Source organism: Streptomyces sp. NPDC101151 (genome assembly GCF_044768335.1).
Lineage (GTDB): Bacteria > Actinomycetota > Actinomycetes > Streptomycetales > Streptomycetaceae > Streptomyces.
Map to the genome: position 1 here is coordinate 1 of NZ_JBIWPP010000008.1, position 226,013 is coordinate 226,013.

201 protein-coding genes, 7 tRNA genes, 3 pseudogenes and 1 riboswitch (1 of these 212 running past the window's edge) are annotated in these 226,013 nt (G+C 71.5%); of the genes and pseudogenes, 64 read left to right on the forward strand and 147 right to left on the reverse strand.

Annotation, left to right across the window (positions count from 1 at the left end):
* The first annotated feature begins 409 nt into the window (after positions 1-409).
* Together ACIRU3_RS17065 and ptsP are read left to right on the forward strand one after the other, a co-directional pair.
* Complete coding sequence (locus ACIRU3_RS17065) at positions 410-859, forward strand: PTS glucose transporter subunit IIA (protein ID WP_404056946.1); 450 nt, start codon at positions 410-412, stop codon at positions 857-859.
* A gap of 79 nt (positions 860-938) precedes the next feature.
* On the forward strand, positions 939-2,609 hold the full coding sequence (gene ptsP, locus ACIRU3_RS17070; RefSeq protein ID WP_404056948.1) for a phosphoenolpyruvate--protein phosphotransferase: 1,671 nt from the start codon (positions 939-941) through the stop codon (positions 2,607-2,609).
* Between the two features lie 79 nt (positions 2,610-2,688).
* Here the strand turns inward: ptsP and ACIRU3_RS17075 are convergent, their stop codons facing one another.
* Entirely contained in the window at positions 2,689-3,582 is an 894-nt protein-coding gene (locus tag ACIRU3_RS17075; RefSeq protein ID WP_404056950.1) for a hypothetical protein, read from the reverse strand.
* 22 nt (positions 3,583-3,604) lie between these two features.
* A complete protein-coding gene (locus tag ACIRU3_RS17080) occupies positions 3,605-4,879 on the reverse strand; it encodes an MFS transporter (RefSeq protein WP_404056952.1) in 1,275 nt (424 codons plus the stop codon).
* 57 nt (positions 4,880-4,936) lie between these two features.
* On the opposite strand from ACIRU3_RS17080, the gene ACIRU3_RS17085 reads away from it, so the two are divergent.
* Positions 4,937-6,256, forward strand: coding sequence for an aminotransferase class I/II-fold pyridoxal phosphate-dependent enzyme (locus tag ACIRU3_RS17085; protein ID WP_404056954.1), 1,320 nt, complete (start codon positions 4,937-4,939; stop codon positions 6,254-6,256).
* A 12-nt stretch (positions 6,257-6,268) separates the two neighbouring features.
* Here the strand turns inward: ACIRU3_RS17085 and ACIRU3_RS17090 are convergent, their stop codons facing one another.
* Positions 6,269-8,236, reverse strand: a complete 1,968-nt coding sequence (locus tag ACIRU3_RS17090; protein WP_404056956.1) for an acetoacetate--CoA ligase — start codon at positions 8,234-8,236, stop codon at positions 6,269-6,271.
* Between the two features lie 214 nt (positions 8,237-8,450).
* Between ACIRU3_RS17090 and ACIRU3_RS17095 the strand changes: the two genes are divergently transcribed.
* A complete protein-coding gene (locus tag ACIRU3_RS17095; RefSeq protein ID WP_404056958.1) occupies positions 8,451-10,811 on the forward strand; it encodes a glycoside hydrolase family 31 protein in 2,361 nt (786 codons plus the stop codon).
* Between the two features lie 9 nt (positions 10,812-10,820).
* Here the strand turns inward: ACIRU3_RS17095 and ACIRU3_RS17100 are convergent, their stop codons facing one another.
* Positions 10,821-11,357, reverse strand: a complete 537-nt coding sequence (locus ACIRU3_RS17100) for an NUDIX domain-containing protein (protein ID WP_404056960.1) — start codon at positions 11,355-11,357, stop codon at positions 10,821-10,823.
* Positions 11,358-11,579: 222 nt separating this feature from the next.
* Here ACIRU3_RS17100 and ACIRU3_RS17105 point away from each other — a divergent pair, with 222 nt between their 5' ends.
* The 5 genes from ACIRU3_RS17105 (at position 11,580) to glpK (ending at position 17,667) form a co-directional block, all read left to right on the forward strand.
* Positions 11,580-12,029, forward strand: coding sequence for a Zn-ribbon domain-containing OB-fold protein (locus tag ACIRU3_RS17105; RefSeq protein WP_404056962.1), 450 nt, complete (start codon positions 11,580-11,582; stop codon positions 12,027-12,029).
* The gene (locus tag ACIRU3_RS17110; RefSeq protein ID WP_404057406.1) at positions 12,026-13,216 is read left to right on the forward strand and encodes a lipid-transfer protein; all 1,191 of its coding nucleotides are present in this window, start codon (positions 12,026-12,028) and stop codon (positions 13,214-13,216) included. The genes ACIRU3_RS17105 and ACIRU3_RS17110 overlap by 4 nt, the downstream gene beginning before the upstream one ends.
* A 134-nt stretch (positions 13,217-13,350) precedes the next feature.
* Positions 13,351-15,000 carry a GGDEF domain-containing protein gene (locus tag ACIRU3_RS17115; protein ID WP_404056964.1) on the forward strand — a complete coding sequence of 550 codons (1,650 nt, stop codon included), beginning with the start codon at positions 13,351-13,353 and terminating at the stop codon, positions 14,998-15,000.
* A 362-nt stretch (positions 15,001-15,362) separates the two neighbouring features.
* The gene (locus tag ACIRU3_RS17120) at positions 15,363-16,112 is read left to right on the forward strand and encodes an MIP/aquaporin family protein (RefSeq protein WP_404056966.1); all 750 of its coding nucleotides are present in this window, start codon (positions 15,363-15,365) and stop codon (positions 16,110-16,112) included.
* Positions 16,113-16,146: 34 nt separating this feature from the next.
* Complete coding sequence (gene glpK, locus ACIRU3_RS17125) at positions 16,147-17,667, forward strand: glycerol kinase GlpK (protein WP_404056968.1); 1,521 nt, start codon at positions 16,147-16,149, stop codon at positions 17,665-17,667.
* An 87-nt stretch (positions 17,668-17,754) separates the two neighbouring features.
* Here glpK and ACIRU3_RS17130 read toward each other — a convergent pair whose 3' ends face one another.
* Genes ACIRU3_RS17130 through ACIRU3_RS17150 form a run of 5 tightly spaced genes read right to left on the reverse strand, consistent with a single transcriptional unit; the run spans position 17,755 to position 25,674 of the window.
* On the reverse strand, positions 17,755-18,360 hold the full coding sequence (locus ACIRU3_RS17130) for a GTP-binding protein (RefSeq protein WP_404056970.1): 606 nt from the start codon (positions 18,358-18,360) through the stop codon (positions 17,755-17,757).
* Complete coding sequence (locus tag ACIRU3_RS17135) at positions 18,341-21,979, reverse strand: hydantoinase B/oxoprolinase family protein (RefSeq protein ID WP_404056972.1); 3,639 nt, start codon at positions 21,977-21,979, stop codon at positions 18,341-18,343. The genes ACIRU3_RS17130 and ACIRU3_RS17135 overlap by 20 nt, the downstream gene beginning before the upstream one ends.
* Positions 21,980-22,003: 24 nt before the next feature.
* Entirely contained in the window at positions 22,004-22,399 is a 396-nt protein-coding gene (locus ACIRU3_RS17140; protein ID WP_404056974.1) for a DUF742 domain-containing protein, read from the reverse strand.
* A 9-nt stretch (positions 22,400-22,408) separates the two neighbouring features.
* Complete coding sequence (locus ACIRU3_RS17145) at positions 22,409-22,843, reverse strand: roadblock/LC7 domain-containing protein (protein ID WP_404056976.1); 435 nt, start codon at positions 22,841-22,843, stop codon at positions 22,409-22,411.
* On the reverse strand, positions 22,840-25,674 hold the full coding sequence (locus ACIRU3_RS17150) for a nitrate- and nitrite sensing domain-containing protein (protein ID WP_404056978.1): 2,835 nt from the start codon (positions 25,672-25,674) through the stop codon (positions 22,840-22,842). Before ACIRU3_RS17150 ends, ACIRU3_RS17145 begins: the two co-directional genes overlap by 4 nt.
* Before the next feature lie 391 nt (positions 25,675-26,065).
* On the opposite strand from ACIRU3_RS17150, the gene ACIRU3_RS17155 reads away from it, so the two are divergent.
* A complete protein-coding gene (locus ACIRU3_RS17155) occupies positions 26,066-26,626 on the forward strand; it encodes a hypothetical protein (RefSeq protein ID WP_404056980.1) in 561 nt (186 codons plus the stop codon).
* A gap of 42 nt (positions 26,627-26,668) precedes the next feature.
* Here ACIRU3_RS17155 and ACIRU3_RS17160 read toward each other — a convergent pair whose 3' ends face one another.
* From ACIRU3_RS17160 to ACIRU3_RS17175, 4 genes are all read right to left on the reverse strand, one after another.
* The gene (locus tag ACIRU3_RS17160) at positions 26,669-31,333 is read right to left on the reverse strand and encodes a hypothetical protein (RefSeq protein ID WP_404056982.1); all 4,665 of its coding nucleotides are present in this window, start codon (positions 31,331-31,333) and stop codon (positions 26,669-26,671) included.
* Between the two features lie 41 nt (positions 31,334-31,374).
* Positions 31,375-32,265 (reverse strand): hypothetical protein, encoded by an 891-nt coding sequence (locus tag ACIRU3_RS17165; RefSeq protein ID WP_404056984.1) that lies wholly within the window; start codon positions 32,263-32,265, stop codon positions 31,375-31,377.
* A gap of 31 nt (positions 32,266-32,296) precedes the next feature.
* Positions 32,297-33,826, reverse strand: a complete 1,530-nt coding sequence (locus ACIRU3_RS17170; RefSeq protein ID WP_404056986.1) for a hypothetical protein — start codon at positions 33,824-33,826, stop codon at positions 32,297-32,299.
* A 69-nt stretch (positions 33,827-33,895) separates the two neighbouring features.
* The gene (locus ACIRU3_RS17175) at positions 33,896-34,603 is read right to left on the reverse strand and encodes a GntR family transcriptional regulator (RefSeq protein WP_404056988.1); all 708 of its coding nucleotides are present in this window, start codon (positions 34,601-34,603) and stop codon (positions 33,896-33,898) included.
* A gap of 150 nt (positions 34,604-34,753) precedes the next feature.
* Here ACIRU3_RS17175 and ACIRU3_RS17180 point away from each other — a divergent pair, with 150 nt between their 5' ends.
* From ACIRU3_RS17180 to ACIRU3_RS17200, 5 genes are all read left to right on the forward strand, one after another.
* Positions 34,754-36,073 (forward strand): MFS transporter, encoded by a 1,320-nt coding sequence (locus tag ACIRU3_RS17180; protein ID WP_404056990.1) that lies wholly within the window; start codon positions 34,754-34,756, stop codon positions 36,071-36,073.
* Positions 36,073-36,909 (forward strand): putative hydro-lyase, encoded by an 837-nt coding sequence (locus ACIRU3_RS17185; RefSeq protein WP_404056992.1) that lies wholly within the window; start codon positions 36,073-36,075, stop codon positions 36,907-36,909. The genes ACIRU3_RS17180 and ACIRU3_RS17185 overlap by 1 nt, the downstream gene beginning before the upstream one ends.
* A 79-nt stretch (positions 36,910-36,988) precedes the next feature.
* On the forward strand, positions 36,989-37,747 hold the full coding sequence (locus tag ACIRU3_RS17190) for a LamB/YcsF family protein (protein WP_404056994.1): 759 nt from the start codon (positions 36,989-36,991) through the stop codon (positions 37,745-37,747).
* A complete protein-coding gene (locus ACIRU3_RS17195; protein ID WP_404056996.1) occupies positions 37,744-38,361 on the forward strand; it encodes an allophanate hydrolase subunit 1 in 618 nt (205 codons plus the stop codon). Before ACIRU3_RS17190 ends, ACIRU3_RS17195 begins: the two co-directional genes overlap by 4 nt.
* Positions 38,362-38,445: 84 nt before the next feature.
* A complete protein-coding gene (locus ACIRU3_RS17200; protein ID WP_404056998.1) occupies positions 38,446-39,315 on the forward strand; it encodes a biotin-dependent carboxyltransferase family protein in 870 nt (289 codons plus the stop codon).
* Here ACIRU3_RS17200 and ACIRU3_RS17205 read toward each other — a convergent pair.
* The 5 genes from ACIRU3_RS17205 to ACIRU3_RS17225 all read right to left on the reverse strand — a co-directional run bounded on the left by ACIRU3_RS17205 (position 39,216) and on the right by ACIRU3_RS17225 (position 44,797).
* Positions 39,216-40,184: an SGNH/GDSL hydrolase family protein gene (locus ACIRU3_RS17205; protein ID WP_404057000.1), complete on the reverse strand. Its 969-nt coding sequence runs from the start codon at positions 40,182-40,184 to the stop codon at positions 39,216-39,218. The genes ACIRU3_RS17200 and ACIRU3_RS17205 overlap by 100 nt on opposite strands.
* Complete coding sequence (locus ACIRU3_RS17210) at positions 40,181-41,362, reverse strand: glycosyltransferase (RefSeq protein ID WP_404057002.1); 1,182 nt, start codon at positions 41,360-41,362, stop codon at positions 40,181-40,183. The genes ACIRU3_RS17205 and ACIRU3_RS17210 overlap by 4 nt, the downstream gene beginning before the upstream one ends.
* Positions 41,359-42,489, reverse strand: coding sequence for a glycosyltransferase family 4 protein (locus ACIRU3_RS17215; RefSeq protein ID WP_404057004.1), 1,131 nt, complete (start codon positions 42,487-42,489; stop codon positions 41,359-41,361). The genes ACIRU3_RS17210 and ACIRU3_RS17215 overlap by 4 nt, the downstream gene beginning before the upstream one ends.
* A 196-nt stretch (positions 42,490-42,685) precedes the next feature.
* Complete coding sequence (locus ACIRU3_RS17220) at positions 42,686-44,104, reverse strand: HEAT repeat domain-containing protein (protein ID WP_404057006.1); 1,419 nt, start codon at positions 44,102-44,104, stop codon at positions 42,686-42,688.
* A gap of 300 nt (positions 44,105-44,404) precedes the next feature.
* On the reverse strand, positions 44,405-44,797 hold the full coding sequence (locus ACIRU3_RS17225) for an ankyrin repeat domain-containing protein (protein WP_404057008.1): 393 nt from the start codon (positions 44,795-44,797) through the stop codon (positions 44,405-44,407).
* A gap of 265 nt (positions 44,798-45,062) precedes the next feature.
* On the opposite strand from ACIRU3_RS17225, the gene ACIRU3_RS17230 reads away from it, so the two are divergent.
* Both ACIRU3_RS17230 and ACIRU3_RS17235 read left to right on the forward strand, forming a co-directional pair.
* Positions 45,063-45,257: a hypothetical protein gene (locus ACIRU3_RS17230; RefSeq protein ID WP_020938770.1), complete on the forward strand. Its 195-nt coding sequence runs from the start codon at positions 45,063-45,065 to the stop codon at positions 45,255-45,257.
* Between the two features lie 43 nt (positions 45,258-45,300).
* A complete protein-coding gene (locus ACIRU3_RS17235) occupies positions 45,301-46,902 on the forward strand; it encodes a hypothetical protein (protein WP_404057010.1) in 1,602 nt (533 codons plus the stop codon).
* A gap of 216 nt (positions 46,903-47,118) precedes the next feature.
* Here ACIRU3_RS17235 and ACIRU3_RS17240 read toward each other — a convergent pair whose 3' ends face one another.
* Complete coding sequence (locus ACIRU3_RS17240; RefSeq protein WP_404057012.1) at positions 47,119-48,624, reverse strand: PLP-dependent aminotransferase family protein; 1,506 nt, start codon at positions 48,622-48,624, stop codon at positions 47,119-47,121.
* Between the two features lie 222 nt (positions 48,625-48,846).
* On the opposite strand from ACIRU3_RS17240, the gene ACIRU3_RS17245 reads away from it, so the two are divergent.
* The 4 genes from ACIRU3_RS17245 to ACIRU3_RS17260 all read left to right on the forward strand — a co-directional run bounded on the left by ACIRU3_RS17245 (position 48,847) and on the right by ACIRU3_RS17260 (position 52,284).
* Complete coding sequence (locus ACIRU3_RS17245; RefSeq protein ID WP_404057408.1) at positions 48,847-49,470, forward strand: YitT family protein; 624 nt, start codon at positions 48,847-48,849, stop codon at positions 49,468-49,470.
* Positions 49,467-50,234: a glycerophosphodiester phosphodiesterase gene (locus ACIRU3_RS17250; protein WP_404057014.1), complete on the forward strand. Its 768-nt coding sequence runs from the start codon at positions 49,467-49,469 to the stop codon at positions 50,232-50,234. Before ACIRU3_RS17245 ends, ACIRU3_RS17250 begins: the two co-directional genes overlap by 4 nt.
* Before the next feature lie 61 nt (positions 50,235-50,295).
* Positions 50,296-51,642 carry an MFS transporter gene (locus ACIRU3_RS17255; protein ID WP_404057015.1) on the forward strand — a complete coding sequence of 449 codons (1,347 nt, stop codon included), beginning with the start codon at positions 50,296-50,298 and terminating at the stop codon, positions 51,640-51,642.
* 267 nt (positions 51,643-51,909) lie between these two features.
* A complete protein-coding gene (locus ACIRU3_RS17260) occupies positions 51,910-52,284 on the forward strand; it encodes an RNA polymerase-binding protein RbpA (protein WP_003977404.1) in 375 nt (124 codons plus the stop codon).
* Positions 52,285-52,443: 159 nt separating this feature from the next.
* On the opposite strand, the gene fxsA is transcribed toward ACIRU3_RS17260, so the two are convergent.
* From fxsA to ACIRU3_RS17280, 4 genes are all read right to left on the reverse strand, one after another.
* Positions 52,444-52,998 carry an FxsA family membrane protein gene (fxsA, locus tag ACIRU3_RS17265; RefSeq protein ID WP_404057017.1) on the reverse strand — a complete coding sequence of 185 codons (555 nt, stop codon included), beginning with the start codon at positions 52,996-52,998 and terminating at the stop codon, positions 52,444-52,446.
* A 70-nt stretch (positions 52,999-53,068) separates the two neighbouring features.
* Positions 53,069-53,875: a polyprenol monophosphomannose synthase gene (locus tag ACIRU3_RS17270; protein ID WP_404057019.1), complete on the reverse strand. Its 807-nt coding sequence runs from the start codon at positions 53,873-53,875 to the stop codon at positions 53,069-53,071.
* A 535-nt stretch (positions 53,876-54,410) separates the two neighbouring features.
* Positions 54,411-56,024 (reverse strand): amidohydrolase, encoded by a 1,614-nt coding sequence (locus tag ACIRU3_RS17275; RefSeq protein ID WP_404057021.1) that lies wholly within the window; start codon positions 56,022-56,024, stop codon positions 54,411-54,413.
* Positions 56,025-56,075: 51 nt separating this feature from the next.
* Positions 56,076-56,516, reverse strand: coding sequence for an Lrp/AsnC family transcriptional regulator (locus ACIRU3_RS17280; protein ID WP_404057022.1), 441 nt, complete (start codon positions 56,514-56,516; stop codon positions 56,076-56,078).
* Positions 56,517-56,806: 290 nt separating this feature from the next.
* On the opposite strand from ACIRU3_RS17280, the gene ACIRU3_RS17285 reads away from it, so the two are divergent.
* Positions 56,807-57,244 carry a hypothetical protein gene (locus tag ACIRU3_RS17285; protein ID WP_404057024.1) on the forward strand — a complete coding sequence of 146 codons (438 nt, stop codon included), beginning with the start codon at positions 56,807-56,809 and terminating at the stop codon, positions 57,242-57,244.
* Between the two features lie 20 nt (positions 57,245-57,264).
* Here the strand turns inward: ACIRU3_RS17285 and ACIRU3_RS17290 are convergent, their stop codons facing one another.
* From ACIRU3_RS17290 to ACIRU3_RS17300, 3 genes are all read right to left on the reverse strand, one after another.
* Positions 57,265-58,353, reverse strand: a complete 1,089-nt coding sequence (locus ACIRU3_RS17290; protein WP_404057026.1) for a phosphotransferase family protein — start codon at positions 58,351-58,353, stop codon at positions 57,265-57,267.
* Positions 58,354-58,370: 17 nt separating this feature from the next.
* Positions 58,371-59,468, reverse strand: a complete 1,098-nt coding sequence (locus tag ACIRU3_RS17295; protein ID WP_404057028.1) for a hypothetical protein — start codon at positions 59,466-59,468, stop codon at positions 58,371-58,373.
* Positions 59,469-59,810: 342 nt separating this feature from the next.
* Complete coding sequence (locus ACIRU3_RS17300) at positions 59,811-60,983, reverse strand: acyl-CoA dehydrogenase family protein (RefSeq protein ID WP_404057030.1); 1,173 nt, start codon at positions 60,981-60,983, stop codon at positions 59,811-59,813.
* A 332-nt stretch (positions 60,984-61,315) separates the two neighbouring features.
* Here ACIRU3_RS17300 and ACIRU3_RS17305 point away from each other — a divergent pair, with 332 nt between their 5' ends.
* Positions 61,316-62,611: a glycoside hydrolase family 18 protein gene (locus ACIRU3_RS17305; protein WP_404057032.1), complete on the forward strand. Its 1,296-nt coding sequence runs from the start codon at positions 61,316-61,318 to the stop codon at positions 62,609-62,611.
* Positions 62,612-62,681: 70 nt separating this feature from the next.
* Here the strand turns inward: ACIRU3_RS17305 and ACIRU3_RS17310 are convergent, their stop codons facing one another.
* From ACIRU3_RS17310 to ACIRU3_RS17330, 5 genes are all read right to left on the reverse strand, one after another.
* A complete protein-coding gene (locus ACIRU3_RS17310) occupies positions 62,682-63,335 on the reverse strand; it encodes a TetR/AcrR family transcriptional regulator (protein ID WP_404057034.1) in 654 nt (217 codons plus the stop codon).
* Positions 63,336-63,443: 108 nt separating this feature from the next.
* Complete coding sequence (locus ACIRU3_RS17315; protein WP_404057036.1) at positions 63,444-63,584, reverse strand: SCO1431 family membrane protein; 141 nt, start codon at positions 63,582-63,584, stop codon at positions 63,444-63,446.
* A 107-nt stretch (positions 63,585-63,691) separates the two neighbouring features.
* Positions 63,692-65,065, reverse strand: coding sequence for a peptidase C39 family protein (locus ACIRU3_RS17320; RefSeq protein WP_404057038.1), 1,374 nt, complete (start codon positions 65,063-65,065; stop codon positions 63,692-63,694).
* Between the two features lie 205 nt (positions 65,066-65,270).
* A complete protein-coding gene (locus ACIRU3_RS17325; protein ID WP_404057040.1) occupies positions 65,271-66,812 on the reverse strand; it encodes an amino acid permease in 1,542 nt (513 codons plus the stop codon).
* Positions 66,813-66,854: 42 nt separating this feature from the next.
* Positions 66,855-67,811, reverse strand: coding sequence for a hypothetical protein (locus tag ACIRU3_RS17330; protein ID WP_404057042.1), 957 nt, complete (start codon positions 67,809-67,811; stop codon positions 66,855-66,857).
* 251 nt (positions 67,812-68,062) lie between these two features.
* Here ACIRU3_RS17330 and ACIRU3_RS17335 point away from each other — a divergent pair, with 251 nt between their 5' ends.
* Together ACIRU3_RS17335 and ACIRU3_RS17340 are read left to right on the forward strand one after the other, a co-directional pair.
* A complete protein-coding gene (locus ACIRU3_RS17335) occupies positions 68,063-68,683 on the forward strand; it encodes a uridine kinase (RefSeq protein WP_404057410.1) in 621 nt (206 codons plus the stop codon).
* Positions 68,684-69,114: 431 nt separating this feature from the next.
* Positions 69,115-70,977, forward strand: a complete 1,863-nt coding sequence (locus tag ACIRU3_RS17340; protein ID WP_404057044.1) for an AAA family ATPase — start codon at positions 69,115-69,117, stop codon at positions 70,975-70,977.
* A 110-nt stretch (positions 70,978-71,087) separates the two neighbouring features.
* On the opposite strand, the gene ACIRU3_RS17345 is transcribed toward ACIRU3_RS17340, so the two are convergent.
* The 9 genes from ACIRU3_RS17345 to ACIRU3_RS17385 all read right to left on the reverse strand — a co-directional run bounded on the left by ACIRU3_RS17345 (position 71,088) and on the right by ACIRU3_RS17385 (position 78,470).
* Positions 71,088-72,170: a hemolysin family protein gene (locus tag ACIRU3_RS17345; RefSeq protein ID WP_404057046.1), complete on the reverse strand. Its 1,083-nt coding sequence runs from the start codon at positions 72,168-72,170 to the stop codon at positions 71,088-71,090.
* On the reverse strand, positions 72,167-73,501 hold the full coding sequence (locus ACIRU3_RS17350) for a hemolysin family protein (RefSeq protein WP_404057048.1): 1,335 nt from the start codon (positions 73,499-73,501) through the stop codon (positions 72,167-72,169). Before ACIRU3_RS17350 ends, ACIRU3_RS17345 begins: the two co-directional genes overlap by 4 nt.
* Positions 73,502-73,727: 226 nt before the next feature.
* Positions 73,728-74,183 carry a PH domain-containing protein gene (locus ACIRU3_RS17355; protein ID WP_404057050.1) on the reverse strand — a complete coding sequence of 152 codons (456 nt, stop codon included), beginning with the start codon at positions 74,181-74,183 and terminating at the stop codon, positions 73,728-73,730.
* A gap of 13 nt (positions 74,184-74,196) precedes the next feature.
* Entirely contained in the window at positions 74,197-75,045 is an 849-nt protein-coding gene (hisG, locus tag ACIRU3_RS17360; protein WP_404057052.1) for an ATP phosphoribosyltransferase, read from the reverse strand.
* 57 nt (positions 75,046-75,102) lie between these two features.
* Complete coding sequence (locus tag ACIRU3_RS17365) at positions 75,103-75,375, reverse strand: phosphoribosyl-ATP diphosphatase (RefSeq protein WP_067283860.1); 273 nt, start codon at positions 75,373-75,375, stop codon at positions 75,103-75,105.
* A 34-nt stretch (positions 75,376-75,409) separates the two neighbouring features.
* The gene (gene ribH, locus ACIRU3_RS17370; protein WP_404057054.1) at positions 75,410-75,895 is read right to left on the reverse strand and encodes a 6,7-dimethyl-8-ribityllumazine synthase; all 486 of its coding nucleotides are present in this window, start codon (positions 75,893-75,895) and stop codon (positions 75,410-75,412) included.
* Positions 75,896-75,916: 21 nt separating this feature from the next.
* A complete protein-coding gene (locus ACIRU3_RS17375) occupies positions 75,917-77,230 on the reverse strand; it encodes a bifunctional 3,4-dihydroxy-2-butanone-4-phosphate synthase/GTP cyclohydrolase II (RefSeq protein ID WP_404057056.1) in 1,314 nt (437 codons plus the stop codon).
* A complete protein-coding gene (locus ACIRU3_RS17380; RefSeq protein ID WP_404057058.1) occupies positions 77,227-77,868 on the reverse strand; it encodes a nicotinamide riboside transporter PnuC in 642 nt (213 codons plus the stop codon). Before ACIRU3_RS17380 ends, ACIRU3_RS17375 begins: the two co-directional genes overlap by 4 nt.
* On the reverse strand, positions 77,865-78,470 hold the full coding sequence (locus ACIRU3_RS17385) for a riboflavin synthase (RefSeq protein WP_404057060.1): 606 nt from the start codon (positions 78,468-78,470) through the stop codon (positions 77,865-77,867). Before ACIRU3_RS17385 ends, ACIRU3_RS17380 begins: the two co-directional genes overlap by 4 nt.
* A 156-nt stretch (positions 78,471-78,626) precedes the next feature.
* Positions 78,627-78,757, reverse strand: a riboswitch (FMN riboswitch).
* A gap of 258 nt (positions 78,758-79,015) precedes the next feature.
* On the opposite strand from ACIRU3_RS17385, the gene ACIRU3_RS17390 reads away from it, so the two are divergent.
* Both ACIRU3_RS17390 and ACIRU3_RS17395 read left to right on the forward strand, forming a co-directional pair.
* Positions 79,016-79,906 (forward strand): RNA polymerase sigma-70 factor, encoded by an 891-nt coding sequence (locus ACIRU3_RS17390; protein ID WP_404057062.1) that lies wholly within the window; start codon positions 79,016-79,018, stop codon positions 79,904-79,906.
* A 95-nt stretch (positions 79,907-80,001) separates the two neighbouring features.
* Positions 80,002-80,745, forward strand: coding sequence for an SDR family oxidoreductase (locus ACIRU3_RS17395; RefSeq protein WP_404057064.1), 744 nt, complete (start codon positions 80,002-80,004; stop codon positions 80,743-80,745).
* Positions 80,746-80,765: 20 nt separating this feature from the next.
* Here the strand turns inward: ACIRU3_RS17395 and ACIRU3_RS17400 are convergent, their stop codons facing one another.
* Positions 80,766-81,980 carry an ROK family transcriptional regulator gene (locus ACIRU3_RS17400; RefSeq protein ID WP_404057065.1) on the reverse strand — a complete coding sequence of 405 codons (1,215 nt, stop codon included), beginning with the start codon at positions 81,978-81,980 and terminating at the stop codon, positions 80,766-80,768.
* A gap of 124 nt (positions 81,981-82,104) precedes the next feature.
* Here ACIRU3_RS17400 and ACIRU3_RS17405 point away from each other — a divergent pair, with 124 nt between their 5' ends.
* Positions 82,105-83,319 (forward strand): MFS transporter, encoded by a 1,215-nt coding sequence (locus ACIRU3_RS17405; protein ID WP_404057067.1) that lies wholly within the window; start codon positions 82,105-82,107, stop codon positions 83,317-83,319.
* Here the strand turns inward: ACIRU3_RS17405 and ACIRU3_RS17410 are convergent.
* On the reverse strand, positions 83,279-83,737 hold the full coding sequence (locus ACIRU3_RS17410) for an acyl-CoA thioesterase (protein ID WP_404057069.1): 459 nt from the start codon (positions 83,735-83,737) through the stop codon (positions 83,279-83,281). The two genes, ACIRU3_RS17405 and ACIRU3_RS17410, sit on opposite strands and share 41 nt — an antisense overlap.
* A gap of 101 nt (positions 83,738-83,838) precedes the next feature.
* A complete protein-coding gene (locus ACIRU3_RS17415) occupies positions 83,839-85,095 on the reverse strand; it encodes an alginate lyase family protein (RefSeq protein WP_404057071.1) in 1,257 nt (418 codons plus the stop codon).
* A gap of 131 nt (positions 85,096-85,226) precedes the next feature.
* Here ACIRU3_RS17415 and ACIRU3_RS17420 point away from each other — a divergent pair, with 131 nt between their 5' ends.
* Positions 85,227-86,621, forward strand: a complete 1,395-nt coding sequence (locus ACIRU3_RS17420; protein ID WP_404057073.1) for a uracil-xanthine permease family protein — start codon at positions 85,227-85,229, stop codon at positions 86,619-86,621.
* Here the strand turns inward: ACIRU3_RS17420 and ACIRU3_RS17425 are convergent.
* On the reverse strand, positions 86,585-87,712 hold the full coding sequence (locus tag ACIRU3_RS17425) for a glycoside hydrolase family 6 protein (protein ID WP_404057412.1): 1,128 nt from the start codon (positions 87,710-87,712) through the stop codon (positions 86,585-86,587). The genes ACIRU3_RS17420 and ACIRU3_RS17425 overlap by 37 nt on opposite strands.
* A 219-nt stretch (positions 87,713-87,931) precedes the next feature.
* Between ACIRU3_RS17425 and ACIRU3_RS17430 the strand changes: the two genes are divergently transcribed.
* Both ACIRU3_RS17430 and ACIRU3_RS17435 read left to right on the forward strand, forming a co-directional pair.
* Positions 87,932-88,618 (forward strand): DUF5995 family protein, encoded by a 687-nt coding sequence (locus ACIRU3_RS17430; protein ID WP_404057075.1) that lies wholly within the window; start codon positions 87,932-87,934, stop codon positions 88,616-88,618.
* Positions 88,619-88,716: 98 nt separating this feature from the next.
* Entirely contained in the window at positions 88,717-89,646 is a 930-nt protein-coding gene (locus ACIRU3_RS17435; protein ID WP_404057077.1) for an LLM class F420-dependent oxidoreductase, read from the forward strand.
* A 41-nt stretch (positions 89,647-89,687) separates the two neighbouring features.
* Here ACIRU3_RS17435 and ACIRU3_RS17440 read toward each other — a convergent pair whose 3' ends face one another.
* Together ACIRU3_RS17440 and ACIRU3_RS17445 are read right to left on the reverse strand one after the other, a co-directional pair.
* Positions 89,688-91,385, reverse strand: a complete 1,698-nt coding sequence (locus tag ACIRU3_RS17440; RefSeq protein WP_404057079.1) for a flavin monoamine oxidase family protein — start codon at positions 91,383-91,385, stop codon at positions 89,688-89,690.
* Positions 91,386-91,458: 73 nt separating this feature from the next.
* Entirely contained in the window at positions 91,459-92,247 is a 789-nt protein-coding gene (locus ACIRU3_RS17445; protein WP_404057081.1) for a carbon-nitrogen hydrolase family protein, read from the reverse strand.
* 306 nt (positions 92,248-92,553) lie between these two features.
* Between ACIRU3_RS17445 and ACIRU3_RS17450 the strand changes: the two genes are divergently transcribed.
* A complete protein-coding gene (locus tag ACIRU3_RS17450) occupies positions 92,554-93,102 on the forward strand; it encodes a Repetin (RefSeq protein WP_404057083.1) in 549 nt (182 codons plus the stop codon).
* Positions 93,103-93,183: 81 nt separating this feature from the next.
* On the opposite strand, the gene ACIRU3_RS17455 is transcribed toward ACIRU3_RS17450, so the two are convergent.
* From ACIRU3_RS17455 to ACIRU3_RS17490, 8 genes are all read right to left on the reverse strand, one after another.
* Entirely contained in the window at positions 93,184-93,567 is a 384-nt protein-coding gene (locus ACIRU3_RS17455; RefSeq protein WP_404057085.1) for a DUF742 domain-containing protein, read from the reverse strand.
* Positions 93,568-93,574: 7 nt separating this feature from the next.
* Positions 93,575-94,012 carry a roadblock/LC7 domain-containing protein gene (locus ACIRU3_RS17460; protein ID WP_404057087.1) on the reverse strand — a complete coding sequence of 146 codons (438 nt, stop codon included), beginning with the start codon at positions 94,010-94,012 and terminating at the stop codon, positions 93,575-93,577.
* Positions 94,002-96,446 (reverse strand): nitrate- and nitrite sensing domain-containing protein, encoded by a 2,445-nt coding sequence (locus ACIRU3_RS17465; RefSeq protein ID WP_404057089.1) that lies wholly within the window; start codon positions 96,444-96,446, stop codon positions 94,002-94,004. The genes ACIRU3_RS17460 and ACIRU3_RS17465 overlap by 11 nt, the downstream gene beginning before the upstream one ends.
* Positions 96,447-96,541: 95 nt before the next feature.
* A complete protein-coding gene (locus ACIRU3_RS17470) occupies positions 96,542-98,008 on the reverse strand; it encodes an HAD-IA family hydrolase (RefSeq protein ID WP_404057091.1) in 1,467 nt (488 codons plus the stop codon).
* 14 nt (positions 98,009-98,022) lie between these two features.
* Positions 98,023-99,099: an ABC transporter ATP-binding protein gene (locus tag ACIRU3_RS17475; protein WP_404057093.1), complete on the reverse strand. Its 1,077-nt coding sequence runs from the start codon at positions 99,097-99,099 to the stop codon at positions 98,023-98,025.
* A 3-nt stretch (positions 99,100-99,102) separates the two neighbouring features.
* Entirely contained in the window at positions 99,103-99,921 is an 819-nt protein-coding gene (locus ACIRU3_RS17480; RefSeq protein ID WP_404057095.1) for an ABC transporter permease, read from the reverse strand.
* Complete coding sequence (locus tag ACIRU3_RS17485; protein WP_404057097.1) at positions 99,906-100,805, reverse strand: ABC transporter permease; 900 nt, start codon at positions 100,803-100,805, stop codon at positions 99,906-99,908. The genes ACIRU3_RS17480 and ACIRU3_RS17485 overlap by 16 nt, the downstream gene beginning before the upstream one ends.
* A complete protein-coding gene (locus ACIRU3_RS17490) occupies positions 100,802-101,962 on the reverse strand; it encodes an ABC transporter substrate-binding protein (protein ID WP_404057099.1) in 1,161 nt (386 codons plus the stop codon). Before ACIRU3_RS17490 ends, ACIRU3_RS17485 begins: the two co-directional genes overlap by 4 nt.
* A 227-nt stretch (positions 101,963-102,189) precedes the next feature.
* Here ACIRU3_RS17490 and ACIRU3_RS17495 point away from each other — a divergent pair, with 227 nt between their 5' ends.
* Both ACIRU3_RS17495 and ACIRU3_RS17500 read left to right on the forward strand, forming a co-directional pair.
* On the forward strand, positions 102,190-102,930 hold the full coding sequence (locus ACIRU3_RS17495; RefSeq protein ID WP_404057101.1) for a GntR family transcriptional regulator: 741 nt from the start codon (positions 102,190-102,192) through the stop codon (positions 102,928-102,930).
* Between the two features lie 28 nt (positions 102,931-102,958).
* Positions 102,959-103,402 carry a hypothetical protein gene (locus ACIRU3_RS17500; RefSeq protein ID WP_404057103.1) on the forward strand — a complete coding sequence of 148 codons (444 nt, stop codon included), beginning with the start codon at positions 102,959-102,961 and terminating at the stop codon, positions 103,400-103,402.
* A gap of 43 nt (positions 103,403-103,445) precedes the next feature.
* Here ACIRU3_RS17500 and ACIRU3_RS17505 read toward each other — a convergent pair whose 3' ends face one another.
* The 10 genes from ACIRU3_RS17505 to fmt form a co-directional block, all read right to left on the reverse strand.
* Positions 103,446-103,898: an Lrp/AsnC family transcriptional regulator gene (locus tag ACIRU3_RS17505; protein WP_404057105.1), complete on the reverse strand. Its 453-nt coding sequence runs from the start codon at positions 103,896-103,898 to the stop codon at positions 103,446-103,448.
* A gap of 27 nt (positions 103,899-103,925) precedes the next feature.
* Positions 103,926-105,416, reverse strand: coding sequence for an amino acid permease (locus tag ACIRU3_RS17510; RefSeq protein WP_404057107.1), 1,491 nt, complete (start codon positions 105,414-105,416; stop codon positions 103,926-103,928).
* Positions 105,417-105,770: 354 nt separating this feature from the next.
* Positions 105,771-107,213: a GuaB1 family IMP dehydrogenase-related protein gene (locus ACIRU3_RS17515; protein WP_404057109.1), complete on the reverse strand. Its 1,443-nt coding sequence runs from the start codon at positions 107,211-107,213 to the stop codon at positions 105,771-105,773.
* 134 nt (positions 107,214-107,347) lie between these two features.
* A complete protein-coding gene (locus ACIRU3_RS17520) occupies positions 107,348-107,677 on the reverse strand; it encodes a barstar family protein (protein WP_404057111.1) in 330 nt (109 codons plus the stop codon).
* Positions 107,674-108,081 (reverse strand): ribonuclease domain-containing protein, encoded by a 408-nt coding sequence (locus ACIRU3_RS17525; protein ID WP_404057113.1) that lies wholly within the window; start codon positions 108,079-108,081, stop codon positions 107,674-107,676. The genes ACIRU3_RS17520 and ACIRU3_RS17525 overlap by 4 nt, the downstream gene beginning before the upstream one ends.
* A 51-nt stretch (positions 108,082-108,132) precedes the next feature.
* Complete coding sequence (locus ACIRU3_RS17530) at positions 108,133-109,176, reverse strand: sugar-binding transcriptional regulator (protein ID WP_404057115.1); 1,044 nt, start codon at positions 109,174-109,176, stop codon at positions 108,133-108,135.
* Between the two features lie 90 nt (positions 109,177-109,266).
* Positions 109,267-109,953: a ribulose-phosphate 3-epimerase gene (rpe, locus tag ACIRU3_RS17535; RefSeq protein WP_404057117.1), complete on the reverse strand. Its 687-nt coding sequence runs from the start codon at positions 109,951-109,953 to the stop codon at positions 109,267-109,269.
* 118 nt (positions 109,954-110,071) lie between these two features.
* Entirely contained in the window at positions 110,072-110,734 is a 663-nt protein-coding gene (locus ACIRU3_RS17540; RefSeq protein WP_404057414.1) for a GAP family protein, read from the reverse strand.
* A gap of 80 nt (positions 110,735-110,814) precedes the next feature.
* A complete protein-coding gene (locus tag ACIRU3_RS17545) occupies positions 110,815-112,233 on the reverse strand; it encodes an RsmB/NOP family class I SAM-dependent RNA methyltransferase (RefSeq protein ID WP_404057119.1) in 1,419 nt (472 codons plus the stop codon).
* Between the two features lie 153 nt (positions 112,234-112,386).
* Entirely contained in the window at positions 112,387-113,319 is a 933-nt protein-coding gene (gene fmt / locus ACIRU3_RS17550) for a methionyl-tRNA formyltransferase (RefSeq protein ID WP_404057121.1), read from the reverse strand.
* A 279-nt stretch (positions 113,320-113,598) separates the two neighbouring features.
* On the opposite strand from fmt, the gene ACIRU3_RS17555 reads away from it, so the two are divergent.
* The gene (locus tag ACIRU3_RS17555; protein ID WP_404057123.1) at positions 113,599-114,141 is read left to right on the forward strand and encodes a hypothetical protein; all 543 of its coding nucleotides are present in this window, start codon (positions 113,599-113,601) and stop codon (positions 114,139-114,141) included.
* Positions 114,142-114,262: 121 nt separating this feature from the next.
* On the opposite strand, the gene ACIRU3_RS17560 is transcribed toward ACIRU3_RS17555, so the two are convergent.
* Positions 114,263-116,413 carry a primosomal protein N' gene (locus tag ACIRU3_RS17560; RefSeq protein WP_404057125.1) on the reverse strand — a complete coding sequence of 717 codons (2,151 nt, stop codon included), beginning with the start codon at positions 116,411-116,413 and terminating at the stop codon, positions 114,263-114,265.
* A gap of 2 nt (positions 116,414-116,415) precedes the next feature.
* Between ACIRU3_RS17560 and ACIRU3_RS17565 the strand changes: the two genes are divergently transcribed.
* Positions 116,416-117,297, forward strand: a complete 882-nt coding sequence (locus tag ACIRU3_RS17565) for a S1 RNA-binding domain-containing protein (RefSeq protein ID WP_404057127.1) — start codon at positions 116,416-116,418, stop codon at positions 117,295-117,297.
* A 128-nt stretch (positions 117,298-117,425) separates the two neighbouring features.
* On the opposite strand, the gene metK is transcribed toward ACIRU3_RS17565, so the two are convergent.
* The 13 genes from metK to pyrR form a co-directional block, all read right to left on the reverse strand.
* Positions 117,426-118,634, reverse strand: a complete 1,209-nt coding sequence (gene metK / locus ACIRU3_RS17570) for a methionine adenosyltransferase (RefSeq protein WP_404057129.1) — start codon at positions 118,632-118,634, stop codon at positions 117,426-117,428.
* A gap of 262 nt (positions 118,635-118,896) precedes the next feature.
* On the reverse strand, positions 118,897-120,099 hold the full coding sequence (gene coaBC / locus ACIRU3_RS17575) for a bifunctional phosphopantothenoylcysteine decarboxylase/phosphopantothenate--cysteine ligase CoaBC (RefSeq protein ID WP_404057131.1): 1,203 nt from the start codon (positions 120,097-120,099) through the stop codon (positions 118,897-118,899).
* A gap of 99 nt (positions 120,100-120,198) precedes the next feature.
* Positions 120,199-120,471 (reverse strand): DNA-directed RNA polymerase subunit omega, encoded by a 273-nt coding sequence (rpoZ, locus tag ACIRU3_RS17580; protein ID WP_005319902.1) that lies wholly within the window; start codon positions 120,469-120,471, stop codon positions 120,199-120,201.
* 76 nt (positions 120,472-120,547) lie between these two features.
* Complete coding sequence (gene gmk, locus ACIRU3_RS17585) at positions 120,548-121,105, reverse strand: guanylate kinase (protein WP_404057132.1); 558 nt, start codon at positions 121,103-121,105, stop codon at positions 120,548-120,550.
* Positions 121,106-121,165: 60 nt separating this feature from the next.
* A complete protein-coding gene (locus tag ACIRU3_RS17590; protein WP_003977346.1) occupies positions 121,166-121,489 on the reverse strand; it encodes an integration host factor in 324 nt (107 codons plus the stop codon).
* A gap of 299 nt (positions 121,490-121,788) precedes the next feature.
* A complete protein-coding gene (gene pyrF, locus ACIRU3_RS17595) occupies positions 121,789-122,634 on the reverse strand; it encodes an orotidine-5'-phosphate decarboxylase (protein WP_404057133.1) in 846 nt (281 codons plus the stop codon).
* Positions 122,631-123,737 (reverse strand): quinone-dependent dihydroorotate dehydrogenase, encoded by a 1,107-nt coding sequence (locus ACIRU3_RS17600; RefSeq protein ID WP_404057134.1) that lies wholly within the window; start codon positions 123,735-123,737, stop codon positions 122,631-122,633. The genes pyrF and ACIRU3_RS17600 overlap by 4 nt, the downstream gene beginning before the upstream one ends.
* A 73-nt stretch (positions 123,738-123,810) precedes the next feature.
* Positions 123,811-127,119: a carbamoyl-phosphate synthase large subunit gene (gene carB, locus ACIRU3_RS17605; protein WP_404057135.1), complete on the reverse strand. Its 3,309-nt coding sequence runs from the start codon at positions 127,117-127,119 to the stop codon at positions 123,811-123,813.
* Positions 127,112-128,254 (reverse strand): glutamine-hydrolyzing carbamoyl-phosphate synthase small subunit, encoded by a 1,143-nt coding sequence (gene carA, locus ACIRU3_RS17610; RefSeq protein ID WP_404057136.1) that lies wholly within the window; start codon positions 128,252-128,254, stop codon positions 127,112-127,114. Before carA ends, carB begins: the two co-directional genes overlap by 8 nt.
* On the reverse strand, positions 128,251-128,811 hold the full coding sequence (locus ACIRU3_RS17615; RefSeq protein WP_404057137.1) for a hypothetical protein: 561 nt from the start codon (positions 128,809-128,811) through the stop codon (positions 128,251-128,253). Before ACIRU3_RS17615 ends, carA begins: the two co-directional genes overlap by 4 nt.
* Positions 128,808-130,094: a dihydroorotase gene (locus tag ACIRU3_RS17620; protein WP_404057138.1), complete on the reverse strand. Its 1,287-nt coding sequence runs from the start codon at positions 130,092-130,094 to the stop codon at positions 128,808-128,810. Before ACIRU3_RS17620 ends, ACIRU3_RS17615 begins: the two co-directional genes overlap by 4 nt.
* Before the next feature lie 5 nt (positions 130,095-130,099).
* Positions 130,100-131,131, reverse strand: coding sequence for an aspartate carbamoyltransferase catalytic subunit (locus ACIRU3_RS17625; RefSeq protein ID WP_404057139.1), 1,032 nt, complete (start codon positions 131,129-131,131; stop codon positions 130,100-130,102).
* 92 nt (positions 131,132-131,223) lie between these two features.
* Positions 131,224-131,796 carry a bifunctional pyr operon transcriptional regulator/uracil phosphoribosyltransferase PyrR gene (pyrR, locus tag ACIRU3_RS17630; RefSeq protein WP_404057140.1) on the reverse strand — a complete coding sequence of 191 codons (573 nt, stop codon included), beginning with the start codon at positions 131,794-131,796 and terminating at the stop codon, positions 131,224-131,226.
* Positions 131,797-132,048: 252 nt separating this feature from the next.
* On the opposite strand from pyrR, the gene bldD reads away from it, so the two are divergent.
* Positions 132,049-132,552 (forward strand): transcriptional regulator BldD, encoded by a 504-nt coding sequence (gene bldD / locus ACIRU3_RS17635; RefSeq protein WP_010046440.1) that lies wholly within the window; start codon positions 132,049-132,051, stop codon positions 132,550-132,552.
* A gap of 165 nt (positions 132,553-132,717) precedes the next feature.
* On the opposite strand, the gene nusB is transcribed toward bldD, so the two are convergent.
* From nusB to ACIRU3_RS17700, 13 genes are all read right to left on the reverse strand, one after another.
* Positions 132,718-133,152: a transcription antitermination factor NusB gene (gene nusB, locus ACIRU3_RS17640; RefSeq protein WP_404057141.1), complete on the reverse strand. Its 435-nt coding sequence runs from the start codon at positions 133,150-133,152 to the stop codon at positions 132,718-132,720.
* A gap of 2 nt (positions 133,153-133,154) precedes the next feature.
* Complete coding sequence (gene efp / locus ACIRU3_RS17645) at positions 133,155-133,721, reverse strand: elongation factor P (RefSeq protein ID WP_404057142.1); 567 nt, start codon at positions 133,719-133,721, stop codon at positions 133,155-133,157.
* 56 nt (positions 133,722-133,777) lie between these two features.
* The gene (locus ACIRU3_RS17650; protein WP_404057143.1) at positions 133,778-134,884 is read right to left on the reverse strand and encodes an aminopeptidase P family protein; all 1,107 of its coding nucleotides are present in this window, start codon (positions 134,882-134,884) and stop codon (positions 133,778-133,780) included.
* 107 nt (positions 134,885-134,991) lie between these two features.
* Positions 134,992-135,855 (reverse strand): Pro-rich N-terminal domain-containing protein, encoded by an 864-nt coding sequence (locus tag ACIRU3_RS17655; protein ID WP_404057144.1) that lies wholly within the window; start codon positions 135,853-135,855, stop codon positions 134,992-134,994.
* A 237-nt stretch (positions 135,856-136,092) separates the two neighbouring features.
* Complete coding sequence (gene aroB / locus ACIRU3_RS17660; protein ID WP_404057145.1) at positions 136,093-137,184, reverse strand: 3-dehydroquinate synthase; 1,092 nt, start codon at positions 137,182-137,184, stop codon at positions 136,093-136,095.
* Complete coding sequence (locus tag ACIRU3_RS17665) at positions 137,181-137,663, reverse strand: shikimate kinase (protein ID WP_404057416.1); 483 nt, start codon at positions 137,661-137,663, stop codon at positions 137,181-137,183. The genes aroB and ACIRU3_RS17665 overlap by 4 nt, the downstream gene beginning before the upstream one ends.
* Positions 137,664-137,695: 32 nt before the next feature.
* Positions 137,696-138,880 (reverse strand): chorismate synthase, encoded by a 1,185-nt coding sequence (gene aroC, locus ACIRU3_RS17670; protein WP_404057146.1) that lies wholly within the window; start codon positions 138,878-138,880, stop codon positions 137,696-137,698.
* 177 nt (positions 138,881-139,057) lie between these two features.
* Positions 139,058-139,897, reverse strand: a complete 840-nt coding sequence (locus tag ACIRU3_RS17675; protein WP_404057147.1) for a shikimate dehydrogenase — start codon at positions 139,895-139,897, stop codon at positions 139,058-139,060.
* On the reverse strand, positions 139,878-141,578 hold the full coding sequence (gene mltG / locus ACIRU3_RS17680; RefSeq protein WP_404057148.1) for an endolytic transglycosylase MltG: 1,701 nt from the start codon (positions 141,576-141,578) through the stop codon (positions 139,878-139,880). Before mltG ends, ACIRU3_RS17675 begins: the two co-directional genes overlap by 20 nt.
* A gap of 124 nt (positions 141,579-141,702) precedes the next feature.
* A complete protein-coding gene (gene ruvX / locus ACIRU3_RS17685; RefSeq protein WP_404057149.1) occupies positions 141,703-142,167 on the reverse strand; it encodes a Holliday junction resolvase RuvX in 465 nt (154 codons plus the stop codon).
* 16 nt (positions 142,168-142,183) lie between these two features.
* Complete coding sequence (gene alaS / locus ACIRU3_RS17690) at positions 142,184-144,856, reverse strand: alanine--tRNA ligase (protein WP_404057150.1); 2,673 nt, start codon at positions 144,854-144,856, stop codon at positions 142,184-142,186.
* A complete protein-coding gene (locus tag ACIRU3_RS17695) occupies positions 144,856-145,203 on the reverse strand; it encodes a hypothetical protein (RefSeq protein ID WP_404057151.1) in 348 nt (115 codons plus the stop codon). Before ACIRU3_RS17695 ends, alaS begins: the two co-directional genes overlap by 1 nt.
* Before the next feature lie 9 nt (positions 145,204-145,212).
* Positions 145,213-145,659: a DUF948 domain-containing protein gene (locus ACIRU3_RS17700; RefSeq protein WP_404057418.1), complete on the reverse strand. Its 447-nt coding sequence runs from the start codon at positions 145,657-145,659 to the stop codon at positions 145,213-145,215.
* A 162-nt stretch (positions 145,660-145,821) separates the two neighbouring features.
* Here ACIRU3_RS17700 and ACIRU3_RS17705 point away from each other — a divergent pair, with 162 nt between their 5' ends.
* Positions 145,822-147,987 carry an ATP-binding protein gene (locus ACIRU3_RS17705; protein ID WP_404057152.1) on the forward strand — a complete coding sequence of 722 codons (2,166 nt, stop codon included), beginning with the start codon at positions 145,822-145,824 and terminating at the stop codon, positions 147,985-147,987.
* Between the two features lie 21 nt (positions 147,988-148,008).
* Here the strand turns inward: ACIRU3_RS17705 and rpsD are convergent, their stop codons facing one another.
* The 5 genes from rpsD to ACIRU3_RS17730 form a co-directional block, all read right to left on the reverse strand.
* Complete coding sequence (gene rpsD / locus ACIRU3_RS17710; protein WP_108957064.1) at positions 148,009-148,623, reverse strand: 30S ribosomal protein S4; 615 nt, start codon at positions 148,621-148,623, stop codon at positions 148,009-148,011.
* Positions 148,624-148,964: 341 nt separating this feature from the next.
* Positions 148,965-150,320, reverse strand: a complete 1,356-nt coding sequence (locus ACIRU3_RS17715; RefSeq protein WP_404057153.1) for a replication-associated recombination protein A — start codon at positions 150,318-150,320, stop codon at positions 148,965-148,967.
* Positions 150,321-150,379: 59 nt separating this feature from the next.
* Positions 150,380-151,039, reverse strand: coding sequence for a vitamin K epoxide reductase family protein (locus tag ACIRU3_RS17720; RefSeq protein ID WP_404057154.1), 660 nt, complete (start codon positions 151,037-151,039; stop codon positions 150,380-150,382).
* Between the two features lie 206 nt (positions 151,040-151,245).
* Positions 151,246-152,508: a histidine--tRNA ligase gene (gene hisS / locus ACIRU3_RS17725; protein WP_404057155.1), complete on the reverse strand. Its 1,263-nt coding sequence runs from the start codon at positions 152,506-152,508 to the stop codon at positions 151,246-151,248.
* 13 nt (positions 152,509-152,521) lie between these two features.
* Positions 152,522-153,229, reverse strand: coding sequence for an MBL fold metallo-hydrolase (locus tag ACIRU3_RS17730; protein WP_404057156.1), 708 nt, complete (start codon positions 153,227-153,229; stop codon positions 152,522-152,524).
* A gap of 180 nt (positions 153,230-153,409) precedes the next feature.
* On the opposite strand from ACIRU3_RS17730, the gene ACIRU3_RS17735 reads away from it, so the two are divergent.
* On the forward strand, positions 153,410-154,234 hold the full coding sequence (locus ACIRU3_RS17735; RefSeq protein WP_404057157.1) for a peptidylprolyl isomerase: 825 nt from the start codon (positions 153,410-153,412) through the stop codon (positions 154,232-154,234).
* A 155-nt stretch (positions 154,235-154,389) separates the two neighbouring features.
* Positions 154,390-155,619 carry a DUF349 domain-containing protein gene (locus ACIRU3_RS17740; protein ID WP_404057158.1) on the forward strand — a complete coding sequence of 410 codons (1,230 nt, stop codon included), beginning with the start codon at positions 154,390-154,392 and terminating at the stop codon, positions 155,617-155,619.
* A gap of 65 nt (positions 155,620-155,684) precedes the next feature.
* Here ACIRU3_RS17740 and ACIRU3_RS17745 read toward each other — a convergent pair whose 3' ends face one another.
* The 15 genes from ACIRU3_RS17745 to pgsA all read right to left on the reverse strand — a co-directional run bounded on the left by ACIRU3_RS17745 (position 155,685) and on the right by pgsA (position 171,066).
* Positions 155,685-158,198: a RelA/SpoT family protein gene (locus ACIRU3_RS17745; RefSeq protein ID WP_404057159.1), complete on the reverse strand. Its 2,514-nt coding sequence runs from the start codon at positions 158,196-158,198 to the stop codon at positions 155,685-155,687.
* Between the two features lie 297 nt (positions 158,199-158,495).
* Positions 158,496-159,035 (reverse strand): adenine phosphoribosyltransferase, encoded by a 540-nt coding sequence (locus ACIRU3_RS17750; protein ID WP_404057160.1) that lies wholly within the window; start codon positions 159,033-159,035, stop codon positions 158,496-158,498.
* Positions 159,032-160,135 (reverse strand): protein translocase subunit SecF, encoded by a 1,104-nt coding sequence (secF, locus tag ACIRU3_RS17755; protein ID WP_404057161.1) that lies wholly within the window; start codon positions 160,133-160,135, stop codon positions 159,032-159,034. Before secF ends, ACIRU3_RS17750 begins: the two co-directional genes overlap by 4 nt.
* 3 nt (positions 160,136-160,138) lie before the next feature.
* Positions 160,139-161,920 (reverse strand): protein translocase subunit SecD, encoded by a 1,782-nt coding sequence (gene secD, locus ACIRU3_RS17760; protein WP_404057162.1) that lies wholly within the window; start codon positions 161,918-161,920, stop codon positions 160,139-160,141.
* Between the two features lie 141 nt (positions 161,921-162,061).
* Complete coding sequence (gene yajC / locus ACIRU3_RS17765) at positions 162,062-162,562, reverse strand: preprotein translocase subunit YajC (RefSeq protein ID WP_404057163.1); 501 nt, start codon at positions 162,560-162,562, stop codon at positions 162,062-162,064.
* Positions 162,563-162,738: 176 nt separating this feature from the next.
* Positions 162,739-163,809, reverse strand: a complete 1,071-nt coding sequence (gene ruvB / locus ACIRU3_RS17770) for a Holliday junction branch migration DNA helicase RuvB (protein WP_404057164.1) — start codon at positions 163,807-163,809, stop codon at positions 162,739-162,741.
* A gap of 34 nt (positions 163,810-163,843) precedes the next feature.
* Entirely contained in the window at positions 163,844-164,449 is a 606-nt protein-coding gene (gene ruvA / locus ACIRU3_RS17775) for a Holliday junction branch migration protein RuvA (RefSeq protein WP_404057165.1), read from the reverse strand.
* Positions 164,446-164,985, reverse strand: a complete 540-nt coding sequence (ruvC, locus tag ACIRU3_RS17780; protein WP_404057166.1) for a crossover junction endodeoxyribonuclease RuvC — start codon at positions 164,983-164,985, stop codon at positions 164,446-164,448. Before ruvC ends, ruvA begins: the two co-directional genes overlap by 4 nt.
* A gap of 163 nt (positions 164,986-165,148) precedes the next feature.
* Positions 165,149-165,901, reverse strand: coding sequence for a YebC/PmpR family DNA-binding transcriptional regulator (locus ACIRU3_RS17785; RefSeq protein WP_404057167.1), 753 nt, complete (start codon positions 165,899-165,901; stop codon positions 165,149-165,151).
* A gap of 49 nt (positions 165,902-165,950) precedes the next feature.
* Positions 165,951-166,556 carry a pyridoxal 5'-phosphate synthase glutaminase subunit PdxT gene (gene pdxT / locus ACIRU3_RS17790; RefSeq protein ID WP_404057168.1) on the reverse strand — a complete coding sequence of 202 codons (606 nt, stop codon included), beginning with the start codon at positions 166,554-166,556 and terminating at the stop codon, positions 165,951-165,953.
* A 13-nt stretch (positions 166,557-166,569) separates the two neighbouring features.
* Entirely contained in the window at positions 166,570-167,475 is a 906-nt protein-coding gene (gene pdxS / locus ACIRU3_RS17795; protein WP_404057169.1) for a pyridoxal 5'-phosphate synthase lyase subunit PdxS, read from the reverse strand.
* Positions 167,476-167,599: 124 nt separating this feature from the next.
* Positions 167,600-168,142 (reverse strand): hypothetical protein, encoded by a 543-nt coding sequence (locus ACIRU3_RS17800; RefSeq protein ID WP_404057170.1) that lies wholly within the window; start codon positions 168,140-168,142, stop codon positions 167,600-167,602.
* A gap of 190 nt (positions 168,143-168,332) precedes the next feature.
* The gene (locus tag ACIRU3_RS17805) at positions 168,333-169,493 is read right to left on the reverse strand and encodes a glycosyltransferase family 4 protein (RefSeq protein ID WP_404057171.1); all 1,161 of its coding nucleotides are present in this window, start codon (positions 169,491-169,493) and stop codon (positions 168,333-168,335) included.
* Positions 169,490-170,398, reverse strand: a complete 909-nt coding sequence (locus ACIRU3_RS17810; RefSeq protein ID WP_404057172.1) for a phosphatidylinositol mannoside acyltransferase — start codon at positions 170,396-170,398, stop codon at positions 169,490-169,492. The genes ACIRU3_RS17805 and ACIRU3_RS17810 overlap by 4 nt, the downstream gene beginning before the upstream one ends.
* Positions 170,395-171,066 carry a phosphatidylinositol phosphate synthase gene (gene pgsA / locus ACIRU3_RS17815; RefSeq protein ID WP_404057420.1) on the reverse strand — a complete coding sequence of 224 codons (672 nt, stop codon included), beginning with the start codon at positions 171,064-171,066 and terminating at the stop codon, positions 170,395-170,397. Before pgsA ends, ACIRU3_RS17810 begins: the two co-directional genes overlap by 4 nt.
* A 283-nt stretch (positions 171,067-171,349) precedes the next feature.
* On the opposite strand from pgsA, the gene ACIRU3_RS17820 reads away from it, so the two are divergent.
* Together ACIRU3_RS17820 and ACIRU3_RS17825 are read left to right on the forward strand one after the other, a co-directional pair.
* Positions 171,350-173,545, forward strand: coding sequence for an elongation factor G-like protein EF-G2 (locus ACIRU3_RS17820; protein ID WP_404057173.1), 2,196 nt, complete (start codon positions 171,350-171,352; stop codon positions 173,543-173,545).
* A 216-nt stretch (positions 173,546-173,761) separates the two neighbouring features.
* Positions 173,762-175,408, forward strand: coding sequence for a hypothetical protein (locus ACIRU3_RS17825; protein WP_404057174.1), 1,647 nt, complete (start codon positions 173,762-173,764; stop codon positions 175,406-175,408).
* A 28-nt stretch (positions 175,409-175,436) separates the two neighbouring features.
* Here ACIRU3_RS17825 and ACIRU3_RS17830 read toward each other — a convergent pair whose 3' ends face one another.
* A complete protein-coding gene (locus tag ACIRU3_RS17830) occupies positions 175,437-175,994 on the reverse strand; it encodes an HIT domain-containing protein (protein ID WP_094220700.1) in 558 nt (185 codons plus the stop codon).
* A 67-nt stretch (positions 175,995-176,061) separates the two neighbouring features.
* On the opposite strand from ACIRU3_RS17830, the gene ACIRU3_RS17835 reads away from it, so the two are divergent.
* Positions 176,062-176,721 carry a potassium channel family protein gene (locus ACIRU3_RS17835; RefSeq protein WP_404057175.1) on the forward strand — a complete coding sequence of 220 codons (660 nt, stop codon included), beginning with the start codon at positions 176,062-176,064 and terminating at the stop codon, positions 176,719-176,721.
* Between the two features lie 29 nt (positions 176,722-176,750).
* On the opposite strand, the gene thrS is transcribed toward ACIRU3_RS17835, so the two are convergent.
* The 3 genes from thrS to ACIRU3_RS17850 form a co-directional block, all read right to left on the reverse strand.
* A complete protein-coding gene (thrS, locus tag ACIRU3_RS17840; RefSeq protein WP_404057176.1) occupies positions 176,751-178,727 on the reverse strand; it encodes a threonine--tRNA ligase in 1,977 nt (658 codons plus the stop codon).
* Between the two features lie 98 nt (positions 178,728-178,825).
* Entirely contained in the window at positions 178,826-180,058 is a 1,233-nt protein-coding gene (locus ACIRU3_RS17845; protein ID WP_404057177.1) for a hypothetical protein, read from the reverse strand.
* A complete protein-coding gene (locus tag ACIRU3_RS17850) occupies positions 180,055-180,621 on the reverse strand; it encodes a DUF4365 domain-containing protein (protein WP_067312505.1) in 567 nt (188 codons plus the stop codon). Before ACIRU3_RS17850 ends, ACIRU3_RS17845 begins: the two co-directional genes overlap by 4 nt.
* Positions 180,622-180,788: 167 nt before the next feature.
* Between ACIRU3_RS17850 and ACIRU3_RS17855 the strand changes: the two genes are divergently transcribed.
* Positions 180,789-181,514, forward strand: coding sequence for a 3'-5' exonuclease (locus tag ACIRU3_RS17855; RefSeq protein ID WP_404057178.1), 726 nt, complete (start codon positions 180,789-180,791; stop codon positions 181,512-181,514).
* 104 nt (positions 181,515-181,618) lie between these two features.
* Here ACIRU3_RS17855 and ACIRU3_RS17860 read toward each other — a convergent pair.
* From ACIRU3_RS17860 to ACIRU3_RS17890, 7 genes and pseudogenes are all read right to left on the reverse strand, one after another.
* Positions 181,619-181,690 (reverse strand) — tRNA-Val (locus ACIRU3_RS17860).
* A gap of 39 nt (positions 181,691-181,729) precedes the next feature.
* Positions 181,730-182,176 (reverse strand): SRPBCC family protein, encoded by a 447-nt coding sequence (locus tag ACIRU3_RS17865; protein ID WP_404057179.1) that lies wholly within the window; start codon positions 182,174-182,176, stop codon positions 181,730-181,732.
* A gap of 114 nt (positions 182,177-182,290) precedes the next feature.
* Positions 182,291-182,560, reverse strand: a pseudogene (locus ACIRU3_RS17870) (Tat pathway signal sequence domain protein); the annotation flags it as partial.
* Positions 182,539-183,701 (reverse strand): annotated as a pseudogene (locus tag ACIRU3_RS17875) (ABC transporter substrate-binding protein); the annotation flags it as partial. The pseudogenes ACIRU3_RS17875 and ACIRU3_RS17870, both read right to left, overlap by 22 nt.
* A 203-nt stretch (positions 183,702-183,904) precedes the next feature.
* Positions 183,905-184,884: pseudogene (locus ACIRU3_RS17880) on the reverse strand (alpha/beta fold hydrolase).
* A gap of 453 nt (positions 184,885-185,337) precedes the next feature.
* Positions 185,338-185,409 (reverse strand) — tRNA-Val (locus tag ACIRU3_RS17885).
* A gap of 84 nt (positions 185,410-185,493) precedes the next feature.
* Entirely contained in the window at positions 185,494-185,955 is a 462-nt protein-coding gene (locus ACIRU3_RS17890; protein WP_404057180.1) for a TIGR02611 family protein, read from the reverse strand.
* 191 nt (positions 185,956-186,146) lie between these two features.
* On the opposite strand from ACIRU3_RS17890, the gene ACIRU3_RS17895 reads away from it, so the two are divergent.
* The gene (locus tag ACIRU3_RS17895) at positions 186,147-186,560 is read left to right on the forward strand and encodes an SsgA family sporulation/cell division regulator (protein ID WP_004002642.1); all 414 of its coding nucleotides are present in this window, start codon (positions 186,147-186,149) and stop codon (positions 186,558-186,560) included.
* Between the two features lie 302 nt (positions 186,561-186,862).
* Positions 186,863-187,423: a CGNR zinc finger domain-containing protein gene (locus ACIRU3_RS17900; protein ID WP_404057181.1), complete on the forward strand. Its 561-nt coding sequence runs from the start codon at positions 186,863-186,865 to the stop codon at positions 187,421-187,423.
* A 191-nt stretch (positions 187,424-187,614) separates the two neighbouring features.
* Here ACIRU3_RS17900 and ACIRU3_RS17905 read toward each other — a convergent pair whose 3' ends face one another.
* Together ACIRU3_RS17905 and ACIRU3_RS17910 are read right to left on the reverse strand one after the other, a co-directional pair.
* Positions 187,615-187,767 (reverse strand): hypothetical protein, encoded by a 153-nt coding sequence (locus tag ACIRU3_RS17905; protein ID WP_404057182.1) that lies wholly within the window; start codon positions 187,765-187,767, stop codon positions 187,615-187,617.
* 122 nt (positions 187,768-187,889) lie between these two features.
* Positions 187,890-188,321 carry a hypothetical protein gene (locus tag ACIRU3_RS17910; RefSeq protein WP_404057183.1) on the reverse strand — a complete coding sequence of 144 codons (432 nt, stop codon included), beginning with the start codon at positions 188,319-188,321 and terminating at the stop codon, positions 187,890-187,892.
* A gap of 201 nt (positions 188,322-188,522) precedes the next feature.
* Between ACIRU3_RS17910 and ACIRU3_RS17915 the strand changes: the two genes are divergently transcribed.
* Positions 188,523-189,044: a DsbA family protein gene (locus tag ACIRU3_RS17915; RefSeq protein ID WP_404057184.1), complete on the forward strand. Its 522-nt coding sequence runs from the start codon at positions 188,523-188,525 to the stop codon at positions 189,042-189,044.
* An 88-nt stretch (positions 189,045-189,132) separates the two neighbouring features.
* Here the strand turns inward: ACIRU3_RS17915 and ACIRU3_RS17920 are convergent, their stop codons facing one another.
* Genes ACIRU3_RS17920 through ACIRU3_RS17930 form a run of 3 tightly spaced genes read right to left on the reverse strand, consistent with a single transcriptional unit; the run spans position 189,133 to position 191,942 of the window.
* The gene (locus ACIRU3_RS17920) at positions 189,133-189,957 is read right to left on the reverse strand and encodes a GNAT family N-acetyltransferase (RefSeq protein ID WP_404057185.1); all 825 of its coding nucleotides are present in this window, start codon (positions 189,955-189,957) and stop codon (positions 189,133-189,135) included.
* A gap of 54 nt (positions 189,958-190,011) precedes the next feature.
* A complete protein-coding gene (locus ACIRU3_RS17925) occupies positions 190,012-190,833 on the reverse strand; it encodes an aminotransferase class IV (RefSeq protein WP_404057186.1) in 822 nt (273 codons plus the stop codon).
* Complete coding sequence (locus ACIRU3_RS17930) at positions 190,830-191,942, reverse strand: chorismate-binding protein (RefSeq protein WP_404057187.1); 1,113 nt, start codon at positions 191,940-191,942, stop codon at positions 190,830-190,832. Before ACIRU3_RS17930 ends, ACIRU3_RS17925 begins: the two co-directional genes overlap by 4 nt.
* Before the next feature lie 178 nt (positions 191,943-192,120).
* Here ACIRU3_RS17930 and ACIRU3_RS17935 point away from each other — a divergent pair.
* The 5 genes from ACIRU3_RS17935 (at position 192,121) to ACIRU3_RS17955 (ending at position 192,603) form a co-directional block, all read left to right on the forward strand.
* Positions 192,121-192,193, forward strand: a tRNA-Gly gene (locus ACIRU3_RS17935).
* A gap of 38 nt (positions 192,194-192,231) precedes the next feature.
* Positions 192,232-192,305 (forward strand) — tRNA-Cys (locus tag ACIRU3_RS17940).
* Position 192,306: 1 nt separating this feature from the next.
* A tRNA-Val gene (locus tag ACIRU3_RS17945) sits at positions 192,307-192,378 on the forward strand.
* Positions 192,379-192,404: 26 nt separating this feature from the next.
* A tRNA-Val gene (locus ACIRU3_RS17950) sits at positions 192,405-192,476 on the forward strand.
* Between the two features lie 55 nt (positions 192,477-192,531).
* Positions 192,532-192,603: transfer RNA gene (locus tag ACIRU3_RS17955), tRNA-Val, on the forward strand.
* A gap of 52 nt (positions 192,604-192,655) precedes the next feature.
* On the opposite strand, the gene ACIRU3_RS17960 is transcribed toward ACIRU3_RS17955, so the two are convergent.
* From ACIRU3_RS17960 to ACIRU3_RS17970, 3 genes are all read right to left on the reverse strand, one after another.
* The gene (locus ACIRU3_RS17960) at positions 192,656-192,955 is read right to left on the reverse strand and encodes a zf-TFIIB domain-containing protein (protein ID WP_404057188.1); all 300 of its coding nucleotides are present in this window, start codon (positions 192,953-192,955) and stop codon (positions 192,656-192,658) included.
* 80 nt (positions 192,956-193,035) lie between these two features.
* The gene (locus ACIRU3_RS17965; protein ID WP_404057189.1) at positions 193,036-193,992 is read right to left on the reverse strand and encodes a phosphotransferase family protein; all 957 of its coding nucleotides are present in this window, start codon (positions 193,990-193,992) and stop codon (positions 193,036-193,038) included.
* Between the two features lie 457 nt (positions 193,993-194,449).
* Entirely contained in the window at positions 194,450-194,626 is a 177-nt protein-coding gene (locus ACIRU3_RS17970) for a hypothetical protein (protein WP_404057190.1), read from the reverse strand.
* 603 nt (positions 194,627-195,229) lie between these two features.
* Between ACIRU3_RS17970 and ACIRU3_RS17975 the strand changes: the two genes are divergently transcribed.
* The gene (locus ACIRU3_RS17975; protein ID WP_404057191.1) at positions 195,230-196,636 is read left to right on the forward strand and encodes a protein kinase; all 1,407 of its coding nucleotides are present in this window, start codon (positions 195,230-195,232) and stop codon (positions 196,634-196,636) included.
* A gap of 15 nt (positions 196,637-196,651) precedes the next feature.
* Here the strand turns inward: ACIRU3_RS17975 and ACIRU3_RS17980 are convergent, their stop codons facing one another.
* From ACIRU3_RS17980 to ACIRU3_RS18020, 9 genes are all read right to left on the reverse strand, one after another.
* Positions 196,652-197,470, reverse strand: a complete 819-nt coding sequence (locus ACIRU3_RS17980) for a TrmH family RNA methyltransferase (protein ID WP_404057192.1) — start codon at positions 197,468-197,470, stop codon at positions 196,652-196,654.
* A gap of 98 nt (positions 197,471-197,568) precedes the next feature.
* Positions 197,569-198,801, reverse strand: coding sequence for a uroporphyrinogen-III C-methyltransferase (gene cobA / locus ACIRU3_RS17985; RefSeq protein WP_404057193.1), 1,233 nt, complete (start codon positions 198,799-198,801; stop codon positions 197,569-197,571).
* A 158-nt stretch (positions 198,802-198,959) separates the two neighbouring features.
* The gene (cobT, locus tag ACIRU3_RS17990; RefSeq protein WP_404057194.1) at positions 198,960-203,153 is read right to left on the reverse strand and encodes a nicotinate-nucleotide--dimethylbenzimidazole phosphoribosyltransferase; all 4,194 of its coding nucleotides are present in this window, start codon (positions 203,151-203,153) and stop codon (positions 198,960-198,962) included.
* A gap of 395 nt (positions 203,154-203,548) precedes the next feature.
* Positions 203,549-204,766 carry a precorrin-6y C5,15-methyltransferase (decarboxylating) subunit CbiE gene (gene cbiE / locus ACIRU3_RS17995; protein WP_404057195.1) on the reverse strand — a complete coding sequence of 406 codons (1,218 nt, stop codon included), beginning with the start codon at positions 204,764-204,766 and terminating at the stop codon, positions 203,549-203,551.
* A 136-nt stretch (positions 204,767-204,902) separates the two neighbouring features.
* Entirely contained in the window at positions 204,903-205,541 is a 639-nt protein-coding gene (locus ACIRU3_RS18000; protein ID WP_404057196.1) for a GNAT family N-acetyltransferase, read from the reverse strand.
* Positions 205,542-205,735: 194 nt separating this feature from the next.
* Positions 205,736-206,569, reverse strand: coding sequence for a MetQ/NlpA family ABC transporter substrate-binding protein (locus ACIRU3_RS18005; RefSeq protein WP_404057197.1), 834 nt, complete (start codon positions 206,567-206,569; stop codon positions 205,736-205,738).
* Between the two features lie 101 nt (positions 206,570-206,670).
* Positions 206,671-207,408: a methionine ABC transporter permease gene (locus tag ACIRU3_RS18010; RefSeq protein WP_404057198.1), complete on the reverse strand. Its 738-nt coding sequence runs from the start codon at positions 207,406-207,408 to the stop codon at positions 206,671-206,673.
* Positions 207,405-208,448: a methionine ABC transporter ATP-binding protein gene (locus ACIRU3_RS18015; RefSeq protein WP_404057199.1), complete on the reverse strand. Its 1,044-nt coding sequence runs from the start codon at positions 208,446-208,448 to the stop codon at positions 207,405-207,407. The genes ACIRU3_RS18010 and ACIRU3_RS18015 overlap by 4 nt, the downstream gene beginning before the upstream one ends.
* 417 nt (positions 208,449-208,865) lie before the next feature.
* Positions 208,866-209,516 carry an HAD family hydrolase gene (locus ACIRU3_RS18020; RefSeq protein ID WP_404057200.1) on the reverse strand — a complete coding sequence of 217 codons (651 nt, stop codon included), beginning with the start codon at positions 209,514-209,516 and terminating at the stop codon, positions 208,866-208,868.
* Between the two features lie 69 nt (positions 209,517-209,585).
* On the opposite strand from ACIRU3_RS18020, the gene ACIRU3_RS18025 reads away from it, so the two are divergent.
* Both ACIRU3_RS18025 and ACIRU3_RS18030 read left to right on the forward strand, forming a co-directional pair.
* Complete coding sequence (locus tag ACIRU3_RS18025) at positions 209,586-209,945, forward strand: hypothetical protein (RefSeq protein ID WP_404057201.1); 360 nt, start codon at positions 209,586-209,588, stop codon at positions 209,943-209,945.
* Between the two features lies 1 nt (position 209,946).
* Positions 209,947-210,366, forward strand: a complete 420-nt coding sequence (locus ACIRU3_RS18030) for a hypothetical protein (protein WP_404057202.1) — start codon at positions 209,947-209,949, stop codon at positions 210,364-210,366.
* Positions 210,367-210,432: 66 nt separating this feature from the next.
* On the opposite strand, the gene ACIRU3_RS18035 is transcribed toward ACIRU3_RS18030, so the two are convergent.
* The 3 genes from ACIRU3_RS18035 to ACIRU3_RS18045 all read right to left on the reverse strand — a co-directional run bounded on the left by ACIRU3_RS18035 (position 210,433) and on the right by ACIRU3_RS18045 (position 212,759).
* Entirely contained in the window at positions 210,433-210,930 is a 498-nt protein-coding gene (locus ACIRU3_RS18035; protein ID WP_404057203.1) for a GNAT family N-acetyltransferase, read from the reverse strand.
* Between the two features lie 45 nt (positions 210,931-210,975).
* Positions 210,976-211,482 carry an RNA polymerase sigma factor gene (locus ACIRU3_RS18040; RefSeq protein WP_404057204.1) on the reverse strand — a complete coding sequence of 169 codons (507 nt, stop codon included), beginning with the start codon at positions 211,480-211,482 and terminating at the stop codon, positions 210,976-210,978.
* 101 nt (positions 211,483-211,583) lie between these two features.
* On the reverse strand, positions 211,584-212,759 hold the full coding sequence (locus ACIRU3_RS18045) for a glycerophosphodiester phosphodiesterase (protein ID WP_404057205.1): 1,176 nt from the start codon (positions 212,757-212,759) through the stop codon (positions 211,584-211,586).
* Positions 212,760-213,127: 368 nt separating this feature from the next.
* Between ACIRU3_RS18045 and ACIRU3_RS18050 the strand changes: the two genes are divergently transcribed.
* Positions 213,128-213,799: a lysophospholipid acyltransferase family protein gene (locus tag ACIRU3_RS18050; protein ID WP_404057206.1), complete on the forward strand. Its 672-nt coding sequence runs from the start codon at positions 213,128-213,130 to the stop codon at positions 213,797-213,799.
* A 76-nt stretch (positions 213,800-213,875) separates the two neighbouring features.
* Here the strand turns inward: ACIRU3_RS18050 and ACIRU3_RS18055 are convergent, their stop codons facing one another.
* The 5 genes from ACIRU3_RS18055 to ACIRU3_RS18075 form a co-directional block, all read right to left on the reverse strand.
* Positions 213,876-215,399, reverse strand: coding sequence for an MFS transporter (locus tag ACIRU3_RS18055; protein WP_404057207.1), 1,524 nt, complete (start codon positions 215,397-215,399; stop codon positions 213,876-213,878).
* Complete coding sequence (locus ACIRU3_RS18060; protein WP_404057208.1) at positions 215,396-215,962, reverse strand: TetR/AcrR family transcriptional regulator; 567 nt, start codon at positions 215,960-215,962, stop codon at positions 215,396-215,398. Before ACIRU3_RS18060 ends, ACIRU3_RS18055 begins: the two co-directional genes overlap by 4 nt.
* A gap of 84 nt (positions 215,963-216,046) precedes the next feature.
* Positions 216,047-217,018 (reverse strand): aldo/keto reductase, encoded by a 972-nt coding sequence (locus tag ACIRU3_RS18065; RefSeq protein WP_404057209.1) that lies wholly within the window; start codon positions 217,016-217,018, stop codon positions 216,047-216,049.
* Between the two features lie 172 nt (positions 217,019-217,190).
* A complete protein-coding gene (argH, locus tag ACIRU3_RS18070) occupies positions 217,191-218,624 on the reverse strand; it encodes an argininosuccinate lyase (protein ID WP_404057210.1) in 1,434 nt (477 codons plus the stop codon).
* Between the two features lie 102 nt (positions 218,625-218,726).
* Complete coding sequence (locus ACIRU3_RS18075) at positions 218,727-219,920, reverse strand: argininosuccinate synthase (RefSeq protein WP_404057211.1); 1,194 nt, start codon at positions 219,918-219,920, stop codon at positions 218,727-218,729.
* Positions 219,921-220,009: 89 nt separating this feature from the next.
* Here ACIRU3_RS18075 and ACIRU3_RS18080 point away from each other — a divergent pair, with 89 nt between their 5' ends.
* The 8 genes from ACIRU3_RS18080 to ACIRU3_RS18115 form a co-directional block, all read left to right on the forward strand.
* Positions 220,010-220,312, forward strand: a complete 303-nt coding sequence (locus tag ACIRU3_RS18080; RefSeq protein ID WP_404057212.1) for a hypothetical protein — start codon at positions 220,010-220,012, stop codon at positions 220,310-220,312.
* Between the two features lie 122 nt (positions 220,313-220,434).
* Complete coding sequence (locus ACIRU3_RS18085; RefSeq protein WP_404057213.1) at positions 220,435-221,022, forward strand: pyridoxamine 5'-phosphate oxidase family protein; 588 nt, start codon at positions 220,435-220,437, stop codon at positions 221,020-221,022.
* Between the two features lie 3 nt (positions 221,023-221,025).
* Complete coding sequence (locus ACIRU3_RS18090; protein WP_404057214.1) at positions 221,026-221,733, forward strand: L,D-transpeptidase; 708 nt, start codon at positions 221,026-221,028, stop codon at positions 221,731-221,733.
* A 172-nt stretch (positions 221,734-221,905) separates the two neighbouring features.
* The gene (locus ACIRU3_RS18095) at positions 221,906-223,288 is read left to right on the forward strand and encodes a ferric reductase-like transmembrane domain-containing protein (protein WP_404057215.1); all 1,383 of its coding nucleotides are present in this window, start codon (positions 221,906-221,908) and stop codon (positions 223,286-223,288) included.
* Positions 223,289-223,305: 17 nt separating this feature from the next.
* A complete protein-coding gene (locus ACIRU3_RS18100; RefSeq protein ID WP_404057216.1) occupies positions 223,306-224,109 on the forward strand; it encodes an FMN-binding protein in 804 nt (267 codons plus the stop codon).
* Positions 224,102-224,905: an FAD:protein FMN transferase gene (locus tag ACIRU3_RS18105; protein WP_404057217.1), complete on the forward strand. Its 804-nt coding sequence runs from the start codon at positions 224,102-224,104 to the stop codon at positions 224,903-224,905. Before ACIRU3_RS18100 ends, ACIRU3_RS18105 begins: the two co-directional genes overlap by 8 nt.
* 143 nt (positions 224,906-225,048) lie before the next feature.
* A complete protein-coding gene (locus ACIRU3_RS18110; protein WP_404057218.1) occupies positions 225,049-225,243 on the forward strand; it encodes a hypothetical protein in 195 nt (64 codons plus the stop codon).
* A 78-nt stretch (positions 225,244-225,321) separates the two neighbouring features.
* On the forward strand, positions 225,322-226,013 hold the 5' end (the start) of the coding sequence (locus ACIRU3_RS18115) for an ABC transporter ATP-binding protein (protein ID WP_404057219.1). The gene runs 1,144 nt beyond the window's last position; only the first 692 of its 1,836 coding nucleotides appear in the window; the start codon lies at positions 225,322-225,324; its stop codon lies beyond the right edge, outside the window.

The window sequence follows — 226,013 nt, forward strand, 5'->3', positions numbered from 1 at the left end:
GTTGATTTTTGGCACGCTGTTGAGTTCTCAAGGAACGGTCGCTTCCTTTGTACTCACCCTCTCGGGCTTTCCTCCGGGCTTCCCTTCGGTGTTTCAAACTCTATCAGGGTTTTTCCGTCTCCCTGACCACCCTCCTGCAGGCATGCAGAAGATGATCCCAGGATAGGATCTGACAAGTTTGGGTTCTGCTTATTAGTGGGGCGCGCTTTCGCGTCGCTCCGTCTTGAGCAGGAGTACGACTGTACACGGGGCGCTGAAGCACGTGCAAATCGAGCGAGCTGGTGGTCTAGACCACTACCTGGTAGCTTCTATACGGAACCGCCACTTCACATGACATACGCTGCTGCTCAGTGCCGTCTGCGACTGGCAGTGACGGCCCGTATGCAGCTCCACTCCTGGGAGGCTTCCCATGACCACCGTGACGTCCCCTCTCGCTGGACGTGCCATCGGACTGGCCGCCGTACCGGATCCGGTCTTCTCCGGGGCCATGGTCGGCCCAGGCACTGCGATCGACCCCGTGCGTGAGCCCTCCGAGGCCGTATCGCCCGTGGACGGCGTCATCGTTTCCCTGCACCCGCACGCCTTCGTCGTGGTCGACGCGAGCGGGCACGGCGTGCTCACCCACCTCGGCATCGACACCGTTCAGCTCAATGGCGAGGGCTTCGAGCTGCTCGTCAACAAGGGTGACACCGTGACCCGGGGTCAGAGCATCGTGCGCTGGAACCCCGTGGCGGTCGAGGCCGCCGGCAAGTCACCGGTGTGCCCGGTCGTGGCGCTGGAGGCCACGGCCGAGTCCCTCTCCGACCTCTGTGACAGCGGTGACGTCAAGGCCGGCGACAGCCTCTTCTCCTGGAGCTGACGGCAGTGCCGTCGTTGGACGGCGTACGGGACAACCACCGCGGCGGCGGGACCCGCCGCACTAATCGGAGACGGGTGAGATGGAGACAACGCTGCGAGGCGTCGGCGTGAGCCACGGTGTGGCGATCGGCGAGGTCCGGCACATGGGGACAGCGGTGCTCGAGCCGCCGGCCAAGCAGATCCCGGCGGACGAGGCGGAGCGCGAACAGGGGCGGGCGCGCCAGGCCGTGGACGCTGTCGCGGCCGACCTGGTGGCGCGCGGCAATCTTGCGGGGGGCGAGGCCCAGGCCGTGCTCGAGGCGCAGGCCATGATGGCGCAGGACCCCGAGCTGATGGCGGACGTGGATCGCCGGATCGCCGTCGGCAGCACGGCGGAGCGTGCGGTGTACGACGCGTTCGCGGCGTACCGCGAGTTGCTGGCCGGGGCCGGGGAGTACCTGGCCGGGCGCGTGGCCGACCTCGACGACGTGCGGAATCGCATCGTCGCCCGGCTGCTGGGCGTCCCGATGCCGGGTGTCCCGGACAGTGACGAGCCCTATGTGCTGGTGGCGCGCGATCTGGCTCCGGCCGACACGGCGCTGCTGGACCCGACTCTGGTGCTCGGTTTCGTGACCGAGGAGGGCGGGCCGACCAGTCACAGCGCGATCCTGGCGCGCGCGCTCGGTGTTCCGGCCGTGGTGGCGCTACCGGGTGCCGGTGAGCTGGCCGAGGGCACGATGATCGCCGTCGACGGCAGCACCGGTGACATCTTCGTGAATCCGAGCGAGGAGAAGAAGGCGGAGCTGGAGGCCGCGGCCGCCGAGCGCCGGGCCGCGCTGGCCGCCTCGACCGGCCCGGGTGTGACGGCCGACGGGCACAAGATGCCGCTGCTGGCCAACGTCGGCGGGCCGGCTGATGTGCCGGCGGCCGTGGAGGCCGGCGCCGAGGGTGTCGGTCTGTTCCGTACCGAGTTCCTGTTCCTGGACGACAGCAAGAACGCGCCGTCCGAGCAGAAGCAGGTCGAGGCCTACCGGCAGGTGCTGGAGGCGTTCCCCGAGGGCCGTGTGGTCGTGCGGGTACTGGACGCGGGCGCCGACAAGCCGCTGGACTTCCTGACTCCGGCGGACGAGCCGAACCCGGCGCTGGGCGTGCGCGGTCTGCGGACCCTGCTGGACCACCCCGAGGTCCTGCGCACGCAGCTGACCGCGCTGGCGAAGGCCGCGGAGGGGCTGCCGGTCTATCTCGAGGTCATGGCTCCCATGGTGGCGGACCGTGCGGACGCCAAGGCGTTCGCGGACGCCTGCCGGGAGGCGGGTCTGCGGGCCAAGTTCGGTGCGATGGTCGAGATCCCGTCGGCCGCGCTGCGGGCGCGGTCGATCCTGCAGGAGGTCGAGTTCCTGTCATTGGGGACCAACGACCTCGCGCAGTACACGTTCGCGGCGGACCGGCAGGTGGGTGCGGTGTCGCGGCTGCAGGACCCGTGGCAGCCCGCACTGCTCGACCTGGTCGCGCTGTCCGCCGAGGCGGCCAAGGCCGAGGGCAAGAGCTGCGGTGTGTGCGGCGAGGCCGCGTCCGACCCGCTGCTTGCCTGTGTGCTGACGGGTCTGGGTGTCACCTCCCTGTCCATGGGTGCGGCGTCGATTCCTTATGTCCGGGCGACGCTGGCGAAGTACACGCTGGCGCAGTGTGAGCGGGCTGCCGCGGCCGCGCGTGCGGCGGACAGTGCCGAGGAGGCACGCGGCGCGGCTCAGGCTGTGTTGTCCGGCGAGTAGTCCTACCGGTAGTCGTTGTCCGTCGGCGTCTGCCGGGTTCAGGGGCGTCCCGCCTTCGGGTGGGGCGCCCCTGGCGCGTTCAGTGGCGGTGTCCCTGGTCCGTGCTCTCCTCTCCGAGGTCGGGGGGTGCGCAGTAGTCGACGCCCGACTCGGGCGAGATGAGGTCGCCGGATTCGACGTCGGTGCAGTAGGCGTCGAAGACCTCGGCGGCGGTGAGTGGTTCGAGGCCGCCGCCGCGCAGCCGCCACCCGTGGACGCGGTCGGCTGTGCCGGGGGCGCTGATGCGCATGACGAGTCCGCCGGGGCTGCGGGTGGCCAGGCCCAGGGCGAGGACTCCGGTGAATTCGAGGGCTTCGGCCTCGTCGAGTTCGGTGGCGCCTTCGGTGCCCTGGTCGGCGTACAGGACGGAGACGAGTGTTTCCGGCGGTCCGGAGACGCTGCAGACCAGGTGCCGGTCGCCGGGCGGGGCGGTGTCGAGGATGCGGACGACGAGGTCGGAGGCGCGGGTGAAGGCGGCGCGGCCGATGTCCTCGCCGCAGGTACGGCAGGGGCCGAGGCGGGTCAGGAGAGTGGTGGCGTACTCCCAGGTGGCCTGTCGTACGGCCTCGTCGACGAGGGCGGGCAGGAGTGTGCTGAGGGGGCTGCCGTCATAGGGGATCGTGGGGCCGGTGGCCGCGAGTTCTGCCGTGAACCGCGTGCGGCTGGCCGGGGCTTCCGGGTCGAGGCCGGTCTCCGCGCAGAAATCGGCGTACTCCTCGGGGTCGAAGAGAGCCAGTGTCGTGTGGCTGCCCTGTGCCGCCCGGGTCTTGAGGAGAGCCTCCACCTGCTGGAGGTAGGCGACGTGGTCGTCGAAGGCGAAGCTGCGGTAGCGCCGCATGGCGCGGAAATCGTGGTCGTCGGTGAGCAGGCCGATCGTGCCGGCGATTTCGCGGCGCAGGACGCGTCGCATGGTCCGGTGGTCGGTGTGCGCCATGTTTCCCCCAATGCACAGTCGATCAATGCTCACTCACAGTAACCGGCGGTACTGACAACGGGCTCAGCCGGAGGCGGTCGCGAACCAGGCGGTGCTGGATTGCGCAGGTCAGGGCGATGGCGGTGCCGAAGGCGGTCCAGCCGAGGGGGCCGGTGGCGATGGCCGCGGTGACGACGAGCGGGCCCATGCTGCGCTGGGCGGACTGGGCGAGTCCGTGGACGCCGAGGTAGGCGCCCAGCGCGGTGTCGGGGGCGAGGGCCACGGACAGTTCCCAGGAGACGGTGGCGTGGATCATCTCGGCGAGGGTGAAGGCGATGGCCGAGGTGGTGAGCAGGCATACGGCCTGGACGGTGCCGCCGGTGGCGGACAGGGCCATGGCGATGCCGCCGAGGGCGAAGGCTGCGGACAGCGGGGCGAGGAGCTTTCGGGCTGCCGCGGTGGTGGTGCCGTAGCGGGCGAGTGGCACTTGGTGGGCTACGACCATCACGCTGTTGAGGACGAGCAGCAGAGGTGCGAGACCGTGCGGCACGCCCTGGCTGTGGGCGATCCACAGGGGCAGGCCGATCTTGAAGACGGTGTCGTCGAGGAAGAGGACCATTTCGGTCGCGACGTAGGCGAGGTAGGTGCGATCGCGCCAGGGGCCGGTTTGCGGGCGGCTGTGGGGCGTGTCGCCGGCGGTGGCGGCGATGCGGGTGGTCGACGGGGGTTCCGCACAGGTCAGGGTGAGGAGCGCGACCGTGATGAAGGAGAGGCCGTCCCCGGCGAGGAGCCAGCGGTAGGCCGCGGTGGTGCCGAGGGTGAGGGCGGCCGCCGCGGCGAGGCCGCCCAGGGCCCAGCCGGCGTTGGAGGCGGTCCGGTTGACCGCCTGGTACCGGACACGGTCGGGTCCGGCGATGCGGGTGGCGTAGAGCTTGGTGAGGACGCTCGCGGCGCGGTCGCCGAGGCTGCCGACGGCCGAGAAGGCGAGCAGCAGCGGGTAGTGGTCGGTGGTGAGCAGGGCGAAGGAGGCGAGGGCGCGCAGGAGTTGGAGCGCGATCAGGACGCGGGTGAGGGGGAAGCGGTCGGCGATGCGGCCGCCCAGGGGCGCGCCCGCGATGCCGATGGCACCTGAGACCGCGGCGAGCGTGCCGACCTGGGCGATGGAAAGGCCCGAGACGTAGGTGAAGTAGAGGACGGAGACGGCTGCCCACAACCCGCTGCCGATGCGGTCGAGGAAGGTGACCAGGAGCATCCGGCGTCCGTCGTGGCCTCCTGGTATGCGCGGGGGCCGGTCGGCGGCGCGGGGCTTGGCTTCCACTGTTCCCCCTCGGGTGGAGCTTGCCTGGGAATTATGTATTGATACATAATGTCTAACGTGGCAACACAATATGGGATCAGTGGTACGACGGCCAAGGGAATTGCCGCATCCGTCGAATGTGGCGTGGCCGAAGGAGGCCTGGCGCCGGGAGCCGCGCTGCCTCCCGTACGACGGCTCGCGGACGAGCTGGGGGTGAGCCCGGGCACGGTCGCCACGGCCTACAAGGAGCTGCGCGGGCGGGGCATCGTGGTCACGCGCGGGCGGGGCGGCACGGTGGTCGCGCCGGCGCCGGCGATCGCGTCGCGGCGCCCGCCGAAGGTCCCTGAGGGGCTGCGGGACCTGGCCGGCGGGCATCCGGATCCTGCGCTGTTGCCCGCTCTGGTGCCGCCGTCACGGCTCTCACCGGGTGCCCGCTCCCATCGCTCCGCTCCCCGGCTGGCGCGGCTCGAGGGCGCCGTGCGCGACTGGTTCGGGGCGGACGGTGTGCCCGTGGAGCATGTGACGTTCGCGTACGGTGCGCTCGACCTGATCGGCCGGGTGCTGTCGGTCGAGCTGCGCCCCGGGGACGCGGTGGCCATGGAGGATCCGGGCTATCACCATCTACTGGATCTGGTCACGGCGTTGGGGCTGCGTCCGGTTCCGGTCGCCGTGGACGGCGAGGGGATGCGTCCGCAGGCTCTGGAGGTGGCGCTGCGGGCCGGTGCGCGGGCCGTGGTGTTCAGTCCGCGGGCGCAGAATCCGTACGGCGGCTGTTTCTCCGTGGCGCGCCGTGATGCGCTGGCCGAGATGCTGCGGGACGCGTCCGACGTGCTCGTGATCGAGAACGACCACGCCTCCGAAGTGGCCGGCGCCGTCCTGCACACCGTGACCGGCGCCGGGCTTGCCCGCTGGCTGCATGTACGGACCGTGAGCAAGTACCTGGGCACCGATCTGCGGTGGGCGGCCGCGGTCTGCGACCCGGTCACGCTCGCCCGGCACGACGGGCGGCAGCTGCTGACCTCCGGCTGGGTCAGTCACCTGCTTCAGGAGACCGTCCACGGGCTGATGACGGACGAGGCCACGCGGTCGTTGGTGGCACGCGCGCGTGAGGCGTACGCGCTGCGCCGCACGACTTTGGCCGCGGAGCTGGCCGAGCGGGGTGTCGCGTCGCACGGCGCGAGCGGGATGAACCTGTGGGTGCCGGTGCGGGACGAGTCGGCGGTGGTGAACGGGCTGCGGTCGTACGGCTGGTGGGTCGCGGCCGGGGCGAGGTTCCGGCTGGCGTCCGCACCGGGGGTCCGGATCACGGCCGCGGGTCTGGATCCGGCCGAGGCGGCACGGCTGGCCTCGGACTTCGCCACCGTGCTGGGCGAGTCCGAGGCCACCTATGGAGGGTGAGGCGCCGGCGGGTCAGCCGCGCTTGCGGGCCAGTTCCTCGTAGAAGCCCAGCAGGGCGAGGTTGTCGATGGACCCGGGGTTGACGGCCTTCTCCAGGGGCGTGCCCTGAAGGAGGCGCTTGACCGGGACCTCGATGCGCTTCCCGGTCAGGGTGTGCGGGACCCCCGGGACCTCGATGATCTCGTCGGGCACATGGCGGGGCGAGAGCTGTTCGCGGATGGCCTGCTTGATGCGGTTCACAAGTGCCTCGTCCAGGACCGCGCCGGGCGCCAGGTGCACGAACAGCGGCATCCAGTAGCCCCCGTCGGGCTGCTCGATGCCGATGACGAGGGACTCCTTGATATCGGGCAGGCGTTCGACCACCTCGTAGATGTCGGCCGAGCCCATGCGTACGCCCTGCCGGTTGAGGGTGGAGTCCGAGCGTCCGTGGATGATCACGGAGCCGCGCGAGGTGACGGTGATCCAGTCGCCGTGGCGCCAGACGCCCGGGTAGGTGTCGAAGTAGCTGTCGTGGTAGCGGCTGCCGTCGGGGTCGTTCCAGAAGTGGATCGGCATCGAGGGCATGGGGTTGGCGACGACCAGTTCGCCCACCTCGTCGACGAGGGGCTTGCCGCTCGGGTCCCAGGACTGCAGGTCGGTGCCGAGCCCGGGCGCCTGGAGTTCGCCCGTGTACACCGGCAGGGTCGGTACGGCTCCCGCGAAGCAGGAGCAGACGTCGGTGCCTCCGCTGACGGAGGCGATCCACAGGTCCTCGCGGACCTCGTCGCGCAGCCAGCGGAACCCGTCGGGCGGCAGGGGCGAGCCGGTGGTGGCGACGCACTGCACCCGGGAGAGGTCGAAGTCGCGGGAGGGGTGCACGCCGGCCTTGCGGCAGGCCATGACGTAGGCGGCGGAGGTGCCGTAGACGGTGGCTCCGGTGCGTTCGGCGATCCGCCACTGGGCGCCGGTGTCCGGGTAGCCGGGGCTGCCGTCGTACAGGACGATCGTCGTGCCCGTGAGCAGGCCGGAGACGAGGAAGTTCCACATCATCCAGCCGGTCGAGGTGTACCAGAAGAAACGGTCCCCGGGGCCGAGGTCGCAGTGCAGGCCGAGCTGCTTGAGGTGCTCGACGAGGATGCCGCCCTGGGACTGCACGATGGCCTTGGGCAGACCGGTCGTACCGGAGGAGTACAGCACCCACAGGGGGTGGTCGAACGGGACCTGCTCGAAGACGGGCTCGGTGTCGGCGGCCGTCAGCGCCGACCACTCCAGGGCGCCCTCCGGGGCCTCGGTGCCCAGGAGCGGGATGTGGACGACGGCGCGCAGGGTGGGCAGCTCCTGGCGCAGTTCGGCGACGATCTCGCGGCGGTCGTGCTGCTTGCCGCCGTAGCGGTAGCCGTCGACGGTGAACAGGACGACAGGTTCGACCTGCTGGAAGCGGTCGAGGACGCTGCGGGCGCCGAAGTCGGGGGCGCAGGAGGTCCATACGGCGCCGACGGCGGCCGTCGCGAGGAGCGCGACGACGGCCTCGGGGATGTTCGGGAGGTAGCCGCTGACGCGGTCGCCGGGGCGGACGCCGAGGGTACGGAGTTCGGCGGCGAGGGAGCCCACCTGGCGGCGCAGCTCGGACCAGGTCACCGGGCGCGGCTCCTGGGTCTCGTCGACGTACAGGAGCGCGGGCTCGTCCGCTCGGTCGGCGGCGGCGCGCAGGGCGTGCTCGGCGTAGTTGAGGGCGGCTCCGGGGAACCACTGGGCGCCCGGCATCGAGCGGTCGCCCAGCACGCGCGCGTAGGGGGTCGAGAACCGGACGTCGAACCACTCCGTGAGGGCTTTCCAGAAGGTGTCCAGCTGCTCGACGGACCACCGGTGGAGTGCCGGATAGCCTCCCTCGGCCGGGGCGCCGTGGTGCTCGGCGGCCCATGCCTGGAACGCGGTGATGCGCGCCCGGGCGATCCGCTCGGGATCGGGCTGCCAGAGCGGCTGGGGGTTCGCGGTCGACATGGGGCGGCTCCCGGGCTGTGCGCGTCGTGTGCGGCGGTCCGCGCACGGGCTGGGGTGTGCGCGTGACACGGCTGACAGGGACGATGCCATGTGATCGACTTCCACACCAGGGTGCGCCCCACATAGTCCGTGTCGTGAAGATGTGGTCCAAGCACGGGTGAACGGCAGTTGAACGACACGCGCGTGTGGGGCGGTGAGTGGCAGGGTGAGCAGCATGGACGGTCGTGACCTGGTGCGTTCGGTGAGTGTGGTCGGTTCGGGGAGGGCGGCTCAGGGGTTGCGTACCGTGCGGGCCGCATGGCGCAGGAGGCGTATCGACGCCGCCGGGCTGCCGCCACGTGGTGCCGAGCGCGCGCGGGTGCCGGGGCAGGTGCAGGGTGCGGAGCCGGGGCCGGGGGGCGGCCTGATCCGGTTCAGCCGGTCCGAGCTGCGGATCACGGTCGCGGTCAACGGGGCCGTCTTCTGGGGCTGGGACGGGGCGGGTCCGGAGCCGTCGTACGCACTGGCCGGGAACTGCCCCGAGCCGGATCCGCGGGCGGTGCTGGAGCCGGACAAGGACGGCGGCTGGCGGGTGGTGGCCGAGCGGGTGACTGTCGTGGTCTCCCGCCACGGCGCGCTGGAGGTGTGCACACCCGGCGGTGTGATGCTGCGACGTGAGTTGCCGCCGCGCTGGTGGGAGCCGGTCGGCGGGGGTACGGCGCGCTGGATGCAGCGGTCCGAGGTGGCGGCGGACGCCCGGTTCTTCGGACTGGGCGGGCGCGCGGCCGGCCCGCGGCTGCGGGACGGCACCTACCGGCTGTGGAACACCGACCCGGGCCAGGCGTTCGGCCCCGGGGACGATCCGCTGTACCTGACCATGCCGGTGCAGCTGGTGGTCGCCGACGCCGCGGCTCATCTGGTGTTCCACGACACCACGTGGGACGGCACGGTGACCCTGGGCGAGGGCGAGGAGGGCGCGGGGTCCGGACACGATCGCGCGGGGCGCTGCGAGGTGCGGATGGACGGAGGTCCGCTGCGCTGCTGGGTGATGGTGGGCACCCCCGCGCGCGTGCTGCACACCTGGGCGTCGCTGACCGGGGCACCCGCGCTGCCGCCGGCGTGGGCGCTCGGCCACCATCACGCGCGCTGGGGCTTCGGCAGCGAGCAGGAGGTGCGCCGGATCGTCGCGGGCTACCAGGAGCACGATCTGCCGCTGGACGCCGTCCACCTGGACATCGACCACTACGCGGACCACCAGGTGTTCACCGTCGACCAGGAGCGCTTCGCGAAGCTGCCCGGGCTCGCGGAGGAGCTGCGCCGGGACGGCATCCGGCTGGTGTCGATCGTCGATCCGGCGGTGAAGGCCGCGCCGGGCAACGCCGTGTACGACAGCGGGGCGGCCCTGGACGCGTTCGTGCGGGACGCCGCGGGGCGGACGGTGCGGGGCGAGATGTGGGCCGGCGAGTCGGTCTTCCCTGACTTCACGCACGCGCGCGTGCGCAAGTGGTGGGGCGGGCTGTACGAGGAGCGGCTGGGGCAGGGCTTCGCGGGGTTCTGGCACGACATGAACGAGCCGACGTCGTTCAGCGCCTTCGGCGAGTCGACGCTGCCGCGTTCGGCCCGGCACGCCCTGGAAGGGCGCGGCGGCGATCACCGCGAGGCCCACAACGTGTACGCGCTCTGCATGGCCAGAGCGGGTTACGAGGGGCTGCGCGAACTGTCGCCCCAGGAGCGGCCGTTCCTGTTCTCACGGTCCGGCTGGGCGGGCATGCACCGCTACGGGGGCACGTGGTCCGGAGACGTCGCGACGGGCTGGCCGGGGCTGCGCGTATCCCTGTCGCTGGTGCTGGGACTCGGCCTGTGCGGGGTGCCGTACTCGGGGCCGGACGTCGGCGGGTTCGACGGGTCTCCGTCGCCGGAGCTGTATCTGCGGTGGTTCCAGCTCGGCGCGTACCTGCCGCTGTTCCGTACGCACGCGAGTCTGCGGGCGGGGCGCAGGGAGCCCTGGGAGTTCGGTCCCGAGGTTCTGGAGCACGCACGCGAGGCGCTGCTCGAACGCCGGCGTCTGCTGCCGTACTTCGTGACGCTGGCCCACCTGGCCCGGCGCACCGGCGCTCCGTATGTGCGGCCGCTGTGGTGGGGGGCGCCGGAGGACCGCGCGCTGCGCGACTGCGAGGACGCGTTCCTGCTGGGCGACTCCCTCCTGGTGGCGCCCGTTGTGGACCCGGGTGCGGACCGGCGTGCGGTGCAGCTGCCACGGGGCCGTTGGTACGACACGGTGACGGAGGAGGCGTACGAGGGTCCGGCACAGATTCTCGTCGACGCGCCGCTGTCGCGGATTCCGGTGCTCGCGCGCGCGGGTGCGGTCGTTCCCGTGCGCGGCGAGGACGGCGGGCTCGAGCTGGAGGTGTGGGCACCCGCCGGGGGACGGACCGGGGGCGGGCTGATCGTGCCGGACGCGGGCGACGGGTGGGACGAGCCGGAGGTCCAGCGCTATGCCGTCCGCCGGCAGGGCCGGCAGGTGGTCGTCACCCGGGAGCGGGAGGACGGCGCGGTCGAGCCGCCCTACCCGGTGCGCATACGGGGGCTCGGCTGAGCGGCGGGCTCAGACGTAGCGGCCCTCGAACCACGCCCGCGCGGCCACGGTGTGCAGCGGGAAAGCGAGTTCCTCGGGCCTGCGCAGCAGATGCCAGCCCTCGGTCTCGTCCGTGGCGCCGGAGGGCGGCAGCCCTTCGGCCGGGCGTTCCGGAAGGAGTCCGAACAGCAGCAGATGCCCGTCGGGCGAGCTCATGGCGTCCACGAGGCGCACTTCGCGGGCAGCCGCGTCGATGCCCGTCTCCTCCTTGAGTTCGCGGACGACGGCGTGCCTCCAGTCCTCCCGGTCGTCGATGTAGCCGCCGGGCAGTGCGGTGCCTCCGCGCGCGGGGGCGATGGTTCGGGTGATGACGACCAGGGCCGTGCCCTTGGTGTCGTAGACGGGCTGGAGCGCGATCGCCACCGGCAGGGGGTTGCGGTAGACGACGGTCCCGCAGGACGGGCAGGTGCGCGGCCAGCCGGAGACGCCCTCTCCGTAGGGCACTCCGCAGCTCGAACAGTGCGAGCCCGGTACGGAGTTGACAGTAGGGTGCTGAATTTCGGACACGCGCGGACTGTATCCGATCAGAGGAAGCACGTCTTCCGCCAGCTGTGCCCAGGGATGCGACGAGGATCCGGAGGGGCGGCCGGGACCACCCCCGTCGGCTCCGCCCGCCCCTCCTGCTACCACGACGCAGGAGGGGGCCGTCCGGTTCGCCGGGACGCCTGCCCAATTCCGGTTGCCCGTGACACACTTCTGACGCATCGTCAGATCTGCTGGCCGGGAGGAATGTTGACGCGCACACGCACACCCGCGGTCTCCGACTGGTTCACCGGCGAAGAAGACCGCTTCCGGCTCCTGGGCACCCGCTGCGCATCCTGCGCCTCGGTCTTCTTCCCGCGGGAGGACGTCCACTGCCGCAATCCGCACTGCGCGGGCGGCACCCTGGAGGAAGTCCCGCTGTCACGAACGGGCCGGATCTGGTCGTACACCGACAGCCGGTACCGTCCTCCGTCACCCTATGTGAGCAATCCGGAACTTCCGTGGGAGCCGTACGCGTTGATCGCGGTGGAGCTGGAGTCCGAGCGGATCGTGCTGCTGGGACAGACGGTTCCCGGGGTCACCGCCGCCGATCTGGCGGTGGGCATGGAGGTGGAGGTCGTTCCCGGAGTGCTCCACGAGGACGCGGAGACGGTGTGGACGACCTGGCAGTGGCGGCCGACGGGGGTGGCGGGATGACGGCGGACGTGGCGGTGCTCGGTGTGGGCATGCACCCCTGGGGCAAGTGGGGGCGCAGCTTCGTCGAGTACGGGACGGCGGCGGCCCGCGCGGCCCTCGACGACGCCGGTCTCGACTGGCCGGACGTCGGCTCTGTCGTGGGCGCGGACACGGTGCGTGGCGGATATCCGGGGTACGTGGCGGGGGCGACGTTCGCCAGGGCCTTGGGCTGGCAGGGGGCCCGGGTCGCGAGCGTGTACGCGGCGTGCGCCTCCGGCGCGCAGGCGATCGCGACGGCGCGGGCACAGATCCTCGCCGGGCTCGCGGACGTGGTGCTCGTGGTGGGGGCGGATGCCGCGCCCAAGGGATTCTTCCGGCCCGCCGGCGGCGACCGCCCCGACGATCCGGACTGGCTGCGCTTCCGCCTGCTGGGGGCGACGAACCCGACGTACTTCGGGCTGTACGCGCGCCGGCGCATGGCGGTGCACGGTGACACGCCCGAGGACTTCGCCCTGGTCAAGGTGAAGAACGCGGCTCTGGGGGCGCTGAACCCGTACGCGCGCTACCGCAAGCGGGTCACCCCCGAGGAGGTCGCCGCGTCCGCCGTGGTGGCCGATCCGCTGCGGCTGCTCGACATCTGCGCGACCTCCGACGGCGGCGCCGCGCTGGTGTTGTGCAGCCTGGACTTCGCGCGCCGGCACGGTGCCGCGCGGCCGGTGCGGATCCGGGCGGTGTCGACGGTGACTCCGCGGTTCCCCAGCACCGTGCTGGATCTCCCCGACATCGCGACGGACTCCGCCGTCGCCGTGGCCCCTCCGGACGAGACCTTCCGCGCCTCCATCGCCCGGACCGCCTACGAAGAGGCGGGCATCGGCCCCGAGGACCTGTCCCTGGCGGAGGTGTACGACCTGTCCACCGCGCTGGAGCTGCAGTGGTACGAGGATCTCGGACTGTGCGGCGAAGGCGAGGGAGCCAAACTCCTGCGGGAGGGCGCGACGTCCCCGGGCGGGCGCATACCCGTCAACACCAGTGGCGGGCTCGCGTCCTTCGGTGAGGCTGTACCGGCCCAGGCCATCGCCCAGGTGTGCGAGGTGACCTGGCAGCTGCGGGAGGCCGCGGGCGACCGGCAGGTCGCCGGGGCGCGCGTGGGGATCACGGCGAACCAGGGGCTGTTCGGGCACGGATCCTCGGTGGTCGCCGTGCGCTGACAGTGCCCGGCAAGCGCGTCGTGTGACAGCCGGGACCCATGGGGTTGTCCACGCTCTGTGACCACCCCGGAATGCTGCGTGAACGTCTCATGAACCTGCGCCCGGGTGTACGCGGGCAGCGCCATCATGCTCCCGTGCACTCCTGGACGGATACTCTCCGCTTCGCCTTCCAGCCGGTGGTGAACCTGAGGACGGGTGCGGTCGCCGCACTGGAGATACTCGCACGCCCGGAGACCGGTGACATCCTGGCCGAGGCCCGCCGGGACCCCGAACTCGACGGCAGGCTGGCCGTGTCGGCGCTGCGGACGGCGACTCTCAAGGAGACGCTGCTGCCCCTGCATGTCAACGTGTTCGCGGCCACGCTCGCCGACCTGGGCGGCCTCACGCCGCTGCACGACGCCGTGCGCGCGGTGGGCCGGATGCCCTGGGAGGTGACCCTCGACATCGTGCCGCCCTACACCCACGTGCCCCAGCGGGCGCTGCTGGAGGCGGTGGCCTCGGTACGCGAGCAGGGGTTCCGGGTCAGCGCGGACGGCATCGGTGACGGGGACGTGCCCCTGAGGCTGCTCACCGACCTCTCCCCCGACCTGATCAAGCTCGACCCCTCTCTGCTGGCCCGTCCGGCCGCGGTGCGGGCCATGCGGACGCTGTCCGAGCAACTGGGCGCGCTGGTGGCGGTGGAGGGTGTGGAGACCGAACTGCAGTGTGCGGCGGCGCTGTCGGCCGGTGCGCAGCTGGCCCAGGGCGAGCTGTTCGCGCCACCGGCCCGGATCCCCGCGGCGGACGTATACGTTCCGGCCCGCTCCCCCGGCGCCGTGGCCGTGCCCCGGACCGGGCCGTCGGTACGGGAGTTCGTGCGGCCCGCCGCCCTCCTGCCGGTCACCGCTTCGGCAGGGCAGGTACGCGCGCTGCTGACCGGCAAGCCGGACGTCTCCGGGGTGCTGCTCGTGGACCAGGCCGGGGTGCCCGTCCGGTCGGTGCACCGGTCACGCTTCCTGCTGTCGATGTCCGGCCGGTACGGGCATGCCCTGTACGCGGACCGGCCCGCCTTCAAGCTGGGCGACGCGCCGCGCACGGTGGGTGTCGACGCGACCGCCTGGGAGGTGTTGGACGTGGTCGCGATCGGCGGCCGCGACCGCACCTCGGACGACGTGGCGGTGGTCGACCACCGCAGCCGGTGCGTGGGCGTCGTACGGCTCGCGGACCTCGTACGGGCGCTGGCCGAGACCCGGGTGGAGGAGGCGGCGGGACTCAATCCGCTGACCCGGCTGCCCGGTTCGGACATGATCACGAGTGAGGTGGACCGGCGGATCGTCGACGGGCGGACGTTCGCACTCAGCTGGCTGGACATCGACCACTTCAAACAGGTCAACGACGGTGCCGGGTTCGCCGCGGGCGACGAGCTGATCCGCTCGGTGGGCCGGGCGCTGCAGCAGGCGGCCGCACGGCACGCGCGCGTGGGTCATATCGGCGGGGACGACTTCCTGGTGCTGGCCGAGGAGGAGGCCCTGGACCCGCTGGCCGCCGCGGTGCTCGATGCGCGCTGGTCGGCGGGCGGGCGCCCCGTCACACTGTCCCTCGCGACCGTCGTGTGCCGGCCCGGCAGCGTGTCCGACCACCGGCAGGCGGCCGCCCATCTCGCTCCGCTGAAAAGGGCGGCGAAGGCACTGGGCGGGACGAGCTGGGTGCTCGCGCGCCCGGGTCTGCCCGGACACGAGATCCGGCGCGGTTCCGCGGCGGCCCCGGCCCAGGCGGGGTACGCGGCGGCCGAGCCCCTCGGATGAACGAACCTGCCCTGTCGGCCCGTTGAGCGCCCACCTGCGGGAAGAGAGGCGTAGACCGCCGGTCGCGGGAAACCGCTGTCACCGTTGCCGTCAGCAACCTTGACGGTCCCGTGGTGCCGGTGAACACTTCCGGGTGTCAGCCGACATCGCCGTACATTCTCGGCGTTATCAGGCACTGTGCCACGGGCCGTTCCTGCGCAATGGCCCGTCCCCCAAGGGCGATCCGGCTGCGACGGCACGCTCGTCACGGATGCCGGGCGGGGCGCGGGACCCTCCCTGCCTTCGGCTGAAGTCGCCAAGGGAACCGTTCCTGTACGGAGGGCCGGGGCTGCTAGCCCCGGGCCGGCGCCTAGGGAGCCGCCATGAGCAACGGAGACATTTTCGTCGGCGAAGTCATCGGCACCGCGATCCTGATCCTCTTCGGTGCCGGTGTCTGCGCCGCCGTCACCCTCAGACACTCCAAGGCACGCGCCTCCGGCTGGGTCGTCATCGCGTTCGGCTGGGGGTTCGGCGTGCTCGCGGGCGCGTACACCGCCGCTCCGCTCTCCGGCGGTCAGCTCAACCCCGCGGTCACCATCGGAATCGCCGTGGACACCGGCAAGTGGGACAAGGTCTGGGTCTATCTGCTGGGCCAGTTCGTCGGCGCGATGCTGGGCGCCGTCCTCGCCTACCTGGTGTATCTGGCGCAGTTCCAGGCCAACGTCCGCAAGGAGGGCACGGCAGAGGGCACCGCCGAAGAACCGGTGCCGACCCTCGGTATCTTCTCGACCATCCCGGAGATCAGGAACCCGGTCGCCAATCTCATCACCGAGATCATCGCGACGATGGCCCTCGTGCTGCCGATCCTGGCCTTCGGCCTGACGAAAGGGCTCGGTGAGTCCGGCATCACCGTGCTGATCGTCTCCTTGCTCGTCGTCGGCATCGGACTCTCCCTCGGCGGGCCCACCGGATACGCCATCAACCCGACGCGAGACCTCGGCCCGCGCATCGTGCACACCGTCCTGCCGATCCCGAACAAGGGCACGTCCGACTGGGGTTACGCGTGGATCCCGGTCGCCGGCCCGCTGATCGGCGGGGCGCTCGCCGGCCTCCTCTACAACGCGGCCTTCTGACCCAGCGACCCGACCCAGCGACCCAGGGACAGCCATGACGGACACCGCCGAGAAGTACGTCGCCGCCATCGACCAGGGCACCACGTCCAGCCGCTGCATCATCTTCGACCACGGTGGCGCGATCGTCGCCGTGGACCAGCGCGAGCACCGCCAGATCTTCCCCAAGCCGGGCTGGGTGGAACACGACGCCACCGAGATCTGGTCCAAGGTGCAGGCCGTGGTGGCGGGGGCGCTCGCCAAGGCCGGACTGCGCGCGGACCAGCTGAGCGCCCTCGGCATCACGAACCAGCGGGAGACCACGGTCCTGTGGGACCGCGCCACCGGCAAGCCCGTGCACAACGCGATCGTCTGGCAGGACACCCGCACCGCGGGCCTGTGTCACGAACTCGGCGGCACCGACGGCCAGGACCGCTTCCGCGACCAGACCGGACTGCCGCTGGCCAGCTACTTCTCCGGCCCCAAGGCGGCCTGGCTGCTGGACAACGTGCCGGGACTCAGGGACCGCGCCGAACGCGGCGAGATCGCCTTCGGCACCATCGACTCGTGGCTGATCTGGAACCTCACCGGCGGCACGGACGGCGGCCGGCATCTCACCGACGTCACGAACGCCGGCCGCACCATGCTGATGAACCTGGAGACTCTCCAGTGGGATCCCTCCATCCTCTCCGCGATGAACGTTCCCGAGGTGGTCCTGCCCGAGATCAGGTCGTCCGCCGAGGTGTACGGCACCGCCGTCGGCCAGCTCGCCGGTGTGCCCGTGGCCTCGGCTCTGGGCGACCAGCAGGCCGCCGTGTTCGGGCAGGCCTGTTACGACGTCGGCACCGCGAAGAACACCTACGGCACCGGCAGCTTCCTCCTGCTCAACACCGGTGACCGGCCCGTGCCGTCCAAGAGCGGGCTGCTGACGACGATGGGGTACAAGATCGGCGAGGAGGCGCCGGTGTACTGCCTGGAGGGGTCCATAGCGATAACGGGCGCGCTCGTCCAGTGGTTCCGCGACCAGCTCGGCATCATCCGCACCGCCGACGAGATCGAGACCCTTGCGGCGAGCGTCGACGACAACGGCGGCGCCTACATCGTGCCCGCCTTCTCGGGCCTGTTCGCTCCCTACTGGCGCTCCGACGCGCGCGGGGTCGTCACCGGGCTGACCCGGTACGTCACCAAGGCCCATCTCGCGCGCGCGGTGCTGGAGGCGACGAGCTGGCAGACGAGGGAGGTCGTGGACGCCATGTACCAGGACTCCGGGGTGCGGATCACGACCCTGAAGGTCGACGGCGGCATGACGAAGAACAACCTGCTGATGCAGCACCAGGCGGACGTCCTCGGGGTGCCGGTGATCCGGCCCCGGGTCTCCGAGACCACCTGTCTGGGCGCCGCCTACGCGGCCGGCCTGGCGACCGGCGTCTGGAACGACCTGGACGAGCTGAAGTCGCACTGGCAGAAGGACGCGGAGTGGACACCGGCGATGGAGACGTCGGTACGCGACCGCGAATACCGCAACTGGCGCAAGGCGGTGGAGAAGAGCTTCGGCTGGCTCGAGGACGACCGGGCCTAGGTGCCGCGCGCTCCACGCGCGCGTGCGGCTGCGCCCAGAGACCACGGCCCGTACCCCTGTCGGCGGGGGTACGGGCCGTGCCTCGGGTCAGCTGGTGAGGGCCCCACGGCGGTCGGCCCCGTAGTCCATCGCATGCTGGACGACTCCGATGAGCACCTCCTTGACCGACTCGCGGTCGCGGGCGTCACACAGCAGGACGGGCACGTCCTGGTCCAGGTCCAGGGCCTGACGCACGGCCTCATCGGGATAACGGGCGGCCCCTTCGAAGCAGTTGACGCCGACGAGGAAGGGTATGGAGCGCCTCTCGAAGTAGTCGACGGCCGCGAAGCAGTCCTCCAAACGGCGCGTGTCGGCGAGGACGACGGCTCCGAGCGCGCCCTCGGACAGCTCGTCCCACATGAACCAGAACCGTTCCTGCCCGGGGGTTCCGAACAGGTACAGCACAAGGTCCTCGCGCAGGGTGATACGGCCGAAGTCCATGGCCACGGTGGTCGTGTGCTTGCCCTCCACGCCGCTCGTGTCGTCGACCGGGCGCCCGGCCTCGCTCAGCGACTCCTCGGTGCGCAGCGGCCTGATCTCGCTGACGGCGCCGACGAGGGTCGTCTTGCCCACGCCGAAGCCGCCGGCCACGAGGATCTTGAGCGTGACGGGCTCGACCGGGGGCATGCCGCGTTCAGAACGCCCGAAGATCATCGATCTCTTCTCCTGCTTGATGGTGGTCGGGCGACGGTCGGCCGTAGCCGCCGCCACCAGGGGTTTCGATGACGAGTACGTCGCCGGGACCGACGTCCGCCGATCCGCTCCCGCCGAGTTCGGTGACCGTGCCGTCGGCCCGCTCCACCCGGTTGGTGCCGAGCGCGCCGGGCTCGCCGCCCGCCATGCCGTACGGCGGCACGCGGCGGTGCTGGGAGAGCGTGGAGACGGTCATGGGTTCGAGGAAACGGATGCGGCGCACGGCACCGTCCCCGCCGCGCCGGCGTCCTGCGCCGCCGCTCCCGCGCCGGACGGCGAACTGGTCGAGCCTGACGGGCAGCCGCCACTCCAGCACTTCGGGGTCGGTGAGCCGCGAGTTGGTCATGTGCGTCTGTACGACGTCTGCACCGGGGAAGTCGTCGCCGGCTCCGGATCCGGAGGCGACCGTCTCGTAATACTGGTGGCGTTCGTTGCCGAAGGTGACGTTGTTCATGGTCCCCGAGCCCTCGGCCTGGACGCCGAGCGCGGCGTACAGGGCGCCGGTGACGGCCTGGGAGGTCTCGACGTTGCCCGCGACCACGGCGGCGGGCGGTTCGGGGGAGAGCATCGAGCCCGGGGGTACGACGATGTCCAGAGGGCGCAGGCAGCCGTCGTTGAGCGGGATGTCGTCGGCGACCAGGGTGCGGAAGACATACAGGACCGCGGCGTTGACCACCGAGAAGGGGGCGTTGAAGTTGGTGGTGAGCTGTGCGGAGGTGCCCGTGAAGTCGATGATCGCGCGGCGTTCGGCACGATCGACGCGCACGCGGACGCGGATGACGGCGCCCGAGTCCGTCTCGTAGGCGTACTCTCCGTCGTCCAGTGCGTCGACGACCCGGCGGACCGCCTCCTCCGCGTTGTCCTGGACGTGCCGCATGTAGGCCTGTACGACGTCGAGGCCGAACTCCTCGATCATGCGGCGGACTTCGTCGACGCCCTTCCGGTTGGCTGCGATCTGGGCGCGCAGGTCGGCGAGGTTGGTGCGGACGTTGCGGGAGGGATGGGGCGCCTCGGTGAGCAGGCGGCGGGTCTCTTCCTCCCGGAAGCGACCGCTCTCGGCGAGCAGCCAGTTGTCGAAGAGGACGCCCTCCTCCTCGATGGTCCGGCTGTCGGCGGGCATGGAGCCCGGGGCGATGCCGCCGATCTCGGCGTGGTGACCGCGGGAGGCGACATAGAAGAGGATCTTCGACTCACTCTCCGTGTCCTTCGCGGAGTCGGTGTCGAAGACCGGGGTGATCACGGTGACGTCGGGCAGGTGGGTGCCGCCGTGGTACGGGTCGTTGACGGCGTAGGTGTCGCCGGACCGCATCGAGGTGCCGCGGCGGCGGATGACCTCTTTGACGCTGGTGCCCATGGAGCCCAGGTGGACGGGGATGTGGGGCGCGTTGGCCACCAGGTTTCCGTCCGGGTCGAAGAGCGCGCAGGAGAAGTCCAGGCGTTCCTTGATGTTGACGGACTGGGCCGTGGACTCCAGCCGGGCGCCCATCTGCTCGGCGATCGACATGAAGAGGTTGTTGAAGACCTCAAGCAGAACCGGGTCCGCTTTCGTGTCCAGATCGGAACTCTGCGTAATCGCCGCGCGTTCCATGAGCAGATGCCCGTCGTCGGTCGCAGCGGCCCGCCAGCCGTCGTCGACGACGGTCGTGGCGCCGGCCTCGGCGATGACCGCGGGGCCGGTGACGGTTTCGCCGGGCGGAAGGGCCTCCCGGCGATGGAGGGGTACGTCGCGCCAGGCGCCGTCGGTGTGGAGGCGGACGGTCTCGGGGGCGGCGCGGTGGCCCTCGTACGGGGTGAGGGCGGAGAGATCGGGGGGTGCGGTGATGCCGGTGGCTTCGACGGAGAGGGCCTCGACGACGATCGGGCGGTCGAGCGTGAAGGAGTACGTGGCGCGATGACGCTCTTCGAAGGTGTGACGCATGGAGTCGGGCTCGGTGAGCTCGACGGTGAGGGTGGTGTCGGTGCCGTCGTAGCGCAGTTGGGCGCGCCGGGTGATCTCGATGCGGTCCTCCGGGACGTCCTCGGCGAGGAGTTCGGCCCGGGTGGCGCTTTCCAGGTCGTCGGCGGTCTTGCGGACGCCGGGCATCGAGGCGGCCTCCAGGGGTGCCTCTACGGACTGTTCGCGCATGGCGGTGGTGTCGGCGAGGCCGATGCCGAGTGCGGAGAGGACACCGGCCATGGGGGGCACGAGGACGGTACGGATGCCGAGCGAGTCGGCGACCCTGCAGGCGTGCTGGCCGCCCGCCCCGCCGAAGGTGGTGAGGGCGTAGCGGGTGACGTCGTGGCCCTTCTGGACGGAGATCCGCTTCACGGCGTTGGCGATGTTGGCGACGGCGATCTGCAGGTACCCCTCGGCCACCTGCTCGGGGGTGCGGTCGTCGCCGGTCCGTTCACGGATCTCGTGCGCGAGGGCGGTGAAGCGGTCATGGACCACGGCGGCGTCGAGCGGCCGGTCGCCGTCGGGGCCGAAGACCGCGGGGAAGTGGGCGGGTTGGATGCGGCCGAGCATCACGTTGGCGTCGGTGACGGTGAGCGGGCCGCCGGCGCGGTAGCAGGCGGGTCCGGGGTCGGCGCCGGCCGAGTCGGGGCCGACGCGGTAGCGGGAGCCGTCGAAGTGGAGCACGGAGCCGCCGCCTGCGGCGACGGTGTGGATGTCGAGCATGGGAGCGCGCAGCCGGACGCCCGCGATCTGCGTGGTGAAGACACGCTCGTACTCGCCGGCGAAGTGCGAGACGTCGGTGGAGGTGCCGCCCATGTCGAAGCCGATGACGCGGTCGAAGCCGGCGCGCTGCGACATGCGGGCCATGCCGACGATGCCGCCGGCCGGCCCGGAGAGGATGGCGTCCTTGCCACGGAACTGCCCGGCCTCGGTGAGCCCGCCGTTGGACTGCATGAACATCAGTCGCACGCCCCGGAGTTCGTCGGCGACGTGTCGCACATAGCGGCGCAGCACGGGCGAGAGGTAGGCGTCGACCACGGCGGTGTCCCCGCGCGGCACGAGCTTCATCAGCGGGCTGGCCTCGCTGGACAGCGAGATCTGCGGGAAGCCGGTGCGTGCCGCGAGGTCGCCGATCGCGCGTTCGTGTGCGGGGTGGAGGTGGCTGTGCAGGCAGACGACGGCGACCGCGCGGATCCCGTCGTCGTACGCCTCCTGGAGCGGCCCCGCGAGGGCGTCCAGGTCGGGGGCCCGCAGGACGGTGCCGTCGGCGGCGATGCGTTCGTCGGCCTCGATCACCCGCTCGTAGAGCAGCTCGGGCAGTTCGATCCGGCGGGCGAAAATGCTGGGGCGGTTCTGGTAGGCGATGCGAAGGGCGTCGCGGAAACCGCGGGTGATCACCAGGAGGGTGCGTTCGCCCTTGCGTTCCAGCAGCGCGTTGGTGGCGACGGTGGTGCCCATGCGGACGGCGTCGACGGGTTCCCCGGAGCCGTCGAGCAGTTCGCGCACGCCGGCGACGGCCGCGTCGGCGTACCGGGCGGGGTTGTCGGACAGCAGTTTGTGCGTGAGCAGGCGGCCGTCCGGGCGACGCGCGACGATGTCGGTGAAGGTGCCGCCTCTGTCGACCCAGAACTGCCAGCCTGTCACGTCACTACTCCGCTTCCGCGCCGGTCACAGCGCCCGGAGGCCGTTGATCACGTCGCGCAGAATACTCTCGTCCGGCAGCTCTGCCGGGGGCACCGGACGCGTCACATGGACGAGTTCCGCGTGCACGAGGTCCCCGATGAGCACGCGGACCACACCGATCGGCAGGTCGAGTCCCGCGGCGAGCTCCGCGACCGACTGCGGTGCCGTGCGACAGAGTCCGACGATCTCCGTGTGTTCCGGGGCGAGTGTCGGGTCCGTCTCCGGATCTCCCGCCGCGGGTTCGGTGACGACCACCGCGATCAGATCGAGGCGGTGCTGGGCCGGACTGGTGGTGCGACCGCGTGTCATGGCGTACGGCCGGACGACCGGTCCGGCCTCGTCGTCGAACCAGTGGCTTCTTCCCTGACCGTCTCCGCTCATGTCATCCCACTACCCGCCTGCGGGCAGATCGGTGCGCGGAGCGGAGCGGAGATGTACGCCGACCCGCTTGACCAGCAACGTCATCTCGTAGGCGACCTGCCCGACGTCGGACTCGGCATCCGAGAGGACGGCGAGGCAGCTGCCGTCCCCGGCGGCCGTGACGAACAGGAAGGCGTCGTCGAGCTCGACCACGGTCTGCCGGACGCTGCCCGCCTCGAAGTGGCGGCCCACCCCCTTGGCGAGGCTGTGGAAGCCGGACGCGACCGCGGCCAGGTGCTCGCTGTCCTCCCTGGTCAGGTCCTTGGACACCCCCGTGGGCAGACCGTCGCCGGAGAGCACGACGGCCTTGCGGATGCTGGCGACCCGGTCGACGAGGTCGTCCAGGAGCCAGTTCAGCTCTCCCCTGTTCGTCTCCGTGTGGCCGGTGGCCTTCGGTGCGGTCATCGACCGTCCCCCTTTGTCGTTCCTTGTGCTGTGCCGTTCCGGGCCTGGTCGCCCGCGGCGTTTTCGTCACGGCCGCGCTGCCAGCCGCGCTGGAGCGAGGCCATCCGGCTGCGGACCTCATCGGCGTCCCGGTCGGCGGGCTGCGCCGTGTGGTCGGGGCGCCGTTCGGTTTCCTGCTTCAGCTGTGGGGCCAGGTTGGCCTGTCGTACCCGCCGGGGCAGTGGCCCGGTGCCGGTGCCGGACGCGGGGACCGCGCCGCCACTGGGCGGGGCGCCGTCGCCCGGGCCGGCGGCGGGAGCGGCCTGCGCGGGCTGGGTCCGTCGGGGCAGCGCCGGGGCCTGGGCGGTCTGGTCCGCGCCGCCGGCCGCAGGGGCCGTGCGCTCGCCGACGGGGTCGCCGATTCCGGTGGTGCGTCGAGCTGCCTCACCGCGGCGGCGGGCGGGCAAGGGGGCCAGTCCGCCGGTGTCGGGGCGGCGCGGGCCGGCCGCGGGCGGCTCGTCCGCTTCGCCGCGTCGGGAGGGCTGCTCGGTGACGGGCCTGCCGTGCGAGCTGACCAGCTTCGGCACGTGCCGGCGGGGCAGCGGTACGGGTCCGCCGGGGCGGTCGACTGCCTGGCTGTCGTCGGCACGGACGGAGGCCGGCTGATGGGGCTCTCCCGGCCGGGTGGCCGCCTGGTCGTCGGAGTGGCCGCGGCCGCGGCGGGGCCGGAACAGGCCGCCGCGCTCGCTCTCCTCGTCCGGGAGGGCGCCGGGGAAGTCGTCGATGGCGTCCAGGTCCACCGGTGCCTCCAGCTCAACCGGGCCGTCCAGCAGGGAGGTCGGCAGGCCGGGCAGCTGCACCGGGGCCTGCGACCGGGCAGGGGTGAGGCTCGCCGCCTGCTTGATTTCCTTCGAGGGGCGGTCACGGTCGAGGCGGAAGCCGATGCCGTTGGTGTCCGGGACGTCGTCGGACAGCAGCGCGTCGGGGATGAAGATGACGGCCGTGGTGCCCCCGTAGGGGGACGGCTGCAGGGAGACCCTGACGTTCTGGCGCTGGGCGAGGCGGCTGACCACGAAGAGGCCGAGCCTATCGGTGTCCGAGAGTTCGAACTCGGGGGTCTCGGCGAGCCGGAGGTTCGCGTCCAGCAGCGCTTCGGCCGTCATGCCGAGTCCGCGGTCGTGGATCTCCAGGGTGAAGCCGTTGGCGACGCGCTCGCCGAGTACCTGGACGGCGGTGTGCGGCGGCGAGAAGACCGTGGCGTTCTCCAGGAGCTCGGCCACGAGGTGCGTGACGTCCGCGACGGCCGGTCCGGTGACGGCGACCCGCGGCAGGCGCCGGACCTCGATGCGCTCGTAGTCCTCGACCTCGGCGACGGCGGCGCGGACGATGTCCATCAGCTGCACGGGGCGGCGCCACTGCCGCGAGGGTGCGGCGCCGGAGAGGATCACCAGGCCCTCGGCGTGCCGTCGCATCCGGGTGGTGAGGTGGTCCAGGCGGAACAGGTCGGCGAGTTCGTCGGTGTCCTCGGTCCTGCGCTCCATGGTGTCGAGCAGGGTGAGCTGCTTGTGCAGGAGGACCTGGCTGCGGCGGGCGAGGTTGACGAAGACCTCGGAGACTCCGGCCCGCAGTTCGGCCTGCTTGACGGCGGCCTCGACGGCCGCGCGCTGGAGCGTGTTGAGGGCCTGGCCGACCTCGCCGATCTCGTTCTTGTCGTACTCCAGCCGTGGCACCTCGGTCTCGACGTCGACCTGTTCACCGGTGGAGAGACGGCGCATCACGCTGGGCAGCCGGACGCCGGACGCCTCGTGTGCCTCCAGGCGCAGCTGCCGCAGGTCGCGGATGAGACTGCGGCCGACGCGCACGGACAGGACGATGGAGAGCAGAAGAGCGACGAGTCCGAGGATGCCCGCGACGGCCGCCTGCACGATCACGCCCATGGCCACGGGCTGCACACGGTCCTGGAAGCGGTCGCCGACCTGGTTGTCCAGGGTGCCGAGTTCGTCGAGGACGCTCGCCGCGGCGGAGTCCCAGCTCTGGGCGGTGACACCGCGCGGGGTTCCGGAATCGGTGCCGATGGCGGTCTGTTCGGCCACCCGCAGCGGGGCGGTGGTGGCGTTCTTCCAGAAGCGCTCGTACCGTTCGCGCTCCGAGGCGGGCAGCAGCGGCAGGCTGATGTCGTACAGGAGGGTGCGCTGGGCGACGAGGTCGGAGATGTCGCGGGTCTCGTCGTGAGAGAGCTTGCCGACCACCAGCGCGGAGCCGAGCAGGGCGTCCTCGCGGGAGAGCAGCTCGCGGGCTCGGGTGACGTTGACCAGGGCCCGGGCCTGCTTGTCCATGTCGACGTCGTCGATGCCGCCGAGGGCGTCGAAGAGGGTGTAGCAGGGGTCGATGAGCCGGTTGTACAGGTCGAGGGCCTGAGCGCGGCTGACCGTGCGTTCCTCGACGCTGCGGCGCAGGGAGTCGAGGCCGTCGAAGGCGTCCAGGACGGTGGTGAGTCGATCGCTGTCGTCCGCGTCCATGGCGCCACGGAGGTCGTGGTCCCTGGCGTTCTCGCGGATCTCGGCGACGGCCCGGTCGGTGGCCGTGCGGGTGCGGTGCAGCGCCGAGAGGGCGTCGGCCGCCCGTGGGTCTGCGAGGTAGACGAGGGTCTGCCGGCGTTCCTGCTGCAGAACGCGGACGGTGTCCTCGGTGGGGTAGGCGATGTTCTGGACGACATCGGTCACATGGAAGAGCCGGGTGACTTCACGCCCCGTGAGTACCGTGGCGAAGCCCCAGATGGCGACCAGGGACACCAGCGGCACGAGAAGCAGCGCCACGATCTTCCGGCGGATCGACTTCCCGCGAAAGCGCATGGCCTCCCCCAGCTCGACCCCCGCCGGTCGGGGGTACACATGTCAGTCAGCAAACGGCGCGAGCCTACTACCGCCCCACAGGTAACTCGAAGACATGTCCGGAGGATGAACTTCCGCACCGGCGGCAAGACATGGCGAGTTGTCCGGGCATTGCGGGAGATTGCGCCCGGGATGCGCATGCCCGTGGCGCGACCGGCCGAAGCAGTACGGACAGCCAGTTGGCCGAAATTTTTCGCAAGTGGGGAATCTTCGCGGGTCGTTGTTCGTCTTCTCTACGGGAAATGGGGGCGGAATCGGCCACAGGAGCCGCATCCCCCACCCTGGCGGCGTAAAACAGCGCAAGCCGGGCAGCCACTGGGGAGTCGGGTTCTTCGGGCACCGGGGCGAGGGGATGCTGGCGGTGGGGAGTGAGACGGTGACGGGCACGGCGGAGCGGCGCGAGGCGCCCGAGGAGAGCGCGGCGGAGCGCTCGGCGGCACGTCGGGGCCATGAGGCGCCGTATCGCGACATTCCGGCGCGTACGGGTGGCGATGGGTCCGTCGGCGGGCAACAGCTGCTGCACCAACGACCGCTGTGGGTCGAGGAGCCGGCGCTACGGCGCCGGATGCCCGACCCGGTGCGTTCGGCGGCGGTGCGGGCGGTGCTGGTCATCGCGGTGACGCTCATACAGGCCATGGTGGCGTTCCTGTGCACACTGGCCGGGTCCTGGCTGGCGTTCCCGATGGTCATCAGCAGCGTGACCAGCACGGTGGTGGCCACCTGGGCCGCGGTCGACGTATGGGTGACCCGCCAGGTGTGGAACCAGCGGCACGGTGTGGTCTCCGAGCCGAGCAGCACGGCCCGGTCGCTGCGCCGCGAGCGTCGCGCCCGCCGCCGCCAGGAGCGGGCCGCCCTGCGGGAGCAGGAGCGGATACGCCGGCGCGGCGGCTCCGGACGGCTGTCGCACTCCTGACCTTCGGGCGGCCGCCGACCCGATCAGGGAGCAGGCCGTCGGCTAGGCCGGGCGCTTGTACATCCGTGTCGCCGTGATCTCGCTGTGTACCGCCTCTCCGGCCTGGGGCTGCTGTGGCAGGCCGGGCCGGAGGTGTTCCTCCACGCTGATGTACTTCAGGCCCGCCCTGAGGTCGGCGTCGTTGCGCAGCCGGATGACCAGCGGGAACTCCGCCAGAGCGGTCGTGTCGAACAGACCGGTGGTGTACAGCAGCTGGACGCCCAGGGCGTCGGATACGGCACGCTGCAGCTCCAGCAGGTACGTCGCGTTGGCGCGGCCGATGGGGTTGTCCAGGAACAGCGTGCCCGCGTGCCGGTGCTTGTCGCGGCCCCGGTCGTTGGACCGGAGCGCGGCCATCGTGCAGTACAGGGCGATGGCCGCGGTGAGCAGCTGGCCGCCGGAGAACACGTCGCCCATCTGCCCGACGGCCACGCGTTCGGCACGCAGTACAGCGTCCGGTTTGAGGATCTCGACGGCCACGCCCTTCGGCTGCAGCGCGGCCGCGACTCCGCGCAGCAGCAGGGACATGCCGTCGCGGCGCAGGTCCGAGTTCTTCTTGACCGCCGCGCGCGTGGCCTCGTCGACGACCTCGCCGAGCCGCTCGGTGAGCGTGGCCTGGTCGGGCTCCTCGAAGCGGATGCGCAGGAACTCCTGCCCCGACCACTCACCGAGCCCTTCCGGGAGGCGGGAGAGGCGCTGGGCGGAGCGCAGGGTGGCGAGCGCCGACTCGACCAGTCCCCTGAGCCGGTCCACGATCGAGTCCCGGTTGCGCTCGAGCTGCGCCAGCTCGTCGGTGAGCACGCGCAGTCGAGGTGCGAACGCGTCCGCCCACTTCTGGGCGTGCTCGGGCAGCGCGGAGGCGGGCAGCTCACGGATCTGCTGCCGGGCGGGGGTGCGGACCTGTTCGTAGCGCGTGGAGTTGGCGTGCCGGACGAGCACGTCGCTCGCCTCGCGCACGGCCGCCTCGGCGGCCGACAGGTCGGCGGCACAGCCACGCAGCGAACGGCGGGCCTCGGCGGCCGAGTGGCGGGCCTCCTCCGGGCTGCCGGGGTACGGCTCCGGCTCCTCCCGCTCCTCGTCGGGGGTGTGCTCGCGCAGCAGGTCGCGGAGCATCGCGGCGATCTCGTCGAAGCCGCCGGCCGCGTCCTCGGCGGCCCGGTGGGCCTCCAGCAGCTCGGCGTGAGCCTCGCGGGCCTCGGCCAGCGCCTCGGTGCGGGTGGCGAGTTCGGCGGTGGCGGTGCGCAGGAGGGCCTGGGCATGCTCGGCGTCGCGCGGGACGAGTTCCTCGGGCAGCTCGGTGTGCGCCTCGCCGTCCTCGGGGGCGTGCCGCTCGGCCTCGCCGCGCAGCCGGCCGAGCTGCTCGCTCGCCGTCGACATCCGGGTCTCCAGGAGCTGCACCAGTTCCTCCGAGCGTGCGGCGGCGGCCTGCCGGGAGGGGCCGTCGGAGCCGTCGGGCGACTGGAGGAGCTGCTCGGCGCGCGTGCGGACCTTGTTGCTGAGCCGGTTCAGCTCGGCGAGGGCCGCGCTGTCGTCGCTCTCCGCGCGGGCCTGCTCGGCCCGCAGATCGGCACCGACGCCGACCTTCTCGTAGACCTGGGAGGCGGCCCGGTAGGCCTCGCGAAGGGCGGGCAGGGACGCCTTCGGCGCCTCCGCGTCCGCCGCCGGTACGTCGTCGGGCGCGCCCGCGATCTCGGAACGCTCGGCGCGCAGCGCACGCGCGGTGCGGCGGGCGTCGTCGGCGGCGCGCTGGGTGGCGCGGCGGTCCTCGTCGGCGGCGCGGGCCCGGTCCAGGCAGGTCTGGGCGCGGGCCTCGGACTCGGCGCCGTCGTCGGCGAGTTCACGGAGTTTGACCTGCCAGCCGGCGCGCTCGCGCAGCCGGTAGGCGAGTCCGGCGAGGGCGTCGGCGGCACGGCGGGCCTTCTGTGCCGCCTCCTGCCGCTCGTCGCGGACCTGTGCGGCCTCGGCGGCGGCCTCGTCGACCTCCGCGCGCGTGGTGCGCGCCTCGGCCAGCTCGGCCGCGGCCTCCTCCGCGAACCCGCGCGTCTCCCGGGCGGCCTCGGCCAGTTCGGTGAGCCGTCCGGCCGGGCAGCCGGTGCGCCAGGACGCGAGCCGGGCGGCCAGCTCGCGGTCCTTGCCGAGCCGGGCGGCCAGGGCCCGGATCTCCTCGTCGCGCGCGGTGGCCCGCGCGCGCAGCGCCTGACGCTCCTCGTCGGCCGCGTGCTCGTCGTGCATGGCGGGGTTCGGCGGCACCAGGAAGACGTCGCCAGGGGCGGCGTCGGGCGCCGGGGTGGGGGCGAGCAGGGCGGCGGCCGTGCCGACGGCCACGGCGGAGCGTGGCAGCAGGGCGGCGTCGCTGAGCGCCTCGCGGGCACGCGTGTGCGTGTCCGGGTCGGTGATGATCACGCCGTCGACCAGTTCGGGGCGCGCGGCGAGCACGCGCGCGTGGTCGGCGGGGTCGACGGCCTGCGCGAGGTAGCGCCAGCCGGGCAGGGCGGGGATGCCCTGCTCGCCGAGGAACTCCACGGTGGCCAGGACGTCGGGCCCGGGCGGCAGCAGCCCGCCGTCACCGAGGGCCCCGAGGATGCGGGCGTCGTCGGCGGCGGCGGTGCGCAGCTCGAAGAGATGACGCTCGGCGCTCGACACCGCGTCGTCGAGCAGTCCGCGCAGCTCGTCCGCGAAGCGGTCCAGTTCCTCAGGGCCGAGAGGGCCCTCGGCGACGGAACGGGAGCCGTCGTCCGGCTCGCCCGCGCGCGCGGGCGAGCCGATCGAGTCCGCCCCTCCCGTCCTGGGTGCGGGCACTCCGGCGCGGGCCGTCCCGGGTGCGCCCGGCAGGCTCAGCAGCTCCGCGAGGCGTTCCTCGGCTGCCAGCGCCTCGGCGAGACGCCGCTCGGCGTCGTGGCCGCGCTCGGCCGCCGTGGCCGCGTCGGCCGCGCGGGCCGCGGTCAGCTCCGCACGGGACTCGGCGGAGGCCGCCTCGCGCGCGTGCTCGGTCGCCTTGCGTGCGGCCTCACGGGCCGCGTCCCAGGCGCCCACGGCGGTCTTCTCGGCGTCGCTGGCGGCGAGCGCGGCACGGGCCGGGTCGGAGTCCGGGGCGCTGTCGTCGAGCCAGCCCGCGCGGACCGCCTCGGCCGTCTCCTGCTCGACCTCGGTGAGTCGCTGGCGCAGATGCCCGGCCTCACTGCGGGCGCGCTGTGCCTCGGTGGCGGCGGCCGTGGAGTCGCGGTAGGCGGAGTCGCTGACCTCCTGGAGCGCGGCGGAGCGCTCCTCCTCCTCGTTGGCGAGGACCTCGGCGCTCTCGGCGGCCGCGTGCAGGGCCCGTACCAGGTCAACGGCGGCCTTGGCGCGTGCGGCGAGCGCGGGCGCCGCGTCCCGCTCGGCCTCCTGGATCGCCGCGGACACGCGGGCGACGCGGTCGGCGGCGGCACGGTGGCGCAGTACGACTTCGGCGGCCTGCCAGGCGGAGTGCAGTGTGCGCGCGTCGGCCAGCTCGCGCTTCTGCGCGGCGGCGGACTTCTCGGTTGCGGCGAGCGCCAGGGAGGCGTGCCGGAAGGCGAGTTCTGCGGCGATCAGAGCGCTGCGCTCCCGCGCGCCCTCGGAGTGGGTGACGGCATAGGCGGCGGCCGTGACGCGCTGTGCGAGGTCGCCGGCCCGCACCCGCTCCTGCACGGCCCGTGCGGACAGCCGCCTCGCCAGTATGCCGGTACGCCGCTCGGCGGCGGCGTGGATGTCACGGGCACGCGCACGTGCCTCGGCAGCCTCCACGATCCGCCCGAGCAGGTCCACGGAACCGGCGGTGAAGTCCCTTTCGGCGATCAGCTCGGCGCGTCGGCCGAGCTTGTTGCCGAAGCCGCCGACCAGGTCGGCGAGGCCGTCGGTGTCGCGGGTGTCGGTGACCGCGCGCAGCAGCAGGTCGGTGAAGTCGGAGTCCTTCTTGACCGCGAAGAGACCGGCCGCCTCGCCCTCGTCGGCGTTCATCTCCCGCTGGTAGCGGAAGAGTTCGGGGTCGAGGCCGAGGTCGCCGAGGTGCTCGATCCAGCGGTCGTGGATCTCCTCCCAGTGCACCTCCAGGTGCGGGTAGGCCTTCCCGGCCTCCGTGAGGGCGTCACGGAAGCCCTTCATGGTGCGTCGGCGGCCCTGGGCGCCCGAGGTGCCCTCGACGGGCGGCCGCACGGCGGTGGACTCGGCGACCGGCAGGTTGTCCAGGCTCAGGCCGGGGCCGGGCCGGAAGGAGTACCAGGCCTCGGCGAACTTCCGTGGGTCGTTGGAGACCTGGCGTCCGCGCCACTCGCTGGCCTTGCCGACGACCACGCACTCGCCGGTCTGCACATGCTGCCACTCCAGCGCCACGTGCCCGCAGTCGTCGGCGAGCAGGAACTTGCGCAGGACGCCTGAGCTGGCGCCGCCGAGGGTGTTGCGGTGGCCCGGGAGCATCACCGAGAAGATCAGCTTGAGCAGGACGGACTTGCCGCCGCCGTTCTCCAGGAACAGCACGCCCGCGGGCGCGGGGCGGCGCGGCGGGCCGGCCGGCTCCTCCTCGAAGAACTCCGCCTGCGTGGGCGCGGGGTCGGGCACGGGCTCGCCCACGCCGCGCAGGTCAAGCACGGTGTCGGCGTAGCGCGCACCGGCGGGCCCGATGGAGTAGAGGCGGACCCGGGACAGCTCGTACATGGCGGACTCTCGTCAGTCTTCCGGCAGATCAGGGTGGTTTTTCAGGGGTGCGAGGGCGCGTGGAAGGGCAGCCCGGCGTCGGCCACCAGATCCAGGTCGTCGGTGTCCTCGGCGGGCAGCAGGCCTGCCGTGCCGTCGGTGACCGGGACGACGCCCAGCTCCAGCAGCTCGGCCATCGCGGCGCTGCCGGCCATGTCGCGCACCTGCAGCTGGTAACGGGCCGTGGTGCGGTAGGTGCCGCCGTGGTCGTCCCCGGTGCGCTGCAGGAACCCGGAGTCGGTGAGGAAGACGGCCGCCTTGCCGACGATGCCCGTGGTGGAACCGGCCAGCCGGCGCGCGTCCTTGGTGGCGCCGGCCGCGCTGCGTCTGGCCCAGATCCGCCAGGCGGCCTCCAGTCCGGGTGCGTCGGTCGCCGGGTCGGTGTTCTCGCCCTGCTCCTCGGCGCGTTCCTCCAGGCGGCGGCAGGCCTGTCGTACGAAGGCGTCGACGCCGTTGACGGTGACCCGGCCGATGTAGGAGTCGTCGGCCAGGTCCTCCGGGCGCGGGAACGCCAGTGCGGCGACTGCGAGATGGGCGAGCCCGTGCAGGAACCGGTCTGCGGAGTCGGCGGCGGTGCGACGCGCGTAGTCGCCCATGCGGACGGCGAACACCGAGTCCTCGGCGGCCGTCACGGCCATCCCCGCGCGCGGGGACACCTCCAGCACGACGAGTCCGAGACCGGCGGCGACGGCGTCCGCGAGCCGCGCGAACGCCGGGTCGTCACGGTAGCGGCGCAGCAGCTCCGTGTACTCCTGGTCGCGGGCCGGCTGCAGCTTGGGCTGCAGTCCGAAGGCGACGAGCCGCGCCGCGTCGGCGGCGTCGGCGGGGGTGACGGCGGGGGTCGCCGGCGTGGCGGGGGTCTCCGCCTCACTCCACTCGACGTGCTCGCTCACGGCTTGGGCTCCTTGTCGCGCTCTTGCTCACTCATGCTGCTTCCGTCCGGTCGGCCGCCATTCCCGCCGCGTCCAGCAGCGCGGTCCCCACGATGAAGTCGGCCCCGCCGAAGTCCGGGTCGTCCAGCTCCGTCCCGTCGTCCACGGCGAACAGCAGCTTCTGCTCGCCCTGGCGGTACGCGGTGCCCACGGCGGGACTGGCCGCGTGGATCGCCAACAGGGCGACCAGATAGGCGAGATCGAAGCCACCGGAGTCCCGGGCCTGCGCCAGCAGCCCCGACAGCCTGCGCGGCGCGTCGGCCGGCAGGTCGAGCAGCTCTCTGGCGGCGGCCAGCTGCTCCTCGCTGAACCGGCTGTCGTCCGGCGTCGCGATCAGGTCGGGCTCGGGCATCTCCGCGCCCAGGTGCTCCCGCTCCACCGGTGGTGTCAGCAGTATGTCGACGAGGTCGGCGAGCCGCACCGACACCGGTGTGCGCAGCCCCGTGCCGTTCGTGAAGAACGCGTCCGTGACCCGGATCGCCCGGTCGAGGGGCAGCGGCAGCACCGGTGCGACCAGGTGGCTGTACAGGTCGATCCCGGAGGTCGTGGTGGGCGTGGCGAAGGCCTGCCGGTCCTGTTCGGCGCGGAAGAGGGGGCCGGCCTCCAGCAGGCGCGACTGGAGCTGGGTGTGCCGCCGGATGCAGTCCTTGACGATGTCCACGAGCTCGGCGGCGCGCCGCTTGTGCTCGGGGTCCTCGGTCTCGTCGCGGGCCTTGCGGATGTTGGTGAGGATCGCGTTTTCGTGACGGTACCGGTCCGCCACGTGGTCCAGTGCCTCGACGATCATGTCGGGTACGGCGTTGAGCCAGTCGACCGCGCGCACGTTGCGCCGTGTGGCGTCCAGGGCGCGGCGCAGGGTCTCCGAGTACTGCACGGTGCGGTACCGGGCCTGCTCGGCGGCGAGCTGGGCGTCCGCGAGGCGGCCGCGGTTGATCAGCACCTCCAGCTTGACCTCGGCCGCGATCTGCGCGCTGGTGACGTCGGTGTCCAGGGCGCCGACCAGGACGTTGACCGCCTCGTCCGTCGTGCGGAGGTAGACCGTGCCGCCGGGGCCGGGGACCTCCTCGATCAGCTTGAAGTCGTAGTCACGGCGGACATAGGTGCCGTCCGGCGTGAACGTGCCGTACACCGCGCGGAAGCCGCGGTCCACGCTGCCGACGTTGATCAGGTTCTCCAGGACCCAGCGCGCCACGCGCTCGTGCTCGGCGACGGGCCGCTGCGGGGCCTGGGCGGCGATGCGCGGGATGAGCCGGGCCACTATCTGCTCGTGGTCGGCGCCCGTGTCGAAGTCCATGTTCAGCGTGACCAGGTCGATGCCGGCCAGGGCCACCTCGGCCATGCCGTACACCGAGTACTCGCCGGCCAGGTTGGCCTTGCGCGCGTCGAGGTCGTGCAGCGGCGCGGTGCAGGCGAGCGCGCGCAGCCGACGCGCCAGCCCCTCGTCGGCGGCCGGGCCCGGTGCCGGGCGCGGCCCCGCGCTGAGCTGGGGCGGAGCGCTGTCCGTCGATGCAGGCGAAGTCACGGTGCACAGAGTAGGTCCTCGGTGTGACAACGACCCAAACGACGCAGAAGCGACGGCCGTCATCAAGCATCAAGAGGCGCCGGTGCCGTCCTCGCCGACCCGTCGCCGGTAGACCTCGACGACCCGCTCCAGCGAGTCCGTGAGGTAGGTCTCCAGCAGTCGCTCCGCCCCGCGCCGGTCGCCGGCCTGCAGCGCCTGCAGGATCTGGCGGTTGCGAGCGAGGTACGGCTCGTGCAGCCGGCGCGGGTCGTCCACGACGTGGAAGGCGAGCCGCAGCTCGGCGAAGACGCTGCGCATCAGCTCGTCGGTGCGTTCGCTGCCGGCCAGCGCGACCAGCTCCCGGTGGAAGTGGATGTTGGCCGTGCCCAGCGCTTTCCAGTCATTCTCGTGCGCGGCCAGCTGTCCCCCGGTGACGGCGGCGGCCAGGCCGTCGAGCCCGTACGGCGGCTCGCCGAGTCCCCGTACGACGGCGCACTCGACGAGCGCCCGGGTGCGGTAGATGTCCTCGACGTCTTCCACGGTCAGGACCCGGACGAAGACGCCGCGGTTGAGTTCGTGGACGAGCAGGCGCTCATGGGTGAGCAGCCGGAACGCCTCGCGCAGGGTGTTGCGGGAGACCCCGAGCGCGCCGCCGATGGCGTCCTCGGACAAGCGGGTGCCCGGCGGGAAATAGCCCTCGGCGATACGGCTCCTGAGGATGTCGGAGACCCGTTCGGCGGTGCTGGTCCGCCCCAGGAGGGCACGGTCGCCGGCCAGTCCCGTCAGCTGCTCTGCCATGCCCGGAATTCAATCGCAGACCCAGGAACGAATCAACGCGGGTATTGAAGGATCGTTGAACGATCCCCTACGGTGCTCCGCACGGCACAGCTTCCGCACGGCGCACTGCTCAGTTGCCCGCACCCTCCGTCCCCTCTCTGCGAGGTGCCCATGAGCACGACCCCTCCGCCCCGGTCCGTGACCTCAGACCCACGACAGACGCAAGGCGAACGCGCCGCCGAGGACGGCACGTTCGGCTGGCTGCATGCCCTCGGCCCGCGCGGCCGGCGCGCGTTCGCCGGAGCTTTCGGCGGATATGCCCTGGATTCCTACGACTACTTCACACTGCCGCTGAGCATGGTGGCGCTCGCGGCGTACTTCGGTCTGGACAGCGGCCAGACCGGCCTGTTCACCACCGTCACTCTGGTGGTCTCCGCGATCGGCGGTGCCGTGGCGGGTGTGATCGCGGACCGCATAGGCCGGGTCCGGGCGCTGATGATCACCGTGATCACGTATGCCGTCTTCACCGTGGCCTGCGGATTCGCACCCGACTACGAGACCCTCCTGGTCTTCCGCGCCCTGCAGGGCCTCGGCTTCGGCGGCGAGTGGGCGGTCGGGGCGATCCTGGTCGCCGAGTACGCGAGTGCGAAGCACCGGGGCCGTACGCTCGGCGCGATCCAGAGTTCCTGGGCGGTCGGCTGGGCACTTGCCGCGATCGTCTACACGCTGGTCTTCTCCTTCGCCGGCGACGACATGGCCTGGCGCATCATGTTCTGGACCGGGGCACTGCCCGCGCTGCTCGTGGTGTGGCTGCGTCGCCGGGTGCACGACGCGCCGCAGTCGACGGCGGCCCGCGAACAGAGCCCGCGGCGGGGCTCGTTCACGGCGATCTTCCGTCCCGGCAGGGACGGCGAGCCGGGCCTGCTGCGCACGACGGTCTTCGCGGGCCTGTTGTCCACGGGCGTGCAGGGTGGCTACTACACGCTGGCGACCTGGGTGCCGACGTACCTGAAGACCGACCGCGGCCTGTCCGTCGTCGGCACCGGCGGCTACCTGACCTTCCTGATCTCCGGCGCCTTCCTCGGCTACCTGACCGGCGGCTACCTCACCGACCGGCTCGGACGGCGCCGCAACATCTGGCTGTTCGCCCTGCTCTCGGCCGTGTGCATCCTGGCGTACGCGAACATCCCGCAGGGCGCCGACACCCTGCTGCTGGTGCTCGGTTTCCCGCTCGGCTTCTGCATGTCGGCGATCTTCAGCGGCTTCGGCTCCTACCTGAGCGAGCTGTACCCGACGGCGGTGCGCGGCACCGGGCAGGGCTTCACGTACAACACGGGCCGCGCGGTGGGTGCGGTGTTCCCGACCCTCGTGGGCTTCCTGGCCGACAGCTGGGGCGTGGGCGGGGCGCTGGTCTTCGGCGCGATCGGTTACGGCCTCGCGGCTCTGGCGCTGCTCGGGCTGCCGGAGACGCGCGGGAAGGAGCTGGCGTGATGCGGGTGAACCGTACCGAGGACCGGCCCGTGACCCTCGTCGACGAGCACGCGCACGCGTGGAGCCCGAAAACCGCGCGGGCCCGCTTCCGGGAGGGCCTGGCGGGCCCCACGGCGGGCGTCGCGTCCGGCCACGCGCAGGCCAACCTGATCGCGGTGCCGGCCGACTGGGCGTACGACATGCTGCTGTTCTGCCAGCGCAACCCGAAGCCCTGCCCGGTGCTGGACGTCACGGACGCCGGCTCCGTCACCACCGTCCTCGCGGAGGGCGCCGACCTGCGCACCGACCTGCCGCGCTACCGCGTCTGGCAGGACGGCGAGCTGGTCGAGGAGCCGACCGACGTGCGCGCGCACTGGCGGGACGACCTGGTGTCGTTCCTGCTCGGGTGCAGCTTCACCTTCGAGTGGGCGCTGGCCGGGGCGGGCGTGCCGATCCGGCACGTCGAACAGGGCCGCAACGTGCCGATGTACGTGACCGGCAGGCAGTGCCGTCCGGCGGGCCGGCTGCGCGGTCCGATGGTGGTGTCGATGCGCCCGGTTCCGCCGGAGCACCTGCGTACCGCGATCCGGGAGAGCAGCCTGCTGCCGGCCGTGCACGGCGGCCCCGTGCACTGCGGCGATCCCACGGCACTCGGCATCGAGGGCCTCGGCCGGCCCGACTTCGGCGACGCGGTCGATGCCGCTCCGGACGACATCCCGGTGTTCTGGGCGTGCGGGGTGACCCCGCAGGCGGCGGTGATGGCCTCCCGGCCGCCGTTCGCCATCACCCACGCACCGGGCCAGATGTTCCTGACCGACGCCCGCGACGAGCAGTACCGCGTGGTCGGTGTCGACTGACACCGGCAGGCGGCACACACGTGACACCCGCACCCAGAACACAGAACACACCGCACGAGGACCGGAGACACCGGAGACCATGACCGCGATCGATCTGAACGCCGACCTCGGCGAGGGCTTCGGCCGCTGGCGGCTGACCGACGACGAACAGCTGCTGTCCGTCGTCACCAGCGCCAACGTGGCCTGCGGGTTCCACGCCGGGGATGCGGCCACCATGCGCCGGGTGTGCGAGCTGGCCGCCGAGCGCGGGGTGACGATCGGCGCGCAGGTCTCCTACCGGGACCTCGCCGGCTTCGGGCGGCGCGCGATGGACGTGCCGCCCGCCGAGCTGGCGGCCGAAGTGGCCTACCAGATCGGCGCCCTGGAGGTGTTCGCCCGGGCGGCGGGCGCGCGCGTGGCGTACGTCAAACCGCACGGCGCGCTCTACAACCGGGTCGTGCACGACGAGGAGCAGGCGGGGGCGGTGGTCGAGGGCGTGGTGCTGGCCGACGGCTCGCTGCCGGTGCTGGGCCTGCCGGGGTCGCGTCTGCTCGAGCTGGCCGCGAAGGCCGGCCTGCCGGCCGTCAGGGAGGCGTTCGCCGACCGCGCCTACACCGACGAGGGCACCCTGGTGCCGCGTGACCTGGACGGCGCCGTGGTGACCGATCCGGACACGGTCGTGGAGCGCTCGCTGAACCTCGCGCGCTCCGGCGCGGTCGTGGCGCATTCCGGCGCGCACATTCTGGTGCGCGCCCGCTCGTTGTGCCTGCACGGCGACACACCCGGCGCGGTGGAACTGGCCCGCCGAGTGCGCGAACGGCTGGTGGCGGCCGGTGTGCGGGTGAAGGCGTTCGCATGAGGGCACTCCCCGTCGGCGACGACGCCCTGCTGGTGGAGGTCGCCTCGGGTGCGGAGGCGCAGGCCCTGCACGCGGAGCTGCTGCGCCGCCGCACCGAGGGCTCGCTGACCGTCCGCGAGATTGTCCCGGCGGCCCGAACGGTCCTGCTCGACGGCCTGGCCGACCCGGTCCGTTGGGCATCCGAACTGACCTCCTCCGCGGCACCTCCCACTCTCCCGCGCGCGCGGGAGCTGATCGAACTGCCCGTGCGCTACGACGGCCCGGACCTCGCCGAGGTCGCGGCCCACTGGAAGGTGTCCGAGCGCGAGGTCGCCCGGATCCACGCGGGCACCGAATTCACCGTGGCCTTCTGCGGGTTCGCGCCCGGCTTCGGCTACCTCACCGGGCTGCCCGCCCGCTACGACGTCCCGCGCCGGGACACGCCGCGCACGTCGGTGCCGGCCGGCGCCGTGGCGCTGGCGGGACCGTACACGGGCGTGTACCCGCGCTCGTCACCCGGTGGCTGGCAGCTGATCGGCACCACCGAGGCGGTGCTGTGGGACCACGCGCGCATACCGGCCGCGTTGCTCGCACCGGGCGCGCGTGTGCGCTTCGTACCGGTGGGGGACGCATGACGGCCCCCGCCCGCCTGCACCTCGTACCGGTGGAGGACACATGACCGCCCACGCGCGCCTGCACCTCGTACCCAGGGTGAGCGCATGAGCGACCGCGCGCTCGTCGTCGTGCGGGCCGGGGCGCTGACGACCGTGCAGGACCGCGGGCGGCCCGGGTACGCGCACCTCGGCGTGCCCCGCTCCGGGGCGCTCGACCCGCGCACGGCGGCCCTCGTCAACCGGTTGGCCGGCAATGCGCCGGACGCCGCCGTCCTGGAGACCACCCTCAACGGCTGTGCATTGCGCCCCCGTTCGACGGTGACCGTGGCGGTCGGGGGCGCACCCTGCCCGGTCACCGTGGACGGCCGCCCGGTGGCCTGGGGCGCCCCGGTCCTGGTGCCCGCCGGCACGCTGCTGGAGGTGGGAGCGCCCGTGGCCGGCGTACGCGCCTATGTGGCGGTGTCCGGCGGCATCGCCGTGGAGCCGGTCCTCGGCAGCCGCGCCACGGACCTGCTGTCCGGCCTCGGACCCGCACCGCTCACGGGCGGCATGGTGCTGCCGCTCGGCACCCCGGCCGGCCCGCCCGCGCGCGTGGACGCCGTGCCGCAGCCGCGTCCACCGGCCGAACTCGTGCTCCGGGTGACCCTGGGGCCGCGCGACGACTGGTTCACGGCGCGCGCGGTCCGGGATCTCACCACGCGCGCGTACCGGGTGTCCTCGGCGAGCAACCGCATCGGCCTGCGCACCGACGGGCCCGCCCTGGAGCGGGCCCGGACCGGTGAACTCCCCAGCGAGGGCATGGTGCTCGGTGCGGTCCAGGTCCCGCCGGACGGCCGTCCGGTGGTCTTCCTGGCCGACCATCCGACCACCGGGGGCTACCCGGTGATCGCGGTGGTCCGCGCCGCCGACCTCCCGGCGGCGGCGCAGGCGGTGCCGGGCACCCCGGTCAGGTTCGTGGTCGTACGGCGCCGCTGAGCCTCGGCGTCGTCAGGGGTGTCCTGCGACCGCTCGGCCACCGGCAGGGCGGCCAGCGCCGCGGACACCGCGGCCGTGGCACGCAGGTCGAGGCGGCCGCTGGTGCCCCGCGCGCGATGCCGCAGCTCGTCGGCGGCCAGCTGGAGCAGCTGCGGCAGCAGGTCCTTGCACCGCCGGACCACCCAGGCGGTGCCCGCGGTGGCCAGCCACAGCAGGCTCGCCGACCGGGTCGGTGCGGCGCGCTCCGGTTCGGGGGACGGCGGTGTGCCCATGCCCAGGCCCGCCTGTGCGAGCAGGGCGTGGAAGCGGACGGCCAGCTGCCGGTGACCGCGCTCGCCCGGGTGCAGCCGGTCCGCGCTCCACAGAGCGCGGTCGGTGAGCCAGACGCCCTCCGAGGCGTGCAGGTGGACGGCCCCGTAGCGGTCGGACAGCGCGTGGACCACCGCGTTGACCGCCCGCTGCCGGCGCGCCAGCGGCCGGGCCAGCGCGGCCGGGAGCCCCAGCATCGCACCGGGATCGGGCAGGCAGGCGGTGAGCAGGGTCGCCCCCTGGCTCGTGAAGGCCGCGTAGACCTGGTCGAGCCGGGCGGCGACCGCATGGATGTCGAAGGTGGCGCGCAGGGTGTCGTTGACGCCGATGACCACGGCCACCAGGTCGGGGCGCAGCGCGAGACCGGCCGGAGTCTGCCGCTCCAGCACGTCCCGCGTCTGGGCCCCGCTGACCGCGAGGTTGGTGAACTCCACGCCCTCGGTGTCTCCGGCGAGGCCGCCGGCCAGCAGCGCCGCCCAGCCCCGCCAGCCGTCCCCGACGGGGTCGCCCACACCTTCGGTCAGCGAGTCCCCGAGCGCCACGAAGCGGACGGATCTCATGCCACGCCCTCCCGGGCGGCGGGCCGGGCCGAGGCGTCCGCGGGCCTCAGCACCTGTGCGTCGTGCGCCGCCAGGAACGCCTCCACGGCCGTTTCCCACCCGAAGCACTCGGCACGCGCGCGTGCCGCGTCCCTCCGCTCGGGCTCGGAGCGCGACAGGAGCAGCTCCAAGGCGTCCGCGAACGCCTCGGCCCGGTCGGCCGCCGCCACTCCCGCGGACCCGATCACCTCGGGCAACGCCGACGACGCGCTCGCCACCACGGGCGTCCCGCACGCCAGGGCCTCCAGTGCGGCCAGCCCGAAGGTCTCGGCGGGCCCGGGCGCCAGGCAGACGTCCGCGGACGCCTGGAGCGCGCCGAGCGTGGCCCGGTCGGAGACGTACCCCAGGAAGGTCACCGGCAGCCCGCGCTCCCGCGCACGCTGCTCAAGGCGCGCCCGCAGCGGGCCGTCCCCGGCCACCACGAGCACCGCCCGCCGCCCGCGCCGCAGCAGCGCGTCCAGGGCGTCCAGGGCGGTGCCGGGCCGCTTCTCCACGGACAGCCGGGAGCACATCACGAGCAGCGCCTCGTCCCCGCGCGCGTGCCGGGCACGCAGCCCCGGGTCGCGCAGCGCGGGGTGGCGCTCCATGAGGTCGACACCGAGCGGGGCGCGTACGACGTTGCGCGCGCCGATCCGTACGAACTCGCGCTCGGCGAACTCCGTGGTGCACACGATCCGCGAGTAGACGTGCGCGGTACGGGTGTTGAGGGAGTCGGCGGCCCGGCGGGCGAGGTGCTCGGACAGCCCCCAGGTGCGCAGCACGCCGTCGGCGGTCTCGTGGGAGACCATCACGGCGGGCACGCGCGCGCGGCGGGCCCAGCGGCCGGTCCACCGCAGGGTCGTGCGGTCGGAGACCTCCAGGCGGTCCGGGGCCAGGTCCTCCAGGAGGGAGGCGACGCGCCGCTTGTCGGTCAGGACGCGGTAGCCGCCGGTGCCGGGCAGCACCGGGCCGGGCAGGGTGATGACCCGGCCCTGCTCCGTGTCGCGGTCGGTGTACCGCTCGCCCGGCACGATCAGCACCGGGTCGTGGCCGGCGGCCCGGAAGCCCCTGCCGAGTTCGTGCAGGGCCGTGCGCAGTCCGCCGGAGGCCGGGGTGACGAAGTTGGCGAGCCGGACGATGCGCAGGGGTGCGCCGGTCATGCCGCCACCGCCGTCTTCCGCTTCGCGAGCACGTCCTCGTAGTGCGCGATCAGCTGGTCGCCGACCGCGGCCCAGGTGCGTCCCTCGACCATGGCCCGGCCGGCGGCGCCGTACGCGGCCAGCAGGTTCGGATCGGCGGTCAGGGTGCGTACGGCCTCCGTCACGGCGTCCGCGTCGCGCGGCGGGACGAGCAGTCCGGTGCGGCCGTGGGCGACCAGGTCGAGCGGGCCGCCGGCGGCGGGCGCGACCACCGGCACCCCGCTGGCCATGGCCTCCTGGACGGTCTGGCAGAAGGTCTCGAAGGGGCCTGTGTGCACGAACAGGTCGAGCGAGGCGAAGATCCGGGCGAGTTCGTCGCCGGTGCGGCGCCCCAGGAAGACGGCGCCGGGCAGGCTCTCGCTCAGGTGGGGCCGGCTGGGGCCGTCGCCGACCACCACGACCCGGACGCCCTCAAGGCCGCACACACCGGCCAGGAGTTCGACCTGCTTCTCGGGGGCGAGCCGGCCGACGTAGCCGACGATCAGCTCGCCGTTCGGGGCCAGTTCGCGGCGCAGTGCCTCGTCGCGATGGTCCGGCCGGAAACGGACGGTGTCCACGCCGCGCGGCCACAGTCGCAGCCGGGGCACGCCGTGCGCCTCAAGGTCCTGCATGGCGGCGCTGGACGGGGCCAGGGTGCGGTCGGCGGCGGAGTGCACGGAGCGGATCCGACGCCAGGCGGCGGCCTCGCCGGCGCCCACGTAGGTACGGGCGTAACCGGCCAGGTCGGTCTGGTAGACGGCGACGGCGGGGATGCCGAGCCGGGCGGCGGCGGCCATGCCGCGGACGCCGAGGATGAAGGGACTTGCCAGGTGGACGACGTCGGCGCGGTGCTCGGTGAGCGCCGCGGCGAGGCGCCGGCTGGGGAGCGCGACGCGGACCTGGGGGTAGCCGGGGAGCGGGAGGGAGGGGATACGGACGACGGGACACGGCGCCTCGAGGACGTCGGCCTTGGTGCCGGGCGCGGTGGCCGGCGCAACGACGAGCGGGAGGTGGCCGCGATCCACGAGGTGCTGGGCGGTCTGGAGCGCGCAGTGGGCGACGCCGTTCACATCGGGGGGAAAGGATTCGGTCACTATGACGACACGCATACGGGTGTTGTCGCCGCGCCGGACGTGGCGGCGTCAACGTCGATCTTTCCGAACGGGGAACGTCCCATGAGCGTTGGACTGCACACCCGAGCAGGTCAGACGGCCGTCATGCGCGACTGACCTCCGGGTCACCCGATGTTCACACGGCGGGCGGTCTCCCGCCCGTCCCGTGTGCGTACGACGACGCTCGGTGAGGTCACATGGCCTGTGCGTCCGGCCCGAAGCGGCTGCGGACCGCGGTCTGTACCTCGTCCTCCTCGGCCGGGTCGGCGGCGAGTCGGCGGAGTCGTTCGACGACCCGGGCGTCACCGGTCTCGGCGTGCCGGGCGGCGATCTCCCGGGTGGTCTCCTCGCAGTCCCACAGGCACTCGACGGCGAAGCCGGCGGCGAAGGAGGGATCGGTGGCGGCCAGGGCGCGGGCGGCGCGGCCACGGAGGTGGGAGGACGCCGTCTCCCGGTAGATGTGGCGCAGCACGGGGGCCGCGCAGACGATACCGAGGCGTCCGGTGCCGTCGACCAGGGACCACAGGGTGGGCGCGTCGGGGCCCTCACCGCGTACGGCCTCGCGCAGGGCGCCGAGGACGAGGTCGCTGTCCTGGGCTCCGCCGCGACAGGCGAGCATGCGTCCAGCGGCGGCACCGAGGACGTCGGGGCGCTGGGCCCAGCCGCGCGCCCGGCTGACGGCGGCGATACTGCGCATCCGCTCGAAGGCGTCGACGGCGGCCTCCACGACGAGTGCCGGTCCGTCGGCGACCGCGGCCTCGATCAGGTCGAGGGCGTCGGGGTCGTTGCTGTCGGCGAGGTAGCGCAATGCCGTGCAGCGGGCGCCCTCGAAGCCGTTCCTGGCGGCCTGGAGAATCTCCGGCCGGTCCTCCGGGCCGGCCACGGCGACCAGGCAGCGGGCGGCCGGCACATGGAGTGCGGCGCCACGTTCGATGCCCTGCTGGGCCCACTCGAAGACGGCTCGCACGCTCCACCCGGGGCGGGGCCCGGTGGGCTGCATCTGACGCTGCCAGCGGTCGAAACAGCCGGCTTCCTGAGCGGCACGCACGCGCGTGGCGATCGACGTGCGCGGATCCTCGGCCCACAGCCGCCAGGGCCGCGGCTCGAAGGCGTCGCGGACGGCGGCGGCCAGTTCGGCCTCGCCCTCGGGATCGGTGGGGAAGCGGGCCAGGACGGGAGCGGCGAGGGCACGCAGGCCCGCGTCGTCGTCCCGCAGGGCCAGCTCGTCCAGGGCCCAGGCCCAGCTGGAACCGTGGGCGGCGTACCTGCGCAGCAGTTCGAGCGCGTCCAGCCTGCCGTAGGAGGCGAGGTGCCCGAGGACGGCCAGGGCGAGGCCGGTGCGGGACTCGTCGGTGTCGAGGACGTCCTCGGGGTCGAAGAGGTGCGCCTCGATGGCGTCCAGCTCGCCGTTCAGGTCGAGGTAGAGCCGGGCGTAGTAGAGGGAGCGGTTCTCCACCTGCCAGTCGTGGCGGGGGTCGCGGAGCACGCAGTGGTTCAGGGCCGCGAGCGCTTCCGCGCGCGGGGCGGTGAGCGCGTGCAACGTGCCGTCGCCACGGCCGCGCTGGAGCAGGCCGAGCAGCGTACCGCTGGGCGCTATGACCGGATCGAACATGGGAAACAGCCTCACATCAAGCGTCGACGCAACCGGGAAACACGCACTACCTGGCCGCGTGACACAACGTCGGAGCGCCCGCCGTCTCTTGCTTGCTGTAGACCATCTCTCTCTGCCTCTCGTCGGTGGCCCATGCGGACCGCATCACGGTCCGCGCGGTGCGGCAACACCTGCCCGGCCATCGCGTCCGTGAATCACGTCGTCATGATGACCCGCGGTGTGTGCTGCCGCGACCGTATTTCCGGCGGCCCTTTACCGCCTCCCCCGTTTTCCGTGTCCTAACTGCTCAGGACGTTCGCATCAGTGTGCGCCGAACAATTCCAGTAGTTCCGTCTTACCGAACATGCGCGCCGTGTCGACGGCCGAGGGAGTGCCCGCGGCAGGATCGGCGCCGCCCTCCAGGAGAGCCTTGATCACTTCTGTCTCACCCTTGAAGACGGCCCCCGCGAGCGGGGTCTGGCCCCGGTCGTTGATCCGGTTCCCCTCGGCACCCCGGGCGAGCAGGGCGCGTACCGCGTCGGCGTGACCGTGGTAGGCGGCGAGCATCACGAGGGAGTCACCGCGGTCGTTCGTGAGGTTGGCCGGAACGCCCGCGTCGACGTACCCCACGAGCTCCTCCGTCCGGCCCTGGCGGGCCAGATCGAAGATCTTGGTCGCCAGCTCCACGACCTCGGGGTCGGGGGCTTCACTCATCGGCCGGACCGCCTCTCGTTACAACCGTTCAGGTGAATCGCAAGAGTACTGGCTCGCGCCTCACATGACCCGATGTGCCCGAGGTAAAGATCACTGCTGACGCCGCCGGACGCAAGCGCCCTGCTCAACCGGCCCAGGGACGACTCCACCACCTGGGGGAAATCGACCGAATTTCACCCAGTTGCACCTTTTATCGTATAGACACATCCTGTGATCCTGGAAGTACTCATGGTGACTGTCCCCTCTCGACACCAGGAGACCTCAAATGATCCTCTCCATCTCAGGCGTCATGCTGCTCGGCGTCGTCGTCTTCCTCTTCTTCCGCAAGGACGGCCTCAAGGGTTCGCACGCATGCACGTCGGCCCTGTTCGGCTTCTACCTGGCCAGCACGGGCATCGCCCCCAGCATCAAGGCGGGCGGCGAGAGCCTGGCGAGTCTCCTCGGCGGCATCAAGTTCTGACGCCGCCGCCCGTCCCGCCCGTACGCACCAACAGGAGACAGCAGTGGCCCGGCGCCCTCTCCCCCGCATTCTGAGCAAAGACAGCGCGCAGATCGCCCGGATGCAGATCGCCCGGAGCCGGGAGCTGGCCCGGACGGCGGCCGACAGCGCCACCGACGTCCTCCACCCACTGATCACCATCTCGCGCGGGCTGCGCCGGCTGGCCTCGGCCGGACGGCGCAAGTGGGCCGAGACACCCAAGGACAAACGCGGTCCGCTGCTGTTCCTGGCGGCCTCCGTCGTCCTGGTCGTGGCACTGGTGCCGTACGGGCCGCTGCTCGCCGCCATCACGCTGATGGCGGCAGCGGCCTGGCAGGGCCGCGACCGCACCCCGCCGGAGCCCGAAGGGCCGGACGAGTCGCAGACCGAGCGGCTCCAGTCCCTGTACGAGGCACTGGTGCCGTACTTCGCCACCGCCGAGGACCCGGCGCCGCTGTACACGCACGGCGGGGAGTGGGAGAAGGCCTTCGAGACACACGAGTTCGACGACGGCGGGCGCGTCGGCCACCTCGTGATCCGCTACCCCGCCTACTTCCCGGACGGCGAGCCCCGGGCCCGCGCGCGGATCGAGAAGCTGCTCACCGCGAAGGCCGGGCGGGGCCGCGAGTACCACTTCGGGTGGGACGAGGAGGGCAACCGGCTGACCGTGACCGTCCTCGCCCCGCTGCCCACCGACATCGCCGCCCAGCGCTTCGTCACCGCGCCGGGCGAGACCGTCCTCGGTTTCACCGATCCGAGCGAGGTCCAGCGCACGCTTCCCCTGTCCTACGGGGAGGAACAGCGCGACGTCCCGCCGGTCGTCTGGCGTACCGGCATCCGCTCGACCGAGCCGCACCTGCTGGCCATGGGCCACCCCGGCAGCGGCACATCGACCCTGCTGCGCTCGATCGCCCTGCAGGCGCTCCAGTACGGCGACGTACTGATCGTCGACGGCGGCGGCACCGGTGAGTACGCCTGCCTGATCGGCCGGGACGGCGTGCTGGCCGTGGAGTGCGCCCCGGCCGGGGCGCTGGCCAGTCTGGAGTGGGCCGCGCAGGAGACCGAGCGGCGGATCATCGCCATCAACCGGGCCCGGCAGGCGGGCGACCAGCCGCCCGAGGACACCCGGCGCCCGCTGTGGATCCTCCTGGACCGGCCGACCGTCTTCACCCACCTCAGCGCCGCGGACGGCCGCAAGGACCCGCAGACGCTGCTCCAGATGCCGCTGCGGCACGGCCGCGCGGCAAACGTGACGGTGGCGGTGGCCGAGCAGTTCGACAGCGCGGAGGCGCTGAGCGACGGGGTACGGCAGCACACGCGCGCGCGTGTCGTGCTCGGGCCCGCGGCGCCCGATCAGGTGGAGGCGGTGCTCGGGGTGCGGCCGCACACGACGCCGCTGGCGCAGGTGCCGCCGGGGCGGGGGTACGCACGGCTGGGGTCGGGGCCGGTGCATCGGCTTCAGGTGCCGTCGACTCCGGATCCCTACGACGATGCGACCAGTGAAGCCGACCGGCAGGCGGTGCTGGGGTTGCTGCCGCCGCGTACGACTCCCGGCGACGCCGCGCCGGCGGAGGCCGTCGAGGCGGCACCGCCGGCTGCGGAGGCCGTGGCCGCCGAGAGTTCGTAGCCGGCTCGGTGCCGCTTCGGGGCAGGGGGTCGCCTCACCGGCGCCGGCCGGGGCACGGGTGCCCGACGGCTGCCCACAGCCACGGCGCGCTACGGGGAGGACCGCCGCACCTCCCCAGGAGCGCGGGGAACTGCGCGACCAGCCCCCACCGGATCCTGGGCTGCCCCCGTCGGCCCACAGCTCCGTGGACCCACGCCGACCCGCCCCGCCCCGCAGCTACGCCACAAACGTGCGGAGAGCCTCCGCTCCCCCGGTCGCACCCGTCTCCACCAGGCGCGCCGCTGCGGCCAGTCGTGCGGCCGCCTCGTCCGCGACCGCTCCGCCGACCGTGAACGGGAGACGGACGTAGCCCTCGAAGGCGCCGTCGACGCCGAAGCGGGGGCCGGCAGGGACCCGGACGCCGACCCGCTCCCCCGCTTCGGCCAGCCGCGATCCCGAGAGGCCGCCGGCCCGGACCCACAGGGTCAGGCCGCCCTTGGGGATCTCGAACTCCCAGTCGGGCAGCTCGCGGCGGACCGCGGCCACCAGGGCCGCCCGGTTCTCGCGCGCCTGGATCCGCCGCAGTTCGACCGCCTGTTCCCAGCCGCCGGTGCTGAACAGCCAGTTCACGGCCAGCTGTTCCAGGACGGGGGTGCCGAGATCCGCGTACGCGCGGGCCGAGACCAGGCTGCGGATCACGTCCGGGGCGGCGCGTACCCACCCGATCCGCATGCCCGCCCAGAACGCCTTGCTGGCCGAGCCGACCGTGATGACGGTCGAGCCGGCCGGGTCGAAGCCGCAGACCGGGCGGGGCATCCGGCCGCCGGCCTCCTCGTCCAGCCACAGCTCGGTCATCGTCTCGTCGGCCACGAGGACGGTCCCGGCCGAGCGGGCCGCGTCCACCAGCCGGCGCCGCTGGTCCTCGTCGGCGAGCGCACCGGTCGGGTTGTGGAAGTCGGCGACGACATAGGCGAGCCGGGGCGCGGCCTCACGCAGAACCTGACGCCAGCGGTCCATGTCCCAGCCGCTCAGCCCCTCGGCAAGAGCGACGGGCACGAGTCGCGCGCCCGCCTCCCGCATCAGCTGAAGGATGTTGGCGTAGGACGGCGACTCAACGGCGATGCGTTCGCCGCGGCCGGCGAAGAGGTGGCAGATCGCGTCGATGGCGCCCATCGCGCCGGTCGTCACCATGATCTGCTCGGGCATGGTGGGGATCCCGCGCGCGGTGTAGCGCTCGGCGATCATCGCGCGCAGGGCGGGCAGTCCGGCGGGGTAGTCGCCGTGCGTCTGCGCGTACGGCGGCAGCTCCTCCAGCGCGCCCTGTACGGCACGGGTGAGCCAGGGCTCCGGGGCCGGGAGCGAGGCGCAGCCCAGGTCGATCAGCGAGCCGAGGGCCTCCGGGGGCAGGGGCTCCAGACCGCGCGCGGGAAGCGGGTTGCCCGCCGGTACGGCGGTCCAGCTGCCGGCGCCGCGCCGGGACTCCAGGAATCCCTCGCTGCGCAGGGCCTCGTAGGCGGCCGCGACGGTGGTGCGGCTGACGGAGAGGCCCAGGGCCAGTTCGCGCTCGGCAGGAAGCCGGGCGGCCACCGGGACGCGCCCTTCGAGCACCAGGAGCCGGACGCCGTCGGCAAGGGCGCGGTAGGCGGGCGGCCGGCGTGTGCCGGGGCCGGCCGGGCGGTCCTGCTGGGAGTTGAGCAGCCGGGCGAGCTGCGCCGCCCCCACCGCTGAGGTCCACTGCGCCATGACGATCAGTCCACCTTCCCCGAATTGGCCATGGATGGGATTTCATCCCAAGCCACAGAGTGTCATGCAGCAGGCCACCGCCACCACCCAGGGGGGAATATCGTGTCCACTCCCAGCAGTCCCGGTCCCGGCCGTCCCACAGCCGACCGGCAGACTCCCGACCGTCCGGCTCCCGACCGTCCGACTGCCGACCCTTCGGCTCCCGGCCGTCTCGGTCGACGCCTGTTCCAGCTGTACGCAGGACTCGCCCTGTACGGCGTGAGTTCCGCTCTCCTGGTGAAGGCAGGTCTCGGGCTCGAGCCCTGGAACGTCCTGCACCAGGGTCTCGCCGAACTCACCGGACTCTCCATGGGCCTGGTGCTGACGATCGTGGGGGCGGCCGTCCTGCTGCTGTGGATTCCGCTGCGGCAGCGCCCCGGGCTCGGCACCGTCTCCAACGTGCTGGTGATCGGTTTCGCGATGGACGCCACTCTGGCCGCGCTGCCGGACGCGCACTCCCTGGCGGTCCGGGTGCCCCTTCTCCTCGCGGGCGTGGTGCTCAACGGCATGGCGACCGGCCTCTACATCTCCGCCGCCTTCGGACCGGGTCCGCGCGACGGCCTGATGACCGGGCTGCACCGTCGCACGGGCCGCTCGATCCGGATCCTCCGCACCGCCGTGGAGATCACCGTCGTCGCGACCGGCTTCGCCCTCGGCGGCACCGTCGGCGTGGGCACGGTCCTGTACGCGCTGGCCATCGGCCCGCTCTCGCAGTTCTTCCTGCGTGTGTTCGCCGCCCCTTCGGCACCGGGTCGCAGCACGGTCTTTGCCGTCGGGCAACCGGAACGCGCGATACTGCGTCCGTGACCACCGCGATACGCCACCCCTACCTCGACCATCCCGGCCCCATCGCCTTCGCCCACCGCGGCGGGGCCGCCGACGGGCTGGAGAACACCGTGGCGCAGTTCCGGCGCGCGGTGGAGATGGGCTACCGGTACATCGAGACCGACGTGCACACGACGGCCGACGGCAAGCTCGTCGCCTTCCACGACTCGACCCTGGACCGTGTCTCCGACGGGGCGGGCCGCATCGCCGACCTGCCGTGGGCGGACGTACGCCAGGCACGCGTGGGAGGCCAGGAACCGGTACCGCTCTTCGAGGAGCTGCTGGAGACCTTCCCCGGGGTCCGCTGGAACGTGGATCTGAAGGCGGAGCCGGCCCTGCGGCCCTTCCTCGAGCTGATCGAGCGCACGGGCGCCTGGGACCGGGTCTGCGTGGGCTCCTTCTCCGAGGCGCGGGTACTGCGAGCGCAGCGGCTCGCCGGGCCGCGCCTGGCGACCTCGTTCGGCACGCGCGGGGTGCTCAGCCTGCGGCTGCGCTCCTGGGGGCTGCCGGCCTCCGTGCGCCGGTCCGCGGTCGCGGCGCAGGTGCCCGAGGCGCAGTCGGGCGTCCCGGTGGTCGACCACCGCTTCGTCCGCGCCGCCCACGCGCGCGGGCTGCAGGTGCACGTGTGGACGATCAACGAAGCGGAGCGGATGCACCGGCTCCTCGACCTGGGCGTCGATGGCATCATGACCGATCACATCGACACGTTGCGCAAGGTCATGGAGGACCGCGGCGTCTGGGTCTGAGCGCCCGGGGCGACCGGGCCGCGCCTTCGCACGGCACTTCGGCGGGGAAGCGAGGGCACGGGTGGGCACCGACACCGTGCGGGCAGGGACGGCCGACCAGGCCGCGGGACTGCGCCGCGAGCAGCGCGGCTGGTACTTCTACGACTGGGCGTGCTCGGTCTACTCGACGAGTGTTCTGACCGTCTTCCTGGGCCCGTACCTCACCTCGGTCGCCGAGAAGGCGGCCGATGCGGACGGCTATGTGCATCCGCTGGGCGTGCCGGTCCGGGCGGGCTCCTTCTTCGCCTACTCGGTGTCCCTGTCGGTGATCGTGGCCGTCGTGCTGATGCCCCTGGTGGGCGCGGCGGCGGACCGCACCGGCCGGAAGAAACCGCTGCTCGCGGCCGCGGCGTACACGGGGGCGGCCGCGACGACGGGCATGTTCTTCCTCGACGGCGACCGCTATCTGCTCGGCGGGCTGCTCCTCGTGGCGGCCAACGCGGCACAGTCCGTGGCGATGATGCTCTACAACTCCTACCTGCCGCAGATCGCGCCGCCCGAGGAGCGCGACGCGGTCTCCTCCCGGGGCTGGGCCTTCGGCTACGCGGCGGGCGCCCTGGTCCTGGTGGCCGACCTCGTCCTGTACTCGGCGCACGACTCCTTCGGCCTCTCCGAGACGGCCGCCGTACGCGTCTGCCTGGCCTCGGCCGGACTGTGGTGGGGCGCCTTCACGCTCGTACCGCTGCGGCGGCTGCGCGACCGGCAGGCGCGCGTGGCGGGTGCCACCGCCCCCGGGCTGCGGCAGCTCGCGGCGACCGTCCGGGACATGCGCAGGCACCCCCTGACGCTCGCCTTCCTGCTGGCGTACCTCATCTACAACGACGGCATCCAGACGGTGATCTCCCAGGCCTCGGTCTACGGCTCCGAGGAACTTGGGCTCGGGCAGTCGACCCTCATCGTGGCCGTGCTGCTGGTGCAGGTGCTGGCCGTGGCGGGCGCGCTGGCGATGGGGCGGCTGGCCCGGACCTACGGGGCCAAGCGCACGATCCTCGGTTCGCTGGTGGCCTGGACGGTGACGCTGGGCGCAGGTTACTTCCTGCCCGCCGGGGTTCCGGTGTGGTTCTTCGTGCTGGCCTCCGGGATCGGACTGGTCCTCGGCGGCAGCCAGGCGCTGTCCCGGTCGCTGTTCTCGCACCTGGTGCCGCCCGGCAAGGAGGCCGAGTACTTCTCCGCGTACGAGATGAGCGACCGGGGGATGAGCTGGCTCGGCCCACTGCTGTTCGGCCTGACCTACCAGCTGACCGGGAGCTACCGGTCCGCGATCATCTCGCTCGTGGCCTTCTTCGTGATCGGCTTCGCCCTGCTCGCCCGGGTCCCGGTGCGGCGGGCGATCGGCGAGGCGGGCAACCCGATTCCGGACAGGATTTAGCGCTCGACGCGAAAGGGCGGTAGTGTACGCGTTTGGCCTGCCAGGCGGACCGTTACTGCGCGTCAAAGATGCCGAAACGCTGGGTGACATCTGCTAGCAGATGTGACAAACCGGGCGCTGGTGGGTACAACAAGGGGCGGCTACGACGGCGACGCACGACCCGGAACGGGACCCGGAACGGGAATCTTTACCGCCGACCGGACGTTGACCGGATGACGACGACAGCGACACCTGTCCTGTGGGCGACAAGCCCGGGAGGCACGATTCATGAGTGAGCGAGCTCTTCGCGGAACGCGCCTCGTAGTGACCAGCTACGAGACGGACCGCGGTATCGACTTGGCTCCGCGCCAGGCCGTGGAGTACGCATGTGAGAAGGGGCACCGGTTCGAGATGCCCTTCTCGGTCGAGGCGGAGATTCCGCCGGAGTGGGAGTGCAAGGTCTGCGGGGCCCAGGCACTCCTGGTGGACGGCGACGGCCCTGAAGAGAAGAAGGCCAAGCCCGCGCGTACCCATTGGGACATGCTGATGGAGCGGCGCACCCGTGAGGAGCTCGAAGAGGTCCTCGAGGAGCGCCTGGCGGTTCTGCGCTCGGGGGCGATGAACATCGCTGTTCACCCCCGGGACAGCCGTAAGAGCGCATAACACAAGACACACGAGTAACCGCGGGCGCCGTACGTGAAGACGTACGGCGCCCGCGGTTTCGTGCTGTCAGGAATCAGCCTCGCCGGAATCAGCAGCCTCGGAATCAGCAGCCTCGCCGGAATCGGCCCCGCCTGCCGAAGGCAGCCTCGCGGGGCGGTCTCAGCGGGTCAGCGGTGGCCACGGTTCCCCCGGCTCGGGCCGGTCCTCCCTGATCACCTCGCCCTGCACCACCTTCCCGTCGGGGCGGTGGATACGGGCCTGCTGGAAGGCGTCGCCCAGGCTGCCCGGGGCGGCTCGGCGGAGGCTCTTGTCGAGGGCGCGCTCCGTGTAACGGCTCACCGCCTTCTGAACCGGCGGGAGCAGCAGGAGCAGGCCGGCCGCGTCCGAGATCAGGCCCGGGATCATCAGCAGCAGGCCGCCGAGCATCATCAGGCCGTTGCCACCGCCACGGGACGGCGAGCCGCCGCGCTGCAGCACCTCGTTCAGACTCTGGAAGGCGCGACGGCCGGCCCGCTTGATGACCACGGAGCCGGCGACGAAGCCCGCCACCAGGAGCAGGAACACGGTGAGACCGCCCGCCGCGCCCGCCACCTGGGTCAGCAGCCAGATCTCCAGCACCAGCCACACGGCGAGCCCCAGCGGCAGGTACCTGCGCAACCGGGAGCGCCGGGGCCGGGAGGTGGTGGGCGCAGAGGTGGGAGCACCAGTCGTCATGCCCCCAGTGTGCCTGGACGCGGCTCAATGCGGGATAAGGGGCGACGAGCCGCGGTTGTGGAACCAGGAGCTAGGCCTGCTTGCCCTGGCCCCTGCCCTTGCCCGTGACCTTGGCGACGCGGTCCCCGACGCCCCAGGCGGTGACCCGCCACAGCGCCTCGACGAGGATGTCGCGGCTCATCTTGGAGTCGCCGAGCTCGCGCTCCACGAAGGTGATGGGGACCTCGACCACGTGGTAGCCGGCCTTGACCGTGCGGCGGGCCAGGTCGACCTGGAAGCAGTAGCCCTGCGAGGCGACCTCCTCCAGGCCCAGGCCCTCCAGGGTCTCACTGCGGAAGGCACGGAAGCCGCCGGTGATGTCGCGCAGCGGCAGGTCGAGGGCCAGGCGGGAGTAGAGGCTGCCGCCACGCGAGATGAACTCGCGGGACTTGGGCCAGTTCACCACCCGGCCGCCGGGCACCCAGCGCGAGCCGAGCACCAGATCGGCGCCCTTGAGGGCGATCAGCAGCCGGGGGAGCTCCTCGGGCTGGTGGGAGCCGTCGGCGTCCATCTCGACCAGCACGCCGTAGCCGTGCTCCATGCCCCAGCGGAAGCCCGCGAGGTAGGCGGCGCCCAGGCCCTCCTTGCCCTTGCGGTGCAGCACCTGGACATGGTCGTCCTCGACGGCCAGCTCGTCGGCGAGCTTGCCCGTGCCGTCGGGGCTGTTGTCGTCCGCCACCAGGACGTGCGCCTCGGGGACGGCCCTGCGTACCCGGCCCACGATCGCCTTGATGTTCTCCGCCTCGTTGTAGGTCGGGATGATCACCAAGGTTGTGCCGAGCGGACCGAACTGCCTCCCCTGGGCCTTGGCCGCAAGGGTCCCGTCGCCGTCGTTCACTACTGCCCCTTCATGTCGTACGCAGGCGTCCACCATAGTGGCCGCGGCCTGGGATGACGTGACCGCTCGGTCGTACGGTGGTGTCGATTCCACAAGAGTGGGGTAAGAACGTGCTTTTGGGTACCTACGTTCCGCGACGGATGGGGGCCCGGCGCTCTTCGGGCCGACCTGGGACCCGCTGGCTGCGGGACGACCGAGAGCCGTTGTCTACTGAGCGCCCGGGCCCCACCCGGGTCACACCTTGCCGACCGGCCGGAACGTTCCCTCGTCGGCGCGGGCGCTGAGCCTGGCTCCCAGTGACGGTGCCCCGGTGCGGCACACCGTCCCTGACCCAGCGGCGCTGCGACGAGTGCGTGAACACTCCCCGGTCGGGCGTCCGGTGGTGGACTCGGCCGAACCTACCGGCCCGCGGCCATCGACTGTCAACAGGTTCCTGACCTGCGCGAACGCCTACCGGACCGCGGTGAGCACGGTGGATGCGCAGGTCGGGCGAGGCTGCGGCGGGAAACGATCACCGCCGCGCCACCCCGGGAGATCACTCGCCCGGCCGTACGAAAACCGTCCGTCCGCCCACGACGGTGCGCAGACAGAGCGGCAGGTCACGGCCCGGAGTCAGGTCGGGCAGACCGGGCGTGCCGGAGCGCGGGTCGGTCGACCAGCGGGCCACTCGGTCGTCGGGAGCCTGGACGATCAGTTCGTCGGTCCGCCAGACGGCGTAGTCGGCGGGCGCGCCGGGCACCAGGACGCCCGCGTCGTCGCGGCCGATGGCCCGCCAGCCGCCGCGCGTGTGCGCGGTGAACGCGGCCCGTACGGAGACCCGGTGCTCGGGGGTCCGGTGGAAGGCGGCGGCGCGGACCGTGCCCCAGGGGTCGAGCGGGGTGACCGGGCTGTCGGAGCCGAACGCCAGGGGGACCCCGGCCCGCAGCAGGGCGGCGAACGGGTTGAGGGTGCGGGCCCGTTCGGCACCCAGACGCTGGGCGTACATGCCGTCCTCGCCGCCCCAGAGCGCGTCGAAGGCGGGCTGGACGGAGGCGATCAGGCCCAGCTCGGCGAAGGCGGCGACGGTCTCGGGGGTGAGCATCTCGGCGTGCTCGACACGGTGCCGGGCGGCCCGGACTCGGTCGAGGCCGACCTTCTCGGCGGCGGCGCGCACCCCCTCCACGACCGCGTTCACGGCAGCGTCGCCGATGGCGTGGAAGCCCGCCTGGAGCCCCGCCTCGGTGCAGGCGACGACGTGGCCGGCGACCGCGTCGGCGTCCAGATAGGCGGTGCCGGTGTGCTCGGCGTCGGCGTAGGGCTGGTGCAGACAGGCGGTGTGCGAGCCGAGGGCGCCGTCCACGAAGAGGTCACCGGCGGCGCCCACCGCGCCCAGTTCCCGGGCCTTGGCCACGCCTTCGTCGGCCTGTTCCGCCCAGTAGCCGATCACCCGCGGCCCCGGCACCTCGGCGGCCAGCTTCAGCAGGTCCGTGAAGTCGTCCTCGGAGGAGATCTGCGGGCCGCCGCATTCGTGCACGGAGCCGACGCCGAGGGAGGCGGCGTGCGCGAGGGCGGTGCGCTGGGCCTCGTCGCGCTGGGCGGGGGTGATGGCGCCGAGCGCGGCTTCGCGTACGACGTGGTGGGCGTCGCGGGTGAGCGGCGCGTCCTCGCGGGTGATGTCGCTCGACACCAGGTCCAGGAGTGCGGTGCTGACGACCGCCGAGTGGACGTCGATGCGGGAGAGGTACAGGGGGCGGCCGCCGGTGGCCGCGTCGAGTTCCGCGCGAACCGGCGGACGGCCGCCGGGCCAGCGGGCGGCGTCCCAGCCGTGACCGAGCAGGACCCGGTCGTCCGGGCGGGCGGCGGCGAAGTCGCGGACGAGCGCGAGGGCCGCCTCCAGGGACGGGGCGCCGGACAGGTCCAGGCCGGTCAGGGCGAGGCCGGTGGCGGTGGTGTGCACATGCGCGTCGGTGAAGGCCGGGGTGACCAGGGCGCCCCCGAGGTCGATCACCTCGTCCACGCCGTCGGCGAAGGCGTCGGCGGCGCCCTCGGAGCCGACCCAGGCGACCTGGCCGCGCTCCACCACCATCGCGGTGGCGAAGGGGTCGGCGGGGCTGTGGACCTCTCCGCGGCGCAGGAGGACGGTCTGGGGGGCGGCGGACTGCTCACTCATGCCGACAGTCTCTCGCGTGCGCGAGAGAGGCCGGGCATCGGGGCGGGCGGTTCAGATCATCGGGGGGCGCGCCTCGTACGGCGTCGACAGCACGACGGTGGTGCGGGTGGAGACCCCGGCCAGGCTGCGCACCCGGGCGAGCAGTTCCTCCAGTTCGTGCGGGGTGGCCACCCGCACCTTGAGGATGTAGTTCTCGTCGCCGGCGACACTGTGGCAGGCCTCGATCTCGGGGACGCCGGCGAGGCGGTCCGCGATGTCGTCGGGGGCGCTGGGGTCGAAGGGTTTCACCGAGATGAACGCCGTCATGGGCAGCCCGACGGCCTCGGGGTCGACGACCGCGGCGTAACCGCGGATGACGCCACGCTGTTCGAGCCGGCGCACCCGCTGGTGCACGGCCGACGTGGACAGGCCCGTGGCCTTGCCCAGGTCTGTGTAGCTCATCCGCCCGTCTTTGACGAGCAGCTGCACGATCTGACGGTCCAGCTCCTCCATGGCGCCAAAACCTACAGTGCGCCTGATCTCCGCGGATACCTGAGCAACGCAGGTCACACCCGGTTTGTGATGTATCCGGGAACAGGCTGTGAGCCGTCCGGAGGGTTTCAGGGGCGGCTCCCGTGGGACAAACAGCACCGCACCGGGCACCTGCGCGCGGCATGTGACGAACGCCACAGCACTCGGGCGCGCTCCGTGATGTTCTCGTGATTACCGCCGAGAGCGGACGGGAAGTGCTTGCTGTGGTCGAGGCCGCAGTGCCTTCACGGCCCAGCCTTAGGGGGAGTCCCATGCAGAGTCTCAAGCGCCCTGGTCGTTCAGCGTCCAAGCGGCAGCAGCCCGTCGTCGAGCCCGAGCCGGAGGGCGTCGAACCCGACGCCTTCGAGGCCGAGGAGCTGGACGCCTACGACACCTTGGAGATGTACCGGGTGATCTGCCCGGACTGCGCGCAGCCCATCTCGCTGCTGGCGGACGAGGAGATCCTGCCGGAGCACGCGCTGTGCGCCTCGCCGTGGAACCCCTTCGGGCTCACGGTCTGCGCGGGCACGGGCCGTACGGCCGCCGAGGCCTGCCCCGCGGACGAGTCCGTCGTACCGCAGGAGCAGGACACGGCCCTGCTGCTCACGCTCCCCCAGGGTCTGAACTGGCGGACGCAGCCCTTCTCGCACGTCGGAGGCCCGGCCTCGCGCCCGATGCGCGTACCGTCGATGCGCCGCCAGGCCGCCTGAGCCCCGCCGCGGGGCCTGGATCAATCCCAGTAGCTGCCCTGCACCATGGCACGCAGACTGTCGTGGTGCAGGATCAGTGTGTCCGGGTCCGCCGGGACGGCGACCTCCCCGAAGTACGCCTGCCGGTAGGCGACGCGCAGCATGACGATCGCGTGCCGCAGGGCGGCGTAGAGGGTGTGGAACTCCATGTCCCGCGGGGTGTGGCCGGTGAGCCGGGCGTAACGGGCCTCGACGCGGTCGCGGCGCAGGAAGTCGGGCAGTCCGGACTGTCCGGAGGTGACCGTCAGATCGTGGAAGAAGCGGTGCAGGTAGATGGTCCAGCCGAGGTCCACCTCGCGCGGGGCCGGCGCCGCCATCTCCCAGTCGAGGACGGCGACGGGGTCGAATCCGTCGTAGACGACGTTCCCGATGCGCGCGTCGCCCCAGCTCAGGACGGGTTCGCCGGGCTCGCGCGGCCACAGCCGCTCCAATCGCTCGAACGCGGCCTCGATGAGGGGTGAGCGGGCGAGGCCGTCGATCACCCAGGCGTAGTAGGCCCGTTGGGCCGTCACATGCCGGCGCAGGGCGTCCCCTTCGCCGGCCGGCGCAAGGAATTCGGCTTCTTCGGACGGGACTTGGTCATGCAGCCGGGCGAGCAGACCGACCGTGGCGGCTTCCAGGTGCTCGCGCTCCGCGTCGCTCGCCGCGTGCAGCCAACTGCCCTCGTACGTATACGGCATGACGTCCGGGGGTACCCGCCCGGCGACCCGCTCCATGACGAAGAACGGCGCTCCGAGCGCGTCCGGGTCCTCCTCCAGCCACAGCACCCGGGGCACCGGAACGTCGGTGTGGTCGGCCACGAGCTTCAGGGTGCGGTACTGGCGGGCCATGTCGTACTCCGGGAAGACGGTGTACGCCGCCGGGTCCGCCGCGAGCCGCAGTGCGCAGGAGCGCAACGGTGGCCCGGGGTGCTCGATGTCGAACAGCAGGGTCTCGCTGGACATGCCGTTGGAGGCCGGGACCGTGACGCCGACCGCCTTGGCGCCGGGCAGCCGGGTGCCCAGCCAGGCCGTCAGGCGCCGGGCGAGATCCTCGGGATCGCGGGTGCTGGTGCGGGGACGCGGTGCCATGGCCGTCTCGTCCTCCCTCACGGCGCGACCGAGTCGAAGCCGGTGAAGCCGCTCGGATCGTGCCGGCCGAACGAACCGTGCTCGAAGACGCCGTAGCCCGTCCGCCCGTCCATCCGGAAGCGGGCGGAGTGGTCCGTGACCCCGTAGGCGGCCAGGGGGTGCGGCGACGTCATGTCGTACGTGCGGCGGTCGACCCACGCCCGGCCCTGCCACGTCCCGTGCTGCCAGTCGTCCGCCGGCGGATAGCCTGCGCCGACCGCGAGCGGCGAGGAGGTCAGGATCTCCGCCTCCACCTCCTGCGGTTTGCGGGGATCGCCCAGGTGGACGACCGCACGCTCGGGGTGGCGGGTGCCCGGGCGGTAGCTGATCTCGGCCTGGGGCCAGCCCAGTTGGCGATCGCGGTGACCGGGGCGGACCAGGGTGGCGTCGTTCAGGGAGCGGTGGCCGTCGGCGTCCTCCTGGGTGATGAGCATCAGGAAGCGGTCCTCGAAGCGGACCGGGCACCAGATCCAGTGGAAGCCCTCGGTCGGGTGCTCCGCGGCGAGCCGTCCGCCCTCCTCCCCCGGCATCGGCCGCACGCCCCAGCTGCGGTCCCGGGTGCCGGTCCAGTCCTGCGAGGAGACGTCGAACCGCGCACCGCCGGCCCGGATCACGCCCTGCACCGTGCCCGCCTGGACGAACCTGCGCCCCTCCAGGGTGAGCCGGTCGCCGCGGCGCTGGAGGTGGTGCGGCTCCCACAGGGCGGGGAAGGCCGCGGTCCAGGTGAGGTCGTACGACAGCTCGTCCTCGCAGACCAGGCGAAGCCGCCTCAGCGGCTCCTGGACCTCGATGCGCAGCGGGCCGACGGCGAGCCGCATCCGGTCCTCGCCGAGCGCGTCCGAGGCGCGCACGGCGTGCAGGGTGCCCCCGGCACGCAGGGTCGCGTAGGCGTCGATCACGCCCAGGTTGGGGTAGACCCCGAGACCGAGGATGAGCAGGGCGCGGCCCGCATGGTCGAACACGTGGAAGATGCAGCGGTCGTAGGCGTTCCGGTCCCCGGTCGCCACGTGCTTCATGGACAGCGGCACCTGGTGGACGGGGTACTCGTCGAGTGCGATGGGACGGTCGTCGGCCACGGACACCCCCTGGGAGACAGTCCGCTGACGGTACGTCAGACAATGTGAGGAAACCAGAGGCGGAACCCGACGTCCGTGAACTCACGCGCGATTCCGCGGGGCGGTGACCTGCCCGGCGCCCGCCGCGTTCCCCAGGTATGCCCCCCACGTACTCGGCGACCGGGCGTCAGCACCGCATCTTCGTGCCCCGCCCCGCAGAATCGGTTCCGCCGCCTCCGCCGCAGGACCCGCCCATCTACCGCGATCTGATGCGCGTCTGGGCCGACCGGGGCCGCACCCTGCCGGGCCGCCACGACCCGGAGTGGATCAGGCTGGCGGCCCCGACGGTCCGCAGGGGGCAGTTCAGCGACCCTCCGGCCCTGCCACGTGACGGGCGATGACCATCCGCTGGATCTGGTTGGTGCCCTCGACGATCTGCAGGACCTTGGCCTCGCGCATATAGCGCTCGGCCGGGAAGTCGGCGGTGTAGCCGTAGCCGCCCAGGATCTGCACGGCGTCCGTGGTGACCTGCATGGCAGTGTCGGTGCAGTGCAGCTTGGCCATGGCCGCCTGCTTCGCGAACGGCTTGCCGGCGTCGCGCAGCCGGGCGGCCGCGAGATAGAGGGCGCGGCCGGCCTCGATCCGGGTCGCCATGTCGGCGATCATGAAGCGCAGGCCCTGGAAGTCGGCGATGGGGTGGCCGAACTGCCGGCGCTGGGTGGCGTAGCCGACGGCCTCGTCCAGCGCCGCCTGGGCCAGGCCGATGGCACAGGCCGCGATGCCGAGCCGTCCGGAGTCGAGGGCGGCCAGCGCGATGGAGAAGCCCTGGCCCTCCTCGCCGATGCGCCGCTCGTCGGGGACCCGGACGCCGTCGAGGTGCACCTGGGCGGTGGGCGAGCCCTTCATGCCCATCTTCCGCTCGGGCACCGCGCCGCTCAGCCCCTCGGCGTCGCCCGGCACCAGGAAGGCGCTGATCCCGCGCGAGCCGTCCTCGCCGGTGCGGGCCATCACGGTGTAGAAGTCCGCGATCCCGCCGTGCGTGATCCAGGCCTTGGTGCCGGTGAGCACCCAGTGGTCTCCGTCCCGGACCGCTTTGGTGCGCAGGGAGGCCGCGTCGGAGCCGGAGGCCGGCTCGGAGAGGCAGTAGGCGCCGAGCAGGCCGCCGCCGAGCATCGCGGGCAGGTGCTCGACCTGCTGCTGCTTGGTGCCGTAGGCGGCGAGGGCGTAGGAGGCGAGCGTGTGCACGCTGACGCCGAGGCCGACGGTGAGGCGGGCCGCGGCCAGCTCCTCCAGAACCTGGAGGTAGACCTCGTAGGGCTGGTCGCCGCCGCCGTACTCGGAGTCGTAGGGCAGGCCCAGCAGCCCCGATGCGGACAGCAGGGTGAAGACCTCGCGCGGGAAGCGTCCGGCGTCCTCCTCCTCGGCCGCCTTCGGCGCGATCTCGCGCTGCGCGATCTCACGGACGAGCACGAGCAGATCCCTCGCCTCTTCCGTGGGCAGTTGACGCTCCACCGGCTGCGGGTCGCGGTCGGACATGGCGTCGGTCTCCTCCCTGTCGGGCACCGGCGGTCTGGCCCGTTGGGTGGGGGCGGCTCCGCCTGATCGTTCCAGTTCGGCCGAGGGCGCCCGCTCCCGGGTCTCGGAAGCTGCTGACCAGCGGCTCTGTGCCGTGAGTATGCCCGATCAGCGACCTCACGTCACCAGTTAACGACCGCTTACTTCAAGAATCCAGCCGGAACTCCCCACCCGCCCGGAATTGGTCCGAACCATTGACGTAGTGGTCTAGTCCTCCTACTGTGCATTGCCAACGCTTTACCGCGTTCATGCCAATCGGCGCGCCCTCCCTCTCCCCCACGAGGAGACACCCGATGCACGCTCCCCACCGCCCCCGTGCCCTCTCCCGGGCTCGCCACTTCGTCCGAGCAGGGGGTACCCCCGTCCGGGCGTTCGTCGCCGCCGTCTGTTCCGCCGTCCTCGGCGCCGGACTGCTGGCCGGCGCGGGCACCGCGACCGCGGCCGCCCCCGACGCTCCGGCCGCTCCGGCCGCTCCGCGGTTGGCGGCCGGCTCCAAGGTCGTCGGCTACTTCACCGAATGGGGCACCTACGACCGCAAGTACTACGTCAAGAACATCGAGACCTCGGGCTCCGCGGCCAAGCTGACCCATATCAACTACGCCTTCGGCAACGTCACCGGCGGCAAGTGCGCGCTGGGCGACTCCTACGCGGCCACCGACCGCGCCTACACCGCCGCCGAGTCGGTCGACGGCGTCGCCGACACCTGGGACCAGCCGCTGCGCGGCAACTTCAACCAACTGCTGAAGCTCAAGAAGAAGCACCCGGGCCTGAAGGTCCTGTGGTCCTTCGGCGGCTGGACCTGGTCGAGCGGCTTCGGCGAGGCCGCGAAGAACCCGGCCGCCTTCGCCCAGTCCTGCTACGACCTGGTGAAGAACTCCAAGTGGGCGGGCGTCTTCGACGGTATCGACATCGACTGGGAGTATCCGAACGCCTGCGGCAACACCTGTGACACCAGCGGCCGCGAGGCCTTCAAGAACGTGATGGCGGCGCTGCGTTCGAAGTTCGGCTCCGGCAGCCTCGTCACCGCCGCGATCACCGCCGACGCCACGAGCGGCGGCAAGATCGACGCGGCGAACTACGCGGGAGCCGCCCCGTACGTCGACTGGTACAACCCGATGACGTACGACTACTTCGGCGCCTGGGACTCGGCCGGCCCGACCGCCCCGCACTCCCCGCTCAACTCCTACTCGGGCATCCCGAAGGCGAATTTCCACACCTCGGCGACGATCGCCAAGCTCAAGGGCCTCGGCATCCCGGCCGGCAAGCTGCTGCTCGGTATCGGCTTCTACGGGCGCGGCTGGACCGGCGTCACCCAGGCGGCGCCGGGCGGCACGGCGACAGGCCCGGCGGCGGGAACGTACGAGCAGGGCATCGACGACTACAAGGTGCTCAAGACCAAGTGCCCGGCGACCGGCACGGTCGGCGGCACGGCCTACGCCAAGTGCGGGAACAACTGGTGGAGTTACGACACCCCCGCGACCATCGGCACGAAGATGACTTACAAGAACCAGCAGGGCCTCGGCGGCACCTTCTTCTGGGAGCTGAGCGGCGACACCTCGAACGGTGAGCTGATCAAGGCCATCAACTAGCCCCGGGAACCGACCGGCCCGGGAGAGGGGGACGGGGAGCGGAGGACCACGAGCCTCCGCTCCCCAGCCGTCATCCGTCGCGGCGGGCCGGGGGCGGGGCCGGGTAGGACGGGTCCAGTTCCTCGATGGCGCGCAGGGCTCCGCCGAGGGTCTTCACCAGCAGGTCGCGCATGGTGTCGCGGGAGAGTCCGGGGCGGTCGATCCAGTCGAGGGTCGCCCCCTCGACGCTGCACACCCAGGAGAGCAGGCCCATGCGGGCCAGCGGGGCGATGTCGATGCGGCCGTAGGCCCCTTCGGCGATGGTGGCGACGATCGCCTCGCGCACACCGTCCCGGACGGCGTGCACCTCCGTGTCGAAGCCGACCCCGCCGCTGACGATGGTGCGGTAGGCCGCCTGGTGGTGCTCGGCGAAGCGCAGATAGCTGTCGACCGTGCGGTGGACGCGGTCCACGGCGGGCAGTTCCAGGCCGCTCGCGGCGAAGGTGACCAGGCCGGCGACCGAGTCCCGGATGATCGCCAGGTAGTAGCCACGCTTGGACTGGAAGTAGTAGTAGATCAGCCCCTTGGCGACATGCGCCTGCCGGGCGATGTCGTCCATGGACAGCGCGTCGTAGGACGTGTCGGCGAACAACTTCCGCCCGATGGCGATGAGTTCGGCGCGACGCGCCACAGAGCGCTCGGTGCCGCGCGCCCGGGGACGGACGGCGGCACGCTGTTGACGCATATTCAATTTCGACCCTGGTCTAGGCGGTCGGCGGGACATCCGCAGTATGTCAGAACAAGTTGGGCCGTTTGAGTGATGCGTCGGCGCGCGGCCGCGCGAGCGATCGGGTCAGAGCAGACCGAGCTGGGTCACGAGCATCGCGATCACCGCGACGAGCACCCAGCCCATGACGTGCTCGAGGATCTTCGGGCCGTCATCCTTGGGGCCGCCGGTGCGGACGCGGGTGGCGGTGGCCGGGTGTGCGGTCATGTCTTCTCGCAGAGGTCGGACGTACGGAGTGGAATCCCCCCACCCATTTGTCCACCTTGCCACCCGCGACGGCGTTTGCGGCAGAGACCTTGCTCACACAGGCCGGGTCAGCGCACGCCCACCGCCTGGAGCGCCTTGCGCTGACGCGGGTTCGGGTGGGCCGGGAAGTAGAGGTAGCAGACCCCTCCGGTGCCGGAGGCGACGTTCCCGGAGGCGTTGTACCGCTTGGTCCGCAGCCAGATGTTCTCGAACTCCCGCCGCCGGTAGACCCGCCGTACCGCCTCGTCGCTGGGCGAGGCCGGGTCGTTGGCGATCACGTCGCCTTCGGGTGTGAAGCCGATCACCGTCATCAGATGACCCGAGGTGCCGTAGCCGGCGCCGGTCAGCTCGTCCTTCAGGAAGGACTGGGACGTTATGGCCGGGATGCCGGCCGCGACCAGCGTCTCCAGGTCGGTGAGCGAGGCGAGCCGGGTCACCACACCCTGGAGGTCCTTGAACGTGGCCGCGTAGGCGGCGTTGAACGGCCAGTTCCCGCAGCCCTGGTACTGGTGGTCGTAGGTGAACCGGGCCGCGTGGTCGACCTGCGGGTCGGCGTAGGACGGGTCGACCCAGGACAGCTGCCCGGGGGTGAGCCGGCCGCCCCAGTACTCGACGATCATCTGCGAGGAGGTCGGGCTGCACCAGGCCTCGCCGCCGTTGTCGTACTCCGGGTACTGGCCCTTGTGGATCTCCTGCGAGTAGCGCGGGACGGCCAGTTCGCGGTGGAGCCCCGGCGTGGAGGCCGGGACGGTGAAGCGGTCGGGGATGTCGGAGCCCATGGCGCCGAGCCGCCAGACGGTCGGGGTGAGCCGGGTGCCCGGCTTGCGGTAGAGGGTCAGCCGCAGCCGGTACGAGACCAGGCGCAGGCCGGTGCTCGCGTCGTCGATGGCGAAGGTGTCGGTCCAGATCGTGCTCCTGCCGTCGCTCTGGTCGTCCACCGAGGTCCGCTTGATGTCCTGGTCCCCGGCCGCCCAGCGGCCCATCACGTACCAGGGGGTGGCGGTGCCGTCGGAGTATGTGCCCTGCAGCTCGACCTGGAGCCAGGTGCCGTCGGGGGTGTGCGCGTTCCAGGAGGCGATGGCCTCGGTCGCGGGCACGGCGAGCCGGTGGACCGGAGCGGTCCAGGTCGCGTATTCCCAGGTGGCGGTGGTGCCGGTGTGCGGGTCGGTGTAGTCGGTGCGGCCGGCGGGTGCGGCGATCTCGACGCCGGGGCGGGGGCCGGGGACGGCCCGGACGCCCTGACCGGTGCCACGACGCCAGTCGCGGTACGTCGTCCAGGCGCTGTAGTCGACGGGGCGGGCCGGCGTCCGGGCGGGCTCGTCGGCGTCGGCGGCGGACTGCTGAGCGCCGGCGGCGGCCGCGGGTACGGCTCCTGAGGCGACCGCGGCGGCCACGGCGGCGGTGAGGACGGTTCGGCGGGACGGCTGCTGGGCTCTGCTCATGGGCGCGGTTACCCCCAGGTGTTCCGGGTCGGAGCTGATCCGGTGCGTGGTTGTGCGCCAACTATGGAGGAGACGGCATGCCCCTGCCAGCACTTCTGCGCATGGCGCGCCACCAATATTGGTCTGAGCCACTGGCGCCGTGTGCGGGGCTTGCGACGGCCCCGGCGCGGGCGGAGAGCCGCGCCGGGGCCGTGGCCGGTCGGGGTCAGACGAGGTCCATCGCGGCGACCTCGTCGGGGCGGCCGTAGCTGACCGGGCCCTGGAAGCGGCGGCGGGCGGTGGCGAACCACCACACGGTGGCGACGACCAGGACGACGGCCAGCGCGAGGGGCGCGTAGTTGAAGGAGTCGACGGTGATCGGCGAGGCCTGCGGCAGCATGAACAGGACGCTGCTGAGCACGATCCAGGTCACCGCGAGCCAGCCGATCGGCCTGCCCCAGCGGCCCAGGTGCCAGGGACCGGGCTGGAACTCGTCGCCGAGCCGCAGCCGCAGGAAGATCGGCACGGCGTAGGCGAGGAAGAGTCCGACCACGTTGACGCTGACGATGGCGGTGAACGCGGTGTGCGACCACCAGCCCGGCACGACCAGGGCGAGAGAGCAGGCCACCGCGAGCCACACCGCCTTGACGGGGGTGCGGGTGCGCAACGAGACCGAGTGCCACCAGCGGGAGCCGGGCATCGCGCCGTCCCTGGAGAAGGCGAAGATCTGCCGGGTGTTGCTGGTGAGATTGGCGAGACCGCAGAAGAGCATCGCGCCGATCACGATGAGCAGCATCACCTTGGCGACGCCGAGACCGAGGCCGTCGATGAGAATCTGGACGGGCGGGGCGTCGGAGCCTGCCACCTTGTTGTAGTCGCTAATGCTGTAGACCAGTGCAAGCATCAGGATCAGGCCGGTGATCGCCGAATAGCCGATGGCGCGAGTGATGCCCTTCGGCGCGTTGACCGTCGCCCGGACCGTTTCCTCGGACATGTGGAAGCTGCCGTCGAACCCGGTGAAGGTCCAGCTGGTGACCAGCAGACCGAGCATGCCGCCGTAAAGCCCGCTAGTGAAGCCGGTGTTGTTCTCGAAATGCGTCACGAAGGACGCCGACTGATGATGACCGGGCATCACGATGAGTGTGGTCACGATCACCACGAGTCCGATCAGCAGCCACCAGACGGAAATCCGGTTCAGCAGGGCGACGAGCTGGACGGTGTAGGTGTTGGCGAGGCCCTGCAGCACGATGATCACGCCCGTGATCAGCACCGTCTGGTGCGCGGTCGGCTGGTACGAGGACCATTGCAGATGGATGAAGGCCTGGATGAAGGTGGCCGCCGCGTAGCCGGTGGCGGCGGTGCCGCCGATCTGGCCCACGAAGTTCAGCCAGCCGGTGAACCAGGACCAGGCGCCCTTGTGCCGCTTGGCGAGTTTGCCCGCCGAGAAATACAGCGCACCGCTCGTCGGATAGGCGGAAGCGACCTCCGCCATCGCGGCGCCGATGAACAGCACCATGATGGAGACACCGATCCAGCCGAACACGAGAATGCGGGGACCGCCCGCGTTCATGCCGTATCCGAAGGACGAGAAAATGCCCGAAAGGATATTGATGATGGTGAAAGATATCGCGAAATTGTCGAATGCCTGGAAGCGCCGGGTGAGTTTCCGCGGATAACCCATCGCATGCAGGGTCGCGTCGTCGTCGAGCACGACGAGGTCTTCTTCCTCGCGAGCCTTCGCCCGTGCGCTCGATATCCGTTCCGTCACAGATCGGCCTTTCTCTCGGTGGGGGGCAGAGCACGTGCGGGATCAGGCGGGCCCCGGGACGGGCAGGCCGCAGGCGCGCCGCGCCCGGGAGAGCTGTTCGGCGGGGTCACCGAAGGCGCTCCAGGGCATGCGCGAGGCGTACGGGCCCATCGCCGCGAACACCGCCCGGGCCTCGAACTCGCGCTGGCCCATGACCAGCGCATGTGCGAGGTAGGCCAGGTCGAGCACCGGGGTGAAGCGATATCCGGCCACGGTGGGCAGCCAGTTCTGGTAGATCGCCAGGGCGGTGGAGCGCCACTGGGGCTGTTCCCAGACTCGGTCCGCGAGCAGCTGGGTAGGGTTGTAGCTCTCCACCAGGGCCACCAGCGGCAGCAGCCTGAGGGGTGAGTCGACGGGCGCCCGCTGGCTGAGGAAGGCGGCCACGTCCCACGCCGCATTGACCGAGCCGCCGTGGCGCGTGAAGAAGGACGACAGGAAGCGGTGGTGACCCTCCCGGTGCCACGGGTCCAGGGACAGGATGTGCGAGAACAGCCGCCAGGGTCCGGGCGGGGCGGTGAGCAGCCCCTGCGGGGCGGGGTCGCGCAGCCGGTGCAGCCGGGCCATGGCCAGCTTGGCGACCCACGGGGTGGGATCACCGGGCGCCAGGGCGGCCGCCCGGTCGCAGGCGGTCAGCGCGATCCGCTCCAGCGCCTCGGCGCGCTCGTCGCGCTCGTCGGCGGCCCGCATCGCGCGCTGCACCGCCACCCGGGCCCACAGCAGCGCCGCCTCGGGGGTCGGTTCCTCCGCCAGCCAGCGTTCCGCCAGGTCGGTGCCGGCGGCCTCGGAGGCCAGCACCAGCGAGCGGTGGGCGCGCAGGGCGAAGTCGGAACGCGTCTCGACGAGCGCTTCGGACGCGTATCGATAACGGCCGGCGCGCACATCGACGCAAACGCTCGCCAGGACGCGGTCGTCGGCCGCCGGATGCCATACATAGTGCCCTTCGAATAACTCCGCGGCCATGTACCCCTGTCCGTCCCCGTTCGACGCATCGCAGTTGCGCACCTGGCACCTTACTCAGCAGTCGGCGCACCGGGAACGCCGAGTTTCACATATCGGTCAGCGGATCGGGAATGTTAATCCTTTCGATTGACCGGAGGTCAGCCAGTGGTTCAAGGAGTGACTTTTCCCGGCCCCCTGGTTCCGTCGCTATGGGCTGCTACTAGACTGTTTCCGGAAAACACCCCACACCGCACCACACCTCAGGAATCGCCATTCACGACCTCGCCGCCCGGCTGCGCGGACTTCCCCCCTCGGCGGGACCGGTCCGGCTGATCGCCGTCGACGGGCACGCCGGCTCCGGAAAGTCCACCTTCGCCGGGCGGTTGGCCGCCGCGCTGGGCGGGGCACCGGTGCTGCATCTGGACGACATCGCCAGCCACGAGCAGCTCTTCGACTGGACCGACCGGCTGCTGACCCAGGTGATCGGCCCGCTCTCCCGTGGCGAGAGCGCGCACTACACCCCTTATGACTGGCACGCCCGCGCCTTCGGCCCGCCGCGTCCGCTGCCGCCCGAGCCCGTGGTCGTGATCGAGGGAGTCGGCGCCGGCCGCCGGGCACTGCGCCCGTATCTTGCGCGGCTGCTGTGGATGGAGTTGCCCCGTGAGGAGTCCTGGACGCGGGGCAGACTGCGGGACGGCGCGGAACAGCGGGAATTCTGGGCCGGGTGGGTCGACGCGGAGCACGCGCACTTCGCCGCGGACCCCTCGCGCCCCCACGCCGACCTCCTGGTGCGCCAGACGCCGGAGGGGTACGCGGTGTTGCCGGGGCCCGCGGGAATGCTTGGACCGGACCAGGAGGTCACCCACGGTGACGGACCGTCCGCAGTGTGCTGAACTTGTGAAGACCCTTGCGGGGGAACTTCTTTGACTGCTCCGACGGCGCTTGACCCGGGGACCGTACAGGTCTTACGTTCTCAATGTGCGGCCATTAGGAGCCGCCCACAGACGCGAAGCCCCCGGTTGTTCCCCCGTGATCGGGGGCTTCGTTCTGCCCTCAGCCCGTCTTCCGGGCGCCCCGCGCACCGATCCGCTCACCCTCGGTCACCGTTTTCCTGTGCGCCCCGTCTACTCCCACCTCGCCAAACGGCCCGTGCGGCACCCTTCGGCGCGCGGTGTTCCCACGGGTACGATGCCCTCGGTGCGACCTTCGAGTGGCTGCCTCGCGCACCTGCAACTCCGGTCCGCGGCACAGCGGTTCGACCGCGGCGGCCGTCGGGCGACTGCCCGGCGGTGAACCAACGGGGGCACGGTCTGTGGGGGACGTGATGGACTTCGGCACGCAGGGCCCCGATGCCCCGGCCGACCTCGCCTGGCTGCGAGGTGTGGACGCCTACACGATGGGTGCCTACCCGCAGGCGGAGGAGGAGTTCCGCGCCGCGGCGCGGATGGATCCGGGCATGGCGGACGCCTGGCTCGGGCTGCACGCACTGCGGGTCGACACGACGACCGCACTGCTGCGGATGTTCCGGCACCGGGACCGCTTCGGGGAGCAGCGCACCCGGCACCGCCGGACCATCAACTCCTGGTACTGGCTGGGCTGGTGGGTGCAGCCGGTGCTGGAGAGCCCCCGCGATCTGCTGCTGGCGCACGCCTCGCACTGGCTGGACGGCCGGCACGTCCCGGAGCTGGACCGGGCGCTCGCCGGACTGCCCCCGGTGGACACCGACCCGCAGGTCCGCTTCCTGCACGCCTGCCGGGCCTATCTCGTCAAGGACTGGGACCAGCTGGTCCGGCACACCGACCCACTGCTCGACGATCCCCTGCTCGGCATCGAGGCGGGACTGTTCGGTGGCATGGCACGGGTGCGGCTGGAGATGTACGGACAGGCCGAGCCGCTGCTGTCCGCGGCGCTGATGCGCTGCCGCAGTGAGCAGCCGCAGCGCAAGGAGCTGCGGTACTGGCTGGCGCGGGCGCACGAGGGAACCGGGCGCAGCGCCGCGGCGCTGCCGCTGTACCGCGCCGTGCACCGGGTCGACCCCGCGTTCATGGACACCTCGGCCCGGCTCGCCGCGATCGCCGAGGGGGACGGGTACGACGATCCGGCCGACCTCGCGGCGATCACCCTGACCGGTGCCGGTGCGGACGCCATGGACGGGCCGGACACGCTGGATCCGCTCTTCGGTACCGAAGGCCGCGATCTGCGGCTGCCGGACCCGGATCTGCCGACCGGGCCGCTGCCCTCGGTCTCCGATCCGGCGGTGCGGGTGAAGAGCGGGGTGCCGTCCTCGCCCCTGCCGGCCGGGCCGACCGACCCCGCACTCCTTGAGGAGGCGCTCGCCGAGCTGGAGCGCATGGTGGGGCTGGAGCCGGTCAAGCGGCAGGTCAAGGCGTTGTCCGCGCAGTTGAACATGGCACGGCTGCGGGCCGGGCAGGGGCTGCCGGTGCAGCCGCCGAAACGGCACTTCGTCTTCTCCGGGCCCTCCGGGACCGGCAAGACCACGGTCGCCCGGATCCTGGGCCGGGTCTTCTACGCTCTCGGCCTGCTCGGCGGCGACCATCTCGTGGAGGCTCAGCGGGCCGATCTCGTCGGCGAGTACCTGGGGCAGACGGCCGTGAAGGCCAACGAGCTGATCGACTCCGCGATCGGCGGGGTGCTGTTCGTGGACGAGGCGTACTCGCTGTCCAACACCGGGTACGGCAAGGGCGACGCCTACGGCGACGAGGCGTTGCAGGTGCTGTTGAAGCGGGCCGAGGACAACCGGGACCACCTGGTGGTGATCCTGGCCGGCTATCCGGAGGGCATGGACCGGCTGCTCGCCGCGAACCCCGGGCTCTCCTCCCGGTTCACCACCCGGGTGGACTTCCCCTCCTACCGGCCGCTGGAGCTCACCGAGATCGGCAAGGTGCTCGCGGCGGAGAACGGGGATCTGTGGGACGCGGAAGCGCTGGAGGAGCTGCGGTCCATCGCCGGGCACGTGGTCGATCAGGGGTGGATCGACGAGCTGGGGAACGGGCGTTTTCTGCGGACGCTGTACGAGAAGAGCTGTGCCTACCGGGATCTGCGGCTTACCACGTATCCCGGGAAACTGTCCCGCGACGACCTCGCGACCCTGCGGTTGCCGGATCTGATGCAGGCGTACGGAGAAGTGCTGTCGGGGCGGGGGCCGCACGATCCGTCGGCCATGTGAGTCGGGCCGTGCGAGTCGGGCCGGGCGACTGACGGGCGCTGCGGCTCCCCCGGAGCGCGGGGAACTGCGTGACCGGCACCCACCGGCCCGCAGCTCCCCGCATCCCGTGGCTAGGCCATCGCTTCTTCCGGCTCACCCGTCGTCCGGGGTTGCAGCACATGCGGCTCGGGGCTCTCCCGGTGCGCCGGATCCCGGACCTCGCCGACCAGGAGTTCGAGTACGTCCTCCAGGGCGACCAGCCCCAGTACCCGGCCGGAGGCGTCCGCCACCTGGGCCAGGTGGGTGGCCGCCCGGCGCATGACCGTCAGGGCGTCGTCCAGGGGGAGTTCCGCGCGCAGGGTGGTCATCGGGCGCCAGACGTGCTGGGGAACGGCGCGGTCGGAGTGCTCCAGGTCCAGGACGTCCTTGACGTGCACGTACCCCATGAAGGCGCCCGTCCCGGCCGCCACCGGGAAGCGGGAGTAGCCAGTGCGGGCGGTCAGGTCGACGATCTCCCCCGGTGTGACCGACGGAGTCACCGTCACCAGGGACTCGCGCTGCAGCAGGACATCCGTCACCGGGCGGGAGCCCAGTTCCAGGGCGTCCTCCAGGCGCTCCTGCTCCTCGGGGTCGAGGAGGCCCGCCTGGCCGGAGTCCTCCAGCAGACGGTTCAGCTGCTCGCTGGTGACGACCGCCTCGACCTCGTCCTTGGGCTCGACGCGGAAGATCCGCAGGATGCCCCGGGCACAGGCACCGAGGGCCACCGTGATCGGCCTGCACACGCGGGCGAAGGCGACCAGGCCGGGGCTCAGCCACAGCGCGGCCTTCTCCGGCGCGGCCATCGCGAGGTTCTTCGGCACCATCTCGCCGATCACCAGGTGGAAGAAGACCACGGCGGCGAGCGCGATCACATAGCCCAGCGGGTGGACCATGCCCTGGGGGAGGCGGACCGCCTCGAACAGCGGCTCCAGCAGATGCGCCACCGTCGGTTCGGCGACCGCGCCGAGCGTCAGGGAGCAGACGGTGATGCCGAACTGCGCGGCCGCCATCATCTGCGGCAACCGCTCCAGGCCGTACAGCACCTGCCGGGCCCGGGCCGTGCCGAGCGGTTCGATCTGGCTGCGGCGCACGGAGACGAGCGCGAACTCGGCGCCGACGAAGAAGCCGTTGGCGAGCACGAGCAGCGCGGCGAAGACCAGTTGGAGCGCGCTCATCGAACGGCCTCCATGACGTTCCCCGCCGGGACCGTCCTGACCAGGCGGACTCGTTCGGCGCGGTAGTGGCCGACCTGGCGGACGGACAGCCGCCAGCCGGGCAGTTCGGCCCGGTCGCCAGGGGCCGGGATACGGCCGAGCAGGTCGGCGACCAGGCCGGCGACGGTCTCGTACGGCCCCTCGGGCACGTCGAGGCCTATGCGCTGCAGGATGTCGACCCGGCAGCTGCCGTCTGCGTCCCAGGCGGGCCTGCCGTCCTCCGGCGGGGCGGGGGCCAGCTCGGGCATGTCCTTGGCGTCATGCTCGTCACGGACCTCGCCGACGAGTTCCTCGACGATGTCCTCCAGCGTGACCACGCCCGCCGTGCCGCCGTACTCGTCCACGACGACCGCGATGGGCTGCTCACTGCGCAGCCGGGCGAGAAGTGGCTGGACCGGCAGTGTCTCGGGGACGAGCAGCGCCTTGCGGGCGATATGGCCGACCGATGTGCGCAGCCGGTCGTGCACGGGGATCGCCAGCGCGTCCTTGAGGTGGGCCATGCCCACGATCTCGTCGATCTTCTCGCGGTAGACGGGGAAGCGGGACAGCCCCGTGGCGCGGGTGAGGTTCACGACGTCCTCGGCGGTGGCCGTGTCCTGGAGTGCGCTGACCTTCACACGCGGGGTCATGACGTGCTGCGCGGTCAGGTCGCCCAGCGACAGGGTGCGCACGAACAGGTCGGCCGTGTCCTGCTCCAGGGCGCCGGCCCGGGCCGAGTGCCGGGCCAGGGAGACGAGCTCACCCGGGGTGCGGGCGGAGGCCAGCTCCTCGGCGGGCTCGACGCCGAGCGCACGCACCAGCCGGTTGGCGACCGTGTTGAGCACGGCGATCACCGGCCGGAACAGGCGGGAGAAATGGTGCTGGGGACCCGCGACGAAGCGCGCGACCTGCAGCGGCCTGGACACCGCCCAGTTCTTGGGCACGAGTTCGCCGATCACCATCTGGATCGCGGAGGCCACCAGCATGCCGACGACCACGGCGACCCCGGAGACGGCGCCGTCGGGGATGCCGATCGCCGTGAACGGGCCGCTCAGCAGTTCGGCGAGGGCCGGTTCGGCGAGCATGCCGACGACGAGGGAGGTGATGGTGATGCCGAGCTGGGTGCCGGAGAGCTGGAAGGACAGCTCCTTCAGCGACTCCACCACCGTACCGGCGCGCTTGTCGCCCTCGGCGGCGGCCTTCTCGGCATCCGGGCGCTCGACCGTCACCAGGCCGAACTCGGCCGCCACGAAGAATCCGTTGGCGAGGATCAGCAGGAACGCGGCTCCGAGGAGCAGCAGGGGAATGCTCATGATGCCGCCGCCTCCGCAAGGACGCGGAGGGGGTCCGCGCTATGTCGGGAGGGGGCGGCGCAGGTACTACAGGACGATCCGTCCATCGCCGGAGAGGGTCACTCCTCGGGTAGCAGGAACCCCTGTGCACCGGGCGATGCGCAGGGGTGGAGGCGCGGTGGGACAGAGCCTCCGCCACCAGATTAATCAAGACAAGGGCGGCTGGGGCAGGGTGGACGCCCCCGAGTCAGCCCTGATCTTCAGCCTCGCGGGCCGCCGAGCGGGCCTCGGCGAGCGCCCGGAGGGTCTGCGCATCGGCTATGGCGTGCTGCTTGGCGATGCCCGGCTGGATGCCGAGCGCGGGCAGGCTGGTGCCGTCGCTGAGGTCGAGGAACACCCAGGGGTCGCCCGGCCGGAGGTTCACCTGGAGGATCTCCGCCCAGGCCAGGCGCCGTTTGCCGGCGATGTTGACGACGGTGACGCCGGACTCGTCGGCGACGACCTTCACCCGGGCGAGCTGGGCCAGCACCCAGAATATGAGCGCCCCGGTGATGACGAAGCTGAGCCGCTCCCCCGGGCCGAGGTGCTCCAGCAGCATCGCGATCCCGGAGATCACCAGGAAGATCACGACGCCGGCAGTGAGCAGAATCGCACGGGTGCGGCCCGGTCGGAAGGTGACAGGCAGGGTCGGCAGGTCGGACATGATCGTGCGGCCCTCAGAGACGGCAGGCGTGGATGGCCGTGGTCAGGATGGCCCGGGCGCCGATCTCGTAGAGGTCGTCCATGATCCGCTGCGCCTCCTTGGCGGGGACCATGGCGCGGACGGCGACCCAGCCCTCGTTGTGCAGCGGCGAGACGGTCGGCGACTCCAGGCCCGGAGTCAGGGCGACGGCCTTCTCGAGCTGCTCGACGCGGCAGTCGTAGTCCATCATCACGTAGGTCCGGGCGACCAGGACGCCCTGGAGGCGGCGCAGGAACTGCTGGACCTTGGGTTCGTCCTGGTCGGCGCCCACGCGCCGGATGACGACGGCCTCCGACTTCATGATCGGCTCGCCGAAGACCTCCAGGCCCGCGTTGCGCAGCGAGGTGCCGGTCTCGACCACGTCGGCGATGACCTCGGCGACGCCCAGCTCGATCGCGGTCTCGACGGCGCCGTCGAGGTGGACGACGGAGGCGTCGACGCCGCTGTCCGCGAGGTGCTTGGCGACGATCCCCTCGTAGGAGGTGGCGACCGTCTTGCCCTTCAGGTCCTCGATGCCGTTCGCGGTGCCCGGCTTGGAGGCGAAGCGGAACGTGGAGCGGGCAAAGCCGAGCGGCAGGATCTCCTCGGCGTCGGCGGCGGAGTCGACCAGCAGGTCGCGGCCGGTGATGCCGATGTCGAGACGGCCGGAGGAGACGTAGATCGCGATGTCGCGCGGGCGGAGGTAGAAGAACTCGACCTCGTTCTCCGGGTCCACGATCCGCAGCTCTTTGGACTCCCGGCGCTGCTGGTAGCCGGCCTCATGCAGCATCTCCGCCGCAGGGCCGGACAGTGAACCCTTGTTGGGGACGGCGATGCGCAGCATGAGGTCGGCTTCCTTTGCGTGAAGGGGAGTGTTCTTACGACTCTGGCGACGGGCGGCTTACAGGTGGGCGTAGACGTCGTCGAGGGAGATCCCGCGGGCGACCATCATCACCTGGACGTGGTAAAGCAGCTGCGAGATCTCCTCGGCGGCCGCTTCCTTGCCCTCGTACTCGGCGGCCATCCAGACCTCGGCGGCCTCCTCGACGACCTTCTTGCCGATGGCATGGACGCCCTTGCCGACCAGCTCGGCGGTGCGGGAGGTGGCGGGATCGCCGTTGGCGGCCTTGTGCTGGAGCTCGGCGAAGAGCTCCTCGAACGTCTTCTTGGACATGGTGAGCCCCACCCTACGCGGTTCGCGGGACTCCCTAGTGCCAGGGTTCAGATACTGAGCGCAGCGTGGCAGCGGTCGCCACCGCGGCCGTCACCGCCTCGTGTCCCTTGTCCTCGTTGGAGCCCTCGATACCGGCCCGGTCCAGGGCCTGTTCCTCGGTGTCGCAGGTGAGCACGCCGAAGCCGACGGGCACTCCGGTCTCGATGGAGACCTGGGTGAGGCCCTGGGTGACGCCCTGGCACACGTAGTCGAAGTGCGGGGTTCCGCCGCGGATGACGACACCGAGGGCGACCACCGCGTCGTAGCCGCGGCCCGCGAGGACCTTGGCTGCGACCGGCAGCTCGAAGCTGCCGGGGACCCGGAGCAGGGTCGGCTCGTCGATCCCCAGCTCGTGCAGGGCGCGCAGGGCGCCGTTCACCAGACCGTCCATCACCTTCTCGTGCCACTGCGCCGCGATGACGGCGACCCTGAGGTCGCTCACGTTGCGTACGGACAGCTCCGGTGCACCCTTGCCGCTCACGTCTCTCCTAAGTGCTTTCGCTCACTGGTTGGCACAGGTGGCCGCGGACGCGGCCACCGGGTCTGCCACGGCCGGCGTGTCCAGCCAGGGCAGGTCGTGCCCCATCCGGTCCCGCTTGGTGCGCAGGTACCGGAGGTTGTGCTCGCCCGCCTGGATCGGCATCGGCTCGCGGCCGGTGACCTTCAGGCCGTGGCGCAGCAGCGCTTCGGTCTTGTCGGGATTGTTGGTCATCAGGCGGACGCTGCGCACGCCGAGGTCGGCGAGGATCTGCGCACCGGCACCGTAGTCGCGGGCATCGGCGGGCAGGCCGAGTTCCAGGTTCGCGTCGAGCGTGTCGCGGCCCTGCTCCTGGAGTTGGTAGGCCCGCAGCTTGGACAGCAGGCCGATGCCGCGTCCCTCGTGTCCGCGCAGATAGACGACGACTCCGCGGCCCTCCTCCTGAATGCGGTCCAGGGCGGTGTCCAGCTGGGGGCCGCAGTCGCAGCGCAGGGAGCCGAAGACGTCGCCGGTGAGGCATTCGGAGTGGACGCGGACCAGGACGTCCTCGCCGTCGCCGATCTCACCGTGGACGAGGGCGACGTGCTCGACGCCGTCGAAGGTCGACCGGTAGCCGTAGGCGGTGAAGGTGCCGTGCGTGGTGGGCAGGCGGGTCTCGGCCTCACGGCGGACGGTGGGCTCGCTGTTGCGGCGGTAGGCGATCAGGTCCTCGATGGAGATGATCGTCAGGCCGTGCTTGCGGGCGAACGGGATCAGTTCGGGCAGTCGCAGCATGCGGCCGTCCTCGCCGGCGATCTCCACGATGGCACCGGCCGGGCGCAGTCCCGCGAGCCGGGCGAGGTCGACGGCCGCCTCCGTGTGGCCGTTGCGGACCAGGACGCCGCCGGGCCTGGCGCGCAGCGGGAAGATGTGGCCGGGCCGGACGAAGTCGGTGGGCTCGGCGGTGCCGCCGGCCAGCAGCTGGAGCGTGGTGGCACGGTCGGCGGCCGAGATGCCGGTGCTCACCCCGTGAGCGGCGGAGGCGTCCACGGAGACGGTGAACGCGGTCTTCATCGACTCGGTGTTGTCCTCGACCATCTGCGGCAGGTGCAGCCGGTCGAGTTCCTCGCCCTCCATGGGCGCGCAGATGAGCCCGCGGCACTCGCTCATCATGAAGGCGACGATCTCGGGGGTCGCCTTCTCGGCGGCGATGACGAGGTCGCCCTCGTTCTCCCGGTCCTCGTCGTCGACGACCACGACCGGGCGGCCGGCCGCGATGTCGGCGATGGCCTGCTCGACCGGGTCGAGCCCGAAGTCCTCGATGTGGTCCGTGTCGTACAGCAGCGGTGCCGAGGTCATGCCGGCGCTCCTTCCAGGACGGGCTGCGGGCTCCTGCGGGAGCGCAGCCACCAGTCGCGCATGCCCCACAGGACGAGTGCGCCGTAGATGACGTAGACGAAACCGGAGAACGCGTAGCCGTTGGCGAAGTTGAGGGGCACGCCGACGAGGTCGACGAGCAGCCAGGCGAACCAGAACTCGACCATGCCCTTGGCCTGGGCGTACATGGCGACGATGGTGCCGACGAAGATGTAGGCGTCCGGCCACGGGTCCCAGGAGAGGGTCGGGTAGGCCTTGAAGAGGAGGGCCACCGCGACCGTGCCGGCGGCGGCAGCGGCGATCATCGCCCCGCGCTCGGGCCAGGTGGCGAACCGGGGGGTGATGTGCCCGTCCTCGGACCGGCCCTTGGTGCGCTGCCACTGCCACCAGCCGTACAGCGCGACGGCCATCACGACGGCCTGCTTGCCGGCGCTGCCGGCCAGGTGGCCGTAGAAGGCCGCGAAGAGGACGAGGCCGGAGAGGAACTGGACCGGCCAGGTCCACAGGGAACGACGCCAGCCCAGGGCGAGCGTGATGAGCCCCAGGATGTTGCCGGCCATGTCGGACCAGATGATGTGCTGGCCGAACAGGGTGAAGGCCTGGGAGTTGAGCCAGTTCACCGACCGGCCCCCTGACCGGCCGTGAGCAGCCGCTCCACGTACTTGGCGATGACGTCGACCTCGAGGTTGACCGGGTCGCCGGGCTGCTTGTGGCCGAGCGTGGTGAGGTCGAGGGTGGTCGGGATGAGGCTGACGGTGAAGTGGTCCGCGCCCGCTTCGACGACGGTGAGGCTGATGCCGTCGACGGTGATGGAACCCTTCTCCACGACGTAGCGGGCCAGGTCGGCGGGCAGCGAGATCTTCACGATCTCCCAGTTCTCGGAGGGCGTGCGTGCCAGCACCTGTCCGGTGCCGTCGACGTGGCCCTGCACGATGTGCCCGCCGAGGCGCGCGCCGACGGCGGTGGGGCGTTCGAGGTTGACGCGGGAGCCTACGGTGAGCACGCCCAGGCTGGAGCGCTTGAGGGTCTCGGCCATGACGTCGGCGGTGAACTCGTCGCCCTCGTGTTCGACGACGGTGAGACAGACTCCGTTCACGGCGATGGAGTCGCCGTGCTGCGCGCCCTCGGTCACTACGGGGCCACGGAGCCGGAAGCGGGAGGCGTCGCCGAGGTTCTCGACGGCCGTGACTTCACCCAGCTCTTCGACGATTCCGGTGAACACTTCCCGGGTCCTCCTGCCTCATGGGGGCACGGACTCCGGGGCCTGTCGATGACGACAGAATGGACGAGTGAGCACGCCAGGGACGACGCCGAAAAGGACTCGTCCGAATACGGACAAGCCCAGATACGGCGGCGCGCACAGATACATGCCCGCCCGCCGCGCACTGCCTCCCATCCGGACTTTAACCGTCGGTCCAGGAATTTCACCTGGTCAACCGGCCGCTGGAAGCGACCGGGTCGCGGACTGTAACCGCCGGTTCGGACTTTCACCGACCCCGGAGTGCGCTGCTTCTGGTACACGGCCAGTGTGCCACGCCGGGTGGTCCTCCAGACAGGTGAAGGATGTGGGCTCCCTCACAGCGCGTGTCACTGGACTTGCGCGATGGAGTCGCCCTGGTCAACTGCCGCAACGAGAGCGGTGGTTGACCTTGGCCCGGACCCATTGACCGTACTGGTCTAGTCCTTTTAGGGTGCGGGCGGGCCCGGTGGCGGTGACGACGGCCCTTGCCCGCCGCCGGGTCGCCAGGCCTCTGGCAGGGTGATCCCATGACGCTGCCGACCCTCGCCGACGAGTTCGAGTCCCACCGTTCCCGGCTGTTCGGCCTGGCCTACCGCCTGCTCGGGTCCGCGCAGGAGGCGGAGGATGCGGTGCAGGACGCGTACCTGCGCTTCAGCGGCGCCGACCGCGCGGGGATCGAGCATCTCGGGGCATGGCTCGCCAAGGCGGTCACCAACCTCTGTCTGAACCGGCTGACCTCGGCCCGGGCACGCCGCGAGAAGTACGTCGGGCCCTGGCTGCCGGAGCCGGTGGTCACCTCCGACGGCACGCTCGGGCCGCTGGAGTCGGCGGAGCGGCGGGAGCAGGTCTCGCTGGCGGTGCTGGTGCTCCTGGAGCGCCTGACGCCGACCGAGCGTGCGGTGTACGTGCTGCGCGAGGCCTTCGGCTACTCCCATCGGGAGATCGCGGACGTCCTGGAGCTGAGCGAGGCCAACTGCCGTCAGCTGTACCGGCGGGCGGTGCAACGCGTGGCCGAGCCGGAAGGCCGCTTCGAGCCCGCTCCCGAGCGCCGGGAGGAACTGGTCGCGTCGTTCATCACGGCTGCCCGGGAGGGGGACCTCGCCGGCCTGGAGAAGCTGCTCGCGGCGGACGTGACCTGGTGGAGCGACGGCGGCGGCAAGGTCTCGGCGGCCCGCCGGCCGATCGAGGGCCGGGACAAGGTCGTGCGCTTCCTGGCGGGTGCCGCCCGGCGGTTCGCGGCGGGAATCGACCTCACGGTGGTGGAGCTCAACGGCGCGAGCGGGCTGGCCGCGTGGGCGGACGGCATGCTGCTCGGCGTCATCGAGCTCGAACCGCAAGACGGGCGGATCGCGCAGGTACGGGCCGTCATGAACCCGGACAAGCTGGCGTACGTGCGACGGCAGCTGACCCGCCCGTAGCGGGGGCCTGTCACATTTCACGGGTCTGCTCGGTCTCAGCCGGCAAAGGGTGCTCCGGCCTGGGGCGCCCCGGAGTCCGGAAGGACGGGAACAGCATGACCACGATCCTGGTGACCGGCGGAACCGGCACGCTCGGACGGCTCGTCACCGAGCGGCTGCGGGCGGACGGGCACGCGGTGCGGGTGCTCAGCCGGCACACCCGGCCGTACGCCGTCGACCTGCGCGAGGGCGGTGCCGGCCTGGACGAGGCCCTGGCGGGTGTGGAGAGCGTCGTGCACTGCGCGAGCAGTCCGCGGGGCGGGGACGAGCAGGCGGCGGACCGTCTGACCGCGGCGGCACGGCGGGCCGGGGTGGCCCATCTGGTGTACATCTCCATCGTCGGCGTCGACCGCGTGCCGTTCGGCTATTACAAGTCCAAGCTTGCGGTGGAGCGGCGGGTCGAGGAGTCGGGGCTCGGCTGGACCCTGCTGCGGGCGACCCAGTTCCACGATCTGCTCGCCACGCTGTTCCAGGGGTTGGCCAGGCCGCCCGTGATGCTGGTCCCCGGCGGGGTGTCGGACGAGCCGGTGGAGGTTTCCGAAGTGGCCGACCGCCTGGCCGGGTTGACGCTCGCGGCGCCGGCCGGGCGGGTGCCGGACATGGGCGGCCCCGAAGTCCGTACGCTCGACTCGCTGGCCCGCGCCTATCTGCGGGCGACCGGCAGGCGCAGGCCGGTGGCGAACCTGCCTCTGTTCGGCCGGACCTACGGCGCGTTCCGTGCCGGCGGGCATCTGGCGCCGGACCAGGCGGCGGGCAAGGTGACCTTCGAGGAGTACCTGGCGCGGCGGTTCGGCCGATGACGGCCGGCCGGCAGGGGCGGTCAACGCTCAGCCGGTGCGAACAGCTCGTCCTGCGCCCGGTCCCGGGCCGTCAGCAATGCCCCGCGCAGGACCGCGGCGCCGCCGAGGCTGCTGGCCCGTACCTCGGTGACCAGCGGTGACATACGGCGCAGCCGCTCCGCCACGCGCGCGGCGAGCACCGCTCCCCCGGCCTGCCCGACCTCCCCGCCGAGGACCACGCAGCCGGGGTCGAGGATGGAGACGACGGAGGCGGCCCCGATGGCGATCCGGTCGGCGAGGGCGTCGAGGAAGCGGTCGGCGGGGCCGGCGGGTGTGGCGGGTCCCGGGGCGCCCGTCACCGACGTCACCGCCTCGCCCACCACCGTCGCCACGCCCGGCCCGTCCATCGGCCCGGCCGCCGGCAGGCCGGACTCCCGGGCCAGCGCACCGATCGCGGCCGCCCCGGCCAGTGTGTGGAAGCCGCCGTCGCAGTCCGTCGCCGAGGGGAGGGAGGCCGTGCCCGGGACCGGCAGGAAGCCGATCTCGCCCGTGCCGCCGGAGGCGCCGCGGCGCAGCGTGCCGTCCAGGACGACCGCGGCGCCGACTCCGTGGCCCAGCCAGAGCAGGACGTAGGTGTCCCGGTCGCGGGCGGCGCCCTCGCGCTGCTCGGCCAGGGCGGCCAGGTTGGTCTCGTTCTCCACGGTGACCCGGGCCTCGGGCAGCCGCTCCTGCAGGGCGGCGGCCAGGCGCCGGTGCCAGGCGGGCAGGCCACCGGAGTCACGGAGGTCGCCGGTGGCGGGGTCGACGAGACCGGGCGCACCGATGCCGACGGTGTGCAGCCGGTCCGCGCCCGCTTCCTTGGCGGTCCGCTCCACCGCCGCCACCGCCTGCTCCACGGCGGGCCCGGTCCCGGTGTCCCCGCCGATCGGCACCGACGCCTCGGCCAGCACCCGCCCGAGGAGGTCGGACACCAGCACGAAGACACCCTCGGTACGTACGTCCAGCGCGGCCAGATGCGCACGGTCGGCGACGATGCCGTACAGACGGGCGTTCGGGCCCCGGCGCTGCTCGCCGGACTCCCCGACGACCGTGATCAGACCGGAGGCGGTGAGCCGTTCGACGAGGTCCGCGACCGTCGGCCGGGACAGTCCGGTCAGCTGCTTCAACTGCCCTGCCGTCAGCGGGCCTTCCTGCTGCAGGAGGCGCAGGGCGAGCCGGTCGTTGATGGCCCGGGCGGTGCTCGGTGATGCGGGCATGACGGGAATCCTCCCAGACTCGGGCGGCCGCAATACTCCCTATCTATCAGGCAGGGTCCCTGATAGTTTACGGCGGTCAGGCGAGGACGCGGCGACAGGGCACGCCCGGGGAGAGGTTGGAAACATGGGTGACGTGGGCTGCACGCGCGACGAGGTCAGGCGCGCCCGGTACGCCGTGGCGGCCGTGTTCGCCGTGCACGGCGCCGTGACCGGCTCCTTCGCGACCCGCGTGCCATGGATCCAGGAGCACTCCTCGCTGGGCGCGGGATGGCTCGGGTTCGCGCTGGCGTTCACGGCGTTCGGCGCCTCGTGCGCGATGCCGCTGGCGGGCCGGATCAGCCACCGCTTCGGCAGCCGTACGGCCCTGCGCGGGCTGATCGCACTGTGGACGCTGTCGCTGGTCCTGCCGTCGCTCGCGACGAATCTGTACACGCTGTGCCTGGCGATGTTCGTCTACGGCGCGAGCGCGGGCATGGCCGACGTGGCGATGAACGCGCTGGGTGTCGAGGTGGAGCGACTGCTCGGGAAGTCGATCATGTCCGGTCTGCACGGCATGTGGAGCGCGGGCGCCCTCATCGGCTCGGCCGCGGGCACCCTCGCCGCCCACCTGGGCTCGGACGCCCGCCTGCATTTCGCGCTCGCCGCCGCCGTTCTCACCCTGCTCGGCCTGCTGGCCTGCAACTGGGTGCTGGATGTGCAGCCCGCCGAGGGCGAGGAGCCGCCGCCGCGGTTCGCGCTGCCACCCCGTTCGGCGCTGCTCATCGGCGCGGTCGGCTTCTGCGCGGTGTTCGCGGAGGGGGCGAGCCTTGACTGGTCGGCGGTGTTCCTGCGGGACCGGCTGGACAGCTCGGCCGGTGTGGCCGCGGCTTCGACGACCGGGTTCATGCTCACGATGGCGGTGGCCCGGATCGCCGGGGACGCGGTGGTGAACCGCTTCGGCGCGGTCCGTACCGTACGGGCCGGCGGTGTCCTGGCCGGGCTGGGCGGCCTGCTGGTCGTCGTCGCGGGGCATCCGGCGGTGGCGATGGCCGGGTTCGCGCTGATGGGGCTGGGGATCGCCGTGGTCGTACCGCTGTGCTTCGCGGCGGCCGGGCACGCCGGCCCGAACCCCAGTCAGGCGATAGCGGGCGTGGCGACCATCACCTACACCTCGGGGCTGATCGCACCCAGCCTGATCGGCGGAGTGGCCCAGGTGACCAGCCTGGTGGTCTCGTTCTGCGTGGTGACCGTGCTGGCGTGCGGGCTCGCCGTGTTCGCCGGGGTTCTGCGCACCGCCGAGCGCGGCGGCCGGACCCAGGTCAGTCCGCGGGCCGCAGCAGTTCCCGACCCGCGGCCCTGAAGGCGTCGCTCCACGGCGCGGGGCGCATGGTCGTCGCGTCCAGCCGGACCAGCACCCGGCTGCCCTGTGCGTAGGTCTGCGTCCCGTCGGCCGAGCAGAACCGGAAGCCGTAGGTCAGGCCGGTGGTACCGAGCCGCTCCAGCCAGAGGTGAACGGCGTAGACGCCGGGGCGGGTCACCGGCGCCTCGTAGCCGATGCGCAGTTCGCGGACCGCGTTGCAGGCGTCGCCGGCGGCTTCCCAGTCGCCGTCGAAGCGGACACCGTGCTCGTTCCACAGCTCGGTCCAGGCGCGCTCCACCATCAGCGGATAGCGGGCGTTGTGCAGCAGCCCGAGCGCGTCCAGGTCGTCGAAGTGGACGGTGACGGGGATCAGCCGGCCGTGGGCGACGGCGGGGGCGATCGGGGCTTCGGCGGTCACGGGACGGGCTCCTGAACGGTGGGGTACGCGGCGGCGGGAACAACCACATACTAAGCGACCGCTCAGGAGCCTCGGCCGGGAAGGCCCCTGGCCGGGGCCGATCAGCCCGCTATCGAGTCCAGCTGCTCGGCGGCGGGCCGCAGCGCCCACAGGTCGCCGCCGGGGGGTGCCTGCAGCTCGGGCACGGCCGCCTTGGCCGCCGCGTCGCCGGCGTCCGCCGCGGCGTGCACGACGTCACTCGCCGCGTACCGGTAGAACTCCAGCTCGGGATGCGGCCAGGCGGCGGCACCGGTCGCGGCCGGCAGCAGATAGTCCACCGCCGTGAACAGGCTCTGCCCGTCCGGCCCCCGGTGGGCCCACAGATTCACGCCCACGTGCCTGCCGATGGCCGCGAGCCGGGTGTAGGCGACGAGGTCGAAGGTCGAGTAGTGCCAGCTGCGGGTACGGGCGAGTTCCTGCGGCTGGCTGCCGTCGGCGGCGATCTGCGGGTCGATCCGCCTGCCCCCGGCGTCGAGCACGGTCCGCCTGGCCAGGGCCGTGTCGCCGGTGGCGCAGGCGAGGGCGGCGAGCTGCATGTCGTAGAAGGTGCCGTGGTTGTTGGCGGCCGCGCCCTCCTGCTTGCCGAAGTCGCTGTTCTTGAGCCAGCCGAGGAAGTCGGTGTTCCACTTGCCCATCGCGGTGCGGTCCTCGGAACTCCAGCCCGGGGCCCCGCCGGCGAGGATCGCCTGGGCGTCGAGCACGCTCGTGTACGACTGCGAGAAGTCGATGATGCCGATGGCCCGGCCGTCGTACTTGCAGGGGATGAACTGGGCGTGGTCCAGGTCGGGGTTCATCCGGGTGGCCGGGTCGAGGAACCAGGCGCGCAGGATCTGCCCGGCCTTCTCGGCGTAACTCCGCCTGCCGGTGTAGTACCAGGCGAGCGAGAGGTCGTACGCGGAGTCGAAGACCTTCTCCACGTCCTGCCGGTCCGTGCCGCTGTCGACCTCCGGATTGCGCCGGCCGTCGCGCTGGACGTACGGGCAGCCCCAGGGGTTGTCGGCGGTGGGGGCCGTGGTGGGCCACCAGTAGGGGGCCTGGCTGAGGTAGTCGTGGATATCGCCGCCGGGAGCGGGCTTCGGCTTGTCGATCACCGTCCAGGGGCCCTGGTCCAGCCAGGCGTCCGCGCGTGCGGTCAAGTCTCCGAGGGCGCGCCGGAGTCGAGGATCACGGTCCAGACGGGCCCGGGCCTGCTGGAGGCGGGCGCCGTCGAGGACGACGGTCCGCGGGGTCCTTGGTGCCGCATGGGCGGAGGGGACGAGCACGGCCGAGAAGCTCACCACCGCGGCCAGCAGCACGGCCGCACGGGATCTTCCACTCATCAGGCGCTCCGATCATCATGAGTCAGGTATGTGAACGCAGTTCATGAGTAGGACCGTGCGAGCGTAGAGCGGGCAGGTAGCCGTGACAATGGTGCGGACCGTCTTCATGTACAGAGAAAGCGAATCCCACCATGGACCTCGGCGTGCGCTGGAAGCTGCACGGTGACGGGCGCACGCCCGCGCCCGGAGCGGTGGTACGCCCCGACGAACGACTGTCCTGGCCACGCACGGTGGGCCTCGGCGCCCAGCACGTCGTGGCGATGTTCGGGGCCTCCTTCGTGGCCCCCGTACTCATGGGCCTGGACCCCAACCTGGCGATCATGATGTCGGGCGTGGCGACCGTGATCTTCCTGCTCGCCACCCGCGGCCGGGTGCCGAGCTATCTGGGGTGTTCCCTGTCGTTCGTGGGAGTGGCCGCCGTCATCCGCGCGCAGGGCGGTACGAGTGCCACCGTGACCGGCGCGGTCCTCGTGGTCGGTGCCGTGCTGTTCCTGGTGGGTCTCGCGGTGCAGTACTTCGGGGCGCGGATCATCCATGCCGTCATGCCGCCGATCGTCACCGGCGCGGTGGTCATGCTGATCGGCTTCAACCTGGCCCCGGTGACCGCCTCGACGTACTGGCCGCAGGACCAGTGGACGGCCCTGCTGGTGATGCTCTTCACCGGTCTGGCCGTCGTCTGTCTGCGTGGTTTCTGGTCCCGTGTCGCGATCTTCCTGGGCCTCGTCTTCGGGTACGTCATCTCCTGGGTCCTCGACCGGATCTTCGGGAAGATCCACTCGGTGGACGCGAGCGGCAAACTCACCGACCACTGGCGCCTCGACCTCTCCGGCGTCTCCAAGGCGGACTGGATCGGGCTGCCCTCCTTCCACGGTCCGTCCTTCCAGTGGTCGGCGGTCCTCGTCGCGCTGCCCGTCGTCATCGCGCTGGTCGCGGAGAACGCCGGACACGTCAAGGCGGTCGGCGAGATGACCGGGACCCGTCTGGACAACCAGCTCGGTACGGCGATCTCGGCCGACGGCGTCGCCTCCGTGCTGTCCACCGCCGTCGGGGGTCCGCCCAACACGACCTACTCCGAGAACATCGGCGTGATGGCCGCGACCCGCGTCTACTCGACGGCCGCCTACTGGGCCGCCGCCGGCTTCGCGCTGCTCTTCGGCGTCTGCCCGAAGTTCGGGGCGGTCGTCGCCGCGATCCCGGGCGGTGTCCTGGGCGGCATCACCGTCATCCTGTACGGCATGATCGGCCTGCTCGGCGCGCAGATCTGGATCAACGCCAAGGTGGACCTGCGCAATCCGCTGAACCTGGTCCCGGCGGCCGCGGGCATCATCATCGGCGTGGGCAACGTCTCCATGACGTTCAGCAAGAACTTCACCCTGAGCGGCATCGCGCTCGGCACCCTGGTCGTCATCACCGGCTATCACGCCCTGGGCGCCTTCGCGCCCGCCCACCTCAAGCCCCAGGAGCCACTGCTGGACGAGGGCACGTCCACCTACGACGAGGAGGACGGTCCGCGCGCCAAGTCATAGGCGTACGACGGCGTGAACGTCCCGGCCGCCCCCTTGCAGCCGTCGGACTCCCCGGGCAGTTTCACCCACAGGTAGGCGTCGATCCGCGGTTCCCCGGTGGCCAGGGTCGGCGCCCGGCCGATCTTCCGGCCCGCCGGGTCGCACCACTGGCCGTCGGGCGGGGCGCCGTTGCCGTTGCGACTGGTGTCGATGACCGCGCCGAGGCTCGCCGGTCCGCCCAGAGCGTCCAGGACCTGCCGGTCGTAGGCGATCTCGTCGGCCGTGGTGCGGAAGTTGGAGACGTTGCTGAAGATGCCGTCGGAGGCGGCGGCTCCCGCCTGTTTCAGGAGGGCGGCCTGCTGGGCGGGCGGGTTCCAGCCGGAGTGGCCCGCGTCGTAGTAGACCCTCGCGCGCGGGTTCGCCGCCTTCAGAACCCGGCCCGCGCGGGCCAGCGAGGCGAAGCGGGCGGCGCGGTCGGCGCCCCGCAGACAGTCGGACTGGGCGATCGAGTCGGGCTCCAGGATCACGATCACCTCGCCGGAGCCCAGTCCCCGGGCGAAGGCGTCGATCCAGCCGTCGTAGGCCGGGAGGTCCGGCGCCCCGCCCTGGGAGGCGCCGCCGCAGTCGCGGTCGGGGACGGCGTAGGGCACGAGGACCGGGACCCTGGCCTGGGCCGCCGCGCCCGCGGTGACCGCGCGCACCCGGGCGGCGACGGTGTCCGGGCTGTAGTCGGCGAACCACACCGCGGCCGGCCGGTCGGCGATCCGGGACTCGATGAGGGCGGTGCGCGGGTCGCCGGGATTGGCCCGGACCCAGTCCAGCACCTGGGAGTCGGGGTGGCGGTAGAGGCGGGAGGACACGGTGGTGGTCCGCTGCTTCCTCTCGGTGCGGGTCGGGGAGACGGTGGGGATCCGCTTCGTCGGCACGGCCGTGGGAGTCCGTGCGGTCCTGGACGGCGAGGGTGCCGGCGAGGGGACGGCGGGCAGGGGCACTCGGCTCGGCACGTGGGTCACCTCGGGCCGGGCCTGGTCGGAGCCCCTGCCGTCGTCGAGCGCGGCGATCATCCCGGTCACGGTGCCGACCACGGTGACCACCGAGGCGGCCGCGACCATCGCCCCGCGCCGCAGGGCGCGCCTGCGCTCGGCACGGCGGGCGGCCAGGCGCCGGGCACGTAAGCCTGACACGGTGTCACTCCCCCCTCGATCCGCACAGTGCCGCTGCGGCCCTTCCCGCACGGTGCAGCCCCCGCCCCGCGTTTCCCGTTCCCCCGTTCCGGCGAAGCACCGGGCCGGTCGGCATGCGGGTCAGCCTAGGGCTGTCACCCTTCCCCCATGGCGCAGTTGGAACACTTCACCACGCCCGTCGACGCCGTGCTCTCCCGGATGCGCGCCCTCGACGCGGACCTGCCCGAGTGGGACGGGGTCGCCGTGTTCAACCGCGTCTACCTCACCGTCACCGAGGAGGTCGACCAGCGCCTGAACGCCGGGGAGTTCACGGATCCGCGGGCGGCGTCCGTGCTGGACACCCGGTTCGCCGAGCGATACCTGGCGGCGGTCGACGAGGTGGCCCGGGGCCGCCGTCCACCCGCCTGCTGGCGCCCTCTGTTCCAATTCCGCCGCCACCCCGGTGTACGGCCGCTGCAGTTCGCGCTGGCGGGCATCAACGCGCACATCGGGCACGATCTGGCGCTCGCCGTGGTGGACGCCTGTCGTACGCTCGGCTGCGAACCGGCCGACCTGGAGGACGAGTTCGACCGCGTGGGTGATCTCCTCGCCTCGCTGGAGGAGCGCATCCGCGAGGATCTGATGCCGGGCCCCGACGTGCTGCAGATCGCCGACCCGCTCACCCATCTGCTCGGGTCCTGGAGCCTGGAGCGAGCACGGGACGCGACCTGGGCCGCGGCGCGGGCTCTGTGGGCGCTGCGGCACTGCGAGGAGGTGGCCGATGAGTTCACCGAACGCCTCGACGCGGCTGTCGGCTTCGCGGGCCGCATGCTGCTCACGCCGCTGCCCGGCTGAGGCGCCTCGATCCGGCCAACCCCGCCTCGCCTCGCCGGAACTCGGCGGTGATCGCTGTAGGTTGAAGCGGCAACCGATCTCGAAGGAGTACTCGGCACATGGCGACCAGGCTCGGACTAGGCCTTCCGCAGAATCGGCAGTACGACCTCGGCAAGGACGTGCCCGACGTGGCACGCACCGCCGAGCAGATCGGATACGACAGCCTGTGGGTGTACGAGCGGGCGCTGTTCCCCGAGCCCGCGGCCCAGGGCCTGTACGGCATCGAGGGCCTGCCCTGGCCCGACTTCTACCGCAGTGTGGCCGAGCCGCTGGTCACGCTCGCCCTGGCCGCCGCGGTCACGGAGCGGGTCCAGCTGGGCTCCAGCGTGCTGGTCGCGCCCCTGCATCAGCCGTTCCAGCTGGCCAGGTCCCTCGCCACGCTGGACGCGGCGAGCGGCGGCCGGGTGATCGCCGGATTCGGCACCGGCTGGTCGCTGGACGAGTACGCGGCCTCGGGCATCCGGCCGATCGCGGAGCGCGGCAAGGTGCTCGACGAGATCATCCAGGTGTGCCGCGCGGTGTGGGGCCCCGACCCGGTGCACCACGACGGCCGTATCAGCAGGATCGACTCCGCCGTGGTGGGACCCAAGCCCGCCCGGCCCATCCCCATCATGCTGGCGGCGAGCAACAAGAAGGCGCTGACGCGGCTCGTCGACCACGCCGACGGCTGGCTGCCGGTGGGCATGGGCGTGGAGCAGATCGCCGCGCAGTGGCAGGAACTGCAGGACCTGGCCGCCGAGCGCGGTCGCAAGGAGCCGATCCGGACGGCCCTGCGGGTGAACGCGATGTACTCGGCGAAGGCGTTCGACGGGGAGGGCCGCCAGCCCTTCCAGGGTGATGCCGACCAGATCGTGGAGGACCTGGTCGCACATGCCGCGATCGGCCTGGACGAGATCCTGGTCGACCTGCAGATCACTCCGCGCGACGCCCAGGAACTCAAGGACGTCGCCGCGGAGGTCTACGAGAAGGCGCGGGCCGCAGGGGTATAGCGCCCGTCCGCCGGGTCCAGGTCCGGTCCGCCGGACCGGACCTAGTCCTCGGGCAGCTCCACCGGGGCGATCTCCTCGTACAGGTCACCCGGGCCCGGGTTGGTCGCGTCGGTCGCCCCGCCGAAGTGGTGCATGACGCCCCAGACGGCGTTCAGCGCGGTCTGGATCGCGCCCTCGGCCCAGCCGGCCGTCCAGGAGATGTCGTCGCCGGCGAGGAAGATGCCCCGCTTGTCCTCCGGCAGCCGGTCCTGCATGAAGTGCGTGAACAGGCGCCGCTGGTAGCGGTAGTGGCCGGGCAGGTTGGCCTTGAACGCGCCCATGAAGTAGGGCTCGTTCTCCCAGGAGACGGTCACCGGGTTGCCGATGATGTGCTTCCGGATGTCGACCTTCGGGTAGATCTCGCCGAGCGACTTCAGCATGACCTCCATCCGCTCGTTCGCGGACAGCGGCAGCCACTTCAGGCTGTCGTCGCACCAGGTGTAGGACAGGCAGATCACGGCGGGCTTGTCCGGGCCCTCGTCCAGCAGGTAGGTGCCGCGGGTCATGCGGTCGGTGAGCGTCATCGACATGACGTCACGGCCCGTCTCCTCGTCCTTGTCCAGCCAGAACGGCCGGTCCACGGGCACGAAGAGCTTGCTCGACTCCATGTAGTGCGTGCGCTCGATCGCCGTCCAGTGGTCGATCGGGAACAGCGCGTCGTCGCAGGCGATCTTGGACAGCAGCATCCAGGACTGAGCCGTGAAGACGGCCGCCTGGTAGGTACGGATGTCGCCGTTCGCGTCCGTCACGGTGATCTGGTTGCCCGCCGTGCGGTGCAGCCGGGTCACGGCCGGGCGGGGTTCGCCGTTCTCGTGCAGGCTCGCCAGCGAGGTGCCGTAGGACCAGTGCACGATCTTCTGCGGCTCGCGCTCCCACAGGCGCAGCGGCAGCTGCTGGGAGCCGCCGACGATGCCGCGGTGATGGTCGTCGGCCTCGGTGTAGACGACCCGCAGGATCTCCAGGATGGAGTTCGGGAAGTCGGTGTCCCAGCCGCCGGTGCCGAAGCCGACCTGGCCGAAGATCTCGCGGTGCCGGAAGGACTTGAAGGCGTCGGAGTCGCAGAGGAAGCCGTAGAAGGTCTGGTTGTCGAGCTTCTCGACGAGCTTCGCCCAGATCTCGCGGATGCGCGGTACGTCCCGCTCGCGCATGGCGTGGTTCATGTCGGAGAAGTCGGCACCCTCTTCGAGGCACTTGTTCCATGCCTCGGCGACGTCCCGGTACACCTGGGGCAGGTCGTCGACGGTCTCCGCGTAGTGCGACTCGCCCTTGAGGTCCACGACGGTGGACGGGGTGGTCTCGGCCAGCGGGTTCGGGAAGGGCCTGGTCTCCAGGCCGACCATGTCGATGTAGTGCTGCAGCGCCGTGGAGGACGGCGGGAAGCGCATCGCGCCCATCTCGGCGGTCAGCGACTCGTCGCAGCCCTCGAAGCCGACGGTGCGCAGCCGGCCGCCGATCTGGTCGGCCTCGTAGACGACGGGCTTGAGGCCCATCTTCATCAGCTCGTAGGCCGCCACGATGCCGGACAGACCGCCGCCGATGACGGCGACCTCGGTGCCGTGCTCGGTCGCGGGGATCTGGCCGAGGCCCGCCGGGTGGGCGAGGAAGTCGTCGTAGGCGTAGGGGAAGTCCGGGCCGAACATGGTGATCGGCGGCTGCTGCTCGTCGGCGTGCTCGACGGCGTTGGGCACCGTGGACGTCATGGGGTACGGACTCCTTGCGCGGGGGTGAAGACGGGGAGGGCTCGGGTGGCGGCGGCGGCGAGGGCTCCGGGGGTCAGACCAGGGACCCGTAGAGGCCGGGGCGGCGGTCCTTCAGGTACGGGTTCGCCTCGCGGGACGCGGCCAGGAAGGCGGGGTCGGCGTCGGCGAAGACCAGCTCCTCGGCGCGGCCGGCGCGGGTGCGGGCGATGCCGTCGGGGCCGGCCAGCACGGACAGTCCGACGAACTCGAAATCGCCCTCGGGCCCGACCCGGTTGACGTACGCGACGTACATCTGGTTCTCCCAGGCCCGCACCGGCACGAGGGACTCGGCGACGAACTGGAAGGGATGCATCTGCGCCGTCGGCACGATCAGCAGGTCGGTGCCGGCCAGCGCGTGGGCGCGGACGTTCTCCGGGAACTCGACGTCGTAGCAGATCATCAGGCCGACGGTGAGGCCGTTCAGCTCGGCCTGGACGACCGGCTGCTCGCCGGGCGTGAAGTGATCGCGCTCGAAGCAGCCGAAGAGGTGGGTCTTGCGGTAGTTCGCGAGCCGGATGCCCTCGGCGGAGATCAGCTGGGCGGAGTTGTGGACGGTCTCGCCGTCGCGCTCCGGGTAGCCGTAGGCGATCGCCAGGCCGTGCCGTGCGGCGATCTCGGCGATCGCGTCGGCGGAGTCGCCGGCGGCGGGCTCCGCGAGGCGGGCGATGCCGTCGCCGATCGCGTAGCCGGTGAGGAACATCTCCGGTGCGGCCAGCAGCGCGGCACCCGCGGCGGCGGCACGGCCCGCGGCCTCGTCGAGGACCTTGAGGTTCTCGACGATCGAGCCGGGGCGGCCGGAGCTCTGGAGCAGTGCGGTGCGCATGCGGGTTCCTCACCGGAAGAGGGGGTTCGGGGGCCAGATAGAAGGTACGGTCGGCGCGCTCGGCCGGACAAGAAGGAGCCGTTGCGCGCCGGTGCGCGGTTCGTTGCGTGGGTCGGGGGTCGGGCGGCGATTCGTTGCGCGCCCTCCGGAGGGGCTCTCGTCCCCCCTGAGACGCAGGTCACGGCGGGTCTTCCCCGCCGGACGGGGGAGGCGGGGTGCCGCCCGGGGAGCGATGTGCCGAAGGGCCGGCGCCGGGAGAGTGGTGAGCGTTCAGGTTCACACGCTTGACCTGCGGAAAGGACCGTCATGCAGCGTCGTACGAAGATCGCCGCCGTTACCGCCGCCCTGCTGATCACCGCCGGAGCGGCGGGGTCGGCGACGGCCTCGGGGAACGGCTCGCAGCGCCACCACGGGCGGGAGGCCGCCGCGCTCACCGGCACGGCCAAGCTGTACCGGTCGGCCGGGGACGACATCACCTTCTCCTTCGACGCGCATCTGGCCGCGAAGGACACCAAGGATCCGCGGAAGGCCACCGGAACCTTCGAGTTCAGCCACTACCTGGACGGCGACGGCGCCTGGGCCAAGGCGACGGTGGACTGCCTGGTCACCGGCGGGAAGGTGGCCGTCGTCTCCGGTGTGATCACGGCCTCGGACCTGCCGGGGGCCAAGGGCAGGCGGGTCGGCATCACGGTCCACGACCTCGGCCGGCACGACCGGCTGGGCTACAGCTGGGCCGGGGTCGGCAGCCCCACGGACACCAAGGACCTGCCGCCCTGCGTGTCGTCGGCTCCCTTCGAGAAGGTGAAGCAGGGCACGGGCGACTTCAAGGTCGTCCCCTGGAACCCCGCGCTCTGAGCGACCGGCGCCCGCCGGTCACCCGGCGAGACGGCCGTCGGTGGGCCGGCCGGCCTCGTCGAGGCCTGACCGGCGCCGCCCCTACAGCTCCTTCAGTCGCTCCATGATCTCCCGCAGCAGCCCAGGATCGGCGGCCGGGCCCGTGGCCTGGACGCGGCGGGGCCGGTCGATACGGACCAGCCGGGCCTCGGCCAGGTCGCCGAGCAGGACACGGACGACGGTCAGGGGCAGGTCGGCGTCCGCGGCCAGCTCGGCCACGGGGCGTGGGCCGCGGCGGATCAGGTCGAGCAGGGAGGCGCGCGCATGGTCGAGCTCCGGCTGTGCCGCGCCGTCCGGCTCCAGCGCGGTGACCTGGGACATCAGATCGATCGCGTGCTGTTCCGAGGGCCGGGTGCGGCCCCGGGTCACGGTGTAGGGGCGCACCATCGACCCGGTCTCGTCCTCGTACCAGTGCTCGTCGCTCACCGCGGGATCAGGGGGCCGAGCGGGTCGCGGCGTCCAGATGGCGCCCGAGGCGGCGGACGAGCAGGGCCATCTCGTGGGCGAGCTGTCCGACGTCGGTCCGCGCCTCACTGAGTACGGCGAGGCGGCTGCCGTGGCCGGCCGGGGTGATGAAGAGGTAGGCGTCCTCCAGCATGACCATGGTCTGCCGCACCCCTCCGGCCTCGAACCGCTCCCCCGCCGATCGGGCAAGACCGTGGAAGCCGGCGCAGACGGCGGCCAGGTGCTCGATGTCCCGTCGGCGCATGCCCTCCGAGCAGCTCAGCGCCATGCCGTCGGCGGTGAGCAGCACGGCCTGGCGGACGTGGTCGGTGCGGGCCACGAGGTCGTCGAGCAGCCAGCCGAGATCCGTGCCGGGCGCTCCGGCGGGCAGGGCCGGGGTCTCGGGGGTCTGGTCGTCACCGTGCATCGTCGGTGTCCGTCCCTTCGTCGGCGTGGGTGGTCACTGCGTCCGCGGCGCTGGCCGGGTCGCCCGGGCCGGTGGGCGCGCCGCCCGTGTCGCGGGGCGCGCCGCCCGTGTCGCGGGGCGCGCCGCCCGTGTCGGTGGCCGCCGGCAGGCCCTTGCGGCCGCGGTCCAGGCCCCGCTGGAAGGCGCCGAAGATCGCACGCATCTCCTCGGCGTCGGGCTCGCGCTCGGGTGCCGCGTCACGGGGTGGCGGATCGTCGCGCAGCTCCCGGACGAGGGAGGCCTGACGGGTGCGGGTGGGCAGGGCGGGGGTGGGGTCGTACGGCTCGGGAACGGGCTCGGGCGTGCTCCGCCTCCGCGAGGGCAGCTCCGGCACCGGTGCGGCGGACTCCGGGCGCTGCCGCAGGCGCACCACCTCGGCCCCGGCCCTTGCCCCCGCACCCGCCGGCTCCGCCTCGGCACTGCCCCCTGCCGCCGCACCCGCCGGCACCGGCTCGGCCCCGCCCCTTGCCCCCGCACCGGCCGGCTCCACCTCGGCCAGCACCTCCTGCGGCAGCAGCACCACCGCGGTCGTACCCCCGTAAGGGGAGTCCCGCAGGTTCACTTCGATGCCGTGCCGGGCTGCGAGGCGGCCGACGACGTACAGGCCGAGCCGGTCGTGCCGGGTGGGGTCGAAGGCGTCGGGATCGGTCAGGGTGCGCTGGGCCGCCGTGCGCTGCTCGGCGTCGAGGCCGAGCCCGCGGTCGTCGATCTCCAGGACGAATCCGCTGCCGACCCGTCCGGTGCGCAGGGTGACCTGGGTGTGCGGCGGCGAGAACACCGTGGCGTTCTCCAGGAGTTCGGCGACGAGGTGCACGACGTCGGCGACCGCGTCCGCCGCGACGCCGACCTCGGGCATCGGCGGCACCACGACGCGTGCGTAGTCCTCGATCTCGCTCACCGCAGAGGCGACGACGTCCGCGACCGGCACGGGCCTGCGCCAGCGGCGGCCGGGCGCCGCTCCGGAGAGGATGATCAGGCTTTCCGCGTGCCGGCGCATCCGGGTCGTCAGATGGTCGATGCGGAACAGCTGGCGCAGGATGTCCGGGTCGTCGGTGCGCCGCTCCAGCGTGTCGACGAGTTTCAGCTGCCGGTGCACCAGCGCCTGGTTGCGGCGCGCGATGGTGAGCAGCACCGCGAACAGCCCCCGGCGCAGGGTGGCCTGTCTGACGGCGGCCTCCACGGCGGCGAGCCGCGCGGTGTTGAAGGACCGGCCGACCTGGCCGATCTCGTCGTCCCTGACCTCGTCGGCGGCGAGCGGTGGCGCCTCGGCGAGCGCGTCCACCTCCGCACCGGCGCTCAGCCTGCGCATGACGTCCGGGAGTTGCCGTGCGGTGAGCACGTCGGCCGCGTCCCGCAGGGTCTCCAGGCGGCGCGAGATGCGCCGCGCGCCGCGCACCGCGAACCAGAGCGACAGCGCCACGGCGGCCAGCCCGACCGCGCCGACGACGGCGGCCTTGGTCAGCTCGCGGTAGGCGAAGGCCCGGCCGCGCGCGGCGGAGTTCTCGGCGGAGCGGGTGCACAGCTGCATGTAGCGCTTGACGGCCCGGTCGGTGGTCGACCGCCAGGTGTCCGCCGCCACGGCCTCCCCGGCCCGGTCCGCACCGGACCGCAGCAGCGCGTCCTCGCCCCGCACCAGCGACCGGTGCAGGTCCCCGCGCTGGAACTCCTCGAACAGGCCGCGCGAGTCGGCGGGCAGGTCCGGCACATACGTCCGCTCGAAGACGCGCCGGTCCTCGATGGTCGCGGTCAGGGCGTCGTACTGCCGGTCGGTCAGGGTCCCGGCCGCCCGCGCCCCGGCGACCAGGGCGTCCTCCCGGGACACGAACTCGCGCACCCGCACCAGCTCGACGACGACCTGCGCCTCCCGGGCGAGCTGCCCGGCCTGGAGCGCGGTCAGCGTGGACTGCACGTCGAAGCCGGGCTCGACGAGCGTGCTGTACTCGTCGACCGCCCGGTCCCAGGTGATGTCCCGGGACAGCACGCGCTCGCGCAGCCCCTCCAGCTTCCCGGTGGCGGCGACCACGGCGTCCAGGGCCTGCCGCTGCCGGCCCGTGAGCCGGCCGCGGTCCCCGTCCCGGACCGCCTGCCGCAGGGCGTCGACGGCCCGGTCGGTACGGCGCTGTTGCCCGAGCAGGTCGGCGGCGGCGGTCGTGTCGAGACGGGCGCCGAGGTAGGCGGCGGACAGCCGGCGCTCGATCTGGATCTGCCCGATCGCGGTGTCCACGGGGGTGCCGAAATCCTCGTACACCCCCTGGAGCCGGATCAGCGCGCGTGTCTCGGCCGTGACCGACACCATGGCGAAGCTCCACAGGGCCATCAGGGCGACGGCCGGGGCGAGAGCGAGCGCCACGATCCGCGCACGGACGGTGGTGGGACGGCCGACAGGCCAGCGCATGGGTACCTGCCCGGTGTTACCAGTCAGTAGAAAGAGCGGGCACAACTTACGGGATCATCACCTGGTCCGCAATGGTGACCTGCGGTAACCCAGGGTCAGTTCCTGGGCAGCGCGAAGGTGGTCACCACCGCCGCGTGGTCCGAGGGCCAGTCGTTGTCCGCCACGTCGGGCCAGGGACGCGGGATGCCGAGGACGAAGGTCCGCGCGTCCCGCACGGTCAGGCCCCGGTGCAGGACGTAGTCGATCCGGTCCTGCGGTTCGGGCCGTCCGCTGCCGTCCTCGTGGACCGGGTGGATCGGCGACCAGGTGTGCCCGGGCTCGGCCGCCGGGTCCGGGTGGGCCTCACGGTAGGAGTCGGCGAAACCCGCGTCCGCCGCCGCCCGCGTCACCGGCCAGGCCACGTCCGGCCGGTCCAGGTGGGAGGGGCAGTTGAAGTCGCCGACGAGGACGACCGGGACACCGTCGCGGGAGGATGCGCCGATCCGGCCCAGCGTGTCCCGCATCTGTCCGAGCCGTACGTCCTCGTGGGCGATCAGCTCGGGGGCGCCGAGCCCGTCGAAGGCGGCCTCGTAGGGGCCGTACGGCGTGTAGTGCAGGTGGGCCGTCCACACGTCGACCTCGCGGCCGGGCCCGACCTGGATCCGGACGCCTGCGGCGCCGTAGAAGCCGACGTCCGGGTCACCGAAGCGGGCGGTGACGGGGTGCCGGCTGATGACGCCGAGGTTCTCCCCTGCCCGGTGGTGGTACCAGCCGAGGGCCTCGGCCAGCTCCTGGGCGGCACTGCCGCCGGTCTCCTGCAGACCGACCACGTCCGCGCCGGACTCCAGGACGGCCTTGATCTGCTTGGCGCGGTGGTCGTCGACCTCGCTGCCGCCGAGCCACAGGTTCCAGCTCATGACCCGGAGTTCGGGTGCGACCATCTGGCGCAGCTCCTCCGGAGTGACGCCGACGAGGCTGTCGCGCACGGTCCGCCCGGGTGCCGCGCCGATCGGCGCGAGGGACGGCACGGCGAGTACGGCACACCCGGCGGCCTCGGCGGAGGCCACGCCGGTCTCGGTGTCCTCGACGGCGACGCAGGCGGCCGGTTCGACGCCGAGGGCCCGGCAGGCGGCGAGGTAGGGGTCGGGGTCCGGTTTGGTGCGGGGGGTGTCGTCGGCGGTGACCGAGACCGCGAACCGTCCGGCGCCGAGGGCGTCGAGCACGACGTCGGCGACCGCGCGCGGGGACGCGGTGACCAGGGCCGTGGGGACGCCGGCGCCGGCCAGCGCGTCCAGCAGGTCGAGCGCGCCGGGGCGGGGCACGATTCCGGTGCTGACGCGGGCGGCGAACTCCCGGTGCAGCTCGGCCGCGAGACCGGCGTCGGCCCGGCCGGTGGCGGTGGCGAGCCAGGCGGCGGTGTGCTCGACCGGACGGCCGAGCACCTCCGGCTGGTCGGCCTCGGTCAGCGGGCGTCCGGCGACCTGCTCGACGGCCTCCCACCACAGGCGCTCGGTGTCGACGAGCGTGCCGTCCATGTCGAACAGGACGGCCTGCAGCGGGAGTGCGGGGGTGTGGGGGGTCACGTTGTTGTCGTTCCTCACTTCTGGATACGTTCGGCCACCAGCACCGGCCGCTCGGGCAGCGACACGCCGACGGCGGATCCGGCACCGAGCCCGGCGGCCTCGTGCGCGGGCAGGTCGGCCTTGGCCTCGGTGCCGTCGGCGAGCCGCACGGTGACCCGGACGACGGCGCCCAGGAAGGCCGTGGCGACGACCCGGGCACTGCCCTGCTCGTCGGCGCGCACCTGGACGGACTCGGGCCGCACCAGGACGTCCACCTCGCCGTTCGGCGCCTCGCCGTCGGCGGGCAGCCGCTGCCCGAGCACCTCGACGGTGCCGTCCTTCAGCTCGCCCGGGAGCCGGCTCATCGTGCCGACGAACTCGGCGACGAAGGCGGTGGCGGGACGGCCGTACAGCTCGGCGGGCTCGGCGCACTGTTCGAGCCGGCCGGCGCGCATGACGGCGACCCGGTCGGCGACCGACAGGGCTTCCTCCTGGTCGTGCGTGACGAAGAGGGTGGTGATGCCGAGTTCCTGCTGGAGCCTGCGGATCTCCTCGCGCAGGGTCAGGCGCACCTTGGCGTCCAGCGCGGACAGCGGCTCGTCGAGCAGCAGGACACGCGGCCGCAGGGCGAGGGCGCGGGCGAGCGCGATGCGCTGCTGCTGGCCGCCGGAGAGCTGGTGCGGGTACCGCTCCCCCTTGTCGCCCAGGCCGACCAGCTCCAGCAACTCGGTGGCACGGGCGCGTCGTTCGGCCGCACGGACCTTGCGCATGCGCAGTCCGAAGGCGACGTTGTCGACGGCGTTCAGATGCGGGAAGAGGCTGTACGACTGGAAGACCATCCCGGCGTCCCGGCGGTGGGCCGGCACGTGGGTGACGTCCTCGCCGTCCACCAGCACGGCACCGGAGTCGGGGTGTTCGAACCCGGCGAGCATGCGCAGCGCGGTGGTCTTGCCGCAGCCGGACGGGCCGAGCAGGGCGAGGAACTCCCCCGGGCGCACGGTCAGGTCGAGTCCGTCGAGGGCGACTGTGGCCCCGAACTCCCTTCTGAGCCCCCGGAATTCGACGGTTGCCGCCTTTTCGGCGGCGGCCTTCTCAAGCGTGGTGACGGTCATGGTTCATCCCCGGGAGGAAGCGGTTCGGGTACGTCCGCCGGCGCCGGCGAGCGCAAGCAGCAGAGCCCAGGTGACGAGCAGGCTGAGCACGGACACGGCGACGGACATCTGGGCCTGCGAGCCGCCGACGTTGTAGATCCACACGGCGAAGGGCTCGAAGCCGAGCAGCCGGGCGACGGTGAACTCGCCGAGGACCAGCGCCAGCGTGAGGAAGGCCGCGTTCAGCAGCGCCCCGCGCAGGTTCGGCAGCACGGCCCGGACGAGGGCCTGCGGCCAGGAGGCCCCGCAGCTGCGGGCGGCCTCGACGAGGGTGCGCACATCGATGGCGCGCAGGCCCGCGTCCAGGGCGCGGTAGACGAACGGCAGCGCCATCACGACATACGCGAGGACCAGCACAACGGGGAAGTTCTCGTTCTGGATCGCCACGATGGTCTGGAAGAGCGGGGTCCTGGACAGATGCTCCGGGCCCCACTTCAGCACGGTCGCGATCCCCGCGACGAACGCGATCGGCGGCACCACCAGCGGCAGCGAGCACACCACCTCCACCACCGGCCGCAGCCGGGGTGCGCCGAGCCGCAGCGCGACCACGGCGGGCACCATCAGCAGCAGGACCACCGCGATGGTGGCCACGGCAAGCTCCAGCGAGAGCAGCAGGCTGGAGACGAAGCCGTCGGTGGAGAGGATCTGGGTGTAGGCGTCGAAGGAGATGCCGTGGCCGGGCACGTCGACCGTGAAGACCACGGACGCGCCGAGCGGCACCAGGAAGTACAGGGCGGCCAGGCCGAGGACGGCCCAGCGCCAGGGGGTCAGGCGTCGAGCCATCGGGCGCTCCGTCGTTGCAGGGGCAGGTACACGGCCATGACCAGGCCTGCCACCAGCACCATGTCGAGGCTGAGGGCGAGGGCGACGTTCTCCTGGCCGACGAGCACGTTGCCGGAGAGGGCGTCGGCGATCTGCAGTGTGACGAGCGGGACCGCGCTGCCCACCATCGCGGCGGCGGTGGCGTAGGCGGCGAAGGCGCTGCCGAACAGCAGCACCAGACCGCCGAGCAGGGAGGGCGCGAGGACGGGCAGGGCCACGTGCCGCCAGTACTGCACACCTGTTGCGCCGTTGTTCAGCGCGGCCTCGCGCCACTGGACCCGCAGGCCGTCCAGGGCCGGGGTGATGGTGAGGACCATCAGCGGGATCAGGAAGTACAGATAAACGAGGACCAGGCCCCAGAAGCTGTAGAGGTCCCAGCCCTTGTCCGTGAGGCCCAGGTGCATGGTCAGGACGCCGGCGTTGCCGAGGGTGGCGACGAACGCGAAGGCCAGCGGGACGCCGCCGAAGTTGGCGAGCACGCCGGAGGCGGTCAGTACGGCCTCGCGCAGCGCGCGCGAGCGGGAACTGACCACGGCCTGCGCGAGGGGCAGCCCGAGCAGGGCGCCGAGCCCGGCGGAGATCGCCGAGAGCTTGACGCTGCCGATCAGCGCGGTGAGGTACGGGCCCTGGAGTGAGGCCGAGAGGTTCTCGGCCGTGTAGGACGTGGCGCCGGTGGTCTGGTCCTTGACCGTGAAGGCGCCGTCCAGGATGGCGAGGGCGGGCAGCCCGAAGGCGATCGCCGTGAACGCCAGCAGCGGCACCACGGCGAGCCAGCCGGGGGCGCGGCGCCGTCGCTTCGCCGAAGCGACGGGCGCCACGTCCGCACGCGGGAGAGCGGTGGTCATCCGGAGACGGCCTTACCCCAGCCCTGCGCGATGACCGTCTTGGCCTTGCTCTGCTGGGCCTCGGTCGGGAAGGACGGCGTGCCGGTGACCTTGGGGAGCTTGGCGGCGGCCGTCTTGTCGAGGGTGCCGGCCTTGTCCATCGCGGTCATCAGGGCCGGGCGGGCGTAGCCCTTGAGCCACAGGTTCTGGCCCTCGGCGCTGTAGAGGTACTCCTGCCACAGGCGGGCGGCCGCCGGGTGCGGGGCGTCCTTGTTGATGGCCTGGGAGTAGTACTGGGCGTACTGGCCGTCGGCCGGGATGGCGACCTTCCAGTCCACACCCTTGGACTTGAACTCGTCGGCGTAGCCGGCGTTCAGGTAGTCCCAGTCGATGCTGATGGGCGTCTCGCCCTTCTCGACGGTGGCCGGGGTGGACTCGACGGGCGTGTAGTTGCCGTTCTTCTTGAGCTTGCCGAAGAAGTCGAGGCCGGGCTGGATGTCGTCGAAGGAGCCGCCGCTCGCGAGCGCGGCCGCGTAGACGCCGCCGAAGGCCGAGCCCGACTTGGTCGGGTTGCCGTTGAGCGCGACCTTGCCCTTGTACTCCGGCTTGAGGAGGTCCTTGAAGGTGGTCGGGCAGGCCTTCACTCGCTTGGCGTCGCAGCCGATGGAGATGTAGCCGCCGTAGTCGTTGAACCAGCGGGCCTGCGGGTCCTTCTGGCCCTCGGGGATGTCGTCGTAGGAGGCCACCTTGTAGGGCGCGAGCAGGCCCTGCTGGGCGGCGCTGAGGGCGAAGGAGCTGCCGAGGTCGAGGACGTCGGGGGTGCGGTCCTGGCCCTTGCGGGTGGTGACGGCATTGATCTCGTCCTGGCTGGAGCCGTCGGGGCTCTCCACCTCGATCTTGATGCCGTACTTCTTCTGGAAGCCGTCGATGAGGGCGCCGTAGTTGGCCCAGTCGCGGGGCAGCGCGATGGCATGCAGCGTGCCCTCCTTCTTGGCCGCCTTGACCAGGGCGTCGAGGCCGCCGAAGTCGGCCGCGGAGGTGGCGGTGGCGGCGTTCTTGCCGTCCTTGGTCTTGGTGGACGCGTTGTCGGGGGCGGCGCCGCAGGCGCTCAGGGCGAGCGCGGCGACGACGGCGAGGGAGCCGCCGAGGACGGCGTTTCTCGGCAGGGACACGGTCACGGTCTCTCCAGGGGTGCGCACGAGGGTTGGGGCGGTGCGAAGGGTGAAGTACGGAGAACTTGTCTGAACAAGTTGCGTCACAGTACGCCCGTTGCCGGTGTCCTGTCTGTAAACCTCAGCGAAACTTTGGCCCCCATCTGGCTGCACAATCCAGACCGTTACAGATCACGCCAGGGTCTCGATTAGGCTGGTCACGCTGTGCACAGCGACCTACGCAGAGGGGAAGCATGACGGCGCGACACGAGGAGATCGCCGACGAACTGCGGCGCGCGATCGACCGCGAGGAGTACACGGTCGGCAGCCGGCTGCCCTCGGAGTCGGAACTCGCGACGCACTACGGCGTCTCGCGCGGCACGGTCCGCCAGGCCGTCGCGACCCTCACCACCGAGGGCCTGATCGGCTCCCGTCAGGGCGCCCGGCGCGTGGTGCTCGCCAGCCGCCGCAGCCAGAGCTTCGAGGAACTGCGCAGCTTCGCCCAGTGGGCGCGGGCCATGGGCCGCGAGGCCACCGGACACGTGGTGGCGCAGGAGTACCGCCCCGCCACGCAGGAGGACGCCGTGCGACTCCAACTGTCCGCCGGCACACGGGTGTTGCATGTGCTGCGCGTGCGCGGTCTGGACGGCGAGCCGGTACTGCTGGAGCGGACGGTGTACGCGGACTGGATCGCGCCGGCGGTCGAGGCGATCGAGCCCGACTGCCCGTCGGTCACCCAGCGTCTGTACGACGAGACGGGGTTGGTCTTCGCCTATGGCGAGCACATCATCGACGCGGTGGCAGCGGGCGCCCAGGACGCCGAGCTGCTCGCCGTCCGCCGCACGAGCCCGCTGCTGCGGGTCCGCCGTGTGACGACGACCCGTGAAGGCCGTCCGGTGGAGTGGTCGGACGACCGCTACCGCTCGGACGCGGTGAGCTTCAGCGTGCACAATTCGATAGGGAACAACGCCCTGGCCCGCAAGACGGCGGACTGAGGGGGCCGGACAGCCCGAGGGGGCCCGGATGAAGCCGCACTCGCTGCCGTACGTCGACACGCACACGGCCGTCCTCATGGCAGGGCCGGACGCGGTCTGGCGGGCGATCGGCGAGGTCATGGACCGGTCCTCCGACGGAGCGGCCCGCTACGCCGAGCTGGTCGGCTGCGCCGACCGGAAGGCCTCCGGCCCGCGCCCGTTCGCCGAGGGCTCCACGATCCCCGGCTTCACGGTCACCACCGTGGTTCCGGGCCGGGAACTGGTCCTCACCGGCCGTCATCGCTTCGCGCGGTACGCGCTGGTCTTCCGCCTGGAACAGCACGGCCCGGGCCGCACGCGCGTGAGCGCGGAGACCCGGGCCGCCTTCCCCGGCTGGAGCGGAATGCTGTACCGGCTGCTGGTCGTCAGCAGCGGCGGGCACGCCGGTGGCATGCGCCGTCTGCTGCGGGCGATCGGCCGCCGGGCGAAGTGAACGCCCAGACCCCACGACCCCGGCAGGATCCGGAAGAGGGGCCCTAGCCGGGCGAGCCCGACGAGAACCTCCGCAGCAGCGGCGACAGGACCAGTACCGACTTGGTGCGCTCCACGAACGGCTCGCCCGCGATGCGCTCCAGCACCCGTTCGAAGTGGCGCATGTCGGAAGCGAAGACCTGGACGACCGCGTCCGCCTCGCCGGTGACGGTCGACGCGGCCACGACCTCCTGGTAGCGCTCCAGACCCCGCTGGATGGTCTCCGGCGAGGTGTTGCGCCGGCAGTAGATCTCGACGAACCCCTCGGTCTCCCAGCCGAGCGCCGCGGGATCGACCCGCACGGTGAATCCGGTGATGGCTCCGGTGGCCCGCAGCCGGTCCACGCGCCGCTTGACGGCGGGCGCGGACAGGCCGACCAGCTGCCCGATGTCCGCGTAGGAGCGGCGGGCGTCCTCGGCGAGGGCGTGCACGATGCGTTCGTCGAGATCGTTCAGCACAGGGGGTGGTTCACTTCTCCGGGTCGGTCACTTCTCTGCCGCCACCGCGGGGTCCGCACCGGTCGCGAGACGGGAACGGCGATAGCCGTATACGAAGTAGAACACGAGCCCGACCGCCATCCAGACACCGAAGACCACCCAGGTGACGGTGGACAGACTGCCCATCATCCAGACGCAGAAGGCGAAGCCCAGCGCGGGCAGCAGCGGCGACAGCGGGACACGGAAGGTGCGGTTCATGTCCGGGCGGGTCCGGCGCAGCACCACCACGGCGATGTTGACCAGCGCGAAGGCGAACAGCGTGCCGATGCTGGTGGCGTCGGCCAGCTGACCCAGCGGGATCGCGGCGGCGAGGACGCCGCAGAACAGCGACACGATGATCGTGTTGGCGCGCGGCGCGCCGGTCTTCGGGTGGACCTTGGCGAAGACCTTGGGCACCAGGCCGTCGCGGGACATCGCGAACAGGATGCGGGTCTGGCCGTAGAGCACGGTGAGGACGACGCTCGCGATGGCGATGACGGCGCAGAAGGCCAGCAGGGTGCCCCAGAAGCTCTGCCCGGTGACGTCCTTCATGATCTGGGCGAGCGCGGCCTCGGAGTCGTTGAACTTCCGCCACGGCTTGGCGCCGACGGCCACGGCCGCGACCAGCACGTACAGGGCCGTCACGATGACGAGCGACAGCATGATGGCGCGCGGCAGGTCCCGCTGGGCGTTCTTCGCCTCCTCACCGGCGGTGGAGGCGGCGTCGAAGCCGATGTAGGAGAAGAACAGGGTGGCGCCGGCCGCGCTGACGCCTGCCATGCCGAGCGGCATGAAGTGCGCGTAGTTGCCGGACTTGAAGCCCATGAAGCCGATGGCGCAGAACAGCACCAGCGCCGCGATCTTCACGCACACCATGATCGTGTTGGCCCGCGCGGACTCCTTGGCGCCGCCGAGCAGGAACACCATCGCAAGGATCACGACGATCAGGGCGGGCAGGTTGAAGACGCCGCCGTCGACGCCGGGCGGGTTGGCCAGGGCGTCCGGGATGGTGACGCCGATGGTGCCGTCCAGCAGCTCGTTGAGGTACTCGCCCCAGCCGACGGCCACGGCGGCGACCGAGACGCCGTACTCCAGGAGCAGACACCAGCCGCAGACCCAGGCGACCAGTTCGCCCATGGTTGCGTATGCGTACGAGTACGAGGAGCCGGAGACCGGGATGGTGCCCGCCAGCTCGGCGTAGGACAGGGCCGAGAACAGCGCGGTGAGACCGGCGATCACGAAGGACAGGGTGACGGCCGGGCCCGCCTTCGGGACAGCCTCGCCGAGGACGACGAAGATGCCGGTGCCGAGGGTGGCACCGATGCTGATCATGGTCAGCTGCCACAGCCCGAGGGAGCGCCTCAGCGACCCTCCCTCTCCCTGGCCGCCCTCCGCGACCAGGCGTTCCACGGGCTTGCGACGCATCAGGCGCGCGGCGACGCCCGGGGACGCGGGGGCGGCCGTTCTCTGGTCCTGCGGGGGTGCGCCTTGGTCGAGCACTCGTTGGCTCCTTATCGCTGCCGGTCAGAGCGGGCGGGTACCGACAGGCGCCTGCAAGGGCACGAACCCGTCGAGCGGAGTCCCCGCCACACTACGTACAGCGCAGCACCCTATGAGCAGCAGCTTCACGGGCGTAATGCAGCAGCCTTGCGCATGACTGCAAGATCATTGCGTTCCTGGGCGTGCTGTGTCCATTCGTTGCGCACGGGCTGTCGACCGTTGCACCGGAGCCTCACAGACCCCTGTTTCACCCTCTTCCCGCGGGCTCGGAACGTCTCTCCCGAGGCACGGAAACGCCGACGGCCCCCGTCCTCCCGTCACCGGGAAACAGGGGCCGTTCTCGATCGGCTCGGCTCAGCTCCAGCTGGCGTGCAGCGGCTTGCCCTCGGCGTAGCCGGCCGCGCTCTGGATACCGACGATGGCCTTCTCGGCGAACTCCTCGAGGGAGCCGGCGCCGGCGTAGGTGCAGGAGGAGCGGACGCCCGCGATGATCGAGTCGATCAGGTCCTCGACGCCCGGCCGGGCCGGGTCGAGGAACATGCGGGAGGTGGAGATGCCCTCCTCGAACAGCGCCTTACGGGCCCGGTCGTACGCCGACTCCTCCGACGTACGGTTGGCCACCGCACGCGCCGACGCCATGCCGAAGGACTCCTTGTAGGCGCGCCCGTTGGCGTCGTGCTGGAGGTCACCGGGCGACTCGTAGGTACCGGAGAACCACGAGCCGACCATCACGTTGGACGCACCGGCGGCGAGGGCCATCGCCACGTCACGCGGGTGCCGGACGCCGCCGTCGGCCCACACGTGCTTGCCGTACTTCTTCGCCTCGGCGGCGCACTCCAGGACGGCGGAGAACTGCGGCCGGCCCACGCCGGTCATCATGCGCGTGGTGCACATGGCGCCGGGGCCGACACCGACCTTGATGATGTCCGCACCGGCGTCGATGAGGTCCTTGACACCCTCGGCGGAGACGATGTTGCCGGCGGCGATCGGCACCTGCGGGTCGAGGGCGCGCACCAGCTTGATGGCGCTGATCATCGACTCCTGGTGGCCGTGCGCGGTGTCGATGACGAGCGTGTCCACGCCCGCGTCGAGCAGTTGCTTGGCCTTGCCCGCCACATCGCCGTTGATGCCGACGGCGGCGGCGATGCGCAGCTTGCCCTGCGCGTCGACGGCCGGGGTGTACAGCGTGGCGCGCAAGGCGCCCGTGCGGGTCAGGATGCCGGCGAGCTTGCCGTCCTTGTCGACGGCCGGGGCGTAGCGCCGGTTGGCCGCGTCCAGCCGGTTGAAGGCCTCGCGCGGCTCGATGTCGGCGTCGAGCAGCAGCAGGTCCCTGGACATGACCACTTCGAGCTGGGTGAAGCGGTCGACACCGGTCAGATCCTGGTCGGTGACGACACCGACGGGCCGCTGGCTCTCGTCGACGACCACACCGGCGTTGTGCGCACGCTTGGGCAGCAGGGCCAGGGCGTCGGCGACGGTCTGGTGCGGGGCCAGCACGATCGGGGTGTCCAGCACCAGGTGACGGCTCTTCACCCAGGAGACGACGTCGGTGATCACGTCGATCGGGATGTCCTGCGGGATGACCACCAGGCCGCCGCGCCGGGCCACCGTCTCGGCCATGCGGCGGCCGGCGATGGCGGTCATGTTGGCGACGACGAGCGGGATGGTGGTGCCCGTGCCGTCCGGCGAGCTGAGGTCCACGCCCTGACGCGAGCCCACCGCGGAGCGGCTCGGCACCATGAACACGTCGTCGTACGTCAGGTCGTACGCGGGCTGGAGGTCATTGAGGAAACGCACGTGCTGCACATCCCAGTCGATCAGAGGCGACCCCCCCGACGGGTGCGCCAGGGGGAAAAGAGCACGTACTTCATTGTCCCATGACGGGGCCCCCGCCATGCCCCCACAGAACATCCAGGCCGGCCGCGAGAGGCCTAGGAGGATCCTCCAAGGGCCAGCACGACGGCGAGCGCGGGGGTGCGGTCCACCGCCTCGCCGAACACGTCCTGCGCGGTCCGCCACTCCTCCGGGTGCGCCTCGGCATACCCCTGCCAGCCCCGGACGACGACCAGCAGTCCCTGCTCGACCGCGCCCTCGGGCCAGACGGTGTGGTCGGAGAGGGAGTCGGCCAGCGCGTCCCAGTTGCGGCCGAACCAGTCGGGCAGCGCCAGGGCCCGGGCCGTGCGGTCCATCAGGCCCGCCTTGTCCGTGACTCCCCCGAGGTCGAGGGTGACCGCGAGCCGGCCCGCCAGGTCCTCGCTCATCTCAGCACCGCCCGGAACGACTTGTAGTGATCATCGGTGTAGTAGATCTCCCCGCTCTGTCCGGTGACGATGCGCCGCGCCCCGCGGTCGCGTGAGCCGGGGGTCCGCACCGTGAACTCGTGGTAGTAGCCGCGCCCGTGCCGGGGCAGCAGTCCCTCGAAGTTCCCGAAGACCACCCCGTCCCTGGCGTACGGGAACGGTCCGCCCCTGTCGATGAGGGCGAGGGTCTGCCGGGCCTCGGCCGGGAGCCGGGAGGCCTGGACGGTGGGCGTGCCGTGGGCCCAGCCCGGGGTGGAGTGGCCCGGAGCCGTGGCGGTGCTCGTGCCCGACGAGCACCCCGTCAGCAGGACGGAGAGACAGACCAGCAGACCCGCGAACGCACGCGGGACGGACCGCAGCAGCATGGCGTCGATGCTGCCACGGCCGTCCCGTCACGGAGTCGGCGCGACCCGCCGTCAGACCCCGTCCGGGTCCGCCCGGCTGAGTGCCGGCTTCGGCGTCGGCCCCGCCGTCATCAGGTAGTCGGCGGCCGAGGTGTCGGTCACCAGGCTGGTGACCAGCCCGGAGCGCAGCACCGCGTCGATCGCGGACGCCTTGCGCTGCCCGCCGGCGATCGCCACGACCTCCGGGACCCGGCGCAGTTGGTCGGCCTTGACCGTGATGCACCGCTCCCCCAGGTCCCGCCCGATCCGGCGCCCATCGGCGTCGAACAGGTGCGCGGACATCTCGGCGGCGACGCCGAGCGAGGCGTAGTGCGCGCGCTCCTCGTCGCTGAGCATGTCGTGCACCGTGGAGATGCCCGGCTCCCAGGAGCCGATGGAGACGCAGGCGACCGTGACCTTGTCGAAGTACTCGAAGGCCCGGGCGATCCCGGTCTGGTTGCGCAGTGCCACCGCGGTGGCCGCGTCCGGCAGCAGCATCGGCGCGTAGATGGGGTGCGCGTCGCCGCCCGACACCTGGGCCGCACGGCGCACCGCCTCCACCGAGCCGCGCTCCGCCGTCCCGGCGTCGTACACGCCCGTCAGCTGCACCACCGTGCACGGCGGCAGCCGGTCGAGCGCCGCCGCCATGTGAATGGTGGACCGGCCCCAGGCCAGCCCGAGCACATCCCCCTCGTTGACGAGTTCGCCGAGCAGGTCGGCAGCGACCTCGCCCAGATTCTCGGGGTCGGGGGTCTCCTCGGCCTCGGCCGGGGACTCGACCACAACGGCGTGCCTCAGGCCGTACCGGGCGCGGAGCGCGTCGGAGCGCTCGGCGTCCAGTTCGGCCGGCACACGGATCTCGATGCGTACGAGATCCCGTTCGAGGGCGGTCTCCAGGACCCGGGCCACCTTGAAGCGGCTGACGCCGAACTCCTCGGCGATCTGGATCTTGGATTTGCCCTCGAGGTAGAAGCGGCGGGCCATGGCCGCCGCCTGCACCAGCTCAGCGGGTCCCATCCGCATGGCTGACCGGCCCGCCGACATACCCGACACGGCGATCTCCTCACTGCTGTTCACACTCTGGATTCGCCGTTCATCCTTGCAGATTCGGCGCAACTGATCCGCCCTGATGGGCGGCGTTCCCTCAAGCGTTCACGTAGCCGTGGCTCAGTGGTCGCATGCCCAGGAGGCCTTGGCGGTCGCGGTATCCGCCTGGGCGCGCAGCGCCCGCACCGCCTCAGCCGGGTCCTCGGCCCCGTACACCGCCGAACCGGCGACGAAGACATCCGCTCCCGCGTCCGCGCACCGCTCGATCGTGGATGCCGACACGCCGCCGTCGACCTGCAGCCACAGCTGGAGCCCGTGCTTGCCGATCAGCTCCCGGGTGCGGCGGATCTTCGGCAGCATGATGTCGAGGAAGGCCTGGCCGCCGAAGCCCGGCTCGACCGTCATGATCAGCAGCATGTCGAGTTCCGGGAGCAGGTCCTCGTACGGCTCGATCGGCGTCGCCGGCTTCAGCGCCATGGAGGCGCGGGCACCCTTGGCCCGGATCTCCCGGGCGAGCCGCACCGGAGCGGCGGCCGCCTCCACGTGGAAGGTGACCGACGAGGCACCCGCCTCGACGTACTGGGGCGCCCAGCGATCGGGGTTCTCGATCATCAGATGGCAGTCCAGCGGGGTGTCCGTCGCGCGGGCCAGCGACTCCACGACCGGCACGCCGAGCGTGAGGTTGGGGACGAAATGGTTGTCCATGACGTCGACGTGGAGCCAGTCGGCTCCCGCGACCGCCTTCGCCTCGTCCGCAAGGCGGGCGAAGTCGGCGGACAGAATGCTGGGGTTGATCTGCGCGGCCATGACCCAAGCCTGCCATGTCCCGCGCACGGATGTTCGCGCCGGTCCACAGGCGCAGCCGTTCATCACACTTATCGGACGGTATGTGGGCGCCTGCGGCCACCGGTCGGCGGAGACCGTCTCACGCAGTGAGCTGATAAATGCTCCGTCCGGTGAGCCAGAACCCGAGGCCGAGACAGATGATCACGATCGCCTGCTGCTGGTGGGCCTTCATCCAGGCACGCAGGCGCAGCAGGCGGGGCTTCGCCTGCTCCGGCGCGAACACCACATACAGCTCGATCGCCAGAAGACTCGCCGTGGCGAGCAGACAGAAGGCGAAGAGGGCGAGCCAGGTCACCGGGTGGGCCAGGTTCGCGGACACCACCGTCGTCGCTCCCGCGGCGACCATGCCCCAGGGCTGCAGCAGCACCGCCAGGCCCGCCGAGGTCCACACCGTGCTGCGGTCGAGTTCGGCCGTCAGGCTCGGCTGCTCCGGTGGGCGGCGGTGGGCGCGTTCGGCCACCATCCGTCGGCGTCGGTGCACGCCGTAGACGACGAGCCCCACCCCGATCGCCAGCTTCAGCGCGAGCACGGCCGTCGACGACGGCGCTTTCGGCGCCGGCGGCTGTCCCCCGGTCAGGGCCAGGACCGCGGCGATCACCGCGACCAGGCACGCCAGCCAGCTCAGGATGAAGACGAGTCCCTTCCCCACACCCCTCGCCGAAGCCACCACCAGGACGAATGCCGTGATCGGCAGCGGATCGAGCGTGATCGCAAGGGCGATCAACAGCAGATCGAGGACCATGGCGACCCCACCGTGTGCGGACACCCCGAGCGTAAGTGGAGGCGGCCGACCGCACCTCCCGGCGGCGGCCGCCCGTGCCGTCAGCCGGTCCGGCGGATGAGTGCCAGATACATCGCGTCGGTGCCGTGCACATGCGGCCACAGCTGCACGTCCGGCCCGTCGCCGAGGGCGGGGACGCCGGGAAGCAGGGGGCGGGCGTCGAGGAGTTCGGTGGCCGGGTGCTGCTTGAGCACGTCGGAGACGACCGCGCGGGTCTCGGCGAGGTGCGGCGAGCAGGTGGCGTAGCCGACGACCCCGCCGACGCGCACCGAGTCCAGCGCGGTGCGCAGCAGCGCGCGCTGCAGCGGCGCGAAGTCGTCCAGGTCCTCGGGACGCCGCCGCCAGCGTGCCTCGGGGCGCCGGCGCAGGGCGCCGAGCCCGGTGCACGGCACGTCCATCAGCACGCGGTCGAAGGAGCCGGGCAGCCACGGCGGCCGGGTCCCGTCGGCGGCGATGACCTGGTAGGGCCCCGGGTTGCCGGCCAGGGCCTTCGCCACCAGGCCCGCCCGGTGCGGCTGCTTCTCGGAGGCGAGCAGCGCGGCCCCGCGCTCGGCCGCGAGGGCGGCGAGCAGCGCGGCCTTGCCGCCGGGACCGGCGCACCCGTCGAGCCACTTCTCGTCGCGACCCTCGACCGGTGCGTTCGCCAGCGCGAGGGCGACCAGCTGGCTGCCCTCGTCCTGCACACCGGCCCGCCCCTCGCGCACGGCGTCGACTGCACCCGGCTCACCGCCCTCGGCGAGCCGCACGGCGTACGGCGACCAGCGCCCCGGCACGGCGGCGTCCAACTGGAGCAGCTCCTCGGTGGTGGCGCGCCCCGGCCGCGCCACGAGCGTCACCTCGGGGCGCTCGTTGTCGGCCTCCAGCAGGTCCTCGATACCGGCCCGCCCGCCGCCGAGGGAGTCCCACAGCGCGGAGACGACCCAGCGGGGATGCGAGTGCACCACGGCGAGATGGTCCTCGGGATCGTCCTCGTAGGGCGGCGCGACCTTCGCCAGCCATCCGTCCAGGTCCTCCTGCGCGACCTTGCGCAGCACCGCGTTGACGAACTTGGCCCGCCCGTCCCCGAGCACCACCCGCGCCAGCTCGACGGAGGCGGAGACGGCCGCGTGCGTGGGAATCCGCGTCCCGAGCAGCTGGTGCACGCCCATGCTCAGCACGTCCAGCACCGGCGGGTCGACCTCACGCAGCGGCCGGTCGACACAGGCGGAGATGACGGCGTCGTACGTGCCCTGCCGGCGCAGCGTCCCGTACACCAGCTCGGTGGCGAGGGCTGCGTCCCGTGCGTCGAAGTCGCCCTTGTCCCGCGCCTTGCGCAGCAGCGGCGGCAGCACAAGGTTGGCGTACGCGTCCCGCTCGTCCACCGCGCGCAGCGCCTCGAAGGCGAGGAAGCGGACGGGGTCCTTCTGGGGACGACGGTAGGGCTTGGCGGGCTTGCGCGGCCGCCGGGACTGCTCGCTCACGAAAAAGGTGCTCCGGATGTGAAGAAGGGGGTGCGGTTCCCAGCGTACGTCGGAACACCGTCACCCCCGCCTTCCGGGGCCCGGGGGCTCTTCCTCCGGGGCCCAGGAACCTCTGCCGCATCACTTCGGCGACGCGGGCGAGGCGGGCGCGTCCTAGCCGCCGAGCAACTCCCCCTCGGCGATGCGCACCCCGCGCGCCCAGTCGGCGGCCCGCATCGGCTTCTTGCCCTGGGCCTGCACCCACAGCAGCTCGACGGCGTACGAACCGGTGCCCACGTGCACACTGTTCTTGCCGACCGCCGGCCGGCCCGGGGCGAGGTCGGTGCGCTCGGGCACGGGCGTGACCTGGATGAGCTTGAGCCGCTCACCGCGGAAGGTGGTCCAGGCGCCGGGCGCCGGGGTGCAGCCGCGCACCATCCGGTCGACGCGCAGCGCGGGCGCCGCCCAGTCCACATGGGCGTTCTCGACGGTGATCTTCGGTGCGAGGGTGATGCCGTCCGCCGGCTGCGGTACGGCCTTCACGGTGCCGTCCTCGATGCCGTCCATGGTCGCGGCGAGCAGCCCGGCACCCGCGAAGGCGAGCCGGGTGAGCAGGTCCCCGCTGGTGTCGGAGGGCCGGACCTCCTCCGTGACGGTGCCGTACACCGGCCCCGAGTCGAGCCCCTCCTCGATGAGGAAGGTGGAGGCCCCGGTGATCTCGTCGCCCGCCATGACGGCGTGCTGCACGGGTGCGGCCCCGCGCCAGGCGGGCAGCAGCGAGAAGTGCAGGTTGACCCAGCCGTGCGCGGGGATGTCCAGGGCCACCCTGGGCAGCAGGGCGCCGTAGGCGACGACGGGGCAGCAGTCCGGGGCGATCTGCTTCAGCCGCTCCAGGAACTCCGGGTCGCGCGGCCGGACGGGCTTGAGCACCTCGATCCCGGCCTCCGCCGCCCGGTCGGCCACCGGCGACGCGACCAGCCTGCGCCCCCGTCCGGCCGGCGCGTCGGGTCGCGTGACGACGGCGGCCACCTCGTGCCGCCCGGAGGCGATGAGAGCGTCCAGAGCGGGAACAGCGACCTCGGGGGTACCGGCGAAGACAAGCTTCATGGGCGGGATCGGGCCTCTCGGGCAGGGTTTGACGGACCAGCACACCAGTCTATGACCACGCCCGGAATCGCGCCGACGGCGAGAGCCCCCACGGATGACCGGGCCTCGTCGCCGCCAGAGAACGAGTGGTGCACAGGCGGGAAAACGGCGTACGCATATGCCCGTACGCCCCCACCCCGTGACCAGCGGAGCGCAGACGCGTTGGTCAAGAAAGAGTTGACCACATCGGGCCGCTTTGGCGGCCCAATTCCTTTCAACGCCGGTTCGAGAGGCTTGTTCATGGCCGACCATGCAACCCACGACGCCCAGGCCCGGGCCAGCCTGCACTTGCTGGTGCGGGACATCGAGCGGGTCCGCCGGCAGGTGGACGCACTGCGCACGCTCACCGCCCAGTTGGGCAACGTCTACCGCCCGCGCCGCTCCGGCCCCTCCACGGGCTTCGTCGTCTACGGACGCGCCCCCGCCCCGACGGTGCGCCTCGCCCAGGAACTCCGGGACAGCGTCGAAACCCTGGTCACGGCCGCCGTGGACTTCGACCGCTCGCTCGGCTTCTCCTGGGACGCGGTGGGCTCGGCGCTCGGGGTCACCAAGCAGGCGGTGCACCGCCGTTACGGCGCCCGCCGCGCCGCGGCCCAGGCGGCCGCCGAGACCGAGCGGGCCACGGATCCGTCCGGCTCCCGCACGCTCAGCGTGAACACCGCCCTGCCCACGGTGCCGACGGTGCCCGCGGCCCGCTCCATGCCGACGCAGCCGACCGCGGGCAGCCCGACGCTCCGCGACGACGTCAGGCCGACGGCCTTCCCCGGCCCGCGCAACGGCTGACCGCGCCGGCCGACGACCTCACCCTGCCCTCCCGGGCGACCTCCGGGAGGGCAGCCGCATGCCGAGCCACAACCGAACCGCGCCCCCGCGAGCGCCGGCGACGGCACCGGCACTCTCACCCTCACCCGATGTCCGGCGGATCGACCCGCACCCGCACCGCTTCCTCGCTCCCCCGCGCCATCCGCGCGGCCTGAGCCGTCTTCAGCGCGGCGGCCAGCGCGGCCCCGCTCCCCGGTGGCACCCGCACCAGCGCCCGCTCCCAGTCCTCGCCGGGCGGCGGGGCACCGGGCCTGCGCGCTCGTCCGGGCAGTGTGGGCGGCACCGGCACCGGCCCCAACACCTCGGCGTCCGAGGGCAGTTCGACCGCCGCCAGGAACTCGGCGACGGCCTCGGCCGTCCCCGACACGGCCGCCATCCGGGACACCGGCGGGAATCCCAGTTCGGCCCGCTCGGCCAGCTCCCGTACCGCATGCCCCACGGGGTCCCACCGCACCAGCGCCTGCACGGGCCGCAGGGTCGGCTCGGCGACGACGACCACGGTCCCCCGTTCGCCCTGCGGCCGTACGAGCGCCCCGGCCGCGATCCACCGGCGCAGCGCGTCCTCACCGGCCCGCAGGTCGGGCCGTCCGAGCATGGCCCAGCCGTCCAGCAGCAGGGCCGCCGCATAACCGCCCTCGGCGACCGGCTCGGCTCCCGGTGTGCTCACGACCAGCGCGGGCGTGCCCGGGACCGTGTCCAGCACATGCTCACGCCCCGACGTCCGCACCGGTACGGCGGGAAAGGCCCGCCCCAGTTCCTCGGCGGTCCGTCGAGCCCCGACCACCTGGGCCCGCAACCGGAAGCCCCCGCACTCGGGGCAGTGCCAGGCGCCCTCGTCACGGCCGCACCAGCCGCACCGCAGTGCCTCCGCGTCCTGCGCCTCCAGCGGCCCGGAACAGTGCCGGCACCGGGCCGGCGCCCGGCACTGGGCGCACGCCATGCGCGGCACATATCCACGCCGGGGCACCTGGACCAGCACCGGGCCGTGCCGCAGCCCCTCGCGGACCACCTGCCAGGCGAGCGTGGGCAGCCGGGCGGCGCGGGCGGCCTCGTCACGCGCGAGGTCGCCGTCCCCCACGGTCCGCACCAGGGGCGCGGCCAGCCGCACCTGTTCCCGCCCGGCGACCAGGGGCCGCGCCCAGCCGCTCTCCACGAGCTGCGCGGCCTCGACCGTGCAACTCCAACCCCCCAGCAGAAAGGCGCACTTGTCCAGGGCGGCGCGCAACAGCAGCACATCGCGCGCATGCGGCTGCGGAGCGTGCTGCTCGCTGTGGCTGTCGTCCCCGTCGTCCCAGATGGCGACGAGCCCCAGGTCCTGCACGGGAGCGAACATGGCCGCCCGCGTCCCGACCACGGCCCGTACGGCCCCCCGCCGCACCGCGAGCCACTGCGCATACCGCTTCTCGGGCCCGGCGTCGGCGGTGAGCAGTGCGTGCCGGCCCGCGCCGAGGAGCGCGGTCAGCGCGGCGTCGACCCGCGCGGCGGCCCGCCCGTCCGGCACGACGACGAGCGCGCCGCGTCCCGAGGCGAGCGTCGCGGCGACGGCCCGGGCCAGCTCCTCGCTCCACAGCGGCCCCGGCAGCGCGTTCCACACCGCCCGGGGTGCTCCCCCGGAGGCCAGCGACTCCAGGAAGACACCCCCGTGCTCGTACCGCGCCCACGACCCGGTGTCGGGCGCGGCAGGCGGCGGCAGCGGCGGCGCGGGCGACGGACGCCGCTCGGCCCGTGCGCTGCGCGGCGGCACGGCCAGCTGCAGCACATCGGCGAGGCTGCCCGCATACCGGTCGGCGACGGCCCTGGCGAGCCCGAGCAGCTCTTCGCTCAGCACGGGCTCGGGCGAGACGACCTGGGCGAGGGCGGCCAGCGGCCCCGAGTAGTCGGGCTCGGCCCGCCGCTCGATGAGAAACCCGTCGATGAGGCCGCCGCCCTCGCGGCGCCCCTCCCGCACCCGATGCTTTCCGGCCCCGAACCGCACCCGCACCCTGACCCCGGGCTGCGCCTCGGCGTCCAGCTCCTCGGGCACCGCGTAGTCGAAGTACCGGTCGAGGTGCAGCACACCCTTGTCGACGAGCACGCGCGCGACGGGCAGTTCCTTGGCGAGCGCCGCCCCCCGCCAGGTCCGCGGCTTGGCCCGGGGCACCTTGGCGCCCCGCACACTCTCCCGGATGAGCGCAAGCTGTTCCGGCGGCGCCCCTTCGGCCCCGCCGTCCCCCGGCCCGTTCTCGCTGCTCACGCTTGCATTCTTACCAAACGGCACCGACAAACGGCCCGGCCGGCCGTGCCCGCCCGAGATCAGGGCGGCAGCGGGGCGCCCATCGGCGCTGCTGCCTCGGGCCGCTCGGCCGTACCGGTCCCTCGTGGGACCGGCAGCAGGATTCGAAACTGCGAGGGGATCACCCGGACGTACCCGCGTCCCTCGCACGGGGCTGGGCCGGCGGCCTCGGGCCAGGAACCGCTGAGCCTCGTCCGCGGCCAGTTCCCTTCGCGCGCCCGCGCGTTCACACCTGGGATCGCGGCCATGACCGAACCCGCTCCGTACCCGCTCGAAGCGCTGCGTACACGCCTGGCCGCCCGCCCCGAGGGGAGGTCAGGACCGGAACGGTCGCCGGCTTCGGCGAGCGGGGTGACGTTCTCGTACGGCTCGACGGGGACGACCCGCAGGCGCCCACGGGAAGCATCCCCGGGCATCTGCTGACGTGGGCCGCGTTCGAGGATCCCTCGGAGGTGGTGTCGGTCGGACAGCGGATCACCGCCGAAGTACTCGGCGTCGACGAGCGGACCGGCGAGGTCGCCCTCTCCGCCAGGGCGTGCGAGGACGAGGCCCTGTACCTCCACCTCCGCCGCACGCGGCGCGGGGATGTCGTCAGCGGGACGGTGGCCGCCGTGCACGACTTCGGGGTCTTCGTACGCCTCGACGGGGAGCCCCCGCACCCCTCCCATCCCGGTACCGGTTTCATCCGCGTCCCCGATCTGGCCCGGTCGCACGTCGATCGCCCGGAGGATGTGGTCCAGCCGGGTCAGCGGCTCACCGGCGAGGTGGCCACCATCGACACGCACCAGGGTGAGGTGGTCGTCTCGCTCAAGGCCCTCCAGGAGCACCCGAAGGGCAGGAGCTGACCGTCAGGGGCCGTGGAGATCGACCGCCAGTGGCGACGGATCCGGCCGGCGACCGCCCGGTGAGCGGAGACACCTGAGGCCCGGCTCCCCGAAAGGAGACCGGGCCTCAGCGGGCAGATGTGCCGGACCTACATCCCCGCGGCATTGCGCAGGGCGTCCACGCGGTCCGTGCGCTCCCACGTGAAGTCGGACAGCTCGCGGCCGAAGTGGCCGTACGCCGCCGTCTGGGCGTAGATCGGGCGCAGCAGGTCGAGGTCGCGGATGATGGCGGCCGGGCGGAGGTCGAAGACCTCGTCGATGGCCTTCTCGATCTTCTCGTTCTCGACCTTGTTGGTGCCGAACGTCTCCACGAACAGACCGACCGGCTCGGCCTTGCCGATGGCGTAGGCGACCTGGACCTCGCAGCGGGCGGCCAGGCCCGCCGCCACCACGTTCTTGGCGACCCAGCGCATGGCGTAGGCGGCGGAACGGTCGACCTTGGACGGGTCCTTGCCGGAGAAGGCGCCGCCGCCGTGGCGGGCGAAGCCGCCGTAGGTGTCGATGATGATCTTGCGGCCGGTGAGGCCGGCGTCACCCATCGGGCCGCCGATCTCGAAGCGGCCGGTCGGGTTGACGAGCAGGCGGTAGCCCTCGGTGTCCAGCTTGATGCCGTCGTCCAGGAGCGACTTCAGCTCGGGCTCGACGACGAACTCACGGATGTCGGGGGCCAGCAGGGACTCCAGGTCGATGTCCGAGGCGTGCTGGCTGGAGACCACGACCGTGTCGAGGCGGACGGCCTTGTCGCCGTCGTACTCGATGGTGACCTGCGTCTTGCCGTCCGGGCGCAGGTAGGGGATGGTGCCGTTCTTGCGGACCTCGGACAGTCGCTTGGACAGTCGGTGGGCCAGGAAGATCGGGAGCGGCATGAGGGTCGGCGTCTCGTCGGAGGCGTAGCCGAACATCAGGCCCTGGTCGCCCGCGCCCTGCCGGTCCAGCTCGTCCTCGTCGCCCTCGACCCGGGACTCGTAGGCCGTGTCGACGCCCTGCGCGATGTCGGGGGACTGCGCACCGATCGACACCGACACGCCGCAGGAGGCGCCGTCGAAGCCCTTCTTCGAGGAGTCGTAGCCGATCTCGAGGATCTTGCTGCGGACCAGGGTCGCGATGTCCGCGTAGGCCTTGGTCGTGACCTCGCCGGCCACATGCACCAGGCCGGTGGTGATCAGCGTCTCGACGGCGACCCGGGAGGTCGGGTCCTCGCGCAGAAGCGCGTCGAGAATGGTGTCGCTGATCTGGTCAGCGATCTTGTCGGGGTGACCCTCGGTCACGGACTCCGAGGTGAACAGGCGACGGGACACAACGCTCCCTGGGGTTGCAGCGGCTGCTGGCTGATCATTTGCGGACGGGCACAGGGCTGCGCCTGGCCTCGTCCGAGAAACAGTTTACGGGTCGCACCGTGCCACCGGCCCACCCGTCTCGCCTCTCGGGAGCGCTGTGACCTGCGGCACGGGCATTCTGCACAATGCCGAGCGGGCTTGGCCAGGGCCGCCACGCGACATTGTCGTAGGGAAACAGGACATCGAACGGCTGAAACAAATCGGCCCGGACGGCGGAACCCGATCAGCCCAGCCGAGCCGTCACGAGGTCCCAGACGATGTCAGCGAGGGCCTCCTTCGGACCGTGCGGCACAGGGGTCTCGCTGCCGTCGGCGCCCAGCACCAGGGCCTCGTTCTCCTCCGAGCCGAAGGTCTTGCGCTCCCCCACCTCGTTGACCACGAGCAGGTCGCAGCCCTTGCGGGCGAGCTTGGCGCGCCCATTGGCGAGGACGTCGTCGGTCTCGGCGGCGAAGCCGACGACGACCTGTCCGGGGTGGACGCGTTCGGCCGAGATCTCCGCAAGGATGTCCGGATTCCGCACCAGGACGATCGGGGCGGGATCCTGGCCGTCCTTCTTCTTGATCTTTCCGGCGGCGTAGTTAGCGGGGCGGAAGTCGGCGACGGCGGCGGCCATGACCACGGCGTCGGCGTCCGCGGCGGCCTTCAGGACCGCCTCGCGCAGCTGGACGGCAGTGCCCACCGGGACCACGTCGACACCGGCCGGATCGGGCAGACCGGTGTTGGCCGCGATCAGGGTCACCCGGGCGCCGCGGGCGGCGGCCGTACGGGCGAGGGCATAGCCCTGCTTGCCGGAGGACCGGTTGCCGAGGAAGCGGACGGGGTCGAGGGGCTCGCGCGTGCCGCCGGCCGAGACGACGACGTGGCGGCCCTCCAGGTCGGGCTCGGCGACGCCCCGGGCCAGCACCCGGCGGCAGACCTCGAAGATCTCCACCGGGTCGGGCAGCCGGCCCTTGCCGGTGTCGACGCCCGTCAGACGGCCGACCGCGGGCTCGATGACGACGGCGCCGCGGCGGCGCAGCGTGGCCACGTTCTCCTGGGTGGCGGGGTGCTCCCACATCTCGGTGTGCATGGCGGGCGCGAAGACGACCGGACAGCGGGCGGTGAGGAGCGTGTTGGTCAGCAGGTCGTCGGCGAGGCCGTGGGCGGCCCTGGCCAGCGTGTCGGCGGTCGCCGGGGCCACCACGACCAGGTCGGCCTGCTGGCCGATGCGGACGTGCGGGACCTCGTGGACGTCGTCCCAGACCTCGGTGGAGACCGGGTTTCCGGACAGGGCGGACCAGGTGGCGGCGCCGACGAAGTGCAGCGCGGAGGCGGTGGGCACCACACGCACGTCATGGCCCGACTCCGTGAACCGTCTGAGCAGCTCACACGCCTTGTACGCGGCGATCCCGCCACTGACCCCCAGAACGACCTTGGGCTTGTCCACCGTCTCTCCCCGGCTCGGCAACGTACGGGACCATCACACACCACAGGCCCGGCAGTGGTGCTGCCGGGCCTGTGGATAAAGCACTGCGATCTGCAGGTACTACTGCGCCGGGCCCTCGATGGCCTCGGAGGTCAGCAGGCCGGCGTTGATCTCCCGCAGGGCGATCGAGAGCGGCTTCTCGTGGACGTGGGTGTCGACGAGCGGACCGACGTACTCGAGGAGGCCCTCTCCGAGCTGCGAGTAGTACGCGTTGATCTGGCGGGCACGCTTGGCCGCGTAGATCACGAGGCTGTACTTCGAGTCGGTGGCCTCGAGAAGCTCGTCGATCGGCGGGTTGATGATGCCCTCGGGCGCGGTGATGGAAGAGGACACGCTCTACCTTCCGATGGATGGGAAAGAAATCAGTCGGTGTGACCGGTCCGCCTGCACCTGCGTGCAGCTGTCACGATCACACAACGTCCACCAAGGCTAGCAGCTCGCTCGCCACGTCCTTGACGGAGGTGTTGACCAAGGTCACGTCGAACTCCGGCTCGGCCGCCAGCTCGGTCCTCGCCGCCTCCAGGCGGCGCTCGATGACCTCGGGCGGCTCGGTCCCCCGGCCGGTGAGCCTGCGCACCAGCTCCTCCCAGGAGGGCGGAGCCAGGAACACCAGCTGCGCGTCGGACATCGACTCGCGGACCTGCCGGGCGCCCTGGAGGTCGATCTCCAGCAGGACGGGCTCGCCCTTCTCCAGCCGCTCCATCACGGCCGCACGGGGCGTGCCGTAGCGGTTGCCCGCGAACTCGGCCCATTCCAGCAGCTCGCCGTTGGCGATCAGCTTGTCCATCTCCTCGTCGGTGACGAAGAAGTAGTGGACTCCGTGCCGCTCACCGGGGCGCGGCTTGCGGGTGGTCGCCGATACCGAGAGCCAGACCTCGGGGTGTTCCTTGCGCATATGGGCGACGACCGTGCTCTTGCCGACCCCGGAGGGGCCGGAGAGCACGGTCAGTCGCGGACGTTCACTCATGCAGCGATTATTCCAGCAATCCCGGGGTGCCCGGGACTCCCGGTCCGGCTGCGGCCGGACTCAGGAGCCGGTGCTGCCGAACTCACGCTCCAGGGAGGCGATCTGGTTCGAACCGAGACCACGCACGCGGCGGCTCTCGGAAATGCCCAGACGCTCCATGATCTGCTTGGCGCGGACCTTGCCCACGCCCGGCAGGGACTCGAGCAGTGCGGAGACCTTCATCTTGCCGATGACGTCGTTCTCCTGGCCCTGCTTGATGACCTCGTGCAGGGAGGCGCCGGAGTGCTTGAGTCGATTCTTGACCTCGGCCCGCTCCCGGCGAGCCGCGGCGGCCTTTTCGAGCGCGGCTGCGCGCTGTTCAGGGGTAAGGGGCGGAAGAGCCACGCCTACGTCACCTCGGATGTCGAACTGTCGGATACGGACCGGTGAGGAACCTAGTCGCCCCACACCTGGGGAGCCACGAGCAACACGCTGCCCGTTCTCCCCCACTGCCTTGACGGCGTGGGAGGTGCCCCCACTGCTCGGAGACTAGCGGGCAAGTCCGCCAGAGTCAGCGAGAACAGCGGAAAAGTACTGGTCAGCCGCCGTCAGGACGGACATTTCAGACATATTGCCCTCGATTTGAGGATGTATTCACACTCAAGTCGCCCTGGTACCGTCCACGGGAGCCCCCGCCGGACACCTCAGCGACCGGAGACGACGGCCCTGGTCTCCTCCGCGAAGCGCTCCGTGGCCGAGCGCAGCGCCCCGACGTCGGGACCCTGCCGCAGCACACCCCGGCTGACGTTCGGGACGACGTTGCGCAGCGCCGACCCGAAGACCCTGGGAAGATCGGCGGGTGTCGCCCCCTGCGCGCCGACACCGGGCGCGAGGAGCGGGCCGTTGATGTCCAGGTCGTACGACGACAGGTCGCCCACCGTGGCGCCCACGACCGCGCCGAAGGAGCCCAGCGGCTCCTCGCCCGCGTTCTCGGCGGCCAGGTGGGCCAGCATGGTGGCGCCCACGCTGCGCCCGTCGGCGCGGACCGCGTGCTGGACCTCCGGGCCCTCCGGGTTCGAGGTCAGGGCCAGGACGAACAGTCCGGCACCGCTCTCCCGGGCCAGTGCCACGGCCGGGCTGAGCGAGCCGTAGCCGAGGTAGGGCGAGACGGTCAGGGCGTCGGAGAACAGCGGGGCGTCCTTGTGCAGGAAGGCCTCCGCGTACCCGGCCATGGTCGAGCCGATGTCGCCGCGCTTGGCGTCCATCACGACCAGGGTGCCGGCCGCGCGCGCCTCCTGGACCGACTTCTCCAGGACAGCGATGCCGCGCGAGCCGAACCGCTCGAAGAAGGCGCTCTGCGGCTTCATGACGGCGACGCGGTCGGCCACCGCCTCGACGACCGTGCGGCTGAACCGCTCAAGACCGGCCACGTCGTCGTTCAGGCCCCACTCGGCGAGCAGGGAGGCGTGCGGGTCGATGCCGACGCACAGCGGGCCGCGCTCGTCCATGGCACGGCGCAGACGGGCGCCGAAGGGTTCCAGAACGGTCATGCGGTCTTCCTCACGTCGGCGCCGACCGCGTCGGCGAGGGTCACGTACGGGCTGGTGCGCAGGCGCGCGGCCAGGCCCTTGTGGATGGCACGGGACCAGAAAGGGCCCTCGTAGATGAAAGCGCTGTACCCCTGGACCAGCGTCGCACCGGCCAGGATGCGCGTCCAGGCGTCCTCGGCGCTCTCGATGCCGCCGACGCCCACCAGGGTGATCCGGTCGCCCACGCGCGCGTACAGGCGGCGCAGGACCTCCAGGGAGCGTGTCTTGAGAGGCGCGCCGGAGAGTCCGCCGGTCTCCTTCACCAGCGCGGGGTCGGACGCCAGACCGAGGCCCTCGCGCGCGATGGTGGTGTTGGTGGCGATGATGCCGTCCAGGCCCAGCTCCACGGTCAGGTCGGCGACCGCGTCGATGTCCTCGTCGGCGAGGTCCGGGGCGATCTTCACCAGGAGCGGGACACGCCGGTTGGCCACCGTACGGTCGGCGGCCTCGCGCACGGCGCCGAGCAGCGGGCGCAGCACCTCGGTGGCCTGCAGATTGCGCAGGCCGGGCGTGTTCGGCGACGAGACGTTCACGACCAGGTAGTCGGCGTACGGCGCCAGGCGCTCGGCGGACTTCACATAGTCGCCGACGGCTTCCGTCTCCGGGACGACCTTGGTCTTGCCGATGTTGACGCCCACGACGGTCCTGAACACCGGCTCGCGTGTGGCCAGGCGGGCCGCGACGGCGAGCGAGCCGTCGTTGTTGAAGCCCATGCGGTTGATCAGCGCGCGGTCCGCGACGAGCCGGAACAGCCGCTTCTTGGGGTTGCCCGGCTGGGCCTCACCGGTGACCGTGCCGATCTCGACGTGGTCGAAGCCCAGCATCGACATCCCGTCGATGGCCACGGCGTTCTTGTCGAAGCCGGCCGCGAGCCCGAAGGGGCCGTGCATGCGCAGTCCGAAGGCCTCGGTGCGCAGCTCCTTGTGGCGGGGCGCGAGGGCGGCCGCGACGAAGGTGCGCAGCACGGGGATGCGGACCGCGAGGCGGATCCAGCGGAAGGCCAGGTAGTGGGCCTTCTCGGGGTCCATCCGCTGGAAAACCAGACGGAAGAAGAGCTTGTACATGTCTGTCCTCTTGAAGCTTCAGGGAGCCCTCATGAAGAGGGGGACACCGTTTCCGGTGTCCCCCTCGGGGCTGCTAGTCGCGGGCCGCGGTCAGGTGTTCCGCGTGTTCCTGGAGCGAGCGGACGCCCACGTCACCGTGGTTGAGGGCGTCGATGCCCTGGACGGCCGCCGCGAGTGCCTGGACCGTCGTCAGGCACGGTACGGAGCGGGCCACCGCCGCCGTACGGATGTCATAGCCGTCGAGGCGGCCGCCGGTGCCGTACGGGGTGTTGACGATGAGGTCGACCTCGCCGTCGTGGATGAGCTGGACGATGGTCTTCTCGCCGTTCGGACCGGTGCCCTCGGACTGCTTGCGCACGATGGTGGCGTTGATGCCGTTGCGCTTGAGGACCTCGGCCGTGCCGGAGGTGGCGAGCAGCTCGAAGCCGTGCGCGACCAGCTCACGGGCCGGGAAGATCATCGAGCGCTTGTCGCGGTTGGCGACCGAGATGAAGGCGCGGCCCTTGGTGGGCAGCGGGCCGTAGGCGCCGGCCTGCGACTTGGCGTACGCCGTGCCGAAGACGGAGTCGATGCCCATGACCTCGCCGGTGGAGCGCATCTCGGGGCCGAGGACGGTGTCGACGCCGCGGCCGTGGATGTCGCGGAACCGCGACCACGGCATGACGGCCTCCTTGACGGAGATCGGCGCGTCCAGCGGCAGCTCGCCGCCGTCGCCGGTCTGCGGCAGCAGGCCCTCGGCGCGCAGCTCGGCGATGGTCGCGCCCAGCGAGATCCGGGCGGCGGCCTTCGCGAGCGGCACCGCGGTGGCCTTCGAGGTGAAGGGGACCGTACGGGAGGCGCGCGGGTTGGCCTCCAGGACGTAGAGGATGTCGCCCGCCATCGCGAACTGGATGTTGATCAGACCGCGCACGCCGACGCCCTTGGCGATCGCCTCGGTGGAGGCGCGCAGCCGCTTGATGTCGAAGCCGCCCAGCGTGATGGGGGGCAGGGCGCACGCCGAGTCGCCGGAGTGGATGCCGGCCTCCTCGATGTGCTCCATGACGCCGCCGAGGTACAGCTCCTCGCCGTCGTAGAGGGCGTCGACGTCGATCTCGATGGCGTCGTCGAGGAAGCGGTCGACGAGGACCGGCCGCGACGGGCTGATCTCGGTCGACTCGGCGATGTAGGCCTCCAGCCGGGTCTCGTCGTAGACGATCTCCATGCCGCGTCCGCCGAGGACGTAGGAGGGCCGGACGAGGACCGGGTAGCCGATCTCGTCCGCGATGGCCTTGGCGCCGGCGAAGGTGGTGGCGGTGCCGTGCTTGGGGGCCGGAAGACCCGCCTCGGCGAGCACGCGGCCGAAGGCGCCGCGGTCCTCGGCGGCGTGGATCGCCTCGGGCGAGGTGCCCACGACCGGCACGCCGTTGTCCTTCAGGGCCTGCGCGAGGCCCAGCGGGGTCTGGCCGCCGAGCTGGACGACCACGCCCGCGATCGGGCCGGCCAGGGACTCCGCGTGGACGATCTCCAGCACGTCCTCCAGCGTCAGCGGCTCGAAGTACAGGCGGTCGGAGGTGTCGTAGTCCGTGGAGACGGTCTCCGGGTTGCAGTTGACCATCACGGTCTCGTACCCGGCGTCGGACAGCGCGAAGGAGGCGTGGACGCAGGAGTAGTCGAACTCGATGCCCTGGCCGATGCGGTTCGGGCCGGAGCCGAGGATGATCACCGCGGGCTTCTCGCGGGGCGCGACCTCGGTCTCCTCGTCGTAGGAGGAGTAGAAGTACGGCGTCTTCGCGGCGAACTCGGCGGCGCAGGTGTCGACCGTCTTGTAGACCGGACGGATGCCGAGGGCGTGCCGGACCTCGCGGACGACGTCCTCGCGCAGGCCGCGGATCTCAGCGATCTGCTGGTCGGAGAAGCCGTGCCGCTTGGCCTCGGCGAGCAGGTCCGCGGTCAGCTCGGGCGCCTCGGCCAGCTCGTCCGCGACCTCCTTGATCAGGAAGAGCTGATCCACGAACCACGGGTCGATCTTCGTGTACTCGAAGACCTCCTCCGGCGTGGCGCCGGCACGGATGGCCTGCATGACCGTGTTGATCCGGCCGTCGGTGGGACGTACGGCCTCGCTCAGCAGCGCGTCCTTGTCGCCGGGCTCGCCGACGAAGGTGAACTGGCTGCCCTTCTTCTCCAGCGAGCGCAGCGCCTTCTGGAAGGCCTCGGTGAAGTTGCGGCCGATGGCCATGGCCTCGCCGACCGACTTCATGGTGGTGGTGAGGGTGCTGTCGGCCTGCGGGAACTTCTCGAAGGCGAAGCGCGGGGCCTTGACGACCACGTAGTCGAGCGTGGGCTCGAAGGAGGCCGGGGTCTCCCGCGTGATGTCGTTCGGGATCTCGTCCAGGGTGTAGCCGACGGCGAGCTTGGCGGCGATCTTGGCGATCGGGAAGCCGGTCGCCTTGGAGGCGAGCGCCGAGGAGCGCGACACGCGCGGGTTCATCTCGATGACGATCACGCGGCCGTCCTCGGGGTTCACCGCGAACTGGATGTTGCAGCCGCCGGTGTCGACACCGACCTCGCGGATGACGGCGATGCCGATGTCCCGCAGGATCTGGTACTCGCGGTCGGTCAGCGTCATCGAGGGCGCGACCGTGATCGAGTCGCCGGTGTGCACGCCCATCGGGTCGAAGTTCTCGATGGAGCAGACGACCACGACGTTGTCGTGCTTGTCGCGCATCAGCTCCAGCTCGTACTCCTTCCAGCCGAGGATGGACTCCTCCAGGAGGACCTCGGTGGTCGGCGAGAGGGTGAGGCCCTGGCCGGCGATGCGGCGCAGTTCCTCCTCGTCGTGTGCGAAGCCGGAGCCGGCGCCGCCCATGGTGAAGGACGGGCGGACGACGACCGGGTAGCCGCCGAGCTGCTCGACGCCCTTGAGGACGTCGTCCATGGAGTGACAGATGACCGAACGGGCGGACTCGCCGTACCCGATCTTGGCGTTGACGGCCTCGACGACGCCCTTGAACAGGTCACGGTCCTCGCCCTTGTGGATCGCCTCGGGCTTGGCACCGATCAGCTCGACGCCGTACTTCTCCAGAACACCGTTCTCGTGCAGGGAGATGGCGGTGTTGAGGGCCGTCTGGCCGCCCAGGGTGGGCAGCAGGGCGTCGGGGCGCTCCTTGGCGATGATCTTCTCGACGAACTCGGGGGTGATCGGCTCGACGTAGGTGGCGTCGGCGATCTCCGGGTCGGTCATGATCGTCGCCGGGTTGGAGTTGACCAGGACGACGCGGAGTCCCTCGGCGCGCAGGATGCGGCACGCCTGGGTGCCGGAGTAGTCGAACTCGGCGGCCTGGCCGATGACGATCGGGCCGGAGCCGATGACCAGGACGGACTGGATATCGGTGCGCTTAGGCACGCTGGCCCTCCATCAGGGTTACGAAGCGGTCGAACAGGTAGGCGGCGTCGTGCGGGCCCGCTGCGGCTTCGGGGTGGTACTGGACGGAGAAGGCCGGCTGGTCGAGCAGCTGCAGCCCCTCCACGACATCGTCGTTCAGGCAGACGTGCGAGACCTCGGCACGACCGAACTTCGTCTCGCTGACCTTGTCGAGCGGCGCGTCCACGGCGAAGCCGTGGTTGTGCGCGGTGACCTCGACCTTGCCGGTGGTGCGGTCCTGCACCGGCTGGTTGATGCCCCGGTGGCCGTACTTCAGCTTGTAGGTGCCGAAGCCGAGGGCGCGGCCGAGGATCTGGTTGCCGAAGCAGATGCCGAACAGCGGCGTCCTGCGCTCCAGGACGGCGGTCATCAGCGCGACCGGGCCGTCGGCCGTGGCCGGGTCGCCGGGTCCGTTGGAGAAGAAGACGCCGTCCGGGCTGACGGCGTACACGTCGTCCGCCGTCGCCGTCGCGGGCAGCACGTGCACCTCGATGCCGCGCTCGGCCATGCGGTGCGGGGTCATGCCCTTGATGCCGAGGTCGATGGCGGCGACGGTGAACTTCTTCTCGCCGATCGCGGGGACGACGTACGCCTCCTGGGTGGCGACCTCCTCGTAGAGGCTCGCACCCTTCATGTGCGGCTGGGCCTGCACGCGCTCGACCAGCTCGGCCTCGGCGGCGATGGCCTCGCCGGAGAAGATGCCGGCGCGCATCGAGCCGCGCTCGCGCAGGTGGCGGGTGAGGGCGCGGGTGTCGATCCCGGAGATGCCGACCACACCCTGTGCGACCAGCTCGTCGTCCAGGGAGCGCTTGGCCCGCCAGTTGGACGGCACGCGCGCGGGGTCGCGCACGACGTAGCCGGAGACCCAGATGCGGCGGGACTCGTCGTCCTCGTCGTTCCAGCCGGTGTTGCCGATCTGCGGGGCGGTCGCGACGACGATCTGGCGGTCGTACGACGGGTCGGTCAGAGTCTCCTGGTAGCCGGTCATACCGGTGGAGAACACGGCCTCGCCGAAGGTCTCCCCCACGGCCCCGTAGGCGCGGCCGCGGAAGGTGCGGCCGTCCTCCAGGACGAGTACGGCGGGAACCTTGGCGGCTCCCCTGGTGGAGGTCGTCATCGTGCGCCTTCCGTGTCGTTGATCATGTGGTTCAGGGTGTCGACCCACTCGGTGTGCTCGGCCGCGTGGTCGGAGCGGAAGCCGGAGTCGATCAGCTTGTCCCCGTGCGCCCAGGTCACCACCAGCAGCCCGCCCTCGGTGAGGACCTTGCCGGCGATGCCCTTGTCCAGCCGGGCCTCGCGCAGTGCGGTGGCGGGGACGAAGAAGTCACTCGCCCCGGGACGTACGACCTCCAGTCCCGCGTCCGTGAGGGTGAGCTCGGCCCGGCTGCGGGTGCCGAGGCCACGGGCCACGATGCGATCCAGCCACTGTCCGGCGGTGGTCGAGCCGTGGTAGCGGCCGCTCATCGTCAGTCTGGCCTCGCCGGGCTCGTCCGGCACGGTGGGCAGCTCGGGCAGGTCCCCCTGGAGGGTGCCGCGCCACTTCCAGCCCTCGCGCATCAGCCAGTAGATGAGCGCGACGAACAGGGCGAGGCCGACGAGCCAGCCGATGCGGGCCCCCCAGTCGGTGACCTCGGCCGACCTCTTCGCCTCGGCCAGCAGGATTACAGGTGTCACGTGAGCTTCCCGTCGACGAGCGTGGCCTTGCCCCGCAGCCACGTGTGGGTGACACGGCCCGGCAGCTCGCGTCCCTCGTACGGGGTGTTGCGGCTGCGCGAGGCGAAGCCCGCGGGGTCCACCGAGCCACGGTATTCCGTGTCGACAAGGGTGAGGTTGGCGGGCTCACCAGCCGAGACGGGACGGCCGTGACCCGTGGCCCGTCCGATCTGCGCCGGCTTGACGGACATGCGGTCGGCGACGCCGGCCCAGTCCAGCAACCCGGTGCCGACCATGGTCTCCTGGACCACTGACAGCGCGGTCTCCAGGCCGACCATGCCCATGGCGGCCGCGGCCCACTCGCAGTCCTTGTCCTCGTGCGGGTGCGGGGCGTGATCGGTGGCGACGATGTCGATCGTGCCGTCGGCGAGCGCCTCGCGCAGGGCGTGCACGTCCCGCTCGGTGCGCAGCGGCGGGTTGACCTTGTAGACCGGGTTGTACGTGCGCACCATCTCGTCCGTCAGGAGCAGGTGGTGCGGGGTAACTTCGGCGGTGACGTCGATGCCGCGCGACTTGGCCCAGCGGACGATCTCCACCGAGCCCGCGGTCGACAGGTGACAGATGTGCACGCGGGAGCCGACGTGCTCGGCGAGCAGCACGTCACGGGCGATGACCGACTCCTCGGCGACGGCCGGCCAGCCGCCCAGGCCCAGCTCGGCCGAGACGATGCCCTCGTTCATCTGGGCACCCTCGGTCAGCCGCGGCTCCTGCGCGTGCTGGGCGACGACACCGCCGAAGGCCTTCACGTACTCCAGCGCGCGGCGCATGATCACGGCGTCGTCGACGCACTTGCCGTCGTCGGAGAAGACGGTGACCCCGGCGGCGGACTCGTGCATGGCGCCCAGCTCGGCGAGCTTGCGGCCCTCCAGGCCGACCGTGACGGCGCCGATGGGCTGCACGTCGCAGTAGCCGTGCTCCTGGCCGAGCCGCCAGACCTGCTCGACCACACCGGCGGTGTCGGCGACCGGGAAGGTGTTGGCCATGGCGAACACGGCCGTGTAGCCACCGCTCGCCGCGGCCCGGGTGCCGGTGAGCACGGTCTCCGAGTCCTCGCGGCCCGGCTCGCGCAGGTGGGTGTGCAGGTCGACCAGGCCCGGCAGCAGCACCTTGCCGCCGGCCTCGACCACCTCGGCGCCCTCGGCGCTGAGGTCCGCGCCCACCTCGGCGATGGTCTCGCCGTCGATCAGGACATCCTGGGGCTCGCCGCCGAGCACCTTCGCACCACGGATCAGGATCTTGCTCATGGGTCTTACTTCTCCTCGATGGTGCGGAATTCAGAGGCGGGCGCAAGGCGCCTCGACGCAGGGGTGGTGGTGGGCGACGGGTTGGCGACGGCGGGTTCGTTGCCGCCGAGCAGCAGGTACAGGACGGCCATCCGGATGGAGACCCCGTTGGCGACCTGTTCGACGACGGTGCAGCGCTCGGAGTCGGCGACCTCGGCGGTGATCTCCATGCCGCGGACCATCGGGCCCGGGTGCATCACGATGGCGTGCTCGGGCATCTTCGCCATACGCTCGCCGTCGAGTCCGTAGCGCCGCGAGTACTCGCGCTCGGTCGGGAAGAAGGCGGCGTTCATACGCTCCCGCTGGACGCGGAGCATCATCACCGCGTCGGACTTGGGCAGCGTGCTGTCGAGGTCGTACGACACCTCGCACGGCCAGGTCCCGACGCCGACCGGCACCAGGGTGGGCGGGGCGACCAGAGTGACCTCGGCGCCGAGCGTGTGCAGCAGGTCGACGTTGGAGCGGGCGACCCGGCTGTGCAGGACGTCACCGACGAGGGTGATCCGCTTGCCGGCCAGGTCCTGGCCCAGGCCGGCGTCCCGGCCGACGAGACGGCGGCGCATGGTGAAGGCGTCCAGCAGGGCCTGCGTGGGGTGCTGGTGGGTGCCGTCGCCTGCGTTGATGACGGCGGCGTCGATCCAGCCGGAGTTGGCCAGGCGGTACGGGGCTCCGGAGGCGCCGTGCCGGATGACGACGGCGTCGACACCCATGGCCTCCAGGGTCTGGGCGGTGTCCTTCAGGGACTCGCCCTTGGAGACGCTCGACCCCTTGGCGGTGAAGTTGATGACGTCCGCGGACAGGCGCTTCTCGGCGGCTTCGAAGGAGATGCGGGTGCGGGTGGAGTCCTCGAAGAAGAGGTTGACGATCGTGCGGCCGCGCAGGGTCGGCAGCTTCTTGATCGGCCGGTCGGCGACCCGGGCCATCTCCTCGGCGGTGTCGAGGATCAGGACGGCGTCGTCGCGGGTGAGGTCGGCGGCCGAGATGAGATGACGCTGCATCTGTCAGGCTCCGTAAGGCAGTTCATTCGGGAGGATTGAGGCAAACCGGGGCGCGTGTCGGCATGCCGAAGCGGCCGTGCGCGCCTGACTTGCTACTGGCCGCCAGGCTTCACACCGAGCAGCACGGTGTCGCGACCGTCCTCCTCGGCGAGCTGGACCTTGACCGTCTCCCGCAGCGACGTGGGGAGGTTCTTGCCGACATAGTCGGCACGGATGGGCAGTTCGCGGTGGCCGCGGTCGACGAGGACCGCGAGCTGGACCGCGCGCGGGCGCCCGATGTCGTTCAGGGCGTCGAGGGCGGCGCGGATGGTGCGCCCCGAGAAGAGCACGTCGTCGACGAGGACGACCAGACGGCCGTCGATGCCGTCACCGGGGATCTCGGTGCGGGCCAGCGCACGCGGCGGATGCATGCGCAGGTCGTCGCGGTACATGGTGATGTCGAGCGAGCCGACGGGGACCTTGCGGTCGGTGATCTCCTCCAGCTTGGCGGCGAGCCGCTGGGCGAGGAAGACCCCCCGGGTCGGAATACCGAGGAGCACCACGTCGTCGGCGCCCTTGGCGCGCTCGACGATCTCGTGGGCGATACGGGTCAGCACCCGAGCGATGTCGGGGCCCTCAAGAACGGGCCGCGCATCGGATGCGGGCGAGTTCGCGTGCGTGTCCATACGAAACGGACCCCCTTCTCCGCCTCACGGGACGGACCTTAAAGGACGTCGGATTTGCGCCATCCACCGTAGCAGGTCCCGGGCCGGCCACGATCACCCGGTTGGCCTAATCAGCCATGACTACCACGGAAGAGTCGGTGTGGACCATTCGGCTTGACGCACCAGAGTCACGCTGCGTAACCTCACAGTGAGTTACCAGCCGCGCGGCGGGAAACCCAGCCGACCGCGTCGACACAGTGTCCGGGGAGCTATATGTCCAGCGAATACGCCAAACAGCTCGGGGCCAAGCTCCGGGCCATCCGCACCCAGCAGGGCCTTTCCCTCCACGGTGTCGAGGAGAAGTCACAGGGTCGCTGGAAGGCCGTTGTGGTCGGTTCATATGAGCGCGGTGACCGAGCCGTGACCGTGCAGCGTCTTGCCGAGCTGGCCGATTTCTATGGCGTTCCCGTGCAAGAGCTGCTGCCGGGCACCACGCCGGGCGGTGCCGCCGAGCCGCCGCCGAAGCTGGTCCTCGACCTGGAGCGGCTGGCCACCGTGCCGGCCGAGAAGGCGGGCCCGCTGCAGCGCTACGCGGCGACGATCCAGTCCCAGCGCGGCGACTACAACGGCAAGGTGCTGTCGATCCGCCAGGACGACCTGCGCACACTCGCCGTCATCTACGACCAGTCCCCCTCGGTCCTCACCGAGCAGCTGATCAGCTGGGGTGTGCTGGACGCCGACGCGCGCCGCGCGGTGGCCACCCACGAAGAGGGCTGAGCACTCCGAGAACTCAGCAGAAACGTGCCGCCGGGGTGGCCGGAACCATACGGTTCCGGCCACCCCGGCGGCTTTCTGCGCCCCTGGCAGGCGGCGGAGGTACCGATACACCACAGGGCCCGCAGCAGTCGTGCTGCGGGCCCTGTGGTGTGTGCCGTTCCGCCTTTACGCCTCGTCCCGGCGCAGCGACGGCTTCAGCTCCTTGAGCCGGCCGAGCAGGCCGTTGACGAACGAGGGCGACTCGTCCGTGGAGAACTCCTTCGCGAGCTGCACCATCTCGTCCAGGACGACGGCGTCCGGGGTCTCGTCCACCCAGATCAGCTCGTAGGTGCCGAGGCGCAGGATGTTGCGGTCGACGACCGGCATCCGGTCGAGCGTCCAGCCCACCGCGTACTGGGCGATCAGCTCGTCGATGCGCCTCGCGTGCACCGCGTAGCCCTCGACCAGCTGCATCGTGTACTCGCTGACCGGCGGCTGCCGGGTGTCGGACCGGGAGAGCCGGATCCAGTCCGCGAGGACCGTCAGGACGTCGGCGCCGCGCTGGTCGCCCTCGAAGAGGATCTGGAAGGCGCGCTTGCGGGCCGTGTTGCGGGCAGCCACGGTTAGCTGTTCACCCGGCCGAGGTAGTCGCTGGTGCGGGTGTCGACCTTGATCTTCTCACCGGTGGTGATGAAGAGCGGGACCTGGATCTGGTGACCGGTCTCCAGGGTGGCGGGCTTGGTGCCACCGGTGGAGCGGTCGCCCTGGACGCCCGGCTCGGTCTCCGCGATGGTCAGTTCGACGGCGGCGGGCAGGTCCACGAACAGGACCTCGCCCTCGTGCTGCGCGACGGTGGCCGTGAAGCCCTCGATGAGGAAGTTGGCGGCGTCGCCGACGGCCTTGCGGTCGATGTGCAGCTGGTCGTAGGTCTCCATGTCCATGAAGACGAAGTAGTCGCCGTCCATGTACGAGAACTGCATGTCGCGCTTGTCGACAGTGGCCGTCTCGACCTTGACGCCGGCGTTGAAGGTCTTGTCGACGACCTTGCCGGAGAGCACGTTCTTGAGCTTGGTGCGCACGAAGGCCGGGCCCTTGCCGGGCTTGACGTGCTGGAACTCGACGACGGACCAGAGCTGGCCGCCTTCGAGCTTGAGCACCATGCCGTTCTTGAGGTCGTTCGTGGAAGCCACGGTTGCGGAATCTCCTGGACTGACGTACGACCCGGGGGCACGCGCACAGCGCGAGGCTAGAGCGCGAGCAGCTCCTTGGTCGTGATGGTGAGTAGCTCGGGTCCGCCGTCCGCCTCGGGGCGCACGACGAGCGTGTCATCGATCCGGACGCCGCCCCGGCCCGGGAGGTGGACCCCCGGTTCGACGGTGACCGGCACGCAAGCGTCCAGTTTACCCATTGCTGAGGGAGCCAACTGCGGGTCCTCGTCGATTTCGAGTCCGACACCGTGTCCCGTCAGCGGTGGCAGGGCTTCCGCATAGCCCGCGGAGTCCAGCACCTGGCGTGCCGCACGGTCGACCTCACGGTAGGCGGCGCCGGGCGCCAGGGACTCGCGTCCGGCGCGCTGGGCTGCGAAGACGAGGTCGTACAGCTCGATCTGCCAGTCGGCGGGCGAGGTGCCGATGACGAAGGTACGGCCGATCTCGCAGCGATAACCGCGGTAGGTGGCGCCCAGGCACACGGAGAGGAAGTCGCCCTCCTCGACCCGGCGGTCGGTGGGACGGTGGCCGCGGCGGCCGGAGTGCGGGCCGGTGGCCACGGAGGTCGGGAAGGCCGGCCCGTCGGCGCCATGGTCGACCAGACGTCGCTCCAGTTCCAGCGCCAGATGCCGCTCGGTGCGGCCGACCAGGATGGACTCCAGCAGCTCGCCGAGGGCCTGGTCGGCGATCTCGGCGCCGATACGCAGACAGGAGATCTCCTCCTCGTCCTTGACGACCCTGACCTGCTCGACGGCTCCCCCGAGGTCGGCAAGGCGCAACCCCGGGGCGACGGAGGAGACGGCTCTGTGGCGGGCGACGGTGAGGTGGTGTTCCTCCACCGCGAGGGATTCGGCACCCTGTGCCGTGGCAAGACCGGCTGCCGTGACCGCGGTGTCGCCGACCGGCGACGACGGGACATGCAGCGTCAGGGCCTCGTCGGGACGGCCCTCGGTCGGACGGTCCTCCAGCGGGCCGGCGCAGACCAGCAGGTCCTCGGTCCTGCCCAGCAGCAGGACAGCGCCCTGCGGGGCTGCGCCGGCGAGATAGCGGACGTTGGCAGGGCGAGAGATGAGCGCTGCCGCGGTGCCGGCCGCGTTGCAGCGTTCTCTGAGCTGGGCTCGGCGGGTCGCGTACACCTCTGACATGACACGAGCGTAGGAGTTTTGCCCGAGTTGTGCTGGTTGGTGGGGGCCGAGTGGGGTGGAAGCGGTGGTGGCTCGGGAGCGGGTGGTCGGGGGCCGGTCACCCCCGCTCACCAGCTCGGTGGGCTCGCTATGGCCCGTGCCAGGACGTCGTCCAGCACGTGAGCGGTCGCCGGGATGTCCAGCTGGGAATTGTCGATGATCGGCAGGCCCGAGCCGTACCAGCCGGCCATGCGGCCATGGATGCGGGCCACCTCCTCGTCGGTGAGGCGGCGATTGCCGGTGCGCTCGGCGTTGCGCTCCAGGACGATGTCGAGGCCCGGGAGGAGGACGACCGGGAGCAGGCCGGGCCCGACATGCCGTTTCCAGCCGCCGAGGCCCACGACGGGGCGGTCCGGGAAGACGGCGTCGTCCAGGATGCAGGAGATGCCGTTGGCCAGGAAGTTCCGGGCGGCGAAGCCGCAGGTGCGGCGGGCCAGGCGGTACTGGGCCTCGGAGTTGTCGTTCCACCCGGACTGCGGGTTCGCATAGCCCGAGCGGACCCATTCGCGTACGTCGTCCAGGCTGATGTGGGCGGTGGGCACCCGGCGGTGCTCCGCCCAGTACTTGGCCACGCTGGTCTTGCCCGCGCCCGCGGGGCCGATCAGCAGCACGGCGAGGGTGGTCGCCGTCGGATCGGGCACGGCTGCCGCGGCCGGCGGTGCCATGGGCACACCGACGGGGCCGCCCGGCGGCAGCGGCACATGACCTGTCGTGTCGGGCGGCGGCGGGGCGGGGACGTGCTGCGGGGGTGTGGGCGGCACCTGACCGGAGGGGGGTGCGGACCCCGCTCCGGGGAAACCGGGTGGCGGCGGGGGCGCGGGTGCGGGACCCTGCGGGGCGCCCGGGTGGTGCGCGGCCGGCGCCCAGCCGGCCTGCGGTCCCTGCCCCGACCGATGGGGCGGCGGCAGCGGAGACCCCACTGCGTGCTGCATCCGTTGCCACTCCGTCTCGTACACACATTTGGCGCTGGCAGGCGGGTGCGGAGCCCGCTTCCTACCGAACGGTACCGTCCCCGGCCGTCGTTTGGTGAAACGACCGGGGGCGGTCCGAAGTGCCCGAACCGGAAAGGGAATCGGACGGAAGGAACAGCGGGGCACGTACCGGCCCACTTCGCCGGAGGCGGCGCGGGGTACGGATCGGCCCACTTCGCCGTGGGCGGCGTGGGGTGTCTACTGGCCCACTTCGCCGTACGCGGCAAGGAGGACGGCCGGGTCAGGGCCCTCCAGGACGGTCGGTTTGGCCAGCCCGTCGAGCACGATGAAGCGCAGCAGGTCGCCGCGGGACTTCTTGTCGACCTTCATCGCCTCCAGCAGCTTGGGCCACTGGTCGTAGCGGTAGTGCAGGGGAAGGCCCACGGATTCGAGGACGGTGCGGTGGCGGTCCGCCGTCGCGTCGTCCAACCGCCCGGCCAGACGGCCGAGTTCGGCGGCGAAGTGCATACCGACCGCGACCGCCGCGCCGTGCCGCCACTTGTAGCGCTCGTTCTTCTCGATCGCGTGGCCGAGCGTGTGGCCGTAGTTCAGGATCTCCCGCAGACCGGATTCCTTCAGGTCGGAGGAGACCACCTCGGCCTTCACCCGGATCGACCGCTCGATCAGCTCGGCCGTGTGCGGACCCGCCGGAGTACGGGCGGCCTCCGGGTCGGCCTCGATCAGGTCCAGGATCGCCGGGTCGGCGATGAATCCGGCCTTGATGATCTCCGCGAGCCCGGAGACGTAGTCGTTGACCGGGAGCGAGTCCAGGGCGGCGAGGTCGCACAGGACACCCGCCGGCGGATGGAACGCGCCGACGAGGTTCTTGCCCTCGGCGGTGTTGATGCCGGTCTTGCCGCCGACCGCCGCGTCCACCATGGCCAGCACCGTGGTCGGGATCGCGATCCAGCGCACGCCGCGCAGCCAGGTCGCGGCCACGAAGCCGGCGAGGTCCGTGGTGGCACCGCCGCCGACGCCGACGATGACGTCGGTGCGGGTGAAGCCGGACTGGCCCAGCGCTTTCCAGCAGTAGGCTGCGACCTCGGCTGTCTTGGCCTCCTCGGCGTTGGGCACCTGGACGGCGACCGCCTCGTAGCCCTGCTCGGCGAGGTCCGCGCGCAGCGCGTCACCGGTCTCGGCCAGGGCCTCCGGGTGGATCACCGCGATCCGCTTGGCCTTCGGCCCGATCAACCCGGCCAGCTCGCCCAGGAGTTGCCGGCCGACCAGCACCTCGTACGGGTCCGTGCCCGCGGTGCCGGCGACCTGGATCCGGGTGACTGCCTCGCTCATGCTTCCTTCAACTCCAGTGCGTCCAGCGCTGCTTGGGTGACCTCATCGGGGGTGCGGCCGTCGGTCGGCACGACGGCGGTGGCGACCTCCTCGTACAGGTGACGGCGGGCCTCCATCAGTTCGCGCCACTGCTTGCGCGGATTGACGGCGAGCAGCGGGCGGGCCACGTTGAGGCCGGTGCGCCTGACCGCCTCCTCCACGTCCATGGAGAGGTAGACCACCCGCTGCCCGGCGAGCAGCGCGCGCGTGTCCGCGTCCAGGACCGCCCCGCCACCGAGCGCGAGAACGCCGTCGTGCTCGGCGAGCGCGGTGCGCACCGCGCGCTTCTCGATCACACGGAAGGCGGCCTCGCCGTCGTCCACGAAGATCTCGGCGATGGCGCGGTCCTCGGCGGCGACGATGTCGTCGTCGGTGTCCCGGTAGCCGACGCCGAGCCGCTCGGCCAGCAGCTGTCCGACGGTGGACTTGCCCACGCCCATCGGTCCGACCAGTACGACCGCAGGCACGGCGGTCACCGGATCTGGAGGTTGTCGAGGTAGGACTGCACGTTGCGGCGGGTCTCGGGGACGGAGTCGCCGCCGAACTTCTCCGCGACCGCGTCCGCGAGGACGAGCGCCACCATGGCCTCGGCGACGATGCCGGCGGCCGGCACCGCGCACACGTCCGAGCGCTGGTGGTGGGCCTGGGTCGCCTCGCCGGTGGCGACGTCGACGGTCTGCAGGGCCCGGGGCACGGTCGCGATCGGCTTCATCGCGGCGCGCACGCGCAGCAGCTCACCGGTGGTCAGGCCGCCTTCGGTGCCGCCGGAGCGGCCCGACGAACGCTTGATGCCCTCGGGGGTGGCCAGGATCTCGTCGTGCGCCTTCGAACCGGGCACCCGGGCCAGCTCGAAGCCGTCGCCGACCTCGACGCCCTTGATCGCCTGGATGCCCATGAGCGCGGCGGCCAGCCGGGCGTCCAGCCGGCGGTCCCAGTGCACGTGCGAGCCCAGGCCGACCGGCACACCGTAGGAGAGCACCTCGACCACACCGCCGAGCGTGTCGCCGTCCTTGTGGGCCTGGTCGATCTCCGCGACCATCGCCTTCGACGCGTCGGCGTCCAGGCAGCGCACCGGGTCGGCGTCCAGCTTCTCGACGTCGGCCGGGGTCGGGTAGACGCCGTAGGGCGCCTTGGCCGAGGCGAGCTCGACGACATGGGAGACGATCTCGATGCCGGCCGTCTCCTTGAGGTAGGAGCGGGCGACGGCGCCGAGCGCCACACGGGCGGCGGTCTCGCGGGCGGAGGCCCGCTCCAGGATCGGACGGGCCTCGTCGAAGCCGTACTTCTGCATGCCCGCCAGGTCGGCGTGACCGGGACGAGGACGGGTCAGCGGCGCACTACGGGCCAGGCCGGCGAGCACCTCCGGATCCACCGGATCGGCCGCCATGACCTGCTCCCACTTCGGCCACTCGGTGTTGCCCACCATGATCGCGACCGGGGAACCGAGCGTGAGGCCGTGCCGGACACCGCCCAGGAAGGTGACCTCGTCCCGCTCGAACTTCATCCGCGCACCGCGGCCATAGCCGAGCCGCCGCCGCGCAAGGTGGTCGGCCACCATCTCCGTGGTGATCGGCACGCCGGCGGGAAGCCCCTCCAGCGTCGCGACAAGTGCGGGACCGTGGGACTCCCCCGCGGTCAGCCAACGCAGCCTGCTCAACGGTGCTCCTCAGTGTTCGCGCCCGGTACTGCCCGGCGTACACGTGATCTCGTGTACGGCGACGGCGCTACCGGGTGCGCGACCCCGGTCCGCCACCTCCGATCCTCCCACGTCCGGGGCCGGTGTCCGGCCGCCGGTCCAGCAGACGGGACGGGGAGGCGGAACGGAAGGGGCCGTTCAGCGGGCCGCGAGCGCCTTCTCGCCGGCGTGCCGCATGGCCTCCAGAGGAGCCGGCGAGCGGCCGGTCATCTGCTCGACCTGGAGGACGGCCTGGTGGACCAGCAGGTCGAGGCCGCTGACTACGGCGCCGCCGAACATGGACCAGCGGGCCGCCAGACCGGTGGGCCAGGGGTCGTAGAGCACGTCGAAGAGGGTGGCGGGCCGCTCGGGGACGGCGGCGGCGAGCGCGTCCGTGGTGCCGGCGGGCGTGGTGGCGATCACCAGGGGCGCGCGCAGGGCCTGCGCCGCGTCGTCCCAGTGCGCCGTGCGGACCTCGACGTCCAGCCGCTCGCCCCACTGCCGCATCTCGGCGGCCCTGGCCTCGCTGCGCACATAGGCGACGACCTCGCCGGTGCAGATCCGGGCCAGCGCGGCCAGCGCCGAGGACGCGGTGGCGCCGGCGCCGAGGATGGCGGCGGAGCCGACCTGTTCGATGCCGTGCTCGCGCAGAGCGGCCACCATGCCCGGAATATCCGTGTTGTCGCCGATTCGATGTCCGTCTTCGGTGAAGACCACCGTGTTGACGGCGTCCACCGAGGCGGCCGTCTCACTGATCTCGTCCAGCAGCGGGATGACCGCCCGCTTCAGTGGCATGGTCAGCGACAGCCCCGCCCACTCCGGCCCGAGCTTCTCGACGAAGCCGGGCAACGCGGCCTCGTCGATCTGGAAGCGGTCGTACGACCAGCCGGTGAGCCCGAGCGCGTCGTAGGCCGCCCGGTGCAGCACCGGTGAGAGGGAGTGGGCGATGGGCGAACCGAGCACGGCGGCCCGGCGGGCGTCAGTTGCCCGAGGTGGCATTGAACTTGTCCTTGAGCTTCTCGAATTCGTCATTGGTCCTGGCGAATTCGGTGTTGTCCACGCCGTCGGTCGCCACGAAATACATCCACCCGTCGTGCGTCGGATTCAGCGCCGCCTTCAGCGCGTCCTCGCCCGGGTTGCCGATCGGACCGGGCGGAAGACCCTTGTGGGTGTAGGTGTTGTACGGGTTCGTGTTGCTGTTGATCTCCTTCTCGGAGATATGGATGTTGCTCGTGCCCTTGAGATAGTTGTACGTCGAGTCGAACTGCAGCAGCCGGTTCGTCTCGGAGTTGTTGGGCTTCAGACGGTTGTAGACCACTTCCGCCATCTTGCGGAAGTCGTCGTGCGTCTTGCCTTCGGCCTGGACCAGGCTCGCGACCGTGACGAGCTGGAAGGCATTGGTCAGACCCAGCGCCTTCGCCTTCGCCGGCAGGTCGTAGGCGGCGTATTTCTCCTTGGCCTGCGTGATCATCTGTTTCAGGACCGCATCGGGCTTCATGCCCTTCGCGGCGGGATAGGTACCCGGGAAGAGGAATCCTTCCAGCGGATCCTTGAGACCGCCGCCGTTCTGCGTCCAACTCGGCAGACCGAGGGACTTGTACTCCTGCTTGGCGATTTTCAGGGTGGTCCCGGAGGAAAGTTCGAGTTGCTTGTCGATGGCCTGATAGACCTCGCCATTGCGCTCGCCCGGCTTGACGAGGACATTGCTCTGGCTCTTCCGGTCGAGCATCAGCGTCACAGCGCTGGCGGCGGACATCTCCTTCTTCAGGAGATACGCGCCGGCCTGGATCTGGTCGCCCTTGGGGTTCACCCCCTGCGCGTGCACGAACGCATCTACGCTCTTGACGACCCCGGCCTCCTTCAGGCGGCGGCCGATCTCCCAGCCGCCCGCGCCCTTGGGGATCTCGACGGTCACCTTCTCGTCGGTGCCCTCGCCCGCGAAGTCCGGGGCCGCGCCGAAACGATTTTGGTAGTACTTGTAGCCGAAATAGCCGACCGTACCGAGGCCGCCGCCGAAGACCAGGACGACGACCATGCAGGCGCAGCCGGTGCGCCGTTTCTTCCCTTTGACGGGTTTCTTGCCTCGCCGTTCCCCTCGGCTGCTCCGGCTCGCGGCCTCGTCGTCCTCGTCATCGCCGCCACCTCCGGCGAAGAAGGCGTGTTCGCCCTGGTCCTCGCCCGGGTCCCAGCCGGTCTCCGGGTCCGGTCCCGGGCTGGGCTCGGGGCGCCTGCGGCCTGGCGGTTCCGGCGGCGGGTAGGCGTCCTCGGTGCCGTAGAAGTCGGGCTGTTCCCCGCCGTAGGCCACGGGCTGCTGGCCGTACGGGTCGCCGGGGTCGGCCGCGTACGGCACCTGGCCGTGGGTGCCGGTCGCGTCCCAGCCGCCCTGGTGGTACTGCTGCTGGCCGTGCGTCGCGTAGTGCTGTTCCTGGCCGGTGTACGGCTGGGCGTAGTGCGCCTGGCCGTGTTCGTCGTAGTACAGGTACTGCTGCTGGTCGTACCCGGGCTGCTGCCCCTGGGTCCAGTCGCCGTACTGCGGCTGCGGGTACTGCTGCTGTGGCTGGCCGCCGTAGGGGGACTGCTGACCCGCGTGGGCCTGCTGTCCTCCCCATCCGCCGTCCCCGTTCAACGGGTCCTCCGGATGCCACGGTTCGGGGCCAGGGCCCCGGCCATACTCAGTCATCGATCCCCTAGAGCCGCGAGGCCGACGGTCGCACGTCCGGTGGTCCAGCTTCCGTTCCGCCTCTTTTGCTGTACGGCGGCTGTTCGAACACCGCCGCATCGCGCGGAACGTTACCGTATCGCGATCAGATGACCACTTCGACGCCCTCGCCGGGTGCTTTACCTGACACCCGTTCGGATTCCAGGGCCTGCTGCAGGATGATGACGGCCGCGGCCTGGTCGATGACGGCGCGGCCCTTCTTGGATTTCACCCCCGAGGCGCGCAGTCCCTGACTGGCCGTCACGGTCGTCATCCGCTCGTCCACCAGGCGGACCGGAACCGGCTGGACGCCCTTGGCGAGTTCCTGGGCGAAGGAGCGGACCTTGAGTGCGGCCGGGCCCTCGCCCCCCTTGAGGGAGCGAGGGAGTCCGACGACGACCTCGATCGGTTCGTACTCCTCCACCAGCTGCCTGAGCCGGCGGTGGGCGGCCGGGAGGTCCCGGCCGGGGACGGTCTCCACCGGAGTGGCGAGGATCCCGTCGGGGTCGCACGAGGCAACCCCGATCCGGGCGTCCCCGACGTCGATCGCGAGTCGGCGTCCTCTGCGCATGTTTCCGACCGTTTCCTTACTTGGCCGTCTCGGCGACGAGTCGCTCGACGGCCTCGACGGCCTCGCCCACGGCCGCCGGGTTCTGGCCGCCGCCCTGGGCGACGTCCGGCTTGCCGCCACCGCCGCCGCCGAGGGTCTTGGCGGCGGTACGGACCAGGTCACCGGCCTTGAGTCCGCGCTCGCGGGCGGCCTCGTTGGTGGCGATGACCGTCAGCGGCTTGCCGTTGCTGACCGTGAACAGGGCGACCACGGCGGCCCGGCCGCCCTGGATGCGGCCACGCACGTCGAGGACCAGCTTGCGCAGGTCGTCGGCGGTCGTGCCGTCCGGGACCTGCCCGGTGACGACGGCGATCCCGCGGACGTCCTTGGCGGACTCCACCAGACCGGCGGCGGCCTGCAGGACCTTCTCGGCGCGGAACTTCTCGATCTCCTTCTCGGCGTCCTTCAGCTTGCCGAGCATGGTGGAGACCTTCTCCGGAAGCTCCTCGGGACGGCCCTTGATCAGCTCCTGGAGCTGGGCGACGACCGTGTGCTCACGGGCGAGGAAGTTGTAGGCGTCGACGCCGACGAGGGCCTCGATACGGCGCACACCGGAGCCGATCGACGACTCGCCGAGCAGCTTCACCAGGCCCAGCTGGGCGGTGTTGTGCACATGCGTACCGCCGCACAGCTCCTTGGAGAAGTCGCCGATGGTCACCACCCGGACCCGCTCGCCGTACTTCTCGCCGAACTCGGCGATGGCGCCCTGCTTCTTGGCCTCGTCGATGCCCATGACGTCGGCGCGTACGTCGAGGTCGCGGGCGAGCACCTCGTTGATCTTCTGCTCGACATCGGTCATCACGGCCGTCGGAACGGCGGCCGGGGAGCCGAAGTCGAAGCGGAAGCGGCCGGGCTGGTTCTCGGAACCGGCCTGGGCGGCCGTCGGGCCGAGCGCGTCACGCAGGGCCTGGTGGGTGAGGTGGGTGGCCGAGTGGGCGCGGGCGATGGCCTTGCGGCGCAGCCCGTCGATCGCGGCGTGGGCCTTGGCCCCGACGGTCACCTCGCCGACCTGGACGACGCCCTTGTGGACGTAGACGCCCGGCACCGGCTTCTGGGTGTCGCGGATCTCGATCACGGCACCGGAGTCGACCTTGATGCGGCCGGTGTCGCCGATCTGGCCGCCGCCCTCGGCGTAGAAGGGGGTGCGGTCCAGGACGATCTCGACCTCGTCGCCCTCGGTGGCGGCCGGGGAGGAGACACCGTCCACGAGGATGCCGACGATGGTGGTCTCGCCCTCGGTGTCCGCGTAGCCGATGAAGTCGGTCTCGCCGGCCTTGTCGGCGATCTCACGGTAGGCGCCGGCGCCGGCGTGGCCGGTCTTCTTGGCCTGGGCGTCGGCCTTCGCCTTGTCCCGCTGCTCCTTCATCAGGCGGCGGAAGCCGTCCTCGTCCACGGCGAGGCCCTGCTCGGCGGCCATCTCCAGGGTGAGGTCGATCGGGAAGCCCCAGGTGTCGTGGAGCAGGAAGGCCTTGTCGCCGGCGAGGACCGCGCCACCGGAGGCCTTGGTCTCGGTGATGGCGGTGTCGAGGATGTTGGTGCCGGCCTTCAGCGTCTTGAGGAAGGCGTTCTCCTCGGCGAGGGCGACGTTCTCGATGCGCTCGCGGTCGGTGACCAGTTCGGGGTACTGCTGACCCATCATCGCGATGACGGTGTCGACGAGGTCCTTGACGACCGGGCCGGTGGCACCGAGCAGCCGCATGTTGCGGATGGCGCGGCGCATGATGCGGCGCAGCACATAGCCGCGGCCCTCGTTGCCCGGGGTGACGCCGTCACCGATGAGCATCACCGAGGTGCGCATGTGGTCGGTGACCACGCGCAGGGAGACGTCCGAGCCGTGGGCGTCGCCGTAGGCCACGCCGGTCAGCTCGGTGGCCTTCTCGATGACGGCCATGGAGGTGTCGATCTCGTACATGTTCTGCACGCCCTGCAGAATCATGGCGAGGCGCTCCAGGCCGAGGCCCGTGTCGATGTTCTTGCTCGGCAGCTCGCCGAGGATCTCGAAGTTGTCCTTGCCGATGCCCTCGCCGCGCTCGTACTGCATGAAGACGAGGTTCCAGATCTCGACGTACCGCTCGTCGTTGACGGCGGGGCCGCCCTCGACGCCGAACTCGGGGCCGCGGTCGTAGTTGATCTCGGAGCAGGGGCCGCAGGGGCCGGGGACGCCCATGGACCAGTAGTTGTCCTTCATGCCGAGGCGCTGGATGCGCTCCTTCGGCACTCCGACGACCTCGTGCCAGATGCGCTCGGCCTCGTCGTCGTCCTTGTAGACGGTGATCCAGAGCTTCTCCGGCTCCAGGCCGTAACCACCCTTGTCCTGGGGGCTGGTGAGCAGCTCCCAGGCGTGCTTGATGGCGCCTTCCTTGAAGTAGTCGCCGAAGGAGAAGTTGCCGCACATCTGGAAGAAGGTGCCGTGGCGGGTGGTCTTGCCGACCTCTTCGATGTCGGGCGTGCGCACGCACTTCTGCACGCTGGTGGCACGCGCGAAGGGGGGCTTGACCTCACCCAGGAAGTAGGGCTTGAAGGGCACCATGCCGGCGGGGACGAGCAGCAGAGTCGGGTCGTCCGCGATGAGCGACGCCGAAGGGACGACGGTGTGCCCGCGCTCCTCGAAGAAGCTCAGCCAGCGGCGGCGAATCTCGGCCGACTCCATCAGTGGTCCTCATTCCGGTTGTACGAGTACGTCGTGTTCTCGATGTACTTCGGGTTGCTGCGGTTGTTCTCGATGGCGGTGTAGCCCCGGGACGCGGGAAGTTCGGGGCTGTCGTGGATGCCCAGCGCCTCCTCCAGCTCGGCCTCCCGCTGCGCCATGTTGTCGCGCACGTCGAGCGCGAAGCCGACCGCGCGGTCCTTCAGGCGCTGACCGGTCTCCAGGGCCTTGTTGGCCGCGGTCGCGGCGAGGCTCTCGGGGGTGAGCTGCTTCAGCTTGCGGTTGACCTTGGTGGTGGCCCATACACCGGCGGCGACACCCGTGGTGAACCAGAACGTACGGCGGAACATCGCTAGGTCTCAGTCCCTCTTTCCGCGGAGGTTTCGCTTTTCCCGCCGCGCGGCCGGGACCGGCCGGCCCACGATCACGGTACGCCTGGGCTCCTTGGCGGGCACGTCCGACTTGCGGCCGCCCAGGGCCCGGCGGACGCCGTAGCCGAAGGCCGCGACCTTGACCAGCGGGCCGCCGAACGTGGAGGCGACGGTGGTCGAGAGCGCGGAGGCGTTCGACGTGACCTCCTGGACGTCGGAGGCGATCGCGTCGACCCGCTCGATCTGGGTCTGCGCTGTGCGCACGGCCGCGGAGGCGTCGGCGAGCAACGGCACGGCCTGGTCGGTCACGTCCGCCACGAGCTTGGTGGTCGCCTTGAGCGTCTGGGCCAGCCTCGCCAGTGCGACGGCGAGGAAGGAGACCAGGATCGCCCAGAAGACGGCCACCAGGATCCCGGCCACCTCTCCACCGGACACTGTGCGCACCCGCTCCCTGAAACGTGCCTGAGCATCGAAAAAGTCGTGGACCGAGCCTATCGCGCCGGGGGTGGCGCTCCGTACCGGATTACGGTCGGCGGACGGCGGAGTCGCGGGAAGCGATTGTACGGAATGAACACGGTTCAGTACGCTCCGTGTCCCATGCGAGGTCCTCAGCGCCCCGGCCCCTCCACGGACGGCAATCTGCCCCTTGAACTCACCGCATTCGTCGGGCGCTCGGCAGAACTCGCCGCGCTGGCCCAGGCGATGGAGACGGCCCGGCTGGTCACCGTGACCGGAGTCGGCGGCGTCGGCAAGTCCCGCCTGGCGGCGCGGGCGGCGGCGCGGGCGGCGCCTCGCGACGGCGTGTGGCGGGTGGAGCTGGCGCCGGTCCGGGATCCGCAGTTCGTGGAGTACGCGGTCGTGGAGGCGCTGGGGCTGACCGACCACACCACCCGGCTGCCGGCCGAGACACTGCTCGGCCATCTCGCCGGCCGTCACCTCCTGCTGGTGCTGGACGGGTTCGAGCATCTGGTGGAGGCCTGTGCCGAGCTGGTGGCGGAGCTGCTGCGCAAGCTGCCGGGGCTGCGCGTGCTGGCCGTGGGCCGGCGTCCGCTGGGGCTGGCGGGCGAGCGGCTCCACCCGCTGGCCCCGCTGGGCGAGGACGAGGCGGTGGAGCTGTTCGCGGACCGGGCGCGGCAGCACGGGCTTGAGGTGGGCGACGGCTCGGTGGTGCGGGAGCTGTGCGGCCGGCTCGAGGGGATCCCGCTGGCTCTGGAGCTGGCCGCGGGGCGGCTGCGGGCCCTGTCACCGGGCCAGCTGCTGCAGCGCCTCGACGACCGGTTCCGGCTGCTGACCGGCGGCGGCCGGGACGCCCTGCCCCGCCATCAGACGCTGCGTACGGCGATCGGCTGGAGCCATGAGCTGTGCACGCCCGCCGAGCGGCTGCTGTGGGCACGACTCTCGGTGTTCGCGCAGACCTTCGACCTGGAGGCGGCCGAGTACGTGTGCAGTGGGGACGGGCTGCCTGCCGAGGACGTCCTGGAGGTGCTCGCGGAGCTGCTCGGCCAGTCGGTCCTCTCCCGCGAGGAGACCCCGTCCGGCCCCCGCTACCGGATGCTGGACACGGTCCGGGCCTACGGCGCCGACTGGCTTGAGGCCACCGGGGACGCACCACGGCTGCGCCGGCGGCACCGCGACTGGTACCTGGGCCTGGCGACCTGGTGCGAGCTGGACTGGTTCTCGCCCAGGCAGCGCGAGGTGGCCACACGGGTGGAGGCCGAGCTGCCGAACCTGCGGGCCGCGCTGGAGTTCTGTCTGACCGAGCCGGACGAGGCGCATCTCGGCCAGTACCTGGCGGGTTCGCTGTGGTTCTGCTGGGCGGGCTGCGGGCGGCTGTCGGAGGGGCGCCGCTGGCTGGAGCGCAGCGTCGAGCTGGACTCGGAGTACGAGCAGTCCCGGCTGAAGGCGCTGTGGGTGCTCGGCTATGTGGCGATCCTGCAGGGCGACACCGTGCCGGCGCTGGCCGCGCTGCGGGAGTGCCGGGAGCAGGCGGAGCGGGTCGCGGATCCCACGGCGGTGGCGTACGCGGAGCACCGCACCGGCTGTCTGGCCCTGGTCACGGATGACATGGCGCGCGCAGAAACGCTGCTGCGGTCGGCGCTGGACCGCTACCAGGAGATCGGCGAGCTGAACAGCAACGTCCTGATGGGCCAGGTGGAGCTGGCGATGACGCGGGCCTTCCAGGGGGACCTGGCGGAAGCGGTGCGGCTGTGCGAGGACGTGCGCCGGGTGTGCGAGGACCACGGCGAGCGGTGGGCCCGGTCGTACGCGCTGTACGTGCTGGCGTACGCGGCCTGGCGGGACGGCGATCCGGTCGGTGCGCGGGAGCTGCTCGCGGACTGTCTTGACAACGCGCACGCCTTCCACGATCTGCTCGGCTCGGTGCTGTCGCTGGAGCTGCTGGCCCTGGTGACGGCGGCCCAGGGCGACCCGGCCGAGGCGGCGGTGCTCCAGGGCGCCGCGAGCCGGCTGTGGCCGTCGGTGGGGCTGCCGCTGTTCGGCTCGGCCTACTTCAACGCCCCGCACGAGCTGTGCGAGGCGACGGCCAGGCAGGCCCTGGGCGACGAGCGGTACGCGGAGTGCGTGCGCGAGGGGGCGCGGCTGGACCGGGAGGCGGCCGTGGCCCGGGCACTCGGACACAGCGGGGTACGGCCGCTGCATGGGCTGCCGGCCCCGCGCGGGCCGGTGTCGCACACTCTTGGGGGCTCCGGGAAACGCGAACCCGCCGCCTCGCCCACCCGGAAGGGCGGGGAGACGGCGGGCTGAGGTGCTACGCCGGGGCTGGGGTCAGCGGGCGTAGTACTCGACGACGAGCTGCTCGTCGCAGATCACCGGGATCTCCTTGCGGTTCGGCTCGCGGTCCAGGCGGAACGCCAGGGCCTTGAGGTTCACCTGCAGGTAGCGCGGGGTCTCGCCGTCGGGGGCGAAGCCACCCTCACGGGCGACCTGGAAGAGCGTCTTGTCCTTGGAGCGGTCGCGGACCTGCACGACGTCGTCCGGACGGACACGGAAGGACGGCTTGTCGACCTTCTGGCCGTTGACCTGGATGTGGCCGTGGACGACCATCTGGCGGGCCTGGTAGATCGTGCGGGCGATGCCCGAACGCAGGACCAGCGCGTCGAGACGGCGCTCGAGCTCGATGATCAGGGCCTCACCGGTCTTGCCCTGGACCTTGGAGGCACGCTCGTAGGCGCGGACGAGCTGGCGCTCGGACACGTCGTACTGCGCGCGCAGACGCTGCTTCTCCAGCAGACGGACCTTGTAGTCCGAGTTCTGCTTGCGGCCGCGGCCGTGCTCACCCGGCGGGTAGGGGCGGGCCTCGAAGTACTTGACGGCCTTCGGGGTCAGCGCGATGCCGAGGGCACGCGACTTCTTGACCTTGGGGCGGGACTGGTTCGCCATGAACCAAACACCTCATATTTCTTATGCGAATACGGCTTCACCAGGGTTAGGGGAGGTCGCATCCGCAGCCGGGGAAACCCGCCTGTCCTTTCGGACGGGCCGGGCAGCCGCTCCCTGGTCTGGGCACATACGTGCAGCACGCGAGTGGCCCACCGGCCGGTCCCGGAACTCCGGGTGGTGGTGGGCTGCCCGCGACACCGTTCGACGGTGCGCGACGCTCCTGGATCCCCTGGGGCCTCGCGGCCCCGGGGTTCCGACTGGATGTCCCGCTCTGGTGCGCCGACACCTCTTCCAAGGGGCCGGACACGGGACTCAGCACTTCGGGGCAGTCTACAGGGTGCTCACGAGCGCTTGCGACCGAGGTGCTTGCGGGTCCATTCGGCGGCGTCCGCGTAGCGCGCCTCGGCGCCGTGCCGGGTCGGTGTGTAGTACTCGCGGTCCTTGAGGGCGTCCGGGGCGTACTGCTGCTGGGCGATGCCCTCGGGCAGGTCGTGCGGGTACACGTACCCCTGCGCGTGGCCGAGTTTGGCCGCGCCCTTGTAGTGCCCGTCCCGCAGATGCGGCGGGACGGACCCGGCCAGGCCCTTGCGTACGTCCTCCATCGCGGCGCCGATCGCGGTGGTCGCGGAGTTGGACTTGGGGGCGAGCGCGAGGGCGATGGTGGCGTGGCTGAGGGTGAGGGCGGCCTCGGGGAAGCCGATCATGGCGACGGCCTGAGCGGCGGCGACCGCGATGGGCAGCGCGTTCGGGTCGGCGAGGCCGATGTCCTCGCTGGCGGAGATCATCAGGCGGCGGGCGATGAAGCGGGGGTCCTCGCCGGCCTCGATCATGCGGGCCAGGTAGTGCAGGGCGGCGTCGACGTCGGAGCCGCGGATGGACTTGATCAGGGCGCTGGCGACGTCGTAGTGCTGGTCGCCGTCGCGGTCGTACGTCACCGCTGCCCGGTCGACGGTCTGCTCCAGGGTCTGGAGGCTGATCTCCGGCTCGCCCTGGTCGAGGGCGGCTCCGGCGGCCGCTTCCAGGGCGGTCAGGGCCCGTCGGGCGTCGCCGCCGGCGATGCGCAGGAGGTGGTCCTCGGTGTCCTCGGGGAGGGCGACGGCGCCCTTGAGGCCGCGCTCGTCGCCGAGCGCCCGCTTCAGGAGTCCCCGGATGTCGTCGTCGGTGAGAGGTTCGAGGGTGAGGAGGAGGGACCGGGACAGCAGCGGGGAGATGACCGAGAAGTAGGGGTTCTCCGTGGTCGCCGCGATCAGGGTCACCCAGCGGTTCTCGACCGCGGGGAGCAGCGAGTCCTGCTGGGCCTTGCTGAAGCGGTGGATCTCGTCCAGGAAGAGGACGGTCTCCTTGCCGAAGCCGCCGGTGGCGCGGCGGGCGCCGTCGATGACCGCGCGGACCTCCTTGACGCCCGCGGTGATCGCGGACAGTTCCACGAACCGCTTGTCGGTGGCCTTGGAGACGACGTAGGCGAGCGTCGTCTTGCCGGTGCCGGGCGGGCCCCAGAGGATCACCGAGGAGGGTCCGGCGGGGCCGCCGTTGCCCTCGCCGACCAGTCGGCGCAGCGGGGAGCCGGGCTTGAGCAGATGCTGCTGGCCCACGACCTCGTCGAGTGTGCGCGGACGCATCCGCACCGCCAGGGGGCTGCCTGCCGGGTCCTTCTCCTGGCGTTCTTCCGCTGCGGCGGTGAAGAGGTCGGGTTCCACGCTGAAACCCTAAATCACGGCACTGACAACCCGGTCCGGGCGGTCGGCGGCGCGGGCCGTCAGCCGGTCCAGAAGTCCCACCAGCGGGTCAGCACCAGCATGCCGATGATCCCGACGTGCAGGACCGGCACCACCCAGGTGAACTCGCCGAAGAAGGACTTCAGCCAGCGCGGGGAGGGCAGGAAGTCGTTGCGTACGTTGAACGAGGTGACGTACCAGAACATGATGATCGTGGCGACCCAGGCCAGCGAGCACCACAGGCACAGCGCGTTGATCCGGTACAGCGACTGGAACTGCAGCCAGGTGCAGAAGGCGACGCCGAAGAGGGTGCCGAAGTTGAAGGTCAGCCAGTACCAGCGCGGAAAGCGGGCACGGGCGAGCAGGCTCATGCCGACGCAGATGACGATGCCGTAGCAGACCAGGCCGAGCATCGGGTTGGGGAAGCCGAAGGCGGCCGCCTGCTTGCTCTCCATGACGCTGCCGCAGGAGACCACCGGGTTGAGGCTGCACCCGGGGGTGAAGGTCTTGCCCTCGACCTTGGCTTCCAGCAGTTTGAACTTGTCGATCGTGATGACCCAGGCGGCGAGCAGCCCGGCCGCGCCGGTGATCACCAGCAGCAGGGCGAAGGCCCGGCTGCCGCCCACCGCGCGAGGTGCGTCGGCGGCGGCACGCTCGGGCCCGGGCTCCGTGGAGACGTCCTTGACTGTCGTCTTGCTCATCACGCCGATTCCGTCACTTGAGAGTTGGACCATCTTCGGGTTGGGGTCATTGTGCCGCACGCGCACGGGTCTTCACCGTTCGCTCCGTATAAGGATGTACGTACGGCGGGTACCGCCTGTTCGGTTCCGGACAGCATCCGCCCCGGTCCATGACAAAGGCGCCGGACGCCCCCTGGGGGCATCCGGCGCCACGCGCGCGTGTGCGGCTAGCCGAGGCGCGACTCCAGCTCGGCCACGATCTCGTTCACGCCGACCGCCGTCTGCTCGCCGGACTCCATGTCCTTGAGCTGGACGACGCCCTCGGCGAGGTCGCGCTCGCCGGCGACGATCGCGTACCGGGCCCCGCTGCGGTTGGCGTTCTTCATGGCGCCCTTCAGGCCCTTGCCGCCGTACGAGAAGTCCGCCGCGATGCCGCCCCTGCGCAGCTCGGTGACCTTCGCGAAGAGGACCCTGCGGGCCTCCTCGCCGAGCGGGACCGCATAGACGCTGGTCGAGGACGGGATGTCCAGCTCCACGCCCTCGGCCTCCAGGGCGAGGACCGTGCGGTCGACACCGAGGGCCCAGCCCACCGAGGGAAGCGCGGGGCCGCCGATCATCTCGGACAGACCGTCGTAGCGGCCGCCGCCGCCGACGGCGGACTGGGAGCCCAGACCGTCGTGCACGAACTCGAAGGTGGTGCGGGTGTAGTAGTCCAGGCCGCGGACCAGCTTCGGGTCGTCCTCGAAGGCCACGCCCGCCGCGGTGATCAGCTCGCGGACCTCCTCGTGGTACGCCTTGCAGGCGTCGCACAGGTAGTCGCGCAGCAGCGGCGCCCCCGTCAGCTGCTTCTGGACCGACTCGCGCTTGTCGTCGAGGACGCGCAGCGGGTTGATCTCCGCCCGGCGGAGGGTGTCCTCGTCCAGGTCGAGGCCGCCCAGGAAGTCCTGCAGCGCGGCCCGGTAGACCGGACGGCACTCCCTGTCGCCCAGGCTGTTGAGCAGGACGCGGAAGTCGCTCAGGCCGAGGGAGCGGTACGCCTGGTCGGCGAGGATGATGAGTTCGGCGTCCAGTGCCGGGTCCTCGGCGCCGATCGCCTCGGCGCCGACCTGGGAGAAGTGGCGGTAGCGGCCCGCCTGCGGATTCTCGTAGCGGTAGTACGAGCCCGAGTACCAGAGCTTGACGGGCAGGTTGCCCTGGCGGTGCAGGTTGGCCTCCAGCGCGGCGCGCAGCACGGAGGCCGTGCCCTCGGGACGCAGGGCCAGCTTGTCGCCGCCCTTGGTCTCGAAGGCGTACATCTCCTTGGTGACGATGTCGGTGGACTCGCCGACGCCGCGCGCGAACAGCTCCACGTTCTCGAAGCCGGGCGTCTCGACATAGCCGTAGCCGGAGTTGCGCAGCGGGGTCGCGATCGCCTCGCGCACCGCGAGGAACTTCGCGGAACGGGGCGGAATCAGGTCGTAGGTGCCCTTGGGGGCCTGGAAGGTACTCACGGAAGCTCTCTCGTCACATTCCTCGTCGGGGAGCCCGGAAAGCTCCCTGGCCGGCCGCCACCTGCCGCAGATAGGGGTTGGTGGCGCGCTCCTGGCCGATGGTCGTCTGGGGGCCGTGGCCGGACAGCACCACGGTGGAATCCTCGAGCGGCAGGCACACGCGGCCCAGCGAGTCGAGCATGTCCTCCATGGAGCCACCGGGCAGATCGGTGCGTCCGACGGAGCCGGCGAACAGCAGATCCCCGGAGAAGAAGACCGAGGGAATGTCCGCGGTCTCGGGCATCTGGAAGGTCACCGACCCCCTGGTATGGCCCGGCGCGTGCGCGACGGAGAATTCCAGCCCGGCCAGCTCCAGCGCGGCGCCGTCGGTCAGCTCCTTGACGTCGTCCGGCTCCCCCACGGTCAGCTCGCCCATCAGCGGCATGCCGATGGAGCGGCCGAGCGCCTTCTCGGGGTCGCTCATCATGTACCGGTCCTCCGGGTGGATCCAGGCCGGTACGTCGTGCGCGCCGCACACGGGGACGACCGAGGCCACGTGGTCGATGTGGCCATGGGTCAGGACGACGGCGACGGGCTTGAGCCGATGCTTCTTCAGCGCTTCCTCGACTCCTTGGGCGGCCTGGTGGCCCGGGTCGATGATCACGCACTCCTCACCGGCGGCGGGGGCGACGAGATAACAGTTCGTCCCCCAGGCCCCGGCGGGGAACCCGGCAATGAGCACGATCGTCCTTCGTTGTGTCGATACGGGAGGGCTTACGGACGGGCAGCCCGTGGGTCCAGAGCCTACCGGCGCTGCCGTTTCCTCAGCGAACCCATATACGGTACGGGGCTACACGCAGCTGTCGGCTCACAGGACGCACGCGTACCGGTCGACACACGACACGCATGAGGAGAAAACCCGGTGGTCAGCCAGGAGCAGCGGCGGCGTCAGCTCGCCCGGGAGAAGTTCTTGCGGCAGCAGCAGCGGCGCACCAGCGCGCGGCGCAAGTCACGCATGCGCAACTCCGTGATCGCGTCGGTCCTCGGCGTGGTCGTGATCGGCAGCATCGCGCTGTACACGACCGGGGTGCTGAAGAACGACGACGGCAAGAAGACCAACGCGAGCGCCGACGTCACGCCGAGCGCCACGCCGCCCAGCAAGGCGCCGGACCCGTGCCAGAAGCCGGCCGCGGGCTCGATCAAGAAGCAGAGCTGGAAGAAGGAGCCGGCGATGACGATCGACACGTCGGCGAAGTACGCGATGAAGCTCGCGACGACCTGCGGTGACATCGACATCGCGCTGAAGACGTCGGCGGCCCCGCACACGGTGAACTCGTTCGACTTCCTTGCGGGCAAGGGCTTCTTCGACCACACCAAGTGCCACCGTCTGACCACGAACGGCATCTACGTGCTGCAGTGCGGCGACCCGACGGGCGCCGGCAGCGGCGGGCCGGGCTACACGATCCCGGACGAGAACCTGAAGGACACGAGCCTGAAGGGCAACAAGTACCCGGCGGGCACGGTGGCGATGGCCAACACCGGCCAGAAGCACACCGGCGGCAGCCAGTTCTTCCTCGTCTTCAAGGACAGCCCGTTGCCGCCCAGTTACACCCCGTTCGGCACGATCGACGCGGCCGGCCTGAAGGTGCTGAACAAGATCGCGGCCGCGGGCGAGAACACGGGTGCCGGCGACGGCGCCCCGAACGCGACGGTCGTGATCAACAAGGCGACGGTCGCGAAGTCCTGACGCCGTAGCGATGCTCAAGACCGTCAGCTGCGGAATTTCGGCCGCGCTGGATGCGGACAGGCAACCCGCTGGTCGCCTATGTTGGCGGTGACGAAACTGTGGACGATGCCCGGGGGTGCTGAGGCCCCCCGCAGGCATCATGTGGAGGAGGCGCTGTGAGCAGCGACCCGTGGGGCCGCGTCGACGAGACGGGGACCGTGTACGTGCGTACGGCCGACGGCGAGCAGGTCGTCGGTTCCTGGGCGGCCGGCTCCCCTGAGGAGGCGCTGGCCTACTTCGAGCGCAAGTACGAGGGCCTGGTTGTCGAGATCGGCCTCCTCGAGAAGCGAGTTCAGACCACCGACCTGTCGGCGAAGGACGCCCAGACCGCCATCGACCACCTGCGCGAGCAGGTGGACGCGCACCACGCGGTCGGCGACCTGGCCGTGCTGCGGACCCGCCTCGACAAGCTGGTGGAGACGGTCGCGGCCCGGCGGGAGGAGCGCAAGGCCCAGCGGGCCAAGCAGTCCGACGAGGCCCGCAAGGCCAAGGAGGACCTGGTCGCCGAGGCGGAGCAGCTGGCGCAGTCCGACCAGTGGCGGGCGGCCGGTGAGCGGCTGCGGGCGCTGGTGGACACCTGGAAGGGGCTGCCGCGTCTGGACCGCAAGTCCGACGACGAGCTGTGGCACCGCTTCTCGCACGCCCGGTCGGCGTTCTCCAAGCGCCGCAAGGCCCACTTCGCGCAGCTGGACGCGCAGCGCGAGGACGCCCGCAAGATCAAGGAGCGGCTGGTCGGCGAGGCCGAGGCACTGTCCGGCTCCACGGACTGGGGTCCGACGGCGGCGCGCTATCGCGAGCTGATGTCCGAGTGGAAGGCCGCGGGCCGCGCCCAGCGCGAGCACGAGGACGACCTGTGGAACCGCTTCCGCGGCGCGCAGGACGTGTTCTTCGCCGCCCGCAGCTCGGTCTTCGCCGAGCGGGACGCCGAGCAGTCGGAGAACCTCAAGCTCAAGGAGGAGCTGGCCGAGGAGGCCGAGAAGCTCCTTCCGATCGGGGAGCTGAAGGGCGCCCGGGCCGCGTTCCGCTCGATCAACGAGCGCTGGGAGGCCATCGGCCACGTCCCGCGGGACGCGCGGCCGAAGGTCGAGGGCCGGATGCACGCGGTCGAGCGGGCCATCCAGGAGGCCGAGGAGGCCGAGTGGCGCCGGACGAACCCGGAGGCACGCGCGCGTGCCGAGGGTCTGACCGGTCAGCTGCAGGCCGCCGTGGACAAGCTGCGGGCGCAGATCGAGCAGGCGCGCACCCAGGGCAACAACGCCAAGGCCGACAAGCTGGAGCGTGAGCTGGAGGGCCGCCAGGCGCTCCTGGACCAGGCTCTGAAGGGGCTGCAGGAGTTCGGCGGCTGATTTCCCTGTCTTGCACGCGTAAGGGCCCCGTACTGGCGTACGGGGCCCTTACGCGTAGGTGCGTCCTACGACCGGCTGCGCGCCGAGGTCACGCGGTAGACGTCGTACACGCCCTCCACGCCTCGCACGGCCTTCAGGACGTGGCCGAGATGCTTCGGGTCGCCCATCTCGAAGGTGAAGCGGGAGGTGGCCACCCGGTCGCGGGACGTCTGGACGGCCGCGGAGAGGATGTTGACGTGCTGGTCGGACAGGACGCGGGTGACGTCCGACAGCAGACGGGAGCGGTCCAGGGCCTCGACCTGGATGGCGACCAGGAAGACCGACGACTGGGTGGGCGCCCACTCGACGTCGAGGATGCGCTCCGGCTCGCGGGACAGTGACTCCACGTTGACGCAGTCGCTGCGGTGAACCGATACGCCGCTGCCCCGCGTGACGAAGCCGATGATCGGATCGCCGGGGACGGGCGTACAGCAGCGGGCCAGCTTGACCCACACGTCGTCGACGCCCTTGACGACGACTCCCGGGTCGGCACTGGAGCGGCGCTTGCGGCCGCGCGTACGGGTCGGCGGTACCGCCTCGTCGATCTCCTCGGTGGCCGCCTCCTCGCCGCCGAGCGCCTGGACCAGCTTCTGCACGATGTTCTGCGCGGAGACATGGCCCTCGCCGATCGCCGCGTAGAGCGCGGAGATGTCCGAGTAGCGCATCTCGTGCGCGAGCGTGACCAGGGAGTCGCCGGTGAGGATGCGCTGGATCGGCAGGTTCTGCTTGCGCATGGCGCGGACGATGGCGTCCTTGCCCTGCTCGATCGCCTCGTCGCGGCGCTCCTTGGAGAACCAGGCCCGGATCTTGTTCCGGGCGCGCGGCGACTTGACGAAGCCGAGCCAGTCGCGCGACGGACCCGCACCGGGCGCCTTGGAGGTGAAGACCTCCACCAGGTCCCCGTTGTCCAGAGTGGATTCGAGCGGTACGAGTCTGCCGTTGACCCGCGCTCCTATGGTGCGGTGGCCGACCTCGGTGTGGACGGCGTACGCGAAGTCGACGGGGGTGGCGCCGGCCGGGAGCGCGATGACATCGCCCTTGGGCGTGAAGACGAAGACCTCGTTGCGGGAGAGGTCGAAGCGCAGGGACTCCAGGAACTCGCTGGGGTCCTCGGTCTCCTTCTGCCAGTCCAGCAACTGCCGCAGCCACGCCATGTCGTTGATGGCGTCCTTGTCCTTGCCGGACGCCTTGGGCACGTCCGTGCGGACCTTGGAGGCGCCGGCGACGGCCTCCTGCTTGTACTTCCAGTGCGCCGCGATGCCGTACTCCGCGCGCCGGTGCATGTCGAAGGTGCGGATCTGCAGTTCGACGGGCTTGCCGTTGGGCCCGATGACCGTCGTGTGCAGCGACTGGTACATGTTGAACTTGGGCATCGCGATGTAGTCCTTGAACCGGCCGGGGACCGGGTTCCATCGCGCGTGAACGGTGCCGAGGGCGGCGTAGCAGTCGCGCACGGTGTCGACGAGGACGCGAATGCCCACCAGGTCGTAGATCTCCGCGAAGTCGCGACCGCGGACGATCATCTTCTGGTAGACGCTGTAGTAGTGCTTCGGGCGCCCGGTGACGGTCGCCTTGATCCGGGCGGCGCGGAGGTCGCTCTGGACCTCGTCGGTCACTATGGCGAGGTACTCGTCCCGCTTGGGTGCCCGCTCGGCGACGAGCCGCACGATCTCGTCGTACATCTTGGGGTAGAGGATCGCGAACGCGAGGTCCTCCAGCTCCCACTTGATGGTGTTCATGCCCAGGCGGTGGGCGAGCGGCGCGTAGATCTCCAGCGTCTCGCGCGCCTTCTTCTCCTGCTTCTCGCGCTTGAGATAGCGCATGGTGCGCATGTTGTGCAGGCGGTCGGCGAGCTTGATGACGAGGACGCGCGGGTCCTTCGCCATCGCGACGACCATCTTGCGCACGGTCTCGGCCTGCGCGGCCTCGCCGAACTTGACCTTGTCCAGCTTGGTGACGCCGTCCACGAGCAGGGCGACGACGTCGCCGAAGTCGCGGCGCAGGTCGTCCAGGCCGTACTCGGTGTCCTCGACGGTGTCGTGCAGCAGCCCCGCCATGAGGGTGGCCGGATCCATGCCCAGCTCGGCGAGGATGGTGGTGACGGCGAGCGGATGCGTGATGTACGGATCGCCGCTCTTGCGCTTCTGCCCCCGGTGCCAGCGCTCGGCCACCTGGTAGGCACGCTCGATCTGCCGGAGCGTCGCGTTCTCGATCTTCGGGTCGTTGCTGCGGACTATCCGCAGCAGCGGCTCCAGCACGGGGTTGTACGGGTTCGCGCGCTGGACGCCGAGACGGGCCAGGCGGGCGCGGACGCGGTTGGAGGAACCGGTGCGGGCGGGCTGTCCAGCGGCGGAGCGCACAGGCGGGGCCGGTTTGGGACGCGTGACCTCGGCAGCCTTCTCGACGGGCGCGGACTGGGCGTGCTCGACCTTCCCGCGGCTGTCGTTCTTCGCGGACGACACGCTCGGCGCGGGCTTGGCCGCGGGTGCCGAGGCGGGCTCGGGCTTGGCGGCGGTGAGTGGCTGGGCCTCGTCTGGCAAGAGGACTCCTCGTGCGCGATCCGGGTCCCCCGGTCAGGCTCCGGAAACCCCATGGTAGCGATCCTGCGCCTAGTCATCGCCTTCAGGCGGGATGTGAGGACCGTCTACCGGTGAAACACGAGTGACGGTCCGGGGATTCCGGGGGGCGTCACCCGGGTGTTCCGGGGGTGACCGACGGGTGTCGAACGGGGTGGGCCACAGAGGGGCACTCACGGACGTCGAACCGGCAGGGGTGGCGGATGGGAACGCGAAACGGCCGCCCCGGCAAACGCCGGGACGGCCGCCTCGGTGCCGTACTCAGATCTGGAGAAGTGCTTCCAGCGGCGCCCCGTCCAGGGCCGGCTCCAGACGGGCGCGGCCGTCCAGGAAGCCCAGCTCCATGAGGACGGCGAGGCCGGAGACCTCGGCGCCCGCCCGGTGGATCAGCTGGATCGCGGCCTCGGCGGTGCCACCCGTGGCGAGGACGTCGTCCACGATCAGCACACGGTCACCGGAGGACAGGTCCTCCGCGTGCACCTCGATCTCTGCCGAGCCGTACTCCAGGTCGTACGCCTGCCGCAGCGTCGCCCCCGGCAGCTTGCCCGCCTTGCGGACCGGGATGAACCCGAGGCCCGCGCGGACCGCGACCGGGGCGCCCAGGATGAAGCCCCGGGCCTCCAGTCCGACGACCTTGGTCGCACGGGTGTTCGCGGCGATCTCGGCCAGCGCGTCGGTCAGGGCCGTGAACGCCGCCGGGTCCGCGAGCAGCGGGGTGATGTCCTTGAACATCACGCCCGGCTCCGGGTAGTCGGCCACATCACGGATGCGGCTGAGCAGCAGCTCCTCGATGCCGGTCATCGGCGCTTCCCGGAGGGCCGGCCACGCCCGCGGCCGCGGGACGCGGTCTGGTTGCGCGGACCCACCACGGCGGGAGCGTCGTCCTCGGGCTCGTTGCCGGCGCGCGCGCCCGTGAGATCCTCCCCGGTGGCGGCCTGGGCCCGCTTGGCCAGGACCCGCTTCCTGAGCGCCTTCATGGCCGGCTCGCGCTCCTTGAGGTCGGCGACGAGCGGCGTGGCGATGAAGATCGAGGAGTACGCACCGGCCGCGAGGCCGACGAACAGCGACAGCGAGATGTCGTTCAGCGTGCCGGCCCCGAGGAAGCCGCCACCGATGAACAGCAGGCCCGCCACCGGCAGCAGGGCCACCACGGTGGTGTTGATGGAACGGACCAGCGTGCCGTTGATCGACCGGTTGGCGATGTCGCTGTACGTCCAGCGGGTCTGCTTGGTGATGTCCTTCGTCTGCTCCTTGAGGCTGTCGAAGACGACGACCGTGTCGTAGAGCGAGTAACCGAGGATGGTCAGCAGACCGATGACCGTACCGGGCGTGACCTCGAAGCCCACGAGGGCGTAGATACCGGTCGTGATGGTGATGTCGTGGATCAGCGCGACGAGTGCCGCTACGGCCATGCGCCACTCGAAGGCGATCGCCAGATAGATCACCACGAGCACCATGAAGATGGCCAGGCCCTCCCAGGCCTTGTTGGCGATCTGCTCGCCCCAGCTCGGGCCGACCAGGTCGGCGGCCAGCTTCTCCGGGTTGAGGTTCAGGTCCTTGGCCAGGGTCTGCTTGATCTGGTCGGACTTGTCGGTGTCGATGCCGGCGATCTGGATGCGCAGGCTGCCGTTGCCGAGCTTCTGGACGATCGCCTCGTGGCCGGAGGCCTCGTGCGCGTACTCCTCCGCCTTCGCCACCGACGTGCTCATGTGCGTCGGCGTGGTGAAGACCGCTCCGCCCTGGAACTCGATGCCCATGTTCAGGCCGCGCACCGCCAGGCCGAGGATCGCGGTGATGGTGATCAGGATCGAGATGCCGTACCAGACCTTGCGGTGCCCCACGAAGTCGTAGCTGATCTCACCGCGGTGCAGTCGGGCGCCGAGGCTGCCGAGTTTCGACATCGCTCACGCTTCCTTCGGGTCGGCAGGGCCGGCGGCAGGACCGGCGGGACGGCGGGTTCGGCGCAGCGGCGGCTTGGCACCCAGGCTCTTCGGGTCGAGACCGGACCACTTGTGGCCGTCCGCGAAGAACTTGCGGCGGGCGAGCAGCGTCATGAGCGGCTTGGTGAAGAAGAACACGACGACCACGTCGAGCACGGTGGTCAGACCGAGCGTGAACGCGAAGCCCTGCACCTTGCCGACGGTCACGATGAACAGCACGGCGGCGGCGAGGAACGACACGAAGTCGGAGACCAGGATGGTGCGCCGGGCGCGCGGCCAGGCCCGCTCGACGGCGGGACGCAGCGAGCGCCCCTCACGGATCTCGTCCCGGATGCGTTCGAAGTACACGATGAACGAGTCCGCGGTGATACCGATGGCGACGATGGCACCACAGACGGCCGGGAGGTTCAGCGCGAAGCCGATGGCCGGGCCGAGCAGCGACATGATCACGTAGGTGAGGATGCCGGAGATCAGCAGGGAGGCCATCGCGACGACCGACAGGCCCCGGTAGTAGAACACCAGGTAGAGCACGACGAGCGCGAGGCCGATCGCGCCGGCGAGCAGACCGGCGCGCAGCTGCTCACCGCCGAGCGCGGCGGTCACCGTGGTGACGGTGTCCTCCTTGAAGGACAGCGGCAGCGCACCGTACGACAGCATGTTGGCGAGGCTCTGCGCCTCCTGCTGGGTGAAGCTGCCGGAGATCTCCGCCTGGCCGCCGGTGATGGCCGTGTTCACGAACGGGCTGGAGACGACCTCGCCGTCGAGGACGATGCCGAACTGGTTCTGCGGGGACTGCTTCTTGGCCAGCTCGCCGGTGATGTCGCCGAACTTCTTCGACCCGCTGGAGTTGAACTTCATCTGGACCTGCCACCCGGAGGCACCCTGGGTGTCGAAGACCGCAGCGGCCTTCGTGACCTCGGTGCCGTCCACGGCGGCGGGGCCGAGCAGGTACTTGTACCAGACCTTGTTGATCTCACCGCAGGCCACGGTGATCTCGCCGGGCTTGGCGCTCTTGCCGGCGTTGGCCCGCTGGGCGGGCTTGGAGCAGTCCAGGGCGGCGTACTGGGCCTGGAGCTTGCCGGCGTCGGCACTGCCGCCGGAGGAGGCGGACGGGCTCGGGGAGGACTTGGAGCTCGCGGAGGCGGAGGACGACGGCGTGCTGTCGGCCTTCAGGGCGTCGGTGACCGCGCGGCCCTGCGAGGTGGCGGAGGCCGTCGGGGTCGGGGAGCCGGAGGAGGACGAGGACGAGGACGCCTTCTCGTCGGAGGAGGCGCTGCTCGACGGGCTCGGCGAGCCGCTGCCGGTGGAGGAAGCGCTCGGCGAGGGACTCTGCGGTGCGGCGCCGCTGGGCTCGCTGGCGAGGACCGGGCGGAAGTACAGCTTGGCGGTGGTGCCGACCTGCTGCTGGGCCTCCTTGGAGTTGGTGCCCTTGGGGATGTTCACGATGATGTGATCGGCCCCCTGGGTCTGCACCTCCGCCTCGGAGACGCCCAGGCCGTTGACGCGGCGGTTCATGATGTCGACCGCGGTGTCCATGTTCGCCTTGTTGATCGCGGACCCCTGGTCGGCCTTCGCCTTGAGCGTGATGCTCGTACCACCGGCGAGGTCGATGCCGAGACGCGGAGTGGTGTGCCCGGAGGCGAACATCCCTCCGGTGAGCGCCACGATGGCGATCAGGATGAAGGCCAGCGAGCGCCCTGGCTTGCTCTGGGCGCTCGCGCTCCGGCCCTTCTTAGGTGCTGCCACCTTCTCGTACTCCCTCTCGGGCCGCCCCGCGCCCGGTCGGCGCGGTCGGCCATGACATGGTGTCGGGCTCCCGTGCGGAAAACAGACGCGCCCGGAGGGCACGGGGCGCGATCAGGCCGCGCCGCGCACCCCGGGACGTGACTACTTCGCGTCGGTGTCGCCGTCGGTCTTCTTCGGCTCTTCGTCCGCCTTGGCCTCGGCGGCGTCGGCCGCGTCGTCCTTGTCCTCGGCGGCGTCCTTCTTACCAAGGTCGACGGCCTTGTCGTCGGAGGCGGCGGCAGCGGCGTCGGACTCGTCGGTCTCGGTGAGGGAGGAGGCGTCGTCCGGGACGATGCCGGCGTCGGACTTCAGGTCGTGCTCGACGCCGTGGACGATCCGGTTGTACTCGTCATCGGAGAGGACGGCGCCGATGGCGTTCTTGGCGAAGAGAAGGTCGATGCCCGGTCCGGCGTCGAGGAGGACGGTGTCCTCGTTGACCTCCTTGACCGTCGCATACATTCCCCCGATGGTGCGGACACCCGAGCCGGGCTGAACGTCGTTCCGCATGTTGGCGGCCTGCTGCTGCTTCTTCTTGGCCGAGCGCGTCATCAGGAACATGGCCGCGATGAGCACGATGAAGGGGAGAAGGGTAAAGGCATTCACGGGACGGAATTTCCTTCGCGCGACCGCGCGGTGAGCGGCCTGTTGGATGGGGGTTGGTCGGCGCCGCCCGCATGGGCGGCATCGGCGGAGTCTAAGCGAGTCCGCGTGCATGGAACAACGCTCAGCATGGCACCTGGGTTCCTGACCCGGCCAATGTCCTCGCCGTCACGAAGTCATCACGCCCCGAACAGGTCCTGTTGTCCGTTTCCCGCAGCCTGCGAGTGCGGCGGGGTCAGGCCGAGATGCGCCCATGCCGCCGGCGTCGCGACCCGGCCGCGCGGGGTGCGGGCGAGCAGGCCCTCCCGCACGAGGAACGGTTCGGCCACCTCCTCGACCGTTTCGCGCTCCTCCCCCACCGCGACCGCCAGGGTGGACAGGCCCACGGGGCCGCCGCCGAACAGCTTGAGCAGCGCCTGCAGGACGGCCCGGTCGAGGCGGTCGAGACCGCGCGCGTCGACTTCGTAGACGGCGAGGGCGGCCGCGGCGATCTCGCGGGTGATCAGGCCGTCGGCCTTGACCTGCGCATAGTCGCGCACACGGCGCAGCAGCCGGTTGGCGATGCGGGGCGTGCCGCGGGAGCGGCCTGCGATCTCGGTGGCGCCGTCGCGGTCGATCTCGACGTCGAGCAGGCTCGCCGAGCGGTGCACGACCCGCTCCAGCTCGGCGGGCTCGTAGAACTCCATGTGCCCGGTGAAGCCGAAACGGTCGCGCAGCGGGGGCGGCAGCAGGCCCGCGCGCGTGGTGGCGCCGACCAGGGTGAACGGGGGCAGCTCCAGCGGGATGGCGGTGGCGCCGGGGCCCTTGCCGACGATGACGTCGACGCGGAAGTCCTCCATGGCCATGTACAGCATCTCCTCGGCGGGCCGGGACATGCGGTGGATCTCGTCCAGGAAAAGGACCTCGCCCTCCTGGAGGGAGGAGAGGATCGCGGCGAGGTCGCCGGCGTGCTGGATGGCGGGGCCCGAGGTGATGCGGATGGGGGCGCCCATCTCGGCCGCGATGATCATCGACAAGGTCGTCTTGCCCAGGCCGGGCGCGCCCGAGAGCAGCACATGGTCGGCGGTGGCCCCACGCGCGCGTGCGGCGCGCAGGACGAGGTCGAGCTGCTCGCGGACCTTCTCCTGGCCGATGAACTCGCCGAGGTCCTTGGGGCGCAGGGCGGCCTCGACGGCCTGGTCCTCCCGGTCGGCGGACGCGCCGACGAGCCGCTCCTCGGCGGAGGTGTCGGTCGTGTCGTCCCAGTTCACGAAGTTCTCCTAGCTGGGGTGGCGCGGCGGCTGGTCAGCGGGCGCGGTTCAGGGTCTGCAGGGCGGCCTTCAGCAGCGGGCCCACCTGCGGTGTGCCGCCGGCGGCCTCGGCCTGGGGGGTCACGACGGCCACGGCCTCGTCGGCCTCGCGGGTGGCGTAGCCGAGGCCGATGAGGGCCGCGTGCAGCTGGTCGCGCCAGCCCTGGGAGACCGGGGCGCCCACCGTGGGGGCGCCGACGGGTGCGCCGAGCCGGTCCTTCAGATCCAGCAGCAGCTTCTGCGCACCCTTCTTGCCGATGCCGGGTACGGCCGTGAGGGCCTTCTCGTCACCCGTGGCGACGGCGCGGCGCAGCGCGTCCGGCGAGTGCACGGCGAGCATCGCCTGGGCCAGGCGCGGACCGACCCCGCTCGCGGTCTGCAGCAGCTCGAAGACCTGGCGCTCGTCGTCCTCGGCGAAGCCGTACAGGGTCAGCGAGTCCTCGCGCACCACCAGGGAGGTGGCGAGCTTCGTCTGGCGGCCCATGCGCAGGCCGGAGAGCGTGTTCGGGGTGCACTGGACGGCGATGCCGATGCCGCCCACCTCGACCACCGCGGAGTCGGGGGCGAGCGCGGCGACCGGGCCGCTGACGAACGCGATCATGCCGTACGGCCTTTCGTTGCGTGGACTGTGTGCCGGGCGACGGCCTGCTGGAGCCGGTTCTGGGCGGGGGCGCGCCAGATGTGGCAGATGGCGAGCGCGAGGGCGTCGGCGGCATCGGCGGGCCTGGGCGGTGCGCTGAGCCGCAGCAGGCGGGTGACCATGGCTCCGACCTGGGCCTTGTCGGCACGGCCGCTGCCGGTGACGGCTGCCTTGACCTCGCTGGGGGTGTGCAGGGCGACCGGGATGCCGCGCCGGGCGGCGCACAGCATGGCGACGGCGCTGGCCTGGGCGGTGCCCATGACGGTGCGCACGTTGTGCTGGCTGAAGACGCGCTCGACGGCGACGAACTCGGGCCGGTGCTCGTCCAGCCACTGCTCGATGCCCTCCTCGACGGCGAGCAGCCGGTGGCTGAGTTCGGCGTCCGCGGGCGTGCGTACGACACCGACGCCGAGCATGGTGAGCGGCCGGCCCGCGACGCCCTCGACCACGCCGACACCGCACCGCGTCAGCCCGGGGTCCACCCCCAGTACGCGCACGCGCGCCCCCTTCCTTCGACCTCCCCCAGCCAGGGCCGGGCGGAATCCCCAGTTCGTGCAGGCTATCGGGTGCCACCGACAACGCATCGCACCAACGCCCGGCAACGCGACGGGCCGACGGGACGTGTCCCGTCGGCCCGGTCAGCCGTGCAGAGCGGCGGCGTTACGCGTCGACCTTCTCCATGACCTCGTCGCTGACGTCGAAGTTGGCGAAGACGTTCTGCACGTCGTCGCTGTCCTCGAGCGCGTCGATCAGCTTGAAGATCTTCTTGGCGCCGTCCTCGTCCAGCTCGACCTGCATGGTCGGGACGAAGTTGGCCTCGGCGGAGTCGTAGTCGATCCCCGCGTCCTGGAGAGCGGTGCGGACGGCGACCATGTCGGTGGCCTCGCTGAGCACCTCGAAGGACTCACCGAGGTCGTTGACCTCCTCGGCACCCGCGTCCAGGACGGCACTCAGGACGTCGTCCTCGGTCAGCTCGCCCTTGGGGACGATGACGACGCCCTTGCGGTTGAAGAGGTACGACACCGAGCCGGGGTCGGCCATGTTGCCGCCGTTGCGGGTCATGGCGACGCGGACGTCGGAGGCGGCGCGGTTGCGGTTGTCGGTGAGGCACTCGATGAGCACCGCGACACCGTTCGGGCCGTAACCCTCGTACATGATCGTCTCGTAGTCGGCGCCGCCGGCCTCGAGACCGCCGCCGCGCTTGACCGCGGAGTCGATGTTCTTGTTGGGGACGGACTGCTTCTTGGCCTTCTGGATGGCGTCGTAGAGCGTCGGGTTCCCGTCGATGTCGACGCCGCCCATACGCGCCGCGACCTCGATGTTCTTGATCAACTTCGCGAAGAGTTTGCCGCGCTTGGCGTCGATCACGGCCTTCTTGTGCTTCGTCGTAGCCCATTTAGAGTGGCCGGACATCTGCCTGTCTCCTTCGCGTAACCCATCTCTGCAACGAACTCCAGAGATCCTACAAGGACTCCGGTGTCCGGTTGGCGCGCACGATGTCGACGAACAGAGCGTGCACGCGGTGGTCCCCGGTCAGTTCCGGGTGGAACGACGTGGCCAGCGCGTTGCCCTGGCGGACCGCGACGATGTGGCCGTCGTGCTCGGCGAGCACCTCGGCCTCGGCTCCGACGGACTCGACCCACGGGGCGCGGATGAAGACGCCCTCTACAGGATCGCCCTCGACTCCCTTGACGTCGACCGCTGCCTCGAACGACTCGTTCTGCCGTCCGAAGGCGTTGCGGCGCACGATCATGTCGATACCGCCGATGGTCTCCTGGCCCGAACGCGGGTCGAGGATCTTGTCGGCGAGCATGATCATGCCGGCGCAGGTGCCGTAGACGGGCATGCCGTCGTGCACGCGCGTGCGCAGCGGCTCCATCACTCCGAAGAGGACGGCCAGCTTGGAGATGGTGGTGGACTCGCCGCCGGGTATGACGAGGCCGTCGACCTCGGCGAGTTCCTCGGGGCGCCGCACCGGCCTGGCCACGGCGTCCGCCGCGGCCAGGGCGATGAGGTGCTCCCGTACGTCGCCCTGGAGGGCCAGGACGCCAATGACGGGGGTGCTCATGTGTACCGGTGCCTTACCAGCCGCGGTTGGCGTAGCGCTCGGTCTCGGGGAGGGTGTCGCAGTTGATGCCGACCATGGCCTCGCCCAGGTCGCGGGACGCGTCCGCGATGATCTTCGGGTCGTCGTAGAAGGTGGTGGCCTTCACGATGGCGGCGGCGCGCTTGGCCGGGTCACCGGACTTGAAGATGCCGGAGCCCACGAACACACCCTCGGCGCCGAGCTGACGCATCAGGGCGGCGTCGGCCGGGGTGGCGACGCCACCGGCGGAGAAGAGGACCACCGGGAGCTTGCCCAGCTCGGCGACCTCCTTGACCAGCTCGTACGGGGCACGCAGCTCCTTGGCGGCGGCGTACAGCTCGTTGTTGTCGTAGCCGCGCAGGCGGGCGATCTCGTTCTTGATCTGGCGCAGGTGGCGGACGGCCTCGACGACATTGCCGGTGCCGGCCTCGCCCTTGGAACGGATCATGGCCGCGCCCTCGGCGATGCGGCGCAGGGCCTCACCGAGGTTGGTGGCACCGCAGACGAAGGGCGTGGTGAAGGCCCACTTGTCGGAGTGGTTGACCTCGTCGGCCGGGGTGAGGACCTCGGACTCGTCGATGTAGTCCACGCCGAGGGACTGCAGGACCTGGGCCTCGACGAAGTGGCCGATGCGGGACTTGGCCATGACCGGGATGGAGACGGCACTGATGATGCCCTCGATCATGTCCGGGTCGGACATGCGGGCCACGCCGCCGTCCTTGCGGATGTCGGCCGGGACCCGCTCGAGGGCCATGACCGCGACGGCGCCCGCGTCCTCGGCGATCTTCGCCTGCTCCGGGGTGACGACGTCCATGATCACGCCGCCCTTGAGCTGCTCGGCCATGCCGCGCTTCACGCGGGCGGTGCCGGTCTCGGGAGCCTGGTTCTCGATGGTGGACACGGGTGACCTCACTGAAGTGAAAGAGGGTTTCTACTCCAGAGAGGAAACGCGAGTGGACCAGGCCACAGCAAGGGCCAATGGCAGGCCGGTGGATCCTTTTGGCCTGGCGGGGGCAGCGCCGGGCTCAGGCCATCCGGTCCACCAGGGCCGCGGGCGGCTCGTCGTCCATCTCGAAGGCCAGCGGGAAGGGGGCGTGGCCGGCCAGCCGGAACCAGCGCACCTTGCGGTGCTCCCGGAGCCTGCGGGCGGCGCCCACGGCGTCGTTGAGGAAGCGGCGGGCCATGGGGACCCGGCGCACGGCCTCGGCCAGCTCCAGGGCCGCCGCCTCGCCGCCCGGAGCCTCCCGTACGGCCTCGACCTGCTGCGGGTCCTCGAACACCGCCCGCAGGGCCTGGCTCAGCTCGCTCTCGGCCACCTCCCGCTGCTCCTCCTCGGCCTGCCGGGCGGCGTGCGCGGCCTCGTAGAGCACGATCGAGGCGGCGGGATCCAGCACGCCCGAGGTCGCCAGTTCCTGCGTCACGGAGGCCCGGCGCAGCAGTTGGGCGTCCAGCGCGGCCCGTGCGGCGTCCATCCGCACATGCAGCCGGTCCAGCCGCCCGGCCGTCCAGCTCAGGTACAGGCCGACGGCGACGAGCGCGACAAGGATCCAGATGAGGGTTGCGGTCACGGGCGAAGGCTATCGGGGTGCCGCAGCCGGCTCGGCAGCCGTCGGCGTCCCGCGCCGGCCGGCTCCACGGTGCTCGGACCGGCCGCACGCTCTTCGGGCCGGCCCCGAGCCGCCCGGGCCGACCTCGCGTTCCTGGGGTCGGCCAGGCACCGCCCGGGTCGGCCGCACCGCGAGGACAGGTCCCCCGGCCTCAGTCCCGTGCCAGTCCGAATCGGGCTCGTAGGCCCGTCCGCTCGTCCGTGGCCACCGCGTCCGTCCCGGCCGTGACCGTCTCGTACACCGACAGGATGTCCGCGCCGACCGTCGACCAGTCGAAGCGCCGCACATGGGCGCTGCCCCGCTGCCGCAGTTCGGCCCGCCGGGCCGGGTCGGCCAGCAGGCGTACGGCCGCGTCGGCCAGTGCGTCGGCGTTCTCGTTGGCGAAGACCTCGCCCGCCGCGCCCTGGTCGAGGACCTGGACGAAGGCGTCCAGGTCGGAGGCGAGGACGGGGGCGCCCGCCGACATGGCCTCGACGAGGATGATGCCGAAGCTCTCGCCGCCGGTGTTGGGCGCGATGTACAGGTCGACGCTGCGCAGGAAGCGCGCCTTGTCCTCGTCGCTGACCATGCCGAGGAACTCGACTCGGGAGCGCAGTTCCTTCGGCAGGTCCTCGACGGCGGCCTCCTCGTCGCCGCGTCCCGCGACCAGCAGCCGGGTCTGCGGGCGGGCGGCGAGGATCTTCGGCAGGGCCTGCATCAGGACCGGAAGGCCCTTGCGGGGCTCGTCGATACGGCCGATGAAGCCGAGCGTCTCGCCCTGCCACTCCGGCTTGGGGTCGGCCTTGGCGAAGAAGTCGACATCGACGCCGTTGGGGATGACCACCGCGTCGCCGCCCAGGTGCTCGACCAGGGTGCGCCGGGCGTACTCGCTGACCGCGATCCGTGCGCTGATCTTCTCCAGCGCGGCCTGCAGGATCGAGTACGCGGCGATCATCGCGCGCGAACGCGGATTGGAGGTGTGAAAGGTGGCCACGATGGGGCCCTGGGCCGCCCAGCAGGTCAGCAGGCCGAGCGACGGGGAGGTCGGCTCGTGGATGTGGACCACGTCGAAGGCGCCGTCGTGCAGCCAGCGCCGCACCCGCGCGGCGGACAGGAAACCGAAGTTCAGACGGGCCACCGAGCCGTTGTACGGCACCGGGACCGCGCGGCCTGCCGAGACGACGTACGGCGGCAGCGGGGTGTCGTCGTCGGCGGGAGCGAGGACGGAGACTTCGTGGCCGAGACGGATGAAGTACTCGGCGAGGTCGCGGATGTGGAACTGGACGCCCCCGGGCACGTCCCAGGAGTACGGGCAGACGATCCCGATTCTCACGCGGGTCCCTTCGCGGGGTCGAGGTCGGAGAGCCACAGACGCTGCAGCATGTGCCAGTCCTCCGGGTGGTCGGCGATCCCGGTGGCGAAGACGTCGGCCAGTGCCTGTGTCATGACGGACGTCTTCTCGGCCCGGGTGCCTGACTCCGGTACCTCGATCGGGGGATGCACCTGGCCCTTCATGACGGGCGAGTCGTCGTACCAGAGCGTGACGGGCATCAGCAGGGCGCCGGTCTGCTGGGCGAGCAGGGCCGGGCCCGCGGGCATCCGGGTCCGTGCGCCGAAGAACTCGACCTCGACGCCGGACGCGGACAGGTCGCGGTCGGCGACCAGGCAGACCAGGCCGCCGTCGCGCAGCCGCCGGGCCAGGGTGCCGAAGGCTGTGCCGCCGCTGTGCGGCAGGACTTCCATGCCGAGGCTCTCGCGGTAGGCGACGAAGCGGTCGTAGAGCGTCTCGGGCTTCAGACGCTCGGCGACCGTGGTGAACGGCGTCTCCAGCTCGGTGGTGACCCAAGCGCCGGCCAGGTCCCAGTTGGCCATGTGAGGCAGCGCGAGGATCAGGCCCCTCGGTGAGGCGATCCCGTCGGACAGGTAGTGCGCGTCCTTGCATTCAAAACCCGACTTCACGCGCTCGGCGCTCCAGGCGGGCAGCCGGAAGGACTCCATCCAGTAGCGCAGGTAGGAGCGCATACCGGCGCGGGAGAGCTCGGCGAGCCGCTCGGGGGTGGCGTCGGGCACCACGCGCGCGTAGTTCGACTCCAGCCTGAGGACTCCCTTGCCGCGCTGCTTCCAGGCGAGGTCGGCGACGCTCCGGCCGAGCCGGACCGCGGCGGGTTCGGGGAGCTTCTTGACGGTGCTCCAGCCGAGGCCGTACAGCGCGTCGGTGAGCCGGTCGGCGGTGCTCACTTCGCCGCCTCGCTCCCCTGCGACGCGTTCTGCTGCGCCGCCTCCGCCTCCGCCGACTCGCGGCGGACGGTGACGACCCGCTGGATCAGCGTGACGAGGCTGCCCACGGCGACGATCCACAGGGCGATCGGCAGCAGCCACTGGATGCCGGGCACGCCGAACTTGTGGAAGCCCGCGAGACCGGCCGCCACCAGCGAGATCACCAGCCGCTCGGCGCGTTCGACGAGCCCGTTGACGGCGACGGGAAGCCCGATCGACTCGCCGCGCGCCTTCGTGTACGACACCACCTGGCCACTGGCCAGGCAGAAGATCGAGACCGCGCACAGGACGTTGTCGTTGCCGTTGCCCGCGTACCACAGGGCGAAGCCGCCGAAGATCGCGCCGTCGGCGACCCGGTCCAGGGTCGAGTCGAGGAAGGCGCCCCAGCGGCTGGAGCGGCCCAGCTGACGGGCCATGTTGCCGTCGACCAGGTCGGAGAAGACGAACAGGGTGATCACGATCGTGCCCCAGAAGAACTCGCCCCGGGGGTAGAAGACCAGCGCGCCCGCGACCACGCCGGCCGTGCCGATGAGCGTGACCGTGTCGGGGCTCACCCCTCGCCGGATGAGAAACGCGGCGAACGGTGTGAGGACACGCGTGAAAAATGCACGCGCGTACTTGTTCAGCATGGCCTTCCCGACGGTCGGTGTCGCCGCGGCCCTGGTGGTCGCCGGCTGGCCCATCGTAGCCACGCGCGCGTGCACGTGACGGGCGGGCACCCGCAGCCGTGCCGCGATCCGGTGCACACCCGCTCGCGCGGGGCGCGCGTGGCGCGATCGGCGTCCGTCGTATGGACGCCGCATGACGGGAGTGGAAAGCTCGAAGGACCGCGGGCGTCGCAGGAGCCGCCAGTGCACGCGGTGCCGCGTGTCCGCGCCCACAGTGACCTCACCGTGCACGGGAGGCAGGATCATGGGCGACAAGGCACATACCCACCCCGGAGCCGCCGGCAGGGCAGTAGCGGCCGACCACCCCGCGTCCGTACGGAATGTGGTGCTGGTCGGCCACTCCGGTTCGGGCAAGACGACTTTGGTGGAGGCTCTCGCGCTGTCCGCGGGGGCGGTGAACCGGGCGGGCCGGGTGGAGGACGGCGGCACCGTCTCCGACTACGACGACATCGAGCACCGGCAGCAACGCTCGGTACAGCTCTCGCTGGTCCCGGTCGAATGGGACGGCATCAAGATCAATGTTCTCGACACCCCCGGGTACGCCGACTTCGTCGGGGAACTGAGGGCCGGTCTGCGAGCGGCGGACGCGGCCCTCTTCGTCGTCTCGGCCGCGGACGGGGTGGACGGCTCGACCCGCATGGTGTGGGAGGAGTGCCAGGCCGTCGGCATGCCACGGGCGATCGTGATCACGCACCTGGAGGCCGCCCGCGCGGACTTCGAGGAGATGACCCGGGTGTGCGCGGAGGCGTTCGGCGCCGACGACCCCGACGCCGTGCTGCCGCTGTACCTGCCGCTGCGCGGCCCCGAGGGACCCGACGGGCACGCGCCCGTGACCGGGCTGATCGGGCTGCTGTCGCAGAAGCTGTTCGACTACGCGTCCGGTGAGCGCAAGGAGTCGGAGCCCGGCGAGGACCAGCTGCCGGACATCGAGCGGGCCCGCAACCGGCTCATCGAGGGCATCATCGCCGAGAGCGAGGACGAGACCCTCATGGACCGCTACCTCGGCGGCGAGCAGGTCGATGTGAAGACACTGATCGAGGACCTGGAGCGGGCCGTCGCCCGCGGCACCTTCTTCCCCGTCCTGGCGGCCGCCCCCGCCGCCGACGGCGCGCGGCAGGGCCTCGGCACGGTCGAGCTGCTGGAACTGGTCACCGGCGGGTTCCCCACCCCGTTCGAACACCCCATGCCCGGGGTCACCACGATCGACGGCAAGCCGCGCGAGCTGAAGGCCTGCGACACGGACGGTCCGCTGGTCGCCGAGGTCGTCAAGACGGCCTCCGACCCCTACGTCGGCCGTATCTCGCTCGTCCGGGTCTTCTCCGGCACCCTGCGCCCCGACGAGACGGTGCACGTGTCCGGGCACGGCCTGGCCGACCGCGGGCACGAGGACCACGACGTCGACGAACGGATCGGCGCGCTGTCCATGGCGTTCGGCAAACAGCAGCGCCCGGTGACGCACGCCGTCGCGGGCGACCTGGTGTGCGTGGCCAAGCTGGGCCGCGCCGAGACCGGGGACACGCTGTCGGCCAAGGACGACCCGCTGCTGATGGAGCCCTGGCAGATGCCGGACCCGCTGCTGCCGCTCGCCATCCAGGCGCACAGCAAGGCCGACGAGGACAAGCTCTCCCAGGGCCTGTCCCGACTGGTCGCCGAGGACCCGACGATGCGTCTGGAGCAGAACCAGGACACGCACCAGGTGGTTCTGTGGTGCCTGGGCGAGGCCCACGCGGACGTCGCGCTGGAGCGGCTGCGCAACCGGTACGGCGTCCAGGTCGACGTCGTCCCGCACAAGGTCTCCCTCCGGGAGACGTTCGCGAGCAAGGCCGCCGGGCGCGGCCGGCACGTGAAGCAGTCCGGCGGGCACGGACAGTACGCGATCTGCGAGATCGAGGTGGAGCCGCTGCCGGGCGGCTCGGGCATCGAGTTCGTGGACAAGGTGGTGGGCGGTGCCGTACCGCGCCAGTTCATCCCGTCCGTGGAGAAGGGCGTGCGGGCGCAGGCCGCCAAGGGAGTGGCGGCCGGTTATCCGCTCGTGGACGTGCGGATCACGCTGCTGGACGGCAAGGCCCACTCGGTGGACTCGTCCGACGCCGCCTTCCAGACGGCGGGTGCGCTGGCCCTGCGCGAGGCCTCGGCCGATACGCGGATCCATCTGCTGGAGCCGGTGGCCGAGGTGACCGTGCTGGTGGCCGACGACTACGTGGGCGCGGTGATGAGCGACCTGTCGAGCCGGCGCGGCCGGGTGCTCGGCACCGAACAGGTGGGCGCCGGACGGACCCTGGTCCGGGCGGAGGTGCCGGAGTTCGAGATCGGCCGCTATGCGATCGACCTGCGCTCCCTGTCGCACGGCACGGCCCGCTTCAACCGTGCGTACGCGCGGCACGAGCCGATGCCGCCGCAGATCGCCGAGCGGATCCGCGAACAGGCGGGCGAATCCTAGTAGTTCACCACCGGTGGACTCCGTGCGCCGGCGGGCGGCTTCGGCCGTCCGCCGACGCGGTGTCAGTTGCTGCGGATACGCTGATCACCTGATCACGGCGTGCCGAACTCGTGCGGTCATGACTGCGGAGTCGGCACGGCGGCCTGTGCAACAGGTGTGCGGGGCAGGGAAGTCGGGAAGGCCGCAGAAGCGACACCGGCGGCGATGGGGGCGGGAATGTCGGTTGGAACGGAGTGGGACGGACCGCAGGTGCCCGTCTCCGGTGACGAGGGCCAGGCGGCGACCTTCGCGCTGGCCTCGGCCGCCTACCGGGACAACGGGGTCGAGGACGTCAAGAAGACCGACAACGAGTGGCATCAGTCCACCGTCAAGCCGGGCCGGATCGCCCTGCTCAAGCCGAATCTCGGCGAGGCGTTCTCCCGGGCGGTCGCCGACCGCATGCTCGCTCCGGGCCGCAGTCCCCTCATCCAGTCCTTCGGCGCCGAGCCCCAGGTCGTGGTGGAGCACTGCCTGGCGGCCAACCGCATCCGCCGGGAGCGCGACAACCGGCTGTCCACCGTCATGGTGCTGTGCGGCGTGATCTTCCTGCCGGGGCTCATCGGCTGGCTGCTGGTCTTCCAGCTCCGCACGTTCATCGCCAGGCGCGACGACAAGCGGGCCGGGGCGCTGGCCACCGCTCTGCTCACCGGGGTCGGGGTGCTCGCCGCGCTGTTCCTGCTGAAGATGCCGTTCACCGGCTTCTGGGCGTGGTACGCGCGTGCGGCTGTCGTGGCTCCGGTGCTGGGCTGGCTGTGGGCCAAGCAGATCTGCGAGCGCACCGCGAAGGATCTGCGGGCGCGCTGGAGCGGGCTGCTCTCGGGCAGCAGCATCGGAGCCAAGGTCCCGGAGGCCGTGCCGAGCAGCCCCGGCCAGACCCAGGCCGAGCAGCTGCGCCAGTCGCTGGCCCGGCTCAGCGCCGAGCAGCGGTCCAACTCGGTCTTCTACGCCGGCCCCAAGGGCATACTCGGCATGGGCACCCGCTGGGGTGCCTGGCAGCTCGCCGAGGACCTGGTGCCCGCCGACCCCACCCGGGAGATCCACCCCTTCCGCAGCTGGGACGTGATACGCGCGATCCACGACCAGTTGCGCATGCTGGAGCGCGGTCCGCTGAACACCGGCGGCTTCCCCCGGCCCTCGATACGGCACTGGATCGTCACTCCGATCGGGGAGAACGCGAAGGCGGTGTCCCGGCCGGAGGGCACGGATGTCGAGGCGTTCCAGGTCAAGCAGCACGCCATACAGGACATCTGCAACAAGCAGCAGTTCGGCAGCGGCGACCGGCACTACCTGGGCGTGCAGTGGACGTTGTGGGACGGCCAGCTGGTGATCACCATGCTGATCACGGTGACCGTGCTGCACGAGACGCTGCGCATCGAGGTCACCGGGCACGCCCTGGGCCCGGTGAACCCGCTGTTCACCGCGAAGCCGGAGGCCCCGACCAAGCAGGTCACCAAGTCCTTCAAGCCCTGGGAGACCCGGACGGTCAAGCTTCCGCTGGTCCCCACCGACGAGGTGGTACGGCTCGCCGCGCGCGCGCCGCTGACCTGGTATCCGCCGCTGCTCAACTGGCTCGGCGGCTCCCTCGTCCTGCCCGAGCCCTTCGGGCTGCGGCACGCCTGGGCGGACCAGCCGTGGCGGCACCGCTTCATGGCCGACGACGCGCTGCGCGCGGCCACGCCGGTCCTGCGCGTGGTGCACTCGGCCGCCATAAGGGTCCTGCGGGAGAACGGCGTGGACACCGAGAAGTTCGGCAACCGCTCGTCCATCCTCAGCGGACTGGTGCAGGACCCGACGCCCAGGAAGGCGGACTCGTACGACGCGTAGGGGTGCCCCCGGCCGAGGGCCCGGGCACCTACGCCGGCCAGGCTTCCGCGAGCATCTTGCGGGTGTCCGCCAGGAGCTGCGGGAGCACCTTCGTGTGGCCGACCACCGGCATGAAGTTCGTGTCGCCGCCCCAGCGCGGGACGATGTGCTGGTGCAGGTGGGCGGCGATGCCGGCGCCGGCCACCGTGCCCTGGTTCATGCCGATGTTGAAGCCGTGCGCGCCGGAGGCGGTGCGCAGGGCGGTCATCGCCTGCTTGGTCAGCTCGGCCAGCTCGGCGGTCTCCGGCCCGGTGAGGTCCGTGTAGTCGGCCACGTGCCGGTACGGCACGGTCATGAGGTGGCCGCCGTTGTACGGGTAGAGGTTGAGTACGGCGTAGACATGCTCACCGCGGCGGACGATCAGGCCGTCCTCGTCGGACTTGGCCGGGATGGAGCAGAAGGGGCAGCCGTCGCCGGCCCCCGGACCGGTCGGCTTGTTCTCGCCCTGGATGTAGGCCATCCGGTGGGGCGTCCACAGGCGCTGGAACGCGTCCTGCGTCCCCACTCCGATCTGCTGTTCCGGCTCACTCGTCATGCAAGGCAGCATATGGCTTCGCCCGTTCGCGGCGTGTCGCCGGGGCGATGGGAGGGCGGTCCCCGGCCAAGCTTGGCCGGTGGACGACGACAGCCCCCTGGCCCGCTGGGAGCAGCGCACCGAGATCCCCCTCTTCGCCGCGTCGCTGGTCTTCACGGCCGCGTACGCAACCCGCGTCCTGGCTGTCGGCCTGCCGCCCTTCGGGCGCGACCTGTGTGCATTCGTGCTGCTGGCCCTGTGGGCGCTGTTCGTCGTGGACTACCTGGTGCGCTGGCGGCTCAGCGGACAGCGGTGGTGGCACTTCGTCCTCAGCCATGCGCTGAACACGCTCGTGGTGGTCCTGCCCCTGTTCCGTCCACTGCGGATGGTGCCGTTGTACGAGGTGATCCAGCGCAAGCGCGGGGAGCCCCGGCTCGCGCTGCACGCACGCGTGATCTCCTACGCCGGACTGTCCACCGTGCTGCTCGGCTTCTCCGGTGCCCTCGCGGTCTACCAGCAGGAACGCGGGGCGCCCGGCGCGACCATGCAGACGTTCGGGGATGCCGTGTGGTGGGCATGCTCGACCCTCAGCACGGTCGGCTACGGCGACATCGTCCCGGTGACCACGCTCGGCCGGGTGATCGCGACCGGGATGATGGCAGCCGGGCTGGCCCTGCTCGGCGCGGTGACGGGTTCGTTCTCGTCCTGGCTGCTGCAGACCTTCACGCGCGAGGGCGACGAAAGGCCCCCGGGAAGCTGAACCTCCCGAGGGCCCTTCGGGCACGTGGATCAGACCTGGGCCCGGTCCTCCACGACCTGTGCGATCTTGGCGATGGCCGCGTCGAACGGGATGCCGTTCTCCTGCGAGCCGTCGCGGTAGCGGAAGGACACCGAACCGTTCGACATGTCCTCGTCGCCCGCGATGACCATGAACGGCACCTTCTGCTTCTGGGCGTTGCGGATCTTCTTCTGCATACGGTCCGAGGAGGAGTCGACCTCGACGCGCAGGCCCTTCTTCTTGGCCGCCGCGGCGAACTTCTCCAGGTACTCGACGTGTGCGTCACCGATCGGGATGCCGATCGCCTGGACGGGGGCGAGCCACGCCGGGAAGGCGCCCGCGTAGTGCTCCAGGAGCACAGCGAAGAAGCGCTCGATGGAGCCGAACAGCGCGCGGTGGATCATGACCGGACGCTGCTTGGCGCCGTCGGGGCCCGTGTACTCCAGGTCGAAGCGCTCCGGCAGGTTGAAGTCGAGCTGGATCGTCGACATCTGCCAGGTGCGGCCGATCGCGTCCTTGGTCTGGACGGAGATCTTCGGGCCGTAGAAGGCGGCGCCGCCCGGGTCGGGAACCAGGGGCAGACCCTGCTTCTCGGCGACCTGGCGGAGGGTCTCCGTGGCCTCCTCCCACACCTCGTCCGAGCCGACGGACTTCTCCGGGTCCTTGGTGGACAGCTCCAGATAGAAGTCGGTCAGACCGTAGTCGCGCAGCAGGCCGAGGACGAAGGTGAGCGTCTTGTCCAGTTCCTCGGACATCTGCTCACGGGTGCAGTAGATGTGCGCGTCGTCCTGGGTGAATCCGCGGGCGCGGGTCAGGCCGTGCACGACGCCCGACTTCTCGTACCGGTACACGGTGCCGAACTCGAAGAGGCGCAGTGGCAGTTCACGGTAGGAGCGGCCGCGCGCGTCGAAGATCAGGTTGTGCATCGGGCAGTTCATGGGCTTGAGGTAGTAGTCCACGCCCTCGTCGAGCTGCATGGGCGGGTACATGCCCTCGGCGTACCAGTCCAGGTGGCCCGAGGTCTCGAAGAGCTTCCCCTTGGTCGCGTGCGGGGTGTAGACGAACTCGTAGCCCTCTTCCTCGTGCCGGCGCCGCGAGTAGTCCTCCATCACGCGGCGGACGATGCCGCCCTTGGGGTGGAAGACGGCGAGGCCGGACCCGATCTGCTCCGGGATGGAGAACAGGTCCAGCTCGTTGCCCAGCTTGCGGTGGTCGCGCTTCTCTGCCTCGGCGAGGAAGTCGAGGTACGCCTTCAGCTCGTCCTTGGACGGCCAGGCGGTGCCGTAGATGCGCTGGAGCATGGGGTTCTTCTCGCTGCCGCGCCAGTAGGCGGCCGCGTTGCGCATCAGTTTGAACGCCGGGATGAGGCGGGTGGAGGGCAGGTGGGGACCGCGGCAGAGGTCCTTCCAGCACAGCTCCCCGGTCTTGCCGTCCAGGTTGTCGTAGATCGTCAGCTCGCCGGCGCCGACCTCGACGTCCGCGCCGTCGTCGTGCGACGCCGAGCCCTTGAGACCGATCAGCTCCAGCTTGTACGGCTCGTTCGCCAGCTCCTCGCGGGCGGCCTCGTCGGTGACGACGCGGCGGGAGAAGCGCTGGCCGCGCTTCTGGATCTCCTGCATCTTCTTCTCGACGGCCTTGAGATCCTCGGGCGTGAACGGCTTCTCGACGTCGAAGTCGTAGTAGAAGCCGTCCTTGACGGGCGGGCCGATGCCCAGCTTGGCCTCGGGGAACAGCTCCTGCACGGCCTGCGCCATGACGTGCGCCGTGGAGTGGCGCAGGATGTTCAAACCGTCCTCGGAGGAGATCTCGACGCCCTCGACCTCGTCCTCGTCGGACAGCTCGTACGCGAGGTCCTTCAGCTCGCCGGCCACACGCGCGGCGATGATCGAGCGCTCGCCCGCGAAGAGGTCGGCGGCCGTAGTGCCCGTCGTCACCACGCGTTCTTCCCGCTCGGAATCGCGTTGGATGATCACACGGACGTCTGACACCGGTCTCTCCTGACTGAAGGTGGGTGCGGCGCCATACCAGGAGCGCGCGCACAACGGATCGTACCGACCCGACACCACCGACCGCTAAACGGTCACCCTCAGTCCTCGCCCCCGTACGCCTCTCCGCAGGCCTCCTCGAAGAAGTCGAGATTCTCCTGCAGCGACTTCATCAGCCGGTCCCGCTCGGCGTCGTCCACCTGCACGGGTACGACCCCGGAGGCGCCGGTCAGCCTGCGGAAGCCGCCCCGGCGCTCCAGGCGGCCGTGCACCCGCACCGGGAGTCCGACGAGGTGGGCGTGGCCGGCGATGCGGTAGTCCTCCTCGTCCAGGGTGACGCGGACGTGCGGGATCTCGGCGCCCGCGAGGACCCGCAGCCGTACGGTGCCCTCACCGCGCGGCCCGGAGCGGCGCAGGCGGACCACCACGCCGGTGATCCGGACCGGCACGGAGGGTTCCTCCCGCAGGTAGCGGGCGCCGGCCTCGAGGAGCACGGGCAGGTCGCCGGGTGAGAACTCGACGGGTTCGGCGGAGGCGGCGCAGCCCTCGGGCACACCGGATCCGGGGGCCCAGGCGATACCGATGCGGGCGCCCTCGGTGCCGCGGACGAGCGTGGTCAGCGCCTCGGTCAGCTCGCGGCTGACACCGGCTTCGACGGCGCCGTCGAAGGCGTCCATGCCACCGGTGGCCCGCTGGTAGTCGATGGCCTCGCGGGCCGCGTACAGGGCCTGGTGGAGGCGGACGGCGAGCGAGCGGCCGGTGGGCACGGGCACGAACGCGGTCAGTCGGCGCCCTTCGGCGGCCGGACCCACCAGGACGTCCTCCAGCAGGGTGGCGGCGGGCCGGCGGTGCCGGGCACCGTAGTAGCCGGCCCGCGCGCGCGTGGCGAGCGCGGCCGCGAGGAGCATCTGCCGGGCGGCGGAGCGCAGACGCTCGTCGACCGTCCAGGCGGATGCGCCCACCGGCCCGGTCGGGGTGTCCCGCCACCAGCGGATCTCGTCGCTGGGCACGGCGAGGGAGATCAGCACCTCGCGCGCGGCGGGGGTGTCGCTGCGGGCCAGGGCGTCGAGGGCCTCGCCGAGCAGGTCGTCGCTGTCGGGAAAGGCCCGGCTCTCGGGCACCAGCAGACTGGTCCCGCCGCCGCCCGGTCCGGGCGGCGTCCAGCGGCCGTAGCGTCCGGCAGCTCCCCCGCGCCGCTGCCAGCCGTGCCGGTGCAGCAGGGCGCCGAGCACGGCGGGGTCGACCTCGGCGGGGTCCGGCGGCCGGTTCCAGGCGAGGTCGTCGGGGTGCGGCCGGACCTGCCGTACCGGCTCGTCGTACGGTCGGATCCTCATGGCCTGCCTCCCGTCCCGACCCGCGTCATGATCTCGCACAGCGCCCGGTCGTCGAAGATGCGCGAGGTCGGTATCCGCACGGTGGTCCGGTGCCGGCCGGTGACCGGGTGGCCGGCGAGGTTGACCCAGTAGCAGCAGTGCCTGAGGTCGAGCCGGTCGTGGCTGGCGCGCAGCCAGTCGTCCTGGGAGCGCGGTACGAGCATGACGACCAGGATCTTGTGCACCGAGACGGGTGTGCGGGCGAGTTTGCGCAGATGGTCGTTGTCGAGCGTGAAGGAGAAGAAGCGGCCCGGCGGGTTGGGCGGGACCTGGTAGGTGCACTTCAGCTGCACCTTGATGGTGACCTCGTCGTCGACGGTGTGTCCGGGTGCGCTGTGGCTGACGTGCCAGTCGATGCCGTTGTCCGGGAAGGGCTGGGACAGCGAGCAGCCCGCCGCGGCGGCGACCGCGTGCAGATAGCCGACCTGCAACGTCTCCATGCATGCGGTGGTCGCGAGCGTTCCGCGAAGGGGGCCCGTGCGTTCGGGCAGCAGCCCGCCCCGCTCGGGCTGCGCTATCGCCATGACCAACAGCCTTCCAAGCCAAGAGTTTCCCCGCGTGGGCCGCTGAACTGCAAAGACCCGTACTCCTGTTGTGTCCTTCCGGCGTACGGCGCAAACGGCCCGGGTATCACCAAACGGGCAGAAGACGGAACGTCACCTGCCCTGGGTGAACAAGGAGTTGGGTTGAGATGACGTGCTGGTACGAGGGGGCGCTGGCCGCCTTCGACACGGAGACGACGGGCGTCGACGTGGAGACCGACCGGATCGTGTCGGCCGCCGTCGTCGTCCAGGACGCGCCGGGCACCCGGCCGCGGATCACGCGGTGGTTGGTGAACCCGGGGGTTGCGGTGCCGGAGGCGGCGACGGCGGTGCACGGACTGACGGACGAACACCTGCAGCACAACGGCCGCTGGCCGGCGCCGGTGATGTACGAGATAGCCGATCAGCTGGCCGAGCACGCGGCGATGGGGCGCCCGCTGGTGGTGATGAACGCGCCGTTCGACCTCACACTGCTGGACCGGGAGTTGCGCCGGCACCGCGCCTCCTCGCTGGACCGCTGGTTCGAGACGACGCCGCTGCAGGTGCTCGATCCGCGGGTCCTGGACAAACACCTGGACCGCTACCGCAAGGGCCGGCGCACGCTGACCGATCTGTGCGCGCACTACGGCGTGGTGCTGGAGGGCGCGCACGACGCGGCGGCGGACGCGCTGGCGGCGCTGGACGTCGTACGCGCGGTGGGCCGCCGTTTCGCGGCCCGTCTCGAGCGTCTGACCCCTGGGGAGCTGCACACGCTCCAGGCCACCTGGCACGCGGCGCAGGCGCGCGGTCTGCAGGCGTGGTTCGCGCGCAGCGGCTCGGAGGAGACGGTGAACACGGACTGGCCGCTGCGGCCGGAGCTGCCTGCGGCGGCGTGACCGCGCAGCCCGGCAAGGGAGTTCCCGCATCGCGTCGGCGGCGCCGAGCCGACCGTGACCGCAGCAGAAGAGCCGGTCCGCTGTGCGGACCGGCTCTTTCCCGGTGGGCGATACTGGGTTCGAACCAGTGACCTCTTCGGTGTGAACGAAGCGCTCTCCCACTGAGCTAATCGCCCGGGAACGCAGTGAACAATACAGGCCCTCGCGGTGTTACTTCAAACCGCTTCGAGGTACCCGGCCAGTCCGCGCCGCCCGGCCCGCATCATCAGCCGGTGGTTGGCGCGGAAGACGGGGCGTCCCGGCACCGCCAGCCTTCTGAGCAAGGGCTTGGTGACGTTCACGACCTGGTCGTAGCGGGCCAGCGTGCCCGGGCCGTCGGCCGTGACCGTCCAGCGGGCCCAGCCCTCGATGTCACCGGACATGGCGACCTCCAGGACACCGGCGGCCGGCTCGCGGCGAGTCTCGCGGGCGGTGAAGGTCATGGTGTAGGGCAGCACGGAGCGGATGGTGAGGACGCCGGTGCCGTCGGCAAGCCGCGTCACCGCCCTTACCTGCGGCCACCAGCGGGGATAGTCCTCGGGCCGTTCGAGCACCGCGTAGACGGCGGTCGGCGGTGCGGGCAGGGACCACAGGCTGCGGAAGCGGTACCGGGACCAGTCCATGGACAGAGTCTGCCCTGGTGGGCGCGTCGATCTGAGTACGCGTACTCATGTGGCCCGCCGTGATGCGGACCACACTCGGGTGACGAGCGCCGCCGCCCGTGCGACGGCGCTCCCCTATCGTCGCGGGACGGCCGTCCGGTCGCCGATCAGGGCCAGGTTCTCGATGGCCGCGAAGCCGTACAGAGCGGTGTCGTTGGTCGACACCCGGCTCGCCTCGCTGCCCTCGACCGGGCCGGCCGGTCCGGTCAGCTTCTCGGTCTTCCACGGCGCGGACTCGGTGTAGCCGTCGGAGCCGTAGAACTTGGCCCAGGTGCGCTCGGCCGGCGTCGCGTCACCGGTCTGTACGGCGGCGTAGGCATCCAGGCGGGAGTGGCCCTGGAAGAGCTGAGGACGCCGGACCTGGCGGTGTCCTCCTCGTACCGCGCGATCTCCTTGTTCACCGTGTCGGTGGGCTCGAACGCCTCGTACTGCTCGGTGCTCGCGAGGATGCCCCGGTCGTAGCCCCTGATCCTGCCGACCTCCGGGTCGTGGACCATGAAGTCGATGAACCGGGCGACTTCCTCGGGGTGCGCGGTGCGCGCGGAGGCACTGAGCATCAGCGAGGCGAGGTACTGGCCGGTGTTCTTGCCGTCCGTGGTGGGGATCGGGGCGAGGCCGTAGGTGCTGTCGCCCTCGGCCGTGCAGCGGACGGTGAAGTTGTCCCAGGTGAACTCCGAGGCGCCGTGCCGGGCGGAGAGGGAGGACTTCGGCATGTCCTGCTGGACGACCTTCGGGTCGGTGACGATACCGGTCCTGACGCGGTTGCAGCCGTTCGTCCACCACTCCGTCAGGTCGGCCTTGTCGAAACCGAGTCCGTCCTTCGTGAAGAAGGCCTTGCCGTTCTGGCGGAGACAGAGGTCCTGCAGGTACCTGATGGTGAAGTAGCCGGTGTCCCCGGCGACCTTCGTCCTGTCGTGAACGGTCTTCAGGGCCTGAAGTACTCGTCCCAGGTCCAGCCCTGCTGCGGCTCGACGGCCGCCTTCCGGAGGACCTTCTTGTCGATGACGAGCGCCATGGTGCTGGAACCGACGGGAATTCCGAGCTGCTTGCCGTCGACATCGCCGCCCTTCGTGACACCCGCACGGAAGTGATCCGGGCTCAGATTGCCTGCCTGCACCTGGGACTTGAGATCGAGAGGAATTCCTCGCTTGTCGTACTTCCGAAGAAATCCGACGGCGTTCTGGAAAACGTTCGGGGGATTTCCGCCGGCCGCCTGGGTCTGGAACTTCTCCCAGAAGGACGCGTATGTCTGGAAGTCGGTCTTGACCTTGATCTTCGGGTACTTCTTCTCGAAGAGCGCGATCGTCTGATCGATCTTCTTGGCCCGCTCCTCGGCACCCCACCAGGAGTAACGGATCGTCACCGTCCCGTTCCCGGAACCATCGTCACCGCCGCACCCGGTCGTCGCGGCGAGCCCGAGCGCGGCCGCCGAGGCCCCGGCCGCCTTCAGGGTCGTACGCCTCTCAAGATTCCTGCTGGTTCCCACGGTCGGGCCCTCCCCGCAGCGCCGTGGCCGCCGTCATGGATCGTTTCGAGCAAGCGCTTGCTGGCACAAGCTACGGAGGGGGCACGGGGGCGTCGATGATTCGGACAGGATCTTCTTCGTGACGGGGCCTCCGGCGGCGGCCGCCCGGGAGGGGTACGACGGCGGGTGCGCGGGGTGACCGCGCAGGTGCGAGGGGGTCTGCGTCAGGCGGGCAGGGAAGCGAGCCACTCGATCAGGAGTCGGTGGGTCTCGGCGGGGCACTCCTGCTGGACGAAGTGTCCGCAGCCGTCGAGGACATGCACGCCGGCGAGGCCCGGCAGGGTGGCCGGAAACGCCTCGACCGCCTCGGCGAGCCAGGTGAGCGAGGCGTCGAGCCCGCCACCGATGAACAGTGACGGCTGGGTGAGCGGGGCGCCCTCGAAGGGGGCCAGGTCCTCCCGGTCCCGGTCCATGTTCCGGTAGCGGTTCAGCGCCCCGGTCAGGCCGGTCCGCTCGAACTCGCCCGCGAGGACGTCCAGGCCGCCCTCGCTCAGCCAGTCCGGCAGCCGGCCGACGGGGAACCGGTCACGCAGCGTCCCGCCCCGGCTGACGAAGTGCGGGTCCGGGGCACCGGGCGCGGGCATGGTGCCCCGGACAGAGCCGCGTAGAAGTTCGCGAGCCGGCCGCGCACATAGGGCTCGATCTCCGCCTCGGCACGGCCCGGCTGCTGGAAGCAGGAGACGTAGAACCCCTGCTCCCCGCCCATCCGCGCGAAGACCTCACTGGGTTTCGGGCCTGCGGGCGGGGTGTACGGCACACCCGGCAGCCCCACGGCACGGAACACATCGGACCTGGTCAGCGTGGACGCGGCGGCGATGGAGGCACCCCAGTCGTGCCCGACGACCACCGCGGACCGCTCGCCCAGCGCCTCCACCACGGCGACGTTGTCCGCCGCCAGGTCGAGCATCCCGTACGCGTCCGCGGCCGCGGGCCTGGAGGAGCGGCCGTAGCCGCGGACGTCGACGGCCGCCACGCGATGTCCGGCGGCGGCCAGCGCCGGCAGCTGGTGGCGCCAGGCGTACCAGGACTCGGGGAATCCGTGCACGAGCAGGACCAGCGGCCCGCTGCCCTGCTCCACGAGGTGGACCAGGCCGGCCGGTGAGGGCACCAGGCGGTGGGCACGAGCGACGGGGGTCTGCGGCATGGATCCTCCTGGGAAGGGGCACGGGGGCGCGCTCCAGTGGAAGAGGGTGCGGGGTCGGTGCGGCTCGGCGCGGGCGTCGGTGCGGGCTCGGCGTGGAGGAGATCGAGGGGGGCGTGATCCTGCGGGTGGGGACGTGATCCTGCGGGTGGGGGCGCGATGCTGCGGGTGGGGGCATCCCCCAGGGGGCGGCCGGCGGAGGCGCGTGCAGTGCGTGCCAAGCGTCGCGGGACAGGCGGGAACGGTCGGTCGGGCCTGCGTCACGGCCCGCGACAACGATCATCCGGCGAACGTCGCGGCCGCGGCGATGCCGTTTGCCGATTCGGCAACACATGAGCGGACCCGCGTCGGCCCCGGCGGCTTCGGCCGGCCGGGCGAACCGGGAGCGCGCACCGGCCGGCGGGCACACACGACGACGGCCCACCTGCTGCTCGCAGATGGGCCGTCGGTTCCGGGTGGGCGATACTGGGTTCGAACCAGTGACCTCTTCGGTGTGAACGAAGCGCTCTCCCACTGAGCTAATCGCCCGGGCGCAGGAAGAACATTACCCCATGTCAGGGGGTGCCTCCGACCGGGGGCCGGGCCGCAGCGCGGCCGGCCCCAGGCGCCGGATCACTGGTCCTTGATCTTCCAGGGCATCACGACGCCGAACTTCCACAGGTAGATCCCGGCCAGCGCCCCCACGATCACCAGGCCGATCACCGTCAGCGTGATGTTCCGGCGCCGCACCCTGGGATCGAGGGCCTTCTGGGCCGCCTCGGTGACCTTGCGTTTCGTCCAGCGCAGCACGAGCTGGGCCCAGACGAACTCGGTCGCCCAGATCGCCATGCCACCGAAGATCACCACCCAGCCCGGGCCGGGCAGCGGAAGCATGATGATGCCCGCCACGACGACCGCGAGGCCGACCACGAAGACCCCGACCTGCCAGCTCACGTGGAGGGCCCGGCGGGCCTTGATGAATTCCGGCGCCCGGGAACCGAGTCCCGGCTCGGACCTCTCCTCGCCCACGCTCGCCCCGTCCGCCTTGTCCGCCGTCACGGCGATCCCGCCCGGCTCGTCACTCCCCGTATTCATACGTCCAAACCCTACCCGAGTGAATCAAGTCACTGGAATGGTCGTAGGTCCCGTACGAGTTCTCGGCCGGAAGAGTTACGTAAACACACGCAAAACCCTCAGAGGGGTTTACAACGGCACCGTAGGTGGCATGTCGATTTCGCCGACGTGCGAATCCCCGAGCGCACACTGAGCGAAAGGCCCTGGCGCTTATGAACACCACGGTCAGCTGCGAGCTGCACCTGCGCCTCGTTGTGTCGAGCGAGTCCTCCCTGCCTGTCCCCGCAGGCCTGCGGTACGACACGGCCGACCCCTACGCCGTGCACGCCACCTTCCACACCGGAGCCGAGGAGACCGTCGAGTGGGTGTTCGCCCGCGACCTCCTCGCCGAGGGGCTGCACCGGCCCACCGGCACCGGCGACGTCCGCGTCTGGCCATCGCGCAGTCATGGTCAAGGCGTCGTCTGCATCGCCCTCAGCTCCCCGGAGGGAGAGGCTCTGCTCGAAGCCCCGGCGAGGGCCCTGGAGTCCTTCCTGAAGCGAACCGACGCCGCCGTGCCGCCCGGCACGGAACACCGGCACTTCGATCTGGATCAGGAGCTGTCGCACATCCTGGCGGAGAGCTAGGTCGCGCCCCCACGAAGCCGCCCGGCGCCGTCCACTCGGGGAGACGGCTCGGGCCAAGACAACCGCATACGGCACAGACGGCGCCGTCACCGTGAGCGTTCACGGGGCGGCGCCGGCCTGTGCTCCGGCCGTTTCCGGGCATAGGGTCGAGGCACAGGCCGGTCCCGGGAACCGTCGGGGGCGCGGGGGCGTTCTACCGGCAGTCGCCGGTGGGGCGGATCCCGGTGCGGTGGGCGCGGATGTCGCTACCATCGGCCAGCATCGGCGGGCACCCGCCCGACCCCCAGGCCAGGGAGCGAAACGTGCTGATCACCCACGACACCCGGTGCGCGCTCGACACCGTGGTGGATCTGGTGAACACCGCGCCGGAGGACGACACGACGGCGGACGGACTGCCGGATGTCGCGACTCTGGCCGATTTCGTACGAAGCCACGAAATCAGCGATGTCGGAGTGCTCTCGGAGTTCGACCTCTCGGCGGTGCGCAAGGTCCGGGGCCGGTTCGCGGGGATCTTCGCCGCGCCGGACGGCCGGTCCGCCGCCGGGATGATCAACGAGCTGATCGCCGCGGCCGGTACGACTCCGCGCCTCACGGACCACGACGGCTACGACTGGCATGTGCACTACTTCGCACCCGGCGCCTCCGTGGCCGACCACCTCGCCGCGGACTGCGGGATGGCGCTCGCCTTCTTCGTGGTGGCCGGGGAGCAGGAGCGGCTGCGGCGCTGCGAGGCGCCGGACTGCCGCCGCGCCTTCGTGGATCTCTCCCGCAACCGCTCGCGCCGCTACTGCGACAGCCGCACCTGCGGAAACCGGCTGCATGTGGCCGCCTACCGGGCTCGGCGCAAGGAAGCGGCGGGCTGATGTCCCGGGCGCTGCGGGAGTGCGGGGGTGTCTTCGTGATCAGGTCGGCAGGAAGTGATCACGCCTTGCGGCTGACCCGAGCAGGGTCGTCCGTTGCGTGCGGCCGCAAATCCGACGAGCGCGTCGACGCGACGGGGATCCCCCGGGCGACGCCGGTCCCGGCGGGTGACGCCGGGACGGACGCGTACGGCTCACAGCAACAGCAGATCGTGCAGCGCAGCCATGAGGAGCAGACACCCGATCACCGCAAGGAAGATCATCAGCGGTGGCTGGGAAAGGGCGAAGAGGCACCCGCGCGGCTTGTCCTTCGGCGGCGCGGCCTCGCTCTGTGACGTGTCCAGCATCTCGCGGGTGATGATGGCCCAGGGGGCACCCCCTTGGCGATCAACACACCCGTCGAGTCCGGTACTTCACCGATTTCCGTACTGGCCCGTTCGGCTTGCTTCCGGTTGTGAACGGTTTCAGGTCATATGCCGTGCTTCTTCAGGATGGCCTCGATGTCGCTGAAGTCCTCGCCCGAGCCGTTGGCGCGCGGGGCGTTCGCGGGCCGGGTCGCCGGGCCCAGGGAGGGAGCCGAAGCCGCCGGAGCCACCGGGTCGCGTCCGGCGGCCCGCGCCGCCTTGCGCTCCGCACGGGTGCCCCCGCGTCTGCGCTCCACGGCCCGTGTCGTCGCGAACAGTGCCCAGGCCGCTCCCAGCACGGCGAAGCCGGCCCAGGCGGTCGGGCTGAACGCCGTGTCGGCCAGCCAGCCGACGACGCCCGTCATCACCAGGCCGACAGGGACGAGCGCATAGGCCGCGATGCGGGCGGCGGCCAGGAATCGCTTGCGGTAGGCGGTGACCGCGGCGATGCCCAGGCCCGCCACGGAGACGGCGGAACACACGGTCTCGGCAATCATCCGGTCCTCCTGGCGGGCTCGGCAGGGCAGGCGGGGCGCGGGACGCGCTTCGTCCCTTCCATCCTGCACCGCCCGGACCTCGCCATGCCATGCTCCGGCCCGACATCAGGGAGATCTCCGGGTCGTCTCCTCCCGAGGTGCCGATGGACCCCGTACCGTCCCGATTCGGCCACCGGGGTCTCGCCTGGAAGACTGGTGCGCATGAGCGACTCCTCCCCCGCGCGCACCGAACCCCTCGTCCTCGACGTCTGGTGCGAACTCCAGTGCCCCGACTGCCGCAGCGCGCTGGACGACGTCCGCGCCCTGCGCGCCCGCTACGGCGACCGGCTGGAGTTGCGGCTGCGGCACTTCCCGCTGGAGAAGCACAAGCACGCCTTCGCCGCCGCCCAGGCCGCCGAGGAGGCGCTGGACCAGGGCAAGGGCTGGCCGTACGTGGAGGCGGTGCTTGAGCGGGTCGAGGAGCTGGACCGTAAGGGGGAACCCTTCCTGGTGGAGGTAGCCGGTGAACTCGGGCTGGACGCCGAGGAGTTCGACACGGCGCTCATCGACGGCCGGCACATCCTGATCGTCGACGCCGACCAGGCCGAGGGCAAGGCGATCGGTGTGACCGGCACGCCGACCTATGTCATCGACGGCGAGCGCCTCGACGGCGGCAAGAGCCAGGAGGGGCTGCGCGGGCGCATCGAGGAGATCGCGGACCGGCTGCTGGCCGGCGGGGCCTGACCCGGGCAACGGCCTCATCAGCGCGGGTGAGAGCGGTCAGATGTGGGTGCCGGGCCCCGCGACTCCGGCATGATCCGCCGGACGGGCCCTACAGCAGCGGCTTGGTGACGGAACTGCTCGTCGTCTCGTAGCCGAGTGACGCGTACAGGCGCTCGGCCGGGGTGTTGCCCCCGAACACGTTGAGGCCGAGGACGGTCCGGCCGGCGCCGATCGCCTGGCGCTCCGCCAGCAGCAGGAGCGTACGGCCGTGCCCCCGTCCCCGGTGTTCCGCGCCGGTCTCGACGTCGAACACGTACGCCTTGTCCTCCTGCAGGGCCACCCACAGGGTGCCCACCCGCGTCCCCTCGTGTTCCAGGAGGCTGAAGATCATGCCCTCGGTCTCCTGGCCCCGCGGCAGCAGCGTCTCGTGATCCTGGCGGGACTTGGCGTGGGCCAGTTCCTCGGGGACCCCGCGCTCGATCCAGTTGCGGGCGTACTCCCGCTCCTCGTACGCGTACCAGGCCTCGAACTCGTCCGGTGTCATGGCCCGCGCACGGCTGCCCCGGGGCAGCTCGGGCGGACCTGCGCCGAGGCGCTTCTCCATGCCACGGCTGCGCACGGTGTAGCCGAGGGCGTCGGCCAGCCGCAGTGCGGCCTGCGCCCCGGCAGGAACCACCGCCTCGATCTGGCGGCAGCCCCAGCCGCGCGCCACCTCCTCCGCGGCGAGCGCGGCCACCGTGGCCCGGCCGCGCCGCCGGTCGGGCTCGGCTATCCGCAGGTCGAGGATGCGGGCCACCGAGGCGCCGAGGGCCGGCGAGGTACCGAGGCGGATCTCGCCGACGGGACGACTGTTCACGCACACCTGAAAGCGGCGTGAACGGGTCCCGTCCGGATGCTGCTGGAGCGGCTCAACCGGCCGCAGGGTCGTCGTCATCACGGGTGTTCTACCCGCTCCGGCGCCCGAAGTCAGCCGGTTTTCCCGCGGGTCTCAGGGGTCCAGGTCGTCGCCGGCCCGGTCCTCGAAGAGGCGCATCGCCTTCGCGGTCACCGGGCCCGGCGCACCCGGCAGTTCCCGCTCGTCGACCCGGTGCACGGCCTGGACGTCCCGCAGGGTGGAGGTGAGGAAGACCTCCTCGGCCCGCTCCAGCACGTCCAGCGGCAGGTCGGTCTCCTTGGCGCCGGTCCACTCGACGGCCAGGGCGCGGGTGATGCCGGGGAGACAACCGGAGGCGACCGGCGGGGTGTGGATCTCGCCGTCCAGGACGACGAAGACGTTCGACCCGGTGCCCTCGCAGAGCTGTCCGACCGTGTTCGCGAACAGCGCCTCGGAGGCTCCGTGTTGGTGGGCGCGGGCGAGGGCGACGACGTTCTCGGCGTACGAGGTGGTCTTCAGGCCGGTGAGGGCGCTGCGCTCGTTGCGGGTCCAGGGCACGGTGATCACGGACGTGGCGTCGGGGCGGCGGCTGGTCTCGCCGAGGGCGACCACCAGGGTGGGGCCGTGATCGCCACGGTCGGAGCCGAGCGGGCCGTGGCCGCCGGTGTAGGTGATGCGCAGCCGGCCGAGCGGCATCGGGTTGGCCTCCAGCACGGCGGCGCAGGCGCGGCGGACCTCGTCGTGGTCGGGGTCGGGCAGCCCGAGGCCGCTGGCCGAGCGGGTCAGCCGGTCGAGGTGGCGGGTGAGCGCGAAGGGCTCCCCGTCGACCGCCTTCACCGTCTCGAAGATGCCGTCGCCGACGGTCAGCCCGTGGTCGAAGACGGAGACGCGGGCGGACTCCATGTCCTGCAGCCTGCCGTCCAGCCAGATCCTCATGTGAGAGCCCCTTCGTCCGTCCCCGAGCCGTTCGCTTTGTCCATTCCCGCCCTGCCCGCCCCGTGTTCCTGGTACGTCCCCGACGCTACCGCGAGCAGCCGGGACGCCTTGAGTTCGGTCTCCTGCCACTCCCCCTCGGGATCGGACCCCCAGGTGATGCCGGCGCCGGTGCCGAAGCGCAGCACTGCCTCGCCCCGCGCGGACCGGTCGATCCAGAAGGTGCGGATGCCCACGGCCAGCTCGCCGAGGCCCCGGTCGGCGTCGACCCAGCCGATGCCGCCGCAGTACGGGCCGCGCGGCGCGGTCTCCAGGGCCTCGATGATCCTGAGGGCGCTCGACTTGGGGGCGCCGGTGACCGAACCGGGCGGGAAGGCGGCCGCGAGGAGGTCCGGCCAGCCGGCGCCGTCGCACAGCTCGCCACGGACGGTGGAAACCAGGTGGACCAGGCCCGGGTGCTTCTCGACGGCGCACAGGTCGGGGACGGTCACGCTGCCGGTGGCGCAGACGCGTCCGATGTCGTTGCGGACCAGGTCCACGATCATCACGTTCTCGGCGTAGTCCTTCTCCAGAAGGTCCGCCTCGGTCCGCCCGGTGCCCTTGATGGGGCCCGACTCGACGGTGCGGCCGTCCCGGCGCAGGAACAGCTCGGGCGAGGCGGTGGCGATCTCCACTCCGTGCTCCGGCAGCCGGACCGTGCCCGCGTACGGCGCCGGGTTGCCGCGGGCCAGCAGGGCGGTGAGGGCGTCCACGTCGGCGTCGGGGACGACGGGCGCGCTGAGCACCCGGCAGAGGTTCGCCTGGTACACCTCGCCGGCCGCGATGTGCTCTCGGATCCGGCCGACGGCCGCCGTGTAGGCGGCGCGGTCCAGGGAGGTGCTCCAGTCGCTCACCGCCGGGCCCAGCCAGCCGCCCGGAACCGGGGCGGGCACCGGCTCCTCCCGTACATCGGCGAAGCGGGCGCAGGTCAGCCGGCCCTCGAAGTCCGCGCAGACGGCCCAGAAGCCGGTGGAGTCCAGGGCCTCGGGGTCGTCGGTGACGTCGAGGAGGCCGGTGGCGAGGCGATCGCCGAAGCGGGCGAGAGGAGGGAGGCCGGAAAGGAGGTCGAGCACGTGGTCGAGTCTAGGGCGGGTGACCGAAAGGTGGCCCGGGCATGTCCCTCCGGGGGCGCTGACCATGTCGTCCGTCAGGTGCACCGCAGCACGCTGCGCAAACGCGTTTTTGTGCTGGCCCGGGAATCCGCTAGAGTTCAACACGTCGCCGGGACGCGCAAGCGGACCGAAACGACAGGCGGACGTAGCTCAGTTGGTAGAGCGCAACCTTGCCAAGGTTGAGGTCGCGAGTTCGAGCCTCGTCGTCCGCTCGAAGGAAGAAGGGGTCTTCCCGATCCCCTACACTCCTGGTGGAGTGGCCGAGAGGCGAGGCAACGGCCTGCAAAGCCGTCTACACGGGTTCAAATCCCGTCTCCACCTCCAAGGACGATTAGCTCAGCGGGAGAGCGCTTCCCTGACACGGAAGAGGTCACTGGTTCAATCCCAGTATCGTCCACTGGATCTTTCCGAAGATCCTTACCCGCGCGATTAGCTCAGCGGGAGAGCGCTTCCCTGACACGGAAGAGGTCACTGGTTCAATCCCAGTATCGCGCACGCAGTGCCCATGATCCGCTCCACGGAGTGACAGCTTTCGTGATCGTGGTCCCGAGGACGATTAGCTCAGCGGGAGAGCGCTTCCCTGACACGGAAGAGGTCACTGGTTCAATCCCAGTATCGTCCACACACCGGAAAGCCCCCGGCCGTCTCGAACGGCCGGGGGCTTCTCCGTCGGCTCAGCTGGAGAACAGCATGTGGCCGAAGCTCTTGTGGCGGTGGTGGCCGCCGTGGCCGCCGTAGTGACCTCCGTGGCCACCGCCGTGCGGGGCGCCCCAGGCGGGGGCGGCCGGAGCCGGGTACGCCTGCGGGGCGGCCGGGGGCGGCGGTGCCGGCTGGGACCACTGGGACTCCAGGCGGGTCAGCGACTCCAGCTCCCCGTAGTCGAGGAAGATGCCGCGGCAGCCGCTGCACTGCTCGATCTGGACGCCATTGCGGTTGTAGGTGTGCATCGGCGCATGGCACTTCGGACACTGCATGGTCGGCTCAACTCCTCGCCGGTTGGTCCTGCTTCATGTTTCCCCAGGACAGACTCCGTCCGGACCTGGTCGGTTGCACCCTACGCCGGGAATCCGCGCGTCAACTGGCGGGGTACCGAACTCATTCGCACACAGGCGTCCACCAGGGCCTGCTCCACCTCGTCCAGCGGGCGGTCGGCCATCAGTGCCTTGGTGATCGCGCGGGCCGCGGTCTGCACGGTGAGCGCGCGCGCCGGGACGTCCAGGGCGGGCCAGGGGTCGCCGTCCGGGGGCACTGCGGGGCCGCCGGCCTCACGGTAGGCGGTCAGGAAGCGGCTCCACTCCTCGGGCGGGAGGAGTCCGCAGGCGTACCAGGCGGCGGGGCGGGCGAGATCCCAGGCCGGGACGCCGAGGCCGAGGTCGTCCACGTCGATCAGCCGCCAGGGACCGTCGGGCGCCGGGTGGCGGACGAGCTGGCCGAGGTGCAGGTCGCCGTGGCAGAGGGCGGGGGTACCGGGCATCGGGCCCTCCGCCCGGGCCCAGGCCGGGAGGGAGGTCCAGGCCCGGAGGACGGCCGATGCGGCCGGCCGGGACGCGGCACTCACGGCCGCGCCCAGCCGGCCGACGGCGTGGGCGGCCTTGGCCGGGCCGCGCATCGGGGGCAGGGGGCCTTCAGGGGGCGTCCGGTGCAGCCGGGCGAGGAGCGTGGCGGCGGGCTCCCAGGGGGCGGCGTCCGGATCGTCCGGGTCCACGGGGGCGCCGTACGGCCAGAAGGTCACCAGGCGGTCGTGCAGGACGGCCGGGGTGGCGGTGCGCGGGGCGAGCAGGACGTCCGGGAGCCGGGTCGCCGTGGCGAGGCGGAGGGTCAGCTCGGCGGGGTCGGTGTCCGGGGCGTGGGCCTTCGCGACGGTGTCGGCATGGCGGACGACGGTTGCGTCGGGGCGGTCGGCGAGAGGGGTGCTGCCGCAGGCGCAGGGGGCTCCGCCGGGTTCGGGGTGGGCGGCGGCTCTGACCTTCGCGGTCAGCGCGGGGAGAAGCGCGGGGGTGTCTGGAGTCACGGGGGCCTCGGGGTGCGAACGGCTGTGGGGTGAGCCTACGTGGGGGCGGGGTCTGTGCGGCCGGCCCCTGCCGACGCCGGCCGGGGACGGGCTTCGCCCGCCGGCGCTGGCACCTGCGGGGTGCTGCTGCGACCTCACGCGCCGCCCGACCGCACGCGCCGCCCGAGCGGCGCGACTGCGCGTAGCCGGCTGAGGGATTCCTGCGGGGGAGGCGCGGGGAACCGCGCGGCCGGCCGTCACGGATCCGGGCACGGCCACCGGCAGCGCCCCCGACGGGGCTCGCATCGGCAGGCGCCGCGGCCCGCGGGCGGATGGTTCGGCGCCCTGAAACGGCGCAATGCCGGCGCAGCTCCCCAGCTGCGCCGGCATTTGTGCCGTCCGCCGCACCCCCGTCCCCACGGGGTTTCATGGATGGATGTCCCCGCCCGGACCGCTCTTCCGGGCCTGAGGTCGCCGCTCAGCGCCCCAGCATCGCACCCACGGACGACGCCTGTGTGGCCACCGTCTCCCAGCCGTCGAAGACGAGGAGGAGCAGGGCCGCCAGGGGGAGGGCCATGAGCGTCGCCACCAGGGGGTGGCGGCGACCCGTCCGGCGGGAGGCGAACGAAGTGCGCCGCGGTGCCGTGTGGGCCATGGTCCCTCTCCTGACCGTTTCGGTTGTCTTGGCAGCGGCGGGTGTCTGACCTCGGGGGACGAGTGCTGCACCCGCCGCTTGACCTCAAATCTAGGCGCGGGGCCTCCGCCGGGCGTCATGCCTTCGTACCGATTCGCGGGCCTCCCGGAGGATGAGCCATGACCTGGGGAGTACTCCCCTGGGTGGAGAAGCGGTCCTGGGTCTCGGGGTCTTCCCGGAGGGGACGCCCACTGTGTCCTGCCATGTCCGGACCGCCTGGCGGGGCCGGGACGAGTGACTTCGATCACTTCGAAGGGGTCGGTGGGACGCCGTGCGCCCGCCCGGCGGCCGGCCCTGAGCACCGGGCGCCCGGCCGTGCGTGGTGACTCCACGCCGGGTACCGGCCCCCGTCCATGGTCACGTCGACCGGGGCCAACCACCCTGCCGCGTCCGAAGGTTGAGGTCACTGGCGGTCCAAGAGCACCGCAGGGAGTGGCTTCCTGACCGCTTTTCACCTCGCGTTCCTCCTGCGCACAATCCGTCCGCCCGAGAGGGCGCGGCCTCTGCGCGCAGGCGGCTGTGGAAACGTAAGCTGTGCCACGTCACAGGGACCGGGCAGCGGGGATGAACATGGCGATGATGCGCCTGAGGCGCGAGGACCCGCGTGTCGTCGGCTCGTTCAGGCTTCACCGACGGCTCGGCGCGGGCGGAATGGGCGTGGTCTACCTCGGCTCCGACAAGAAGGGGCAGCGGGTCGCGCTGAAGGTGATCCGGCCCGATCTGGCGGAGGATCAGGAGTTCAGGTCCCGGTTCGCCCGTGAGGTCTCGGCGGCCCGGCGCATCAGGGGCGGCTGCACGGCGCGGCTGGTGGCGGCGGACCTGGAGGCCGACCGGCCCTGGTTCGCGACGCAGTACGTGCCCGGACCCTCCCTGCACGACAAGGTCGCCGACGAGGGCCCGCTCGGCGCGGCGGAGACGGCGGTGGTCGGCGCGGCCCTGTCCGAGGGACTCGTCGCCGTGCACGAGGCCGGCGTCGTCCACCGCGACCTGAAGCCCTCCAACATCCTGCTGTCCCCCAAGGGGCCGCGGATCATCGACTTCGGCATCGCCTGGGCCACCGGCGCCTCCACGCTCACCCACGTCGGCACAGCGGTGGGCTCCCCCGGCTTCCTCGCCCCGGAGCAGGTGCGCGGCGCGGCCGTCACCCCGGCGACGGACGTCTTCTCGCTGGGCGCGACCCTGGCCTACGCCTCGACCGGCGACTCACCCTTCGGGCAGGGCAGTTCCGAGGTGATGCTGTACCGCGTGGTGCACGAGGAGCCGCAGCTGGTCGGCGTACCCGACGCTCTCGCACCGCTCGTACGGGCCTGCCTGGCCAAGGATCCCCACGACCGGCCCAGCACCCTCCAACTGTCGCTGCGGCTCAAGGAGATCGCGGCGCGCGAGGCACAGGGCCTGCCCGACGTACGGCCGCCGGCGCCGCGCTCCGCGGAGGCGGACCTGCCCACCGGACGGCTTGTGGACACCTATCCCGAGCAGCAGCGCACCCAGCGGCGCGCATCCCCCGGCACCCCGCCGCCCCGCGGGGGCATGCCCGCCCGGGGCGGTGCGCCCTCGCGGGGCGCCGGCGACCCGCGCGCCGGGGGCATCACCGCCCGGCCGGGCACGGCCCGCTCCACCCAGGTCCCCCGCTCCACCCAGGTCCCCCGCCCCGGCAGCCCGCGCTCCGGCAGCGGGAGCAGACCCGCTCCGCGTGGCGGTGCCGGGCGACCGGCGCAGCGTTCGACGGGGTCCGGGCGGCGGCCCGCCAATCCCCGGCTGCTGCGTCAGCGGCTGTTCGTCTTCGTGGTGGTGACGCTGCTGGTGGCACTCGGCATCGCGGTGGCGCAGGGCTGTCAGGGTCCGGCGCGCGGGCTCGGCGGCGACGACAAGCGGCTGCAGCACGTAGAGCCGACCTTCACACCGCTGGACGACGGCAAGCCGATGTCGCAGCGGTACGACTCGGCCTTCCGGTCCGACTCCGGGAAGTGACCTCCCCGGTCCGGCTCAGGCCCCGGGCCGTCCCGAGGCCACCGCGTAGAAGGCCACCGCCGCCGCCGCGCCCACGTTGAGGGAGTCGACCCCGTGCGACATGGGGATGCGCACCCATTCGTCGGCGGCGACCAGAGCCTGCGTGGACAGGCCGTCGCCCTCGGCGCCGAGCATCAGGGCGACCCGGTCCATCTTGTGCGGAGCGGCCTCGTCGAGGCTCCTGGCCTTCTCGTCCGGGGTGAGTGCGAGGAGGGTGAAGCCGGCCTCGCGGACCGAGTCCAGGCCCTTGGGCCAGGTCTCCAGACGGGCGTACGGCACGGAGAACACCGCGCCCATGGAGACCTTGACGCTACGGCGGTACAGCGGGTCCGCGCAGTCGGGCGACAACAGCACCGCGTCCATGCCGAGCGCGGCCGCCGAACGGAAGATCGCGCCGATGTTGGTGTGGTCGTTCACCGACTCCATGACCACCACCCGGCGGGCGGAGCGCAGCAGTTCCGCCGCCGTCGGCAGCGGCTTGCGCTGCATGGAGGCGAGGGCGCCGCGGTGCACGTGGTAGCCGGTGACCTGTTCGGCGAGTTCCGGGCTCACGGCGTAGACGGGGGCCGGGAGTTCGTCGATGACGTCGCGCATGACGTCGATCCACTTGGCCGAGAGCAGCATGGAGCGCATCTCGTAGCCGGCTTCCTTGGCCCTTCTGATGACCTTCTCGCCCTCGGCGATGAACAGGCCCTCGGCCGGCTCGCGCTTGCGGCGCAGTTCGACGTCGGTCAGGCCCGTGTAGTCGCGCAGGCGCGGGTCGTCGGGATCCTCAACGGTGATGAGATCGGCCACAGGGTGATACTGCCTTGTCCTGGGAGTGCTGCCAACGGCTGGGAACGGGTTGTGTTACCCGGGGTTACGCGCCGGCTCCGCCGGCAAGGGCAAACGCATCAAGCCGAAGGCTCCGGGCCGACGTTCACGACCTCTCCGATCACGATGACCGCCGGGGGCTTCACGTCCTCGGCACGTACGGTCTCGGCGACCGTGGCCAGGGTCGCGTCCACGCGGCGCTGCGCCGCCGTCGTGCCCTCCTGGACGAGGGCGACCGGGGTCCCGGGCGACCTGCCGTGCGCGACGAGCGTCTCGGCGATCTTCCCGATCTTGTCGACGCCCATGAGGATCACGAGTGTGCCGGTGAGTTTCGCCAGCGACGGCCAGTCGACGAGGGAGCGCTCGTCGTCGGGGGCGACATGGCCGCTGACCACGGTGAACTCGTGGGCGACACCGCGATGGGTGACCGGGATGCCGGCCGCTCCCGGCACCGAGATCGAGCTGGAGATGCCGGGGACGACCGTGCAGGCGATCCCGGCCTCGGCGAGGGCGTGGACCTCCTCCATGCCCCGGCCGAAGACGAAGGGGTCGCCGCCCTTGAGCCGTACGACGGACTTGCCCTGCTTGGCGTGCTCGATGAGCGCGTTGTTGATGGCCTCCTGGGCCATGTAGCGACCGTACGGGATCTTCGCGGCGTCGATGACCTCGACGTGCGGCGGGAGTTCGGCGAGCAGGTCGCGCGGGCCGAGCCGGTCGGCGATGACGACGTCGGCCTCGGCGAGCAGACGGCGGCCGCGGACGGTGATCAGGTCCGGGTCGCCGGGGCCGCCGCCGACCAGGGCGACGCCGGGGGTGCGGGTGCGGTGGTGCGGGGCGACCAGGGTGCCGTCGCGCAGTCCCTCGACCACCGCGTCGCGGATGGCGGCCGTGTGGCGCGGGTCGCGGCCGCGAGCCTCCGTGGTCAGGACGGCGACCGTCACTCCCGCGCTGGTTCCGGTGGCCGGGGTCCAGGCCGTCGCCCGGTCCGCGTCGTCGGAGCGTACGCACCAGACGCGGTGGCGCTCCGCTTCGGCGGAGGCCCGGGAGTTGGCCTCGGGGTCGCTGGTGGCGATGAGGGCGTACCAGGCCGCAGCGAGGTCGCCGTCCGCGTAGGGGCGCTTCTCCCAGGCAATCTCGCCCGCGTCCGCCATCGCCTCCACCGAGGGGGTCGCCTCCGGGGACACGAGGAGGATGTCCGCGCCTGCCGCGATCAGGGCGGGGAGGCGTCGCTGGGCGACCTGGCCGCCGCCGAGGACGACCACTCGGCGGCCGGAGAGACGGAGGCCTACGGGGTAGGCGGGGTGTTCGGCCATGAGGGGCGGCTCCTCGGACAGCTGTGCGTAGGCGCGCTGCGGCTCCGGAGCGGCCCTGACGTGCGGATTTTAAGGTGTTCGCAGGGCAGACCGCACGGGTGGTCCGGCAGCTGAGCACCGGACCACCCGCTGTGGTGACGTCTGCTTGTCGGTGACGCCTACTTCTCGGTGACTCCCGCCGAGTCGAACGTCGCCACCTCGTTCATGGCTCGAGCCGTGCTCTGTACCAGAGGCAGGGCCAGGAGCGCGCCCGTGCCCTCGCCGAGGCGGAGGTCGAGGTCGACCAGGGGGCGCAGGCCCAGCTTGTTGAGGGCGGCCACATGGCCGGGCTCCGCGCTGCGGTGGCCGGCGATACAGGCCGCGAGGACCTCGGGCGCGATGGCCCGGGCGACCAGTGCGGCGGCGCCGGCGCTGACGCCGTCCAGGATCACCGGCGTACGCAGGGAGGCGCCGCCGAGGAGCAGGCCGACCAGGGCCGCGTGTTCGAAGCCGCCGATCGCCGCGAGGACGCCGATCGGGTCGGCCGGGTCCGGCTGGTGCAGCTCGAGGGCACGGCGGACGACCTCGGTCTTGCGGGCCAGGGTCTCGTCGTTGATGCCGGTGCCCCGGCCGGTGACCTCGGCGGGTTCGGCACCCGTGAACACGGAGATGAGCGCGGCGGACGCCGTCGTGTTGGCGATGCCCATCTCACCGGTGAGGAGCGCCTTGTTGCCGGCCGCCACCAGGTCGCGGGCGGTCTCGATGCCGACCTCGATGGCCGCCTTGGCCTCCTCGCGGGTCATCGCGGGCCCGGTCGTCATGTCGGACGTACCGCCCCGGATCTTGCGCGGCAGCAGGCCGGGGGTGGCGGGCAGGTCGGCCGCCACGCCGACGTCCACGACGCAGACCTCGGCGCCGACCTGACCGGCGAAGGCGTTGCAGACCGCGCCCCCGCCCAGGAAGTTGGCCACCATCTGGGCGGTGACCTCCTGCGGCCAGGGGGTGACGCCCTGGGCGTGCACGCCGTGGTCACCTGCGAAGATCGCGACGGCGGCGGGCTCCGGGATCGGCGGCGGGCACTGCCGGGACAGCCCGGACAGCTGCGCGGAGATGATCTCCAGCATGCCGAGCGCGCCGGCCGGCTTGGTCATGCGCTTCTGGCGCTCCCAGGCCTCGCCGAGCGCCTTGGCGTCCAGCGGGCGGATCTGTGCGACGGTCTCGGCGAGCAGGTCGTGGGGTTCCTCTCCGGGCAGGGCGCGGCGGCCGTACGTCTCCTCGTGCACCACCCAGGACAGCGGGCGCCGCTTGGACCAGCCGGCCTGCATCAGCTCGGGCTCGTCCGGGAACTCGTCGACGTATCCGACACACAGGTAGGCGATGACCTCCAGGTGCTCGGGCAGGCCGAGGGCGCGGACCATCTCCCGCTCGTCGAAGAAGCTGACCCAGCCGACGCCGAGGCCCTCGGCGCGCGCCGCGAGCCAGAGGTTCTCGACCGCGAGCGCCGCGGAGTACGGAGCCATCTGCGGCTGGGTGTGCCGGCCGAGGGTGTGGCGGCCGCCGCGGGTCGGGTCCGCGGTGACGACGATGTTCACCGGGGTGTCGAGGATGGCCTCGATCTTCAGTTCCTTGAACTGCTTGGCCCGGCCCTTGGGCAGCGACTGCGCGTATGCGTCGCGCTGGCGCATGGCCAGTTCGTGCATACTGCGGCGGGTGTCGGCGGACCGGATGACGACGAAGTCCCAGGGCTGCGAGTGGCCCACGGAGGGCGCCGTGTGGGCCGCCTCCAGGACGCGCAGCAGCACCTCGTGCGGGATCGGGTCGCTGCGGAAGCCGTTGCGGATGTCGCGGCGCTCGCGCATCACCTTCAGGACGGCCGCGCGCTCGGCGTCGTCGTAGGCGGGGGCGGCCGGTCCGGTGGACTGTCGTGGCTCTTCCACTGCGGCCGTGCTCTCTTCCTGGTCGGCGGCCCTGGTCTCCAGGTCCTCCGCTTGCTGTACGACATCGGGGGCGTGCTCGTCGTCCGGCGTGGCCGGTACGGCAGCGGGCTCGGCCTCGCGGGGCGCGGGGACCGTGACCACGGGCTCCTGCTGCTCCTGGACGGGCAGGACCAGGGGATGCGGCGGAGTCGGCGCCAGGTGCGGAGTGGTCGGCACCTGGCCCTCGACGGGCACGAACTGCCCGAGCGGCTGCTCGGGGTGCTGCTGCGGCGGCACGCCGGGGGTCAGGGTGTCGGCGGTACCGCCGGCTGCCGGTTGCCCGGCCTCCGCGGCCGGGTCCGCCTCGCCGGCCGGCTCGGACGGCGTCACGGCCTCGTCGGCGGCCGGCACGACGGCGGGCCCGGGGGGCGGCTCGGCGGGCTGGAGCTGCGGGCCGGCCGGCAGGTCGGGGCCGGTGGCCGGCGTCGGCGCGGCCGCGGCCAGGTGGGGAGCCTCCTGCGGCTGCGGCTGCGGAGGGGCGGTCATGAGATCGGTGTCGTGCGCGTCGTGCTGGACCGGTCCGGCGATCTGCGGGCCCTGGGCCTGCAGGAGAGGGAGCTCGGACACCTCGGCGGCCTCGGGGGTGCCGATGCCGGTGAGCGGGGGCTGTACTGCGTCCTGCGCCGGGGAGACGGGTTCGGCCTGGGCGACGGGTTCGGTGGTCTGCGCAGATTCGGCCGCGTGCGCCGGCTCCGGTGCCGGCACCGGCTGTGCGGCGGGCACGGTCCCGGGCGCCTGGAGGGGGGCGCCGACGGGCTGGACCTCGGCAGCGGCGTGTGCGGCGGGACCGGGGACGGCGGCGGGCTGGGCCTCGACGGTGCCGCTGGCATACGGGTCGGGCTGGACCGGAGCCGGCTCGACGGCTTCGGCGACGCCCTGGGGCGCGACAACGGCTTCGACGACACCCTCGGGTGCGGCAACAGCTTCCGCGACACCCTCCGGCGCGACAACGGCTTCGACGACACCCTCGGACGCGACAACGGCTTCGACGATGCCCTCGGGTGCGGCCACAGCTTCGACGACACCCTCGGGCCCGACAACGGCTTCGACGACGCCCGCTGCAGTGGCGACTTCGGCCGCCACGGTCGCAGCCTGCGCCGGAGCACCCTCGGCGGGCACCTCGACCGGCGCATCCACTGCCGGAGGGACCTCCGCCCGCACGGCAGCGGCGATCTGTGCGCTCTCCACCGGGGGTACGGGCTCGGCCTGCTGGACGGGCTCGGCCTGCTCCGCGTGCTCGGCCTGCTGAACGGGCTCGGACACCAGGACGGGCTCCGCTCCCTCCTCGGCCTGCGCGCCGTCCGGCACCTGGACCAGTACGGCCCCTTCCTGCGCGGCCTGAACCGGAGCACTCTGCTCCGCCACATCCGCCACATCCGCCGCGGGAGCCACCAGACCGGTCTCGTCGACCGCGGTCACCTCGGCAGCCTGGACCGCCGCTGCGGCCTCGGGCGCGAGTACCGCCGCGTCGGCCGGCGGCACGAACTCCGCCGCGGAGCCGTCGGCGGCAGCAGCCACCGCGTCGGCGACGGCCGCACCCTGCAGGTCCGGCCCGGCCTCCACCGGAGCCGGGACACCCGTGGGGTCCTGGCCGGGATCGCCCTGGGTGACGTACACGCCGTCGTGGCCGTGCACCGGCTGCATGCCGTCATGACCGTGCACGACCTGCGCCTGGACCTCCTCGCCCGGCACGTGCGCGACCGCCTGCGTGACAAGGCGGGTCATCGCGGCCTGGGCGGCGCCGGGCTCATCGGCGACGGGCGCGGCATCACCGGTCGGACTAACCGTTTCCGCAGCCGGTGCCTCGACGCCGACCTGGGCCACGGCGGCCGGCGCGGCGCCCCAGGGGGCCGCGCTCTGCGGGGCCATCTCGCGCAGCGGCTGGGCGTCGAGGTACTCGGGTCCGGTCGTCGCCGGTGCCGGCTGCCGTACCGGCGCTCCCGCGGGCCCGCGGTCGGCAAGGGAGCGGACCGGGCTGGCGGAGGCGTCGGGGATCGGTGGACCGAGGTGCAGCGGGCGCCGCTGCGGCTGCGGGGCGGCCGTCGCCTCGTGCGGGGCGGCCGTCGCTTCGTGCGGGGCCGCGAGGATGGGCGACGGCGGTACGGAGACCGGAGCCGGGTTCGGCAGCCGGACGCCGCTGAGGTCGACGGAACCGCTGTCCCGGCCGGCCGTCTCGTGCGGCCCCGGCTGGTGGACGGCCTCGACGATCGGTTCCGGAGCGGGTGGCGGCACTTCGTTGCCCCACGCGCCCTGGGCACCCGGCAGCAGCAGGTCTTCGTCCTCGGCGGGTGCCTCGGAGAGGTAGGTGTACGCGCCGTGCGCGGGGACGCCCGGCTGTTCCACCATGCCTGCGCTCTCCGGCAGCCCCTCGCCCGGGACCTGGCCGGTGTCGGTCATGCGTACCCCTCGCCCATCGGTTTAGTGCTTCTACGACCAGCTCACCCGGGGCGGCGCACCGACCGCCCCGTAGTGAAGAACGAGCGTGCGCGCCCAGCGGCACGAACGACCCGCCCCAAAAAGGCGACAAAGCCATTGAGTGGCATTGTCCCGGCCATTCCGCCATCGCGACAGCATGATCCGCGACAGCCCGCTGTGGACTGCGCCACGTTGCGCGTCCTCGGGTTCTGCCGTACCACACCCACCCCAAAACGGGCGCGTTTTCCGGACATTGGCGAACGAACTTCCGGACCACCGATGCAGTACAACGATCGGCCAGCCTACCGCGCGCGGTACGACAACAGGATCTCGGGGCGCGATCCGGCAGCGCCCGCCCGTCGCCCGGCCCGCACCCCTCAGCGAGGCGCTTCGCGACGCAGCAACTCCCCCGTGAGCAGGAACGCCACGTTCCGCTCGGTCTCCGTCCAGGCCCTCGTATCGAGTTCGACGGACTGCAGCAGGGCACACTCGACCCGGTATCCGTGCTCGGTGAGACCGCGGCCCACCAGTTCGGCCTCGTCACGGGTCGCGGCGTGGGTCACGATGCGCTGCGGGCGCCGGTCGGTGACCGCGGAGACCACGACCGCTCCCCCGCCGCCGACCCGTACGACATCCGGCTCGGGCAGGTTTTCGAGGATGTGCGGGGCGGTGCCCCGCACCACCTGGAGCTGGACGCCGAAGCGGCGCGCGGCCGCATCGGTCCGGGCGCAGGCGTCGGGAAGCCGGTCGACGGCGATGACGGCGGCTCCGGCGCGCGCGGCCTCGGCGGCGAACGCGCCGCTGCCGCAGCCGATGTCCCAGACGAGGTCGCCGACCCGAGGACCGAGACGGGCCAGTTGGGCGGCCCGGAGCAGCTGGGTCTCCCCTTCGCCGAGGCCGCCGCCGTACACCTCGTCCCGCTGCACCCAGCCGCGCGGGCCGGTGCCGGGGTCGCGGCCGGCGATCCAGCCGCCGCCCTCGGCAGCCCCCACCGGGCCGCCGATGACGATGACGACGTTCGGGTCGCGCCAGGTGTGGTCGGCGGCGTTGTCGGAGGTGACGACGGAGACCTGTTCGCGCTCGGTGCCCAGTTCCTCGCAGATGACGAAGGTCCGGTGGACTCCGTCGAGGAGCAGACCGAGTTCGGCGGGGCCGGCGCCCGGTGCGGTGAGGACGGCGACCTTGGTGTGGGCGCGGCACACGTTGACGGCCCGGCGCAGGGTGCGCGGGTGGGCGACGACCACCTGGGCGTCGTCCCAGGGCATACCGGCGCGGGCGAAGGCCGCGGCCACCGAGGAGACGGCGGGTACGACCTCGATCTCCATGCCGAACTCGGGTGCGCGCAGAGCCCGTACGACGCCGAAGAAGCCGGGGTCGCCGTCGGCGAGCACGACCGCGGTGCCGCGATGGGCGGCGATCCGGCGGGCGGCCAGGCTGACGCTGCCGAGGCGGATGCGCTCGGCCGCGGGCGGGATCTCGGGGAGCGCCAGGTGGTGGGCCGCGCCCGCCACGAGCGTGGCGGCGCCGAGGGCGGCGCGTGCCGCTTCGGTCAGCGGCGAGCCGTCCCAGCCGATCACCGTGACCCGGTCGGCCATCGTCGTCAGTCTCCCGGTTTTCGCAGCTCGTCAGGGGTGCGGGGCCCGTGGGCGGGCTCCGTGAGAGTACCTGGTGAAGGTAGCGGGCGCGCGGTGGCGCCGGGTCGTGCGCGGATCGGGGTGTGCCTCGCCGCTGTCAGTTCCAGTCGGAGTACGAGGTGAATCCGCCGGTGTCGGCGAGCTGCCCGTCGGCGCCGTCCAGGTCCTCCGGGAGGAGGCTCCACACGATGAAGTCGGTGCGCACATCGGTCCAGGCATCGTCCGCGGTGCGGACGTGGACTATGCAGGCGTTGCGCAGGACGCCCTCGCTGATGCAGCCGATCTTCTGGGCGACCTGCTGGGAGGCGGTGTTGTCGGCGGCGGTACGGATCTCGATCCGCTCGAACTTCTGGTCACCGAAGATCCATTGGGCGGTGGCGAGCGCTGCCTCGGAGGCGTAGCCCTCGCCGCGGGCCCAGGGGGCGATGATGTACGACAGCTCCGTGGAGCGGATGTGCCAGTTGGTCTTGGCCAGCTGCACGACGCCGACCAGACGCTGGGTGAGGAACTCGGTGACCGCGAGGTCCAGGCCCCGGCCGGCGGCGCGCTCGGTGGGCGCGTACTCGGTGATCCAGTGCCGGGCGCCGTCCTCGGTGAACGGCTGGGGGACGTCGGTCCAGGCGGCGACCTGCTCGTCGTTCATCATCTCGGTCAGGGCGGGCACGTCGTCCTCGTCGAGGGGACGCAGCACCAACCGCTCCGTGCTGATGGAGATGTTGGGGAAGGTGCTAGTCATGCGCCGCTCCGTAACCTTCGGAAAATCTTGAGAGAGCATCAGGACCGCTGGGGACCTGCTGAACTGCCCAGCATGCAGCATGAAACCACTGAACGGCACGACGGGGTCGTCCCCCACAGCCTCAAAGGCGTGGGGGCACCCCCACCCGGTGAGGGAGACGACCCCGTGCGTGGCGATACGCGGTATACGCCCCGTCAGAACGACGCGATGACCGAGCCTTGGAACTTGTCCTCGATGAACTTCTTGACCTCGGGCGAGGTGAGGAGCTTGGCGAGCTTCTTCACACGCGGGTCCTTCTCGTTGCCCTTCTTCACGGCGAGGAAGTTGCCGTACGGGTTGTTCTTCGCGGACTCCAGGACGAGGGCCTCCTTCGCGGGCTTGAGGCCGGCGGAGATGGCGTAGTTGCCGTTGACCACGGCCGCGTCCACGTCGTCCAGGGAGCGCGGGGTCTGGGCCGCCTCGACCTCCTTGAACGTGAGGTTCTTGGGGTTCTTCGCGATGTCCTGCGGGGTCGCCTCGTTGCCGACGCCGTCCTTGAGGGTGATGAGCCCGTTCGTGGCGAGCAGCTTCAGGGCGCGGGCCTCGTTGACGGCGTCGTTCGGGACGGCGACGGTCGCACCGCTCTTGAGGGCGTCGGCGCTCTTCACCTTGTGCGAGTAGAGGCCGAGCGGCTCCAGGTGAACCGTGACGACGGGCACGATGTGGGTGCCGCGCTTCTTGTTGAAGTCGTCCAGGTACGGCTGGTTCTGGAAGTAGTTGGCGCCCACCGAGCCGTCCTCGGTCGCCGTGTTCGGCGTGATGTAGTCGGTGAACTCCTTGACCTCGAGGTCGAGGCCCGCCTTCTTCGCCAGGTTCTTCTGGACGAAGTTCAGGATCTCGGCGTGCGGGGTCGGGCTCGCGGCGACGACCAGCGGGCCGCTGTAGTCGGCGGAGCCGGCGGAGTCGGCGCCGGAGCCGCAGGCGGTGAGCCCGAAGGTGAGGGCTCCGGCGGCAAGGACGGCGGTGGTGAACTTGGCGGTGTTACGCACGAAAAGTGCCTTTCCTTAAGGGTGGTGCGACCCCGTGTTGGGTGTACGGGGAGTTCTTGGGGGTGGAGGACTCAGCGACGGGCCGGGCTCAGCGACCGGGCTCAGGCGACCTTGCCGATGTCGGCCGCTGCGGGCTCCTCGGCCTTCAGCGGGCGCAGCCTGGGCCCCGGGCCGGAGCGGGCGCCGCGGTTGTGCAGGGAGCGGGCCGCGAAGTCGCCGGCGAACTGGAGGAGGGAGATGACGACGGCCAGGATCGCCACGATGACCCACATGAGTCCGGTCTCGAAGCGCTGGTAGCCGTAGCGGACGGCGAGGTCGCCGAGGCCGCCGGCGCCGACCGTACCGGCCATCGCGGAGTAGCCGATGAGGGCGACGACGGTGGTGGTCGCGGAGGAGATCAGCGACGGCAGGGCCTCCGGCACGAGGACCTTGCGGACCACGGTGAAAATGTTCCCGCCCATCGACTGCACGGCCTCGACGAGCCCGCCGTCCACTTCGCGGACAGCCGTCTCGACGAGACGGGCGAAGAAGGGGATGGCGCCGATGGCCAGCGGCACGATGGCGGCGTCACGGCCGATGCTCGTCCCGGTGACCCACCGGGTGAAGCTGGTCAGGGCGACCATCAGGATGATGAAGGGCATGGAGCGGGTGACGTTCACGACCTGCCCGATGACCTTGTTCACCACGACGTTCTGCAGCAGGCCGCCGCGCTCGGTGAGCACGAGCAGGATGCCCAGCGGCAGACCGCCGACGATGGCGATGAGGGTGGACCACCCGACCATGTAGAGGGTGTTCCAACACTCCGGCTCCAACAGGGACCACTGCTCGGACCAGGTCACTTCGCACCTTCCTTCACCAGCACGGGCTCCTGGCCCACCACGTCGATCTGCAGGCCCTGCTCGCGCAGGAAGCCGATGGGCACCACGTTGTCCTCGTAGCGGCCGGGCAGTTCGATGCGCATGCGGCCGATCTGGAGGCCGCCGACGGTGTCGATGGCGGCGCCGAGGATCGAGATGTCGATGTTGTAGGTGCGCGCGAGCTGGGAGATGACCGGCTGGGTGGCGGCCTCGCCGTGGAAGGTGACGTCGATGACGGTGCGGTCGTCGCCCGTGGCCTCGCCGCCCACCGGGAACAGCGCGGAGGCCAGTTCGGAACCGGGGGTGGCGAGCAGCTCGCTGACCGTGCCGGACTCCACGATCCTGCCCTTCTCCATGAGGGCGGCGGAGTCGCACACGGACTTCACGACGTCCATCTCGTGGGTGATGAGCAGAACGGTCAGTCCCAGCTGCCGGTTCAGGTCGCGCAGCAGCTGCAGGACGGAGCGGGTGGTCTCCGGGTCGAGGGCGCTGGTGGCCTCGTCGGAGAGCAGCACCTTGGGGTCGCCGGCGAGGGCGCGGGCGATGCCGACGCGCTGCTTCTGGCCGCCGGAGAGCTGGGCCGGGTAGGCCTTGGCCTTGTCGGCGAGGCCCACCAGGTCGAGGAGTTCGAGCGCCTTGCGGGAACGTTCCTTCCCCGACGTGCCGAGGATCTCCAGCGGCAGCTCGACATTGTCCTGCACGGTGCGCGAGGAGAGCAGGTTGAAGTGCTGGAAGATCATGCCGATCCGGCTGCGCGCCTGCCGCAGTTCGCGGCCGGCGCGGGGTCCGCGCCCGGCGAGCGCGGTGAGGTCCTGTCCGGCGACGCTCACCGTCCCGGCCGTCGGCCGCTCCAGCAGGTTGACGCAGCGGATGAGCGAGGACTTTCCGGCGCCGGACTGGCCGATGACGCCGTAGACCTCGCCTTCGCGGACGTGGAGATCGACGCCGTCGAGGGCAGTGACCTCGCGGCCGTGCGAGCGGTGAGCCCGGTAGATTTTCGTCAGGCCCGATGTGGTGATCACAGGGATGTCCGTCACTGTCGAGTGCGCGGGCGTGGGTGTGCCCGGACACGGGTGCATGCATTGCATTCGTTCAGGGACGCGGCACGGTTCTCGCTGTGGCGGTGAACCGGGGAGAACTTCGTGTGCGCGATGGGGGTCCCCCCACGCCGTTCAGGCTGTGGGGGAGGCATCAGTCGCGTACGCCGGGAACCGGCGTCGGACAGGCCACGGCTCTCGCTTCGGGGCGCGAGGCTCAGGTGGTGCGGGGGCCCTCTAGAAGGCGCACATTCGACGCAGACACAGACAACCGGCGCCGGGCGTCAGGGTCGCCTCGGTCGCAAGGATGCGGTCGCTCGTCGTGGTCATGCGATCAGTAAACCAGACCTACGGTGCTGACCGGCCGCCGCTGTCCGCATACTGGACAGCGGCGGACAGTTCTCAGTCGCGAACGGAGATCTGCACTCCCTCGTCCGTGGCCAGGGCGGACAAGGCCGACAGGTCCCTCACCACCAGGTCGGCGTCCAGCTCCTCGGCCCGGTGGGTTGTGGCCAACGCCACGGTGGTCATGCCGGCCGCGCGGCCCGCCTGGAGTCCGGCGGGGGCGTCCTCGAAGACGACGCAGCGGGCCGGGTCCACGCCGAGCTGCCGGGCGGCGAGCAGATAGGGCTCGGGGTCGGGCTTGCCGCGGGTGATGTCGTCGGCGGCGATCAGTGTCTTGGGCAGGATGCCGACGGCGTCGAGGCGGGCCTCGGCGAGGCGCCGGGTGGCGGAGGTGACGACGGCCCAGCGGTCGGCGGGCAGCGAGTCGAGGAAGTCCTGTGTGCCGGGCAGCAGATGCACTCCCCCGTTGGGCACGTCCTCCACCTCCAGTCGCTCGACCCGCGCGACCGCCTCCGGCACGAGGCGGGCGGGCAGCAGGTCGGCGACTATCTCCGCCGCGGGCCGCCCGTGCAGCTCCACCCGCCCGAACTGCTCGGCCGTGATCCCGTACTCCCGCGCCCAGCGCGTCCAGCAGCGCTCGACGGAGTCGAGGGAGGAGACGAGGGTGCCGTCGTTGTCGAACAGAAGGGCGCGTGCGTGGATCGTCATGGTCTAGACCCTACGGTGTACGACGGGGTCGGCGGCGCCGGGCCATTTCGGCCGTAATAAGGTCACCGCATGCTCAATGCCCTGACGCTGGTGACCGGGGTCGCCGCGCTGTTGCTCGCCGCCTGGTGCGGCTGGGCCGCCTACCGGGACCAGCCGACCAAGGACTGGCACTTCATCGGCATGGCCGTGGTGTCGCTGCTGGCCGTGATCCAGCTGGTCGTCGGGATCGTGCTGCTGACGCGGGGCGAGAAGCCGGAGCAGGGCACGACGATCTTCGTGGCGTATCTGCTGGGCGCGTTCGCGTGTGTGCCGGCGGCGGGCTTCATGTCACTGGCCGAGCGGACGCGCTGGGGTTCGGTGACGGTGGCGGCCGGCGGTGTGGTGCTGGCCGTGCTCGAGGTGCGGCTCTATGACATCTGGGGAGGCTGAGATGACGGCGGTGGAGGAGAAGCCGACCCGGCTGATCAGCGGGCCGGGCATGCTGCTCGTCTGGTTCTACGGCGTGATGGTGGTCGGCGCGGTGTCGCGCTCGGCGTACCAGATCGCGACGGAGTTCGACCGCGCCCCCTTGGCGTACTCGCTGTCCGCGGTGGCGGGTGTGGTGTACGGCTTCATCACGTACAGCCTCGTCCGCGGCGGGGAGACGGCCCGCAGGGCGGCGCTGGTGTGCTGCGCCGCCGAGCTCGCGGGCGTCCTGGTCGTCGGCACGTGGACCCTGGTGGACCGCTCTGCCTTCCCCGACGCGACCGTGTGGTCGGACTACGGGATGGGGTACGTGTTCATCCCCGTGCTGCTGCCGCTCTCCGCGATGTACTGGCTGCGCAAGGCGCGGACTCGGCAAGGCGCTTGAGGACCGTTTGCGGGCGCGGGTGAGGCGTGACCCGGCACGCGGTTACCCGCACCCCTGGGGTACGCGTCACGCCGTGGTCGCGTAGGCGCCCGCCTGCTTCTCCAGGACGATCATCTCGACGCCGTCGGCACCCTTGGACCTGCCCACCGCCTCGTATCCGACCCGGCGGTAGAGGCGGAGGTTGCCCTCGCTGCGGTGACCGGTGTGCAGGCGGAACCTGGTGGCGCCGCGCTGTTCGGACAGAGCCGTCTCGGCCGCGCGCAGCAGCCGTGCACCGATGCCGTGGCCCTGCAGGCGGGGGTGGACACAGAGCTTGCCGATGGCGGCCGCGCCGTCCTCGGTGACCTTGCCCCGCACGGAGCCGACCACCTCGTCGCCGAGACGGGCCACGAAGACGCAGTCGGCGGCGACCTCCTGGCTCACCGAGTCGAGACTCTGGACGAGCGGGTCGATGCGGTAGTTGCCGTACAGAGCCGCCTCGCTCTGGAAGCACAGGTACTGGAGCTTGAAGATCTGCTCCGTGTCCTGCTCGGTCGCCACCGAGATGGTCACGCTCATGCCCATGTGCGCACGCCTCCCGCTCACCTGATCGCCTGTCGTTCCCCACTCCTATCCCCGCGCTTCGCGGGCCGCAACCTCCGGCGTAAGCAATCGGCGCAGACATCCCAGACATCGGGAACGTTCCGGTCCGAGACTGCCCTGTGAGATACCCAACTCCCCCGCGATCTCCCGGTATGTCAGGTCCTTCGGGGAGAGCAGCGCCTCCATGAGACGGGGGCAGCGACCGGGCAGGCGGCGGACCGCGGCACGCAGGGCGCGATGCCGGGCGGCGGTGAGCGCGAGCTGTTCGGGGCCGGGGCGGGTGTCGTCGACCGGCTCGGCGCCGTAGGGGCGTTCGACGCGGGTGGTACGACGGCTGCGGCGGGCCTCGGCGCGGACGGCCTTGCGCACCCAGCCCTGGGGGTCGAGCGGCGGCCCGTCGGTCTCCAGGCGTTCCAGGAGGCGGAGCCAGACCGCCTGCTCGAGGTCGGCCGGCTCGCCCCCGGAGGCATATGCCTCCGCGGAGGCCTCGGCGGTGAGCAGCGGATGCAGGGCGGCTACCAGGTCGTGCGTCATATGCGGAACGACGCACCGCCCCGGCGGCAGGTTTCCGGGGCGGCGTGGAGTCACCCCGAACGGGGTGTCGTACGGCCTTGCCGTTGACGCGTACGGCGGGCTCAGCCGGCCAGGAAGTCGGCGCGGGCCAGCAGGCCGGTGTCGGCGTTGTCGGTGAAGACGCCGTCGATGCCCGTCGCGAAGTACGTCCTGAAGGCACCGAAGACGTCGCCGTAGGCGTCCGCCGCGCTGCCCTTGCGGTACTCGGCCGGGAGGAAGGGGTTCTCGTTGCGCATGGTGTAGGGGTGCAGGATCAGCCCCACCTTGTGCGCGTCGGCGACCAGCGTGGTCGGCTTCGCCAGGGTGCCGTCGGCGTTCTTCGGGATGATCAGGTCCAGCGTCGGGCCTATGCCCTGCGCGTAGCCGGCTATCTCCCTGAGGCCCTTGGGCGTGATCAGGTCGGCGACCTTGCGCGGGTCGCCCGCCTCGACGAAGTCATAGGGGCGGCTGTCGGCCGAGGAGAGCAGGACGACGAGCGGGTTGTCGACGAGCTGGTTCAGCTTCTGGATGCTGCTCGGCTCGAAGGACTGCAGGATGACCGGCGCGTTCCGGCCGTCCTTGCCGTACTTGCGCAGCAGCTTCGCCACCCGCTCCTCCAGGCCCAGGCCCAGCTTGCGGAAGTAGGTGGGGTGCTTGGTCTCGGGGTAGATCCAGACCTGCTTGCCACGCTTGCGGGTCTGCTCGTCCTGCCACTTCAGGACCTCTTCGAACGTGGGGATCTCCCAGCGGCCGTTGTAGAGGGTGTTGTGCGGCCGGTTGGCCGGGATGCGCTCGATCGCGCGCAGCGTCTTCAGCTCGGCGAGGGTGAAGTCCTCGGTGAACCAGCCCGTGGTGGAGACGCCGTCGAGAACCTTGGTGGTCCTGCGGTCGGCGAACTCGGGATGGTCCGCCACGTTCGTGGTGCCGCCGATCTCCGGCTCGTGCCGGCACACCAGATGCCCGTCCTTGGTGGGCACCAGGTCACCGGCCTCCACGACGTCGGCGCCGAGGTCGAGGGCCAGGTTGTACGAGCCGAAGGTGTGCTCGGGGCGATAGCCGCTGGAACCCCGGTGTCCGATGATCGTCGGCACCGGCAGGCTCTTCAGCCCGCGCCCGCCGTGTCCCGCCGTCCGGGCGTCGGCCGCTCGGGCGGTTCCGGGCAGTCCGAAGACCGCCCCGCCCGCGCCGAGCACCGCCGCGCCGAGAAGCGCCCGCCGTCCCGTTCCCTGGGTCTGCCCGTTCACCTGGTCGCTGTCCATGAGCGCCCTCCTGCCGTCCGCCCTTGAGTGCGCGCCGATCGTAGGGGCGTGCACATGACGGACGGGAGACCCCGGCCGGAACGTACGGGTGACACCGAATGTCCTGTCGGAAGCACCCATGTGACGGACCCTCGGCATCGGCGGGCGGGAGTCGGGCACCCGGGCGGTGCGGGCCGTGCGCGATGTCCGTCACATCGTCGCCGGGGGGTTACGGGCGGACTCCTTCGCGTCACCGCAGGTAAACCAACGTCAACAGTGTGTAAGACCTCGGTGAACCGGGCGCACCCGATGTGCGCTTCCCCCGGAGCCGCGAGTAATGTCCTCACCTGCACAGACACATATCGCTTCCCTCGACATCGGAGGACCCGTTGTCCCGCTTCGCGCTCATCAAGGCAGTGCTCGGACCGATCATGCGCCTGATGTTCCGCCCACAGGTGGAGGGCGTGGAGCACATCCCCGGGGACGGCCCGGTCATTCTGGCCGGAAATCACCTGACCTTCATCGACTCGATGATCCTGCCCCTGGTCTGCGACCGTCAGGTCTTCTTCATCGGCAAGGACGAGTACGTCACCGGCAAGAGCCTCAAGGGCCGGCTCATGGCCTGGTTCTTCACGGGCGTCGGCATGATCCCGGTGGACCGCGACGGCGGTCGCGGCGGTGTGGCGGCGCTGATGACCGGCCGCCGCATCCTCGAGGAGGGCAGGATCTTCGGCATCTACCCGGAGGGCACGCGGTCTCCCGACGGCCGCCTCTACCGTGGCCGCACCGGCATCGCCCGCCTCACGCTGATGACGGGCGCGCCCGTGGTCCCCTTCGCGATGATCGGCACGGACAAGCTGCAGCCGGGCGGGGCGGGGATGCCGCGGCCCGGCCGCGTGACCGTGCGGTTCGGTGAGGCCATGGAGTTCTCGCGGTACGAGGGGATGGACCGGGACCGGTATGTGCTGCGGGCGGTGACCGATTCCGTGATGGCCGAGGTCATGCGGCTGTCCGGGCAGGAGTACGTGGACATGTACGCCACCAAGGCGAAGGCCGCCTAGCGTCGCCGACGGCCGGTCCGGATGCGGGTGCGTGGGGGAAGCTCGCGCGATTCCCCACGCCCCTGACGTGCTCGGCTCAGCCCGCGCCTTCCAGCTTCTGGTTCTTCAGCAGGAACCAGGCCGCCACCGCCGTCGCCAGCAGTACCGCCGCTCCTGCGCCGGAGGCCAGGTGCAGGCCGTGGACGAAGGAGCCGCGGGCCGCGTCCAGCAGGGCCTCCGCCGTGTGCGGGGGCATGCCCGCCGATGACTCGACCGCCGCTCCCAGTGACTCGTGGGCCGCTGCCGGGGTTCCGGCCGGGCCCGTGAAATCGCGGTAGACGCCTGTCACGATCGAGCCGAGCAGGGCGATGCCGAGGGCCGCGCCCAGTTCGTACGCCGTCTCGGAGACCGCGGAGGCGGCCCCCGCCTGGTCCTTCGGCACGCTGGAGAGGATCACGTCGGCCGTCACCGTGAAGGAGAAACCGGCGCCGATGCCGACCACCAGGAGCGCGGCGCCGAGGACCGGGTAGCCCGTCGACCGGCCCACGGTCGTGAGGACGGCGAGTGCGACGCCCACGCCGGCCAGGCCGCCCGAGACCACGGCCCGTACCGAGAAGCGGCGGGCCGCCCGGCCCGCGACCAGGCCGGCCACCACCGCGCCGACGGCGGCGGGCAGTTCGGCCAGGCCTGCCTCGAACGGGCGTCGGCCCTGCACGAGTTGCAGGTACTGGGAGAGGAAGAACACCAGGCCGGACATGCCGAGGACGGTGAGCAGGTCGGCGAGCACGGCTCCGCTGAAGCCACGGCGCCGGAACAGGCGCATGTCCAGCAGCGGGATCGGCATGGTGAGCTGGCGGCGCACGAAGCCGTGGAGGGCCGCCGCACCCAGCAGGGCCGAGGCGAAGGTGGGCCAGGTGAAGCCGTGGGTCGCGGCCTCCTTGACCGCGTACACCAGGGCGATCATGCCGACGAGCGACAGGACGACGCTGATCATGTCCCAGGGGCCGGGGTTGGGGTTGCGGGACTCGGGCAGTGTGCGGATGCCGACGAGCACCAGGACGACCATCACCGGCAGGTTGATCAGGAAGACCGAGCCCCACCAGAAGTGTTCGAGCAGGAAGCCGCCCACGATGGGGCCGACCGCCGTGCCCGCGGAAGCCGTGGCGCCCCAGATGCCGACGGCGAGGCTGCGCTCGCGCGGGTCGTGGAAGAGGTTGCGGATCAGTGCGAGGGTGGCGGGCATCAGCGTCGCACCCGCGACACCGAGGAGCGCCCGCGCCATGATCATGAGTTCCGGTGTCGTCGCATAGGCGTTGAGCACGGATATGGCGCCGAACGCCGTGGCACCGACGAGCAGGATCCGCTTGCGGCCGATGCGGTCTCCGAGGCTGCCCATGGAGACCAGCAGACCGGCGATGACGAAGGAGTAGACGTCACCGATCCACAGCAGCTGGGTGCCGGAGGGGTTGAGGTCTTCGCTGATGTAGGGGGTCGCCAGGCCGAGGACGGTGGCGTCGACGGCCACCAGCAGCACAGCCAGGACGAGGACGGAGAGCGCGAGCCAGCGGCCCGGGCGCTTCTCCACCTCCGCCGTACGAGCCGGCTGCAGGGTGCTGGTCATGATTCCTCTCTCCGTGGTGTGTCCGTGCGTCGTACACCGCCGAGCAGCAGCTCGGCGATCATGTGGGTGAAGTCCTTGGCGGCCACCCGGCCCTCCGCCACCGCCCAGGCGCCGGAGGCCAGCAGGCCGTACAGCGCCTCGGTGAGCCAGGCCGGGGTGAGGTCGATGCGGAACTCGCCGCTCTCCTGGCCGCGCCGGAACAGGGCCGTGAGCCGTTCGTCGATGCGGGCCCAGCCACGGTTCTGCTGCTCGCCCTCGAACAGCTGGTTCTCCGTGTAGAGGAAGGCGAGCAGGCCGGCCGAGGGTTCGAACGCCCGGATCAGGCGCCGTACGGCCTCGCCGGCCGGGCCCTCGTCCAGACGGGCCGTGTCCAGGGCCGCCTCGCACTCCGCGATGCCGAGCGCCTCGAGCGCCCGTACGAGCGCGTCGCGCCCGGCGAAGTGGCGGTGCAGCGTGGCCCGGCTGATCCCGGCGTTCTTGGCGACCTCGTCCATGGTCGCCGTGGATTTGCGGGTCAGCAGGGCGGCTGCGCTGCGCAGCACGTGGTCACGATCCAGAGCCATGAGACAAGCATAGCCCAGATGAGACGCCATTGTCTCACAATAGGCACGCGTGACTCATCGGCGCTGGTCGGAGTGGGTGATCCGTCAGTGCCAGGGCAGCTGTCCGCGCCGCTCCCAGTAGGTGTGCGGGTCCTCGACCAGCGTGGCGAGACGGGTCAGCTGGTCCACGTCCAGGTCGACGACGGCCGCGTGGAGATTGGAGGCGAGCTGGGTGACGGTCGCGGCGCCGGAGAGAACGACACCCGCCCACGGTTGGCGCAAGATCACGGCGAGAGCGACGGCGTCGCAGCCGAGGGAGGTCTCCTCGGCCACGGCCTTCAACACGTCCGGGGCGTGCGGCGCGGCCAGTCGGCCGTTGGCCATGCCCTCCTTGACGATCACGGTCAGTCCGGCGTCGTGCGCCTCGGCGAGTGCGGGTCCTGCCGAGGTCTCCAGGGCGTTGTACGTCGACTGGACGGTACGGAAGAGGGGCTCGCCGTCGACCGTCACCTGCAGGGCGGCACGGATCGCCTCGGCCTGGGCGGGGCCGCTGGTGGAGAAGCCGATGGTGAGGCCCTCGGCGGCGGCCTCGGCGAGCCTCGCGTGGAGTTCCTTGTCGGTCAGGGCGGGGCTGTCCGGGGTCACCGAGTGGATCTGGTAGAGGTCGAGCCGGTCGCCGAGCAGCGCGTCGGTCTCGGCCCGCTGTCGCTCGTACGTCGCCGGGCTGTGGTCCTTCACCTCGTGCTGTTCGGCGTCCGTGGACCAGCCGGCGGTGTAGGTGTAGCCCCACTTGCTGCCGACGATCACGTCGCCGATGTCCGGGCGGACGTTCAGCCAGTCGGCGAGGAACTCCTCGGAGCGGCCGTAGGAGCGGGCGACGTCGAAGTAGCGCACGCCCTGGGCGTAGGCGGCGTCGAGGAGTTCATGGGTGCGTTCGCGCAGGGCATCGACACTGCGGTCCGCTCCGAGGTCCGTGTCGCGGCCGAGGTTGATGTAGCCGGGGCGGCCGACGGCGGCGAGACCGAGTCCGATGTGGCAGGTCGGCGTCGTGGCATGCGCGAGACGGGCGAAGGGCATCGCGGGCTCCGTTCGGTCGGCTCCGGTGAGGCTTCGACCAACGTAACCCGCGATGACCGTTGATTCGCCGTTCAGCTCGGGAGTTGCGGTGCGTCGGCGGGTGCGGCTGCGTGGTGGCGGTTCGCGCCGTTGCCCGCGCCCCCTTGGGGGCGCGGGCAACGGGGGCGCCGGATCAGCTCCGCTTCTTGGCGTCGGCCCAGGCGTGCTGCTGCGCGAGGTCCGCCTTCACCTCGGTCAGCTGGACGGCGACCGCGCTGGGTGCCGTACCGCCGCGGCCGTTGCGGGCGGCGAGGGCGCCCGGGACGTTGAGCACGGAGCGGACCTCGGGGGTCAGATGGGTGGAGATCTTCGCGAACTGCTCGTCCGTGAGGCCGTCCAGCTCCTTGCCCTCGGCCTCGGCGACCTTCACGCACTCCCCCGCGACCTCGTGCGCCACGCGGAACGGCACGCCCTGCTTGACCAGCCACTCGGCGATGTCGGTGGCGAGCGAGAAGCCGGCCGGGGCCAGCTCCTCCATGCGCTCGCGGTGCACGGTGAGCGTGGCCATCATGCCGGTGAAGGCCGGGAGCAGAATCTCCAGCTGGTCGATGGAGTCGAAGACCGGCTCCTTGTCCTCCTGGAGGTCGCGGTTGTACGCGAGCGGGAGGGCCTTGAGGGTCGCCATCAGGCCGGTCAGGTTGCCGATGAGGCGGCCGCTCTTGCCACGCGCCAGCTCCGCGATGTCCGGGTTCTTCTTCTGCGGCATGATCGACGAGCCCGTGGAGAACGCGTCGTGCAGGGTCACGAAGGAGAACTCCTTCGTGTTCCAGATGATGACCTCCTCGGCGATCCGGGACAGGTTCACGCCGATCATCGCGGTGATGAAGACGAACTCCGCGACGAAGTCACGGGAGGCCGTGCCGTCGATGGAGTTGCCGACGCTGCCGTGCTCGAAGCCGAGGTCCTCGGCGACCGCCTCCGGGTCCAGGCCGAGGCTGCTGCCCGCCAGGGCGCCCGAGCCGTACGGCGACACGGCCGTCCGCTCGTCCCACTGGCGCAGGCGCTCGGCGTCCCGTGACAGGGACTGCACATGCGCGAGCACGTGGTGGGCGAAGAGGACCGGCTGGGCGTGCTGGAGGTGGGTGCGGCCGGGCATCGCCACGTCCGGGTGGGCCTCGGCGAGGCCGATCAGCGCGTCCTGGAGGTCGGCGATCAGGCCGCCGATGGTGCGGGCGTGGTCGCGCAGACACATGCGGAAGAGGGTCGCGACCTGGTCGTTGCGGGAGCGGCCCGCACGGAGCTTGCCGCCGAGGTCGGGGCCGAGGCGCTCCAGCAGGCCGCGCTCCAGAGCGGTGTGGACGTCCTCGTCGGCGATCGTGCCCACGAAGGAGCCGTTCGCCACGTCGGCTTCCAGCTGGTCGAGCCCGGCGATCATACGCGTCAGCTCGTCCTCGGTGAGCAGGCCCGCCTTGTGCAGCACGCGCGCGTGGGCACGGGAACCGGCGATGTCGTAGGGCGCGAGCCGCCAGTCGAAGTGGACGGACGCCGACAGCTTCGCCAGGGCCTCGGCGGGACCGTCGGCGAAACGGGCGCCCCAGAGCCGGACATCACCGCTGTTGCTGCTCACTTGCGTTGCTCCTCGGAAAGATGGCTGTGTGCGACCGCCTCCCCACCTTTCCAGGCGAGGAGGCGGCTGTCAGGCCGGTGCGTGTGAGGTGACCCGCGCGGGTTACGCGAGATCCCGCTTGGCGGCGATCTTCGACGACAGGCTGTAGATGTCGATGAAGCCCTTGGCCGCCGCCTGGTCGAAGGTGTCGCCGGTGTCGTAGGTGGCGAGGTTGAAGTCGTACAGGGACGACTGGGAGCGCCGGCCGGTGACGACCGCGCGGCCGCCGTGCAGGGTCATCCGGATGTCGCCGCAGACGTGCTGGTTGGCCTCGTTGATGAAGCCGTCCAGCGCGCGCTTGAGCGGGGAGAACCACTGGCCGTCGTAGACCAGTTCGCCCCAGCGCTGCTCGACCTGCCGCTTGTAGCGGGCCAGCTCGCGCTCGACGGTGACGCTCTCCAGTTCCTGGTGGGCGGTGATCAGGGCGATCGCGCCCGGAGCCTCGTACACCTCGCGGGACTTGATGCCCACCAGCCGGTCCTCGACCATGTCGATCCGGCCGATGCCCTGGGCGCCGGCGCGCTCGTTGAGCTGCTGGATCGCCTGCAGGACGGTGACGGGCTTGCCGTCGATGGCGACCGGGACGCCGCCCTCGAAGCTGATGATCACCTCGTCGGCGTCGCGCGGGGTGGCCGGGTTGGAGGTGTATTCGTAGATGTCCTCGATCGGGCCGTTCCAGATGTCCTCCAGGAAGCCCGTCTCGACGGCACGCCCGAAGACGTTCTGGTCGATGGAGTACGGAGACTTCTTGGTGGTGGCGATCGGAAGCTGCTTCTCCTCGCAGAAGGCGATCGCCTTGTCCCGGGTCATCGCGTAGTCACGGACCGGCGCGATGCACTTGAGACCGGGGGCGAGGGCGACGATCCCGGCCTCGAAGCGGACCTGGTCGTTGCCCTTGCCGGTGCAGCCGTGGGCGACCGTGGTGGCACCGTGCTTCTGGGCGGCGGCGACGAGGTGCTTGACGATCGTCGGCCGGGAGAGGGCGGAGACCAGCGGATAGCGGTCCATGTAGAGCGCGTTGGCCTTGATCGCCGGGAGGCAGTACTCGTCGGCGAACTCGTCCTTGGCATCGGCGACCTCGGCCTCGACCGCACCGCACGCGAGGGCACGCTTGCGGATGACGTCCAGGTCCTCGCCGCCCTGGCCGACGTCGACCGCGACAGCGATGACCTCGGCGCCCGTCTCCTCGGCGATCCAGCCGATGGCGACGGAGGTGTCCAGACCGCCCGAATAGGCGAGTACGACGCGCTCGGTCACGGCAATCTCCTCACGTGCATTCGCTGATATGCATGAGTATGCAGAACTCTGCATGATTCGTCAATCGACCTCCCGCAAGGCGGGGAGTCGTGCAGGGGCCGAGCCCCGGCACGATCACCTGCCCGGACGTCGCCGCCCAGCTGCCCACGGTCCCCGCCTCTGCGCAGGCCGAGGTCGACCGCAACCTCACCCTGCTCCGGACACAGATCCAGGAGGCCACCACCAGACCGGCCGGCACCGTCGGCCAGGTCGGCCCGGACTTCGTCGACAACGCCATCCTCGGCCCGCTCAAGGACAAGCGCGTCCCGACCACCGACCGCGTCGCCCTCGGCCGCACCTCCGCCAGGCCGGCCGGCCTGGACTCGCCGGCCGCCTGCACACTCACCAGGTGAGGTGACAGGCAGCCGTGGCCGCCCCGCAGGAGACGCCGGCCGGGGCGGCCGCGGTGGGTCCGGCCCGGCGGATCCGAGAATTCCTTAGACGGGCAAACGAGTTTCGTCGATAATCGTTAGACATGGGAAAGACCTATGAACGCATAGACGGCAGGCTCCGAACGTTCATCGAGGAGCAGCCCCTCTTCTTCACCGCGACCGCGCCCCTGTCGGGCGACGGCACGGTCAACCTCTCCCCCAAGGGGCTCAAGGGCTCCTTCGTGGTGCTGGACGAGCTCACCGTGGCCTACCTCGACTTCGCCGGCTCCAACGCGGAGACCATCGCCCACCTGCGGGAGAACGGCCGTATCACTCTCATGTGGTGCGCCTTCCAGGGCCCGCCGAACATCGTGCGTGTCCACGGCCGGGGCGAGCCCGTCTTCCGCGACGACCCGCACTTCAAGGAGCTGCTCGGCCACTTCCCGGACATCGACCCGAGCGCACACGGGCTGCGCGCGGTCATCGTCGTGCATGCCGAACTGGTGCGGGACAGTTGCGGCTACGCCGTCCCCCACATGGCCTACGAGGAGGACCGCGACCTGCACGGCAAGCGCTTCGCGCGCGAGGACGACACCTCGCTCAGCGCCTACTTCACGAAGAAGGCGCACATCGCGACGAGCCTGGATGGCCTACCCGGGCTGCCGTTGCCGCTCCCGCCCTCTAGCGTCTGAGTCATGCGCCCCGGTGTCGTCGTCGCCCTCGTGTCCGCGTCCGTCTGCGTGCTCGGTCTCGCGCCCGGCCCCGAGCCGGAGCCGCTGCCGTTGCCCGCCCGGATGGCGGACACCGGTGGCGGCACCCAGCTGATCACGGCTCAGGCACCGCGCACCGACTCCACGTCCGGCACCGTCACCTGGTGGGACCTGCGGGACGGACAGTGGGTGCAGGCCGGGTCCGCACCGGCGCGGTTCGGGTCGAAGGGACTGGTGGAGGGGGATACGCGGAAGCAGGGGACGAACACGACACCGACCGGGCTCTACGGCCTTCCGTTCGCCTTCGGGATCAAGGCGGCGCCGAGCGGCACACGCGCCGAGTACCGGGCGGTGAAGCAGAGTTCCTGGTGGTGCCAGGACAACGACTCCACGTCCTACAACCGTTGGGTGGACCCGCTTCCGGCCGACTGCCGTGCGGCGGAGTCCGAGCAGCTGAGCACCTACACGACGCAGTACACCTACGCGTTCGTCATCGGGTTCAACTATGACCGGCCGGTGCTGGGGCGGGGCGCCGGGATCTTCCTGCACGTGAACGGGAGTGGTGCGACCGCCGGTTGCGTGTCCGTGCCGGAGGACGCGATGCAGCGGGTTCTGCAGTGGGCGGATCCCGGGAAGAAGCCGCACATCGCCGTCGGCACGGTGGACGGGGCCACGGACATCACTCGGTACTGATCCCGCCCGGGGCAGCCGTACGAGAACGGCGTCGCCCCCGGCCCGGGGCCACACGGGCCGGTGACGGTTACCGCCAGTCACTCCAGTCCCCTCCCGACTCGGCAGGCCTCTGAACACTCAGCGCGCGCGGCACGTATCTGTGGGCCAAGGGTCAAGTCCCCACGGAGGAACCGTGACCACCACGCTCGCAGGCGGACGTGCCGCCCGCCGCCAGACGATGCGCCGCATCCGCCCGCGCCGCTCCCCGGCCGTCCCGCTGCTGCTCGCGGTCTGGGCGGGCGCGGTGGCCGTGCTGTGGCTCTGGTGGCACAACACGCCTTCCATCGCCGACGACAACAGCAGGATCCTGAACGCGGGCCGGATCACCGGCCTGCTGGCCGGCTACCTCATGGCACTGGTCGTGCTCCAGATGGCGCGCGTACCTGCGCTGGAACGGCGCGTCGGCTCCGACCGGGTGGCACGCTGGCACGCGATGAGCGGCCGTTACACGCTCTGCCTGATCGTCGCGCACGTCTTCCTCACCATGTGGGGGTACGCGCTCCAGGCGGGCAAGTCCCTCGGCGACATCGTCCAGCAGACCATCGACTCCATCAATCAGCTGCCGGACATGGGCAAGGCCGCCATCGGCACGGGCCTGTTCGTGCTCATCGGCCTGACGTCGATCGGCGGGATCCGCCGCCGGCTGCCGTACGACACCTGGTACCACGTCCACCTGCTCACCTACGCCGCGGTGTTCCTGACGTTCTGGCACCAGATCACCACCGGCAACGACTTCGCCGTCGAGCCGTCCGCCAAGACCTTCTGGTACCTGCTGTACGGCACGGTCACCGCGCTCGTGCTCTGGTACCGGATCCTCACCCCGGTCCGGCTGAACCTCCGTCACCGCATGCGGGTGGAAGCGGTGATCGAGGAGACACCGGGCATCGTGTCGGTGCTGATCGGCGGGCGGAAGCTGCACCGGATGGGCGCGGAGGCGGGCCAGTTCTTCCGCTGGCGGTTCCTGGCGCCCGGGATGCGGTACAGCTCGCACCCGTACTCGCTGTCGGCGGCGCCCCGCCCCGACATGCTGCGGATCACGGTGAAGGCGATCGGCGACCACAGCACCCGGCTGCGCGAGCTGACGCCCGGCACCCGGGTGTGGGCGGAGGGCCCGTACGGCGCGCTCACCGCCCAGCGGCGCAGCAAGGGCAAGGTGCTGCTGGTCGCGGGCGGGGTCGGCATCACGCCGATGCGGGCGCTGTTCGAGACGCTGCCCGGGGCGTCCGGTGACATCACCCTGCTCTACCGGGCCAACACCACCCAGGACCTGGCGCTGTGGGACGAGCTGGCCGCGATCGCCAAGGAGCGGGGCGCCCGGCTGATGTACGCGGTCAACAGCCCCGACGGCGAGCGGCCGGACATCTCGGCGGAGAACCTCCAGCGGAAGATCCCTGACATCGATCACCACGATGTCTTCATGTGCGGCCCGCCCGGGTTCGCGCAGTCGGTGTTCGAGGCACTGCGCGGCGCGGGGGTCCCCGCGCGCCGTATCCACCACGAGTCGTTCGAGATGTGAGCGGGAGCTGCGAAGCGATGAGGAAGAGCCACCCCATTCGGCGCGTCGTGCTGGCCACCGCGGCCACCGTGTCCGGTGTCGTGCTGCTGCTGTCGCTGAAGCCCGCCTCGGGCCCGGCCGCCGCGTCGGCGGCCGGCGCGGCCCCGCAGCAGACGGCGGCGGGCCAGGAGTCGCCCCAGGGCGGTCAGCAGGGCGGAGCCGGGGCCGGCACGGTGACCGGTGACGCGACGCAGACCCAGTACGGAACCGTGCAGGTACGGCTGACCGTCGCAGGCGGCAAGATCACCAAGGCGGAGGCGGTGCAGGCGCCCAAGGGCGGGGTCAGCGACCAGAAGACCGCGCTCGCCGTGCCCAAGCTCAACCAGGCGGCCGTGACGGCGCAGAGTGCACAGATCGACGCGGTGTCCGGAGCGACGTACACGAGCACGGGATACCGGAAGTCGCTGCAGTCGGCGCTGGACAAGATGAAGGCGACCTCGTCCGGCACGTCCGGCACCTCCGGTTCGTCGGGGGCGTCGGGCTCGTCCTCCGGCTCGTCAGCGGCACAGGCCCGTACGGTCACCGGCAAGGTCTCCCAGACGCAGTACGGCCCGGTGCAGGTGCGGATCACGGTCGCCGACGGCAAGATCACCAAGGCGGAGGCGGTGCAGGCGCCCAAGGGCGGGGTCAGCGACCAGAAGACCGCGCTCGCCGTGCCCAAGCTCAACCAGGCGGCCGTGACGGCCGGGAGCGCGGACATCGACGCGGTCTCCGGGGCGACCTACACCAGCACCGGGTACAAGCAGTCGCTGCAGTCGGCGCTGGACCAGGCCGGTGGCTGACGCGGTGGCCGAGCCGGCTGAAGCTCCCGCCGCGGTGCGTCATGCGGAGGAGGTCATGGGGACGGTCTTCTCCTTCGACGTCCGTGGCGGGGAACCCCGTGCGGTAAGGCAGGCACTGGAGGAGGCGGTCGCGGGCCTGCACCGGGCCGACGCGCTCTTCTCCACCTACCGCGAGGACAGCGAGGTGTCGCGCCTGGCCCGCGGTGAGCTGAACCTGGCGCGGTGCGCTCCCGAGATGGCCGAGGTGCTGGAACTGGCGGCCGAGGCCGAGCGGGTGAGCGAGGGGTGGTTCAGCACCCGGTACCGGGGTTCGCTGGACCCGACCGGGATCGTGAAGGGCTGGTCCACCGAGCGTGCGGCGCGGTCGATCGCGGCGGTGGACGGGGTGCGCGGGGTCAGTGTGAACGGGGGCGGTGACGTCCAGCTGCTGGGCACCCCCGAGCCGCACCGGCCCTGGCGGGTGGGCGTGTCCGACCCGTTGCGGCCGGGCGGCCTGGCGGCGGTGATCTCGGCCGCCGGGGTGGACGAGCTGTCGGTGGCGACCTCCGGAACGGCCGAGCGGGGCGCGCACATCGTGGATCCGCGTACAGGCAGGTCGCCGGTCACGGACCTGGTGTCGGTGACGGTCGTGGGCCCCCGTCTGACGTGGGTGGACTGCTGGGCCACGGCGGCGTTCGCGATGGGTTCGCGGGCCGGGCTGGCGTGGCTGGAGTCACTGCCGGACGTCGAGGCGCTGCTGATCACGGCGGGGGACGAGGTGCGGTGCACCGGGGGGCTTGCGGCCCGGCTGGGCTGAGAGCACGGCTCAGGGGCTGAAGCACGGCCCAAGGGCTGAGAGCACGGTCCGAAGACCGAGCGATTCATCCCCTTTGCTCCAGAAAGCCATCCATTTGCCGCCCTGAGACGTACCCCGTGTGCAGCAAGTTTCAGGAGGAACGCATGGCTATCTTCAGCAGCCTGATGCCGGCCAACCACCGGGACCACGGGCGGGACACCTCACGCGACGACGGCTCAGGGCACGGGCACCGGCACAACCACCGGCACGACCACGGCCACGGCAACCGTCACGGCCACGGCAACCACCACGGAAACGGTCACGGCAACGGTCACGGCAACGGCCACAACGGTTACTGACCGCACCACGAAGGCCGAGCGGACCGGAGACCGGAGGAACCGGTCCGCTTCGCCGCCGGTCCACAAGGAACACATGCCATGGCGCATGTACTGGGGCGTCTGCTGTCGGTGGGCGGAACCTCCGATGCCGTGATCGCGGCCGCGCCCCCGGTCGCTCCGCGCGAGGTGTTCCGCCGCTTCTGGCCCTATACCCGCGGCGGCCGCCGCTGGTTCGTCCCCGTCGTCCTCTTCAGCCTGCTGGGCCCCGCACTCGACGCCGGGGAGATCTGGCTCTTCAAGATCGTGGTGGACGATGTCCTCGTCCCCCGTGATCTCGGACCACTGCTGTGGATCGCGCCGACCTATCTGGGGTTGATCATCGGTTCCGGCGTGCTGGGGTTCGCCGACGATGTGACGTCCACCTGGGTCGGCGAACGCTTCCTGCTCACTCTTCGCTCCGACGTCTTCCGGCACGTCCAAGGGCTGTCGCTCGGTTTCTTCGAACGCCGGCGGCTCGGGGACGTGCTGGCGCGGGTCACGGGCGATGTCGACGCGGTCGAGACGTTCCTGCTCTCCGGGGTGGCGGACGCCCTCTACTACGTGATCAGCCTGGGCGTCTACCTCGGCCTGCTGTTCTATCTGCAGTGGGATCTCACCCTCCTCGCCCTCGTCATCGTGCCGCTGTTCTGGGGCGCGGCCCGGCACTTCTCACGGCTGGTCAAGGAGGCGTCGCGGGAGCGCAGGCGCCGTAGCGGCTCGATCAGCGCGATCGCCGAGGAGTCGCTGGGCAA

Coding starts and splice junctions, on each gene's coding strand:
- ACIRU3_RS17065 (WP_404056946.1), top strand. CDS start 410: ATGACCACCGTGACGTCCCCTCTCGCTGGACGTGCCATCGGACTGGCC.
- ptsP (WP_404056948.1), top strand. CDS start 939: ATGGAGACAACGCTGCGAGGCGTCGGCGTGAGCCACGGTGTGGCGATC.
- ACIRU3_RS17075 (WP_404056950.1), bottom strand. CDS start 3,582: ATGGCGCACACCGACCACCGGACCATGCGACGCGTCCTGCGCCGCGAA.
- ACIRU3_RS17090 (WP_404056956.1), bottom strand. CDS start 8,236: ATGTCGACCGCGAACCCCCAGCCGCTCTGGCAGCCCGATCCCGAGCGG.
- ACIRU3_RS17095 (WP_404056958.1), top strand. CDS start 8,451: ATGGACGGTCGTGACCTGGTGCGTTCGGTGAGTGTGGTCGGTTCGGGG.
- ACIRU3_RS17105 (WP_404056962.1), top strand. CDS start 11,580: ATGTTGACGCGCACACGCACACCCGCGGTCTCCGACTGGTTCACCGGC.
- ACIRU3_RS17110 (WP_404057406.1), top strand. CDS start 12,026: ATGACGGCGGACGTGGCGGTGCTCGGTGTGGGCATGCACCCCTGGGGC.
- ACIRU3_RS17120 (WP_404056966.1), top strand. CDS start 15,363: ATGAGCAACGGAGACATTTTCGTCGGCGAAGTCATCGGCACCGCGATC.
- glpK (WP_404056968.1), top strand. CDS start 16,147: ATGACGGACACCGCCGAGAAGTACGTCGCCGCCATCGACCAGGGCACC.
- ACIRU3_RS17130 (WP_404056970.1), bottom strand. CDS start 18,360: ATGATCTTCGGGCGTTCTGAACGCGGCATGCCCCCGGTCGAGCCCGTC.
- ACIRU3_RS17140 (WP_404056974.1), bottom strand. CDS start 22,399: ATGAGCGGAGACGGTCAGGGAAGAAGCCACTGGTTCGACGACGAGGCC.
- ACIRU3_RS17145 (WP_404056976.1), bottom strand. CDS start 22,843: ATGACCGCACCGAAGGCCACCGGCCACACGGAGACGAACAGGGGAGAG.
- ACIRU3_RS17150 (WP_404056978.1), bottom strand. CDS start 25,674: ATGCGCTTTCGCGGGAAGTCGATCCGCCGGAAGATCGTGGCGCTGCTT.
- ACIRU3_RS17155 (WP_404056980.1), top strand. CDS start 26,066: ATGCTGGCGGTGGGGAGTGAGACGGTGACGGGCACGGCGGAGCGGCGC.
- ACIRU3_RS17160 (WP_404056982.1), bottom strand. CDS start 31,333: ATGTACGAGCTGTCCCGGGTCCGCCTCTACTCCATCGGGCCCGCCGGT.
- ACIRU3_RS17175 (WP_404056988.1), bottom strand. CDS start 34,603: ATGGCAGAGCAGCTGACGGGACTGGCCGGCGACCGTGCCCTCCTGGGG.
- ACIRU3_RS17180 (WP_404056990.1), top strand. CDS start 34,754: ATGAGCACGACCCCTCCGCCCCGGTCCGTGACCTCAGACCCACGACAG.
- ACIRU3_RS17185 (WP_404056992.1), top strand. CDS start 36,073: ATGCGGGTGAACCGTACCGAGGACCGGCCCGTGACCCTCGTCGACGAG.
- ACIRU3_RS17190 (WP_404056994.1), top strand. CDS start 36,989: ATGACCGCGATCGATCTGAACGCCGACCTCGGCGAGGGCTTCGGCCGC.
- ACIRU3_RS17195 (WP_404056996.1), top strand. CDS start 37,744: ATGAGGGCACTCCCCGTCGGCGACGACGCCCTGCTGGTGGAGGTCGCC.
- ACIRU3_RS17200 (WP_404056998.1), top strand. CDS start 38,446: ATGAGCGACCGCGCGCTCGTCGTCGTGCGGGCCGGGGCGCTGACGACC.
- ACIRU3_RS17205 (WP_404057000.1), bottom strand. CDS start 40,184: ATGAGATCCGTCCGCTTCGTGGCGCTCGGGGACTCGCTGACCGAAGGT.
- ACIRU3_RS17210 (WP_404057002.1), bottom strand. CDS start 41,362: ATGACCGGCGCACCCCTGCGCATCGTCCGGCTCGCCAACTTCGTCACC.
- ACIRU3_RS17215 (WP_404057004.1), bottom strand. CDS start 42,489: ATGCGTGTCGTCATAGTGACCGAATCCTTTCCCCCCGATGTGAACGGC.
- ACIRU3_RS17220 (WP_404057006.1), bottom strand. CDS start 44,104: ATGTTCGATCCGGTCATAGCGCCCAGCGGTACGCTGCTCGGCCTGCTC.
- ACIRU3_RS17225 (WP_404057008.1), bottom strand. CDS start 44,797: ATGAGTGAAGCCCCCGACCCCGAGGTCGTGGAGCTGGCGACCAAGATC.
- ACIRU3_RS17230 (WP_020938770.1), top strand. CDS start 45,063: ATGATCCTCTCCATCTCAGGCGTCATGCTGCTCGGCGTCGTCGTCTTC.
- ACIRU3_RS17240 (WP_404057012.1), bottom strand. CDS start 48,624: ATGGCGCAGTGGACCTCAGCGGTGGGGGCGGCGCAGCTCGCCCGGCTG.
- ACIRU3_RS17260 (WP_003977404.1), top strand. CDS start 51,910: ATGAGTGAGCGAGCTCTTCGCGGAACGCGCCTCGTAGTGACCAGCTAC.
- fxsA (WP_404057017.1), bottom strand. CDS start 52,998: ATGACGACTGGTGCTCCCACCTCTGCGCCCACCACCTCCCGGCCCCGG.
- ACIRU3_RS17275 (WP_404057021.1), bottom strand. CDS start 56,024: ATGAGTGAGCAGTCCGCCGCCCCCCAGACCGTCCTCCTGCGCCGCGGA.
- ACIRU3_RS17280 (WP_404057022.1), bottom strand. CDS start 56,516: ATGGAGGAGCTGGACCGTCAGATCGTGCAGCTGCTCGTCAAAGACGGG.
- ACIRU3_RS17285 (WP_404057024.1), top strand. CDS start 56,807: ATGCAGAGTCTCAAGCGCCCTGGTCGTTCAGCGTCCAAGCGGCAGCAG.
- ACIRU3_RS17290 (WP_404057026.1), bottom strand. CDS start 58,353: ATGGCACCGCGTCCCCGCACCAGCACCCGCGATCCCGAGGATCTCGCC.
- ACIRU3_RS17300 (WP_404057030.1), bottom strand. CDS start 60,983: ATGTCCGACCGCGACCCGCAGCCGGTGGAGCGTCAACTGCCCACGGAA.
- ACIRU3_RS17305 (WP_404057032.1), top strand. CDS start 61,316: ATGCACGCTCCCCACCGCCCCCGTGCCCTCTCCCGGGCTCGCCACTTC.
- ACIRU3_RS17310 (WP_404057034.1), bottom strand. CDS start 63,335: ATGCGTCAACAGCGTGCCGCCGTCCGTCCCCGGGCGCGCGGCACCGAG.
- ACIRU3_RS17315 (WP_404057036.1), bottom strand. CDS start 63,584: ATGACCGCACACCCGGCCACCGCCACCCGCGTCCGCACCGGCGGCCCC.
- ACIRU3_RS17320 (WP_404057038.1), bottom strand. CDS start 65,065: ATGAGCAGAGCCCAGCAGCCGTCCCGCCGAACCGTCCTCACCGCCGCC.
- ACIRU3_RS17330 (WP_404057042.1), bottom strand. CDS start 67,811: ATGGCCGCGGAGTTATTCGAAGGGCACTATGTATGGCATCCGGCGGCC.
- ACIRU3_RS17340 (WP_404057044.1), top strand. CDS start 69,115: ATGGACTTCGGCACGCAGGGCCCCGATGCCCCGGCCGACCTCGCCTGG.
- ACIRU3_RS17345 (WP_404057046.1), bottom strand. CDS start 72,170: ATGAGCGCGCTCCAACTGGTCTTCGCCGCGCTGCTCGTGCTCGCCAAC.
- ACIRU3_RS17350 (WP_404057048.1), bottom strand. CDS start 73,501: ATGAGCATTCCCCTGCTGCTCCTCGGAGCCGCGTTCCTGCTGATCCTC.
- ACIRU3_RS17355 (WP_404057050.1), bottom strand. CDS start 74,183: ATGTCCGACCTGCCGACCCTGCCTGTCACCTTCCGACCGGGCCGCACC.
- hisG (WP_404057052.1), bottom strand. CDS start 75,045: ATGCTGCGCATCGCCGTCCCCAACAAGGGTTCACTGTCCGGCCCTGCG.
- ACIRU3_RS17365 (WP_067283860.1), bottom strand. CDS start 75,375: ATGTCCAAGAAGACGTTCGAGGAGCTCTTCGCCGAGCTCCAGCACAAG.
- ACIRU3_RS17375 (WP_404057056.1), bottom strand. CDS start 77,230: ATGACCTCGGCACCGCTGCTGTACGACACGGACCACATCGAGGACTTC.
- ACIRU3_RS17390 (WP_404057062.1), top strand. CDS start 79,016: ATGACGCTGCCGACCCTCGCCGACGAGTTCGAGTCCCACCGTTCCCGG.
- ACIRU3_RS17395 (WP_404057064.1), top strand. CDS start 80,002: ATGACCACGATCCTGGTGACCGGCGGAACCGGCACGCTCGGACGGCTC.
- ACIRU3_RS17400 (WP_404057065.1), bottom strand. CDS start 81,980: ATGCCCGCATCACCGAGCACCGCCCGGGCCATCAACGACCGGCTCGCC.
- ACIRU3_RS17405 (WP_404057067.1), top strand. CDS start 82,105: ATGGGTGACGTGGGCTGCACGCGCGACGAGGTCAGGCGCGCCCGGTAC.
- ACIRU3_RS17415 (WP_404057071.1), bottom strand. CDS start 85,095: ATGAGTGGAAGATCCCGTGCGGCCGTGCTGCTGGCCGCGGTGGTGAGC.
- ACIRU3_RS17420 (WP_404057073.1), top strand. CDS start 85,227: ATGGACCTCGGCGTGCGCTGGAAGCTGCACGGTGACGGGCGCACGCCC.
- ACIRU3_RS17425 (WP_404057412.1), bottom strand. CDS start 87,712: ATGGTCGCGGCCGCCTCGGTGGTCACCGTGGTCGGCACCGTGACCGGG.
- ACIRU3_RS17430 (WP_404057075.1), top strand. CDS start 87,932: ATGGCGCAGTTGGAACACTTCACCACGCCCGTCGACGCCGTGCTCTCC.
- ACIRU3_RS17435 (WP_404057077.1), top strand. CDS start 88,717: ATGGCGACCAGGCTCGGACTAGGCCTTCCGCAGAATCGGCAGTACGAC.
- ACIRU3_RS17440 (WP_404057079.1), bottom strand. CDS start 91,385: ATGACGTCCACGGTGCCCAACGCCGTCGAGCACGCCGACGAGCAGCAG.
- ACIRU3_RS17445 (WP_404057081.1), bottom strand. CDS start 92,247: ATGCGCACCGCACTGCTCCAGAGCTCCGGCCGCCCCGGCTCGATCGTC.
- ACIRU3_RS17450 (WP_404057083.1), top strand. CDS start 92,554: ATGCAGCGTCGTACGAAGATCGCCGCCGTTACCGCCGCCCTGCTGATC.
- ACIRU3_RS17460 (WP_404057087.1), bottom strand. CDS start 94,012: ATGCACGGTGACGACCAGACCCCCGAGACCCCGGCCCTGCCCGCCGGA.
- ACIRU3_RS17465 (WP_404057089.1), bottom strand. CDS start 96,446: ATGCGCTGGCCTGTCGGCCGTCCCACCACCGTCCGTGCGCGGATCGTG.
- ACIRU3_RS17475 (WP_404057093.1), bottom strand. CDS start 99,099: ATGACCGTCACCACGCTTGAGAAGGCCGCCGCCGAAAAGGCGGCAACC.
- ACIRU3_RS17480 (WP_404057095.1), bottom strand. CDS start 99,921: ATGGCTCGACGCCTGACCCCCTGGCGCTGGGCCGTCCTCGGCCTGGCC.
- ACIRU3_RS17485 (WP_404057097.1), bottom strand. CDS start 100,805: ATGACCACCGCTCTCCCGCGTGCGGACGTGGCGCCCGTCGCTTCGGCG.
- ACIRU3_RS17495 (WP_404057101.1), top strand. CDS start 102,190: ATGACGGCGCGACACGAGGAGATCGCCGACGAACTGCGGCGCGCGATC.
- ACIRU3_RS17500 (WP_404057103.1), top strand. CDS start 102,959: ATGAAGCCGCACTCGCTGCCGTACGTCGACACGCACACGGCCGTCCTC.
- ACIRU3_RS17520 (WP_404057111.1), bottom strand. CDS start 107,677: ATGAGCGAGGACCTGGCGGGCCGGCTCGCGGTCACCCTCGACCTCGGG.
- ACIRU3_RS17525 (WP_404057113.1), bottom strand. CDS start 108,081: ATGCTGCTGCGGTCCGTCCCGCGTGCGTTCGCGGGTCTGCTGGTCTGT.
- rpe (WP_404057117.1), bottom strand. CDS start 109,953: ATGGCCGCGCAGATCAACCCCAGCATTCTGTCCGCCGACTTCGCCCGC.
- ACIRU3_RS17540 (WP_404057414.1), bottom strand. CDS start 110,734: ATGGTCCTCGATCTGCTGTTGATCGCCCTTGCGATCACGCTCGATCCG.
- fmt (WP_404057121.1), bottom strand. CDS start 113,319: ATGAAGCTTGTCTTCGCCGGTACCCCCGAGGTCGCTGTTCCCGCTCTG.
- ACIRU3_RS17555 (WP_404057123.1), top strand. CDS start 113,599: ATGGCCGACCATGCAACCCACGACGCCCAGGCCCGGGCCAGCCTGCAC.
- gmk (WP_404057132.1), bottom strand. CDS start 121,105: ATGAGTGAACGTCCGCGACTGACCGTGCTCTCCGGCCCCTCCGGGGTC.
- pyrF (WP_404057133.1), bottom strand. CDS start 122,634: ATGACCGTTCTGGAACCCTTCGGCGCCCGTCTGCGCCGTGCCATGGAC.
- ACIRU3_RS17600 (WP_404057134.1), bottom strand. CDS start 123,737: ATGTACAAGCTCTTCTTCCGTCTGGTTTTCCAGCGGATGGACCCCGAG.
- carA (WP_404057136.1), bottom strand. CDS start 128,254: ATGACGACCTCCACCAGGGGAGCCGCCAAGGTTCCCGCCGTACTCGTC.
- ACIRU3_RS17620 (WP_404057138.1), bottom strand. CDS start 130,094: ATGAGCAAGATCCTGATCCGTGGTGCGAAGGTGCTCGGCGGCGAGCCC.
- ACIRU3_RS17625 (WP_404057139.1), bottom strand. CDS start 131,131: ATGCAGCGTCATCTCATCTCGGCCGCCGACCTCACCCGCGACGACGCC.
- pyrR (WP_404057140.1), bottom strand. CDS start 131,796: ATGGACACGCACGCGAACTCGCCCGCATCCGATGCGCGGCCCGTTCTT.
- bldD (WP_010046440.1), top strand. CDS start 132,049: ATGTCCAGCGAATACGCCAAACAGCTCGGGGCCAAGCTCCGGGCCATC.
- ACIRU3_RS17650 (WP_404057143.1), bottom strand. CDS start 134,884: ATGTCAGAGGTGTACGCGACCCGCCGAGCCCAGCTCAGAGAACGCTGC.
- ACIRU3_RS17655 (WP_404057144.1), bottom strand. CDS start 135,855: ATGCAGCACGCAGTGGGGTCTCCGCTGCCGCCGCCCCATCGGTCGGGG.
- aroB (WP_404057145.1), bottom strand. CDS start 137,184: ATGAGCGAGGCAGTCACCCGGATCCAGGTCGCCGGCACCGCGGGCACG.
- ACIRU3_RS17665 (WP_404057416.1), bottom strand. CDS start 137,663: ATGGGCGTGGGCAAGTCCACCGTCGGACAGCTGCTGGCCGAGCGGCTC.
- ACIRU3_RS17675 (WP_404057147.1), bottom strand. CDS start 139,897: ATGCCACCTCGGGCAACTGACGCCCGCCGGGCCGCCGTGCTCGGTTCG.
- mltG (WP_404057148.1), bottom strand. CDS start 141,578: ATGACTGAGTATGGCCGGGGCCCTGGCCCCGAACCGTGGCATCCGGAG.
- ruvX (WP_404057149.1), bottom strand. CDS start 142,167: ATGCGCAGAGGACGCCGACTCGCGATCGACGTCGGGGACGCCCGGATC.
- alaS (WP_404057150.1), bottom strand. CDS start 144,856: ATGGAGTCGGCCGAGATTCGCCGCCGCTGGCTGAGCTTCTTCGAGGAG.
- ACIRU3_RS17695 (WP_404057151.1), bottom strand. CDS start 145,203: ATGTTCCGCCGTACGTTCTGGTTCACCACGGGTGTCGCCGCCGGTGTA.
- ACIRU3_RS17705 (WP_404057152.1), top strand. CDS start 145,822: ATGCGAGGTCCTCAGCGCCCCGGCCCCTCCACGGACGGCAATCTGCCC.
- rpsD (WP_108957064.1), bottom strand. CDS start 148,623: ATGGCGAACCAGTCCCGCCCCAAGGTCAAGAAGTCGCGTGCCCTCGGC.
- ACIRU3_RS17720 (WP_404057154.1), bottom strand. CDS start 151,039: ATGAGCAAGACGACAGTCAAGGACGTCTCCACGGAGCCCGGGCCCGAG.
- ACIRU3_RS17750 (WP_404057160.1), bottom strand. CDS start 159,035: ATGACCGGCATCGAGGAGCTGCTGCTCAGCCGCATCCGTGATGTGGCC.
- secF (WP_404057161.1), bottom strand. CDS start 160,135: ATGTCGAAACTCGGCAGCCTCGGCGCCCGACTGCACCGCGGTGAGATC.
- ruvA (WP_404057165.1), bottom strand. CDS start 164,449: ATGATCGCGTTCGTCAGCGGCCCGGTCGCCGCGCTCGCCCCCGACTCC.
- ACIRU3_RS17785 (WP_404057167.1), bottom strand. CDS start 165,901: ATGTCCGGCCACTCTAAATGGGCTACGACGAAGCACAAGAAGGCCGTG.
- pdxT (WP_404057168.1), bottom strand. CDS start 166,556: ATGAGCACCCCCGTCATTGGCGTCCTGGCCCTCCAGGGCGACGTACGG.
- pgsA (WP_404057420.1), bottom strand. CDS start 171,066: ATGCTGAACAAGTACGCGCGTGCATTTTTCACGCGTGTCCTCACACCG.
- ACIRU3_RS17820 (WP_404057173.1), top strand. CDS start 171,350: ATGGGCGACAAGGCACATACCCACCCCGGAGCCGCCGGCAGGGCAGTA.
- ACIRU3_RS17825 (WP_404057174.1), top strand. CDS start 173,762: ATGTCGGTTGGAACGGAGTGGGACGGACCGCAGGTGCCCGTCTCCGGT.
- ACIRU3_RS17830 (WP_094220700.1), bottom strand. CDS start 175,994: ATGCTGCCTTGCATGACGAGTGAGCCGGAACAGCAGATCGGAGTGGGG.
- ACIRU3_RS17845 (WP_404057177.1), bottom strand. CDS start 180,058: ATGAGGATCCGACCGTACGACGAGCCGGTACGGCAGGTCCGGCCGCAC.
- ACIRU3_RS17850 (WP_067312505.1), bottom strand. CDS start 180,621: ATGGCGATAGCGCAGCCCGAGCGGGGCGGGCTGCTGCCCGAACGCACG.
- ACIRU3_RS17855 (WP_404057178.1), top strand. CDS start 180,789: ATGACGTGCTGGTACGAGGGGGCGCTGGCCGCCTTCGACACGGAGACG.
- ACIRU3_RS17865 (WP_404057179.1), bottom strand. CDS start 182,176: ATGGACTGGTCCCGGTACCGCTTCCGCAGCCTGTGGTCCCTGCCCGCA.
- ACIRU3_RS17890 (WP_404057180.1), bottom strand. CDS start 185,955: ATGAATACGGGGAGTGACGAGCCGGGCGGGATCGCCGTGACGGCGGAC.
- ACIRU3_RS17895 (WP_004002642.1), top strand. CDS start 186,147: ATGAACACCACGGTCAGCTGCGAGCTGCACCTGCGCCTCGTTGTGTCG.
- ACIRU3_RS17905 (WP_404057182.1), bottom strand. CDS start 187,767: ATGCTGGACACGTCACAGAGCGAGGCCGCGCCGCCGAAGGACAAGCCG.
- ACIRU3_RS17910 (WP_404057183.1), bottom strand. CDS start 188,321: ATGATTGCCGAGACCGTGTGTTCCGCCGTCTCCGTGGCGGGCCTGGGC.
- ACIRU3_RS17915 (WP_404057184.1), top strand. CDS start 188,523: ATGAGCGACTCCTCCCCCGCGCGCACCGAACCCCTCGTCCTCGACGTC.
- ACIRU3_RS17920 (WP_404057185.1), bottom strand. CDS start 189,957: ATGACGACGACCCTGCGGCCGGTTGAGCCGCTCCAGCAGCATCCGGAC.
- ACIRU3_RS17925 (WP_404057186.1), bottom strand. CDS start 190,833: ATGAGGATCTGGCTGGACGGCAGGCTGCAGGACATGGAGTCCGCCCGC.
- ACIRU3_RS17960 (WP_404057188.1), bottom strand. CDS start 192,955: ATGCAGTGTCCGAAGTGCCATGCGCCGATGCACACCTACAACCGCAAT.
- ACIRU3_RS17970 (WP_404057190.1), bottom strand. CDS start 194,626: ATGGCCCACACGGCACCGCGGCGCACTTCGTTCGCCTCCCGCCGGACG.
- ACIRU3_RS17975 (WP_404057191.1), top strand. CDS start 195,230: ATGAACATGGCGATGATGCGCCTGAGGCGCGAGGACCCGCGTGTCGTC.
- cobA (WP_404057193.1), bottom strand. CDS start 198,801: ATGGCCGAACACCCCGCCTACCCCGTAGGCCTCCGTCTCTCCGGCCGC.
- cobT (WP_404057194.1), bottom strand. CDS start 203,153: ATGACCGACACCGGCCAGGTCCCGGGCGAGGGGCTGCCGGAGAGCGCA.
- cbiE (WP_404057195.1), bottom strand. CDS start 204,766: ATGGCCGACCGGGTCACGGTGATCGGCTGGGACGGCTCGCCGCTGACC.
- ACIRU3_RS18000 (WP_404057196.1), bottom strand. CDS start 205,541: ATGACTAGCACCTTCCCCAACATCTCCATCAGCACGGAGCGGTTGGTG.
- ACIRU3_RS18020 (WP_404057200.1), bottom strand. CDS start 209,516: ATGACGATCCACGCACGCGCCCTTCTGTTCGACAACGACGGCACCCTC.
- ACIRU3_RS18025 (WP_404057201.1), top strand. CDS start 209,586: ATGCTCAATGCCCTGACGCTGGTGACCGGGGTCGCCGCGCTGTTGCTC.
- ACIRU3_RS18030 (WP_404057202.1), top strand. CDS start 209,947: ATGACGGCGGTGGAGGAGAAGCCGACCCGGCTGATCAGCGGGCCGGGC.
- ACIRU3_RS18035 (WP_404057203.1), bottom strand. CDS start 210,930: ATGGGCATGAGCGTGACCATCTCGGTGGCGACCGAGCAGGACACGGAG.
- ACIRU3_RS18040 (WP_404057204.1), bottom strand. CDS start 211,482: ATGACGCACGACCTGGTAGCCGCCCTGCATCCGCTGCTCACCGCCGAG.
- ACIRU3_RS18045 (WP_404057205.1), bottom strand. CDS start 212,759: ATGGACAGCGACCAGGTGAACGGGCAGACCCAGGGAACGGGACGGCGG.
- ACIRU3_RS18055 (WP_404057207.1), bottom strand. CDS start 215,399: ATGACCAGCACCCTGCAGCCGGCTCGTACGGCGGAGGTGGAGAAGCGC.
- ACIRU3_RS18060 (WP_404057208.1), bottom strand. CDS start 215,962: ATGGCTCTGGATCGTGACCACGTGCTGCGCAGCGCAGCCGCCCTGCTG.
- ACIRU3_RS18065 (WP_404057209.1), bottom strand. CDS start 217,018: ATGCCCTTCGCCCGTCTCGCGCATGCCACGACGCCGACCTGCCACATC.
- ACIRU3_RS18085 (WP_404057213.1), top strand. CDS start 220,435: ATGGGAAAGACCTATGAACGCATAGACGGCAGGCTCCGAACGTTCATC.
- ACIRU3_RS18090 (WP_404057214.1), top strand. CDS start 221,026: ATGCGCCCCGGTGTCGTCGTCGCCCTCGTGTCCGCGTCCGTCTGCGTG.
- ACIRU3_RS18100 (WP_404057216.1), top strand. CDS start 223,306: ATGAGGAAGAGCCACCCCATTCGGCGCGTCGTGCTGGCCACCGCGGCC.
- ACIRU3_RS18110 (WP_404057218.1), top strand. CDS start 225,049: ATGGCTATCTTCAGCAGCCTGATGCCGGCCAACCACCGGGACCACGGG.